Annotated in this window: 256 protein-coding genes, 1 tRNA gene, 2 pseudogenes, 4 riboswitches and 1 other annotated feature (2 of these 264 only partly in view); of the genes and pseudogenes, 223 read left to right on the plus strand and 36 right to left on the minus strand. The window is 41.2% G+C overall.

The window, feature by feature from the left end:
• From GPA07_RS08405 to GPA07_RS08435, 7 genes are all read left to right on the plus strand, one after another.
• Positions 1 to 1088 carry the 3' portion of a rhomboid family protein gene (locus GPA07_RS08405; RefSeq protein WP_157292340.1) on the plus strand. It extends 451 nt beyond the left edge of the window, so only the last 1088 of its 1539 coding nucleotides appear in the window; the start codon falls outside the window, past its left edge; it ends in the stop codon at positions 1086 to 1088.
• 70 nt (positions 1089 to 1158) lie between these two features.
• Entirely contained in the window at positions 1159 to 1362 is a 204-nt protein-coding gene (locus GPA07_RS08410) for a YqgQ family protein (RefSeq protein WP_157292342.1), read from the plus strand.
• 13 nt (positions 1363 to 1375) lie between these two features.
• Complete coding sequence (locus GPA07_RS08415; RefSeq protein ID WP_157292344.1) at positions 1376 to 2329, plus strand: ROK family glucokinase; 954 nt, start codon at positions 1376 to 1378, stop codon at positions 2327 to 2329.
• Positions 2330 to 2541: 212 nt separating this feature from the next.
• On the plus strand, positions 2542 to 4461 hold the full coding sequence (locus GPA07_RS08420) for an LTA synthase family protein (protein ID WP_157292345.1): 1920 nt from the start codon (positions 2542 to 2544) through the stop codon (positions 4459 to 4461).
• A gap of 84 nt (positions 4462 to 4545) precedes the next feature.
• Positions 4546 to 5670: a M14 family metallopeptidase gene (locus GPA07_RS08425; protein ID WP_071168931.1), complete on the plus strand. Its 1125-nt coding sequence runs from the start codon at positions 4546 to 4548 to the stop codon at positions 5668 to 5670.
• Positions 5671 to 5930: 260 nt separating this feature from the next.
• The gene (locus tag GPA07_RS08430; RefSeq protein ID WP_008360078.1) at positions 5931 to 7184 is read left to right on the plus strand and encodes an MFS transporter; all 1254 of its coding nucleotides are present in this window, start codon (positions 5931 to 5933) and stop codon (positions 7182 to 7184) included.
• A gap of 77 nt (positions 7185 to 7261) precedes the next feature.
• Complete coding sequence (locus tag GPA07_RS08435) at positions 7262 to 7576, plus strand: MTH1187 family thiamine-binding protein (RefSeq protein ID WP_008360081.1); 315 nt, start codon at positions 7262 to 7264, stop codon at positions 7574 to 7576.
• 24 nt (positions 7577 to 7600) lie between these two features.
• Here the strand turns inward: GPA07_RS08435 and GPA07_RS08440 are convergent, their stop codons facing one another.
• Positions 7601 to 7774, minus strand: coding sequence for a DUF2759 domain-containing protein (locus GPA07_RS08440; RefSeq protein ID WP_008360083.1), 174 nt, complete (start codon positions 7772 to 7774; stop codon positions 7601 to 7603).
• A gap of 157 nt (positions 7775 to 7931) precedes the next feature.
• On the opposite strand from GPA07_RS08440, the gene GPA07_RS08445 reads away from it, so the two are divergent.
• Positions 7932 to 8570: an MBL fold metallo-hydrolase gene (locus GPA07_RS08445; RefSeq protein WP_008360086.1), complete on the plus strand. Its 639-nt coding sequence runs from the start codon at positions 7932 to 7934 to the stop codon at positions 8568 to 8570.
• 248 nt (positions 8571 to 8818) lie between these two features.
• Here the strand turns inward: GPA07_RS08445 and GPA07_RS08450 are convergent, their stop codons facing one another.
• The gene (locus GPA07_RS08450) at positions 8819 to 9061 is read right to left on the minus strand and encodes a DUF2626 domain-containing protein (RefSeq protein ID WP_003217440.1); all 243 of its coding nucleotides are present in this window, start codon (positions 9059 to 9061) and stop codon (positions 8819 to 8821) included.
• 211 nt (positions 9062 to 9272) lie between these two features.
• Here GPA07_RS08450 and GPA07_RS08455 point away from each other — a divergent pair, with 211 nt between their 5' ends.
• Positions 9273 to 9653, plus strand: coding sequence for a Spx/MgsR family RNA polymerase-binding regulatory protein (locus GPA07_RS08455; protein WP_071168934.1), 381 nt, complete (start codon positions 9273 to 9275; stop codon positions 9651 to 9653).
• A gap of 55 nt (positions 9654 to 9708) precedes the next feature.
• Here GPA07_RS08455 and GPA07_RS08460 read toward each other — a convergent pair.
• Positions 9709 to 9779: transfer RNA gene (locus GPA07_RS08460), tRNA-Gln, on the minus strand.
• Between the two features lie 99 nt (positions 9780 to 9878).
• On the opposite strand from GPA07_RS08460, the gene GPA07_RS08465 reads away from it, so the two are divergent.
• The 9 genes from GPA07_RS08465 (at position 9879) to GPA07_RS08505 (ending at position 15138) form a co-directional block, all read left to right on the plus strand.
• A complete protein-coding gene (locus GPA07_RS08465; RefSeq protein WP_008360222.1) occupies positions 9879 to 10751 on the plus strand; it encodes an STAS domain-containing protein in 873 nt (290 codons plus the stop codon).
• 177 nt (positions 10752 to 10928) lie between these two features.
• Positions 10929 to 11999, plus strand: a complete 1071-nt coding sequence (comGA, locus tag GPA07_RS08470) for a competence type IV pilus ATPase ComGA (protein ID WP_157292347.1) — start codon at positions 10929 to 10931, stop codon at positions 11997 to 11999.
• Positions 11980 to 13020 (plus strand): competence type IV pilus assembly protein ComGB, encoded by a 1041-nt coding sequence (gene comGB, locus GPA07_RS08475; protein ID WP_157292348.1) that lies wholly within the window; start codon positions 11980 to 11982, stop codon positions 13018 to 13020. Before comGA ends, comGB begins: the two co-directional genes overlap by 20 nt.
• Positions 13021 to 13036: 16 nt before the next feature.
• Positions 13037 to 13330: a competence type IV pilus major pilin ComGC gene (gene comGC / locus GPA07_RS08480; protein WP_008360227.1), complete on the plus strand. Its 294-nt coding sequence runs from the start codon at positions 13037 to 13039 to the stop codon at positions 13328 to 13330.
• On the plus strand, positions 13323 to 13769 hold the full coding sequence (comGD, locus tag GPA07_RS08485) for a competence type IV pilus minor pilin ComGD (protein ID WP_008360229.1): 447 nt from the start codon (positions 13323 to 13325) through the stop codon (positions 13767 to 13769). Before comGC ends, comGD begins: the two co-directional genes overlap by 8 nt.
• Complete coding sequence (gene comGE / locus GPA07_RS08490; protein WP_008360231.1) at positions 13753 to 14070, plus strand: competence type IV pilus minor pilin ComGE; 318 nt, start codon at positions 13753 to 13755, stop codon at positions 14068 to 14070. The genes comGD and comGE overlap by 17 nt, the downstream gene beginning before the upstream one ends.
• Entirely contained in the window at positions 13979 to 14509 is a 531-nt protein-coding gene (gene comGF / locus GPA07_RS08495; protein ID WP_232532127.1) for a competence type IV pilus minor pilin ComGF, read from the plus strand. Before comGE ends, comGF begins: the two co-directional genes overlap by 92 nt.
• Positions 14506 to 14889 (plus strand): competence type IV pilus minor pilin ComGG, encoded by a 384-nt coding sequence (locus GPA07_RS08500; RefSeq protein WP_008360235.1) that lies wholly within the window; start codon positions 14506 to 14508, stop codon positions 14887 to 14889. The genes comGF and GPA07_RS08500 overlap by 4 nt, the downstream gene beginning before the upstream one ends.
• Before the next feature lie 60 nt (positions 14890 to 14949).
• Entirely contained in the window at positions 14950 to 15138 is a 189-nt protein-coding gene (locus GPA07_RS08505; RefSeq protein WP_008360237.1) for a YqzE family protein, read from the plus strand.
• A 33-nt stretch (positions 15139 to 15171) separates the two neighbouring features.
• Here the strand turns inward: GPA07_RS08505 and GPA07_RS08510 are convergent, their stop codons facing one another.
• Positions 15172 to 15498, minus strand: coding sequence for a YqzG/YhdC family protein (locus tag GPA07_RS08510; RefSeq protein WP_008360239.1), 327 nt, complete (start codon positions 15496 to 15498; stop codon positions 15172 to 15174).
• Between the two features lie 258 nt (positions 15499 to 15756).
• Here GPA07_RS08510 and tapA point away from each other — a divergent pair.
• The 3 genes and pseudogenes from tapA to tasA all read left to right on the plus strand — a co-directional run bounded on the left by tapA (position 15757) and on the right by tasA (position 17767).
• A pseudogene (gene tapA / locus GPA07_RS08515) lies at positions 15757 to 16289 on the plus strand (amyloid fiber anchoring/assembly protein TapA).
• 47 nt (positions 16290 to 16336) lie between these two features.
• Positions 16337 to 16909: a signal peptidase I SipW gene (gene sipW / locus GPA07_RS08520; protein ID WP_008360243.1), complete on the plus strand. Its 573-nt coding sequence runs from the start codon at positions 16337 to 16339 to the stop codon at positions 16907 to 16909.
• 57 nt (positions 16910 to 16966) lie between these two features.
• Complete coding sequence (tasA, locus tag GPA07_RS08525; protein WP_008360245.1) at positions 16967 to 17767, plus strand: biofilm matrix protein TasA; 801 nt, start codon at positions 16967 to 16969, stop codon at positions 17765 to 17767.
• Between the two features lie 67 nt (positions 17768 to 17834).
• Here the strand turns inward: tasA and sinR are convergent, their stop codons facing one another.
• The 4 genes from sinR to GPA07_RS08545 form a co-directional block, all read right to left on the minus strand.
• Positions 17835 to 18170: a transcriptional regulator SinR gene (sinR, locus tag GPA07_RS08530; protein ID WP_008360247.1), complete on the minus strand. Its 336-nt coding sequence runs from the start codon at positions 18168 to 18170 to the stop codon at positions 17835 to 17837.
• Positions 18171 to 18203: 33 nt separating this feature from the next.
• Positions 18204 to 18368: an anti-repressor SinI family protein gene (locus GPA07_RS08535; protein ID WP_008360248.1), complete on the minus strand. Its 165-nt coding sequence runs from the start codon at positions 18366 to 18368 to the stop codon at positions 18204 to 18206.
• A gap of 184 nt (positions 18369 to 18552) precedes the next feature.
• Complete coding sequence (locus tag GPA07_RS08540; protein WP_008360250.1) at positions 18553 to 19350, minus strand: YqhG family protein; 798 nt, start codon at positions 19348 to 19350, stop codon at positions 18553 to 18555.
• A gap of 14 nt (positions 19351 to 19364) precedes the next feature.
• The gene (locus GPA07_RS08545) at positions 19365 to 21035 is read right to left on the minus strand and encodes a DEAD/DEAH box helicase (protein ID WP_008360252.1); all 1671 of its coding nucleotides are present in this window, start codon (positions 21033 to 21035) and stop codon (positions 19365 to 19367) included.
• Positions 21036 to 21284: 249 nt separating this feature from the next.
• Positions 21285 to 21391: riboswitch (glycine riboswitch) on the plus strand.
• 3 nt (positions 21392 to 21394) lie between these two features.
• Positions 21395 to 21490: riboswitch (glycine riboswitch) on the plus strand.
• A 103-nt stretch (positions 21491 to 21593) separates the two neighbouring features.
• On the opposite strand from GPA07_RS08545, the gene gcvT reads away from it, so the two are divergent.
• The 3 genes from gcvT to gcvPB are packed head-to-tail and all read left to right on the plus strand — an operon-like array spanning position 21594 to position 25507.
• Positions 21594 to 22691: a glycine cleavage system aminomethyltransferase GcvT gene (gene gcvT, locus GPA07_RS08550; RefSeq protein WP_157292351.1), complete on the plus strand. Its 1098-nt coding sequence runs from the start codon at positions 21594 to 21596 to the stop codon at positions 22689 to 22691.
• A gap of 16 nt (positions 22692 to 22707) precedes the next feature.
• The gene (gene gcvPA, locus GPA07_RS08555) at positions 22708 to 24054 is read left to right on the plus strand and encodes an aminomethyl-transferring glycine dehydrogenase subunit GcvPA (RefSeq protein WP_157292353.1); all 1347 of its coding nucleotides are present in this window, start codon (positions 22708 to 22710) and stop codon (positions 24052 to 24054) included.
• The gene (gcvPB, locus tag GPA07_RS08560) at positions 24047 to 25507 is read left to right on the plus strand and encodes an aminomethyl-transferring glycine dehydrogenase subunit GcvPB (protein WP_008360257.1); all 1461 of its coding nucleotides are present in this window, start codon (positions 24047 to 24049) and stop codon (positions 25505 to 25507) included. Before gcvPA ends, gcvPB begins: the two co-directional genes overlap by 8 nt.
• A gap of 39 nt (positions 25508 to 25546) precedes the next feature.
• On the opposite strand, the gene GPA07_RS08565 is transcribed toward gcvPB, so the two are convergent.
• Positions 25547 to 25927 carry a rhodanese-like domain-containing protein gene (locus tag GPA07_RS08565; RefSeq protein WP_071169246.1) on the minus strand — a complete coding sequence of 127 codons (381 nt, stop codon included), beginning with the start codon at positions 25925 to 25927 and terminating at the stop codon, positions 25547 to 25549.
• Between the two features lie 220 nt (positions 25928 to 26147).
• On the opposite strand from GPA07_RS08565, the gene GPA07_RS08570 reads away from it, so the two are divergent.
• From GPA07_RS08570 to GPA07_RS08580, 3 genes are all read left to right on the plus strand, one after another.
• Positions 26148 to 26984 (plus strand): lipoate--protein ligase family protein, encoded by an 837-nt coding sequence (locus tag GPA07_RS08570; RefSeq protein WP_071168940.1) that lies wholly within the window; start codon positions 26148 to 26150, stop codon positions 26982 to 26984.
• 85 nt (positions 26985 to 27069) lie between these two features.
• The gene (gene mntR / locus GPA07_RS08575) at positions 27070 to 27504 is read left to right on the plus strand and encodes a transcriptional regulator MntR (RefSeq protein ID WP_003215946.1); all 435 of its coding nucleotides are present in this window, start codon (positions 27070 to 27072) and stop codon (positions 27502 to 27504) included.
• 105 nt (positions 27505 to 27609) lie between these two features.
• Positions 27610 to 28485, plus strand: a complete 876-nt coding sequence (locus tag GPA07_RS08580; RefSeq protein WP_008360263.1) for a patatin-like phospholipase family protein — start codon at positions 27610 to 27612, stop codon at positions 28483 to 28485.
• Here the strand turns inward: GPA07_RS08580 and GPA07_RS08585 are convergent.
• Entirely contained in the window at positions 28482 to 28877 is a 396-nt protein-coding gene (locus GPA07_RS08585; RefSeq protein ID WP_071168941.1) for an SA1362 family protein, read from the minus strand. The genes GPA07_RS08580 and GPA07_RS08585 overlap by 4 nt on opposite strands.
• Positions 28878 to 28915: 38 nt before the next feature.
• Complete coding sequence (locus GPA07_RS08590) at positions 28916 to 29872, minus strand: DUF1385 domain-containing protein (RefSeq protein ID WP_008360268.1); 957 nt, start codon at positions 29870 to 29872, stop codon at positions 28916 to 28918.
• Between the two features lie 221 nt (positions 29873 to 30093).
• Between GPA07_RS08590 and GPA07_RS08595 the strand changes: the two genes are divergently transcribed.
• From GPA07_RS08595 to GPA07_RS08735, 29 genes are all read left to right on the plus strand, one after another.
• Positions 30094 to 30621, plus strand: coding sequence for a YqhR family membrane protein (locus GPA07_RS08595; protein WP_008360270.1), 528 nt, complete (start codon positions 30094 to 30096; stop codon positions 30619 to 30621).
• Positions 30622 to 30729: 108 nt separating this feature from the next.
• Complete coding sequence (aroQ, locus tag GPA07_RS08600) at positions 30730 to 31173, plus strand: type II 3-dehydroquinate dehydratase (protein ID WP_008360272.1); 444 nt, start codon at positions 30730 to 30732, stop codon at positions 31171 to 31173.
• Entirely contained in the window at positions 31167 to 32231 is a 1065-nt protein-coding gene (locus GPA07_RS08605) for a M24 family metallopeptidase (RefSeq protein WP_174549256.1), read from the plus strand. The genes aroQ and GPA07_RS08605 overlap by 7 nt, the downstream gene beginning before the upstream one ends.
• 25 nt (positions 32232 to 32256) lie before the next feature.
• On the plus strand, positions 32257 to 32814 hold the full coding sequence (gene efp, locus GPA07_RS08610; RefSeq protein WP_007501192.1) for an elongation factor P: 558 nt from the start codon (positions 32257 to 32259) through the stop codon (positions 32812 to 32814).
• Between the two features lie 373 nt (positions 32815 to 33187).
• Positions 33188 to 33472: a YqhV family protein gene (locus GPA07_RS08615; protein WP_008358631.1), complete on the plus strand. Its 285-nt coding sequence runs from the start codon at positions 33188 to 33190 to the stop codon at positions 33470 to 33472.
• A gap of 65 nt (positions 33473 to 33537) precedes the next feature.
• Positions 33538 to 34461, plus strand: coding sequence for a stage III sporulation protein AA (gene spoIIIAA, locus GPA07_RS08620; RefSeq protein WP_071168944.1), 924 nt, complete (start codon positions 33538 to 33540; stop codon positions 34459 to 34461).
• The gene (gene spoIIIAB, locus GPA07_RS08625; protein ID WP_008358628.1) at positions 34455 to 34970 is read left to right on the plus strand and encodes a stage III sporulation protein SpoIIIAB; all 516 of its coding nucleotides are present in this window, start codon (positions 34455 to 34457) and stop codon (positions 34968 to 34970) included. The genes spoIIIAA and spoIIIAB overlap by 7 nt, the downstream gene beginning before the upstream one ends.
• A 19-nt stretch (positions 34971 to 34989) precedes the next feature.
• Positions 34990 to 35196: a stage III sporulation protein AC gene (spoIIIAC, locus tag GPA07_RS08630; RefSeq protein ID WP_003153142.1), complete on the plus strand. Its 207-nt coding sequence runs from the start codon at positions 34990 to 34992 to the stop codon at positions 35194 to 35196.
• Positions 35193 to 35606, plus strand: a complete 414-nt coding sequence (spoIIIAD, locus tag GPA07_RS08635) for a stage III sporulation protein AD (RefSeq protein WP_157293146.1) — start codon at positions 35193 to 35195, stop codon at positions 35604 to 35606. Before spoIIIAC ends, spoIIIAD begins: the two co-directional genes overlap by 4 nt.
• A gap of 31 nt (positions 35607 to 35637) precedes the next feature.
• A complete protein-coding gene (gene spoIIIAE / locus GPA07_RS08640; protein ID WP_412096209.1) occupies positions 35638 to 36819 on the plus strand; it encodes a stage III sporulation protein AE in 1182 nt (393 codons plus the stop codon).
• 14 nt (positions 36820 to 36833) lie between these two features.
• On the plus strand, positions 36834 to 37466 hold the full coding sequence (gene spoIIIAF / locus GPA07_RS08645) for a stage III sporulation protein AF (protein WP_157292355.1): 633 nt from the start codon (positions 36834 to 36836) through the stop codon (positions 37464 to 37466).
• The gene (gene spoIIIAG / locus GPA07_RS08650; protein WP_008358621.1) at positions 37459 to 38130 is read left to right on the plus strand and encodes a stage III sporulation protein AG; all 672 of its coding nucleotides are present in this window, start codon (positions 37459 to 37461) and stop codon (positions 38128 to 38130) included. The genes spoIIIAF and spoIIIAG overlap by 8 nt, the downstream gene beginning before the upstream one ends.
• Entirely contained in the window at positions 38130 to 38750 is a 621-nt protein-coding gene (locus GPA07_RS08655; protein ID WP_008358619.1) for a SpoIIIAH-like family protein, read from the plus strand. Before spoIIIAG ends, GPA07_RS08655 begins: the two co-directional genes overlap by 1 nt.
• Before the next feature lie 192 nt (positions 38751 to 38942).
• Entirely contained in the window at positions 38943 to 39425 is a 483-nt protein-coding gene (gene accB / locus GPA07_RS08660) for an acetyl-CoA carboxylase biotin carboxyl carrier protein (RefSeq protein ID WP_071168947.1), read from the plus strand.
• A gap of 11 nt (positions 39426 to 39436) precedes the next feature.
• Entirely contained in the window at positions 39437 to 40786 is a 1350-nt protein-coding gene (accC, locus tag GPA07_RS08665; protein WP_008358616.1) for an acetyl-CoA carboxylase biotin carboxylase subunit, read from the plus strand.
• A 25-nt stretch (positions 40787 to 40811) separates the two neighbouring features.
• The gene (locus GPA07_RS08670) at positions 40812 to 41219 is read left to right on the plus strand and encodes an Asp23/Gls24 family envelope stress response protein (RefSeq protein WP_034280262.1); all 408 of its coding nucleotides are present in this window, start codon (positions 40812 to 40814) and stop codon (positions 41217 to 41219) included.
• A 209-nt stretch (positions 41220 to 41428) separates the two neighbouring features.
• A complete protein-coding gene (gene nusB / locus GPA07_RS08675) occupies positions 41429 to 41821 on the plus strand; it encodes a transcription antitermination factor NusB (RefSeq protein WP_008358612.1) in 393 nt (130 codons plus the stop codon).
• Positions 41822 to 41832: 11 nt separating this feature from the next.
• Positions 41833 to 42684, plus strand: coding sequence for a bifunctional methylenetetrahydrofolate dehydrogenase/methenyltetrahydrofolate cyclohydrolase FolD (gene folD, locus GPA07_RS08680; RefSeq protein ID WP_008358610.1), 852 nt, complete (start codon positions 41833 to 41835; stop codon positions 42682 to 42684).
• Between the two features lie 70 nt (positions 42685 to 42754).
• Complete coding sequence (xseA, locus tag GPA07_RS08685) at positions 42755 to 44101, plus strand: exodeoxyribonuclease VII large subunit (protein ID WP_071168948.1); 1347 nt, start codon at positions 42755 to 42757, stop codon at positions 44099 to 44101.
• Positions 44098 to 44358, plus strand: a complete 261-nt coding sequence (locus tag GPA07_RS08690; protein WP_003215880.1) for an exodeoxyribonuclease VII small subunit — start codon at positions 44098 to 44100, stop codon at positions 44356 to 44358. Before xseA ends, GPA07_RS08690 begins: the two co-directional genes overlap by 4 nt.
• The gene (locus tag GPA07_RS08695; protein WP_174549241.1) at positions 44342 to 45238 is read left to right on the plus strand and encodes a polyprenyl synthetase family protein; all 897 of its coding nucleotides are present in this window, start codon (positions 44342 to 44344) and stop codon (positions 45236 to 45238) included. The genes GPA07_RS08690 and GPA07_RS08695 overlap by 17 nt, the downstream gene beginning before the upstream one ends.
• A gap of 151 nt (positions 45239 to 45389) precedes the next feature.
• A complete protein-coding gene (gene dxs, locus GPA07_RS08700) occupies positions 45390 to 47291 on the plus strand; it encodes a 1-deoxy-D-xylulose-5-phosphate synthase (RefSeq protein ID WP_008358603.1) in 1902 nt (633 codons plus the stop codon).
• Complete coding sequence (locus tag GPA07_RS08705) at positions 47288 to 48142, plus strand: TlyA family RNA methyltransferase (protein WP_157292357.1); 855 nt, start codon at positions 47288 to 47290, stop codon at positions 48140 to 48142. Before dxs ends, GPA07_RS08705 begins: the two co-directional genes overlap by 4 nt.
• Positions 48143 to 48303: 161 nt before the next feature.
• Entirely contained in the window at positions 48304 to 48753 is a 450-nt protein-coding gene (gene ahrC, locus GPA07_RS08710; protein ID WP_008358598.1) for a transcriptional regulator AhrC/ArgR, read from the plus strand.
• Between the two features lie 34 nt (positions 48754 to 48787).
• Positions 48788 to 50521 carry a DNA repair protein RecN gene (gene recN, locus GPA07_RS08715; RefSeq protein ID WP_071168952.1) on the plus strand — a complete coding sequence of 578 codons (1734 nt, stop codon included), beginning with the start codon at positions 48788 to 48790 and terminating at the stop codon, positions 50519 to 50521.
• A 198-nt stretch (positions 50522 to 50719) separates the two neighbouring features.
• Positions 50720 to 51997, plus strand: coding sequence for a SpoIVB peptidase (gene spoIVB, locus GPA07_RS08720; protein WP_071168953.1), 1278 nt, complete (start codon positions 50720 to 50722; stop codon positions 51995 to 51997).
• A 284-nt stretch (positions 51998 to 52281) separates the two neighbouring features.
• The gene (spo0A, locus tag GPA07_RS08725) at positions 52282 to 53085 is read left to right on the plus strand and encodes a sporulation transcription factor Spo0A (protein ID WP_157292359.1); all 804 of its coding nucleotides are present in this window, start codon (positions 52282 to 52284) and stop codon (positions 53083 to 53085) included.
• A 456-nt stretch (positions 53086 to 53541) separates the two neighbouring features.
• A complete protein-coding gene (locus GPA07_RS08730) occupies positions 53542 to 54642 on the plus strand; it encodes a Rap family tetratricopeptide repeat protein (protein ID WP_008358589.1) in 1101 nt (366 codons plus the stop codon).
• 226 nt (positions 54643 to 54868) lie between these two features.
• Entirely contained in the window at positions 54869 to 55627 is a 759-nt protein-coding gene (locus tag GPA07_RS08735; RefSeq protein WP_157292360.1) for a glycerophosphodiester phosphodiesterase, read from the plus strand.
• Positions 55628 to 55644: 17 nt separating this feature from the next.
• Here GPA07_RS08735 and GPA07_RS08740 read toward each other — a convergent pair whose 3' ends face one another.
• Positions 55645 to 55881: a DUF2627 domain-containing protein gene (locus tag GPA07_RS08740; RefSeq protein WP_008358585.1), complete on the minus strand. Its 237-nt coding sequence runs from the start codon at positions 55879 to 55881 to the stop codon at positions 55645 to 55647.
• 149 nt (positions 55882 to 56030) lie between these two features.
• On the opposite strand from GPA07_RS08740, the gene GPA07_RS08745 reads away from it, so the two are divergent.
• From GPA07_RS08745 to GPA07_RS08785, 9 genes are all read left to right on the plus strand, one after another.
• Positions 56031 to 58103, plus strand: a complete 2073-nt coding sequence (locus GPA07_RS08745; protein WP_157292362.1) for a sigma-54 interaction domain-containing protein — start codon at positions 56031 to 56033, stop codon at positions 58101 to 58103.
• Positions 58104 to 58228: 125 nt separating this feature from the next.
• Positions 58229 to 59161: a phosphate butyryltransferase gene (yqiS, locus tag GPA07_RS08750; RefSeq protein WP_071168956.1), complete on the plus strand. Its 933-nt coding sequence runs from the start codon at positions 58229 to 58231 to the stop codon at positions 59159 to 59161.
• Positions 59148 to 60242: a branched-chain amino acid dehydrogenase gene (gene bcd / locus GPA07_RS08755; protein WP_008358578.1), complete on the plus strand. Its 1095-nt coding sequence runs from the start codon at positions 59148 to 59150 to the stop codon at positions 60240 to 60242. The genes yqiS and bcd overlap by 14 nt, the downstream gene beginning before the upstream one ends.
• A 33-nt stretch (positions 60243 to 60275) precedes the next feature.
• Complete coding sequence (gene buk / locus GPA07_RS08760; protein ID WP_412096208.1) at positions 60276 to 61397, plus strand: butyrate kinase; 1122 nt, start codon at positions 60276 to 60278, stop codon at positions 61395 to 61397.
• Positions 61387 to 62811, plus strand: coding sequence for a dihydrolipoyl dehydrogenase (gene lpdA, locus GPA07_RS08765; protein ID WP_157292365.1), 1425 nt, complete (start codon positions 61387 to 61389; stop codon positions 62809 to 62811). Before buk ends, lpdA begins: the two co-directional genes overlap by 11 nt.
• Before the next feature lie 17 nt (positions 62812 to 62828).
• On the plus strand, positions 62829 to 63821 hold the full coding sequence (locus GPA07_RS08770) for a thiamine pyrophosphate-dependent dehydrogenase E1 component subunit alpha (RefSeq protein ID WP_008358571.1): 993 nt from the start codon (positions 62829 to 62831) through the stop codon (positions 63819 to 63821).
• A gap of 12 nt (positions 63822 to 63833) precedes the next feature.
• Positions 63834 to 64817: an alpha-ketoacid dehydrogenase subunit beta gene (locus GPA07_RS08775; protein WP_008358569.1), complete on the plus strand. Its 984-nt coding sequence runs from the start codon at positions 63834 to 63836 to the stop codon at positions 64815 to 64817.
• Between the two features lie 18 nt (positions 64818 to 64835).
• Complete coding sequence (locus GPA07_RS08780; RefSeq protein WP_157292366.1) at positions 64836 to 66101, plus strand: dihydrolipoamide acetyltransferase family protein; 1266 nt, start codon at positions 64836 to 64838, stop codon at positions 66099 to 66101.
• A 71-nt stretch (positions 66102 to 66172) separates the two neighbouring features.
• Positions 66173 to 66466, plus strand: a complete 294-nt coding sequence (locus GPA07_RS08785; RefSeq protein WP_008358565.1) for a YesK family protein — start codon at positions 66173 to 66175, stop codon at positions 66464 to 66466.
• 14 nt (positions 66467 to 66480) lie between these two features.
• On the opposite strand, the gene GPA07_RS08790 is transcribed toward GPA07_RS08785, so the two are convergent.
• Positions 66481 to 67374, minus strand: coding sequence for a YegS/Rv2252/BmrU family lipid kinase (locus GPA07_RS08790; protein ID WP_071168960.1), 894 nt, complete (start codon positions 67372 to 67374; stop codon positions 66481 to 66483).
• A 167-nt stretch (positions 67375 to 67541) separates the two neighbouring features.
• Between GPA07_RS08790 and GPA07_RS08795 the strand changes: the two genes are divergently transcribed.
• The 6 genes from GPA07_RS08795 (at position 67542) to GPA07_RS08820 (ending at position 72069) form a co-directional block, all read left to right on the plus strand.
• Complete coding sequence (locus GPA07_RS08795; RefSeq protein WP_071168961.1) at positions 67542 to 67979, plus strand: BrxA/BrxB family bacilliredoxin; 438 nt, start codon at positions 67542 to 67544, stop codon at positions 67977 to 67979.
• A 195-nt stretch (positions 67980 to 68174) separates the two neighbouring features.
• Positions 68175 to 68939: a transporter substrate-binding domain-containing protein gene (locus GPA07_RS08800; RefSeq protein ID WP_157292368.1), complete on the plus strand. Its 765-nt coding sequence runs from the start codon at positions 68175 to 68177 to the stop codon at positions 68937 to 68939.
• Between the two features lie 127 nt (positions 68940 to 69066).
• Positions 69067 to 69720, plus strand: coding sequence for an arginine ABC transporter permease ArtQ (locus GPA07_RS08805; RefSeq protein WP_008358556.1), 654 nt, complete (start codon positions 69067 to 69069; stop codon positions 69718 to 69720).
• Positions 69713 to 70435, plus strand: a complete 723-nt coding sequence (locus GPA07_RS08810) for an arginine ABC transporter ATP-binding protein ArtM (RefSeq protein WP_008358554.1) — start codon at positions 69713 to 69715, stop codon at positions 70433 to 70435. Before GPA07_RS08805 ends, GPA07_RS08810 begins: the two co-directional genes overlap by 8 nt.
• 117 nt (positions 70436 to 70552) lie before the next feature.
• Positions 70553 to 71506: an aromatic acid exporter family protein gene (locus GPA07_RS08815; RefSeq protein WP_157292370.1), complete on the plus strand. Its 954-nt coding sequence runs from the start codon at positions 70553 to 70555 to the stop codon at positions 71504 to 71506.
• 53 nt (positions 71507 to 71559) lie between these two features.
• Positions 71560 to 72069, plus strand: a complete 510-nt coding sequence (locus tag GPA07_RS08820) for a L,D-transpeptidase (protein ID WP_157292371.1) — start codon at positions 71560 to 71562, stop codon at positions 72067 to 72069.
• A gap of 40 nt (positions 72070 to 72109) precedes the next feature.
• Here GPA07_RS08820 and prli42 read toward each other — a convergent pair whose 3' ends face one another.
• Positions 72110 to 72202: a stressosome-associated protein Prli42 gene (gene prli42, locus GPA07_RS08825; protein WP_149865350.1), complete on the minus strand. Its 93-nt coding sequence runs from the start codon at positions 72200 to 72202 to the stop codon at positions 72110 to 72112.
• 101 nt (positions 72203 to 72303) lie between these two features.
• On the opposite strand from prli42, the gene mce reads away from it, so the two are divergent.
• Genes mce through GPA07_RS08845 form a run of 4 tightly spaced genes read left to right on the plus strand, consistent with a single transcriptional unit; the run spans position 72304 to position 75799 of the window.
• Positions 72304 to 72726 (plus strand): methylmalonyl-CoA epimerase, encoded by a 423-nt coding sequence (gene mce, locus GPA07_RS08830; RefSeq protein WP_008358550.1) that lies wholly within the window; start codon positions 72304 to 72306, stop codon positions 72724 to 72726.
• A complete protein-coding gene (locus GPA07_RS08835) occupies positions 72713 to 74182 on the plus strand; it encodes an acyl-CoA carboxylase subunit beta (RefSeq protein ID WP_034739092.1) in 1470 nt (489 codons plus the stop codon). The genes mce and GPA07_RS08835 overlap by 14 nt, the downstream gene beginning before the upstream one ends.
• A 16-nt stretch (positions 74183 to 74198) precedes the next feature.
• Positions 74199 to 75320: a M20/M25/M40 family metallo-hydrolase gene (locus tag GPA07_RS08840; protein WP_008358547.1), complete on the plus strand. Its 1122-nt coding sequence runs from the start codon at positions 74199 to 74201 to the stop codon at positions 75318 to 75320.
• A 14-nt stretch (positions 75321 to 75334) separates the two neighbouring features.
• The gene (locus GPA07_RS08845; protein WP_157292373.1) at positions 75335 to 75799 is read left to right on the plus strand and encodes a chemotaxis protein CheW; all 465 of its coding nucleotides are present in this window, start codon (positions 75335 to 75337) and stop codon (positions 75797 to 75799) included.
• 38 nt (positions 75800 to 75837) lie between these two features.
• Here the strand turns inward: GPA07_RS08845 and GPA07_RS08850 are convergent, their stop codons facing one another.
• Both GPA07_RS08850 and GPA07_RS08855 read right to left on the minus strand, forming a co-directional pair.
• Positions 75838 to 76656, minus strand: a complete 819-nt coding sequence (locus tag GPA07_RS08850) for a membrane protein insertase YidC (RefSeq protein ID WP_157292375.1) — start codon at positions 76654 to 76656, stop codon at positions 75838 to 75840.
• A gap of 25 nt (positions 76657 to 76681) precedes the next feature.
• Positions 76682 to 76963 (minus strand): hypothetical protein, encoded by a 282-nt coding sequence (locus GPA07_RS08855; RefSeq protein ID WP_008358810.1) that lies wholly within the window; start codon positions 76961 to 76963, stop codon positions 76682 to 76684.
• 120 nt (positions 76964 to 77083) lie between these two features.
• Here GPA07_RS08855 and GPA07_RS08860 point away from each other — a divergent pair, with 120 nt between their 5' ends.
• The 9 genes from GPA07_RS08860 to GPA07_RS08900 all read left to right on the plus strand — a co-directional run bounded on the left by GPA07_RS08860 (position 77084) and on the right by GPA07_RS08900 (position 86328).
• Positions 77084 to 78340 carry a DNA polymerase IV gene (locus GPA07_RS08860; RefSeq protein WP_008358808.1) on the plus strand — a complete coding sequence of 419 codons (1257 nt, stop codon included), beginning with the start codon at positions 77084 to 77086 and terminating at the stop codon, positions 78338 to 78340.
• A 98-nt stretch (positions 78341 to 78438) separates the two neighbouring features.
• The gene (gndA, locus tag GPA07_RS08865; RefSeq protein WP_157292376.1) at positions 78439 to 79848 is read left to right on the plus strand and encodes an NADP-dependent phosphogluconate dehydrogenase; all 1410 of its coding nucleotides are present in this window, start codon (positions 78439 to 78441) and stop codon (positions 79846 to 79848) included.
• 115 nt (positions 79849 to 79963) lie between these two features.
• A complete protein-coding gene (locus tag GPA07_RS08870) occupies positions 79964 to 80809 on the plus strand; it encodes a GRP family sugar transporter (RefSeq protein ID WP_034739153.1) in 846 nt (281 codons plus the stop codon).
• 12 nt (positions 80810 to 80821) lie between these two features.
• Positions 80822 to 81607 (plus strand): glucose 1-dehydrogenase, encoded by a 786-nt coding sequence (locus GPA07_RS08875; protein ID WP_008358800.1) that lies wholly within the window; start codon positions 80822 to 80824, stop codon positions 81605 to 81607.
• A gap of 412 nt (positions 81608 to 82019) precedes the next feature.
• Entirely contained in the window at positions 82020 to 82331 is a 312-nt protein-coding gene (locus tag GPA07_RS08880; RefSeq protein WP_008358799.1) for a PTS sugar transporter subunit IIB, read from the plus strand.
• 3 nt (positions 82332 to 82334) lie between these two features.
• Complete coding sequence (locus tag GPA07_RS08885) at positions 82335 to 82667, plus strand: PTS sugar transporter subunit IIA (protein ID WP_008358798.1); 333 nt, start codon at positions 82335 to 82337, stop codon at positions 82665 to 82667.
• Between the two features lie 25 nt (positions 82668 to 82692).
• Positions 82693 to 84039 (plus strand): PTS cellobiose transporter subunit IIC, encoded by a 1347-nt coding sequence (celB, locus tag GPA07_RS08890; RefSeq protein WP_157292378.1) that lies wholly within the window; start codon positions 82693 to 82695, stop codon positions 84037 to 84039.
• Positions 84023 to 85429 carry a glycoside hydrolase family 1 protein gene (locus tag GPA07_RS08895; protein ID WP_157292381.1) on the plus strand — a complete coding sequence of 469 codons (1407 nt, stop codon included), beginning with the start codon at positions 84023 to 84025 and terminating at the stop codon, positions 85427 to 85429. The genes celB and GPA07_RS08895 overlap by 17 nt, the downstream gene beginning before the upstream one ends.
• Positions 85430 to 85605: 176 nt before the next feature.
• On the plus strand, positions 85606 to 86328 hold the full coding sequence (locus tag GPA07_RS08900; protein WP_157292384.1) for a GntR family transcriptional regulator: 723 nt from the start codon (positions 85606 to 85608) through the stop codon (positions 86326 to 86328).
• Between the two features lie 47 nt (positions 86329 to 86375).
• On the opposite strand, the gene zwf is transcribed toward GPA07_RS08900, so the two are convergent.
• Entirely contained in the window at positions 86376 to 87851 is a 1476-nt protein-coding gene (zwf, locus tag GPA07_RS08905; RefSeq protein ID WP_008358790.1) for a glucose-6-phosphate dehydrogenase, read from the minus strand.
• A 222-nt stretch (positions 87852 to 88073) separates the two neighbouring features.
• Here zwf and rnz point away from each other — a divergent pair, with 222 nt between their 5' ends.
• Complete coding sequence (rnz, locus tag GPA07_RS08910; RefSeq protein ID WP_157292387.1) at positions 88074 to 89003, plus strand: ribonuclease Z; 930 nt, start codon at positions 88074 to 88076, stop codon at positions 89001 to 89003.
• 139 nt (positions 89004 to 89142) lie between these two features.
• Positions 89143 to 90450, plus strand: coding sequence for an aspartate aminotransferase type Ic (locus GPA07_RS08915; RefSeq protein ID WP_071168970.1), 1308 nt, complete (start codon positions 89143 to 89145; stop codon positions 90448 to 90450).
• 43 nt (positions 90451 to 90493) lie between these two features.
• Here the strand turns inward: GPA07_RS08915 and GPA07_RS08920 are convergent, their stop codons facing one another.
• Positions 90494 to 91258 carry an alpha/beta fold hydrolase gene (locus GPA07_RS08920; RefSeq protein WP_157292389.1) on the minus strand — a complete coding sequence of 255 codons (765 nt, stop codon included), beginning with the start codon at positions 91256 to 91258 and terminating at the stop codon, positions 90494 to 90496.
• A 118-nt stretch (positions 91259 to 91376) separates the two neighbouring features.
• Entirely contained in the window at positions 91377 to 92393 is a 1017-nt protein-coding gene (gene namA / locus GPA07_RS08925) for an NADPH dehydrogenase NamA (RefSeq protein ID WP_157292390.1), read from the minus strand.
• Positions 92394 to 92538: 145 nt separating this feature from the next.
• On the opposite strand from namA, the gene GPA07_RS08930 reads away from it, so the two are divergent.
• The 5 genes from GPA07_RS08930 (at position 92539) to GPA07_RS08950 (ending at position 97791) form a co-directional block, all read left to right on the plus strand.
• On the plus strand, positions 92539 to 94152 hold the full coding sequence (locus GPA07_RS08930; RefSeq protein ID WP_157292392.1) for a M20/M25/M40 family metallo-hydrolase: 1614 nt from the start codon (positions 92539 to 92541) through the stop codon (positions 94150 to 94152).
• A gap of 367 nt (positions 94153 to 94519) precedes the next feature.
• The gene (locus GPA07_RS08935; RefSeq protein ID WP_008358779.1) at positions 94520 to 95869 is read left to right on the plus strand and encodes a coproporphyrinogen-III oxidase family protein; all 1350 of its coding nucleotides are present in this window, start codon (positions 94520 to 94522) and stop codon (positions 95867 to 95869) included.
• A complete protein-coding gene (locus tag GPA07_RS08940; protein ID WP_157292393.1) occupies positions 95869 to 97125 on the plus strand; it encodes an MFS transporter in 1257 nt (418 codons plus the stop codon). The genes GPA07_RS08935 and GPA07_RS08940 overlap by 1 nt, the downstream gene beginning before the upstream one ends.
• Positions 97094 to 97633: a DinB family protein gene (locus GPA07_RS08945; protein ID WP_008358776.1), complete on the plus strand. Its 540-nt coding sequence runs from the start codon at positions 97094 to 97096 to the stop codon at positions 97631 to 97633. Before GPA07_RS08940 ends, GPA07_RS08945 begins: the two co-directional genes overlap by 32 nt.
• A gap of 14 nt (positions 97634 to 97647) precedes the next feature.
• Positions 97648 to 97791: a hypothetical protein gene (locus GPA07_RS08950; protein WP_155887863.1), complete on the plus strand. Its 144-nt coding sequence runs from the start codon at positions 97648 to 97650 to the stop codon at positions 97789 to 97791.
• Positions 97792 to 97855: 64 nt separating this feature from the next.
• On the opposite strand, the gene proC is transcribed toward GPA07_RS08950, so the two are convergent.
• Entirely contained in the window at positions 97856 to 98683 is an 828-nt protein-coding gene (gene proC / locus GPA07_RS08955; RefSeq protein ID WP_008358774.1) for a pyrroline-5-carboxylate reductase, read from the minus strand.
• Positions 98684 to 98724: 41 nt separating this feature from the next.
• Positions 98725 to 98937: a binding site (T-box leader), on the minus strand.
• A gap of 170 nt (positions 98938 to 99107) precedes the next feature.
• Here proC and GPA07_RS08960 point away from each other — a divergent pair.
• Together GPA07_RS08960 and GPA07_RS08965 are read left to right on the plus strand one after the other, a co-directional pair.
• A complete protein-coding gene (locus GPA07_RS08960) occupies positions 99108 to 100058 on the plus strand; it encodes an MBL fold metallo-hydrolase (protein ID WP_008358771.1) in 951 nt (316 codons plus the stop codon).
• 12 nt (positions 100059 to 100070) lie between these two features.
• Positions 100071 to 100847, plus strand: a complete 777-nt coding sequence (locus GPA07_RS08965; RefSeq protein WP_008358769.1) for an SDR family NAD(P)-dependent oxidoreductase — start codon at positions 100071 to 100073, stop codon at positions 100845 to 100847.
• 52 nt (positions 100848 to 100899) lie between these two features.
• Here GPA07_RS08965 and GPA07_RS08970 read toward each other — a convergent pair whose 3' ends face one another.
• A complete protein-coding gene (locus tag GPA07_RS08970) occupies positions 100900 to 102228 on the minus strand; it encodes a CoA-disulfide reductase (protein WP_157292395.1) in 1329 nt (442 codons plus the stop codon).
• Positions 102229 to 102415: 187 nt separating this feature from the next.
• Here GPA07_RS08970 and coaA point away from each other — a divergent pair, with 187 nt between their 5' ends.
• Positions 102416 to 103375, plus strand: a complete 960-nt coding sequence (coaA, locus tag GPA07_RS08975; protein WP_071168974.1) for a type I pantothenate kinase — start codon at positions 102416 to 102418, stop codon at positions 103373 to 103375.
• 32 nt (positions 103376 to 103407) lie between these two features.
• Here coaA and GPA07_RS08980 read toward each other — a convergent pair whose 3' ends face one another.
• From GPA07_RS08980 to GPA07_RS08990, 3 genes are all read right to left on the minus strand, one after another.
• Positions 103408 to 104643, minus strand: coding sequence for an MDR family MFS transporter (locus GPA07_RS08980; protein ID WP_157292397.1), 1236 nt, complete (start codon positions 104641 to 104643; stop codon positions 103408 to 103410).
• 235 nt (positions 104644 to 104878) lie between these two features.
• Positions 104879 to 105223, minus strand: a complete 345-nt coding sequence (locus tag GPA07_RS08985) for a YolD-like family protein (protein ID WP_071168975.1) — start codon at positions 105221 to 105223, stop codon at positions 104879 to 104881.
• A 15-nt stretch (positions 105224 to 105238) separates the two neighbouring features.
• Positions 105239 to 106471 carry a DNA polymerase IV gene (locus tag GPA07_RS08990; protein ID WP_157292398.1) on the minus strand — a complete coding sequence of 411 codons (1233 nt, stop codon included), beginning with the start codon at positions 106469 to 106471 and terminating at the stop codon, positions 105239 to 105241.
• Positions 106472 to 106774: 303 nt separating this feature from the next.
• On the opposite strand from GPA07_RS08990, the gene GPA07_RS08995 reads away from it, so the two are divergent.
• Entirely contained in the window at positions 106775 to 107815 is a 1041-nt protein-coding gene (locus tag GPA07_RS08995; RefSeq protein ID WP_146271154.1) for a radical SAM/SPASM domain-containing protein, read from the plus strand.
• Positions 107773 to 109002 (plus strand): MATE family efflux transporter, encoded by a 1230-nt coding sequence (locus tag GPA07_RS09000; RefSeq protein WP_232532129.1) that lies wholly within the window; start codon positions 107773 to 107775, stop codon positions 109000 to 109002. Before GPA07_RS08995 ends, GPA07_RS09000 begins: the two co-directional genes overlap by 43 nt.
• Before the next feature lie 142 nt (positions 109003 to 109144).
• Here GPA07_RS09000 and GPA07_RS09005 read toward each other — a convergent pair whose 3' ends face one another.
• Entirely contained in the window at positions 109145 to 109594 is a 450-nt protein-coding gene (locus GPA07_RS09005; RefSeq protein ID WP_157292400.1) for a YfmQ family protein, read from the minus strand.
• A gap of 286 nt (positions 109595 to 109880) precedes the next feature.
• Here GPA07_RS09005 and GPA07_RS09010 point away from each other — a divergent pair, with 286 nt between their 5' ends.
• The 5 genes from GPA07_RS09010 to GPA07_RS09030 all read left to right on the plus strand — a co-directional run bounded on the left by GPA07_RS09010 (position 109881) and on the right by GPA07_RS09030 (position 113663).
• Complete coding sequence (locus tag GPA07_RS09010; RefSeq protein ID WP_008358757.1) at positions 109881 to 110360, plus strand: GNAT family N-acetyltransferase; 480 nt, start codon at positions 109881 to 109883, stop codon at positions 110358 to 110360.
• Entirely contained in the window at positions 110357 to 111337 is a 981-nt protein-coding gene (locus tag GPA07_RS09015; RefSeq protein WP_157292402.1) for a GNAT family N-acetyltransferase, read from the plus strand. Before GPA07_RS09010 ends, GPA07_RS09015 begins: the two co-directional genes overlap by 4 nt.
• Before the next feature lie 111 nt (positions 111338 to 111448).
• The gene (locus tag GPA07_RS09020) at positions 111449 to 111775 is read left to right on the plus strand and encodes an iron-sulfur cluster biosynthesis family protein (protein WP_008358751.1); all 327 of its coding nucleotides are present in this window, start codon (positions 111449 to 111451) and stop codon (positions 111773 to 111775) included.
• A gap of 12 nt (positions 111776 to 111787) precedes the next feature.
• Entirely contained in the window at positions 111788 to 112027 is a 240-nt protein-coding gene (locus tag GPA07_RS09025; RefSeq protein ID WP_008358750.1) for a YqkC family protein, read from the plus strand.
• 373 nt (positions 112028 to 112400) lie between these two features.
• A complete protein-coding gene (locus GPA07_RS09030) occupies positions 112401 to 113663 on the plus strand; it encodes a response regulator aspartate phosphatase (RefSeq protein ID WP_008358747.1) in 1263 nt (420 codons plus the stop codon).
• 25 nt (positions 113664 to 113688) lie between these two features.
• Here the strand turns inward: GPA07_RS09030 and GPA07_RS09035 are convergent, their stop codons facing one another.
• Entirely contained in the window at positions 113689 to 114657 is a 969-nt protein-coding gene (locus tag GPA07_RS09035) for an alpha/beta hydrolase (RefSeq protein WP_198303847.1), read from the minus strand.
• Positions 114658 to 114737: 80 nt separating this feature from the next.
• Here GPA07_RS09035 and GPA07_RS09040 point away from each other — a divergent pair, with 80 nt between their 5' ends.
• Positions 114738 to 114962, plus strand: coding sequence for a YqkE family protein (locus GPA07_RS09040; RefSeq protein WP_039179706.1), 225 nt, complete (start codon positions 114738 to 114740; stop codon positions 114960 to 114962).
• A gap of 86 nt (positions 114963 to 115048) precedes the next feature.
• Here the strand turns inward: GPA07_RS09040 and GPA07_RS09045 are convergent, their stop codons facing one another.
• Positions 115049 to 115978, minus strand: a complete 930-nt coding sequence (locus GPA07_RS09045) for an aldo/keto reductase (protein WP_008358741.1) — start codon at positions 115976 to 115978, stop codon at positions 115049 to 115051.
• A gap of 167 nt (positions 115979 to 116145) precedes the next feature.
• Here GPA07_RS09045 and GPA07_RS09050 point away from each other — a divergent pair, with 167 nt between their 5' ends.
• The 19 genes from GPA07_RS09050 to GPA07_RS09140 all read left to right on the plus strand — a co-directional run bounded on the left by GPA07_RS09050 (position 116146) and on the right by GPA07_RS09140 (position 131649).
• On the plus strand, positions 116146 to 116703 hold the full coding sequence (locus GPA07_RS09050; RefSeq protein ID WP_008358739.1) for an NUDIX hydrolase: 558 nt from the start codon (positions 116146 to 116148) through the stop codon (positions 116701 to 116703).
• A complete protein-coding gene (locus GPA07_RS09055; protein WP_157292406.1) occupies positions 116700 to 117881 on the plus strand; it encodes a TIGR00375 family protein in 1182 nt (393 codons plus the stop codon). The genes GPA07_RS09050 and GPA07_RS09055 overlap by 4 nt, the downstream gene beginning before the upstream one ends.
• Complete coding sequence (locus GPA07_RS09060; protein ID WP_008358734.1) at positions 117868 to 118320, plus strand: GNAT family N-acetyltransferase; 453 nt, start codon at positions 117868 to 117870, stop codon at positions 118318 to 118320. The genes GPA07_RS09055 and GPA07_RS09060 overlap by 14 nt, the downstream gene beginning before the upstream one ends.
• A 268-nt stretch (positions 118321 to 118588) precedes the next feature.
• Positions 118589 to 118810: a hypothetical protein gene (locus tag GPA07_RS09065; RefSeq protein ID WP_008361820.1), complete on the plus strand. Its 222-nt coding sequence runs from the start codon at positions 118589 to 118591 to the stop codon at positions 118808 to 118810.
• Between the two features lie 111 nt (positions 118811 to 118921).
• The gene (locus GPA07_RS09070) at positions 118922 to 120052 is read left to right on the plus strand and encodes a S8 family peptidase (protein ID WP_157292408.1); all 1131 of its coding nucleotides are present in this window, start codon (positions 118922 to 118924) and stop codon (positions 120050 to 120052) included.
• A 117-nt stretch (positions 120053 to 120169) separates the two neighbouring features.
• Positions 120170 to 120814: a stage II sporulation protein M gene (gene spoIIM / locus GPA07_RS09075; protein WP_157292409.1), complete on the plus strand. Its 645-nt coding sequence runs from the start codon at positions 120170 to 120172 to the stop codon at positions 120812 to 120814.
• Positions 120815 to 120935: 121 nt separating this feature from the next.
• Complete coding sequence (fur, locus tag GPA07_RS09080; protein ID WP_003215577.1) at positions 120936 to 121388, plus strand: ferric iron uptake transcriptional regulator; 453 nt, start codon at positions 120936 to 120938, stop codon at positions 121386 to 121388.
• A 117-nt stretch (positions 121389 to 121505) separates the two neighbouring features.
• Positions 121506 to 121733, plus strand: coding sequence for a YqzK family protein (locus GPA07_RS09085; RefSeq protein WP_008361814.1), 228 nt, complete (start codon positions 121506 to 121508; stop codon positions 121731 to 121733).
• A 6-nt stretch (positions 121734 to 121739) separates the two neighbouring features.
• Positions 121740 to 122630 (plus strand): site-specific tyrosine recombinase XerD, encoded by an 891-nt coding sequence (gene xerD, locus GPA07_RS09090; RefSeq protein ID WP_008361812.1) that lies wholly within the window; start codon positions 121740 to 121742, stop codon positions 122628 to 122630.
• Between the two features lie 153 nt (positions 122631 to 122783).
• Complete coding sequence (deoB, locus tag GPA07_RS09095; protein WP_157292411.1) at positions 122784 to 123968, plus strand: phosphopentomutase; 1185 nt, start codon at positions 122784 to 122786, stop codon at positions 123966 to 123968.
• Positions 123969 to 123979: 11 nt separating this feature from the next.
• The gene (locus tag GPA07_RS09100; protein WP_157292413.1) at positions 123980 to 124792 is read left to right on the plus strand and encodes a purine-nucleoside phosphorylase; all 813 of its coding nucleotides are present in this window, start codon (positions 123980 to 123982) and stop codon (positions 124790 to 124792) included.
• A 159-nt stretch (positions 124793 to 124951) separates the two neighbouring features.
• The gene (locus tag GPA07_RS09105; protein ID WP_406566830.1) at positions 124952 to 126106 is read left to right on the plus strand and encodes a D-alanyl-D-alanine carboxypeptidase family protein; all 1155 of its coding nucleotides are present in this window, start codon (positions 124952 to 124954) and stop codon (positions 126104 to 126106) included.
• A gap of 164 nt (positions 126107 to 126270) precedes the next feature.
• On the plus strand, positions 126271 to 126624 hold the full coding sequence (spoIIAA, locus tag GPA07_RS09110; protein WP_008361804.1) for an anti-sigma F factor antagonist: 354 nt from the start codon (positions 126271 to 126273) through the stop codon (positions 126622 to 126624).
• Positions 126621 to 127061 carry an anti-sigma F factor gene (spoIIAB, locus tag GPA07_RS09115; protein ID WP_008361802.1) on the plus strand — a complete coding sequence of 147 codons (441 nt, stop codon included), beginning with the start codon at positions 126621 to 126623 and terminating at the stop codon, positions 127059 to 127061. Before spoIIAA ends, spoIIAB begins: the two co-directional genes overlap by 4 nt.
• A gap of 12 nt (positions 127062 to 127073) precedes the next feature.
• Entirely contained in the window at positions 127074 to 127841 is a 768-nt protein-coding gene (gene sigF, locus GPA07_RS09120; RefSeq protein ID WP_008361800.1) for an RNA polymerase sporulation sigma factor SigF, read from the plus strand.
• Between the two features lie 101 nt (positions 127842 to 127942).
• A protein-coding gene (locus GPA07_RS09125; RefSeq protein ID WP_157292415.1) for an IS3 family transposase occupies positions 127943 to 129096 on the plus strand; the annotation gives its coding sequence in 2 pieces (ribosomal slippage) (positions 127943 to 128216 and positions 128216 to 129096; 1155 coding nt in all).
• A 107-nt stretch (positions 129097 to 129203) separates the two neighbouring features.
• Entirely contained in the window at positions 129204 to 129482 is a 279-nt protein-coding gene (locus GPA07_RS09130; RefSeq protein ID WP_008362165.1) for a DUF5839 family protein, read from the plus strand.
• Between the two features lie 175 nt (positions 129483 to 129657).
• Complete coding sequence (locus GPA07_RS09135; RefSeq protein ID WP_008362163.1) at positions 129658 to 130467, plus strand: hypothetical protein; 810 nt, start codon at positions 129658 to 129660, stop codon at positions 130465 to 130467.
• A gap of 66 nt (positions 130468 to 130533) precedes the next feature.
• Positions 130534 to 131649, plus strand: coding sequence for a hypothetical protein (locus tag GPA07_RS09140; protein ID WP_008362161.1), 1116 nt, complete (start codon positions 130534 to 130536; stop codon positions 131647 to 131649).
• A 329-nt stretch (positions 131650 to 131978) separates the two neighbouring features.
• Here GPA07_RS09140 and GPA07_RS09150 read toward each other — a convergent pair whose 3' ends face one another.
• On the minus strand, positions 131979 to 132245 hold the full coding sequence (locus GPA07_RS09150; RefSeq protein ID WP_008362159.1) for a YesK family protein: 267 nt from the start codon (positions 132243 to 132245) through the stop codon (positions 131979 to 131981).
• 514 nt (positions 132246 to 132759) lie between these two features.
• Here GPA07_RS09150 and GPA07_RS09155 point away from each other — a divergent pair.
• Positions 132760 to 133866, plus strand: a complete 1107-nt coding sequence (locus GPA07_RS09155; protein WP_157292417.1) for a Rap family tetratricopeptide repeat protein — start codon at positions 132760 to 132762, stop codon at positions 133864 to 133866.
• A gap of 97 nt (positions 133867 to 133963) precedes the next feature.
• On the opposite strand, the pseudogene GPA07_RS09160 reads toward GPA07_RS09155, so the two are convergent.
• Positions 133964 to 135116: pseudogene (locus tag GPA07_RS09160) on the minus strand (IS3 family transposase).
• A gap of 193 nt (positions 135117 to 135309) precedes the next feature.
• Here GPA07_RS09160 and GPA07_RS09165 point away from each other — a divergent pair.
• From GPA07_RS09165 to lysA, 8 genes are all read left to right on the plus strand, one after another.
• Positions 135310 to 135930 (plus strand): stage V sporulation protein AA, encoded by a 621-nt coding sequence (locus GPA07_RS09165; RefSeq protein ID WP_008359660.1) that lies wholly within the window; start codon positions 135310 to 135312, stop codon positions 135928 to 135930.
• A complete protein-coding gene (locus GPA07_RS09170) occupies positions 135920 to 136336 on the plus strand; it encodes a stage V sporulation protein AB (RefSeq protein WP_008359662.1) in 417 nt (138 codons plus the stop codon). The genes GPA07_RS09165 and GPA07_RS09170 overlap by 11 nt, the downstream gene beginning before the upstream one ends.
• Before the next feature lie 20 nt (positions 136337 to 136356).
• Positions 136357 to 136809 carry a stage V sporulation protein AC gene (gene spoVAC / locus GPA07_RS09175; protein ID WP_008359664.1) on the plus strand — a complete coding sequence of 151 codons (453 nt, stop codon included), beginning with the start codon at positions 136357 to 136359 and terminating at the stop codon, positions 136807 to 136809.
• Positions 136810 to 136821: 12 nt separating this feature from the next.
• Positions 136822 to 137838, plus strand: a complete 1017-nt coding sequence (spoVAD, locus tag GPA07_RS09180) for a stage V sporulation protein AD (RefSeq protein WP_008359666.1) — start codon at positions 136822 to 136824, stop codon at positions 137836 to 137838.
• Complete coding sequence (spoVAE, locus tag GPA07_RS09185; RefSeq protein ID WP_008359668.1) at positions 137838 to 138188, plus strand: stage V sporulation protein AE; 351 nt, start codon at positions 137838 to 137840, stop codon at positions 138186 to 138188. Before spoVAD ends, spoVAE begins: the two co-directional genes overlap by 1 nt.
• A gap of 6 nt (positions 138189 to 138194) precedes the next feature.
• The gene (locus GPA07_RS09190) at positions 138195 to 138803 is read left to right on the plus strand and encodes a stage V sporulation protein SpoVABEA (RefSeq protein ID WP_071168986.1); all 609 of its coding nucleotides are present in this window, start codon (positions 138195 to 138197) and stop codon (positions 138801 to 138803) included.
• A complete protein-coding gene (locus GPA07_RS09195) occupies positions 138757 to 140229 on the plus strand; it encodes a spore germination protein (protein WP_071168987.1) in 1473 nt (490 codons plus the stop codon). The genes GPA07_RS09190 and GPA07_RS09195 overlap by 47 nt, the downstream gene beginning before the upstream one ends.
• Before the next feature lie 115 nt (positions 140230 to 140344).
• On the plus strand, positions 140345 to 141670 hold the full coding sequence (gene lysA, locus GPA07_RS09200; protein ID WP_071168988.1) for a diaminopimelate decarboxylase: 1326 nt from the start codon (positions 140345 to 140347) through the stop codon (positions 141668 to 141670).
• 44 nt (positions 141671 to 141714) lie between these two features.
• Here lysA and GPA07_RS09205 read toward each other — a convergent pair whose 3' ends face one another.
• Positions 141715 to 142599, minus strand: coding sequence for a DUF1002 domain-containing protein (locus tag GPA07_RS09205; protein WP_157292418.1), 885 nt, complete (start codon positions 142597 to 142599; stop codon positions 141715 to 141717).
• 294 nt (positions 142600 to 142893) lie between these two features.
• On the opposite strand from GPA07_RS09205, the gene GPA07_RS09210 reads away from it, so the two are divergent.
• The 7 genes from GPA07_RS09210 to GPA07_RS09240 all read left to right on the plus strand — a co-directional run bounded on the left by GPA07_RS09210 (position 142894) and on the right by GPA07_RS09240 (position 147254).
• Positions 142894 to 143331, plus strand: a complete 438-nt coding sequence (locus tag GPA07_RS09210; RefSeq protein ID WP_008359679.1) for a peptidylprolyl isomerase — start codon at positions 142894 to 142896, stop codon at positions 143329 to 143331.
• A 340-nt stretch (positions 143332 to 143671) separates the two neighbouring features.
• A complete protein-coding gene (locus tag GPA07_RS09215) occupies positions 143672 to 143908 on the plus strand; it encodes a DUF2164 domain-containing protein (RefSeq protein WP_008359681.1) in 237 nt (78 codons plus the stop codon).
• A 249-nt stretch (positions 143909 to 144157) separates the two neighbouring features.
• Positions 144158 to 144502 (plus strand): hypothetical protein, encoded by a 345-nt coding sequence (locus GPA07_RS09220; RefSeq protein ID WP_008359682.1) that lies wholly within the window; start codon positions 144158 to 144160, stop codon positions 144500 to 144502.
• Positions 144503 to 144617: 115 nt separating this feature from the next.
• Positions 144618 to 144759: riboswitch (FMN riboswitch) on the plus strand.
• Between the two features lie 252 nt (positions 144760 to 145011).
• On the plus strand, positions 145012 to 145662 hold the full coding sequence (gene ribE, locus GPA07_RS09225) for a riboflavin synthase (RefSeq protein ID WP_157292420.1): 651 nt from the start codon (positions 145012 to 145014) through the stop codon (positions 145660 to 145662).
• A gap of 11 nt (positions 145663 to 145673) precedes the next feature.
• Positions 145674 to 146297 carry a 3,4-dihydroxy-2-butanone-4-phosphate synthase gene (ribB, locus tag GPA07_RS09230; protein ID WP_083381140.1) on the plus strand — a complete coding sequence of 208 codons (624 nt, stop codon included), beginning with the start codon at positions 145674 to 145676 and terminating at the stop codon, positions 146295 to 146297.
• A 26-nt stretch (positions 146298 to 146323) separates the two neighbouring features.
• Entirely contained in the window at positions 146324 to 146788 is a 465-nt protein-coding gene (gene ribH / locus GPA07_RS09235) for a 6,7-dimethyl-8-ribityllumazine synthase (RefSeq protein WP_008359688.1), read from the plus strand.
• 112 nt (positions 146789 to 146900) lie between these two features.
• Positions 146901 to 147254 carry a GNAT family N-acetyltransferase gene (locus GPA07_RS09240; protein ID WP_008359690.1) on the plus strand — a complete coding sequence of 118 codons (354 nt, stop codon included), beginning with the start codon at positions 146901 to 146903 and terminating at the stop codon, positions 147252 to 147254.
• Positions 147255 to 147276: 22 nt separating this feature from the next.
• Here the strand turns inward: GPA07_RS09240 and GPA07_RS09245 are convergent, their stop codons facing one another.
• Positions 147277 to 147801, minus strand: a complete 525-nt coding sequence (locus GPA07_RS09245; protein ID WP_157292422.1) for a DUF309 domain-containing protein — start codon at positions 147799 to 147801, stop codon at positions 147277 to 147279.
• A gap of 88 nt (positions 147802 to 147889) precedes the next feature.
• Entirely contained in the window at positions 147890 to 147982 is a 93-nt protein-coding gene (locus GPA07_RS09250) for a YjcZ family sporulation protein (protein ID WP_008359694.1), read from the minus strand.
• Positions 147983 to 148191: 209 nt separating this feature from the next.
• On the opposite strand from GPA07_RS09250, the gene GPA07_RS09255 reads away from it, so the two are divergent.
• From GPA07_RS09255 to GPA07_RS09325, 15 genes are all read left to right on the plus strand, one after another.
• Positions 148192 to 148950, plus strand: a complete 759-nt coding sequence (locus GPA07_RS09255) for a segregation/condensation protein A (RefSeq protein WP_157292424.1) — start codon at positions 148192 to 148194, stop codon at positions 148948 to 148950.
• Entirely contained in the window at positions 148940 to 149533 is a 594-nt protein-coding gene (gene scpB / locus GPA07_RS09260; protein WP_008359698.1) for an SMC-Scp complex subunit ScpB, read from the plus strand. The genes GPA07_RS09255 and scpB overlap by 11 nt, the downstream gene beginning before the upstream one ends.
• Before the next feature lie 113 nt (positions 149534 to 149646).
• Positions 149647 to 150126, plus strand: coding sequence for a YpuI family protein (locus tag GPA07_RS09265; RefSeq protein ID WP_008359700.1), 480 nt, complete (start codon positions 149647 to 149649; stop codon positions 150124 to 150126).
• Positions 150127 to 150238: 112 nt separating this feature from the next.
• Positions 150239 to 151390: a D-alanyl-D-alanine carboxypeptidase family protein gene (locus GPA07_RS09270; RefSeq protein ID WP_008359702.1), complete on the plus strand. Its 1152-nt coding sequence runs from the start codon at positions 150239 to 150241 to the stop codon at positions 151388 to 151390.
• Positions 151378 to 151965 (plus strand): nucleoside recognition domain-containing protein, encoded by a 588-nt coding sequence (locus tag GPA07_RS09275; protein WP_071168993.1) that lies wholly within the window; start codon positions 151378 to 151380, stop codon positions 151963 to 151965. Before GPA07_RS09270 ends, GPA07_RS09275 begins: the two co-directional genes overlap by 13 nt.
• A 4-nt stretch (positions 151966 to 151969) precedes the next feature.
• The gene (locus GPA07_RS09280) at positions 151970 to 152506 is read left to right on the plus strand and encodes a spore maturation protein (protein WP_008359705.1); all 537 of its coding nucleotides are present in this window, start codon (positions 151970 to 151972) and stop codon (positions 152504 to 152506) included.
• Positions 152507 to 152641: 135 nt separating this feature from the next.
• Positions 152642 to 153376 carry a 23S rRNA pseudouridine(2605) synthase RluB gene (gene rluB / locus GPA07_RS09285; protein WP_008359707.1) on the plus strand — a complete coding sequence of 245 codons (735 nt, stop codon included), beginning with the start codon at positions 152642 to 152644 and terminating at the stop codon, positions 153374 to 153376.
• A gap of 90 nt (positions 153377 to 153466) precedes the next feature.
• Complete coding sequence (resA, locus tag GPA07_RS09290) at positions 153467 to 153997, plus strand: thiol-disulfide oxidoreductase ResA (RefSeq protein ID WP_008359709.1); 531 nt, start codon at positions 153467 to 153469, stop codon at positions 153995 to 153997.
• Position 153998: 1 nt separating this feature from the next.
• Entirely contained in the window at positions 153999 to 155678 is a 1680-nt protein-coding gene (resB, locus tag GPA07_RS09295; RefSeq protein ID WP_008359711.1) for a cytochrome c biogenesis protein ResB, read from the plus strand.
• Positions 155662 to 156840, plus strand: coding sequence for a c-type cytochrome biogenesis protein CcsB (gene ccsB, locus GPA07_RS09300; RefSeq protein ID WP_008359713.1), 1179 nt, complete (start codon positions 155662 to 155664; stop codon positions 156838 to 156840). The genes resB and ccsB overlap by 17 nt, the downstream gene beginning before the upstream one ends.
• Before the next feature lie 85 nt (positions 156841 to 156925).
• Positions 156926 to 157648 (plus strand): response regulator transcription factor, encoded by a 723-nt coding sequence (locus GPA07_RS09305; RefSeq protein ID WP_008359715.1) that lies wholly within the window; start codon positions 156926 to 156928, stop codon positions 157646 to 157648.
• Positions 157645 to 159426 (plus strand): ATP-binding protein, encoded by a 1782-nt coding sequence (locus GPA07_RS09310; RefSeq protein ID WP_157292426.1) that lies wholly within the window; start codon positions 157645 to 157647, stop codon positions 159424 to 159426. The genes GPA07_RS09305 and GPA07_RS09310 overlap by 4 nt, the downstream gene beginning before the upstream one ends.
• Positions 159427 to 159630: 204 nt before the next feature.
• Positions 159631 to 160239: an RNA polymerase sigma factor SigX gene (gene sigX / locus GPA07_RS09315; RefSeq protein ID WP_008359718.1), complete on the plus strand. Its 609-nt coding sequence runs from the start codon at positions 159631 to 159633 to the stop codon at positions 160237 to 160239.
• Positions 160151 to 161257 (plus strand): sigma X negative regulator, encoded by a 1107-nt coding sequence (locus GPA07_RS09320; RefSeq protein ID WP_157292428.1) that lies wholly within the window; start codon positions 160151 to 160153, stop codon positions 161255 to 161257. Before sigX ends, GPA07_RS09320 begins: the two co-directional genes overlap by 89 nt.
• A 152-nt stretch (positions 161258 to 161409) precedes the next feature.
• Positions 161410 to 162057 carry a M23 family metallopeptidase gene (locus tag GPA07_RS09325; protein WP_157292430.1) on the plus strand — a complete coding sequence of 216 codons (648 nt, stop codon included), beginning with the start codon at positions 161410 to 161412 and terminating at the stop codon, positions 162055 to 162057.
• A gap of 35 nt (positions 162058 to 162092) precedes the next feature.
• On the opposite strand, the gene serA is transcribed toward GPA07_RS09325, so the two are convergent.
• A complete protein-coding gene (gene serA, locus GPA07_RS09330) occupies positions 162093 to 163667 on the minus strand; it encodes a phosphoglycerate dehydrogenase (protein ID WP_157292431.1) in 1575 nt (524 codons plus the stop codon).
• Between the two features lie 287 nt (positions 163668 to 163954).
• A riboswitch (FMN riboswitch) is annotated at positions 163955 to 164087 on the plus strand.
• Between the two features lie 146 nt (positions 164088 to 164233).
• Between serA and GPA07_RS09335 the strand changes: the two genes are divergently transcribed.
• Positions 164234 to 164818: a riboflavin transporter FmnP gene (locus GPA07_RS09335; RefSeq protein ID WP_034739409.1), complete on the plus strand. Its 585-nt coding sequence runs from the start codon at positions 164234 to 164236 to the stop codon at positions 164816 to 164818.
• A 33-nt stretch (positions 164819 to 164851) separates the two neighbouring features.
• Here GPA07_RS09335 and GPA07_RS09340 read toward each other — a convergent pair whose 3' ends face one another.
• The gene (locus GPA07_RS09340) at positions 164852 to 165100 is read right to left on the minus strand and encodes a ferredoxin (RefSeq protein WP_008361239.1); all 249 of its coding nucleotides are present in this window, start codon (positions 165098 to 165100) and stop codon (positions 164852 to 164854) included.
• 268 nt (positions 165101 to 165368) lie between these two features.
• On the opposite strand from GPA07_RS09340, the gene GPA07_RS09345 reads away from it, so the two are divergent.
• The 17 genes from GPA07_RS09345 (at position 165369) to fni (ending at position 181384) form a co-directional block, all read left to right on the plus strand.
• The gene (locus tag GPA07_RS09345) at positions 165369 to 166421 is read left to right on the plus strand and encodes a YpbB family protein (protein ID WP_008361241.1); all 1053 of its coding nucleotides are present in this window, start codon (positions 165369 to 165371) and stop codon (positions 166419 to 166421) included.
• Positions 166414 to 167922, plus strand: coding sequence for a RecQ family ATP-dependent DNA helicase (locus tag GPA07_RS09350; protein ID WP_157292433.1), 1509 nt, complete (start codon positions 166414 to 166416; stop codon positions 167920 to 167922). The genes GPA07_RS09345 and GPA07_RS09350 overlap by 8 nt, the downstream gene beginning before the upstream one ends.
• Positions 167919 to 168560, plus strand: coding sequence for a CPBP family intramembrane glutamic endopeptidase (locus GPA07_RS09355; RefSeq protein ID WP_071168999.1), 642 nt, complete (start codon positions 167919 to 167921; stop codon positions 168558 to 168560). Before GPA07_RS09350 ends, GPA07_RS09355 begins: the two co-directional genes overlap by 4 nt.
• Entirely contained in the window at positions 168505 to 169263 is a 759-nt protein-coding gene (locus GPA07_RS09360) for a LysM peptidoglycan-binding domain-containing protein (protein ID WP_157292435.1), read from the plus strand. The genes GPA07_RS09355 and GPA07_RS09360 overlap by 56 nt, the downstream gene beginning before the upstream one ends.
• 61 nt (positions 169264 to 169324) lie before the next feature.
• A complete protein-coding gene (locus GPA07_RS09365) occupies positions 169325 to 169777 on the plus strand; it encodes a DUF2663 family protein (RefSeq protein ID WP_008361245.1) in 453 nt (150 codons plus the stop codon).
• A gap of 86 nt (positions 169778 to 169863) precedes the next feature.
• Positions 169864 to 170652 (plus strand): metallophosphoesterase, encoded by a 789-nt coding sequence (locus GPA07_RS09370; RefSeq protein ID WP_008361246.1) that lies wholly within the window; start codon positions 169864 to 169866, stop codon positions 170650 to 170652.
• 164 nt (positions 170653 to 170816) lie between these two features.
• Positions 170817 to 171395, plus strand: coding sequence for a genetic competence negative regulator (locus GPA07_RS09375; protein WP_008361247.1), 579 nt, complete (start codon positions 170817 to 170819; stop codon positions 171393 to 171395).
• A 196-nt stretch (positions 171396 to 171591) separates the two neighbouring features.
• The gene (locus tag GPA07_RS09380; RefSeq protein WP_007500982.1) at positions 171592 to 172866 is read left to right on the plus strand and encodes a Glu/Leu/Phe/Val family dehydrogenase; all 1275 of its coding nucleotides are present in this window, start codon (positions 171592 to 171594) and stop codon (positions 172864 to 172866) included.
• 124 nt (positions 172867 to 172990) lie between these two features.
• Positions 172991 to 173962 carry a YpdA family putative bacillithiol disulfide reductase gene (locus tag GPA07_RS09385; RefSeq protein WP_008361248.1) on the plus strand — a complete coding sequence of 324 codons (972 nt, stop codon included), beginning with the start codon at positions 172991 to 172993 and terminating at the stop codon, positions 173960 to 173962.
• A 154-nt stretch (positions 173963 to 174116) separates the two neighbouring features.
• Positions 174117 to 174773, plus strand: a complete 657-nt coding sequence (gene prsW / locus GPA07_RS09390) for a glutamic-type intramembrane protease PrsW (protein ID WP_008361249.1) — start codon at positions 174117 to 174119, stop codon at positions 174771 to 174773.
• Positions 174774 to 174906: 133 nt separating this feature from the next.
• Complete coding sequence (gene sleB / locus GPA07_RS09395) at positions 174907 to 175815, plus strand: spore cortex-lytic enzyme (protein WP_008361250.1); 909 nt, start codon at positions 174907 to 174909, stop codon at positions 175813 to 175815.
• Between the two features lie 16 nt (positions 175816 to 175831).
• Positions 175832 to 177181, plus strand: a complete 1350-nt coding sequence (gene ypeB, locus GPA07_RS09400) for a germination protein YpeB (RefSeq protein ID WP_157292436.1) — start codon at positions 175832 to 175834, stop codon at positions 177179 to 177181.
• Positions 177182 to 177283: 102 nt separating this feature from the next.
• Positions 177284 to 177931 carry a flagellar brake protein gene (locus tag GPA07_RS09405; protein ID WP_008361252.1) on the plus strand — a complete coding sequence of 216 codons (648 nt, stop codon included), beginning with the start codon at positions 177284 to 177286 and terminating at the stop codon, positions 177929 to 177931.
• Positions 177932 to 177994: 63 nt separating this feature from the next.
• Entirely contained in the window at positions 177995 to 178177 is a 183-nt protein-coding gene (locus GPA07_RS09410) for a DUF5359 family protein (protein WP_008361253.1), read from the plus strand.
• Positions 178178 to 178249: 72 nt separating this feature from the next.
• Complete coding sequence (gene cmk, locus GPA07_RS09415) at positions 178250 to 178927, plus strand: (d)CMP kinase (protein WP_157292438.1); 678 nt, start codon at positions 178250 to 178252, stop codon at positions 178925 to 178927.
• Between the two features lie 223 nt (positions 178928 to 179150).
• On the plus strand, positions 179151 to 180302 hold the full coding sequence (gene rpsA, locus GPA07_RS09420; RefSeq protein ID WP_008361255.1) for a 30S ribosomal protein S1: 1152 nt from the start codon (positions 179151 to 179153) through the stop codon (positions 180300 to 180302).
• Between the two features lie 14 nt (positions 180303 to 180316).
• Entirely contained in the window at positions 180317 to 181384 is a 1068-nt protein-coding gene (gene fni, locus GPA07_RS09425; protein WP_071169003.1) for a type 2 isopentenyl-diphosphate Delta-isomerase, read from the plus strand.
• Positions 181385 to 181558: 174 nt separating this feature from the next.
• Here the strand turns inward: fni and GPA07_RS09430 are convergent, their stop codons facing one another.
• On the minus strand, positions 181559 to 181690 hold the full coding sequence (locus GPA07_RS09430) for a YpzI family protein (RefSeq protein WP_157292439.1): 132 nt from the start codon (positions 181688 to 181690) through the stop codon (positions 181559 to 181561).
• 179 nt (positions 181691 to 181869) lie between these two features.
• On the opposite strand from GPA07_RS09430, the gene GPA07_RS09435 reads away from it, so the two are divergent.
• The 36 genes from GPA07_RS09435 to ypjB all read left to right on the plus strand — a co-directional run bounded on the left by GPA07_RS09435 (position 181870) and on the right by ypjB (position 213566).
• Positions 181870 to 182412: a YphA family membrane protein gene (locus tag GPA07_RS09435; RefSeq protein WP_157292440.1), complete on the plus strand. Its 543-nt coding sequence runs from the start codon at positions 181870 to 181872 to the stop codon at positions 182410 to 182412.
• Positions 182409 to 183293 carry a YIEGIA family protein gene (locus GPA07_RS09440; RefSeq protein ID WP_157292441.1) on the plus strand — a complete coding sequence of 295 codons (885 nt, stop codon included), beginning with the start codon at positions 182409 to 182411 and terminating at the stop codon, positions 183291 to 183293. Before GPA07_RS09435 ends, GPA07_RS09440 begins: the two co-directional genes overlap by 4 nt.
• Positions 183294 to 183299: 6 nt before the next feature.
• On the plus strand, positions 183300 to 183494 hold the full coding sequence (locus GPA07_RS09445; protein WP_008344527.1) for a capping complex subunit for YIEGIA: 195 nt from the start codon (positions 183300 to 183302) through the stop codon (positions 183492 to 183494).
• A 161-nt stretch (positions 183495 to 183655) separates the two neighbouring features.
• Positions 183656 to 184966: a ribosome biogenesis GTPase Der gene (gene der, locus GPA07_RS09450; RefSeq protein WP_157292442.1), complete on the plus strand. Its 1311-nt coding sequence runs from the start codon at positions 183656 to 183658 to the stop codon at positions 184964 to 184966.
• 14 nt (positions 184967 to 184980) lie between these two features.
• The gene (locus GPA07_RS09455; protein WP_008356726.1) at positions 184981 to 186018 is read left to right on the plus strand and encodes an NAD(P)H-dependent glycerol-3-phosphate dehydrogenase; all 1038 of its coding nucleotides are present in this window, start codon (positions 184981 to 184983) and stop codon (positions 186016 to 186018) included.
• A gap of 266 nt (positions 186019 to 186284) precedes the next feature.
• On the plus strand, positions 186285 to 186488 hold the full coding sequence (locus tag GPA07_RS09460; RefSeq protein ID WP_008344530.1) for a DUF2768 domain-containing protein: 204 nt from the start codon (positions 186285 to 186287) through the stop codon (positions 186486 to 186488).
• An 18-nt stretch (positions 186489 to 186506) separates the two neighbouring features.
• The gene (locus tag GPA07_RS09465; protein ID WP_008356728.1) at positions 186507 to 187232 is read left to right on the plus strand and encodes a hypothetical protein; all 726 of its coding nucleotides are present in this window, start codon (positions 186507 to 186509) and stop codon (positions 187230 to 187232) included.
• 205 nt (positions 187233 to 187437) lie between these two features.
• Positions 187438 to 188916, plus strand: a complete 1479-nt coding sequence (gene spoIVA, locus GPA07_RS09470; RefSeq protein WP_008356730.1) for a stage IV sporulation protein A — start codon at positions 187438 to 187440, stop codon at positions 188914 to 188916.
• A 376-nt stretch (positions 188917 to 189292) separates the two neighbouring features.
• Complete coding sequence (hbs, locus tag GPA07_RS09475) at positions 189293 to 189571, plus strand: non-specific DNA-binding protein Hbs (RefSeq protein WP_008356733.1); 279 nt, start codon at positions 189293 to 189295, stop codon at positions 189569 to 189571.
• 190 nt (positions 189572 to 189761) lie between these two features.
• On the plus strand, positions 189762 to 190331 hold the full coding sequence (folE, locus tag GPA07_RS09480) for a GTP cyclohydrolase I FolE (protein ID WP_008356734.1): 570 nt from the start codon (positions 189762 to 189764) through the stop codon (positions 190329 to 190331).
• Positions 190332 to 190354: 23 nt separating this feature from the next.
• Positions 190355 to 190585: a trp RNA-binding attenuation protein MtrB gene (gene mtrB / locus GPA07_RS09485; RefSeq protein WP_008344541.1), complete on the plus strand. Its 231-nt coding sequence runs from the start codon at positions 190355 to 190357 to the stop codon at positions 190583 to 190585.
• 115 nt (positions 190586 to 190700) lie between these two features.
• Positions 190701 to 191468: a heptaprenyl diphosphate synthase component 1 gene (locus GPA07_RS09490; protein ID WP_008356736.1), complete on the plus strand. Its 768-nt coding sequence runs from the start codon at positions 190701 to 190703 to the stop codon at positions 191466 to 191468.
• Positions 191469 to 191471: 3 nt separating this feature from the next.
• Positions 191472 to 192176 carry a demethylmenaquinone methyltransferase gene (locus tag GPA07_RS09495; protein ID WP_157292443.1) on the plus strand — a complete coding sequence of 235 codons (705 nt, stop codon included), beginning with the start codon at positions 191472 to 191474 and terminating at the stop codon, positions 192174 to 192176.
• A 24-nt stretch (positions 192177 to 192200) separates the two neighbouring features.
• Complete coding sequence (gene hepT, locus GPA07_RS09500) at positions 192201 to 193163, plus strand: heptaprenyl diphosphate synthase component II (RefSeq protein WP_008356740.1); 963 nt, start codon at positions 192201 to 192203, stop codon at positions 193161 to 193163.
• Between the two features lie 129 nt (positions 193164 to 193292).
• Positions 193293 to 193739, plus strand: coding sequence for a nucleoside-diphosphate kinase (gene ndk, locus GPA07_RS09505; RefSeq protein WP_008356741.1), 447 nt, complete (start codon positions 193293 to 193295; stop codon positions 193737 to 193739).
• 143 nt (positions 193740 to 193882) lie between these two features.
• Positions 193883 to 194662: a CheR family methyltransferase gene (locus GPA07_RS09510; RefSeq protein ID WP_008356743.1), complete on the plus strand. Its 780-nt coding sequence runs from the start codon at positions 193883 to 193885 to the stop codon at positions 194660 to 194662.
• A gap of 73 nt (positions 194663 to 194735) precedes the next feature.
• The gene (gene aroC / locus GPA07_RS09515; protein ID WP_008356745.1) at positions 194736 to 195908 is read left to right on the plus strand and encodes a chorismate synthase; all 1173 of its coding nucleotides are present in this window, start codon (positions 194736 to 194738) and stop codon (positions 195906 to 195908) included.
• Positions 195908 to 196999, plus strand: a complete 1092-nt coding sequence (gene aroB / locus GPA07_RS09520) for a 3-dehydroquinate synthase (RefSeq protein WP_071169005.1) — start codon at positions 195908 to 195910, stop codon at positions 196997 to 196999. The genes aroC and aroB overlap by 1 nt, the downstream gene beginning before the upstream one ends.
• Complete coding sequence (gene aroH, locus GPA07_RS09525) at positions 196996 to 197379, plus strand: chorismate mutase (RefSeq protein WP_008356748.1); 384 nt, start codon at positions 196996 to 196998, stop codon at positions 197377 to 197379. Before aroB ends, aroH begins: the two co-directional genes overlap by 4 nt.
• Before the next feature lie 231 nt (positions 197380 to 197610).
• Positions 197611 to 199158, plus strand: a complete 1548-nt coding sequence (gene trpE / locus GPA07_RS09530; protein ID WP_157292444.1) for an anthranilate synthase component I — start codon at positions 197611 to 197613, stop codon at positions 199156 to 199158.
• Complete coding sequence (gene trpD / locus GPA07_RS09535; RefSeq protein WP_008356753.1) at positions 199130 to 200152, plus strand: anthranilate phosphoribosyltransferase; 1023 nt, start codon at positions 199130 to 199132, stop codon at positions 200150 to 200152. The genes trpE and trpD overlap by 29 nt, the downstream gene beginning before the upstream one ends.
• A complete protein-coding gene (trpC, locus tag GPA07_RS09540; RefSeq protein ID WP_157292445.1) occupies positions 200145 to 200897 on the plus strand; it encodes an indole-3-glycerol phosphate synthase TrpC in 753 nt (250 codons plus the stop codon). The genes trpD and trpC overlap by 8 nt, the downstream gene beginning before the upstream one ends.
• A complete protein-coding gene (locus GPA07_RS09545; protein ID WP_157292446.1) occupies positions 200894 to 201562 on the plus strand; it encodes a phosphoribosylanthranilate isomerase in 669 nt (222 codons plus the stop codon). Before trpC ends, GPA07_RS09545 begins: the two co-directional genes overlap by 4 nt.
• Positions 201543 to 202742 (plus strand): tryptophan synthase subunit beta, encoded by a 1200-nt coding sequence (trpB, locus tag GPA07_RS09550; RefSeq protein WP_157292447.1) that lies wholly within the window; start codon positions 201543 to 201545, stop codon positions 202740 to 202742. Before GPA07_RS09545 ends, trpB begins: the two co-directional genes overlap by 20 nt.
• The gene (gene trpA / locus GPA07_RS09555) at positions 202739 to 203542 is read left to right on the plus strand and encodes a tryptophan synthase subunit alpha (RefSeq protein WP_008356760.1); all 804 of its coding nucleotides are present in this window, start codon (positions 202739 to 202741) and stop codon (positions 203540 to 203542) included. The genes trpB and trpA overlap by 4 nt, the downstream gene beginning before the upstream one ends.
• 11 nt (positions 203543 to 203553) lie before the next feature.
• The gene (hisC, locus tag GPA07_RS09560; RefSeq protein WP_034738567.1) at positions 203554 to 204651 is read left to right on the plus strand and encodes a histidinol-phosphate transaminase; all 1098 of its coding nucleotides are present in this window, start codon (positions 203554 to 203556) and stop codon (positions 204649 to 204651) included.
• 117 nt (positions 204652 to 204768) lie between these two features.
• Complete coding sequence (locus GPA07_RS09565; protein WP_071169010.1) at positions 204769 to 205884, plus strand: prephenate dehydrogenase; 1116 nt, start codon at positions 204769 to 204771, stop codon at positions 205882 to 205884.
• A 10-nt stretch (positions 205885 to 205894) separates the two neighbouring features.
• Positions 205895 to 207181: a 3-phosphoshikimate 1-carboxyvinyltransferase gene (aroA, locus tag GPA07_RS09570; RefSeq protein ID WP_008356765.1), complete on the plus strand. Its 1287-nt coding sequence runs from the start codon at positions 205895 to 205897 to the stop codon at positions 207179 to 207181.
• Between the two features lie 289 nt (positions 207182 to 207470).
• Complete coding sequence (locus GPA07_RS09575) at positions 207471 to 208742, plus strand: tetratricopeptide repeat protein (RefSeq protein WP_157292448.1); 1272 nt, start codon at positions 207471 to 207473, stop codon at positions 208740 to 208742.
• Positions 208743 to 208817: 75 nt separating this feature from the next.
• Complete coding sequence (locus GPA07_RS09580) at positions 208818 to 209357, plus strand: ReoY family proteolytic degradation factor (RefSeq protein WP_008344562.1); 540 nt, start codon at positions 208818 to 208820, stop codon at positions 209355 to 209357.
• A 61-nt stretch (positions 209358 to 209418) separates the two neighbouring features.
• Positions 209419 to 209865, plus strand: a complete 447-nt coding sequence (locus GPA07_RS09585; protein WP_008356769.1) for a YpiF family protein — start codon at positions 209419 to 209421, stop codon at positions 209863 to 209865.
• A 144-nt stretch (positions 209866 to 210009) separates the two neighbouring features.
• Positions 210010 to 210516, plus strand: a complete 507-nt coding sequence (locus tag GPA07_RS09590) for a ubiquinol-cytochrome c reductase iron-sulfur subunit (protein WP_007500911.1) — start codon at positions 210010 to 210012, stop codon at positions 210514 to 210516.
• Positions 210517 to 210518: 2 nt separating this feature from the next.
• Positions 210519 to 211193: a menaquinol-cytochrome c reductase cytochrome b subunit gene (qcrB, locus tag GPA07_RS09595; protein WP_003215804.1), complete on the plus strand. Its 675-nt coding sequence runs from the start codon at positions 210519 to 210521 to the stop codon at positions 211191 to 211193.
• Between the two features lie 41 nt (positions 211194 to 211234).
• The gene (locus GPA07_RS09600; protein ID WP_008356771.1) at positions 211235 to 212002 is read left to right on the plus strand and encodes a menaquinol-cytochrome c reductase cytochrome b/c subunit; all 768 of its coding nucleotides are present in this window, start codon (positions 211235 to 211237) and stop codon (positions 212000 to 212002) included.
• Positions 212003 to 212103: 101 nt separating this feature from the next.
• Complete coding sequence (locus GPA07_RS09605) at positions 212104 to 212697, plus strand: lipoprotein heptaprenylglyceryl N-acetyltransferase LhaT (RefSeq protein ID WP_157292449.1); 594 nt, start codon at positions 212104 to 212106, stop codon at positions 212695 to 212697.
• 65 nt (positions 212698 to 212762) lie between these two features.
• Positions 212763 to 213566: a sporulation protein YpjB gene (ypjB, locus tag GPA07_RS09610; RefSeq protein WP_008356775.1), complete on the plus strand. Its 804-nt coding sequence runs from the start codon at positions 212763 to 212765 to the stop codon at positions 213564 to 213566.
• A 32-nt stretch (positions 213567 to 213598) separates the two neighbouring features.
• On the opposite strand, the gene GPA07_RS09615 is transcribed toward ypjB, so the two are convergent.
• On the minus strand, positions 213599 to 214471 hold the full coding sequence (locus GPA07_RS09615) for a YitT family protein (protein ID WP_008356777.1): 873 nt from the start codon (positions 214469 to 214471) through the stop codon (positions 213599 to 213601).
• A 137-nt stretch (positions 214472 to 214608) separates the two neighbouring features.
• Between GPA07_RS09615 and GPA07_RS09620 the strand changes: the two genes are divergently transcribed.
• From GPA07_RS09620 to GPA07_RS09700, 17 genes are all read left to right on the plus strand, one after another.
• Complete coding sequence (locus GPA07_RS09620; RefSeq protein WP_157292450.1) at positions 214609 to 214944, plus strand: nucleotide pyrophosphohydrolase; 336 nt, start codon at positions 214609 to 214611, stop codon at positions 214942 to 214944.
• A gap of 5 nt (positions 214945 to 214949) precedes the next feature.
• Positions 214950 to 215753: a 4-hydroxy-tetrahydrodipicolinate reductase gene (dapB, locus tag GPA07_RS09625; RefSeq protein WP_071169012.1), complete on the plus strand. Its 804-nt coding sequence runs from the start codon at positions 214950 to 214952 to the stop codon at positions 215751 to 215753.
• Between the two features lie 19 nt (positions 215754 to 215772).
• Positions 215773 to 216192, plus strand: coding sequence for a methylglyoxal synthase (gene mgsA / locus GPA07_RS09630; RefSeq protein WP_008356781.1), 420 nt, complete (start codon positions 215773 to 215775; stop codon positions 216190 to 216192).
• Positions 216179 to 216883 carry a bacillithiol biosynthesis deacetylase BshB1 gene (gene bshB1 / locus GPA07_RS09635; RefSeq protein WP_008356782.1) on the plus strand — a complete coding sequence of 235 codons (705 nt, stop codon included), beginning with the start codon at positions 216179 to 216181 and terminating at the stop codon, positions 216881 to 216883. The genes mgsA and bshB1 overlap by 14 nt, the downstream gene beginning before the upstream one ends.
• Before the next feature lie 2 nt (positions 216884 to 216885).
• Complete coding sequence (gene bshA, locus GPA07_RS09640; protein ID WP_008356785.1) at positions 216886 to 218031, plus strand: N-acetyl-alpha-D-glucosaminyl L-malate synthase BshA; 1146 nt, start codon at positions 216886 to 216888, stop codon at positions 218029 to 218031.
• Complete coding sequence (locus GPA07_RS09645; protein ID WP_157292451.1) at positions 218024 to 219226, plus strand: CCA tRNA nucleotidyltransferase; 1203 nt, start codon at positions 218024 to 218026, stop codon at positions 219224 to 219226. Before bshA ends, GPA07_RS09645 begins: the two co-directional genes overlap by 8 nt.
• On the plus strand, positions 219199 to 220182 hold the full coding sequence (locus GPA07_RS09650) for a biotin--[acetyl-CoA-carboxylase] ligase (RefSeq protein WP_157292452.1): 984 nt from the start codon (positions 219199 to 219201) through the stop codon (positions 220180 to 220182). Before GPA07_RS09645 ends, GPA07_RS09650 begins: the two co-directional genes overlap by 28 nt.
• A 197-nt stretch (positions 220183 to 220379) precedes the next feature.
• Positions 220380 to 221219 carry a 3-methyl-2-oxobutanoate hydroxymethyltransferase gene (gene panB, locus GPA07_RS09655; protein WP_008356791.1) on the plus strand — a complete coding sequence of 280 codons (840 nt, stop codon included), beginning with the start codon at positions 220380 to 220382 and terminating at the stop codon, positions 221217 to 221219.
• Positions 221216 to 222082: a pantoate--beta-alanine ligase gene (gene panC, locus GPA07_RS09660; RefSeq protein ID WP_008356793.1), complete on the plus strand. Its 867-nt coding sequence runs from the start codon at positions 221216 to 221218 to the stop codon at positions 222080 to 222082. Before panB ends, panC begins: the two co-directional genes overlap by 4 nt.
• Positions 222075 to 222458: an aspartate 1-decarboxylase gene (panD, locus tag GPA07_RS09665; protein ID WP_008356795.1), complete on the plus strand. Its 384-nt coding sequence runs from the start codon at positions 222075 to 222077 to the stop codon at positions 222456 to 222458. Before panC ends, panD begins: the two co-directional genes overlap by 8 nt.
• A 115-nt stretch (positions 222459 to 222573) precedes the next feature.
• A complete protein-coding gene (dinG, locus tag GPA07_RS09670; protein WP_157292453.1) occupies positions 222574 to 225366 on the plus strand; it encodes an ATP-dependent DNA helicase DinG in 2793 nt (930 codons plus the stop codon).
• A 135-nt stretch (positions 225367 to 225501) separates the two neighbouring features.
• Entirely contained in the window at positions 225502 to 225672 is a 171-nt protein-coding gene (locus GPA07_RS09675) for a YpmA family protein (protein WP_008344594.1), read from the plus strand.
• A gap of 12 nt (positions 225673 to 225684) precedes the next feature.
• Positions 225685 to 226170: a cell wall elongation/penicillin-binding protein regulator TseB gene (gene tseB / locus GPA07_RS09680; protein ID WP_157292454.1), complete on the plus strand. Its 486-nt coding sequence runs from the start codon at positions 225685 to 225687 to the stop codon at positions 226168 to 226170.
• Positions 226171 to 226285: 115 nt separating this feature from the next.
• Complete coding sequence (gene asnS, locus GPA07_RS09685; protein WP_008356801.1) at positions 226286 to 227578, plus strand: asparagine--tRNA ligase; 1293 nt, start codon at positions 226286 to 226288, stop codon at positions 227576 to 227578.
• A 98-nt stretch (positions 227579 to 227676) separates the two neighbouring features.
• The gene (locus GPA07_RS09690; protein WP_008356803.1) at positions 227677 to 228381 is read left to right on the plus strand and encodes a DnaD domain-containing protein; all 705 of its coding nucleotides are present in this window, start codon (positions 227677 to 227679) and stop codon (positions 228379 to 228381) included.
• A gap of 17 nt (positions 228382 to 228398) precedes the next feature.
• Positions 228399 to 229061 carry an endonuclease III gene (gene nth, locus GPA07_RS09695; protein ID WP_157292456.1) on the plus strand — a complete coding sequence of 221 codons (663 nt, stop codon included), beginning with the start codon at positions 228399 to 228401 and terminating at the stop codon, positions 229059 to 229061.
• Positions 229058 to 229401, plus strand: the 5' portion of a protein-coding gene (locus GPA07_RS09700; protein WP_071169018.1) for a YpoC family protein. Its footprint extends 166 nt past the window's final position; only the first 344 of its 510 coding nucleotides appear in the window; its start codon is at positions 229058 to 229060; the stop codon falls past the right edge of the window. Before nth ends, GPA07_RS09700 begins: the two co-directional genes overlap by 4 nt.

Consider the following 229401-nt stretch of genomic DNA (forward strand, 5'->3'; position numbering starts at 1 on the left):
ATGTCATGCAGCTTAAAATGAACGTGCTTCAGGCATTTAACGATCAGGAAAAGCAGCGTGAACGAGAACGGGCCGTTTTTCAAAATGGAAGACCGATTTTCACTTATTTGCTGATTGCTGTTCAAGTGGTGATGTTTCTTTTGCTAGAGCTGTCTGGCGGAAGCACAAATACAGCCACTTTAACAGCGTTTGGTGCTAAAAATAATGTGCTCATTTTAGAGGGTGAATGGTGGCGCCTTGTGACACCAATGTTTTTACACATTGGCCTGACGCATTTACTCTTTAATACATTTGCTCTTTGGTCCGTTGGAGCGGCGGTTGAGAGAATTTATGGGTCAGGAAGATTTTTGCTGATTTATTTGATTTCCGGCATATTTGGCTCGATTGCGAGCTTTGTGTTTAATACGGCAATTGCAGCCGGAGCATCAGGTGCGATCTTTGGCTGTTTAGGCGCACTGTTATATTTAGCGATCTCTAACCGGAAGCTTTTCTTTCGGACGATGGGGACAAATATTATCGTGATTATCCTCATCAACTTAGGGATAGGCTTCACTGTATCAGGTATTGATAATGCAGGGCATCTTGGGGGACTTACTGGCGGATTTTTGGCCGCATTAGCTGTTCGTCTTCCAAAACAGTCTCAGCCTGTCAAAATGCTTCTTGCTAGTCTTCTGCTACTTCTTATTGGCGGTTTTGGATTGTATACAGGGTTTCATTCAGAGGATCAAAAAGAAGCCGCGGCAACTAGCGAGGCAGCGAGTTTATTTGATGAAAAGAACTATAGCGAAGCAAGTCAGCGTTTAGAGGAATATGTACAGCAAAAGGATGCGTCAGCTGAAGCCCTTCATATATACGCACTATCTGAAGCGCAGCTTGGACATCTGGACAAGGCGATTGAGTTTTTGCAAAAGTCGCTTGAAAAAGATCCAAATGAACCGAATAAACTGTATCATTTATCATTACTGTACGTAGAAAAGGGCGAGACAGCGGAAGCAGAAGACCTAATCGACAAAGCGTTAAAACAAGAACCGGAAAATGATCAATTCTTAAAAATGAAAGAATATATCGAAAACACTCAAACACGTTGAATGACTTGACTGAAAGCGCATTTATGAATACGCTTATCCTATCTGTTGATTTAGAGAAATGGTGAAAATAATGAAAACGTTATATGATGTACAGCAGCTGCTCATGAGATTTGGTAATTACGTGTATTTCGGAGATCGTGAAGTGGAATTAGAATTTATGGCAGATGAATTGAAGGAAATGTACACATTGGGAATCATCGACCGAACTGAATGGTCAAATGCAATGACCATCCTTCAAATGGAGCTAGCCAAATTAAATCGAAAAACAATGTGAAGGTGGAGGGCATATGACAGGGGATTGGTTTGTAGGTGTTGATCTTGGCGGTACGACAATTAAGCTTGCATTCATTAATTTATATGGTGAAATTCAGCATAAGTGGGAGATCCCTACGGATATATCCGGGCAGACGATTACAGTCGATATTGCCAAATCAATTGATCATAAACTGGTTGAGATCAGTATGCCGAAATCAGCGCTCATTGGTATTGGAATGGGGGCACCTGGACCAGTAGATAAAGTTTCCGGAATCGTCTATAAAACAACGAATCTGGGCTGGACAAACTATCCTTTGAAAGATCATTTAGAGGCAGAGACAGGACTCCCAGCTGTGATCGAAAATGATGCGAACATTGCTGCACTCGGTGAAATGTGGAAGGGTGCAGGAGATGGTGCTAAAAATATCCTGATGGTCACACTTGGCACGGGTGTTGGCGGCGGTATTATCGTCAATGGAGAAGTTGTTCAAGGGGAGACAGGCGCTGGCGGAGAAATTGGCCATATTTGCGCCGTTCCATTTCAGGGAGCACCATGTAACTGCGGAAGAACAGGCTGTATTGAAACGATTGCATCTGCCACAGGCATCGTTCGAATCGCAAAGGATACATTACAAACAGAGCGCCATACATCATCACTTGGTACGCTCCCTTCGCTGACTGCAAAGGATGTATTTGAGGCAGCAGAAAACGGAGACGAACTTGGGATGCGTGTCGTAGATGAAGTGACAACCCACCTTGGTCTTGTCCTTGCGAATCTTGCCAGTGCCTTAAACCCAACAAAAATCGTCATTGGCGGCGGTGTATCTAAAGCAGGCGAGCTTCTTCGCAGTAAAGTAGAGCAGGTCGTCAAACATCACGCATTCCCTCCTTGTGCTGAAGATGTTGAAGTGGTCATTGCCTCACTAGGAAACGATGCAGGTGTTATCGGCGGTGCGTGGATGGCAAAAAACAAGTGGCTGTCTTGAACAAAAATGTCATAATGATGTCATTTTTATTAAAATAAGCGATATCTAGGCATGAAATTGAATGTTTAGCATATTTATAAGTTTGTCATGGGGAAAAGACATTGATTTTCCAGCATAGACAGGATAAGATATACTTTAGTTATTTTTGAAGAAGCACCAATAATTGGGGTATGACCCTAACCTGAGTGCGTTTTTAGCATAAGGAGGTTACAATGCGAAAGAAAAGATTAAAGGCGATTTCATTTTTACTGATTGCGACTTTGTTCATGTGGGTCAAAACCTATGTTATCTATAAATCTAGCTTCAATATTAAAATTGAAAATTTCATGCAGGAGTTTATCCTGTTTATTAATCCGCTTAGCTTTCTCTTGTTTATCTTCGGTATCGGTTTATTCTTTAAAGAAAAAAATCGCAATCGATATATCATCGTGACGAGCTTTATTCTGACATTTATTTTGTTAGCCAACATTGTATTTTATCGATTCTACAGTGATTTTCTAACCATCCCCGTCCTATTTCAAACAAACAATATGGGTGATCTTGGGTCAAGTATTACCTCTTTAATTGAACCAGTTGATTTTCTCATGTTCGTTGATATCATCATTTTAATTTGGCTCTATAAAAAACAGCCTTCTTTTAGAACGGATGTGATGATATCACGTAAGGAACGTGCAGCCTATTATTTATTTGTGGCAGCCACTTTCTTCTTTAATCTTGGTTTGGCTGAAACAGAAAGACCAGAGCTGTTAACTCGTTCATTTGATCGTGAGATGCTAGTGAAAAATATCAGCTTATATAATTTCCATATTTATGATGGGGTTCTGCAATCGAAACAGTCTGCTCAACGCGCACTTGCTGACAGCAATAGCTTAACTGAAATTGAAAACTATGTAAGCGCCAATCAAACAGACCGTAATGAAAAGACGTTCGGTCAAGCAAAAGGGCGAAATGTCATTCTTATATCACTTGAGTCTACACAAAGCTTTGTGATCAATGAAAAACTGAATGGGAAAGAAATCACCCCGTTCTTAAACAAATTGATCAAGAAAAGCTACAACTTCAGTAATTTCTATCATCAAACGGGTCAAGGAAAAACCTCTGACTCCGAGTTTATTGTAGATAATTCACTCTATCCGCTTGGAAGAGGGGCTGTATTTTTCACTAATCCAAGCAATGAGTTTAAAGCCGCACCAGAGCTGTTAAAAGAGGAGGGCTACCATTCTTCTGTCATTCATGCGAATAACAAAAGCTTCTGGAACCGTGATTTGATCTACGATAGCTTTGGCTACGACAAATTCTTTGATATTAAATCATTTAACGTAAATGAAGAAAATTCAGTTGGCTGGGGACTAAAAGATGGTCCGTTCTTTGAACAGTCAGTGGAACTAATGAAATCGATCCCGCAGCCTTTCTATACGAGATTGATTACATTAACGAACCATTTTCCATTTGATCTAGATGAAGAAGATAAGCTGATTGATGAGTATGATTCAAAGAGCAAAACGTTGAATAAATACTTCCCTACAGTGCGTTATCAAGATGAGGCATTGAAGCTTTTCTTTAAAAAGATGAAGGAAGCAGGGCTATATGATAACTCCATTTTTGTTTTATATGGGGATCATTACGGAATTTCTGAAAACCATAACGAAGCAATGGGGCAATTTTTAAACAAAGACATTACACCTTTTGAAGAAGTTCAGCTTCAAAAAGTACCTTTTGTTGTACACATACCTGGTATCACGGATAAACATCCAAAAGAGATTGATACGGTTGGCGGCCAGGTCGATATCCGCCCAACAGTCATGAACCTTATAGGAATTGATACAAGCAAGCAAATTCAATTTGGTCATGACCTATTATCAAAAGATACAAATGACTTCACAGTGCTTCGAGATGGAAGTTTTATTACGAAGGATAGTGTTTTCACAGACGGTGTTTGTTACAACAAAGAAACGGGTGAGCCGAGAGAAGATGAGTCCGTTTGTCAGTCCTATGAAGAAAAGGCAAAGCAAGAGCTTCAATTCTCTGATCAAATTATCTATGGAGATCTCCTTAGATTTTATGACCGAAACAGCTCGGACCATGCACCATCCAAAAAAGAAGATGACAGCAAGCTGAAAAAGGCGTCTTAACTTATGAGAAAACCTCTGCTATTTAGAAGCGGAGGTTTTCTTTTTTTATATGATGGCTCATATAGTGTGAGAGGAGGGATGAAAATGAAAACAACGTCGTTTGGAACCATTGAATGGCAGCTGAATGAAACGGGGAAGGAAGGTGTGGCAAAGCAGCTTGGTATAGGGAAAGAGGCTTTCCAATTATCCAATCAAACAAGGACTGATCATTTTCTTTTACCGGGTTATAGACTTCCAGAAGGCACCCATTCCTTTCATTCGATAGGTGATGTGCAGGGATTTATTGCGCCTTACCGGCTTCAGCAATCAGATGATTGGATTAACGGAACATTTGAATATGATAGTGCTCACTTAAAAGAAGAATTAAAACATTTGAAAGCTGTCTTTCCTTTTCTACAGATGAGTGTGATTGGACATTCAGTACTCGGAACACCTATTTATGAAATTCATACGGAGCCTGTTCAGCATTTACATTCAATTCATTTCAATGCCTCTTTTCATGCCAATGAATGGATGACGACCTCGGTTTTATTAAAATGGCTCAAATCACTTTGTTTAGCAGCGTCTGATCCAGTGCAAGCAAGACATGATGCAGCGGTTCGTATTTTGCAAACGACTGCCCTGTCCATTGTACCAATCGTCAATCCAGACGGGGTGGACTTGGTTCGCAATGGTCCAGAATCATTAGGTTTGCGCAGTGAGGAATTCATACCGCTAAATGGCGGGTTTTCCGATTATCAGGAATGGAAGGCAAATATTCGAGGCATTGATTTAAACAATCAATTTCCTGCCTATTGGGAAATTGAATACTATCGTAATGCGCCAAAGGCGCCGTCTTATAGAGATTTTCCTGGGCACCAGCCGTTAACAGAACCAGAAGCGAAAGCCATGGCAAACCTTGCATTACGTAAGCGATTTGACCGGCTGATCGCCCTTCATACACAAGGAGAAGAGATATACTGGGGCTTTCTCGGCCACGAACCGGCTATTTCCAAGGAAACGGTCGAACGGTTAGAACGGGTGAGTGGGTATAAAGCGATTCAATATCTTGATAGCTATGCAGGCTATCGAGATTGGTTTATTTATCAATGTAAAAGTGAGGGCTACACAGTGGAGCTTGGATTAGGGAAAAATCCTCTTTCTATGAATCAATTTGATTCGATCTATGATAAAACAAAGCGGTTACTATGGGAAGCATGTAAGTGTTAAAAGCACCTGTTTGGTAGGTGCTTTCAGCGTGTAGACAAACCCTCGCACTCGACCTTCCTAGACTGCGCAGGTTTTCTATCAAGCTGGAAGACAAAGGGCTGAAATGAACTTTATTTTAGCCCTTTTTCATATTTTCAGGTAAAGCAATTTCTTTATGTCAATAAAAACAGCGTTGAAGTGATTGACGAGGGCTTCCTTGTAGGCTATTGTGAAAGAAAAGGATGTAAAAAAAAGGATAAGTTTTAGGGAGATGTCGACCATTGAGTGCTCAAAGCCTGTGGAAAAGAAATTTTACTTACTTATTTGTTTCTAAAATGTGTAAAATCACAGCTGATAGTTTATCTTTTAACACCATCTTGTGGCTTTTAGTGCTAGAAGGGAAAGGCGCAATAGGGACGGCGTTTTTTATTGCTGTTAGTTTTGTGCCTCAAGCAATCGTTGGACCGTTTATTACCCCAATGATGAAGCCCCATCAATTAAAATTTTGGATGTGTTTTGCTGATTTAACACGAGGAGCGATTATCCTTGTAATTGTGATCAGTTATTTTTATGGTTTCACACCATTAGCACTCATCATTGGCTGCATGCTGCTGCATTCGGCGACTGGGGGCTCCTATGAACCGGCTTCGGTGTCCATTATTCCAAAGCTTGTGCATGAGGATGTGATACAAAAAGCGAATGCAACGATTCAATCAGCAAGTCATGTGGTCAGACTTGTGACGGTGACGATTTGTGGTGTTATGATCGCGTTTGTAGGAGTAGGGTATACAATGCTTGTGATTATTCCTCTTTACCTCATGTCAGCTTTATTGGTTTTAATGATTACATATCAAACAGAATGGATAATTGAAAAAGGAAAAAAAGGATTATCATACGGAAAAAGATTGATCAGGGGATTTTCGCTTGTTAAAAGTCATCATATTTTGTTTCCATTAGCCATTTTTTGTGTCTGCTCAAACTTTGCTGCGGCCCCATGGGAAGCATTGTCTGTTATTTATTTAACAGAGGATTTACATAGTGGACCAGTCGTGTATTCATTCATCAAAGTAACAACGGCACTAGGTGCATTTTTGATGGGGTTTGTTTTGACAAAGGTGAAAGTGAATCGATATGGTTTACTATTTATAGGCGCAGGGATTGTTGATGGAATTGCATTTTTCATAACAGGAATGAACGCATTATTACCCCTTGTGTTTATATCTGCTTTTGCTTTAGGTGCAGCCATTAGTGCAGTCAATGTACCTGAACATACGATGATTCAATTGTCAGTAAAAGCGGAGGATCAGCCGCAAGTGTATGCAATCATCAATATGATCTCCTATTTAATGATTCCGATAGGCGCCCTCATTGGCGGCTATATGGCGACGTTATTCGGTTCGGGCTATGTCATTGCAGCAGGCGGGATCGTTGAAGCCGCTTCAGGTATATGCCTGCTTTTGTTCACGAAGATTGGGAAGGTAGAGAGGGCGGATTTGACGATAGAACGAGACAAACCCAGCTTAAACGCCACGTGATCATGGCATTTTAGAATCGTGATGGGTTACAATGAAGACGAGAAAGAATAAGGATTCAATTGAAAGGAGCAAGAAACATGGCTATCGCAGACGTCACCATCATTCCAATAGGCACTGATACACCAAGCGTGAGTGCATACGTAGCAGATGTACAACGAATTCTAGAAGGCTTTCAACAAGAAGGGAAAATCAAATATCAGCTTACACCAATGAGTACGTTAATTGAAGGTGAGCTATCCGTTTTATTTGAGGTCATTCAGCGTATACATGAGGCACCTTTTGAAAAAGGTTTACACCGAGTAGCAACTAATATTCGCATAGATGACAGACGGGATCAAACCACAACCCTTACAAGCAAATTAGAAAGCGTGAATAAACATTTGAATCAATAGAAAAAGCCTGCTGATAGCAGGCTTTTAATGTGCAGTTGGATAACCGCTATAGATGATGGTCATGACAGTAAACCATCCAAAAACCAAAAATGTAGCGCCAGCGAAAGCAATAGCCAGTAAGTTCACTTTTTTGAGTGAGCGATAGATGCCGAGAGCAGCTAAAATCGTGACTAGACCAAAAATAATGACGAGCATCATTTGAAAATCCCCCTTTGTCATCAATCCCCTTGATTTCCTTTCTTTTCATTTTAACCGTTTTCATAATGCTTGTCGAGTAGATTCAAGTTGACGATTGTTTGAATTTTTATTGAATAGCCTTCATAATAAAAAAGAATGAAAAAAGTAGGTGATGAAAATGAATTGGAGACGAATGCCACTAGGCTATGTACAAGCGAACGCATATATTTGGAAAAATGAGCAGGGAGAATGCTTAATTTTTGATCCAGGCGGTGAAGCGCAAAAGCTGATTTCTTATGTGAAAGAAAAGCAGCTTAAACCACTTGCTGTCTTACTGACACATGCCCATTTTGATCATATTGGTGCAGCAGATGAGGTGCGTCAAGAATGGGGAATCCCGCTTTATGTACATGAAAAGGAAAAAGAATGGCTTACAAATGGTGAGTTAAACGGTTCAGCTCGATTGATTGGAAATGGAATTACGGTCAAAGAGGCTGAACAATTGATTACATCAGAAGGAACGCTTCAAATTGGATCGTTTACACTAGACTTATTACATACACCTGGTCATTCACCAGGAAGTGTATCTTACTATTCGGCAAAAGAAGGATTTGTTATTTCTGGTGACACATTATTCCAAGGCGGCATCGGAAGAACCGATTTAACAGGCGGCAGTCAGAAAGTGCTGCTTCAATCGATACATGACAAATTATTATCATTGCCAGAATCAACGCTTGTTTTAAGTGGACATGGCGAGGAGACAACTGTGCTCACAGAACAAGAGCAAAATCCGTTTATCAATGGATTTTCCCTATAAATGTTTGCATGAAAAAAGCATCTCTTTCATTAGAGATGCTCAGCGTGTAGACAAACCCTCGCATTCTTTGTCAGTCCTGCGTGCCGGTGCTCACGAATCTTAAATTCGCTCCGCGCCGGTACTCGTCCTTCCTAGACTGCAAAGGTTTTCAGTTCACGCTGAAAAGAAGACAAAGGGCTAAAATAAAGATCATTTTAGCCCTTTGTCAACAATCTGGGCATCTCTTTCAGTAGAGATGCTTTTTTCTATTAATGTCCGGTACCGGGAACCATGATGAAAATCGAATAATATGTAAATCCGGCAAAGAAAATCGTCAAGTACGCTCCGAAAATGTAAATATACATTCTTTCGGATAAATTCAAGTAGGATAAAAATACAAAAAGAACGGTTTGACCAAAGAACAGCAAGGATGCATCTTTCATATGTCCTAAATAAAACATGACAGCAAAAATACCCGTCCAAAAGCCAAGCACACGGAACATGCGATTCATTTCTTTCCCTCCCCTTCAAAAAACCCCTTTGATTCATATTATAGCTGATCAACAGTTGTCATGTAAACATTTACATTTTTGACAACGTGTGAACATTTATTTAGAGTAGAAAAAGTTTTTTTGAAAAAGTGATGAAAAAGTGTTTATGCCTAAATGCATGAGGGTACTTAGTCCATAAGAGAAAAGGTTAACGACCTAAGGAGGAAGACTAATGAGTGACATTACTTTTTATTCATACCCGAGCTGCACGTCTTGCCGCAAAACAAAACATTGGCTAAAGGCGAATCAAATTGATTTTAAAGAGCGTCACCTTTTCAGAGAAACGCCAACTCTAGATGAATTAAAAAAGATTCTTTCCTTAACAACAGAAGGAATGGATGAAATTCTAGCGACACGAAGCCAAGCTTTTAAAAGCTTAAATTTAAATATTAATGATTTAAAAGTAAATGAGGTACTTCAGCTTCTCATTGAAAAACCAAAACTGCTCCGGAGACCAATCATTATTGATGGAAATAAATTAGTAGTTGGCTATAATCCAGGCGAACTCATAAAAATTTCAAAAAAGAAAGCGATTCATCAATCGGTTTCCTAATTAAAAACGAAGATTAGCTGAATGATGCTTCAGCCGTCTTCGTTTTTGTGCTGAACTGGGCTAGCTGGGTTCGAACCAACGATCACGGAGTCAAAGTCCATTGCCTTACCACTTGGCTATAGCCCAATATCAAATGTGTAATGATATTGTTCACCATCTACGGTCATTTATACATAAAAAGTTGGTTGTCACTAGTTGTAAGTGAAAAAGGAGCGAACGACATAAATGAAAAATGAAAAATCTGAGCAATTATATGAATTTATCCTAAAAGAAGCCCCTGTCATGACCGAAGAGTGGCTGAAAACAAGAACAGAAGAAGGCTCATTATATTCCAAACATGCCTCATTGGAGACAGAAAAGAAGCTAAAAGAGCAAAATACTACGTTCATCCAAACCATTGCAGCGACGCTAGTAACGGTATCAGACAAAGTAGAGAATCACCTGAAAAAGTGGTCAGTTGATATTGCACGTGATCGAGCTGTTCATGAAGTGCCTTTATATGAGATCATCGGACAATTTAAGGTGTTCCGCCATATTTTTTGTTCAAGAATTGAGAAATTCACACAAGAAACAAATCTTGAAGTGACGCTGCAAGATGTTTGCGGGTGGAATCAGCATTTTCACGCTACATTTGATGATATGATTGAGCGTTTGTCGGAAGAATATGACCGTGTGACACTAAATCAGCTAAATGCACAAAGAGAGATGATTCAAGAGCTGAGTGCTCCTGTTATTCCAGTGTCTAAAGAGATTGGAATTTTGCCGCTAATCGGGGAAATTGATACGTACAGAGCAAAAATTATTTTGGAATCCGTATTAGAACAGGCATCCAGACTACGTCTAACGCATTTATTTATTGATATATCTGGTGTTCCGATTGTTGATACGATGGTTGCTTATCAGCTGTTTAAAGTGGTTGATAGTACGAAGCTTCTAGGAATTGAGACGATTATTTCCGGTATTCGTCCAGAGATTGCGCAGACAGTTGTCAAACTTGGCATAGATTTTTCAAAAGTAAATACAGAACATAGCCTTGCAAAAGCGTTAGAAAAGAGAGGATTCCGTATCTTTGAAGAGCAGCAGCAAGAAGCCACATGACGAAAAAACCTGAACTTGTAAAAGTCAGGTTTTTTTATATGCTCTTTTTTAAAAATCCACGTTTCACATTGTAAGTTGATGGTTTTTTCGCCTGTTTAGTCGTTAAAACCATCAAATCCTCTTTTGTCAGACAGGCTCCTCCACCTTACAATAGGGTCAGAGAAAGGAGTGAACCACTTGTATGGTATTGAATATGTGGGACAAGAGCTGCTAGAAGAAGCTTGCCGCATGAGAGCATCTGATGTGCATATTGTACCAAAAGAAAAGGAAGCTTCGGTATCTTTCCGTGTAGACTCAGATTTAATCCAGCAGCGAACCATCGATAAAAAAAGCGGGGAGCGGTTAATTGCTCATTTTAAATTTTTATCCTCCATGGATATCGGTGAAAAAAGGAGACCGCAAAATGGGTCATTGGCTGTGATGCTAAGAACTGGACAAGTGTTTGTACGGATGTCTACATTACCGACTGTGAATGATGAAAGTTTAGTGATTAGAATTTTACCGCAGGATCATGTCCCAAAAACAAAATATCTGTCGCTATATCCTAAAGCTTCAGCCAGATTATTATCATTTTTAAATCATTCGCATGGACTCATTTTATTTACTGGGCCAACAAATTCAGGGAAAACAACAACACTTTATTCATTGATACAGTTTGCAAAAAAGCATTTCAATCGAAATATTATTACACTTGAGGACCCTGTGGAAACAAGAAATGAAGAAGTGCTACAGGTACAAGTGAATGAAAAAGCAGGTATTACGTATGCGACAGGATTACGTGCTATTTTAAGACACGACCCAGATATGATTGTGCTAGGAGAAATAAGAGATGCTGAAACAGCAAGAACAGCAATAAGAGCAGCACTGACAGGTCATTTAGTGATGAGTACGCTGCATGCGAAAAATGCAAAAGGTGCCCTTTACCGAATGCTTGAATTTGGTGTCACGATGAATGAACTCGAACAAACCATGGTTGCGATTACTGCGCAGCGTTTAATCGAGCTCACATGTCCTTTTTGCGGGGAAACGTGTGAGCTTTATTGCAAATTAAATCGCCCGGTCAGGCGAACGAATGTGTTTGAATTGCTATACGGAAAGAAGCTTGGTGAGTGTGTCAAAGAGGCCAAAGGAGAATATGCTCACTCGTCATATGAAACATTGCAAAAATTAATTCGTAAAGGAGTGGCACTGGGCTATCTATCGAAAAACACATATCATCGCTGGGTATATGAAGAAGCAGGCATTTAAATCTTGGTCTAGAAGAGAACAAGCTGAATTTCTATCAAAACTTGCTCAATTGATTCAAGCTGGATATACATTGATTGAGGCATTAACGATGGTGAATATCCAGTTATCAAAGAAACAACAGCTGCTATTAACAAGAGGTATTCAGTGGTTGCTTGAAGGGGAGCCTTTTTATGTGGTGCTGGAAAGACTCCATTTTCAGCGGGAAGTCATTGCCATTCTCTGTTTTTCAGAGAAGCATGGCAGCCTGGCACGTGCTCTTGAACAAAGCTCTCGTTTTTTAGAGAAAAAAATCAAGCAGTTAGACACGTTCAAACGTATGTTACGGTACCCGGTCTTCCTCATCTTTATGGTTTTGGTTGTGCTGTTACTTGTACAGCAGATGATCATTCCTCAATTTTCCTTATTGTATTCATCCATGGATACCCGCATGTCATGGCTGATCCAAGGGATGTTTGGACTCTTTCAAATTCTTCATGCTTTCCTCATGATTATAGGCTGTATGTGTATCTGTCTAGCTGGATATTACTATGTCTTTTTTAGGAAGAAGTCGACCCTTGAAAAGCTGAGAGTGATGAGCAGGCTGCCTGTTTTATATAAAGGGATGCAGCTGATGCATACGTATCTTTTTTCCCTTCAGCTAAGCGGTCTTCTTCAAGCTGGATTATCGATGTTTCAAAGCTTGCAAGCTTTCAAACAGCAAAGCTATTTACCCTTTCTTCAAGAAATATCTGAACAGATGATTGGAGAGTTAAGAAAAGGAGAAAGCATGGAACACCAAATAAGCAGGTCTCCTTTTTTCGAAAAACACTTTGCAGCTGTTATCAAGCATGGTGAAGCTAGCGGGATGCTTGCAAGAGAGTTGTACACGTATAGTCACTTTCTATTAGAGAGTGCAGAGCTGAAAATTGAAAAATGGGTTTCATGGCTACAACCGATCATATATGGTTTGACAGCCCTCCTGATACTCATTGTATATTTATCTATTCTTTTACCGATGTATCAACTAATGGAACAAGTGTGAGAAGGAGGACAAAGGCATGAATGATAAAGGATTTACCCTATTGGAAATGTTAATTGTCATGCTCGTGATTTCCATTCTTTTACTCATTACCATTCCGAATATCACACGTCACCATCAAAGCATTCAAGCGAAGGGGTGTGAAGGGCTCAAATCAATGGTGAGTACACAGGTGATGGCATATGAATTAGAGCATGACGGCAAGACACCATCTTTAGCTGAATTAGAAAAAGAAGGCTATGTCAAAAAGGGATTAACCTGTCCAAATGGAAAGGCTATTGTCATTCAAAACGGCGACGTGAAGCATGAGTAAATGGCTTTTGCATGAGAAGGGTTTTACGCTCATTGAACAGCTCATGATCTTACTTATTTTATCTATTCTATTGTCGATCTTAGGAGGAAAAGTTCCAACTATATTAGAAAGTGCTGAAGCCAAAAAACAAGTGAATATCATGAAACAAGACCTCCAGTTGGCTGCCTACACGGCATTTATCAAAAAAACCCGTGTGAATGTTGAGATTCATCCGCCGCATGTATCTTATCAAATAATAGATCAAAATCGCGATGAGGTGATTGCTTCTTATCAGCATAAAAAGGGCATCATCAAGCATTCTACATTTCCGCAAGGGATTCATTTTAATGTAAATGGACATCCGAAAAGCGGCGGATCTCTCATTGTTCAATTTGGCAGTCAAACCTATAAACTCACGATTTATTTAGGGAGTGGGCGGATCCATGTACAAAAACAGTAGAGGATTTAGTACGTTTGAGATGTTGTTTGCTTGTCATATCTTTCTATTTTCAGCTCTTGTGCTCATGCCAGCCTATGAACAAATCATGATGGGGAAAAAGGAATTAAGAGCAAAACTAGAAGCCTACCAAGTGTTACATGAACAAATGAACGAAGCGTTCATAGAAGGGACAAAGCCAGCTGTCAAAAAGAAGAGAGGCGAGATCACATATGAACTCGATTGGAGTAAACAAAAGGGATGTGTATCATACAAAGTACAAAAAAAGAAGACGATATGCTTTCGGCGGCATGTCGAACGATGAACAGGGATTTACACTTGTACAAGCTTTGTGTCAATTGCAGTTATTTCTGTTCCTTTCTTTTGGTTGTGTGCTCATCTTTTCTGTTGTAGAGAAAGCCCGCCCATTTGAAGAAATCAACAAATTTTCACAAATGGAGTGGAAGCAAACTGTGCTGCAATTAGATGAGGAATTAAGCCGAGCAACTGCTGTTAGGTCGGTAAAAGAAGGAAAAGCGTTAGAGTATATTTCCGATCAAGGGCGAGTGGTAAGGGTTGAGCCATACCAAGAGATGCTGCGGGAACGAATGGATGAGGCTGGGCATCTTCCTTTATTGCAAAAGGTGAAGCAATTTCGCGTCAGAACGAATCAACATAGAGCAATTCTTGAGGTCACAGATGTATCGGATAAGGTGTATGAAGCCATTTTTTTCACATATAAAGGAGTGGTTCCTCAAACGTGAAAAGTGAAGAAGGATTTATCTATCTGCACGTACTTGCGGCGATTCTTTTTTTTCTTTTGATCCTCGGATCGATGACGATTGGGTTTCAAAAAGAGCTGAAAAGTGCAGAGATGACGATTTCTTTTTATAAAAAGCAGCAGCTATTTAGAATGGGATTAAGTGAGGCTGCAAGTAAATTAAATCGTAGTTGTGATCAGCAGCTTACCCATTTGAACACTGAAGAAGGCCTTGTAACACTGAAACGGGCCGGTTGCGATCAAAAGAAAAAAATCATGCATATGCTGGTCGGTGTTCAAACAAAGGATGGTTTAGCAGAAGAGCGAGAACTGATGATGGATTGGGAGACCGGTGAAATCATGAAATGGACAATCTCCGATTAGCCAGTGTATAAAATCACACTCTTTCTGGTAACACTTTAAGGAAGAAGAGGTGAATGTTCGTTGAAAACAAATGATTATGTAAAATATATGACACAGGAAATCATCAAATATATGAATACACCACGTGACGAACGAAAGGAACATAAACAAGAAAAAATGGAAACAAAACCTCCATTTTCACAGCGTTTATTTGGGGTTCTGCCGTTTGGTTTTTCAATGATGCTAAAAAAACGACATCGACAGAAGTAAAAAGCCGCCAGCAGGCGGTTTTTTTATGCCACTTTAGCTGTATTCTTCCACAACAATCACTTTATTGACTTTGTTTGAGTAAGGATTATAGGAAATGGTGACAAATACCCCAAATTCTTTGGCATGATCTTTTAACGTAATATGATACTGCTTCACAGATTCTTTTTCCCGGTACCGGTCCCATACTTTTTGTTTAAATAAGACTTGTGCTAACGGATATCTTTTCTTTGCTTCTTTGACAGCTCTTGTTTCCCATTGATCTGCGGCCGTAGTGAATCCTCTTGCATCCGCAGGTTTGACGTCTTGTATGACAGGACCCAACAGTAAACTGATCATGATCATCATTCTTCCATATTTCAATTAACATCACCCTCACCTCACCACTTATTATCCTGACCAAATCCTACACTTTTATGTAAATTTTTAAGAAGTACAAATGGCATGGAAAAAAATATCCAATATGGCGAAAGAACGAGAAAATGGAAGAATTTTCTCATAAAAGTTCTTATTTAAGAACAAAATGGACTAATTTGGCGTTTTGGGTTTTATAGGTATTTCCTTATACTATGTGTAATCGTTCTTTTTAAAGAACAGTCGTTCAAGGAGTTGAAAGAATTGGTGAAACAGTTGCTCTTTGTACTCATTTGTGCCATTTGATTTGTTTGATTTTCACTTCTTTTCTTATCACATCTACCAATGCTTCTTTTAACGATGTCGAGCATTCAAATTTTGTCATGAAAACATGTGAAAATTTTGAAGGGACAGATCAGCATTGCCAGCCAAAGAAATGGGATCGAAGTCATTTGAAGCTCATTGATCAAACGATTATGGAAGGAACAGTCTGTGCGCCTCAAAAGCTGAGCATGACACTAAAAAATATTGGACAACCCATTGCGCACTCTAAATGGATGTGGGAACTGCACAAAGTAGAGAGTGATCAGATGCCATTACAAGATGGTCATATTCTTGAAAAAGGGTCGATACAGTCCCTCCCATCAAAAAAAACGGTGACTATCACGACAGAAATCGCAAAAACGAGTGGGATTTATGCATTTAAAATCTATTATCCTAAAGGGTTTGGTGCATCTAAAAAACCATTCTTTTGGTCTCAACATATGCAGCTCTCTAAATGCCAAGAAAATGTATCCTAAATGGCTGCCTGCTGAATGAAAAATGATATGTAAAGGGGAGAAGGATCATGAAAAAATGGATGAAAATGTCTGGTAGTATTCTTTACGTGATGGTCTTCACGATGATGATTGCGTGTATTATTGTCGTTTTGTCATCAAGAACAACAGGCGGAGATCCTCAGATCTTTGGTTATCAATTTAAGCAAGTGCTATCTGGCTCAATGGAACCGGAATTTTCAACTGGTTCGTTGATTGTGGTGAAACGTGTAACCTCACCTGAGACGCTCAAAAAAGGCGATATTATTACTTTTCAAACGAAGCAAGATCAGTCCTTTGTGACCCACCGAATTGTTGGGGTAAAAGGAACTGGAGCAAAGAAAGCTTTTGAGACCAAAGGAGACAACAATATGTATCAAGATGGTACGCTCGTACAAGCGAATCAAGTGACTGCGCAGTATACGGGAGTGACCATCCCTTATGCAGGAAAGCTCCTTTCGTATGCTGGGACTTCTGCTGGAACCGCTTTGCTGCTCATTATTCCAGGTGTGATGCTGCTTGTTTATTCCACGATTCATTTTGTCGGTGCTGCAAAACAGCGAAGACATACAGCTGAATTACATATATCAGAGGAACAAGCATAAATTTCCGTTTGTAACCTATTCAGGTTTCAATAAAACAATTTATTAGGGGGTTCAATCATGGTAATGAAAAAATCAATTCGTTTAGGTGTATTATCAGGGGCATTAGGTCTTGCATTAATTGGCGGGGGAACGTGGGCTGCGTTTAATGATGTCGAGACGGCAAACGCGGTCTACTCTACAGGAGAGCTGGCTTTATCTGCAAAAGAAAATTCTGGCGCCATCAACCTTTCGAACTTAAAACCTGGTGACCGAATCAAGAAGGAATTTAATTTTGAAAATAAGGGGTCGCTTGCGATTAATCAAGTGCTGATGAGTCTTGATTATAGCCAGTTTAAAGATGGAACATCAGCGAAGAACGGCGGAAAGAATACAGCTGAAGAATTCCTCAGCCAATTTCAGGTGAGTGTTCTAACGGTTGGAGCCGAAGGTGGAAATGGATACCCGAAAAATATTATTTTAGACCATGCCAACCTGCTTGACCTGCATTTATTAACGTCAAAGCAGGATCAGACCGCATTTGAAAAGCTTCGTCATGCCGTCGATGAGAAGTTTTTACATGAAAGTGGTAAAATCAATGTAGCAACCGTTGATGGAACAGCGGCTCCAGAGTATGACGGCATTCCAAAGAATCCGTTTGATTACGATAAAATGGAAATGATCATTGAATTTGTCAATGACCAGACGAAGGATAAAGCGGGTCACTATATCCAAAATAAATACCAAGGCGATGCGATTCAAATTGATCTTTCCTTCGAAGCGACTCAGTGGAATGGGTTAACGATCAATCCAAAAGAGCATACGGATGAAAAAGGCTACGTGAAAGAAAACGAAAAAGCACACAGCGAAGATAAAAAATAAAACCAGTCTTTAGACTGATATCAAGTTCTGCATAGCAATTGGAGGAGTATGCGCTAAAACGTGCGCGTCACTCCTCTTCTTGCTTTTTTTTCCAGATTTGATAATCTAAAAATTCACGAAATTGCTTTTTCGAAACCCCTGATGTCATTGCATCTCGAACTAGTTTTTCCCATTCACTATCTAATTGACCATCGTATTCGGTTTCATCTTTTTCGTTTAACAGTGTATGAACCGAGACGTCCAGAACAGCGGAGACTTTTTCAAGAAATTGAATGGAGGGGTTTGTTTGCAAGTTTCTTTCTATTGAACTTAAATAAGACTTCGCTACCCCAGCCTTTTCGGCCAGTTCTGATAGTGAGTAGCCTTTTTCATTGCGGTATTGTTTAATACGCTGGCCAATCAATGTCATCACCTTCCTTTCGATATTATAGCACATTCAGAAAGGTTTGATAGAATGACTTCTTACCATAGGGGGAGACTCAGAGGACTTTTCGCTTGATTTGAGAAAATGACGGACTTCGTCAACTGTTAGTCCCACTTTGCGAGCTTCGCGTAATAATTGAACCCATTCATTGTCTAATAACTTCGTTTTCTTTTCCATACAAATACCCTCCTAAAATACTGAATCGTGTATTTCAGGCACTTAACGCATGAAATGGAAAGACACAGGTGATAAGACCTCATAGATTGCTTGCGTCATGTTTCCGCCCAATACAAATAGACAAACGTTGCTTTTGATTGATCGAAAATTGTATGTCATATGAAAGGGAAGGAGACTCGCTCAGTCAGCCTCCCCTTTTTTGCTGTAAGTAAAAAAGTCCTCCATTTTCAATCGTAAGACTGATTTTTGGTTCGTATAAAGTTTTAAGTGCTTGTCTTTCTATTTCATATTCTACAGATGTGTCAGAAGTCCCTTCATAAAATTGGTTTAAAAGTTCCGAGTCTTCCTTCCACTTTTGAACAGCTCTTACTGCCCAATCGTCCGGCTCTTCGTGGGCATAACGCTCCATCAGGCTGTAGAGCCGTTTGACGCCGCTCTCTGGCTTAATCATCGTACTCATTGTAAAGCAATAGTCAGGAATTTGAGACGACAGCTCACGGGCTTCCAGCTGATCTTGAAATTGTTCGATAACTTCCCCGCGTATCAGATGAAGCCCAAGGGACAGCAGCTTATCTTTCTTACGGTCTGCCAGATAGGATATTTTCACATTGAGGCCAAGCCATGGCTCTAGAGCGATCTGGTTGTTTGTGAGCGGTCTGACTTTTTCGTAGAGCCGGATAAAACGGCCTTGCTGTTTAACAGCCTCGAAAATTTGGAATAAGCGAGGGGAGCCGAAGTGGACGAATTCGCCCTCGACCGTGTCACCCGCTTTTTTTTGATCGGTAATCAAGGTCAATTGCCGCGGCTCAGGTACACCGCCCGTTTTTTCGAGCCAGTGCCAGTAAAAAGGGCGGTTCATAATCAATTTATCCATTTCGATTGTCAGCTGTACTGTCATGTGCCCTGCACTTTCCTCTAGTATGTCGCATTGATTTGCCTGAAAGAAGCGGAGAAGAAATGTGTGAATGTCACGCTGCTCCATTGGTCAACTCTCCTTTATGAACCCTGCTGTCTTTTTTCTAAAAGCGGTGTTTGTGCTTCTGTCAAATAGGAAGCAAATTGGGTTAACTTCTTTTTCATGTCTCTGTCAGATTCGTGCTGAAAGAGGATATGATGCAATTCTGTTTCGGCTTCTTTGATATCAATCCGGGTTAAAATATCATCTAGATCACCAATCACGTTTTCAAACAGCTGAATTTTTTCATATAACAGCTTTAAAATATGTTCCTCGACTGTTCCGTTTGTGGCCATATTGTAAATGTGGACATCCCGCTCTTGACCGAGGCGGTGAATACGTCCAATTCGTTGTTCTAGCCGCATTGGGTTCCACGGAAGGTCGTAGTTGATGATCTGGTTGCAAAACTGAAGGTTGATCCCCTCGCCGCCTGCTTCTGTCGCAATTAACACTTGCGCCCGTTCTCTAAATAAATCCTTCATCCAGTCTTTTTTGCTTCGTTTAAAACCGCCTCGAAAGGGAACTGAGCTGATCCCGTTTTGTTGGAGAAACCATTGTAAATAAATTTGTGTCGCACGATATTCAGTGAAGATAATGACTTTCTCATTTAATTGTTGAATGAGCTTAACGACTTCCAGCGCCTTTGAATTTTGTTCGACTTGATTGATTTTCTCCATGATTTGCCCAATTGCAGAAGCGCCTAGAATGTGTTTTTCCTCTTCTTGCATTTTTTTGATGGTCATATAGACCGCTTCTCGGCTTGAACAGCATTCTCGTTCCAAGGTCATAATGGAAAACATGTGCTTCGTATAAGATGGATTGTTTTTCAGCTGACAGATTTCATCATATAAGGCTTGTTCTGTCGGCGAAAAATCAATGGAAATGGTCTTCACATGACGTTTTGACCATTCGATGCCAGTGTCTTGCCTGCGGTTACGAATCATCACTTTATTGACTAATTGTTTTAGCCGGTCATGGTCTTCAAGCTGAAGCTCCTTTTTAGCAAAGAGATCTTTGAACTGATGTTCATTTCCTAGATGCCCTGGTTTCAGAAGGGAGACGAGATTGAAAATTTCTCCTATTCGGTTTTGGATAGGTGTCGCTGTGAGCAGCAGGCAGAACTTCTTATTCAAATTTCTCACAAACTCATAGTTTTTCGTTTTATTGTTTTTCAGTTTGTGTGCTTCATCAATAATGACCATATCGTAGGCGATGGATAAAATGGTGTCTCGATGTGGCTGTCTTTTGGCAGTATCAATCGAGGAAACGACAACATCACACTGCTCCCACACATAGCTCTTTTTTTGCTCGACAGCATCAATGTAAAATTTCGTCCGCAGCTCCTGCACCCATTGGGACACAAGGGAGGCGGGTACGAGAATGAGAATCTTTTTGGCAAGTCCGCGAATCATGTATTCTTTGATAATGAGTCCAGCTTCTACGGTTTTCCCAAGGCCCACTTCATCTGCTAAAATGGCTTTCCCGTTCATCTCTTCTACGACTCTTTTAGCGACTTCAAGCTGGTGTTTTAAAGGAGTAAATGCAGGCAGGTGTGCCGGAGCCAGTAGCCCCTCGAATGAATCGATGGCTGTGACTTGTTGAACCTGCGCTGCTAAACGGTACATATTCCAGTTCGCCCAGGGGCCGTCTGCTGAAAGCCGCTGCTGAAATTCATTTGCCCATTCCTCATCAAAAATCGTTTGAATATTCAATGTCATCGCCTGCCTTTCTAGTCGGTTGATGTAAAATCGTTCTGTTTTTAAACGCTTCATTTTTTAATAGGTGTTTAAAAGATGATATATTTTAATAAAAGCGAACGATACTAAATGTTTATTTTAAAAATGTTAATGATTTTTCTGTTGCTCTCGATCCATTTCTAATGGTAGGATGTTGGTAAGTGAACTAGAGAATAAGTCACCCATTTTGATAGTATGTCCAATAAATGTGAAGAATATGAGCGGATGATGGTATGGGGAGAGACCTAGCGGTTATTTTGCACTGGCAGGCGCCGAAGGAGCAAGCTGATTGAATCAGTGAATCTCTCAGGCAAAAGTACTCTTACCGGACGCAACTCTGGAGAGTGTTTGCTCATCGGTTTTTAGCAAACCACCAAAGGGGAAAACGCACAATGATGTTGTGCTGTAAACTTTCAGGTGCAAGGACAGAGACTTCTTTTTGATAAAAGGGAGCGCTCTGTCCTTTTTTGCTGTGATTTTTTCTGAAAATTCAGCTTGTGGTCTGCACTGTAAGAAAAAAGGGGGAAATGATTAATGTTGAAACGAACACCGCTTTTTCATGCGTATGAAACATTTGGCGCAAAAACGATTGATTTCGGGGGCTGGGAATTACCTGTCCAATTTTCTTCCATTAAAGAAGAACATGAAGCTGTTCGAACAAAAGCAGGGCTTTTTGATGTGTCTCACATGGGTGAGGTGGAAGTCAAAGGTCAAGATGCCCTTCCTTTTTTACAAAGGTTATTAACCAATGATCTGTCGAAGCTGACAGATGGTAAGGCACTATATACAGCCATGTGCTATGAAGATGGCGGAACGGTGGATGACCTGCTTGTCTACCAAAAAGAAAAGAACAACTATTTGCTTGTCATCAATGCATCAAATATCGAAAAAGATGTGGATTGGCTGCTTCAGCATCAAGGGGAGGATGACGTTACAATCAAGAACATCTCTGATCAAACCGCCTTGTTAGCCCTTCAAGGACCTCTTGCTGCTGACATCATGAAGGCTGTGGCAGGTAAAGAGGTGACATTACTCAAGCCGTTTACATTTTTATCAAAAACGGAGGTCGCTCAAAAAGAGGTGCTTGTTTCAAGAACCGGCTATACAGGAGAAGACGGCTTTGAAATCTACTGCCAGTCAGAGGATGCTGTCCATATTTGGTCGGCTTTATTAGAAGCGGGTGAGCCTAAAGGGCTCATTCCATGCGGTCTCGGTGCACGTGATACCTTGAGATTTGAAGCAAGACTTCCGCTTTATGGCCAAGAGCTGACCAAGGATATTTCTCCTTTAGAAGGCGGGATTGGTTTTGCTGTTAAAACGGATAAAGAAGCCGATTTTATCGGAAAAGCCGCGCTCAAAAAACAAAAAGAAGAGGGAACGAAACGAAAGCTTGTCGGCATTGAAATGATGGATAAAGGAATTCCGCGGACAAACTATCCGGTCTTTTCAGGAGAGAAGCAGATTGGAATCGTCACAACGGGCACACAATCTCCAACGTTAAAGAAAAATGTCGGGCTTGCCTTGATCGAAACCGCTCAAGCCCAGCTTGGGACAGAGGTGGAAGTGCAAGTTCGTAAAAAACGTCTAAAAGCGAAAATCGTCGCCACACCATTTTATAAAAGAGCCAAATAACGAGGGGGAATAGAGGATGAAGCACAGGTATTTGCCGCAAACAGAGCAAGATCAAAAAGAAATGCTCGATGTCATCGGCGTTCAGTCGATTGATGAGCTTTTCTCAGATATCCCAGAGAAAGTAAGATTCAAAGGCACATATAACATCAAAGAAGCCGCATCTGAAACAGAGCTCGTGCGGGAATTGTCTCGTCTCGCTGCCAAAAATAAAGATACTCTTGCCTATGCATCGTTTTTAGGTGCTGGTGTGTATGATCATTACCAGCCTGTGATTGTAGATCATGTGATTTCACGTTCTGAATTTTATACAGCGTATACACCGTATCAGCCTGAGATTTCGCAAGGTGAATTGCAGGCGATCTTTGAATTTCAAACGATGATTGCGGAGCTGACCGGTATGGATCTTGCAAATTCCTCAATGTATGATGGCGGAACCGCATTAGCTGAAGCGGCGATGCTGGCTGCAGGACATACAAAGAAGAAAAAGGTTGTGGTCTCTGAGACAGTTCATCCTGAATCACGAGCGGTGCTGAAAACATATGCAAAAGGACAGCATATTGAAGTCGTCGAAGTACCTGCACGTAAAGGACAGACGGATATTGCTGCATTAGAAGAAGCTGTCTGCGACGAAACAGCAGCGGTTCTTGTACAATATCCAAACTTCTTCGGTGTCGTTGAACCGTTAAAAGAGATTGAACCGATTGCACATCAAGGGAAAAGTCTGTTTATTGTTTCAAGTAACCCGCTTGCACTTGGTTTACTGACACCTCCAGGAAAGCTTGGAGCAGATATTGTCGTTGGTGATGCACAGCCGTTTGGCATTCCAGCTGCATTTGGCGGACCTCATTGCGGATATTTCGCTGTGACGAAAAAACTAATGCGGAAAGTGCCGGGGCGTTTAGTCGGACAAACAGAAGACGAGAACGGTGTGCGTGGATTTGTACTGACCCTACAAGCGCGCGAGCAGCACATTCGAAGAGATAAAGCGACTTCTAATATATGTTCCAATCAGGCGTTAAACGCGTTAGCCGCTTCTGTTGCAATGACGGCACTTGGAAAAACAGGCATAAAAGAAATCGCCTATCAAAATGTACAAAAAGCTCATTATGCTAAAACGCAGGCGGAACAGCATGGATTACAGGCTGAAATAGAAGGGGCCCATTTTAATGAGTTCGTGATCAAGCTTGATGAGCCTGTGAAGGAAGCTAATAAACGATTGCTTGAAAAAGGAATCATTGGCGGATATGATCTAGGGCTAGCCTATCCAAACCTTCAGCATCATATGCTTGTAGCCGTAACAGAGCTAAGAACAAAAGAAGAAATTGATACGTTCATCAAGGAATTGGGGGATCGCCATGAATAAACAAGATCAGCCGCTTATTTTTGAATTATCCAAAGAAGGAAGAATTGGTTATAGCCTGCCTGATTTAGATGTACCTGAAGAAAAGCTCCCAGCCTTATTTGATGAAACGTATATCCGCCATGAAGATGCGGAGCTGCCTGAAGTTTCCGAGCTAGATATTATGCGTCACTACACAGCATTATCTAGGCGTAATCATGGGGTCGATTCTGGCTTTTATCCTCTAGGCTCTTGTACGATGAAATATAATCCGAAAATTAACGAAAAGGTCGCACGTCTTGCAGGCTTCTCGCAAGTGCATCCGCTTCAAGAGGCAGACACAGTGCAAGGCGCATTAGAGTTACTTTATGATTTAGGTGGCCATTTAGAAGAAATCACAGGAATGGACGCCGTGACTTTACAGCCTGCGGCAGGAGCACACGGTGAATGGACGGGGCTCATGATGATTCGTGCGTATCATGAAGCAAGAGGAGATCATAAACGAACAAAAGTGATCGTGCCTGATTCTGCCCATGGAACGAATCCGGCATCTGCGACAGTCGCTGGATTTGAAACGATCACCGTCGCATCTGATGAAAATGGTCTTGTCGATTTAGAGGATCTGCGGCGTGTTGTCAATGAAGAAACCGCTGCTCTCATGCTCACAAATCCAAATACACTCGGCCTTTTTGAAGAAAATATTTTAGAGATGGCTGAGATTGTTCACGGAGCTGGAGGTAAGCTTTATTATGATGGAGCGAACTTAAATGCCGTTTTAAGCAAAGCAAGACCGGGGGATATGGGATTTGATGTCGTTCACTTAAATCTGCATAAAACCTTTACAGGTCCACACGGAGGCGGAGGTCCTGGTTCTGGTCCAGTCGGTGTGAAAAAGGATTTGATTCCATATTTGCCTAAGCCAGTACTTGTGAAGAAGGAAGGTCGTTATTATTTTGATGATGATCGCCCAGAATCCATTGGACGTGTCAAACCGTTCTATGGCAACTTTGGCATCAATGTCAGGGCGTATGCGTATATCCGTTCTATGGGTCCTGACGGCTTAAAGGCTGTAACAGATCATGCGGTGTTAAATGCCAACTATATGATGCGCCGCTTAAGTGCCCATTACGATTTGCCATTTGACCGCCACTGTAAGCATGAATTTGTTCTTTCAGGTAAACGTCAGAAAAAACTAGGTGTCCGGACGCTTGATATGGCCAAACGATTACTTGATTTTGGCTATCATCCGCCAACGATCTACTTCCCGCTCAATGTAGAAGAATGTATCATGATCGAACCAACTGAAACGGAATCAAAAGAGACCCTTGATGCATTCATTGAAGCGATGATTCAAATTGCAAAAGAAGCAGAAGAGAACCCAGAAGTCGTACAGGAAGCACCACATACGACAGTTGTCAAACGAATGGATGAAACAAAGGCTGCACGGAATCCAGTTCTTGTTTTTGAAAGAAAATAAAAAGACTCTAGGGGGCAATAGCTCCCAGAGTCATTTTTATTAATTCTTTGTTTTAATGCGGCCGCCCCATTTTTTAAAGCCGCCCTTTAAATTATAAATCTCACGACAGCCATTTTTACGTAAAGTTTGAGCTGCCTTCCCGCTTCTCAAGTTGTTTTGGCAATAGAGATAAACAGGCTTGTCAGGGCGTATTTCATTTTTTCGCTGCTTTAGTTGTGAAAGGGGGATGTTTCTTGCGCCTAAAATATGTCCGCCTTCAAACTCATTTGGCTCTCTCACATCAATGAGCTGGGCTTTGCGGTACCCTTTAATAAATTCTTCTTCCGTCAGCGTTTTCATAATACGCTGCTGATAAATGAAACTGCCGATGGAATAAAGAACGAAAAGTCCACAAAGTGAGAGGACGATATAGTTGAATATTGGCAATACGACTCGACTCCTTCTTGAGCATCAGCACAGTAGCCTGTCTGATGGTACGTTTTAGACAAATACTATTATAGTAAAGCAAAAGAAACTTGTCATCATAAATGGTCAGAATTATTTTCAATTCCTTCCCTATTTGATAGACTGATGAAGAGAGAAAACCGGTGGCTGCCACCATGATCTAACATTGACTACGTAAAAGAGAAGGGATTTTTATATGCAAAAAGAGAAATGGTGTTTCATTGATACAGGAAACCAAGACCCTGCCTTTAACATGGCAATGGACGAAGCCTTGCTTTATTGGCATAGTGAGAATCTCATCCCGCCAGTGATCCGTTTTTATGGCTGGAATCCGGCGACACTATCTGTTGGGTATTTTCAGCATGTTGAAAAAGAAATCAACATGGAAGCGGTCAAGCGCTATGGTCTTGGGTTTGTCCGCAGACCAACAGGCGGCAGAGGGGTTCTTCATGATCAGGAGCTGACCTACAGCGTGATTGTGTCAGAAGAGCATCCAGAGATGCCAGCGACGGTGACAGAGGCATACCGCGTCATTTCAGAAGGTATTTTAGAGGGCTTTAAGGAACTGGGACTCGATGCGTATTTTGCCATTCCTCGTACAGAAAAAGAAAAAGAAAGCTTAAAGAATCCAAGGTCGTCTGTCTGCTTTGATGCGCCTTCTTGGTACGAGCTTGTCGTAGAAGGCAGAAAAGTAGCAGGCAGCGCTCAAACGAGGCAAAAAGGTGTGATCCTCCAGCATGGCTCGATTTTAATTGACCTTGATGAGGACAAATTGTTTGATTTGTTCCTTTATCCAAACGACCGGGTAAGAGAGCGGATGCAGCGCAGCTTTAAAAACAAGGCGGTGGCGATTAATGAAATCTCAGACCGAACATGTACGATAGACGATGCACGTGTTGCGTTTAAACGAGGGTTTGAAAAAGGATTAAATATCGAGCTTGTGCCTTATGAGCTGACAGATGAAGAATTAGCGTTTGTCCACCATCTCGCCAAAACGAAATATGCCTCAGATGATTGGAATTACAAGCGTTAAGACGAAGGACACTTCTTGTTTTTTAATGAGCGATGGTGTAGAATTGTTATGATTATTAAGTAAAGGTGCATTTTGGAGGGGTTTTATGACTACACCTAGTATGGAAGATTACATTGAACAAATTTATATGCTAATAGAAGAAAAAGGATATGCAAGAGTATCTGATATCGCAGAAGCACTCGCTGTCCATCCCTCCTCTGTAACAAAAATGGTTCAGAAGCTAGATAAAGATGAATACCTCATTTATGAGAAATATCGTGGTCTAATTTTAACCCCGAAAGGCAAAAAAATTGGAAAACGTCTCGTATACAGACATGAACTGCTAGAGCAATTTTTAAGAATCATTGGTGTAGATGAAGAGAAAATTTATGATGATGTAGAAGGCATTGAACATCATCTCAGCTGGAACAGTATTGACCGCATTGGCGATCTCGTTCAATTCTTTGAAGAAAACGATGAGCGATCCGTTCAGCTGAAAGCGATTCAAAAGAAAAACGAACAAACCAATCAAGAATCTTAAGAAAAAGGACACCCATGCCGAGGGTGTCCTTTTTGAATAAAGTTCTAATTGAAAGCAAATGCTCCTACACTATTAATAGTGTGACATTGAAAAGGGGGCTCCTTGATGAAGATAGATGGTGTGTTCTCGGGTGGAGGCATTAAGGGTGCAGCACTTGCAGGTGCCTATGAAGCACTTGAAGCGAGGGGATTTCAATTTGTCCGTCTAGCTGGAACAAGTGCTGGAGCGATCATTGCTTCACTCATCGCAGCAGGTTTTACAAGCCAGGAGATTCGGGACCTTTTAGATGAAATGGATGAGCATCAATTGCTTGACCGAAGGTGTCAATTCATCCCGTTTAAAATGCTCAGATGGGTATCTATTTATTGGCGTCTTGGTCTTTACAAAGGAGACCGGCTAGAAAAATGGCTGGCAGACATTTTAAAACGAAAAGGAGTCACCGTATTTGGCGATCTGAAAAAAGGTTCACTGAAAATCGTCGCTTCTGATTTAACGAATGGGAAAATCCTCGTCCTGCCAGATGACCTTCCTTCATATGGGTTAAATCCAGAACGTTTTTCCGTCGCAAGAGCCATTCGCATGAGCTGCAGCCTGCCGTATTTTTTCGAACCTGTCAAACTGAGGTCTTCAAAAGGAATTTGTACCATTGTAGATGGAGGAGTGCTCAGCAATTTTCCAATTTGGTTATTTGCGGAAGAGAAAAAAAGACCATTTGTCGGTGTCACATTAACCCCAAACGAAAAAGAACGCCCTCAACATTCCATCCGCAATGCGTTTGAACTGTTTGGCGCTCTTTTTGAAACGATGCGTGGTGCTCATGACGAAAGGCATATTGCCACAAAACACGAACGTCATATTATTTTTATTCCGGTAGAACACGTCATTGCCACTGAATTTCATCTCATGACAGAAAAGAAAAGGGCGCTCGTCGATCTAGGTAGACAGAAGGCCGAGCAATTTTTAAAGAGCTGGACATTTTAAAATAAGGCGCGATTCTTCTTTTTGTTTTTCTTGCCTTCAATCACAGTCAAATGTGTTTGGCTTTTCTTTTTGAGAAGGACGGGCTTAGACTTGTGGTCAGTCGGCACGCTTCGCAAATGAGTGACCCGATTTTTCATATGGCTTTTCGTCTTTGGTTTAGGCTGCTGGTAGCGACGTTTTGATTGTTTGACTGCTTTACGATATAGGTTGCCTTCTGTTCCAGTTCTTCGATTCATCAGCCATCTAAAAAGGAAAAACATAACCGCTCCAATGATCACAACTGATAGCAGCATCGTAAAGAGTCTGCCAGGATTCGTTGTGAGTAAATATATAAAACCCAAAACACCTAAAGCGAAAATAATGGTAAAAGCAGGATGTACTCGGCGATTCATAACTGTCCACCTCCGAAGGAATTTACCGGATTTATAAGCTAGATCACTTGATGAGTAGAATCTGATGCTTGTTTCTCAGACGCTTCCTCTAAACGAAGAAGTTCATTAAAACTTGCAATGGCTACCTCGACTTGGTCGTCAGAGGGTTCTTTTGTTGTAAGCAATTGCAGCCAAAGGCCAGGATAGCCAAGCACTTTTAGCACTGGCACTTCACGGAGTTTGTTCGTAAGCTGAAGCACTTCAAATGAAATGCCCAGAACAACCGGAATGAGTGCCAAGCGGTTCAGAATTCTCACCCATAAAGGATCTGTCGGTACAAGTAAATAGACGAACATTCCAACAATGACAGTGAATAAAATAAAGCTGCTGCCGCATCGATAATGAAGCCGGGATTGGCTTTGGACATTTTCCACTGTGATGTCAAGGTTCTGTTCATAGCAGTTTATGACTTTATGTTCTGCTCCATGATATTGAAATACCCTTTTAATTAAAGGGGTCATGGAAATAAAGTAAATATAGCCTAATAACAGGATCAATTTAAAGAATGTTTCAACTGCGATTTGTGCGAAGTTTCCTGAGAACACAGGCCGCACAAGCTCAGCTAAAAAGACAGGTACTAGGGTAAAGACAAATTTACTAAAGAGAAGAGAGAGAACTCCGATCACAGCAATGCCAAAGATCATTGAGAATTTCGAGCCTTTTTGTTCTTTTTCAAGAGTATGATCTTCAGAAGGATCTAAGTCATAGCGCTCACTGGAGAAATTTAAGTGCTTACTGCCGTTTGCGCTTGCTTCAACAAGTGCAGCAACACCCCTAACAAATGGGATTTTCTTGAGAAAGGCGGTTCGTTTATTGGAGGTCCGGGGAAGCTTTAAAAACTCGATGGACTGGTCCTTACGCCGAATCGCTGTCACATAGTTCTTTTTACCTCCGAACATGACACCTTCTACAACTGCCTGCCCTCCATATGCTGGAGATTTTGTTTGATTGGACATATTTCATCAACCTGCCTGTTTCCTGTAATTTACATGCATTTCTTTATACCTTTATTGTACAGGAAATGAAGGGAAATCACTAGCTCACAGGTCGATTATCTACTAGAATTCTATCTACCTCTTTTTAGCCAGTATACCCTGTTTTAAAAATTTTACACTCACGCATGGAAATCCTTTTTTTTCATGACATTTTGGACATACTACTTGCTGGAGGTGTTCATATGAAACGTGATGAAAAGAAAAACCAAGAAGAAAAAAATCAGTCTGTACAAACGTCTTCGATGGTGGCAAGGGCAGCAGCTACAGGCTTTGTCGGCGGAGTTTTTTGGGGATTTATCGGATTTCTGACCCATATGTTTCATTTTTCAGAGGTGAGTCCAAATATGCTTTTGCAGCCATTTGTGCTTGGTGATTGGAAAAAGGGAGGACTTGGCACATTGATTAGTATTGTGCTTTTAGGGCTTTTATCTATTGGCGCAGCCTTTATTTATTACGGGCTGTTAAAACGGATCAAAGGCTTTTGGATGGGGCTGGTGTATGGCGGGCTTTTATGGGTACTTGTTTTTTATGTATTTAATCCTATTTTCCCAGATGTCAAGCAAGTACAAGATTTACAGCAAAGCACCATTGTAACGACATTTTGCCTATATATTTTATATGGCATGTTTGTAGGGTACAGTATTTCATTTGAATACAATGAATTAACAAGCCAGAAGCTTGCGAGGGCACTCGGGAAAAAGACAGAATAAAGTGTAAATCACTCATTCATATGATAAAATATTTTTGGAAACGAAAGGTTTCTAAGGAAAAAGAAACAGACATCGATATAGATTGAATTAGGGTGAAGGAGTGGTTAAATGCCTCATTTTCTAGTGCTAAATGGGCCCAATTTAAATAGGCTCGGCAAAAGAGAGCCTGCTGTTTACGGAAGTAAAACGCTGACAGATTTAGAAACGGATTTGTTTCAATTCGCAGAACGAGCAAATATCCAATTAACATTTTTTCAATCGAATCATGAAGGTGATTTGGTTGATGCGCTCCACGAAGCAGAGGAGCAGTACGATGGCGTCGTGTTTAACCCGGGTGCTTTTACCCACTATAGCTATGCACTAAGAGATGCCATTGCAAGTATTTCTTTACCTGTCATCGAAGTACATATCACAAATGTTCATAAAAGAGAGGAATTCCGCCATCACTCAGTTCTTGCGCCAGTCTGCCAAGGTCAAATTGTTGGACTTGGTCTAGAAGGGTATAAATTGGCGATTCGTTATTTGGTCAGTGATGGGGGAGCGGGATCATGAAACTTGAAAAACTAAGAAATCTTTTAAACGAATTAGAAATTGACGGTCTAGTGATTACGAGCAGCTTTAATTTACAATACATGACCAGCTTCACTGGATCAGCTGGTCTTGCCGTCGTTTCAAAAGATCGAGCAGCCTTTATTACCGACTTCCGCTACACAGAGCAAGCCAAGGACCAAGTAAAAGGCTATGACATCATTGAACATAAAGGAAACATTGTAGAAACTGCTGTCCAAACGGCAAAGGCATTTGGGGTCAAACGTCTTGGGTTTGAACAGAACCATATGACATTTGCCACATATCAGCAGTACGCAGGCAAAGCAAGCGGTATAGAGCTTGTTCCTGTCTCAGAATCAGTTGAAAAGTTGCGCTTGATTAAGTCTAATGAAGAGATTAAGATATTAGAGGAAGCTGCGAAGATTGCAGATCACGCCTTTGATCATATTCTCACTTACATCAAGCCGGGCCTGACAGAAATTGACGTCATGAACGAGCTTGAATTTTTCATGAGAAAAGAAGGTGCTGAGGGATCTTCATTCGATATGATTGTTGCTTCAGGCGTTCGTTCAAGCCTGCCGCATGGGAGAGCAAGTGAAAAAGTGATTGAATCCGGTGATTTGGTTACACTGGATTTCGGTGCTTACTATAAAGGCTATTGTTCTGATATGACAAGAACAATCGCTGTAGGAACGCCAAGCGACAAGCTAAAGGAAATTTATCATATCGTATTAGAAGCAGAAAACGCTGGTGTGGATAGAATCAAGCCAGGCTTAACAGGAAAAGAAGCTGATCGCATCACACGAGACATCATTGAAAAGTATGGCTACGGTCAATACTTCGGGCATTCGACTGGACACGGGCTTGGTATGGAAGTACATGAAGCGCCTGGTCTTTCTTCACGCTCAGAGGTCGTGTTAGAAGAAGGAATGGTTGTGACAGTAGAGCCGGGAATTTACTTACCGGATGTCGGCGGCGTGAGAATTGAGGATGATATTGTCCTGACAGCTGACGGCAATAAACGATTGACCCACTCACCGAAAGAACTTATCATATTATGATGGTGAAATGTAGGAGGATGACAAAATGATTTCAGTAAACGATTTTCGTACAGGCCTGACAATTGAAGTGGACGGCGGTATTTGGCGTGTAGTGGATTTCCAACACGTAAAACCAGGAAAAGGCGCAGCATTTGTCCGTTCGAAACTGCGTAACCTGCGTACAGGTGCAATTCAAGAAAAAACATTCCGTGCAGGTGAAAAAGTAGCGAAAGCTCAAATTGAAACAAAAACAATGCAATACTTGTATGCAAATGGCGACCAGCATGTATTCATGGATACAAGTTCATACGAACAGCTTGAACTAAGCGAAGCGCAAATCAAAGATGAGCTGAAATATTTGCTTGAAAATATGTCGGTTCAAATCGTGATGTACGGTGATGAAACACTTGGAGTAGAACTTCCAAACACGGTAGAACTAGAAGTAGTAGAAACAGAGCCTGGTATTAAAGGTGACACAACATCAGGCGGCTCAAAACCTGCGAAAACAGAAACTGGTTTAATCGTCAACGTTCCTTTCTTTGTGAACCAAGGAGATAAACTAGTGATTAATACATCTGATGGTTCATACGTTTCAAGAGCGTAATGAACGAAGAAAGACTGTAAACCTCGAGTTTACAGTCTTAGCGTGTAGACAAACCCTCGCATTCTTTGTCAGTCCTGCGTGCCGGTGCTCACGAATGTTAAATTCGCTCCGCTCCGGTACTCGTCCTTCCTAGACTGCAAAGGTTTTCTATCACGCTGAAAAGAAGACAAAAGACTAAAATAAAGTTCATTTTAGCCCTTTGTCAACAATCTGAGACTGTAAACCTCGAGTTTACAGTCTTTTTTTATTGAAAAAAATAACGCCTCTCCAAACACTTCTCTCTCTATTCTCTCATTCATCTCTCTTCCTTCTGAAAAACAAGACTACTTCCAGCTAGTGAAGCATATAGTGTAAAAAAAGCTGGAGGTTCTATATGAAACAATTTCTTTTCCCGGGCATACACCCGTCAGTCGCTGCAATGGCAGGCATGAGATTTTTATCAGCGACCATTGAACTGACGGCCGCCATCCTCATTTTACTTACAAATGATGTACGTAAAGCGGTTGTCATCAATAGCATTCTAGCGATCATCGGGCCGCTCATTTTTATTATCACCATGACGATTGGAATCTATCAAATCGCAGGGCAGTTATCCTATGCAAAGCTTGTGTTTATTTTCATGGGTGTCGTGTTTATTCTTGTTGGGATTTATAAGTGAATGGCTTGGCATAATTAACGCCACACATCATACATTTTAGAGAAGAAAAAAAGGAGGGGAATTCGTTGCGGAGTTTGTTGGATATTCTCCCGCATTCGATTGGACAAGAGCTCAGCCTGCTGAAAGAAGCAGAATGGGCGCAAATAGAAGAAATCCGCATTCGCACAGATCGTCCGGTTGAATTGATGCAAGGAGGAAAACCGCGCTTTCTTTCCTATCATACAACAGGAGAAGACGCATCACAGCTATTAGGCAGGCTAAGTAATTACAGCATGTACACACTTGAAGAAGAGCTAAAACAAGGCTATATCACCATATCTGGCGGACACCGGGTAGGACTTGCTGGAAAAGTAATCGTTGAAAATGGTGTCGTCAAAGGCTTGAGAGATATTTCGTCATTTAATATCCGTATTGCAAAAGAAAAAATCGGCATGGCCCTGCCCTTTCTCCCTTATTTATATGAACAACATTGGTGCAACACACTCATCATTGGTCCTCCGCAAACAGGGAAAACGACATTGCTGCGTGATGTAGCGCGTCTTGCGAGTACAGGAACGAAAACCATCCCTGCTAGAAAAACAGGCATTGTGGATGAACGCTCTGAGATAGCCGGGTGTATAAGAGGGGTGCCGCAGCATTCTTTTGGACACCGGATTGATGTACTGGATGCGTGTCCAAAAGCTGAAGGGTTAATGATGATGATCCGTTCCATGAGTCCAGAGGTCATCATTGTAGATGAAATCGGAAAAAGTGAGGATGTACAGGCACTTTTAGAAGCGATCCATGCTGGAGTCACCATTATCGTCTCAGCTCATGGGTATTCACTGGAGGACCTATATAAACGGCCATCATTCGAGCCGTTATGGCAGTTTCGAGTATTTGATCGGTATGTTGAATTAAATAGAAAAAATGGTCCCGGCACGATCGGTCGGATGTATGACCAAGATGGACAAGAGATGAAGTATAGGCAGGGAGTGGACGTATGCTAAAGCTCATTGGCGCTATTTTCATCGTCGCGGCCACGACTTGGGGAGGATTTGAGTTTGCCAAACGATACAGCGACCGGCCTAAGCAAATTCGGCAGCTTCGGTTTGCTCTCCAATCTCTTGAAGCTGAAATCATGTATGGTCAAACACCTTTAGCTAGAGCCGCTGATCAAATTGCATCGCAAGTAGGGCCACCTGTGAATCGATTATTTGAACAATTTGCAGAAAAACTCAAAGCCGGCACCTTTTCAGCAAGGCATGCATGGAACGAAAGTTTAGAGGACGTTTGGAAAAAGACCGTTTTGAAAAAAGGCGAATATGAAGCGCTGAAGCATTTTGGAGAAACTCTTGGTCAGCATGATGTCACTGCTCAGCAAAAATATATCAAGCTGGCGTTAGGTCATTTGGAATCAGAAGAGAAAGAAGCTGAAGTTGCCCAAGCGAAAAATGAAAAAATGGTGAGGAGTCTTGGATTTTTAAGTGGATTACTACTGATTCTGTTATTGATGTGAGAAGAAGGGAGTCGAGAGCATGGGCGTTGATGTAAACGTCATTTTCCAAATCGCAGGAGTAGGCATCGTCGTGGCCTTTCTTCATACGATTTTGGATCAAATGGGGAAAAAAGAGTACGCTCAGTGGGTGACACTGCTTGGGTTTATCTACATTTTATTTATGGTGGCAACCATTGTAGATGATTTGTTTAAGAAGATTAAAGCCGTATTTCTATTTCAAGGATAGGGGAGGGCTTACAAATCGAAATCATTCAAATTGTTGGCCTTGGTTTAATTGCTACTTTTCTAGCTTTAATCGTCAAAGAACAAAAGCCACCCTTCGCCTTTATGCTTGTTGTGTTTACAGGGTGTGTGATTTTTCTTTATTTAATCGATCAAATCTATGCCATTATCTCCATGATCGAAAAAATTGCGGCAAGTGCCGGTGTCAATATGAAGTACGTTGAAACCATTTTGAAAATCATCGGAATTGCCTATATTGCAGAATTTGGCGCCCAGCTCACAAAAGATGCAGGACAAGGCGCCATTGCTTCGAAAATAGAGCTTGGCGGCAAGATTCTCATCTTGGTCATGGCGGTCCCGATTTTAACGGTCATCATTGAGACCATTTTAGGCATGATCCCGTCCATGACTTGATTGAAAAGAGGTGATGTTAATGAAACGGGTGATGGCTGTGGCGGGGCTTATCATGTTCTTTTGGATGATGGTTCCGTATGCAAATGCAGAAGAAAATGAGCCTTTATCAAGTGAAGAACCGGCCGCAGAAGAAGCGGCGAGTGGACAGGCTGATGCATTAGAGCTTCATTCCATCAATGACTTTTGGGAAACCATATTGGACGAGTATGGCGGCTTTCTCCCTGAAAGCCAAAAAGGCACAGTGAAGGAAATGATTGATGGCGATAAAGAGTTGTCTCCCCAAACGTGGCTGAAGGCATTTGTTCATTATCTTTTTCATGAGGTCATTGCCAATGGAAAGCTTCTAGGCACATTGATTTTACTCACCATCTTTTGTTCGCTTTTGCAGCTTTTACAAAACGCTTTTGAGCAAAGCACTGTCAGTAAAGTCGCATACGCTCTTGTTTATATGGTGCTCATCATTATTGCATTAAACAGTTTTCATGTCGCCATTTCTTATGCAACAGAAGCGATTCAAACGATGACCAGTTTTATTCTTGCTCTTATTCCTCTTTTATTAGCGCTCATTGCTTCATCAGGCGGAATTGTTTCTGCCGGATTCTTTCATCCTGTGATTTTATTTTTAATGAACACGAGCGGCATTTTTATTCAGTATGTCGTTCTTCCGCTCATCTTTTTATCCGCCATATTGAGCATTGTCAGCACGCTGACGGAACAATACAAGGTCACCCAGCTGGCTCAGCTGTTAAGAAATGTGGCGATTGGCGGACTTGCTGTTTTTCTCACCGTTTTTCTCGGCGTCATTTCCGTCCAGGGAGCATCTGCTGCTGTCAGTGACGGCATTGCGCTTCGGACAGCCAAATTTATTACAGGAAATTTCATTCCTGTTCTCGGCCGGATGTTTACAGATGCGACAGATACCGTCATCAGCGCCTCAGTGCTGCTTAAAAATACGGTTGGCCTTGTTGGTGTCGCCATATTGATCTCAATTGCGGCTTTTCCGGCGATTAAGGTGCTGTCGCTCGCCCTTATTTATAAGCTTGCCGCCGCCATTCTTCAGCCTTTAGGGGGCGGACCGATTATAAGCTGTCTTGATGTCATTTCAAAGAGTGTTCTGTATATATTTGCTGCACTAGCTGTTGTGTCACTGATGTTCTTTTTAAGTATTACCGTCATCATTACAGCTGGCAATCTCACAATGATGATGAAGTAAGGAGGGGGCACCTTTTGAGTTTTCTCACAGAATGGATCACAAGTATTATCCTATTTATTTTATTTGCTATTGTGATTGATCTTTTGCTTCCTAATTCAAGCATGCAGAAATATGCAAAAATGGTCGTCAGCCTACTGCTGATCGTTGTGATGCTTAATCCGATCTTTGCTTTATTTCGTGCCGATCCTGACCAAATTTTCTCGGAATTAATGAAGGGAAAGGAAGAAGCGCAATCAGAAGACATAAAAAATCAGATGAATTTAGAAAAAAAAGAAATACAAGCCTCACAGCGTGCATATATTTTAAAGCAAATGGCTGTCCAACTAGAAAAAAGCGCAAAAGAGCCACTGGAGAAGGAGAGCTATGAAATGAAACACGTAGAAGTGTTGGCAGATGAAGAGCACCTTGATCAGAACATGGAGGTAGATCAATTCCGCATCAAAGCAGTCCTCTCCCCGCTCACAGGTGATGCTGTAGAAACGGTGGCAAAGGTCGACATTGATCTCTCCAGGCAAAAGGAGGAAAGCGCTGGATCGTCACCAAAAGAGATGGCGAGAGTAAAAGAGACGCTTGCGGATGTATGGAATACAAGTCCTGAACATATTGCGCTGAACATTGAGGGAGGTGACGCAGCAGATCATGAATAACAAGGACTGGAAACAAAAGCTGAAATCATTGTTCCAACCACCTGAAAAAGGTGAAGGAAAACCAAAATTAACGAAGCATCATTACTTGCTGCTTGTATTCATTATCGGCGTGTCGTTCATGTTAGTCAGCCAGATTCTCTCACCACCATCAAGCAAACAACAGGCTGCTGTTCCAGCATCTAAAAAAACATCTTCAGAGGAGCAGACGGTGTTCAAACCAGCGTCGTCAAGCAAGGAGAAAAACTCAATTGAGGATGTTGAGCAAGAGTACGAAAATCAGTTGAAAGAAATTTTAGAGACGATCATTGGTGTTGAAGATGTGTCCATTGTGGTCAATGTAGATGCGACGTCTTTAAAAGTTTTTGAAAAAAACAAATCCAATAAAAGCACAACGACAGAGGAAACAGATAAAGAAGGTGGCGTGCGAAGTGTGACGGATCAAACAAAGGAAGAAGAGATCGTCATCATCAAAAACGGCAATGAAGAAACACCTGTTGTTGTCCAAACGAAAAAGCCTGAAATTCGAGGTGTTCTCGTTGTTGCTCAAGGAGTAGACAACGTTCAAATAAAGAAAACCATCATTGAAGCGGTTACACGAGTGCTTGATGTACCGAGCCATAGAGTGGCTGTTGCCCCTAAAAAAATCAAGGAGGATTCGGAATGATGTTAAAAAAACAAACGGTTTGGCTATTAACGATGCTAAGTTTAGTTGTCGTATTAAGTGTGTACTATATCATGTCCCCACAAGGTGAGAATGCAGTGACAGTAGAAGATACGAAATCAAAAGGAATGGAAGAGAAAAAGACTGAAACAGAAAAAGGAACGGAAAAAGGCGCAGGTGACAAGTCAACTGACAAAGAAACAAATGCCAAACAAGAAGATGTTGAAACAAGTGGTGAAGAAGGAAAGGCTGTTTCAGAGCAGACAGACGATGAGCTTTTCACAACATACAGACTAGAACTAGAAGATAAGCGCAGCAAGCAGCGCGAAGAATTTAACGAAATCGTGTCTAGTGATGATGCAACAGCGCAAGAAAAAAGTGAAGCGTATGATCAAATGACAGCTCTTAGTGAGGCAGAAGGAACAGAGCGTCAGCTGGAGACATTAATTAAAACAAAAGGATATAAAGATGCTCTTGTGAGTGCTGAAGGCGATAAAGTGAGCATCACGGTTCGTTCTGATAAAAAATCAAAGTCCCAAGCAGCAGATATTATTGATTTGGTCACAAAGGAAATGAGGGGGCTTGATAACGTAGCCGTCACTTTTGAGCCATCGAATCAATAAAAAATGAACCAGCGCCCTTTGCTGAAAAGGGCGTTTTTTATGCGGTTTGGCGGCCTTTTTAAGATGCCTGAATGGAGCGTTTCATCACAATAGTAGTTGAATTCAACGAAATCCTCCTGTAAGATGGTTATAGTATGTAGTTTTAGTACTAGCCTATAAAAAAGATAAATCCATACATAGGGGTGCAAATCCATGTTAAAAATTGAAGAAATTCATGAACTGATTAAATTAATTGACGAATCTACAATTGATGAATTTACGTACGAAAATGAAGGTGCAACAATCAAACTGAAAAAAAATAAAGAAGTCGTTCAGCAAGTTGCGGCACAAGCACCAGTGGCTCCTGTCCAAGCAGCTCCAGCTCAACAAGCTCCGAAAGCACAAGCTCCAGCTCAGACCGAAGCCCCTGCACAAGAGGCAGTTGCGTCTGAAAATCTGCATAAAATCACATCCCCAATGGTTGGCACATTTTATGCTTCTTCTTCACCAGAAGCAGATCCTTACGTGACAACAGGTTCTAAGGTGAAGGAAGACTCAGTTGTATGTATCGTTGAAGCGATGAAACTGTTTAATGAAATCGAAGCAGAAGTAAAAGGTGAAATCGTCGAAGTATTAGCTGAAAACGGTCAGCTTGTAGAATTCGGACAACCCCTCTTTCTAGTGAAAGCAGAGTAAGGAGTACGATCATGATTAAAAAGCTATTAATTGCAAACAGAGGAGAAATCGCAGTTAGAATCATCCGCGCTTGTAAAGAGCTTGGAATTGAAACCGTTGCGGTATTTTCTGAAGCGGATCGAGATGCGCTGCATGTTCAAATGGCTGATGAAGCATATTGCATCGGACCGACTGCTTCAAAAGATAGTTATCTAAATGTGACAAATATTGTCAGTGTTGCAAAGCTGACAGGTACAGATGCCATTCATCCAGGATACGGATTCCTTGCTGAAAATGCAGATTTTGCAGAGCTTTGCGAAGAATGTAATGTCATTTTTGTTGGACCAACTGCATCAGCGATTTCCAAAATGGGAACAAAAGATGTGGCAAGAGAAACAATGAAGCAGGCAGGCGTACCAATTGTCCCTGGTTCTCAAGGAATTGTAAAAGACCTTGATGATGCCGTTTCAACCGCAGCAAGTATTGGGTATCCTGTTATTATCAAAGCAACTGCAGGCGGCGGCGGTAAAGGTATCCGTGTAGCTCGTACAGAAGAAGAGCTCATCAACGGTGTCAAAATCACGCAGCAAGAAGCAGCGCAGAACTTTGGTAACCCAGGTGTTTATTTGGAGAAATTCATTGAAGACTTTAGACACGTGGAAATCCAGGTGCTTGCTGATCAGCATGGGAATACGATTCATTTAGGTGAGCGTGATTGCTCCATTCAAAGAAGAATGCAGAAGCTTCTTGAAGAAACACCATCACCAGCACTGAATGCAGATATTCGTGAGCAAATGGGAGAAGCAGCTGTGAAAGCAGCAGAAGCTGTTGAATACACAGGGGCTGGAACGGTCGAATTCATTTATGATTATAATGAAGAGAAATTTTACTTCATGGAAATGAATACCCGTATCCAAGTAGAGCATCCTGTTACGGAAATGGTCACAGGTGTTGACTTGATCAAAGAACAGATCATGGTTGCATCAGGTGAAAAGCTTTCTCTTACTCAAGAGGATGTCGTATATGAAGGCTGGGCAATCGAATGCCGTATTAATGCAGAGAACCCAGAGAAAAACTTCATGCCTTCTGCAGGTGAAATTAAAATGTATCTTCCGCCAGGCGGACTAGGTGTACGTGTTGATTCTGCTGCTTATCCGGGTTATGTGATTCCGCCATATTACGATAGTATGATTGCAAAAGTCATCACATATGGTAAGACGAGAGAAGAAGCGATTGCAAAAATGAAACGTGCGCTTCAAGAATTCGTCATTGAAGGAGTCTACACAACCATTCCATTCCACCTTAGATTGCTTGAGCATGAAACATTTGTGAGCGGTAATTTTAATACGAAGTTTTTAGAAACGTATCAAATTATGAAATAATAACAGCTTTCGGAGGTGAATGATCGTGTCAGAAAACAATTTGCTTGAAATGAACCTTGATGAAGATCAATTGGGAAAAGTGCAAATTGCGCCAGAAGTGATTGAAGTCATCGCTGGGATTGCTGCTTCAGAGGTTGAGGGAATTGCGGAAATGCGCGGCAACTTCGCTGCTGATGTGGCAGAACGCTTTGGTAAGAAAAATCACCGTAAAGGTGTAAAAGTAGATGTCTCTGATGAAGGCATCACAATTGATGTGTATTGTGTGGTTGAGTTTGGCCTGTCCATTCCAAAGGTATCCACCGCTGTTCAAGAAAATATCCGTCAAACCCTTTTAAACATGACCGCCTTAACGATTAATGAAATCAACATTCATGTGGTGGGCATTCAATTTGATACAAAAGCACCTGAGGCTGAAGTAGATCAAGAAATGTAAAAAGGGTTGAAGTGAAACCAAGGAGGCATCGCCTCTTTGGTTTTTTAAAGCCCATTTTTGGGTGAGTTCCGAATAATGATTACGTCACGCTTTGATTTATTCGTTTTTCGCCGTAGCTCGCATGGATCTTGGTGCGACCACGTTCAAAATATGTTATGATCTCTGTATGGCTTAACGACAAGCGGATAAAGTGGTTAAAGGAGTAAATGATGAAAAGAAGAACTGCAAGAGAAAAGGCGCTACAAACATTATTTCAAATTGATGTCAGCAATATTGATCCGAAAGAGGCCATTACACATGCGCTGGATGAACAAGAATCAGATCCTTTTTTCGAGGAACTGGTTTTCGGTGTGCTTGAACAAAAGGACAAGCTCGATGACATGATTTCACAGCACCTTGTGAATTGGAAACTCGATCGTATTGCGAACGTAGACAGAGCCATTTTAAGGCTGTCTGTATACGAAATGGTATATCAAGAAGACATCCCGGTTAGTGTTTCAATGAATGAAGCCATTGAACTGGCTAAAGTGTTTGGTGATGATAAAGCACCGAAATTTGTAAATGGCGTACTTTCAAACATTAAAAACGACCTAAAGCAATAGGAGGATTCGACATGACCGCAACAATCATCGATGGAAAAGAAACAGCAAAAGAAAAGCGTGAACAATTAGCAAAAGAAGTAGAAGAGCTAAAACAAAAAGGAGTCACACCTGGTCTTGCCGTTATTCTAATCGGTGATGATCCGGCCTCACTTTCTTATGTGCGCGGGAAGAAAAAAGCAGCTGAAGCCATGGGCATGCATTTTCAGCTTGATCATTTAGATGCTTCTTTAACAGAAGAAGAATTGCTTCAGCTAATCGATCAGTACAATGCGAACGATCAATTCCACGGGATTCTTGTTCAGCTTCCACTGCCAAAACATATTTCTGAAAAAGCCGTCATTGAACGTATCTCACCAGAGAAAGATGTAGATGGTTTTCATCCGCTGAATATTGGGAAGATGCTGCTTGGTGAAGATACATTCCTTCCATGTACACCAGCAGGTATTGTTGAATTGCTGAACAAAACCGGTGTCAATCTTTCTGGAAAAGAAGTAGTGGTTGTGGGACGAAGCAATATTGTCGGCAAACCAGTTGGACAATTGCTGTTAAACGAAAATGCAACTGTCACATACTGCCACTCCAAAACGGCGAACATTTCAGAACATACGTTAAAAGCGGACATTTTAGTTGTTGCCGTCGGTCGAGCAAACTTTATTAAAGCTGACCAAATTAAAGAAGGCGCTATTGTCATTGATGTAGGAGTCAATCGTCTAGAAACAGGGAAACTTGTAGGGGACGTTGACTTTGAAGCAGCAAAAGAAAAAGCTTCTTACATCACACCAGTCCCTGGCGGAGTTGGTCCAATGACGATTACGATGCTTGCACACAATACGGTTAAATCAGCAAAACGTACATTATCATAAGCTTGATCCATTCATCCACCTGCGTGCTGCCGGTGGATGAATGTGCGTTTTTGAAGAGGAGGAATACGTCATGAGTGAAAAAGCCTTTGTGACGGTCACAGCCCTTACAAAATACATAAAAAGAAAATTTGATGTTGACCCTCATTTAGAAGATATTTGGATCAAAGGTGAGTTATCAAATGTGAAGATTCATTCAAGAGGGCATGTTTATTTCACCTTAAAGGACGAACATGCACGTATGCAAGCTGTCATGTTCCAGCGTTCTGCGTCCAAGCTGCCCTTTTCACCAAAGAGCGGAATGAAAGTGTTCGTACGTGGAGGAATTCAAGTATATGAGCCGAGCGGCAGCTATCAATTATATGCTAAGGAAATGCAGCCTGATGGTGTTGGTGCTCTTCATCTTGCTTACGAAGAGCTGAAGAAAAAGCTAGCCAGTGAAGGCTTATTTGATGAGCGCTATAAAAAAACAATTCCTGAATTTCCAGAGGTCGTTGGTGTCATTACATCCCCAACAGGAGCAGCTGTTCGAGATGTCATTACCACGATCAATCGGCGCTATCAGCAGGCCAAGATCATTGTGCTACCGGCATTAGTCCAAGGGGAAAATGCCCCTCGTTCAATCGTTGAACGGATCAAAGAAGCCAATGAAAAACAGCTCTGTGATGTCTTGATTGTCGGAAGAGGCGGAGGATCGATTGAAGAACTTTGGGCCTTTAATGAAGAAGCAGTCGCAAGAGCGATCTTCGCATCAGACATTCCAATCATTTCTGCAGTTGGGCACGAAACAGACTTTACCATTAGTGATTTCACTGCAGACATGAGAGCACCCACACCAACAGGAGCAGCAGAACTAGCTGTTCCAAGCACCGCCGACTTAATCGAACGAATCAAATCAATCGACATTCGGTTAACAAGAGCAGTAAAAAATCGAACGTCACAAGCAAAAGACCGTCTTGTGGCACTTCAATCCTCTTATGCTTTCCGTTTTCCAAAGCGATTACAAGAGCAAAAAGAGCAGCAATTTGATATGGTATTTGATCGTTTTCAAAAACAGCTGACAAGACAAATGGAACAAAAACGGAGTCAACTCGAGCGTGAGATCTATAGACTTAAACCGCTTCATCCAAAAGAGCAGCTGCTTCAGGCGAAAAAACGGCATGTCAATCAAACAGAACAGCTCATCCGAAGCATGAATGTGCAAATGAAAACAATTCATTCGCAGTTCCAATCGGTTCTTGGTAAACTAAATGCATTAAATCCACTTCAAGTGATGGAAAGAGGCTATAGTTTAGCCTACAAAGAAGATGAACTAGTTAAAAGTGTGAATCAAGTAGAAACGAAGGATCAGCTGGCCATCACAATGAAGGATGGACGTCTCATTTGTGAGGTCATTGAGAAGGAGGAGCAATCATCATGACAGAATCAAATAAACAAAAGGAAGAACAAATGACATTTGAAGAGGCCATGAAAGGACTTGAAGAGATTGTGGGAAAGCTCGAAGAAGGCGATGTACCGCTTGAACAAGCCATCCACTATTTCCAAGAGGGGATGACACTTTCAAAGCTTTGTCATGAGAAATTACAGCATGTTGAAAAGCAAATGGATTTCATTTTAAAAGAGGACGGTGAACTGGCTCCTTTTTCAGTGAAGGAGGCAGATGCTGGTGACAAGTAACTTAACTGAATTTTTGACAACAAGAAAACAGGCAATTGAAGATTATTTATTTACTTATGTTCAGGAATTAACTATTCCAGAGGACTTGAAAGCTTCGATGCTTTATTCTCTTAAAGCAGGCGGAAAAAGACTGCGCCCTGTTCTTGTCCTTGCTCTTTTAAATGCGTATGGAAAAAGGGAAGAAGACGGCATACCAGTGGGCTGTGCGGTGGAAATGATTCATACGTATTCATTGATTCATGACGATCTTCCTTGCATGGATGATGATGACCTGCGCAGAGGAAAGCCGACCAACCATAAAGTATATGGAGAGGCAACTGCGGTTCTTGCAGGTGATGCGCTTTTAACGGAAAGCTTCCGCCTCATCACATCGCAATTATCGGATCGTGTACCAGCTGAGCAAAAGCTCAAAATCATCGATGAACTTGTAAAATCAGCAGGTGCACTTGGAATGGTTGGCGGGCAATTTGATGATATGGAAGCAGAACAAAAGCAAATCCCTCTTTCTGAACTAGAATCAATACATGCCCGTAAAACTGGAAAGCTTTTGACCTTTAGTGTGGCAGCTGGCGCAATGCTGGCAGGTGCATCTGATGATGATATCGAAAAGCTGAGAGAATTCAGCTACCACATTGGCATTGCTTTTCAAATTCGAGATGATATTTTAGATCTCGAAGGAAGCGAAGAAAAAATAGGAAAACGGGTCGGCTCCGATACGGCAAATGAAAAGTCGACATATCCTTCTTTATTAACGCTTTCAGGAGCGAAAGAAAAACTTGATGAACATATCACTCGTGCGAAAGAAATTGTCTCAAATCTTGATTTAGAGCAACACTTGCTGCATGATTTATGCGATCTGATTGCCTCAAGAGATCATTAAAAACAGCCTAGATTTGAGGGGCTTCGAGCAATTGTGGTAAACTGTAAACAGTTTATCGTGATGAGACAACTCTTATTCCTGAATTGGTTTTCACAGGAATGAGGCATTATATATGTAGATAGAAATTTTGTTGAAAGCGAGTTGATCCTGATTGGATCTTTTATCAATAAAAAATCCAACGTTTCTAAAAGGAATGTCAAATGCAGAATTAGAGGAGCTTAGTGCTGAAATTCGCACGTTTTTAATTGAGTCGTTAGCGAACTCTGGCGGGCACATCGGTCCAAATCTTGGTGTCGTTGAACTGACTGTTGCACTTCATAAAGTATTTGACAGCCCGAAAGACAAATTCCTTTGGGATGTTGGACATCAATCTTACGTTCACAAGCTGTTAACTGGACGTGGTGCTGAGTTTGATACACTTCGTCAATATAAAGGGCTCTGCGGTTTTCCTAAACGAAATGAAAGTGAACATGATGTGTGGGAGACTGGGCACAGTTCAACCTCATTATCTGGCGCGATGGGTATGGCGGTAGCACGTGATATTAAAGGAACAGATGAATATATTCTCCCGATTATCGGAGATGGTGCATTAACCGGCGGTATGGCGCTTGAAGCACTGAACCATATCGGTGATGAAAAGAAAGACATGATTGTCATCTTAAATGACAATGAAATGAGTATTGCGCCAAACGTCGGTGCCATTCATACCATGCTTGGCAGACTGCGTACAGCTGGCAAATACCAATGGGTGAAGGACGAGCTTGAATACTTATTCAAGCGTATTCCAGCAGTAGGCGGAAAACTTGCTGCAACAGCAGAACGTATTAAAGACAGCCTGAAATATTTGCTTGTCTCTGGTATGTTCTTTGAGGAAATGGGCTTTACGTACTTAGGCCCTGTAGACGGACATTCCTATGAGGACCTTTTTGAAAACCTTGAATACGCAAAGAAAACAAAAGGCCCTGTTCTCCTTCATGTCATCACGAAAAAAGGAAAAGGCTATAAGCCGGCAGAATCTGATAAAATCGGTACTTGGCACGGCACAGGTCCATACAAAATTGATACAGGCGATTTTGTGAAACCGGCAGCGGCCGCACCGTCATGGAGTGGGCTCGTGAGTGAAACCGTCAGAAAGCTGGCGAGGGAAGACGAACGGATTGTCGCAATTACACCTGCGATGCCTGTTGGCTCAAAGCTTGAAGGGTTTGCAAAGGAATTTCCAGAGCGAATGTTTGATGTAGGGATTGCAGAGCAGCATGCCGCAACAATGGCAGCAGGGCTTGCAACTCAGAATATGAAGCCATTTTTGGCCATTTATTCGACCTTCCTTCAAAGAGCCTATGACCAAGTGCTTCATGATATTTGCCGTCAAAACCTCAATGTGTTTATTGGTATTGATCGTGCGGGTCTTGTCGGAGCTGATGGAGAAACGCATCAAGGTGTGTTTGACATTGCTTTCATGCGCCATATGCCGAATATGGTTCTCATGATGCCAAAGGATGAAAATGAAGGACAGCACATGGTCAACACAGCCATTCAATATAATGACGGTCCGATTGCCATGCGCTTCCCGCGTGGAAATGGACTAGGCGTCAAAATGGATGAACAGCTGAAAACCATTCCAATTGGTTCATGGGAAGTTCTTCGTCCAGGGAAAGATGCCGTTATTTTAACATTCGGTACTACCATTAAAATGGCGCTGCAAGCAGCAGAAGAACTGCAAAAAGAAGGAAAATCAATTCGTGTCGTCAATGCTCGTTTTATTAAGCCGCTGGATGAAGGAATGTTAAATGAAATACTGTCTGAAGGCATTCCAATTTTAACGATTGAAGAAGCTGTGCTCCAAGGTGGATTTGGCAGCAGCGTATTAGAATATATACATGATAAAAAAACGTCACATATAAAAGTAGAACGTATGGGCATTCCAGATGAATTTATTGAGCATGGAAGTGTCGATGCGCTTCTTGAAGAAATTGGACTGACGAAAACACAGGTGGCTGAAACTTTACGTGACCTGCTTCCTGCAGCACCAAGAAAAGGAATTGGATCATGACATCAAAGAAAGAACGACTTGACGTTTTATTAGTCGAACAAGGGCTAATGGAAACGAGAGAAAAAGCAAAGCGTGCCATTATGGCAGGGATCGTTTACTCAAATGAAAACCGTTTGGATAAACCAGGAGAAAAAATCGCTCGTGATACCCCGCTGACTGTAAAGGGGAATCCTTTGAAATATGTAAGCCGCGGCGGGTTAAAGCTTGAAAAAGCACTAAAAGAATTTGACTTAACAGTTAAAGGAAAACTGCTGATTGATATCGGCTCATCAACAGGAGGATTTACAGACTGTGCACTCCAAAATGGAGCGGTCAAATCCTATGCTGTTGATGTTGGCTACAATCAGCTCGCTTGGAAATTAAGGCAGGATGATCGAGTGATCGTGATGGAACGCACCAACTTCCGCCATTCTGTTCCGGCAGATTTCACCGAAGGATTACCAGAGGTTGCATCTATTGATGTATCATTTATCTCGCTCAAACTCATTCTTCCCGCATTAAAGCATATTCTTATCCCAGGCGGCGACTGTATTGCGCTAGTAAAGCCGCAGTTTGAAGCGGGCAGAGAGCTTGTTGGAAAAAAAGGCATTGTGCGAGAACCTTCTGTACATCTTGGTGTGCTAGAAGAAATGAATCAATTTGCTGCAAAAGAAGGCTATGATGTAAAGGATGTTTCTTTTTCACCCATTACAGGCGGAGATGGAAATATCGAATTTCTCCTCCACTTGGTCCTGCATCCTGATCAAGAAGAGAATACGGCACTTCCAGTATCTGAACTTGAAAAAGTCGTCAAAGAAGCCCATGCCGTATTGAAAGAAAAGAAAAACAGTCCTGAGCCGGCTGACACATGAATTATTGAAACAAAAGGAATAATAGCTCGCTATTATTCCTTTTTACATGGTCAAAAGATCAGAATTAACCGTTTCTCACGTAATGCTTGTTTTTTGAAGTGTGCATCATATAACATAGAACGTAAAGACAAACTGAGATTCTAACGCCTAGGGGGGTCAAAATGAACAAAGGTCAAAGACATATTAAGATTAGAGAAATTATCGCAAGCCAAGAGATCGAAACACAAGATGAATTAGTCGATATTTTGAAAGCCGATGGATATAACATTACACAGGCGACCGTATCAAGAGATATTAAAGAATTGCATTTAGTGAAAGTGCCAACGAACAACGGCACGTATAAATACAGCCTACCTGCGGATCAGCGGTTTAACCCGCTGTCAAAATTAAAGCGTGCTTTGATGGATGCATTTATTAAAATGGATGCTGCCAGTCATTTAATTGTTTTAAAAACCATGCCGGGGAATGCTCAGGCCATTGGTGCTTTAATGGATAATTTAGATTGGGAAGAAATTATGGGAACCATTTGCGGGGATGATACCATTTTAATCATTTGCCGCACGCCAGATGATACGGATACAGTTTCGGCCAAAATTTTAGAGCTTCTATAAAGAGATCAGGTTTACAAAAAGAGGTGTCAAATGAGTGTTAGCAGAACTAACCATTAAAAACTTTGCAATCATTGAAGAGTTAACGGTTTCATTTGAAAAAGGACTCACAGTTCTAACCGGGGAAACAGGTGCCGGAAAATCAATTATGATTGATGCTGTCTCACTTCTTGTAGGGGGAAGAGGATCATCTGAATTTGTCCGCTACGGTGAAAAAAAAGCAGAGCTGGAAGGGCTTTTTCTTGTACCAGCAGATCATCCTGTGTTTGCTTTATGCGAAGAGCAGGGGATTGACGCATCGGATGAAATGATGATTCTTCGCCGGGATATCAATCAAAGCGGGAAAAGCATCTGCCGCATTAATGGTAAGCTTGTCACCATCTCTCTTCTGCGAGAAATTGGCCGGCTGTTGCTCGATATACATGGACAGCATGATAATCAGCTATTGATGGAGGATGAAAATCATCTGCATCTGCTCGATCAATTCGGGGCAGAAGAAATTGCACCTGCTCTCATGCAATATCAAGAAGCGTATGATCAATATATGAAGACGGCCCAAAAGCTCAAACAGCTGTCTGAAAATGAGCAAGAGATGGTACACCGTTTAGACTTATTGCAATTTCAGCTGGAAGAGATTGAAGCGGCACAATTAGAGCCTGGGGAAGATGAGAAGCTTCAAGAGGAACGTCATCAAATCAGCAATTTCGAAAAGATCTACTCCTCGCTGCAAAATGCATATAATGCCTTGCGCAATGAGCAAGGAGGGCTTGATTGGGTTGGAATGGCCTCAAGCGAGCTTGAGCAAGTTTCTGACATCAATGAAGATTTAAAACAGCTCTCTGAACAAGTCTCGAACTCCTATTACCTATTAGAGGATTCGACTTTTCAAATGCGCAGTATGCTCGATCAGTTAGAATTCGACCCAGCTCGTCTTGATTTTATTGAGTCCAGGCTAAATGAGATGAAACAGCTGAAGCGAAAATACGGCACAACGGTAGAGGAAATTTTAGAGTATGCGGCTAAGATTGAAGAGGAAATAGATCAAATTCAACATCGAGACAGCCACCTGCAAACACTCAAAGACAAGCTTGATGCGTTAAGCCGAGATGCATTGCTTGAAGCGCTTAACGTTTCTGAGCTTCGCAAAAAATGGGCAAAAAAACTAGCGAAGCAAATTCAAGCTGAATTGAAGGATTTATATATGGAGAAATCGTCCTTTGATACGGCCTTTTCCGTTCGATATGCGCCATTTGGCAGTACGGATTGCCCGCTTTTAGATGGAAAGCCCGTTCAGCTCGGGAGAAACGGAATAGATCAAGCGCAATTTGTCATTTCTACTAATCCTGGCGAACCGATGAAGTCTTTGTCAAAAGTAGCATCTGGAGGAGAAATTTCACGTGTCATGCTGGCGGTGAAGAGTATTTTCTCCGCCAAACAAGAAGTGACATCCATTATCTTTGATGAAGTGGATACAGGCGTCAGCGGCAGAGTCGCACAGGCGATTGCTGAAAAAATTTATAAAGTAGCGGCAGGCTCACAAGTCCTATGCATTACGCATCTGCCGCAAGTAGCAGCAATGGCTGACACTCACCTCTTCATTTCTAAACGCTCTAAAGCTGGCAGAACACTGACGAGTGTCAAACCATTAAGTAATGAAGAAAAAGTGAGTGAAATTGGCCGGATGATTGCAGGCGTAGAAGTCACAGAGCTGACAAAACAGCATGCAAAAGAATTATTGCATCAAGCAAATGATGTCAAAACGACAGGGTAGCTGAAAAATCAGCTGCCTTTTTTATGTTGTCTGAAATTCACTGTATATACGCATGGAATCGTCTTTTTCTTTTATCAATTTATCCAATCATTTTCTACAGCTGCCGGTTATAAATCCTCGCTAAGAAGGCAAAAGTAAAGGTGTAGCCAAAACATTTATGTTCTGGTGTGGGTAAGGAGCGAGGAGAGTGAAAAATGAATGCCCGAAAAGATGAGAAAAGCCATTGGTGTTATTCTCCTTGTTTCTTTAATAAGTACAGGGTTTATGAGCATAGTGAAGGACTATATCAGCATTCCAACAAATGTCGCAGTATTTGAAAACGAGAAGCATTCGATTGAGACATCAATTGAAGCATCAGCCAATGCTTCTTCACCAGCCTTTAGTCTTTCAGACAAACAGAATCAACTTGAAGTAACAGGACAAAAGGCGGGAAAAGCCGAAATTGTTTATGATTTTAAAGGATTTCCTATTAAGAAAACAAAAGTTGACGTTCTCCCTGAATTAAAAGTCATTCCTGGAGGACAATCCATTGGTGTCAAGCTCCACTCTGTCGGAGTTCTCGTTGTCGGTTTTCATCAAATCACAACAGCAGACGGCAAAAAATCACCAGGTGAAGCCGCAGGCATTCAATCAGGGGATATGATCATTGAAATCAATGGTCAAAAGATGGAGAAAATGAATGATCTTACCCCATTTATTCAGAAAGCCGGGAAAACGGGAGAAACCCTTCATTTACTCATCAAAAGAGATCATAAAACCTTTCAAACAACATTAATACCCGCGAAAGATGCAAGTGAAGGCACCTATCGAATCGGTCTTTACATTCGTGATTCCGCAGCAGGAATTGGAACCATGACCTTCTATGAACCATCTTCTAAAAAATATGGTGCCCTAGGGCATGTGATTTCTGATATGGATACAAAAAAACCAATCGTCGTCGACAATGGTGAAATTGTCAGATCAACCGTAACATCCATTGAAAAAGGCACAGGAGGCAATCCTGGAGAAAAATTGGCCAGATTTTCTTCCGAGCGAAAAACAATAGGTGATATTTCTCGCAACAGTCCTTTCGGTATATTTGGTACGTTAACCGAAAAGCTCGAAAATCATGTAGCAGATCAACCACTCCCAGTCGCTTTATCGAATGAAGTAAAAGAAGGACCAGCAGAAATACTAACCGTTGTGGACCATGATAAAGTGGAGAAGTTTGATATTAAAATCGTCAGCACAACACCACAAAAATTTCCGGCAACAAAAGGAATGGTGCTGAAAGTAACGGATGAACGTTTATTAAGCAAAACGGGCGGCATTGTTCAAGGAATGAGCGGAAGCCCTATTATTCAAAATGGCAAAGTCATTGGAGCGGTCACTCACGTCTTCGTCAATGACCCGACAAGCGGGTATGGCGTACACATCGAGTGGATGCTGTCAGAAGCAGGAATTGACCTATATCAGAAAAACAAAAAAGCTAGCTGATCAAAAACTGCCGTGAATCTTTCGGCAGTTTTTTTCTCCCCTTTCTTTCTCTTTCCGCATGTTATAAAATAAGGAAAAAGAGATTTTTCGACAAAATGGAAAACAGCATGTTGTCAAATTGCGATAATCGTCGATTCATTAAGAAAAACGTAGAAAAAGCTAGATAATGCTCTATTATTCGGAAAATGAAAGTTTTTTAAAGGGGATAGCATGGTTTTGTCGAATTGAACACTCAGAAGAGAAATGCAAAAGACTAAAGGAATCGACATTGGGGAGGAAAGAACGTGGAGAAAATTAAAGTGTGTGTAGCTGATGACAATCGAGAACTTGTTGGCCTTTTGACAGAGTATATTGAGGGACAGGAAGATATGGAAGTACTTGGCGTGGCATATAATGGTCAGGAGTGTCTGACATTATTTAAAGATAAAGAGCCGGACGTTCTTCTCTTAGATATTATCATGCCTCATTTAGACGGTCTTGCTGTACTGGAACGACTTCGTGAAAACACTGATATGACCAAGCAGCCAAGTGTGATTATGCTAACGGCGTTTGGGCAAGAAGATGTAACGAAAAAAGCAGTCGATTTAGGCGCATCCTATTTCATTTTAAAGCCATTTGATATGGAAAACTTAGTAGGTCATATTCGTCAAGTCAGTGGAAACGGCACACAAATCACCCATCGATCTTCTTCTATCCAAAACAGTGTCCTTCGCAGCAAACCTGAACCTAAACGTAAAAACTTAGATGCGAGCATTACGACGATTATTCATGAAATTGGCGTGCCAGCTCATATTAAAGGATATTTATACTTAAGAGAAGCCATTTCGATGGTGTACAATGACATTGAACTTCTCGGCAGTATCACAAAAGTATTGTATCCAGACATTGCGAAGAAATTTAACACGACAGCCAGCAGAGTAGAACGAGCCATTCGTCATGCCATTGAAGTTGCTTGGAGCAGAGGGAACATTGATTCCATTTCCTCACTCTTTGGTTACACAGTCAGTATGTCAAAAGCCAAACCGACCAATTCAGAATTTATTGCTATGGTGGCTGATCGTCTGCGTTTAGAGCATAGAGCTAGCTAAATATATGAACATGAAAAAACGTTTCTTCATTGAGGCGTTTTTTTATTTTTAAAAAACATTGTCAAAAAATGGTTAAATTGATAAAATCATCTTATGTTTAAATTGGACAAACGGGCAGCTTTATTTTCAGAATAAAATGAAAAATAAAGCATGAAAGAAATCAATATGACATAAAGTAGTGGTAATCAGCTACGCCAATCAATTGGCTTAACACCAAAATAGAAGAAGAAAACGCTTATTCGTAAGAAAAAGGATGAGAGCAAAAGGTCTTATGCAATTGGTAAATAAAACAAATAAGATCGAAAGTTCTATTTCTATTGACCTGATTGATTGGCGTTTTAAAGTCACTGGCTTCTTAGAGATTGTGCCTTTTGAACTGAATATTCCCATTGTCGAATTTAATAATTTTCACATTCTTTTACTATGCTATAATAATGAAAAGAAGAGGGTGAGGTTATGGGAAAGCTGAAAATCCACTCTGCTGAGGTTGCGAACGAAATTAGCAAGTGGACGAGGGTCATTTCTCAAAATGATCTGGAGAAATCTGTTGTCTATAAAGAGAAAATTCAGAATTTGCTAAAAAACACAGATGAAGATCGCGAAGTTCTCCTTTATTATCAGCTTGTCGACGGCAGACATGAAATGTTACTTGGAAATATTGAAAAAGCCAATCATATTATAAAAAGTGTCGGAACGCTGGATGAAAAAGCAGATGACATTATTAATTTTTATTTTTACTTTTACAAAGGACAGTATGCCGCGTATGTGAAAAAGTATGATGAAGCGATTAGCTTTTACAAAATTGCAGAGCAGCGCCTAAAACGGGTGAATGAAGATCTGGAAGTAGGAACTTTTCACCATAAAGTCGCTTCGATCTATTATGAACTTAAGCAGAATTTCATTTCCATTAATCATATAAAAAAAGCCATTGATACGTTCAAAGCGCATGAGGAGTACACATCGCAGGCGATTGATAGCTTAATTTTACATGCAAGCAATTGTATTGATTTATTTCAATTTGATGAAGCAGAAGAAAAGTATCAAGAGGCACTTGAGAAAAGTAAGCGCATTAACAATGAAGTGCTGATTGGAAAGTGCTATCACAATTTAGCGGTTCTTTATTATGCAAAACCCGATTATGAAAAAAGTGCGCAGTACGCCAAAAAAGGGATGAGCATTCAAATTCACCGTGACAATCGCCATTATTACATCCAATCTTTATATGTTTTGGCGAATGCCCTAGTTCATCTAGATGATCCTGAGGCGAAAGAATATATTAAAGAGGGTATTCAGTACAGTTGCGATATCCAAAATAATGAATATATAGTAAAATTTGAAATTTTAGATTTGATGTGCGAAAATAGTGGAGCAGCAGACGTATTCTCTGAAAAACTAGACTACATAGAAAAAAATAGATTATATGTGGAGCTTGAGGATTTGTCTGAACAAATATCGAAATACTTCAAGGAACGAAACGATTATCAAAATGCCATTCGTTTTCTTGAAAAGAAATTCGATGCACAAATACTTCAAAAGAAAGTGGAGGTTATCTTATGAAAAAGTTGTTGTTAGGTGTAACAATCGTTACAGCATTCGCAGTTGTTTCTTCCCTTTTTGCTCTTGACGCAGAGACGACAGAGCAAGCCATCAGAGCGATTACGTGATCGAATTGACCTGTTAACCTCTTCTCTCTTATCAGAAGAGGTTTTTTTATGTGCTCAGACTGGAAAAACGGAAATAGACACGTCATAATGAAGGTAATCATCATATTTAGAGGTGGCATATGACGAAAATTTTTGCACACAGAGGCTTTAAAGGAATGTATCCTGAAAACACCATGATCGCCTTTGAACATGCACTCCATTCTGGAGCTGACGGGATTGAGCTTGATGTTCAGCTGACCAAAGACGGCAGACTGGCGGTCATTCACGATGAGAAGCTAAACCGAACAACGAATATGAAAGGCTTAGTGAAAGACTATACATATGAGGAGTTAAAAAGAGGGGACGCGAGTCATTCTTTTTATGAAGAAACAGGTGCGGTGCAGATCCCCCTTTTAGAGGAAGTGTTAGAGCTAGTCACGCAGCGATCATCTTTTATGATCAATATTGAACTGAAAAACTCCATTTATCGCTATCCAGGGATCGAAGAAAAGGTAAAAGAGCAAATTGAGCACTTTCAGATTGAGGACCGGGTGCTGGTCTCATCATTTCATCATGGTAGCTTAGCTCTTTTTCACAAGCTGATGCCGCACATTGAACTGGCTGTCCTCACGATGGATGTCATTCATCAGCCGGAGATGTATTTAAAAACAATACCGGCAAAAGGGTACCATCCGAATATCAAGGGCGCTGGGGTGACAAAAGAGGTCGTATCGGCGCTCCATGCCGCCCATCAAGTGATCAGACCGTTTACTGTAAATAGTGAAAAGCAAATACGAAACATGTTCTCATTAGGTGTCGATGGCATTTTCACTGATTTTCCTGACCGAGCGGTGAGCATAATAAGAGAAGAAATGACGAAAAACCCTGCTAATCAATAGCAGGGCTCTTTTAATGCTCATCTTTGTTTAAAACGAGTGGTTACTTTATTTCGTTTGCGGTCTCTATATAAAATAAATCCAGCGACAACATAAAGACCTGCCCCTAAAAAAAACAACCCTGCAATTCCTTGCAGCCATAAATATGGAAATGGTGCAATGATGATGCCGAAAATAGTGTCGCGCAGCAGCTTAATTCCAAGTGCTGCAAAGGCGCCAGGTATTAATATAATCACTAATGCTAGGATTCTCCCCATCAAATGTCCCCTTAAACGTCATTTACTTCCATTGTCTAATTCAAAAAATATTTTGTCAAGAAAGGAAAACGTGGTAATATAAGAGTTGTGCAATTTTTTGCAACGGAAAAATATGGTGTGCAAAATTTTTCATATAAAGGGGTAACGGGATGCAGAGAGTCTTGATTGTCGGTGCGGGACAGGGTGGATCAGCACTGCTTGAAACATTGCTGAAAACAAATATGATTCAAATCATTGCGATCGCCGACCTTGATCTCGAGGCACCGGGGATGGTAGAAGCGAAAAAGAATGGAATTGACACGACAACAGATTGGAAAGAATACATAAAAGATGACATTGATATCATCATTGAAACAACAGGCAGTTCTGCTGTGCTAAAGGAATTGATTGAAGAAAAACCAGAGCATGCTGTGATTGTGCCAAGTTCGATGGCATACGTCATTTCAGAATTAATGGCTGAGAAACAACAGCTTATTCAAATACTCAAAGAACAAACCTATAAACATGACCGCATTTTTAATGCAACGAATGACGGCATGATTTTTATTAATATGGATGAAGAAGTGGTCCTATTTAATCGATCGGCTGCCAAAATGGTAGGGTGCTCACAAAAGGATGCGATCGGTCGCCACATTCGAGAAGTCATTCCAAACACAAAACTTCCCGATATTTTAAGATCCAGAGAGCCGGAATTTCATCAAAAACAATTTTTAAATCAGCAAATTCAAATTGTCACCACGCGTCTTCCGATTATTGATGACGCAGGGAAAATGCTTGGCGCTTTATCCATCTTTAAAGATATTACAGATGCGGTTGAGCTTGCGGAGGAAGTGACGAACCTCAAAGAAGTACGAACGATGCTTGAGGCCATCATTCAATCATCAGATGAAGCCATATCGGTTGTGGATGAGCAAGGAAAAGGTATTTTGATTAACCGTGCTTATACGAAAATGACCGGTTTAACAGACAAAGAAGTGGTTGGTAAACCAGCAGGTGCAGATATCTCTGAAGGGGAAAGCATGCACTTGAAGGTACTCGAAACAAGAAGACCGGTTCGCGGCGTCAGAATGAAGGTTGGACCAAACAAAAAAGATGTGATCGTCAACGTAGCGCCTGTGATTGTTGACGGCATTCTAAAGGGTAGTGTCGGTGTCATTCACGACGTATCAGAAATTCAATCACTGACGAATGAATTGAATAAAGCGAGACAGCTCATCCGTACACTTGAGGCCAAATATACGTTTGAAGACATTGTTGGGGAAAGTGAACAAATGCTTGTTGCACTTGAGCAGGCAAAGCTAGGCGCAAAAACGCCGGCAACCATTTTGCTGCGCGGAGAGTCAGGTACTGGGAAAGAATTGTTTGCGCACGCCATCCACAATGAAAGTGACCGTAAATATAACCGCTTTGTTCGTGTCAATTGTGCGGCATTATCAGAGACCCTTTTAGAGTCAGAGCTTTTTGGCTACGAGGAGGGAGCTTTCTCTGGTGCAAGGCGCGGCGGGAAAAAGGGGCTGTTTGAAGAAGCGAATCACGGTAGCATCTTTTTAGATGAAATTGGTGAAATGAGCCCAAGTACACAAGCGAAATTACTGCGCGTCATGCAGGAGAAAGAAATTGTGAGAGTGGGCGGAACAAAAGCGATACCTGTAGATGTCCGTGTGATTACGGCAACAAATGTCAATATCGAAAAAGCGATGGCAGAGGGAAAGTTCAGAGAGGATTTATATTATCGAATGAACAGATACCCGATATCTATCCCGCCGCTCAGGCAGCGACTTGAAGATATTGACTCATTAAGCAAGCGACTCATTCAGAAGATCAATTTAGACTATGGACGGAATGTCAACGGATTAACAGAACAGGCTCTCAATAGACTTCGCTCTTATAGTTGGCCAGGTAACGTAAGAGAGCTTGAAAATGTGCTTGGACGAGCCATGATCTTTTTAAATCCGCAAGAAGAATGGATCGAAGAAAGGCATATTGCCTTTATGGAGTCAGAAGCGCGTGAAGAAAAAGAGCAGCAGGAGCTTGCTGTAAGTCAATTTGAAGGGGAGACGCTTTCAGATGCTGTTGAAGCATTTGAAGCGCAGTTGATCAAACAAACCCTTGAAAAACATCAATTCAATCGTACGAAAACAGCGAAAACATTAGGGATCAGTATTCGAAACCTTTACTATAAAATGGATAAATACCAGCTTGCAAAAGATAGCATGCAGTAACATGCACGTAATCTGCAAAAAATTGCACGAATTCTTCTCGGAAAGGTTCGTTTTTCACACATTTCAAGCTGGCACGGAACTTGCATATAAAAACACGAACCGAGCACAAGGAAAGGTGGGCAAGTATGAAGCTTGACGATCTGATTATGAAAGCCTCACAGTTGCAGAATAAAACAGCGGCTGTGGCTCATGCAGAAGACGAAGAAGTGCTTCAGGCCATCAAAATGGCCATTCAGCGAAAGGTTGCTCGCTTCCTGCTGGTTGGGAACAAACGTAGCCTAAAGGAGCTAGTCAAACAGCATGAGATCAATGAAGACTGGATAGATATTATTCACTCCGATTCACCCGAAGAATCTGCCAAAATTGCCGTGCAGGCAGTCAGTGAAAACCATGCAGATATTCTCATGAAGGGGCATGTCCCGACAGCCGTATTGTTAAAAGCTGTTCTGAATAAAGAGTATGGACTTCGAACAGCGAGTGTCCTATCACATGTTGCGGCATTTGAAGTACCGGGCTTCGACCGTTTTATTTATGTCACAGATTCTGCTATGAACATCGCACCGGATTTAAAAATGCTGAAAGAAATTACGGTCAATTCCGTTCAAGTCGCACATGCTGTTGGAAATGCCATGCCAAAGGTGGCGGTGCTATCTGCGGTAGAGGTGGTGAACCCAGCGATGGATTCGACGCTCACGGCTGCAAGTCTTGCGCAAATGAACCGCCGAGGTCAAATTTCTGGCTGCCTGATTGATGGACCGCTTGCTTTAGATAATGCCATCTCTCAAACGGCAGCTTCTCATAAAAATATTACGAGTGATGTCGCTGGTCATGCAGATATTTTGCTTGTCCCAACCATTGAAGCAGGCAACATTCTTTATAAATCCCTCATCTACTTTGCTCATGCAAAGGTGGGGGCTGTGGTGGCAGGAGCGAAGGCACCGATTGCTTTAACAAGCCGGTCTGATTCAGCTGAAAGTAAGCTCTATTCAATTGCACTTGCCATTTGTACATCAAATGAAGCGGAAGTAATAGGAGGAAAAAACAATGGAACTTTTTAAATATATGGAACGATACGATTATGAACAGCTTGTATTTTGTCAGGATGAGCAGTCTGGTTTAAAAGCCATTATTGCGATACATGATACAACACTTGGGCCAGCACTAGGCGGAACAAGAATGTGGACATATGAAAACGAAGAAGCCGCTATTGAAGATGCGCTGCGTCTTGCAAGAGGGATGACGTATAAAAATGCGGCAGCAGGCCTGAATCTTGGCGGCGGTAAAACGGTCATCATCGGTGATCCGAGAAAAGACAAGAATGAAGAAATGTTCCGTGCATTTGGACGCTACATTCAAGGGCTGAATGGCCGTTATATCACAGCTGAAGATGTCGGTACAACGGTAGAAGACATGGACCTTATCCATGAAGAAACAGACTTTGTCACAGGAATCTCTCCTGCATTTGGTTCTTCCGGAAACCCATCACCAGTCACAGCTTACGGTGTATATAAAGGAATGAAAGCAGCTGCAAAAGCTGCTTTCGGGACGGATTCATTAGAAGGAAAAACAATTGCCGTTCAAGGTGTTGGAAATGTGGCTTACAACCTATGTAAACACCTGCATGAAGAAGGCGCACAGCTGATCGTCACAGATATCAACAAAGATTCTGTTCAGCGAGCTGTAGAAGACTTCGGTGCAAAAGCGGTAGATCCTGACGATATTTATGATCAACCATGTGATATTTATGCACCATGTGCACTTGGTGCAACCATTAATGATGTGACAATTCCTAAGCTAAAAGCAAAAGTCATTGCAGGTGCAGCCAATAACCAGCTGAGAGAAACCCATCACGGAGATCTTATTCATGAGATGGGCATAGTGTATGCACCTGATTATGTGATCAATGCAGGTGGCGTCATTAACGTGGCTGATGAACTTTATGGCTATAATGCAGATCGTGCAATGAAAAAAGTAGAAGGCATTTACCAAAATATTGAGCGTGTAATTGAAATCTCAAACCGTGATGCCATTCCAACGTATAAAGCGGCAGACCGATTGGCTGAAGAACGAATTGAAAGAATGCGCAAATCAAGAAGTCAATTCCTGCAAAATGGCCAACATATTTTAAGTCGCCGCTAATTTGATGAATGAGTTGAAACGGAGGTTTTGTTTTTGCTGACAAAAGAATGGCGTATTCTCACGATTAATCCTGGCTCTACTTCAACAAAAATCGGTGTGTTTCATAATGAACGATCTATCTTTGAAACGACATTAAGACATACAGATGAGGAATTAAAGAAATTCCCTCATATCATTGATCAGTTTTCATTTCGTAAAGAAACAATTCTTAAAACGCTGCATGAACAGGGGATGAACATCTCAAAATTTGATGCTGTTTGCGCGCGCGGCGGTCTTCTTCGCCCGATTGAAGGAGGCACATATGAAGTAAATGAGCAAATGGTCAAAGATCTAAAAGAAGGGTATGCTGGCCAGCATGCCTCCAATCTAGGCGGAATTATTGCCCGAGAAATTGCACTTGGCCTCAACATTCCGGCTTTTATTGTGGACCCAGTGGTAGTAGATGAACTAAAGCCGATTGCTCGGATTTCCGGGCTGCCGACAATTGAGCGAAAAAGCATTTTTCATGCGTTAAATCAAAAAGCAGTCGCAAGAAAAACAGCCGCTTCTTTTGGAAAGCGTTACGAAGATTTGAACATGATTATTACCCATATGGGCGGCGGGATTACGATTGGTGTACATGAAAAAGGAAAGGTCATTGATGTCAATAACGGTCTCCATGGCGAAGGTCCTTTTAGCCCAGAGCGAGCGGGAACACTTCCGACAGGTGACCTTGTCAACCTTTGCTTTTCTGGTGAATACTCACAAGAGGAAATGCTCAAACGCATTATTGGCGAAGGCGGTCTTGCGGGCTATCTCGGCACGACAGACGCGGTAAAAGTAGAGCGCATGATCGAAGCAGGCGATGAGCGTGCAGCCCTTATTTATGAAGCGATGTGCTATCAAATTGCCAAAGAAATCGGTGCGGCGAGTGCTGTCTTAAAAGGGGCTGTTGACGTGATTGTGTTAACAGGCGGCCTTGCGTACAGCAAACAAATTACGTCAAGTATTAGAGGGTACATTGACTGGATTTCAGATGTTGTCGTGTACCCAGGTGAAAATGAGTTGCAATCCTTAGCAGAAGGTGCGCTCCGTATTTTAAAAGAAGAAGAATCACCGAAGGAATACCCAAATGATCAAAGGATGAAGAAAGGAGTGACAAGTCATGGCAACTGAATATGACCTCGTCATTCTTGGTGGAGGCACAGGGGGCTATGTAGCCGCTATCCGTGCCTCTCAGCTTGGATTGAAAACAGCAGTCGTAGAAAAATCAAAGCTTGGTGGAACATGTCTTCATAAAGGCTGTATTCCATCTAAAGCGCTCCTCAGAAGTGCAGAAGTCTATCAAACGGTGAAACGTGCCGCTGATTTTGGCGTTGAAGCAAGCGGCGTTGCCTTGCAATTTGCCAACGTACAAAAAAGAAAAACAGAGATTGTAGAAAAATTAGCAGGCGGCGTTAAACATTTAATGAAACAAGGGAAAATTGATGTATATGAAGGAATAGGCCGTATACTGGGGCCTTCTATCTTTTCTCCAATGCCAGGAACCATCTCGGTAGAAATGGCAAATGGAGATGAAAATGAAATGCTGATTCCAAAGCAGGTGATCATCGCGACAGGCTCAAGACCACGCGTCTTGCCTGGACTTGAAGCGGATGGAATGCACATCCTCACATCAGATGATGCGCTTGAACTGCAAGAACTCCCTCAGTCCATGCTTATTGTTGGCGGCGGTGTGATCGGGATCGAGTGGGCATCCATGCTGAATGACTTTGGCGTAAAAGTCACAGTAATCGAGTTTGCTGATCGCATTTTGCCAACAGAAGATCAAGATATTTCTAAAGAAATGGAAAAGCTATTAACGAAAAAAGGCATCACCTTTGTAACAAATGCGAAGGTCCTGCCAGATTCCGTAGAAAAGCATGAAAATCTCGTTAAGATACAAGTGGAAAAGGATGGAGACATTCAATCGTTTGAAGCAGAAAAATTGCTCCTTTCAGTTGGCCGGGTGCCGAATGTGGAAGGCATTGGACTTGAAAACACGGACATCCAGATAGAAAAGCAAGGCATTGTTGTGAATGAGCATTATCAAACGAAAGAGTCACATATTTACGCGATAGGAGATGTCATTGGCGGACTTCAGCTGGCCCATGTCGCTTCCCATGAAGGCATGATTGCGGTGGAACATATGGCAGGTCAAGATCCAAAGCCGCTTGATGAAACACTCGTGTCTAAATGTGTTTACTCTCACCCAGAAGCCGCTAGTGTTGGACTGACTGAACAGGCGGCAAAAGAGCAAGGCTACGAAGTCAAGGTTGGGACATTCCCTTTCATGGCCATTGGAAAAGCACTTGTGTTTGGGGAGACTGATGGATTTGTCAAAATCATTGCCGATCAAAAGACGGATGATATCTTAGGGATTCATATGATTGGTCCCCATGTAACAGATATGATATCTGAAGCTGGATTAGCCAAAGTACTTGATGCAACTCCGTGGGAAGTGGGGCAGACGATTCACCCGCATCCAACCCTGTCAGAGGCGATGGGCGAGGCAGCACTTGCTGTTGACGGAAAGGCGATCCATTTTTAATCAAGGAGGGAAACATGATGAGTAACATGCGTCATCAGGAATTAGGATTATCAGATGAACAAGCGATTGATATATATAAAACCATGCTTCTAGCAAGAAAAATTGATGAACGGATGTGGCTTTTAAACCGTTCTGGAAAAATTCCATTCGTGATTTCTTGTCAGGGACAGGAAGCGCAGCAAGTCGGCGCTGCTTTTGCCCTCAATAGAGAAGAAGATTACGTTTTACCTTACTACCGTGATATGGGAGTTGTCCTGGCATTTGGGATGACAGCGAAAGATTTGATGATGTCTGGTTTTGCGAAAAAAGACGATCCAAACTCAGGCGGGAGACAGATGCCGGGTCATTTTGGGCAAAAGTCAAACCGAATTGTGACTGGATCATCGCCTGTGACCACACAGGTTCCCCATGCGGTTGGAATTGCACTTGCTGGGCGTCTAGAGCAGAAGAACTTTGTCAGCTTTGTCACGTTCGGTGAAGGCTCTTCAAACCAAGGGGATTTCCACGAAGGCGCCAACTTTGCTGCTGTGCATAAGCTGCCTGTTATTTTCATGTGTGAAAACAATAAATATGCGATTTCCGTTCCGTATGACAAACAAGTGGCATGTGAACGCATTTCCGATCGTGCAATTGGGTACGGAATGCCTGGCGTGACGGTTGATGGAAATGATCCGCTTGAAGTCTATGCAGCGGTCAAAGAAGCGAGAGACCGTGCGGCACGAGGCGAAGGCCCAACATTGATCGAAACTATTTCTTACCGATTAACCGCGCATTCAAGTGATGACGACGATTCTAGCTATCGTGAAAAGGAAGAAGTGCTCGAAGCGAGAAAGAAAGATCCGCTCATTCAGTATGAAACGTACTTAATCGAAGGAAACGTCATGACTTCTGAAATGAAAGAAGAGATGACAACAGAAATTATGCAAATCGTAAACGAAGCCACTGATGAAGCGGAAAACGCAGCTTATGCTGATGCAGAAAGCGCACTTCGTTACGTATATGCGGAGTAAGGAGGAAGAAAAATGCCTGTCATGTCATATATAGACGCTATTACACTAGCGATGAAAGAAGAAATGCAGCGAGATCCGAAAGTGTTTGTGCTCGGAGAGGATGTCGGGAAAAAAGGCGGCGTATTTAAAGCGACAGCGGGTCTTTACGAGCAATTTGGAGAAGCGCGCGTGATGGATACACCTCTTGCAGAATCAGCGATTGCTGGTGTCGGCATTGGGGCAGCCATGTATGGAATGCGTCCGATCGCAGAGATGCAATTTGCGGATTTCATTCTGCCAGCTGTCAACCAAATCATTTCAGAGGCTGCAAAAATTAGATACCGCTCAAACAATGATTGGAGCTGTCCGATGGTCATCCGTGCACCTTACGGGGGCGGTGTACACGGGGCGCTTTATCATTCACAATCGGTTGAAGCGATTTTTGCTAATCAGCCTGGCTTAAAGATTGTCATGCCTTCTACACCTTATGATGTAAAAGGTCTGTTAAAGGCCGCAGTGCGTGATCCAGATCCTGTATTGTTCTTTGAACACAAACGTGCATACCGTCTCATTAAAGGAGAAGTGCCTGAGGAGGATTATACGCTTCCTATTGGAAAAGCAGATGTGAAACGTGAAGGCGATGACATCACGGTCATTACATATGGTCTTTGTGTTCATTTTGCCTTGCAAGCAGCAGAGCGCCTTGCGAAGGACGGAATTTCCGCTCATATTCTTGATTTACGTACCGTGTATCCACTTGATCAAGAAGCGATTATTGAAGCGGCATCAAAAACAGGCAAGGTGCTCCTTTTAACGGAAGATACAAAAGAAGGAAGCATCATGAGCGAAGTGGCAGCGATCATTTCTGAGCACTGCTTGTTTGATTTAGATGCACCAATTAAACGTCTAGCAGGACCTGATATTCCGGCAATGCCGTATGCACCGACAATGGAGAAATTTTTCATGGTCAATCCGGATAAGGTAGAAGCTGAAATGAGAGAGTTAGCGGCGTTTTAAGAAAGAGGAGGGTTTCAAGTGGCAATTGAACAAATGAAAATGCCTCAGCTAGGTGAAAGTGTAACAGAAGGAACCATTAGCAAATGGCTTGTTTCACCTGGCGATCATGTGAATAAATACGATCCGATTGCGGAAGTCATGACGGATAAAGTGAACGCAGAGGTTCCGTCATCCTTTACAGGAACGATCACAAAGCTATCGGCTGCAGAGGGTGACACACTTCAAGTAGGTGAAGTGTTTTGTGAAATTGAAGTAGAAGGCAGTGCGCAGCAGAGTGCAAAAGAAGCAGAAGCGGCACCTGTGCAAAGTGAAACAAAAGAAGCTGATCAAACAAATGCCGATCAGAGTCAAAAGAAACGATACTCTCCAGCAGTCCTTCGTTTAGCAGATGAGCACGGAATTGATTTAGCGGCTGTTCAAGGAACGGGAGCAGGCGGCAGAATCACAAGAAAAGATTTGCTGAAGCTTATCGAAAGTGGAGGCGTAAAAGAAACGGCAGCACCTGTGAGTGATGGTACGGGTCAAACGGAGCCTGCGCAGCCTTCAAAAGCAAACACAAACACAGCCCCTTCCATCTCTTCAATGCCTGGTGATGTCGAGCTGCCAGTCACGCCGATTAGACAGGCGATTGCAGCCAATATGCTAAGAAGCAAACACGAAATTCCGCATGCATGGACGATGATGGAAGTCGATGTGACAAATCTTGTGACGAGAAGAAATCAGCTAAAAGATCAATTTAAAGCAAAAGAAGGCTTTAATTTGACGTTCTTTGCATTCTTTGTCAAAGCAGTGGCTCAGGGCTTAAAAGAATTCCCTGAAATGAACAGCATGTGGGCTGGAGATAAAATTGTGCAAAAGAAAGCGATCAATGTATCCATTGCTGTTGCTACAGATGACGCTCTTTTTGTCCCAGTGATCAAAGATGCGGATGAAAAGACGATTAAGGGTATCGCCAAAGACATTCATGAGCTTGCTTCCAAGGTGAGACAAGGCAAGCTGAAACAAAGTGATATGGAAGGCGGCACTTTCACTGTGAACAACACAGGATCATTTGGTTCGATTCAATCAATGGGGATCATTAACTATCCGCAAGCCGCTATTTTACAAGTAGAATCAATCGTGAAGCGTCCAATGATTGTAAATGGCATGATTGCAGCAAGAGATATGGTGAACCTTTGTCTCTCATTAGATCATAGAGTACTTGATGGTCTTGTATGCGGCAGATTCCTGCAAAGAATTAAACAAATTCTTGAAGGCATCGACGAGCAGACGTCCGTCTATTAAGTCATTTATGTTTCCCCTTCTCACAATGAGAAGGAAGGGGATTTCCACATCAATCAGAAAGGAGCGGTGATATGTCTGGACTAGATTTCTTTGCTTTTCTTACCGTGGGTCTTATGTTTATGACAGCCATTGCGTTCGCTTTTCTTCGATATATTTCCAAATCACGCAATCATCCTGAACGATTACTGCTGATCATATCTATCGTTTCAATCATTCAAATCGCTTATTGCTTGTTGATGGTAGGCGGGTTTAAAGGAGTCGCCAATAGTTTTTTAGGGATTTCCCTTCTTTTAGGGACACTGCTAGGCTATGCACTTGAATATTTATACAGACGTTATATCAAAAAAACGCCCGAATCGAAATGATGCGGGCGTTTTCTCTATTCTGCTGGAACAATAAAGGTCAAATGCTGTTTTAATACTTCAAGTGAAGAAGGAGCAGTCATATATACCTCACCATCTGTATCTGCATCCATTTCTTCTTTTGTATGGATATGAATGCGTGATGCTTGAATAAGAGACAGGTCTCCTGTAAAATCCTCTAGCTCTTCCCGGTTCATTGAAAAAATCTCTTTTAAAGCAGAGAAACTCGTATTTCTGCAAATTAAAATTTCGGCTTTTCCATCATCAATTGCCGCATTTGGCAGATCTATTTTATTTGTACCGATAAAATGCCCATTCATGACAAGGACGATGACTGCTTCCTCTTCCCAGTTTTCCTCTTCGGTTTCAATTCGAACGTGAAACGGATCTGTTTGCTGAATGGTTCGAATAGCGCTCGTGAAGTAGCTGATTTTTCCGAGTACGGCCTTTTCTTTGTCGTTGATATTATTAGAGGTATCTGCAATAAGCCCGATCCCCCAAAAGTTTAAAAGATATCGATCTTCTGCTTTGATTAAGTCGACCTTTTTTTTAGCGCCGTCTATGATGACTTGAGCGGCTTTTGGCATTTGCTGAGGTATGCCCAGCGTTCTAGAAAAATCATTGCATGTTCCGCCAGGCAATATCGCGACTGCCGGCCTTTTTTCTAAACCGCCAATTCCGTTCATACATTCATGGACGGTTCCATCCCCGCCTAATATAATCAGCAGTTCAACCGTCTCATCCATCTCACGGCAGAAATGATAGGCATCATGTGGCCGCTTTGTCGGTTTAAGGATGAGTTCATCCATATGTAAAGAAAGAAGAGGCACTGTTTGACTTAGAGTTTTTTCCATGTTTTTTTGTCCAGCATTTCCGTTATAGATAAGCATCGCTTTTTTGAATTGTGCCATCATGCCATTCTCCCTTTCATCACTTTATTATCACTTTTCCCCAATCCCACAGCTCATAAACGATCTTCGGAAAAAGTGAAAAGGGCAAGACAACACATTTGCCCGCCAGCGTTTTCCTTGATATGATGTAGTTAAAATGCTTTGGTACGTAGAAGGAGTGGACGGATATGAATATTGATTTTAATTTATTTATGAATGATATTGTGAAACAAGCGAGAGACGAGATCAAGCAGGCAGGCTACACGGAACTGACAACAGCTGAAGAGGTTGATGAAGCACTGACGAAAAAAGGAACGGCACTTGTCATGGTGAATTCAGTTTGCGGCTGTGCTGGCGGTATTGCAAGACCAGCAGCTGGTTATTCTGTTCATTACGATAAGCGTCCGGATCAATTGCTTACAGTGTTTGCTGGACAGGACAAAGAGGCAACGGCAAGAGCACGTGAATACTTTGAAGGCTACCCGCCATCTTCGCCATCGTTTGCCCTATTAAAAGATGGAAAAATAATTACAATGGTAGAGCGCCATGAGATTGAGGGGCACGAACCAATGGAAGTGGTGTCAAAACTTCAAGCCGCTTTCGATGAGCATTGCGAAGAAGTATAAAATGTTACTTTTGAATGAATAAATACGAAGCAGTCCGGTCTTTTGGCCGGTCTGTTTTTTGTTTTATAAGACATAAGAATCAAAATAATTTTAGCAAAATACTATTGCATATCAAAAAGAAAGTGTTTAAAATACATTATAGTGAATAAATATTCAATTCTACAATGGAGTTTAAATACTGGGAGGCATTATCATATGAAAAAGTGGTTATTATTACTTATGACAGCTGGTCTTGCAGCTGCACTAGCGGCGTGCGGAACTTCTTCTAATAATTCAAATGCATCAGGAGACGACAAAACACTCATCATGGCGACTTCAGCAGATTATCCGCCATTTGAATCAAAAGACGGTGATGAAATTATCGGTTTTGATGTCGACCTTGCAACAGCTCTAGCGAAAAAGAACGGCTATAAGCTGGAAATTCAAGATATGGACTTTGCGAGCCTTGTGTCAGCACTTAAAACAAACAAAGCGGATATTGTTCTTGCAGGAATGACACCTACAGAAAAGCGTAAAAAACAAGTTGATTTCTCTGATGTCTACTACAATGCTGAAAACTTAATTGTGTCAAAAAAATCTAGCGGTATTCAATCAGAGAAAGATTTAAAAGACAAAACAGTCGGCGTTCAATTAGGTTCTATCCAACAGGATGAAGCTAACGGCTTGAAAGAGAAATATAACTTAACGGTGGAAGATCGCAATAAAATCTCAGATATCATTCAAGAGATCAAAGCTGGCCGCTTTGATGCAGCGATTATTGAAGATAAAGTGGCTGCTGGTTATTTGAAAAAGGAAAAAGACTTCCAAGCGTTTAAATTAAATAGCACAAACGAAGGGTCAGCCATTGCATTCAAAAAAAATAGCGACCTAACAGCGAAATTCAATCAATCATTAAAAGAAATGAAGGAAAATGGCGAACTTGATAAATTAATTAAAAAATGGTTTGCTGATGAAAAGTAAGTCAGGAAAAGGATCAGCGTCATGCATGAAAATCAAGTAGAAAGCGCTGAAAAGTTCAACATCTGTTGAACTTTTTTCCTGTTTATTCTTTGATTTTATCTGAAGGCAAAAAAAGGAGAATACAATGATGGATTTTAAAGATGTAATACCTCAGATGCCCTTTATTTTAGAAGGTCTTAAAGTAACGCTTTCTATTGTCGTGGTGTCACTCTTCCTTGGTTTTATTTTGGGCATTTTATTAACCCTCTGTAAAATTAGTGTGTTTAAGCCGCTCATTTGGCTTGCAGATTTTTATACGTCAATCTTTCGAGGCACACCGCTTGTGCTTCAGCTGTTGATTATCTATTTTGGTCTTCCTCAGCTGCTCGGCTTTCAAATTGATCAATACTGGGCTGCTGTAGCCGCATTCTCTTTAAACTCAGCGGCGTATGTATCAGAAATTATTCGTGCGGGCATTAATGCCATTGATAAAGGGCAAAAAGAAGCAGCCGTAGCTTTAGGTATCCCTTATGCTAAAATGATGAAGGACTTATTGCTTCCGCAAGCATTCAAAAATATTTCACCAGCACTTGTGAACGAAACGATTACACTGACAAAAGAATCAGCGATTGTCACAGTCATTGGACTGGGCGATGTCATGAGACGAGCCTATCAAGCAGGTGCCGTCACCTATAACTATCTTGAACCGCTTATTTTTGCAGGTCTCATCTATTATGTCATCGTTCTTGTTCTCACCTTTGTCGGTAAATCGGTGGAAAGGAAGTTAAAATCAAATGATTAAAATAGAGAAGCTCACAAAATCCTTTGGAAAAAATGAAGTATTAAAAGGCATTGACACCACGATTAAAGAAGGCGAAGTGGTGGCCGTCATCGGGCCGTCTGGTTCAGGGAAATCAACGTTTCTTCGCTGCATCAACCTGCTTGAAAAGCCGACTTCTGGTGTCATTACGATTCGGGATACTGAAATTACAAATCCAAAAACAAATGCTTTAAAAGTGCGCGAAAACATTGGGATGGTGTTTCAGCATTTTCACTTATTCCCGCATAAAACTGTGCTAGAAAATATTACGTATGCTCCTATGAATGTCAAGAATCAATCGAAGGAAGACAGCATCAAGCAGGCCGAGAATCTTTTGAAAAAGGTAGGACTTCTAGAGAAGAAAGATGATTACCCGAATCGTTTGTCAGGTGGTCAAAAACAGCGTGTCGCCATTGCACGTGCACTTGCGATGACTCCAGACATTATGCTCTTTGACGAACCAACGTCTGCACTTGATCCTGAAATGGTAAAGGAAGTATTAGAGGTCATGAAAGAGCTGGCTCAATCAGGGATGACGCTCGTCATCGTCACACATGAAATGGGCTTTGCAAAAGAAGTGGCAGACCGTGTGATCTTTATGGATGACGGAAAAATTGTAGAAGATGCGAATCCAGTGGAATTCTTTGAATCACCATCTTCACAGCGTGCTCAAGACTTTTTACAAAAAATATTATAAAGAAAAAGAGAAGGAGACTTAACATCTTCTTCTTTTTTTGATTATAATGGGGAAGTAAAAAAAGCTCATCATTTCACAAAAGTGATGGAAACAAGACAGAAAAGAGTGAATCACATCATGTTTAAAATCGGCTATCGAACGCTGAAAACGGCATTAGGAACAGCTCTAGCCATTTATATTGCACAAATGCTTGGCTTGCAAAATTATTCAGCTGCCGGAATTATTACTATCCTCTGTATTCAGGTGACGAAAAAAAGGTCACTGTTAGCATCAGGTGCCCGCTTTGCAGCATGCAGTCTAGCCATCTTATTTTCTTATTTATTTTTCGATCTCATTGGTTACCACCCTTTCGTTATAGGACTTATGCTGCTCGTCTTTATTCCGACCACCGTTTTGCTTCGAATCAAAGAAGGAATTGTCACAAGCTCAGTCATTATCCTTCATTTGTATATGTCTGGAGGAATCACGCTTCAGCTCATCTGGAATGAGCTTTTACTCATTACAATTGGCGTCGGGGTAGCACTCATCATGAACCTGTATATGCCTAGCGTTGATAAAAAGCTGAAACAATACAGTGAACAGATTGAAGCCAATTTTGCGAAAATCTTTGAAGAAATCGAACAATACTTAATGACAGGGAAGCAAGACTGGACAGGAACAGAAATACCGGAAACGCATCAATTGATCAAAGAAGCGAAAGCTCTTGCATACCGTGATGTCGAAAACCATGTCCTAAGACATGAAAATCTGTATTATCATTATTTCAACATGAGACAAAAGCAATTTGAAATCATTGAGCGGGTGCTGCCGAAGATTACGTCCATTTCTGTTACAACAGAGCATGGACAAATCATTGCAGAATATATCAGAGACTTACGCGAGCATATTCACCCAGGGAACACGGCACATAAGTTCTTAAGACGCCTGATTGATATGAAAAAAGAGTTTGATGCACTGCCGCTTCCGCAAACACGTGAAGAATTTGAAGCAAGAGCGGCACTATTTCATTTTCTAGGGGAAATGGAACAATATTTAGTGCTGAAAAGCTATTTTAAAGGGATGAAAGAATAGAGACGCATGAGTTCCTCCTTCATTGGTCAATCTAATGAAAAAAGGAGGAGCCTATGCGTCTTTTATTTTATACTGTGCTAACCATGTCGCTTTCACCAATCTGGCCGCTCGGACAGAATCCGCTTCCAGGGGACCCGTTTGTCATTATTAATAAACAAACAAATGAACTTGCCTATATTGATCAAGGGCACATCCAGCAAGTATATCCAGCCTCTACAGGGAAAACAGCAGATTTAACGCCAGAAGGTGAATTTACCATTATGATCAAAGCAAAAGATCCCTACTACAGAAGAAAGAATATTGAAGGCGGTGCGAAGGACAACCCTCTCGGCCGAAGGTGGATTGGATTTGATGCACGAGGAACAGATGGCAGAACTTACGGAATTCATGGAACAAGTGACGAAACATCGATAGGGAAATTTATAACCGCAGGCTGTGTGAGACTTCATAATCAAGATGTAGAACGATTGTTTGACCAGCTTCCAATTGGAACAAAGGTATGGATTACTAAATCAAGCGATTCATTTGAAAAGCTAGCCAAAGACAAACAGGCCATTCGTTGATCAAACGAATCACCTGCTTGTCTGTTTTATGATAGAAACCTTATAAAAAGGTTGCCGCTCCTGCTAATAGTGAAGAAATTAACAGCAGGCTAATCATGAGCAATACCATAAATTTCATGAATTTCTGAGACATATCGCACCCCTATAACCGAAGATTTTTGCGACGAGCGCACCTTTCTTTATTTTAGCTGGTTTTTTCGTACGCGACAAGTGATCAACAAAGGAAGTGAACAGATGAATCAAATCGATCATATCGCCATTGCAGTCTTTTCGATTAAAGAAACAAGTCAAACGCTTTATCAGTTGTTTAACTGGCAATTTTCAGACATACAAGAAATTCCTGAACAAGAGATTAAGGCATCGTTTGTTTCACTTGGTGATCTGCACATTGAATTGATTGAACCGATGTCAGATCACAGCAAATTACATATTTTTTTAACAAAAAGAGGAGAGGGGCTTCACCATATTGCATTAAAATCAGGTGACATCCAGGCTGATCTCCGTCAACTTGACCAGCAAGGTGTACAGCTCCTTCAAAAAAACGCACAAATGGGTGCAAACGGAAAGCGCATTGCGTTTATTTCACCAAAAGAAACGTCAGGTGCGTTAGTTGAATTATGTGAGCCTTTGAAAGGAGAGAGAGATGGAGATGCATGAATCGTTCAATGACTTGTCTAAATGGCGAGAGAAGGCCTTACAGGGCGGCGGTGAAAAACGGGCAGCGGCTCACCGGAACAAAGGAAAGCTGACTGTCCGTGAACGGCTTCATGAACTTCTTGACCGAGGCAGTTTTATGGAAATTCAGCCATTTGCAAAAGGTCAATGGTCAGAGTATGCAGGTGACGGTGTTGTTATTGGTACGGGACTAATTCATAAGAGACCCGTATGTGTCTATGCTCAAGATGCGACAGTATACGGAGGCTCGTTAGGCGACATGCATGCCAAAAAAATTGCTTCTTTAATGGATCTGGCGGCTAAAAATCAAATGCCGATTATCGGTCTAAAAGACTCAGGTGGTGCGAGAATTCAAGAGGGTGTGGTATCATTAGAAGGATACGGTCAGATTTTTAAACGTAACGTCCTGTACTCTGGTCAAATCCCGCAAATATCCGTTATTCTAGGCTCCTGTGCTGGAGGTGCAGTCTATTCTCCTGCATTGACTGATTTTGTCTTCATGACAAAGCAAACAGCCCATATGTTTTTAACTGGTCCGAAAGTCATAGAAAAAGCAACAGGAGAAACGGTCTGTCCTGACCGGCTTGGCGGTGCAAGTGTTCAGCATCAGACAAGCGGGAATGTGCACTATACGGGGAAAGATGAGAAGGACGTGTTAAAAGCAGTTCGAACTCTTTTAACGTACATACCAACGAAACAACAGGCTGTCATTCATCGTGAGGTACGAAAGCATGTTGCAAGTGATCCAGCCGAATTTTTGCCAAAGGACCCATCACGCACCTATGATGTCAAGCAAGTTGTGACAACATTAACCGATGACGACTCATTCTTTGAAACGCAGCCTTGTTTCTCGAAGAATATTGTCACTGGCTTTGCTAGATTACAAGGGGCTTCGATTGGTCTTGTTGCCAATCAGCCAAAGGTGCTGGCAGGAAGTCTTGATCTTGACGCTGCTGATAAAGCGGCCAGGTTTATTCGATTTTGCGATGCATTTCATATTCCTATTTTAACCCTTGTGGACGTTCCTGGATTTTTGCCAGGGGAGAAAGCCGAGCATGCAGGAATTATCCGCCACGGCGCGAAGCTTCTATATGCATACGCTGAGGCGACCGTTCCAAAAATCACCGTGATTTTAAGAAAGGCGTTTGGCGGGGCATATGTCGCCATGAACAGCAAGGGCTTAGGTGCTGACTTTGTTTATGCATGGCCAAAGGCAGAAATTGATGTCATGGGAAAAACGTTCGCAGACGAAATTGTTCATCATGCTTCGCGTGAGACCGGCAGCGAACCCAATGTCGTGAAGGCGGCTCAATTAGGTTTGATAGACGATATTCTAATGCCAGCTGAAACGAGAGAGCGGTTGATCCGCTCATTTGACCTGCTTCGCAGTAAACAAGAAGATAGACCATTAAAAAAGCATGGCAACATACCGCTATAAGAGGAGGAACACCATCATGATCAATGAGAAACGCTTATTAGACGAATTTTTAGAACTCGTTCAAATCGACTCAGAAACAAAACATGAAGAAAAAATTGTGGAAGTACTTAAAGAAAAATTTTCGGGACTTGGCCTTAAAGTGGTTGAAGACGATTCAAAAGCGGTAACGGGTCACGGCGCAGGCAATCTGATCTGTACACTTGAAGGAAATCAACAGGCAGATACAATCTATTTCACTTCTCATATGGATACAGTGGTTCCTGGTAACGGCGTGAATCCAATCGTTGAAGACGGCTATGTCAAAACAGATGGAACAACGATACTAGGTGCTGACGACAAAACAGGGCTTGCCGCGATGTTGGAAGCGATCCGTGTCCTAAAAGAGAAGAATTTACCGCATGGGACGATTGAATTTGTCATCACAGCAGGTGAGGAATCAGGACTTGTTGGAGCAAAAGCGTTAGACCCGAAATGGATGACAGCGAAATACGGCTATGCCCTCGATTCAGATGGCAAGGTCGGTACAATTATCGTAGCTGCGCCCACACAGGCGAAAGTACGGGCAACCATTTACGGAAAAACAGCTCACGCAGGTGTAGCACCTGAAAAAGGCGTGTCTGCGATTACCATTGCAGCAAAAGCGATTGCCAGCATGCCGCTTGGCCGTATTGATGACGAAACAACGGCGAATATTGGCCGTTTTGAAGGTGGAACGCAAACGAATATTGTCTGCGATCAAGTGGATATTCTTGCCGAAGCACGCTCTTTAGAACCTGCAAAAATGGAAGCGCAAGTAGCGAAGATGAAAGAAGCCTTTGAAAAAACCGCTAAAGAAATGGGCGGAAGTGCCGATGTACAAATTGACATCATGTATCCAGGCTTCAAATTCTCTCACGGCGATCAAGTCGTTGAAGTGGCGAAAAAAGCGGCTGCAAAAATTGGCCGGCCTTCAGAGCTACAGACAAGCGGGGGAGGCAGTGATGCAAACGTTATTGCTGGGAACGGCATCCCAACCGTCAATCTAGCTGTTGGATATGAAGATATTCATACAAAAAATGAGAAGATGCCGATTGAAGAATTAGTCAAGACAGCTGAAATGGTTCTCGCCATTATCGAAGAAACGACAAATCCATCGTAAAGGCAGGAGACTCTGTGAGCACGCAAAAAATCATTATTTTCCAAGTAGGACAAGAGGATTTTGGCATTAGTGTAGAGCATATTCGTTCGATTGAGAAGGTGCCTTATTTACAAGAAGTATCGAACCTTCCAAAAGAGATTAAAGGACTGATGTCTTTAAGAGGAGAAGTCATTCCAGTCAGTGACACAGGCGTCATGCTTCACGGAAAACCTCTTGATGTAACCGATCAGTCCAAGATTTTACTTTTTGAATTAGATGATCAAATGATTGGCTGCATTGTCTCAGATGCAAAAGATATCATTGATATCGAGCTAAGCGAGATCAAGCCATTTCATATGAACACAAAAGCATCTGAATATTTCTTCGGCGTCGTTGAGAGAGAAGGCAAGATGATTTTACAAGTGGACCCAAGTAAGTTTCTTGGGAAAATTGAGGATCTCGATCAATTGCATGAGCGAATGAAAGAAGAATTGGCATAAAGAAAAGCCCCTTATCAAATGGATAAGGGGTTCATTTTTTATTCAGCAGCTGGGTTGACTGGATCGTTTGCCGCAGCTTTTGTTTTTGATTTTTGGTACATGACATTTAAGATAATTGTTTGAATGGTGAGTAAAAGTCCACTCGTCATCCAGTATAAAGGAAGAGCAGCGGGTGCATTGATTGAGAGAAATAGCATCATGATGGGGAAAATCATGCCCATTAATTTCGCTTGCTTCAGCGCAGCCTCTGTTTGCGTGCCTGATTGTTTTGCGTATTTTTGCGTGACATAAAATTGCAAGAAATACATAGCGCCGGCAAAGATCGCTACTAAAAGGTCAGTTTGTCCCAGACTAAACCATAAAAACGAATGCGCGGCAATCTCAGGTGTTGATCGGATAGCTGAGTAAAAGCCAAGAACAATTGGAATTTGAATCAGCATCGGCAGACAGCCCATCGCCAGCGGGTTCACATTGTTGTCTTTATATAATTTCATCATGTCCATTTGCAGCTCTTTTTGTTTTTCAGGTTCTTTCGTTTTCTTCAATTTGCTTTGTATTTGGTCAATTTGTGGTTTGATCAGTGCCATTTTCTCTTGCATGACTCTTTGTTTTTTAAATTGGTTTGCAAAAAGCGGGAAAATGAGCAAGCGCACAATAAATGTCACGAACATAATGGATAAACCATAATCATCATGAAAGAAGTTTGCAAGCCAAATGATCAACTCAGAAAAAGGCTGGACAAAATAATGATGGAAAAACCCATCAGAGCTCGTATTCGTTTGCGTACTTGCAGCAAATGCAGGTGACGCCACCATCATCAAAAATAAAGTCGTACAAATAGTCAATAAACGTTTCAATTCATTTCCTCCTCAATAATAAAATCTAATAAGAGAGAGGAAGCGAATGGTCTTCATCATCATTTGATGATCTTTTCATTCGAATGACTTTACTAATCCAAGTTGTAATGCGATCATATATGATAAACAGAAAGTCTGTTCGATTCAAGCAAGATGCGTTCAACTCTTCCAAACGATGTCCGCCAAGGTGCTCGTTCATTCGGCAGTCTTTTAATAAGAAAGCAATGCCGATGGCCGTCAGCGCTGGAAGAATAATCGTAAAGAATTCAACAAGGAAAAAGACTTCATTGAATGTATCAATAATCATGATTATCACATCCATTTCATTATTCACAGTGTACTATACACCATATGAAATGTCTAATGGAACTAGCAGGTCAAATGACGATGAAGTGATGAAGATGAAACAGATGAAGGAGGTAAGCAAATGGCTGATTCTCAAAGGAAAAGGCGGATCATTTTCCATATTGATATGAATAGTTTTTATGCATCGGTTGAAATGGCATATGATCCTTCTTTGAGAGGGAAACCTTTAGCCATTAGCGGAAATGCCAAAGAGCGTAAAGGAATTGTTGTGACTTGCAGCTACGAGGCAAGAGCACTAGGGGTGAAGCCGCCGATGCCATTATGGGAAGCGAAGCGGCTTTGTCCAGGACTGATTGTGCGCACACCAAACTTTGACCGCTACCGCAGCTCCTCACAAGAAATGTTTACGATACTGAGAGAATATAGTGATTTAGTCGAACCCGTTTCGATTGATGAAGGCTATATTGATTTAACCGACACACCTTATGCTGAGCATGCGGTGAAAACCGCTCATGATATCCAAACGAGGCTCGTAGAAGAGCTCATGCTTCCTTCAAGTATCGGCATTGCGCCGAATAAATTTTTGGCGAAAATGGCGTCGAACTGGAAAAAGCCAATGGGGATTACGATTTTGCGTAAACGAGATGTCCCGCAGATGCTCTGGCCTCTATCAGCAGGTGAAATGCACGGAGTTGGTCAAAAAACAGCAGATAAATTAAAAACAATTGGCATTCATACGATTGAAGATTTAGCAAAAGCGAATGAGTATGAGCTGAAAGAATTGTTAGGCATCAATGGACCAAGGCTAAAGCAAAAGGCGAACGGAGAGCATGACGGCATTGTTGATCCAGAAAGGATATACGAATTTAAATCTGTCGGCAATTCTTCCACCCTTCCTCACGATTCAGATGATACAGATGAGCTTGTCACATTAATTGATCGACTGTCACAATCGGTGAGTGCAAGATTACGAAGAAAGGAAGTGATGGCGAACCGGCTGCTCATTATGATTCGGTATGCAAGCTGGAAAAATATCACACGGAGCGTCATGCTTACGAATCCAACTGATCGAAAGGAAGACCTTTTTGAGGCAGCAAAGCAGTTATTCCTTAAGCACTGGAATGATCAGCCGGTGAGGCTCTTAGGTGTTACGGGGACAGATCTTGTGGAGCGAAAATCGGCCGTCAAGCAGCTTGATTTATTCTCCTATACAGAAGATGCAAAAGAAGAGCCGCTGCAATCCATTTTAGACGGTTTCAAAGAAAAATACGGAAAACCATTGATTCAAAGAGGGATGACCGTGAAGGAAAAAGAGAGCAAAACAAGCGGTACAAGTTTTAATAAAGATTTTTTTCAGGACGAAAGAGGAAATGACTAGCCTGAAAACTTGATAAAAGAGGTGGTGTTGTGGTAATTTCAAAGGGTACATCATTTCAGCAGTAATCAATATAGTGTGTTAGAAGGGACGTCAGAATTATGTCAAAACAACAAATCGGTGTGATTGGACTAGCCGTTATGGGGAAAAACCTTGCCCTTAATATCGAAAGCCGCGGGTTCTCTGTGTCTGTTTATAACAGATCTAGCAACAAAACAGAAGAGTTTCTTCAAGAATCACAAGGGAAAAACGTTGTAGGCACATACAGCATTGAAGAATTTGTTCAGTCGCTTGAAACGCCTCGTAAAATTCTGTTAATGGTAAAAGCTGGTTCAGCAACAGATGCAACCATTCAATCATTACTTCCTCACCTAGAGAAAGGTGACATTTTAATTGATGGTGGAAATACATATTACAAGGATACACAAAGACGTAATCAAGAGCTTGCAGAAAGTGGTATTCACTTCATTGGAACGGGTGTTTCTGGCGGTGAAGAAGGCGCACTGAAAGGCCCATCTATCATGCCAGGCGGTCAAAAAGAAGCACATGAGCTAGTGAAACCAATCTTAGAAGCAATCTCTGCGAAAGTAGATGGCGAGCCTTGTACAACGTACATCGGACCAGATGGAGCAGGACATTATGTCAAAATGGTTCATAACGGTATCGAGTACGGAGACATGCAATTGATCTCTGAGTCATATTTTATCCTAAAGCATGTCGCTGGATTATCAGCAGGGGAGCTTCACGAAGTATTCTCAGAGTGGAATAAAGGGGAGCTTGACAGCTACTTAATCGAAATTACAGCTGACATTTTCACAAAAGTGGATGAAGAAACGAACCAGCCGCTAGTGGATGTCATCTTAGATAAAGCTGGACAAAAAGGAACTGGAAAATGGACAAGCCAAAGCTCACTTGATTTAGGTGTCCCGCTTCCAATCATTACAGAGTCAGTTTTTGCGCGCTTTATTTCTGCGATGAAAGATGAGCGTGTTGAAGCAAGCAAATTGATTCAAGGCCCTGAGCCGACTCAATCAACTGAAGATAAACAAGCAATAATCGAAGCAGTTAGAAAAGCACTATTCATGAGTAAAATCTGTTCTTATGCACAAGGTTTTGCACAAATGAAAGCAGCGTCTGATGAATATAACTGGGATTTAAAATACGGTGAAATTGCCATGATCTTCCGCGGTGGATGTATCATTCGTGCAGCCTTCCTGCAGCAAATCAAAGAAGCATATGACCGTAACCCTGAACTGAAAAACCTATTGCTTGATCCTTACTTCAAGGATATCGTAGAAAGCTATCAATCATCACTACGTAAAGTCATTTCACTTGCAGTAGAACAAGGTGTTCCTGTTCCTTCATTCTCAAGTGCACTTGCTTACTTTGATAGCTATCGTACAGCTGTCCTTCCAGCCAACTTAATTCAAGCACAGCGTGACTACTTCGGCGCACATACGTATGAGCGCACAGATAAAGAAGGCGTATTCCACACTGAATGGATGAAATAAGAATAAAGCAGCAAAAAACCTTACCTCTGGTAAGGTTTTTTGTGTTTGCATATTTTCGGCTAAAAATGCGAAAAAGAGGGATGCTATGTAAAAAAGAATGAAAGTAGGGATAGAAGTGGGCATTTTATATGCACTTCTCCCAGCGATATTTTGGGGAAGTATTGTTCTCATCAGTGTCAAACTTGGCGGGAATGCGTATCAGCAAACACTTGGCATTACCCTCGGCGCCTTTTTGTTTTCAATTGGGGCCTATGTGATCAAAATGCCAGAGCTGACACCGCTTATTTTTGCGGTTTCAGTGATTTCTGGGATCTTCTGGAGTATTGGACAAATGAATCAGCTCTCAAGTGTCGCCTTTCTTGGAGTGTCTAAGGCTGTCCCTTTATCAACGGGGATGCAGCTTGTGAGTACGACATTATTTGGTGTCATGGTCTTTAAAGAATGGCAAACCATGACAGTCATACTTATTGGTTCTTGCGCCATTTTATTGATCATTGCTGGCGTTGTCATGACATCCCTTGGTCAAAAAAAGAGCGGCGGGAACAGTGGCGGCAATTTTAAAAAAGGAATCATTATTTTGCTCATCTCAACCGTTGGCTACGTCGGATATGTCGTCATTTTAAGATGGTTTCATATTGATGGCTGGTCCGCTCTCGTTCCGCAATCTGTCGGCATGTTGCTTTCATCCTTGGCCATAAGTCTAAAACAAGACCCGTTTAGTAAATATACGTTCAAAAATATTCTTGCTGGTTTTGTTTGGTCGACAGGAAATCTAGGGCTTCTTTTGGCCATTCCGCTCATTGGTGTAGCCGTAAGCTTTTCCATGTCTCAAACAGGAATTGTTATCTCCACATTGGGCGGTATTTACTTATTAAAAGAGAAAGCATCTAAAACAAGCTTTGTGATTGCTGGCTGCTTGATGATCATTGCAGGCGGTGTGCTGCTAGGCTTTACAAAATAGGAGGTTAATCAAATGTACCCAGATTTAGAAGGAAAAACAGTTCTCATCACTGGCGCAGGGACAGGGATAGGTCAGGCGATGGCGCGCCGATTTGGACAAGAAAAGGCCAACGTGGTGATCAATTACTTTTCTGATAAAGAAAATCCGGACGAGACGATAGCTGACATTCAAAAAAATGGTGGTCATGCTGTCAAAATTCAAGGGGATGTATCAAAAGAAGAGGATATGCGAGCGATGATTGATAAAGCTGTCGCTACATACGGCAGTCTTGATGTCATGATCAATAATGCAGGAATTGAAAATGAGGTTCCCTCAACTGAAATGACATTAGATAATTGGAACAAAGTCATATCCACCAATTTAACAGGCATGTTTCTAGGCTGCCGTGATGCATTGAAGTATATGACAGAACACGGGATCGAAGGATCGATCATTAATATGTCGTCGGTTCATCAGCAAATCCCATGGCCTCATTTTGTCCATTATGCAGCAAGCAAAGGAGGCGCTAAGCTTTTGACCGAAACGCTGGCATTAGAATATGCCCCTAAAAAAATCCGTGTAAACAGCATTGCCCCAGGAGCGATTGACACCCCGATCAATGCCGAGAAATTTGCTGATCCAGAACAGAAAAAGGGCGTCATCGAGCTGATTCCAATCGGCTATATCGGCAAGCCAGAAGAAGTCGCAGCATGTGCCGTCTGGCTTGCGTCACAAGAGGCTAGCTATGTCACAGGATTGACGCTATATGTAGACGGCGGTATGACAAAGTACCCTGGGTTCCAGGCAGGAAAAGGATAAATACTGCATTTGATGATAACCATTTGGTTGTTAAAATAATGCCAAATCATGATCTAGCAATCAAAACGGCAGCATATTACGTTTTACCTAGCCCGCCTTTGTTCTCCAGTCGGCGTTAAACGTCTAATCAGTTTAAGGGATGAAGGGGCAGCTTACGAATGTGACGAGTCATTAGCACTCATTTTTCACAAAGTTCTCAAAGACTGTCTCGTAAATATTTATGAGTGTTTGAACAAAACAAAAAATAAAAGAGGTCTCATTCGTATGTGAATGAGATTTCTTTTATTTTTATAAAGTTGGTTACATTTCAAAATAAAATACAAACATATAAAATTAAATGTCTAGACATTTAAAAATAAAAATATATAATATTAATTGGAAGCGCTTTTATTACAACAATGGGGTGAGAGAAATGAAACGTATTTTATTAGCATGCAGTTCAGGCATGTCTACGAGTTTACTAGTCACAAAGATGAAAGCCCATGCTGAATCTATTGGCGAGGAAGCAGAGATTTGGGCGGTCGGACAAGACAAAGCGAGAAAAGAGATGGCACATGCGGATGTTGTGTTAATTGGACCGCAAATGAGCTTTTTAAAAGGGGATCTTCAAAAAGAAGCTCAAAAGTACGGGATTCAAGTAGAGGTCATTGATATGCAGGCTTATGGGCTTGCAGATGGACAAAAAGCGTATGAACAAGCGGTTTCATTGATGGGAGAATCTTAAAGAATGGAAAAGAAGACGCTAGAAGGACTCACGGGGGAACAAGTCAGTTTTCAATTGATCTTACACAGCGGCAATGCTCGGAACAAATTGCTTCAATCTCTTAAACAATTTCGAGAAGGTCAAGAAAAGGAAGCGTTTGATTTCATGAAAGAAGCAGAAGACGACTTGCGAAATGCACACGATATCCATTTTCAAATGGTGCAGCAGGAGGCAAAAGGAGAAACCACTCCATTTTCCTTGCTGCTCATGCACGCTGAAGATCACTTCATGTCCACGCTGACGATCAAGGAGCTTGTGGGAGAGCTCCTGCCGATATTTCAATCGCTAAAACAATAAAGGGTGTAAACAAGGGGGGAAACCAATGTTTGATAAAATAAGTGCCATTTTGGTACCGATTGCCGGGAGATTGAACAATAATCGCTATTTAGGTGTATTACGGGATGCTTTTATGCTTGCATTCCCATTAACGATTTTTGGTTCCATTATGGTTGTGTTAATGAATTTGCCATTTTTAAATAAAATCATGAGTCAAACTGCACTGGAAGGATTCCAGTCTGCACTGAATATCGCACCAAGTGCGACCATCAGTATTATGACCGTGTTTGTTGTATTTGGAATTGGCTACTATTTATCGAAAAGCTATGAAGTGGAAGCCGTATTTGGCGGCGTGATCGCTCTCGCTTCTTTCTTATTGCTGACGCCATTTTTGCTCGAACAAGAGGGTGCGGCGTCTATAGCGGGCGTCATCCCAGTCGATCGTCTAGGGGCAAAGGGGATGTTCCTCGGCATGATTACAGGCTTTTTATCAGCAGAAATTTACCGTTATTTTGTGAAAAAGAAATTTGTGATCAATATGCCGCAAGGGGTCCCGCCAGCTGTTTCAAAGTCTTTTGCTGCACTGATTCCGGCTACCCTGACTCTAACAGCCTTTTTACTCATCAATATCATCATTACACAAGGCTTTCACACAAATATACATGACCTTATTTACCATGCAGTTCAGGCACCGCTTGTCGGACTTGGAAGCGGTATCATTCCGACGTTAATTGCGGTTTTCTTTATACAAATTCTTTGGTTCTTTGGATTGCACGGTCAAATTATTATCAACTCTGTGATGGACCCAATTTGGAACACGCTGTCCATTCAAAACCTTGAAAGCTATACAAAAACGGGCGAGGTTCCAAACATCATCAGCAAACAGTTTATTGAGGTCTATACGGTTGGAATGGGCGGAACCGGTATGACGCTTGCCGTTGTGTTTGCGATTTTAATTTTCCTAAAAAGTAAGCAATTAAAACAAGTGGCAAAGCTCGGCTTAGGACCAGGATTGTTTAACGTCAATGAACCGATTATTTTCGGTTTACCGATTGTGATGAACCCGCTTATTCTCATTCCATGGATTTTGGCACCCATGGTCATTACATGTATTTCTTATTTTGCGATGGCCGCAGGCATTGTGCCGCCGCCGACAGGCGTGAACATCCCATGGACGGTGCCGATCTTTATTAGCGGCATCATGGCAACAAATTCATTAGCGGGCGGTCTGCTTCAGCTGTTTAATTTAATGATTGTGTTTGTTATTTGGTTCCCGTTCCTGACATTTATTGACCGCATGAATGTGAAAAATGAAAAAATAGCAACGACAGACAAAACGAAACAAACAAACATCAAAGGTGAAGGGGACTCAATACATGTCGATGGACACTAACAGACAATCATATACATTTCCAAAAGATTTCTGGTGGGGATCTTCTGCCTCTGCCACGCAAACAGAGGGCAGTTATCCGGGAGATGGAAAGGGACCGAACATTTGGGATCACTGGTTTGAAAAAGAGCCGACTCGTTTTTTTAATGGCGTCGGTCCAGACGTGACCTCTCAATTTTATCGTAAATACAAAGAGGATATCCGGCTTATGAAGGAGATTGGGCATAATTCATTTCGTCTATCCATTTCATGGTCACGCCTTTTACCCAAGGGAAAAGGGGAAGTCAATGAAGAAGCTGTGGCTTTTTATAATGATGTGATCAATGAACTGATAGCGAGTGACATCGAACCGTTTGTGAACCTGTACCATTTTGATATGCCAATGGCGCTGCAGGAGACGGGTGGATGGGTAAACAGACAGGTCGTAGACGACTATGTCAACTATGCGGTGTTGTGCTTTCAGTTATTTGGCGACCGGGTGAAGAAATGGTTTACCCATAACGAGCCGATTGTCCCTGTAGAGGGCGGATATATGTATAGCTTCCATTATCCAAACGAAGTCGATTTCCAAAAGGCAGTGCAAGTTGGTTTTCATGAGATTTTATCAAATGCTAAGGCCATTGCGGCTTATAAAGAGCTGCAACAGGACGGGAAAATCGGTATCATCTTAAATCTCACTCCTTCATATCCGCGAAGCGAGAATCCGCGGGATGTAGAAGCAGCTGAGATGGCGGATGCTTTCTTTAATCGTTCCTTCCTAGATCCTGCTGTTAAAGGGCACTTTCCTGAAAAGCTGGTGGAAGTGTTAAAGAAAGAAGGATTTATGCCGGTGATAGAAGATGGAGACCTTGAGCTCATCCAAGAGAACACGATTGACCTGCTCGGTATCAACTATTATCAGCCAAGAAGAGTGAAAGCAAAGGAACATATGCCGCATCCTCAAGCACCATTTATGCCAAACCATTATTTTGATCCCTTTGAAATGCCGGGAAGAAAAATGAATGTGTATCGAGGCTGGGAAATCTATGAAAAGGGCATTTACGATATATTGAAAAAAGTTCAAACAGACTATAAGAATATCGAATGCTTTATTTCTGAAAATGGAATGGGTGTTGAAGGAGAAGAACGGTTTAAAGATGAACAAGGAATGATTCATGACGATTACCGCATTGACTTTATTTCTGAGCATCTCAAATGGGTGCATCGAGCCATCCAAGAAGGCAGCAATGTGAAAGGCTATCATCTGTGGACGTTTATGGATAATTGGTCATGGACAAATGCGTATAAAAATCGTTATGGATTTGTCTCAGTCAATCTTGAAGAAGACGGGAAACGCACCATTAAAAAAAGTGGATACTGGTTTCAATCTGTTTCAGAGAATAATGGCTTTTAATCAAAATACTTGCTCTTTCCTTGAAAAGGGCAAGTATTTTTCTTATGTGATGGTGCAGGGATTGACACTAAAATGGCTGGAACCTTTTAAGCTCACTAGGCTTAGTGTAGAATGAGGGGAAAGGCTGGAAAGCGCTATAATATGATATGAAAAAACAAGTCAGTTGGTGGTGTGAGATGACAAAATACGAACTCATTTCAGAAGAAATTAGAAAACGAATAGGAACAGCATATTATCCAGAAGATCAACCCATTCCAGATGAAAACTCGCTTGCCGCTGAGTTTCAATGCAGCAGAATGACGATGAAGCGTGCGCTCGATCTTCTCGTAGCAGAAGGTCTGCTCTTTAGAAAAAGAGGTCATGGCACATTTATTGTGAAGGCAGCGCTAAACAAAAGGTACATCAATGTATCAGGTCATGAAAATAGAGGATTCACGAAAGTCATGGCAGATAAAAACGTGACGAGCCAAATCATTCGCTTTGATGTGCATTTTCCAAGTGAAGAGGTGGCAGCTCATCTCTCAATTGACTCAAGCGCACCCGTTTATGACATTGTCCGTCTCCGCCTTGTGGAAGAAGAGCCTTATGTATTAGAAAAGACTTTTATGCCCGTAAATGTCATTAAGGGAATAGATGAAAAGGTTCTATTAGGTTCAATATATAGCTACATTTCAAACACACTGCATCTAAAAGTAGCTGGAGCGCACAAGAAAATTAGAGCGGCTAAATCAGATCAGCTAGATCAGCAGTATTTAGGCTGTGACCAAGCTGATCCAGTGCTTGAAGTCGAGCAGGTGGCTTACTTAAACACGGGCCGGCCGTTTGAATACTCCTATAGCCATCATCGCTATGATAAGTTTGAATTTTCAACTGTGGAAATTACGAAAACAGGACTTTAAAAAAGAGCAGCCCCCCCTTGGGAGACTGCTCTTTTTTCATCTTGATTTTATATATTCCACCAATGATACCCGTCTTTTTCTAGCAGCTCATCTGCTTCTTTCGGTCCCATAGAACCAGCAGGATAATTTGGTTTTAACGTTTTCGTTTCTGCCCATTTCTCAGAAATCGGATCAACAAAGTTCCAAGAAAGTGCCACTTCATCCCAGTGCGCAAAGTTTGTTGCATCACCGAGCAAGCAGTCATGAATCAGCTTTTCGTATGCTTCTGGTGTATTCATGATGTCGTTGTAATTTGTTTGGTAGTCGAGTTTAATCGGTTTAGCATATGTTCCGCCATCAAGCTTGCGCGCATTCAGGTGAAGGGTAATACCTTCATCCGGCTGAATGTGAATGACGAGTAAGTTTGGATGCATGGAATTCCCGTTTCCGTAGTACAGGTTCATCGGAATGTCTTTAAATTGAACCACGATTTGAGTGGATTTCTTTTCTAGACGTTTTCCTGTCCGAATGTAAAATGGTACGCCGGCCCATCTAAAGTTATCGATGAGAAGTTTCCCTGCAACGAATGTTTCTGTGTTAGAGTTTGGGTCCACATTTTGCTCTTCAAGATAGGAAGGAACCATATGGCCATCAATCGTTCCAGCATCATACTGTCCGCGGACAAAGAATTGATCGACCTCATCTTTAGAGAAAGGACGAAGGGCGCGCAATGCTTTCCGTTTTTCGCTTCGAATTTCCTCTGTATTGAGCTTAATTGGCGGCTCCATGGCTAAAAGTGCGACCATTTGAAGCATATGGTTTTGAACCATGTCTCTAAGTGCGCCAGAGCTTTCATAATATCTAGCCCGGTCTTCAACACCTAACGATTCACTAGATGTAATTTGAATGTTTGAAATATAGCGGTTTGTCCAAAGTGGTTCAAAGATCGCATTCGCAAAGCGGATGACCTCAATGTTTTGCACCATTTGTTTACCTAGATAGTGGTCAATCCGATAAATTTGATCTTCTGTAAATGCACCACGAATCTCTTCATTTAATGTTTTGGCACTAGGCAGATCATGTCCAAATGGTTTTTCGATCACAAGTCGTGACCAGCCGGTCGTTTCTGATACGCCCTCACTTTTTAAGAACTTCGCAATCGTTCCGAAGAATTCCGGTGCCATAGCTAAATAGAACATCCGGTTATTTGGGATACTGTATGTATCTTCAAGTCCGGAAAGAAGCGTGTTGAGTGCTTGATAGGAAGCAGGGCTTGAGACGTCAAAGTCATGGTAATAGAAATGAGAAATGAATTCCTCTGCTTTTGCTTCTGCATCGTCAGAAGAGACAGATTCTTTTACCACAGCTCTGAGATCCTCGTGAGACCACGGGCGGCGCCCAACACCTACAACGGCGAATTGATCTCCAAGCTTTCCGCTATGATAAAGTCTATGTATAGAAGGGTAGAGCTTGCGCTTTGCAAGGTCTCCTGTTGCGCCAAAGATGACAATGACTGCTTTTGGATAATTAGTTTCTGTATTCACGAAAAGTACCTCACTTTATTCGTAGCATTGTTGTAAAAAACAAGAATGTATGTACATTTTCTTTATTTTAAAGGTTCATTGTACGTAAAGCAAACATTTGATTCGACTTTTTCTGCTCAAGTTTGTCTTTTTTAAAAAATTCAGCTGAATTCACATTTACCTTGTCTTCATGTATTCTATATGAATGAAGACATTGTATACCGGCTGTAGGAGGAAATCGTAATGGAACTGCTCTTTTTAGGAACAGGTGCAGGCATTCCTGCAAAAACAAGAAACGTCACTTGCACAGCGCTGAAGCTTTTAGAAGAGAGAAAAGCAGTGTGGCTTTTTGATTGCGGAGAAGCGACGCAGCATCAAATATTACATACAACGATTAAACCAAGAAAAATTGAGAAGATCTTTATCACGCATATGCACGGTGATCATGTATATGGTCTCCCGGGTCTGCTTGGCAGCAGGTCCTTTCAAGGCGGAGAGGATGAATTGACGATATATGGTCCAAGAGGCATCAAAGCCTTTGTAAATGCGGCACTTTCAGCGACACAAACGCATTTGACCTATCCGCTGCATATCATTGAAATAGATGAAGGGATCGTATTTGAAGATGATACCTTTCAAGTAGAAGCTAAAAGGGTGTCTCACGGAGTCCCAGCCTACGGTTATCGGGTCGTGGAAAAAGATGTACCTGGTGCACTAAAAGCCGAAGACCTAAAAAAAATCGGTGTAAAACCTGGACCTTTGTATCAGAAGTTAAAAAACGGGGAAACCGTTACACTCGAAGATGGAAGAAGAATTGATGGAACCGATTATTTGGAACCCCCTAAAAAAGGGAGGATTGTTGCATTTTCAGGAGATACACGTTTGTGCGAGAATATAAAAAGGCTTGCCAAGAATGCGGATGTGTTAGTCCATGAAGCAACATTTAGTAAAGAAGATGCAGAACTAGCCTATCATTATTATCACAGCACGACAGAACAAGCAGCGAAAACAGCGCAGGAAGCAGGCGCCAAAAAACTCATTTTGACCCATATTAGTGCACGATACCAAGGGGAAGAGTCACTGAAGCAATTACTGAAAGAAGCCCGCGATATATTCCCGCTGACTGAAGCTGCGCATGATTTCTCTTCTTTTCCTATAGACCGCACCCTGTAAAAATTGGATGAATCGTCAGAAATAGTTGTGTGATTTTTTTGATTTTTATGATGACGCTCTTTTTCAGGTAGTGGTAAAATGGTGAAGAAAAAACAAATGACGAATAACACTATGAAGAATACGGGAGGCACAATCAAAGATGAGCGGTTTTACAGCATTAAGTGAAGCAGAATTAAATGACCTATATGCAGCACGACAAAAAGAGTATGAAACGTACAAAAGTAAAAACTTACACTTAGACATGTCTAGAGGGAAGCCTTCACCAAAACAGCTCGATTTATCTATGGGCATGCTCGATGTCGTGACATCAAAGGATGTGATGACAGCTGAGGATGGTACAGATGTGCGAAACTATGGCGGCTTGACAGGCCTTCCTGAAACGAAGGAATTTTTTGCAAGTGTGCTCAATCTGAAGCCGGAACAAATCATTATTGGCGGTAATTCAAGTCTAAATATGATGCATGATACGATTGCCCGTGCGATGACTCACGGCGTATATGGCAGTAAAACACCTTGGGGAAAACTTCCAAAGGTGAAATTCCTTGCCCCAAGCCCAGGGTATGATCGTCATTTTGCCATTTGTGAGCATTTTAACATAGAGATGATAACGGTAGATATGAAGGCTGATGGACCTGACATGGATCAGGTGGAAAAATTGGCCGCAGAAGATGAAGCCATCAAAGGCATTTGGTGTGTACCAAAATATAGCAACCCTGACGGCATTACGTACTCAGATGAAGTTGTTGACCGCCTTGCTTCAATGAAAACAAAAGCAGACGACTTCCGTATCTTTTGGGATGATGCCTATGCAGTCCATCATCTAACAGATACACCTGATACGTTAAAAGATATTTTTCAAGCAGTAGAACAAGCAGGACATCCAAACCGTGTGTTTATGTTTGCCTCTACTTCTAAAATTACATTCCCAGGCTCAGGTGTGGCACTCATGGCGTCTAGTCAAGACAATGTCAGCTTCACTCAAAAGCAATTAGCCGTACAAACCATCGGGCCAGATAAATTGAATCAAATAAGACACCTACGTTTCTTCCAAAATCCAGAGGGATTGAAGGAACATATGAAAAAGCATGCAGCGATCATTAAGCCGAAGTTTGACCTCGTTCTTTCGATCCTTGATGAAAAGCTTGGCGGAAAGGGTATCGCTGAATGGCACAAGCCAAATGGCGGCTATTTCATTAGCTTAAACACACTCGATCATTGCGCAAAAGCTGTTGTGCAAAAAGCAAAAGAAGCAGGTGTGACACTGACAGGTGCAGGGGCGACATTTCCATATGGAAAAGATCCGCTTGATCGTAATATCCGTATTGCGCCAACGTTCCCAACACTTGAAGAACTAGAACAAGCGATTGACATCTTTACGTTATGTGTTCAGCTTGTCAGCATTGAAAAGCTGCTTTCTGAAAAGAGTCAATCTGCGCCAACGGCATAAAAACAAAACTCCTTGACGGATGTCCATCAAGGAGTTTTTGCTTTTAATTGGCTGTTTGATAATAGGAGACGGGCTGTTTTGCTGCGCACCATACATCATAAATCGCAAGCTGCACGATATGTGGTTCATCATGATGAATATAGTGCGAGCTGTTCTGCGCCTGAATCCATCCGCTTTGGGATGACAAAGTGAGCATTTGTTTATGAAGCCTGAGCCAAGCTTCATGCGCTGGATGAAGCAGCCGGCTTTTGCCTGATGAAATGACAAGAAGCGGCATCATGCCATAATGCGTTTGCTCCTTCTTGATCGTACTTAGCATTTGCTGAAAATCCTCATGTGTACACTCTGCTGTGAACTGTGCCATATACGAAGTGCGTTCTTCTTTTGATAAAAGCGGCAGGATGACCTGCTCTTGATCTTCACTTGCCGGGTCTAACAGCACCATACCGATCACATCTTCACTTCTGCGGCTTGCCCATAAGCGGCTGACGAGAGAACCGAATGAGTGCGCCACAATAAGAAAGGGCGGCTGAATATTGGCTTGTTTTAAAAGCGCATCTAAATCATCCGCAAGGTCATGCAGCGTTCTTCCTTCATGGCTTTTACTGCTGTTCCCATTTCCTAAACGGTCGTATAAGAAAACCCCAAGCTCTGGATCAATATCACGGGCAATATTTGTCCAGGTATCGCCAGAAATTCCGTAGCCTGCTTCAAAGATAATGGTCGCTTGCCTTTTGCCTTGACGATGCTTCGTATAAAAGTGATGTCCATTTATATGATAAGTTCTTTCAATCATTGCAGCGTTCATTCTTCCATCTCCTCTAAGTGATTCTTTAGCTAAAAGACGGCACAAAAGGCAAAGATGTTTCTCTTAAAAACAAAAAAGATGCCTATTTCAAAAAATAGACACTTTTTTCTTAGAGCGGTTACCAAGCGCGATCGTATTGTCGCGGAGCTTCAATGGATGTACGCAGCTGTTTAGCGGCTGTTTTTGGGAAATACGGATCCCGTAAAAATTCTCTGCCGATAAAGATCAAGTCAGCACGCTGATTTTGCAGAATTTCTTCTGCCTGTATACCAGATGTGATCAAACCGACAGCAGCTGTTTGAATACCGGCACCTTCTTTTATTTTCTCTGCAAAAGGTACTTGGTAGCCGGGGAATATTTTCATATCAGCCGGCACCACAGCGCCTGAGCTGACATCAATTAAGTCAACACCTTGTTCTTTCAGCCATGCGGCAATGCCAATATAATCAGCAATATCGAGTCCTTTTGTTGAGTAATCAGAAGCGGATACACGGACAAATAACGGCCCTTCCCATACTTCATTGACCGCATCAATGACTTCTCTTAAGAAGCGATAACGGTTTTCTGGTGAGCCGCCGTACTCATCTGTCCGCTGATTTGCAAGCGGTGAAAGAAATTCGTTAATCAAATAGCCATGCGCACCATGAATCTCAATGATGTCAAATCCAGCTTTTTTTGCTCGGACAGCTGCATGTTGAAACGCCTGAACCGTGTCTTTGATTTGATCGACAGACATCTGCACAGGTGTTTTCGACTGTTCATCAAACGGAATGCTGGAGGGGGCAAGAATGTCACCTTCCAGCTCCGCCTTACGCCCCGCATGGGCTAGCTGAATGGCTGTTTTGGTTCCATATGCTTTGATTTGTTCGTTTAAGGAGGCAAATCCTTCAATGTGCTCATCACTCCATATCCCGAGGTCTTGATCACTAATTCTTCCTTCAGGAGAAACAGCACTTGCCTCAACCATGATTAGACCAGCCTGACCTTGCGCGCGGGAAATATAATGTGCAAAGTGGAAAGGCTGTAATTTCCCATCCCTGTCATAGGATGAATACATACACATCGGTGACATCACAATGCGGTTTTTGAGTGTGACACCTTTTAATGTCCAAGGTGAAAAGAGTTTTGTTTCCAATTACCTTCGCCTCCTCATAGAATGGTATAGCCGATTATAACAACCATTCAAACATTCGTCATAAAAGGTGCTCAAACCATATAGCTTTTCTACACGTTTTTGTATAATGGAGGATAAGATCAAGGACATCAAAGGGGGAAAACGGATGAAATGGCAAACAGAGAGTGAACTAAAGGAGCTGCTCACAGCTCTTATGCAATATGAAAGCATATCTGGTACAACGGGAGAAGTCGCGTTAGCGGAATATGTATATTACTTGCTGAGGGAGCGTCCGTATTTTGAGCAGCATCCTGATCATTTGGCTTTGCATCCGATGAAAGACGGCCGGTATTATTTAACGGCTCTTGTCAAACGCAGTGCGCTGCCACGTACCGTACTTTTGCTCAGTCACTTTGATGTAGTCGATACTGAGGATTACGGAGAATTTCAAAATATGGCGTGTAAGCCAGAAGAGTTAATGGCATCCTTTTCTCAAAAAAGTGCGCTTCTTCCAAAGAGAGCAAGAGAGGATTTGGCTTCAGGTGACTGGCTGTTTGGAAGAGGGTCTATGGATATGAAAGCAGGTTTGACCGTGCAGCTTTCTATGCTGGAAAGAGCGATGACGGAGAGATTTGAAGGAAATGTCCTTCTCGTGACAGTTCCAGATGAAGAGGTGAACTCACAGGGAATGCTCGAGGCTGTCCCAAAGCTAAAAGAGCTCAAGGAGAAGTACGATCTTGATTATACCGCGTGTTTAAACAGCGAGCCGATGTTTGAAAAGTATCCAGGAGATACGCACCAATATATTTATACAGGCAGTATAGGGAAGGTGCTTGCCGGATTTTTTTGTAAAGGAATTGAAACGCATGTAGGAGAGCCTTTCTCAGGCTTAAACGCGAATTTTATGGTGTCTGAACTCAACCGTTTGTTAGAACTGAATAGTGATTATTGTGAGGAAGTAGATGGTGAAGTGACGCCGCCTCCCACCAATTTGATGCAAAAGGATTTGAAAGAAGCCTATTCCGTTCAAACGCCTCACACGGCTGTTTCTCTATTTAATGTGCTTATGATGAAACGCTCAAGTGAAGAGCTCCACGGGCTTCTCTATGAAACTGCGAAACAAGCAGCCATGCAAATTGAGGCCAATCTGAAACAGAAAACGGCTGCATTTCAGCGCTTCAAACACTTTACACCCATTGACACGAACATCACGGTTCTTACATATCATGAGCTGTATCAAAAAGCCGCTGAACGATCAGGCACGCAGGAAGTCGAGCGTATTGTCAACTATGCATTCGCCAACCGGGGTGAGCTCGGAGATCGTGATTTCTCAACCAAAATCGTATCAGAGCTGACGACTCTTTGTAAGGAAGAGGGGCCGCTCATTGTTCTATTTTATAGTCCGCCATTTTATCCTTCAGTGTCTTCAACAGATGATCAGCATATTCAGATGACCTTAAAGAAGATTCAAAGGGAGGCAAAAGAGGTCTATGGACTTGAAGTAGAAGAAGTGAAATATTTCCCCGGATTGTCTGATTTAAGCTACTTACAGCTTGAAAAACAGGATGTAGCCGATTATACGGTCAACATGCCGCTTTACCAAAAAGGCTACTCGTTACCGCAAGGAGAAAAGGAGGCACTTTACGTTCCGGTCATCAACGTTGGTCCATTAGGAAAGGACCCGCACAAATGGACAGAACGTCTGCATATCCCGTTCTCTTTCGGCGTTTTGCCGTCGCTCTTAGAATCAACGATTCATGCGTTATTAGAGAAAGAGTAAGCATATGTGGCAAAAAGTCCTATCGTGATGATAGGGCTTTTTGTTGTGAACATTTAGTCTATTTTTTCTTCATTATGCCAGAAGTTATATATGAAAACGGCAATGTGAAACGATAGAACTAACAAAAATAGTTAAAATGATTGAAATATTCAGAAAAGTATATTATAATCAATTATGTAATTTAGTTACAATTACCCTAATTATAAGGAGGTGATTTAAATGAAACGTAACGAATGGATTGCGATCTAAAAAATGAACGAATACTTACAAAACAGTGTACACCGCAGAGAAGCGAATGTTTTAGCTTCTCTGTGAATCTGTATAAGGACTAAAAATAGATGAGAGTTGGGTGATAGAATTGTCAAATATGAAAAATTATTATGAAGAGCATCCGCCTTTATGGAATTTTCTTTATCCGTTTTTTGGTCAATCTAGCCAAGAAGGAGCACAATCTCGTGTGACAGAATTCATCCAAAAAGAACGAACATTTCAAAAGGGGAAAAATGCTTTATATTTACATATCCCTTTCTGTGATACCATCTGTTCGTTCTGCCCCTTTATTAAATCCACAAAATATGAGCCTATGATCGGAAAGTATATTGATGCTTTAATCAATGAGATGCGCATTCTATCACAATCTCCTAATATTCAAAAAATGACTTTTGATGTGGTATTTGTTGGTGGAGGGACTCCTTCCATTATGCCTCCTGAGCTGATTTATCGACTTTCGACTGCAATAAAAGAAAACTTCACATTGTCACCTGACTATGAATGGACTTTTGAGTGTGAAGCAAAGACAGCTACAACAGAAAGAGTGGCTGCCATGTCTGAAGGTGGAGCAAATAGAGGGAGCTTTGGTGTCCAAACATTAAACGAACATTATCGGAAAATGTTCAATTTAACTGCTAGTTTTGATCAAATCTCTCAGACGGTAGACTTAATGAAGCGGCATTTCCAATCCTATAATATTGATTTATTATATCAGCTGCCTGGGCAAACGAAAGAAGAGATGATAGAGGACATAAATGGTGTGATGGCATTAGGAAGCACAAGTATTGATACGTATCCATTAGAATACATTGCATGTTCAAAGGGATGGTTATCAAAAATAAATAAAGGCAAAGTTCCTATGCCGCCAAATCCTAAAGAAAAGTTTGAGTTTAGCGACACACTCTATCGTCACTTAAAAACGAAGGGCTGGCATCAAAATTATGTCTATACGTTTATGGCTCCTGAGCATCAAAATAAACGTTTTCAATATGGCGAAGTGATTTACGGTGGTTATGAAGATCAATATATTGGACTTGGCACAGGTGCCATCTCGTACATGCAAGGCATGATATGGTCAAATGAAGGAAATACCCAAAGATACATCGAAAGCCTGACAACTCAAGAATTACCTATTGTCAAATCTAGAGAGTATCATGCTTTTGATAGAAGACTCGTCTTTTTCCCTAAAACAATGAAAATAGAAAAAGCACATCTTAATCAAATGCCAAAGCGTGAAGAGATTTATCGCAAACTAGAATTACTCATGTTGAGAGGGATCGTGGAGGAGGCGGAGCAATATTTTGTGATAAAAGAAGAAGCGAAACCTTGGTATCCTGCGATTTTAGTTGATCTTATACCAGAAAAAGAAAGAGCTAATTATGATCAAGCCGTCGAGTTTATGCAAAAAGAATTAGGCTGGTATGAGACGACAGAGGTGCTCCTCTAATGATTTTAAAGAAAGAAACGACATCTCTTTTTAAAAATCAGCACTTTGTCAGTTTCTTTATTGGACAAAACTTATCTGCTTTTGGAGATTGGTTTAGAACGATCGCTACGATTGGCTTAATCTATGAACTTACTGGCAGAGCGACTCACCTAAGTATTCTATTTATTTGTTCAATGCTTCCTCTCATTTTAACATCTATGCTTTTAAGCCCAATTATAGATAAGTTTTCTTACAAGAAAGTTGTAATTTTTGCAGATTTGGCACGCTTTATCATAGGACTAGGCTTTGTTTTAGTAGTTACATTGAATGTGACAACGTTTATCCTTTATTTTTTACTAGCGTTAAATGGTGCTTTTTCAGGTATATACTTGCCTGCTCGTTCATCTATGATTCCTGAAATCCTAGATAAAGAGCAGCTTTCTAAGGGAAATAGTATACTGGCAACGTCTTTTAGTGCCTCCATGCTGATTGCGACAGGTGTGGGCGGGTTGGTCACAGAAATCTGGTCCGTTTCCACCATTTATTTGGTGGATGCGATGACATTTTTATTATCAGCTATGCTGCTAATCCCTATTAAAGCGAAAGAAACGTCTGAAAAAAAAGAGTATGTGTCATATGTTCAAAGCTTTAAAGAGGGCATTGAAGAAATCAAAGGGTCGCCCAAAATTCAAAGTGCCATATGGATATTGATGTCTAGAGAATTCGCTTTAAGCATTGTTTATGTCATGTTTAGTTTGTACATTTTAGAAGTAGCAAAGGAAGGGAATTTTGGCTTAGGGCTTGGACATACAATAAGTGGACTAGGGCAAATAATCGGAGGAATTACACTCGCAGCTTATTTTAAAAAAGTGAAATTCTCCTTTCAGTTTTATAAAAGATGGTCAACGATATCGATCATATTGTTAGCGATATTACATGCGCTTTCCTATCAACAAACAAATTTTATTGGATTTTTATTTGTTGTTTTATTAGCAAATCTATTATACAGCCCAGTCGAAGTTTTGTACTCTACAAATATTATGACATATGCAAGCAGTCATTTAAGAGCCCGGGTTTTTTCGGCTGGACTTGCATTATCACGCATATTTTATATTAGTGGATTTATCATCATGGCGTTCATCGGAGATTTGATTCCTATACATGTCATTGCTATGTGTATGGCAGGTCTTTTGATATTAGCTGGTTTGATGAACAACTTATTGTTACTAAAAGAGAAACCGCAAGATGAATCCAAAAGAGAAATGCATTCACTATAAAGGAGACTTTGATTACGCAATGGAAACTGGAAAATTAACAAAAACAGAAATCGTCACATCGCTTCAAAGGAGTATTCGTGAGCTTGAGGAGCTAGTGCAGGCTTGTGATGAGCACACATTAGATCAATCTTTAGGAGAAGGCAAGTGGTCTATTAAACAAATCACTGGCCATTTGTATGATACAGAGGAAGTCTGGTCAGAGCGGATAGAGCAGGCACTTTCAAATGAGAACACACCTTTCCAATCGTATGATCCTGAGATTTATGTGAAGGAAAGAGCTTATGAAAGGTACACCGCACAAGAGATCCGTGCATTGCTTGAGCGCCTAAAAGAGAGCAGAAACAACACACTCCAGCTATTACACAAGGATACATGGGATTGCTCTGGTCTCCATCCTGAAGAAGGGGTGATGACAGTCCAAATCTTAGCTGAAACCATTGCTTTACATGAAAATCATCACCTCGCCCAAATAAAAGCCATCCTATCCATGAACAAATCATCTATATGAGGAGGTGCTAATCAATGAAGCACCAAGAATTGTTGATTGATGTTCATTTTTATCAAGCGCGTGATTATCTAATAGAACAAGCCGTTTCAACAAAAGAACAGAAAGAACCAAAAGATCAATCACACTGCTTGAATTCAATGACGAGCGAGAAAAAATAGATGGATATATGTAAAAAAGCACCTGTCATGGGACTGACCCCATCAAAACAGGTGCTTTTCTATATTATTTATACGTACTTGCTGAAAACATGTCGTTTAATTCTGCTGCACGTTTTGTCGCTGTTTTCACACAATCGACAATCGCTTCTTCAAATTGATAGGAAGCAAGTGTGTTCAGTCCAGCCTCTGTCGTTCCGCCTTCACTGGTAATTTCTTTGCGCAGTTCAGCAGGTTCCTTTCCGCTATCTTGCAGCATATTAGCAGCCCCTGCAATCATTTGACAAATGAGCAATTTCGCTGTCTCTTGGTCCATCCCAAGCTCCGATGCACCTCGCTCCATTCCTTCAATCAAATGATAAATAAAGGCAGGACCGCTGCCCGCAATGGCTGTGACCGCATTCAGCTGTGATTCATCTAAGACCGTCACATGACCGATCGTTTCAAACAGCTCAACCGCCTTTTTCTTTTGTGCCTCTGTGACTTCATCACTTACGGCAATGCCGGTTGCAGATTGCTGAATCGCCGCTGAAGTATTTGGCATAGCGCGAACCACCGCCGTTTTCCCGCCGGCATAATGTTGAATGGTTTCAATAGAAATACCCGCCAAAATAGAAACGATCAGCTGTCCATTCAAATGAGGACGTACATCAGCAATCCCGCTTTCCGCATCTTTTGGTTTTAAAGCAAACACCAAAATATCAGCTTCATCATAAATAAAGGAACGGGAGAAGTCTGTTTTGACTCCATAACGTGTCTTTAATTCATCTAATCGTTTTTTGTTTGATTTATTTGTGACAATGATATCTTCATTTGACATCATGCCGCTTTTTAATAACCCTTTGATCATAGACTCGGCCATCGAGCCTGCACCGATAAATCCAATTTTACTCATCAGCTGCTCCTCCTTGTAGAAAATAAAAAAACCTCTCGTCTGCAAAGGACGAAAGGTTTTTTCGCGGTACCACCCTCAATTAGCATGCAATCATGCATACTCAGCTCTAGTCCCTTAACGCGGGAAACGTTTAGGTTTGCCTAACAGCTCAAAGGGCAGGTTCAGCAAATAAGAGGATGGTGAAGTCTTACAGCCGGCGGACTTCACTCTCTTGCATCATTATTTTGCTTACTAATCCTTGTCATCGCGCATCATATATTTGTTGTTCATTATGCAACGATGGACAAGTTTGTGTCAATAGGGGAGATAGAAAAAAATTGACTATCCAAACCGCATGACAGTCTGCCCTTTGCAAGATACAATGAATAAAGAAGCGTAAATGGTGATGATCCATGAGTCAAAAAGCAGGAGATGACGTATAAAAGTGAAAGAAGAAATCATTCAATTATCCATTCCTACACCGTTTGCTGTGGGGGATGTCCATGCATATGTATTAAAAGGTGACGCGGTGACCTTAGTGGATTGCGGGCCAATGACACAAGAAGCGCAGCATGCCTTTGTTACGCAATTAAAGGAACATCATTTATCAATAGACGATATTGATCAAGTGGTTTTGACACATCATCATGCAGATCATGTCGGTCTTTTAGATCTGATGAAACCTCATGTCCGTGTGATCGGACATGAGCTGAATGAGCCCTATATTAGTCAGGATTCAGCGTTTAAACAGCGCCAAATCATTTTTATGGATGATTTTTTTCAGCAGTTAGGTGTGCCGCTTCGTCAAAGTGAGTGTGAAAGAATCGTGAAGCAGTCCTATACATATTCTTGTACTGCGCATGTTCATGACGTCATAAGGGAAGGCGATCGTTTGAAGGGGCATGATCACTTCCTAGTCATGGAGACCCCAGGACATGCACAGTCTCATCTTTCTTTTTTAGATGAATTAACAGGGAACTTCATTGGTGGCGATCTACTGCTCACGACCATTTCTTCAAATCCATTAATGGAGGCGCCGGTGAAAGGAAAAGAACGTCAAAAATCGCTGCTTCAATATAAAGCATCGCTCAAGCGGTTATTGCAGTTGCCAATCAAGACAATTTATCCAGGTCATGGTCAGCTGATCACATCTCATCATGAATTGATCGAAGAAAGATTTAAGAAACAAGAGAAACGGGCAAATACGATGTATCAGCTGCTCAAACGAAAAGAAATGACGGCCTTTCATCTTTGCCGCAAGCTATTTCCAGTGTTGTATGAAGAAGCCCTATTTTTAACGATGTCCGAGACAGTAGGTCAGCTCGATGTGCTCTTAGCGGCTGGACAAATTGAAGAAGTGCAAAAAGACGGAACCCTCTATTACCGGGCGAACTAAGGAGTGAAACGTATGGGAAGATTAACAGGAAAGAGAATATGGATTACAGGTGCATCTGGCGGTATTGGTGAAAAGATGGCGTATTTGGCAGCCGCCCAAGGAGCAGAAATCATGATTTCCGCACGACGACTTGAAAAGCTCACGGATGTGAAAGAAAAGATTATGAGCGCTGGCGGGGTGTGTCACATCGTAGAGCTTGATGTCAGTCAGTTTGAGGACATTGATCGAGCCTATCAAGAAGTGGGTGCTGTTGATATTTTGGTCAACAATGCCGGCTTTGGGGTATTTGATCTTGTAGAGGATGCATCCATTGAGGAAATGGTGTCAATGTTTGAGGTCAATGTATTTGGTTTAATTGCCTGCACGAAAAAGGTCATTCCAGAGATGAAACAAAGGGGACAGGGACATATTATCAATATCGCGTCTCAGGCAGGGAAAATTGCCACCCCTAAATCAGCGATCTATTCGGCATCTAAGCATGCTGTTCTCGGATTTTCAAACAGCCTTAGAATGGAGCTCGCAGACTGCGGGATTCACGTTACGACGGTGAACCCAGGGCCGATTGCCACAGACTTCTTTACCATTGCAGATCGCAGCGGTGAATATGTGAAAAACGTGGATTTTATGATGCTTAGTGCTGACAAGGTGGCAGGAAAGGTCGTGTCAGCCATGATGACGAAAAAAAGAGAGATTAATTTACCAGGCTGGATGAATGCTGGCAGTAAGCTGTATCAATTATTCCCATTTTTATTTGAAAAAGCAGCACGTAAAGCGATGATGAAAAAATAACAAAAAAAGAAACCGGTCACAGCTGGTTTCTTTTTTGATTTTTAAGTGGTTTTTATGTTCGTCTTGCCGCTTGCTGAAGCGGGTCCCATACACTGTTAAAAGGCGGTGCATAGCTAATATCTAAATCTTCAAGATCTGTCACCGTCAGCCCCTGGTAAAGAGCAGCTGCCATGACATCAATGCGTTTATCTACACCGTCTTGACCAATAATTTGGGCGCCGAGCAAGGTATGGTCATCGCTTCTATAAATCAATTTCACTTTCATTTTCTGCGCATGTGGGTAATAGCCAGCGTGATCTGTACTGTCGATGGTCATCGTAGAGAAAGGAATATTCGCTTCCTTTGCTTCTTTCTCTGATAGGCCCGTTCGTCCTGCTGTCATGTTCATGAATTTCATCACCGCTGTTCCAGTTACGCCTTGAAACGCCCGGTTGGTTCCAGTCATATGAAAGCCTGCGATTCTTCCTTGTTTGTTCGCTGTTGTGCCAAGCGGAAGATAATCCAGTTCTTTCTTCAAACGATGATAGGTCGCTGCGCAGTCACCGGCTGCATAAATGTCTTTTACATTGGTCTGCATGTATTCATTCACAACAACTGCACCATTTTGTAGACGATTAATTCCTGTGCTGTCTAAAAAGGATGTTTGCGGAGTGACACCAACGGCGATGATGACCATGTCTGTTTCAATGGTCTGTTTGTCTGTTTGAACAGCTGTTACATATGTCTTGCCCTTTAATTTTTGCACTGTTTCACCAAGTACCACGTGAATGCCTTGATTGTCCGCTTCTTCTTTCAGATATTTTGCCATATCGGGATCAAAGCCTGGACCAAGTGTTTTACCCCGCTGAATGATATGAACGTCTTTTCCCAGCGCTTTTAAATTTTCAGCCATTTCTAAACCGATATATCCTCCACCAATGATCGTGATATGTGTGACGTCTTTTTTTAGATTGTTTAAAATAGACAAGGCATGCGGGATTGTTTTTAATACGTGAACACCTTCTAATGAATGGGTGTTTAGATCAAGTGTGACGGGGCTTGCTCCCGTTGCGATCAAGAGCCGGTCATAGCTTTCTGTAAATGGCTCTTTTGTTTTTGTGTGAAGACCTGACACCGTTTTTTTCTTCGGGTCAATCGAGGTCACTTCGTGTAAGCCTCTAGCATCAATTCCATATTTGTCACGAAAGGTTTCGGCGCTGCGTGCGATGAGTTTCCTGTGATGATCAATGAGACCGCCGATCAAGTAGGGGAGTCCGCACTGTCCATATGAGAAAATCTCTCCTTTTTCAAAAGCAACAATGTGTGCGTCTGGATCCTCTCTATATATTTGCATAGCGCAGCTCATTCCTGCTGCATCTCCGCCAATCATCACATATTTCATTTGGTGTGCTCCCTTCTATCTATCAAACTGCATACTCTTATTTACCCTCATTTTCCTTTATTTAATGCTTTTTTTCGCAAAAGAAGCAAACTTTCGTTGAAAAATAAAGACAGCGCCTTCATTTTAAGCTACAATCGGATTATCGTCTTTTTGGTTATGAGTTTAGTGAAGATTGGTGGGAAAGATTTTGACTGACGAACGGCTTGATTTTAATACACTATATACACGCCATACGAGAGAGGCCTGGGCCGCTCTTGGAGAATATATGCCGGTATCTGTTTCAGAAGAAGAAGTGAGAGCGCTTCAAGGATTAAACGACTACTTATCGCTAGAAGAAGTTCGAGATATTTACATACCGCTTATTCGTTTTCTGACATTACATGTCTTTGCAGAAAAACAAAAAAATCAGCATGTGAATGCTTTTTTAAACTACCCGCACCATGCCAAAATTCCCTTTTTAATTGGGATTGCTGGAAGTGTGGCTGTTGGGAAAAGCACGACTGCACGTATCATTGAAACACTTTTATCAAGGCTTGGAGATGGGCTGAAGGTGAGTCTCGTAACAACGGATGGCTTTTTGTATCCTCAAAAAGAGTTAAAGGATCGAGGACTGATGGAAAAGAAAGGATTCCCAGAAAGCTATGATGTCAAAGCGCTTCTTTCGTTTTTAAATGAACTGAAATCAGGTAAACAAACTGTGCATGCACCTGTGTATTCACATCTTACCTATGACCGGCTGGAAGGGGTTTACGAAACAGTGGAGGATGCAGATATTGTCATCATTGAAGGAATCAATGTGTTGCAATCCCCAGCGCTGGATGATCTGAAGGATGAACCACGCGTGTTTGTATCCGATTTCTTTGATTTTTCGATTTATGTGGACGCCGCTGAAACACAAATTCAATCTTGGTATAAAGAGCGGTTTCGCTTGTTGCGGGAAACAGCCTTCCAAGACCCTGAATCCTTCTTTCATCAATACAAGGATTTGACGGATGAAGAAGCGGATCAGATGGCAAGTACGATTTGGAATACAGTGAACCGGCCGAACTTATATGAAAATATTTTGCCGACAAAGTATCGGGCTGACCTCATATTAAAAAAAGGCGACCAGCATAAGGTGGAGGAGATTGCCATCCGCCGGGTATAAAGATCAACCGCTCACACAAGAGAGCGGTTTTTTTAATGACCTCCGCTTACTTTCACAGCCATGGCAGCGGCCGTTCGTTTTTTTAGGCGGTAGTATCCGATGAGTAAGAACGGGACGCCTGCAACGGTGACAATCGCCAAGACTGAAAAAATGGAAAGGGGATGGGCTGCGCCAAATAAATCAATACACAATCCTCCGGCAAACGGTCCGACGACGCTGCCGAGCTGAGAAAACCCCATTGCGCCGAAGTACGATCCTTTCACTTCAGGTTTGGCAATATTGTCCACAAAAAGATCCATCATCGCAAATAGCAGAACTTCACCAATCGTAAACACGACAATGATAAGAGCAAGCGCACCAAGACTTTGTGAAAAAGCAATGGCAAACAAACTGCCTGCTAGAAGAATATTCCCAGTAGTCAACGACAAAATGGTCGAGTAGCGCTTGGCGATCATAATCAGCGGGTACTGAACGACAATGACAACAACTGCGTTTAAGGATAAAAGATACCCAAATAGCTTAGGGCCATCCTCAATCATAGGGGATGCCGATAAATATTGAGGCAGTGTTGAGCTTAGATGTGAATATCCGAACGAACATAAAGTCACACCGATGAGGATGATGCTAAAGACCGTATCTTTCTGGATAATAGAAAGGGCTTTTTTGACACTGATTTGTTTGTTGTTTTCTGGAGCAGCAACGGGATGCTTTTGAAATTGCCATGCCAGCGTGAATCCGTATAAAAAGTAAATGAAGGCAGCAACGAGAAATGGAAATGTTGTTTTTGATGACCCGAGATATAAACCAAGCAGCGGGCCGAAGATGACACCAATGTTAATGGCCGTATACCTTAAATTAAAGACAAACAACCGAATGCTTGCTGGGGTCACATCTGATAAGAGCGCCTTAGATGTTGGCTCAAACAGCGCCCGGCACAGTCCATTTAAAGCATTCATAAAAAAGAAGACCCAAATGGCATCTGCAAACGCGAAGCCAACAAAGACAAGTGTCCAACCAAAGATGGATAAAAGCATCACCTTTTTTCTGCCGATTCGGTCAGAAATATAGCCGCCATAAAAGCTCGCAACGATCCCAATAAGAGAGCTGACGGCAATGATTAACCCAGCTGAAGAGGCTGAGGCGCCTTTGACTTGTGTCAAATAAACGGCCAAAAAAGGAATGCTCATGGACGTCGCCATTCGGCCAAATATCGTGCCGATGATGATCGTCCAACTAAGTGGATGTAAAGTGCGTAAATTATTTTTCATGCTGCGTCTCCCCTGCGTTTGTAAGATGTTCCAATCATACATGAAAAATTGTGCAAATTAAATACACAATTTGATGGAGGAGACATCCGTCATATGGCAGAGAAGCTCGAATCCCCCAGTGAATGGGAGAGGATATGTCGTGCTGCTGGTGCATAAAAACCTTGATGAGCAAGGGCTTTGTAGGAAAGGGAAGCGGACAATGCTCCACTGATTCGTCTGCTCATTTTACGAGAAATCAATCGAGATCAATGGCGATAATTTGCTCTAAGGAAAGGCTTAGCACATCTTCGTCATTCACCATTTTCATGCGCCGCGTTTCATAATGAATGGCTTTGACCCAGCCCCAAAACTGTGCTTTCATGCCTGATGCGACATACGTCACGCAAATCGCTTGATCCTCTGTAATAGACTGTGTGATCAAAAAATTCATTTCCTCTAGCTGATCGGAGCTGAGCGGAAGAGACGTGTATTCCTGTTTCTTTCGTTTTTGAGCAAGAAGCTGCTCCCGGTGCTCTGGCAGCATCATTCGGCTTGATTCCCACATGATGTTGTATCCAGGTGTTAATTTATTGGGATTCATGGTTGTTCGCCTCCGTTATTTGTAATGCCCGCCAATTTTTTCGGCGCGGTGATATGCCTGGCCAGCACTTGTCAGTGACGAAGCATGCAGTAGTGCCGCAGGTCCATACTTCAAATGGATCGCATCAAATACTTTGCTGAGTCGATCTTTCTTCAAATGGTGATCAAATAAAGTCAGCTGATAGTGGCTGTCAGGCCGCAGCTGTGAGAGGGTGATACCTACACTGCGAATGGGCTGACCATCCCAGTGCTGCTGGCATAGCTGAATCGCAGCCTCTGCAATATCTGTGCCGTACTGTGTAGGTGAATGAAGCTTGATTTGTCGATGAAATCCTGTTGGATGTGAAAAATCAGCTCCTCTTACACCAACAGACACCGTTTGACCAAGGTAATGCTTAAAACGTGCCCGTCTAGCCACTTCCTCACTCAATTCAAGAAGAGCGACTTTGATGTCCTCAAAAGACGCGTAATCATGGGGAAGGGTCATATGATGTCCAACGGCTTTTTGCTGATCATGTGTGTGAATAGTGACTGGTGAGGGATCGTGTCCTAAAGCTGTTCGCTGCAGGAGCTCCCCATTGATTCCCCAGCGTTTTTTTAACCGGTCCAACGGATAAGCAGCAAGTGTCCCAATGGTACTAATGCCCATTCGTTTTAAATGATGTTCCATTCGTTTGCCAACGCCAAATAATTTCCCAATCGGGAGCGGCCATAAATCAGCAGCAACTCGGTCGGCACTCAGTTCATAGATGCCGGATGTGTTTTTTTTGGCAAAATGGTCACAGGCCATTTTAGCGAGCACTTTGTTAGGGCCGATGCCCACACGTGCGTAAATGCCAGTCTGGTTCATAATCGTTGTTTGTATATGTTGAGCGATCTCGCGCGGAGAGCCGAATAGTGTAAGACTGCCTGTAATATCAAGAAACTGTTCATCAATGGAATATGGCTCGACAAGGTCTGTGTATTGTTCAAGCAGTTCTGTAATCATGACAGAGACATCGAGATAGCGCTGCATACGTGGACGTACAACCACTGCTTCAGGACATTTCTCCTGTGCTTCCCATAACCTTGATGCATTTTGTACGCCACGTTTCTTAGCGAGAGGGCAGGCTGCCAGGACGACTCCGCTTCTTCGTTCTGGATCTCCAGAGACAATGAGCGGCACATTCTCCCAATGAGGCGCCTCCACCTTCTCAACTGATGCATAAAATGACTGCATATCCACAAGTAGAATGGTTCGTTCATTCATTGTACTTCACCTCTAAGAACATATGTTCTGTTTCTATTGTAAACAACATGAGGTGAAATTCATACTGGTAAATCATTCATATTCTAAGTAGAAAGCTTTGTTTATGAGTAGATATAGAATAATAGCATAGGAATAAGATATCTTTTTTGTTTTTTTATTGAAAAAATTTAAAAATAATGGTAATATCCAAATGTGATTAATTGGGGGTGTAAAAGATGAGAAAATCTGAGCATGAATATCGGTAATTAACAAGAAGCCTCTGGTAAAACCAGGGGCTCTAAATTTAGAAAGAGGGGAATATTAATGAGTAGAAGCCTGTCCATTGTTGCATTAGAAATTCTTGAAGGTTGTAATTTATTTTGTGATTTTTGTGTAAGGAACGCTCACAATAATTTAAAAAATAAAGTGGATATGGAAAATTTAGATGTTTTTCTAGGTATGCTGGATAAGTTTCCTGAAAAACCGCACATAGCAATAACTGGGGGAGAGCCATTTCTTCAAGAAAACCTTTTGAATATCCTGAAAAGAATTGCAGATTGTGGCTTTAAATTTTCTATAACCACAAATGCTACAATTAGAAATAAAGAGATTATAGACTTTTGCGGTGAATCTGATTTTTTCAAACATTTTATTATTTCTGTAGATAGTTATCAAGAAGAAACTCATGATAGTATCCGCGGACCTAAAGCATTTAAAAGAACACAAAAATTTATAGAGCATTTAAGAAAGAAAAATATACCATTTGGAATTAACATGACAGTCAGTGAAAAAAATTATTTAGACGTTGATCAAACAATAAAGTTTTCTAAAAAGATAGGTGCAAAAGATATATCGGTAGCAACTGTGAAACCTAATGGAAGAGGGGAAGCAACGTTCAATTTAAATAAGTTAAATATTGTGAATGATCAAATTCTTAAAAATAAACAACTTATAGATGGAAATTTCAAATTATGGGCGACTGAAGTCACTTTTTTCCTTTATGACATGGATACTTACAGAGATGATATAATAAATGGAGAAAAAGGGAGTTGTGGATTTGGTAGAGCTACTTTACATGTAAGAGCAAATGGAGATGTACTAGGTTGTACAGCTTGTGAAGATAAAGTATTAGGCAATATATTTAAAACAGTTAATAGTAACTTCCTGTCGGAATTATGGGATAACAATCAATTATTGGAAGATGTAAGATCTAAAAAATATTTAAATGGAATTTGTAGCAGCTGTGAATACATGGATTTTTGTGGGGGATGTAGATGTAGAGCTTACGGAGTTAATGATGATTTATTTGGAGATGATCCGTATTGCCCAATAGTAATAGAAAAAGAAGTGCAACAAAAAGTGTAATGAAAAAAATGCTGTGGTTTACCATACCAATTTGGGCTTCAATGATGGTAAATTCATTACTGGGTATTACAGATTTTCTTTTTTTATCGAGTATTTCAAACCATTATATGTCAGTAGTAGGCTTGGCATATGTTCCGTTTAACTTTTTAATTTCATTGCTAGTGGGAGTTGGTATTGAAGCTAATAGAACAAAAGCTAAAGGGGAAAAAATCCATTTTCTACATATCTTTATTTGGACGTGTGTTATTTCAAGTCTTATTACGCTTACTGCGTCTATCTTTTCGAAATATTTTTTGTTTTTCACTTGGGGTAGTCAATATTATCAGGAGGTAAATACATATTTTGGTATTCTGACAATAGCTATTATTCCAACATCGATCCTATTTATTTGTACAGGGTTATTAAGAGGAAGTGGACAGCCTCATATTACTCTATATTTTAGTGGAATATGTGTTGTTTTTAATTTAATTTTCGATTTTTTATTTATCACTTATCAAATTTTTGGAGACCCTCTTATTGGATGTGCTGCAGCAACAGTAGTGGCTGATACTCTTACGGTTTTAAGTTACTTCTATTATTTAAGGAAAAAAGGGATATTTTACAGTGGAGAAAAGATGGATGTAAGTAAATTTTTTAAAAATGCCTTTACTAATTCACTGGAAAAAATATTTTCCGTTTCAACACTACAGTTAGTTTCTAGTTTCTTTCTAGTGAAAATAGATATTATTTATTCTGCTATATATTTTGCATTAGAACGATTTATGCAGCCAGTCCACCTCTATGCTCATAGTCATTTTGAATGGATTATTTATTCAAGATCTAAAAAGATAAGAACGCCCGTATTTATATATTTAGCCTACTTTATATTGTGTTTAAGTCTAAGTGTATTTTTTATATACTATCTAAACATGAACAGCACAGCAATGATTTATACGGCTATATATTTATCCTATATCATTCTTTTTTTCATACAGAGAACGATTGTTGCCGAATTTTTTGTTCACGAAAAGGGGAAAATAGTTAATTATATAATTCTTATGAAGAATTTGTTGTTTATAGCCACACTTATTATTCTAGTGAAGTATGATAAACTTTCACTTATCACGTTTGGTGTAGCGAATTTATCCTATTTAATTATAGAGAACATTATATTGATAATAATAAAAACAAAAAATACTGTGGAATAAAAAAATAAAGAAGCTTCATCATAAATAATAGTGTTTATGATGAAGCTTCTTTTGTATTATAGAAGAACCTTTAAGTAGACAAAAAAATAAAAAGACGACGTGTCATACACTTCGGCTCATCCGATGCAACGTGGCTCTGTTTTCAAGCATGTGCCAGGCTGTGGAAAGTTTGGAGCGGTTCAGAACGCAAACGGTAAGCCGTAAGCTTTTTCTTTGGCTTATGTGTAAACTGCCGAACCACGTCCACATGGTCATCATAATGGAACAGATAAAGGGTGACATCGTGCTTACCAAGCTTTGTTTGCATCGTAAGCGGCGCCGGCCCTTCATTTGGATGAAGAAAACGCTCCTCATCACCAGGATAAATATAGTAGCGTTCAATAAAGATCGCGTCATTAAAGTGTTGAATGACTTCAGATGCTCGCTGCTCATCAAGCGAACGACCTTGAAAAGTAATATTTGTTTGATCACTTGTTACTTTTGCATGAACCGCATAACGACTCAGCAGGCGTTCGACCACACCAGAAGGCAGCGAGGTGACAAGCAGCTTTAAAAGACTAAACACAACAAGCGAAATAACAACCCAAACCAATCTCATCATCTCCAATAAACATTTGTACCATTTCCTATATGAACCATCTTAACATAACAAATGAATGAAACTTTCACACAAAAAGTGAACTTTTTGAAATAAGTGTGAAGATTTAAAAGGAGATGGCGGCTGAAAGACGAAGAACCAACAAAGCTAAACTGAAAAAGGCTGGCACACTGTCTTTACAACCATCTGATCAGACAGGTAGACTATTGAAACAATCTCTTTTTTGTGAAAAAACGATTCGAATAAGAAAAGACAAAATGAGAAAAGGGGCGAGGCCATCATGATACGCCAAGTGAAGCCGTCGGATTTTTACGCCGTCACATCCGTCATCCAAAGCTGGTGGGGAGGCAGAGATTTGCGTGCAAAATTGCCAAAGCTATTTTTTGAACATTTCCAGCAAACAAGTTTTGTCGTCGTCGAAAAAGGAGAACTGATCGGTTTTTTAGTTGGTTTTTTATCGCAATCTCATCCGGATGAAGCCTATATTCATTTTGTTGGCGTACATCCCGATCACCGTAAATTAAAAATAGGCAAAATCCTCTATCAAGCTTTTTATGAAGCGGCTGAAAAGGAAGGGAGAACAACGATTAAGGCCGTCACAGCTCCTGTTAATAAAGTCTCCATTGCTTACCATACAAAACTCGGTTTTCAGATAGAAAAGGGAGATAAAACAGTAGATGGCATCTCTGTCTTTTCAGATTACGATGGAATTCATGAAGACCGTGTGTTATTTATGAAGAAGCTGGAGGTGAAAAAATGATCATCCAGCTGGATCAAAAAAATAAGGAACAAGCAAAACAGATATTACACATCCAATTGGCCGCATATCAGATGGAGGCAGAGCAAATTGGCTATCAAGATTTACCGCCCTTAAAAGAAACAGTTAAAGATGTAATGGATGCAAATGAGATATTCATAGGGTTTGAAAAAGAAGGCTCTTTGTTAGGGATCGCTTCATATGAAATGCATGAGGACCGGATCGTTCTCAGCCGGTTAGCTGTGCATCCTCATGATGTCCATCAAGGGATCGGAACAGAGTTGATGCAGGCTATTATCGAGCATCATCTGCCAATCGAGCTCACAACGGCAGAAGCAAATAGACCAGCGATCCGGCTCTATGAAAAACTCGGGTTTAAACAAACGGCCCGTTTGCAAGTAGAAAACAATCTCATGTTAATAAAGATGGAACGTTCAATGCTTCGGAAGGTGGAAGTGGTTGAATATGAAACGAGCTGGCAAGAACAATTTCATCATGAGCTAGACAAACTGAAGAAGGCAGTGGGTGACAACTGGGGAGATGGTCACCATATTGGCAGTACGTCGATTAAAGGAATGGCCGCAAAGCCTATTATTGATATTCTGCTAGAAGTGAAACAGATCAGCAAGTTAGATGAATGCAGTCATCTGTTTAGTGAGCTTGGTTATGAACCGCTAGGAGAAAACGGACTCAAAGGAAGACGTTTTTTTAGAAAAGGCGGCTTACAGCGATCACATCACATTCACGCCTATGAAGCTGGACATGAGGATGTAAAAAGACATTTAGTGTTCCGTGATTATTTAAGAGCAGCACCAGGTCGTGCCAAGGACTATGCAGACAAAAAGCGCCAATTAGCGAAAGCACACCCAGAGGATATGGCAAGCTATATAAACGGAAAAAATGCGATCATTAAAGAAATTGAGCAAGAGGCGTTCAATTGGTCAAAGCAGCTTGAAACAAACAATCAGGCAAGAGAATGACCATTACATAGAACAAGATCATCTAAAGCATTCACTGGCAAGGGCGCGAACATGTTTAATTGATGGCTGATATGTTACAATGTAACAATCAATGAAAAAAGGATGTTCGTCATGTATATTCATATAACGGAACCAGCAGCAGCCTTTCTTACAAAAAGGCAAGCAGAGCATAAAACAAAAGAACTGCTCCTTCGCTATGATTCAGATGGATGCGGCTGTGCAGTAAGCGGTGTACCAATGATTTGGCTGACAAGCGAAAGAACAGGTGAGTGGGAACAGCTCAAGCATAATCAACCATTTCACCTATATATACACACAGCACAAAAGGTGTTTTTTGACGAGGAAATGACGATTGATTTTAATGAAAAAGCCAATACACTTATGTTGAAAAGTCCTCAACAAATACTCAGCCCGAGAATGGGTATACTTGTAAAGTAAGGTGGAAAAGTAGTGGATCAAAAGCTGAAAGTGATACAAAACACGGCACAAAACAAAACGTGGGTGTCGTTTTTAAATAATAATCATCCTTATAGCCTTTTGCACTGGTCAATTGGTGGAATGGATTCAGTGAAAAAGGACGTCTGGCTTCTTCAAGATGAAGTCACATTTAAAACAGAAGAATTTCCAACGCTTGAATTAGCTGTCAATTGGATCAAAGAGAATATGGATCAAGTAACAGATGTCTTATAAAAAGCCTTTTGTTGTTGATATGATCCCCTCTAAGCAGATGGTGTAAAAGCCCAAGAAAATATCTTGGCTCTTACACAATACTTGGAGGGGATTTTTTTCGTGTCATCATCATCTCATCAAACAGCAGAGCTGTCTAACTTGAAAAATGATCTTTTCAAACGATAAAAAGCAGGTTTTAACAACCATTTCGACAAAATGAGAAAAATGGAAATGAATAAATAGAGGCTATAAATGCCGAAAAATAGGCAATGGAAGCGTTTATTGCGGGATACCGAAAACTTTACGAAAAACGACATTTCATATTTCTTCCATTCGTGGAAATATGATAGAATACAACATGTATCGTATATGAGAAGGGAGGTGCTAAGGTGAATTGAAGCTCAAGCTGTCATCGCCTCAGGTTGGAATCAAAATAAACGAATGGTATAGACAGATTTGCGGATTTCATGTCATGAAGGCAGAGAAACTGAAGGCCGAGATCGAGCAGGAAATCCTTGAGATGGAGCAGGATCAAAACTTGCTGCTTTTTTACCAGCTGATGGATTTTCGCCATAAAGTGATGCTTGAATATTTTGAACCGGCAAAGAAAGCTTCGAATGATGAAGAAATTAAGAAGCTTTTAGAAACGATCGAACATTCGCAAACAAAATTAACGGACATGCTTGAATACTATGTTCATTTTTTTACAGGAATGTTTGAATTTGAACAGAGAAACTATTTGAGCGCTATTGCTTATTACCGTTCCGCAGAAAAAAAGCTCAATCTCATATCAGATGATATAGAAAGAGCAGAATTTTATTTTAAATTAGCAGAAATATACTACCACATGAAACAAACCCACTTTTCGATGCACTATGCTTTGCAAGCGTTAGATACGTACGCTGCCTACAGAACGTACACGCTGAGAATCATCCACTGTGAATTTGTCATCGGTGCAAACTATGATGATTTGAAATGCTATGAACATGCATTACCCTACTTTAAAAATGCTCTAAAGCGAGCACGCTCAATTGGAAACCCTCGAGTCATAGGTTCGGCCCTTTTCAACTTAGGTAACTGCTATTACCAAATGAACGATCTTGCCGCAGCAAGTCGTTATCTCAAAGACTCTCTTGAAGTGTTTGAAAAGGAGAATTTAACCCATCTAAATCGCTCTCTAGACCCACTATTTATGCTGACACAAATCCTGTTTAAACAAAAAAGAATAGAAGAGTCGTTAACCCTCTATCAACAAGGTATTATGAAAGCCTGTGAATTAGAAGATGAAATTTACATCTGCAAATTTCAGTTTTTAAAAGCATTATACGTTGATGCAGAAATAAAAATCATAGACGATACATTAGATTTGTTGGAGGACAAGCGCTTATACCCGGATATTGAGGAATTGGCACTTGATGCAGCTCATTATTATAATGAGCTTGGATTATTTGAAGTATCTACCCGGTATTACGAAAGGAAAATTCAAGCTATATCAAAAATTCAAAATGGAGGTCATTTATATGAAAATGAGTTTGATAGTTCTTTTATTGGCAGCAACTGCAGGGTTATCGGTCATGAGTCAGCAGCAATCGGAAGAGAGCCATATGGAGCTGGCGGGCAGACACCATACAACAGTGGTGACTATCGCATAAGTTAGCTAAAAAGAGGAGACGAACCGCTGTTCATTCTCCTCTTTCATTTTCATTGAGTTTAAATGTTTGAAGAAATGCCTGGACCTCTTGTTCATATGCTTCCTTATTTTCACTATAGGACATCGCATGCGCACCATGAGGCGCAATAAATAGCCGTTTATCACCCTTTTTTCGTGCATATAACTGCTGACTTTGCTCACAGGGAATATAGTCGTCATAAAGGCTATGAATAAAAAGAACAGGTTCTTTCACCTTATCAATCACATCAAGAGGGGACACCTGCCTGATGCGATATCCGTCCCGCCATTTTAACACTAGATCACTTAGTGGAAGAATCCATTGCCCTGAAAGTCTAAAATCCGTTTTTAATCGATACACAAGCTGATCCTGAAAAGAAGCAAAAGGACAATCGGCTATGTAAAAATTGGCGCTTGCTTCCGGTTTTGCAGCATATAGTAAGGTCGTGACTGCGCCCATTGATTCTCCGTGTATACCAATGATGGCACTTTCCCCGAGTCTTTGTCTCAGCCACTTTACCACCTGAGCTAAATCTTCTTTTTCATAAAATCCATAACTAGTCGTTTTTCCGCCGCTCATTCCGTGTCTTCTATGATCATAAAGCATCACATTCCATCCGAGCTTTTGGAATAATTTCATATACTTAACGGAATTGATCAGACTGACTGTGACGCCGTGGCAAAGCACGATGGTGCGGGTTGTATGTGGAAGCGGCACAAAATAGCCATGAAGATCATAACCAAATGCTGAAGGAATACAAACTTTCTCTTTTTGAAGCTGTTGAAATTCCTCGTGATGATAATGCCCTTCATCTGATTCTCGTTTGATGAGCTCTTCGTCCGTTAATCTACGAATATACATCATTTTATTAGTGAAAAAAATACCGATTGCAGTGAGTGGAAATAACATCAAAGCAAGTATAACGATCCATTTCTTCTTCAAGCTGATTCTTCCTTTCCGAAGTTCTTCTATGATGATCATACCACATGTTGGGAGATTGGCGTGACTCTTGCTCAGCAAATAAAACGGATGATACACTAAGGCAAAAGGAGAGAGGCAAAGTGAAAAAGACCAAGCAAGACCAAGCAAAACTGAAAGACGGCATAAAGGATGATGTGAAACAGCAGCTCCTTCAAATGAAGCAGAATCTCGCCGTTGAGACAGAAAAAAGAGAAGAACAAAAACGACAAGACCTCCTTCGGCAGCAGAAAGAAAAAGAAAAAAATAAAAGCTTCTCAGAGCTGCTAGATGAAAGTCATTTAGACTGGAGAAAGTATAAAAGCTAACTAAAAAAGAGATCACGTGATGTGATCTCTTTCAGATTGTTGACAAAGGGCTAAAATGAACTTTATTTAAGCCCTTTGTCTTCTTTTTACGTTCGATTGACACGATGCGTCTCATACACAGACTGTTTTGTGAAATACATCAAAGCTTTTACTTCTTGATCGCTTAAAGAACGTGCATTGGCTGCTGCCACATTTTCTTTTAACTGTTTCACCGAGCTTGCGCCAAAAACAACCGAGCTGACAGCAGAATGCTTGAGCAAGTATTGAATGGACAGTTCAGTGAGCGATAGGTCATAAGCGACTTTCTTTAATGAAGGAATGACTTGCTGAAGCTCTTCAAATGAGTATTGAAGATAACCGTTTTTTTGAATCGCTGCACTTGCTTGAGAGAGCGGTTTTTCAGTTAAAAGCCCTTTCGCTAAAGGACCTCTAGCGACGACACTAATGCTTTGTTCTTCAAGAAGAGAAAACCATTCTTCTGGACGGCGGTCGAGTAAACTATATTGCATCATCACACTCACAATGTTCGATTTTTTGGCATATTCTTTAATGACATTTGGACGAATAGACGATATGCCGTAATAGCGAATGACGCCTTCTTCCACTAATTCTTCAAACGCCTCAATGGTTTCATCAATTGGGTCGTCAATTGTGCCCCCGTGCAATTGATATAAATCAATATAATCTGTTTGAAGCCGTTTGAGGCTCTGTTTCACGGCCTCTTTTATGTACGCCTTTGAAGGGTCCCAGTCCCAGCCCGGCTTGCCTTTTTCAAAGCGGTTGCCCACTTTTGTGGCCAAAATCAAATCTTGCCGTCTGTTCTTAATGGCCTCCCCGACAATTTCCTCATTTGTCCCAAAATCATATAAATCGGCTGTATCCAAATAGTTAATCCCAAGATCAATGGCTTCATCTAATAAAGAGAGCGCCTTTTCTTTTTCAGTTCCAAGTGACATACATCCTAGTGCCGCCTCACTAACCAAAAGATCAGAGGTGCCAATTCGTCTTTTTTTCAATTCAATCACACTCCTATCCTTTCACATTAAGTGAAAAAATTCTGGAATTCAAGCCAGGTGATTTCAAAGGGTGCATTGAAGCGGCCCTTGGCTTTTCGCTTCTCCTAAATCATCTATGTTAAAATGAATGAAGTGAAAAGTGAAAGTAGAACGAGGAGCTGACAAAATTGAAGGACTTTGAAGAAAAAACATTATCATCTAAAGAGTTATATAAAGGAAAAATCATTGACTTGGTTCTTGAAGATGTAGAATTGCCTAATGGAAAACAAGGCAAACGAGAAATCATCAAACATCCAGGTGCAGTAGCAGTTATTGCACGTACAGACGAAAATAAAATCATTTTGGTCAAGCAATACCGGAAAGCACTTGAGAGAGCCATTGTTGAAATTCCAGCTGGAAAATTAGAACAAGGTGAAGAGCCGGCACATACAGCACTAAGAGAATTAGAAGAAGAAACCGGGTACACGACTCAGCAGCTGAAAAAGCTGACGGCCTTTTACACATCTCCTGGGTTTGCAGATGAAATTGTTCACATGTATCTGGCAGATGAGCTGGTTCCGCTTGAAGAAAAAAGAGAGCTGGATGAAGATGAATTTGTCGAAGTGATGGAAGTGACATTAGAAGAAGCGCTGCACCTCATCGAAAAACAGCAGATTTATGATGCAAAAACAGCCTATGCCATCCAATACTTACAACTGCAAGAGGTACTTGAGTCTACAAAATGAGGGAGTTCTTTGCAGATATCCATATTCATATTGGCAGAACGAGAACAGGCAGAGCTGTCAAAATTACAGGTGCAAGGTCACTGACCATTGATCAAATTCTAATAGAAGCGTCACAAAGTAAAGGGATGGGGATGATTGGTGTGATTGATGCACAATCTCCTGAAGTCCTAGAAGAATTGATAGAAGGTGTAGAGGAAGGCACGTACAAGGAGTTAAGCGATGGCGGTCTATCATTTGGACAAACCGTTTTGCTTTTAGGCAGTGAACTAGAAATCAATGACGGCCATTCAAAGGGGCCGATTCATGTGCTGGCTTTTATGCCCACATTACACAAAATGTCCGAGTTTTCCGCATGGCTCTCTCTTCACATGAAAAATGTGCATTTGAGCTCACAGCGCCTATATGTTGATGGGAGAACGCTTCAGCATAAGGTAAAGGAGTTTGGCGGATTATTTATTCCTGCGCATATTTTCACGCCGCACAAAAGTTTATACGGCAAAGGGGTAAACACTTCTTTAACAGAAGTATTCGATCCAGAGCTCATTGATGCTGTTGAGCTTGGTCTTAGCTGCGATACGTCAATGGCCTCCCAGCTAAGTGAGCTAAATCGCTATCCTTTTTTAACGAATTCAGATGCTCATTCCTTAGGGAAAATTGCGCGAGAATATACGAAAATTCGAATGGATCATGCTTCTTTTACTGAATTCGAGCTAGCCCTTCAAGGAAAAGATGGCCGAAGCATCACAGGAAATTTTGGGCTCGCTCCGCGGCTTGGAAAGTATTATCATACGACCTGTGAGAAATGCGGGGTAAGACCTGACAGTCAGGATCAAGAAAAGTGCAAAGCATGCGGCCATACCCGAATGACCAAAGGGGTGAGTGAGCGTTTAAAGGAGCTTGCTGACCAAGAAAGTGATCATGCAAAGAGACCTCCTTATGTTCATCAGCTCCCGCTTCAATTTATTCCGGGCGTTGGGGCCAAAACATTAGAAAAGCTGAAAGCCGTTTTTCACACAGAAATGAACATTCTTCATCAAGCAACAGAACAAGAACTAAAAGCTGTCCTGCCAAAAAAAACGGCCAATTACATTATCAAAGCGAGAAAGGGAGAAGTCGGACTGATCGCTGGTGGAGGCGGCGTCTACGGCAAGGTGGATATCAATCATGAGTCAACTTAAATGGACATGTCAAACATTTGAACAATTGTCTAAAGAAGATCTTTACCTTATTTTAATGGAAAGAGTGAATGTGTTTGTCGTAGAACAAGCATGTCCTTATCCTGAAATTGATCATCGTGATCAAGATGCTCTTCATTTCATCGCAAAAGAGAATGGCACCATTGTCGCTTATTGCCGCATTTTCCAAAGCGGGATTATGTATAAGGAGGCGTCTATTGGCCGCGTCCTTGTGACGCAGGCAGGCCGGAAAAAAGGCTATGGGAAGATACTGCTCAGCAAGGCTTTAGAAAAGCTCAGTGAATTAGGAGAAACAAGTATCAAAATTCAAGCACAGGCGTATTTGAAATCGTTTTACGAATCATTTGGTTTCAAAGCGATCTCAGATTGTTATGATGAAGATGGGATTCCGCATCTTGATATGGTGAAAAAAGCAAGATAGACGTGTAGACGTCTATCTCAGATTGTTGACAAAGTGCTAAAATGAACTTTATTTTAGCCCTTTGTCTTCTTTTCAGCGTGACCTGAAAACCTTTGCAGTCTAGGAAGGACGAGTACCGGCGTGGAGCGAATTTGACATTCGTGAGCACCGGCACGCAGGACTGACACCGAGTGCGAGGGTTTGTCTACACGCTGAGATAGACGTGTAGACATCTATCTTTTTCATATGACATCGTGTATCATAACGACAACGAAAGGGGTTTTGCCAAATGGGAAAAAGCAAAGCAAAGAAAAAGCGAGAACATATTCAAAGGCAGCGCAGCCGAAATCCAGAACGGTCGAGAGGGAACATGGCGCATTTTAGCACTCACGAAAGAAAGACAAAAACAAAACAAGAAGCTTTGCAGCACATGATGAAAAAACATAAAGACAGGAATGCTTATGATCACTATGAACAGGATCATAAGCATTTTTATTTTGCTTTTTTGTGACAAGTAGATCAAATAAATGGAAAATTTTTAAAAAATAGGACAAATGGTCGTTTCTTTTTGTCTAAAAATGTAGTTAAATGGCAAAAAGCAATGAAAGGGAGAGTGAGTATCGTGAACGTCAAGTCATTGGGAGCAGGATTTTGTATGGCAAGTATGCTGCTGGTATCCATCACGTTCGGCGCATCAGATATATCTGCAGAGGAGCAAGCAAAAAAAGAGTATATCATCGGCTTTTCTTCTTCCGTTCAAGACAAAACACAAAAACAACTTGTAGAAAAAGCTGGCGGCCATGTGAAAGAATCAATAGAACAAATAGATATAATGAAAGTTTCATTGAATAAAGCATCAAAAGAAAAACTGAACCAAGCAAAAGAAGTGACCTTTATTGAGGAAGACCAAAAAGCAAAAACTAGCGGTCAAACCGTCCCATATGGCATCAAAAGCATCCAAGCACAAAAGGTACATAAACGAGGATATGCCGGTCAGAATGTGAAAGTAGCTGTTCTTGACAGTGGAATTGACGGCGAGCATGAAGATTTACACGTAAGCGGCGGTGTCAGCTTTGTTCCAACAGAGTCCGATCCGCTTGTCGATCCCCATGAACACGGAACCCATGTGGCAGGCACGATTGCAGCGCTAGATAATAAAATAGGTGTCGTTGGTGTTGCGCCAAAAGCTTCTATCTATGCTGTTAAAGTGGCAGATGAAAATGGTGACGGCTACTATAGCTGGATCATAAAAGGCATCGAATGGGCCATTGAAAATGACATAGATGTCATCAATATTAGTATGGGGGGAGCAAGTGAATCTGAAGCGCTGAAAGAGGCTGTAGATCGAGCGTATGACAAAGGGATTCTCATTGTGGCTTCCGCAGGGAATGCTGGAAGCTATGGTTCACTCAATACAATAGACTACCCGGCCAAATATGACTCCGTGATAGCTGTCGCATCTGTGGATCAAGGAAGGAAAAGAGCCTTTGATTCCTCTGTTGGTGAAGAGGTGGAAGTATCAGCACCAGGTGTTTCAACGTTAAGCACCCTTCCTCATAACGAATATGGCTATAAGAGCGGAACGTCCATGGCATCACCTCATGTTGCGGGAGCTGCAGCTGTCATTCTATCAAAACATCCGAATCTGACAAATGAAGAAGTGCGTGAAAGGCTTTCAAAAACGGCAATAAAGCTTGGAGACCCATTTTATTATGGAGCCGGGCTTGTGAACGTACAAAAAGCCGCACGATAAAGGAAACGAGAAAGCAGTATCCAGGCTGGCTTTCTCGTTTTTCTTTCAATAAAACTGTCATGTTTCGTATTCTCTCTCATAGAATCTAGTAACCTTTACTATTTGGGAGGAAGACGCATGCGGAAAAAGTCTTGGAAGGAACATCTTCTTCAGCACGTGAAAGATCATCTATCGATTTATTTGTTTGTTTCTGTGCTCTTTTTAATGGGCGTCATCTTTGGGGCCATCATCGTCAATAGTATGACAATGAGTCAGAAAGAGGATTTATTCTATTATTTACATCAATTTTTTGGACAGCTGACGAATGAGAAAGCAGCAGAATCAAAGGAAATGTTTGTGCAAAGCTTTCTGCATCATATGAAATATTTAGGTCTCATGTGGATACTCGGAATTTCCATTATTGGCCTGCCGCTCATCTTTCTCATGATCTTTTTAAAAGGGATTGTTGTTGGGTTTACGGTCGGTTTTCTAGTCAATCAAATGGGGCTTAGTGGATTTTTTCTTTCTTTTATATCGGTGCTTCCGCAAAATATCTTGCTCATACCAGCATATTTAATCATTGGGACTTGTGCGATTGCGTTCTCCATTCGGTTAATTGGACAGCTTTTCATGAAAAAAACCATCAGCCAAGCGCCAGTACAGTGGTTTGGCCGGTATGCGTCTGTTCTGCTGATGATTTTAGCGCTTGCGGCCCTTTCGTCCTTTTTTGAATCATACTTATCATTCATACTGATGAAAAAGCTGGCAGGTGTTCTTTTTTAAAGTGTTTATAATTGTTATTAAATAATAATCAATTTATTTATCAATTTAAAATGATTATAGTTGGCTCTCTGCACATCATTTGATATAATGATCAAGTAATGTGGCGTAGGAGGGAAAGTCAATGGAAAATCGGATTGATCGAATTAAGAAACAGCTTCATTCTTCCAGCTATAAGCTCACGCCACAGCGTGAAGCAACAGTAAGAGTACTGCTTGAGAATGAAGAAGACCATTTAAGTGCAGAAGATGTATACCTCCTCGTAAAAGAGAAGTCTCCTGAAATTGGTCTTGCTACTGTTTATCGGACGTTAGAATTGCTGACTGAACTGAAAGTTGTTGATAAAATTAACTTTGGAGACGGCGTTTCGCGATATGATCTTCGCAAAGAAGGAGCCGCTCACTTCCATCACCATCTTGTCTGCATGGAATGCGGGACAGTCGATGAGATAGAAGATGATTTATTAGAAGATGTTGAAGAGATTATTGAACGCGACTGGAAATTTAAAATTAAGGATCATAGATTGACATTCCATGGTATTTGCCACCGGTGTCATGATGATGAATCCGGCAAATAATCCGAATTGGAACCTTTTCATTCAAGATGAAAAGGTTTTTTGCATTTTCGCTGTATATTCCTTGTCCCACCTGGCATATGCTGAAGTAATGAAAAGATGAGAAAGGACATGAAGATCATGCGAAAATGGCTCAAAACAACAGGTGAAGTGATGAAAGTATTTATCTTGTTCACTGGTTTTACCGTCCTGTTCTATTATGCTATGATATGGATAAATTCAGAATATGAAAGCTATCATCGTTATGATAAACCAGAGGGTGCAGCGATTAAAGTGATGGAAATGGATCAGCCGAAACAAAACACCTGGCAGGATCGATTGATTTATTTTTATCAAAACGGGGAGTAGAAACCATTGAAGGATCAATTATCCGACTTTATTCATTTTATGACAGTAGAGAGAGGACTCTCTGAAAATACCATTGTCTCTTATAAAAGAGATTTACAGAACTATTTGTCCTTTTTAATGACACATGAGCAGTTGACAGATATCAAAGATGTCACGCGCCTTCATATCATTCATTATTTAAAGAAGCTAAAAGACGAAGGGAAATCGAGTAAAACGTCTGTGCGGCATCTATCATCCATTCGCTCCTTTCATCAATTTCTGCTCAGGGAAAAAGTGACAACAGATGACCCGTCATGGAACATCGAATCGCAAAAAACAGAGCGGAAATTACCGAAAGTTCTATCACTAGGTGAGGTCGAAAAGCTGCTCGATACACCAAAGCAGCACACACCATTTGACTACCGTGACAAAGCCATGCTTGAGCTTTTATATGCAACCGGTATTCGTGTGAGTGAAATGCTGGATCTGACCCTTGCAGATGTTCATCTGACAATGGGCTTTATCCGCTGTTTTGGAAAAGGGCGAAAAGAGCGCATCGTGCCTATTGGTGAAGCCGCTGCAAGTGCGATTGAAGTATATATTGAAAAAGGAAGACACAAGCTTTTAAAAAAACAGCCGGCTGATGCCTTGTTCCTCAATCACCATGGGAAAAAGATGTCACGACAAGGCTTTTGGAAAAATTTAAAAAAACGAGCCATCGAAGCGGGCATTCAAAAAGAATTGACGCCGCATACGCTCAGGCATTCATTTGCAACACATCTACTTGAAAACGGTGCGGATCTTAGAGCCGTTCAGGAGATGCTCGGTCATGCCGATATTTCTACTACACAAATTTACACACATGTCACGAAAACAAGATTAAAAGACGTGTATCACAAATTCCATCCAAGGGCATAAGTAAAGCATGACACGGAGAACGTGTATCATGCTTTTTTTTGTTTGGACCGTTTAAGGTTGTCAATTGACTTGAAAACGGTTTATACTTGAGATGTCTGACCTCTCTAAATATGAAAGGTCAAAGGATAAGAATATTGAAGGAGGCGCTTTTTCATGCCTGATTATCAGTATAAACGCATTTTCCTCATTGTGATGGATTCAGTAGGAATTGGGGAAGCACCAGATGCTGCTGATTTTAATGATGTAGGTGCAGATACACTTGGACATATTGCAGAAAAAATGAACGGGCTTCATATGCCGAACATGGCGAAGCTTGGGCTGGGTCATATTAAAGAAATTAAAGGAATTCCAGCGGATGAAAAACCGCTTGCGTATTATGGGAAGATGCAAGAAGCATCAAACGGTAAAGACACAATGACAGGTCATTGGGAAATCATGGGTCTTTACATAGACACACCATTTAAAGTCTTTCCAGACGGATTTCCAGATGAACTATTAAATGAACTAAAAGAAAAAACCGGACGCGGCATCATTGGAAATAAACCGGCGTCTGGTACAGAAATCCTTGATGAGCTTGGCGAAGAACATATGAAAACAGGCGATTTAATCGTTTATACTTCAGCGGATTCGGTGCTGCAAATTGCTGCACACGAAGAAGTTGTACCATTAGACGAACTTTACCGCATTTGCGAAATCGCACGTGAGCTCACATTAGATGAAAAGTATATGGTAGGGCGCATTATCGCTCGTCCGTTTGTCGGGAAGCCGGGGGCATTTGTCAGAACACCAAACCGTCATGACTATGCGTTAAAACCATTTGACCGTACAGTGATGAATGAACTGAAAGATGATGGACTGGATGTCATTGCAATCGGAAAAATCTCTGATATTTATGATGGCGAAGGGATCACCTCTTCACTCAGAACAAAATCCAACATGGATGGAATGGACAAGCTAGTTGAGACGCTGAAAACAGACTTTACAGGACTTAGCTTCTTAAATCTTGTCGATTTTGACGCGCTTTATGGACACAGAAGAGATCCAGAAGGCTACGGTAAAGCACTAGAGGAATTTGACGCACGTCTTCCTGAAGTATTTGATCTATTAAAAGAGGATGATCTGCTTGTGATCACAGCAGATCATGGAAATGACCCGGTTCATCACGGAACAGATCATACAAGAGAATATGTTCCGCTTATTGCTTACAGCAAAAAGCATCAGGAAGCGCATGAACTCCCAACAGCAAAAACCTTTGCTGATCTCGGGGCAACGGTAGCAGATAATTTCAAATCAACGCTGCCAAAATACGGAACAAGCTTTTTATCTAAACTCAAATAGGGGGAAATCTCGTGGGAACACAGTTTTCAGAAGCGGCGGCATACATTAAACAAGCATCGACATATGTACCAACAGTTGGATTGATTTTAGGGTCAGGTCTTGGCATTTTAGCAGATGAAATTGAACATCCGATCAAATTAAAATACGAAGATATTCCTGGATTCCCTGTTTCAACAGTAGAGGGGCATGCTGGTCAGCTCGTGATTGGAACGCTGAAAGGCACGGTCGTTTGTGCCATGCAAGGGCGTTTTCATTTCTATGAAGGATATGATATGAAACAAGTGACGTTTCCTGTCCGTGTGATGAAAGAAATCGGCATTGAGACATGTATTGTTACAAATGCAGCAGGCGGCGTGAATACGTCCTTCCATCCTGGTGATCTCATGCTGATTACAGATCATATCAATATGATGGGAACCAATCCGTTAATTGGACCAAACGACAGTCAAGGGGTTCGTTTCCCTGATATGTCTGCACCGTATGATCAGGAATTGCTGGCACTTGCAAAGAAAACCGCTCAAAACCTAGGGATATCTGTGCAGCAAGGGGTTTATGCAGGAATGACAGGCCCATCCTATGAAACGCCGGCTGAAGTACGATTCCTCAGAACGCTTGGTGCTGATGCGGTCGGTATGTCGACTGTGCCAGAAGTCATCGTGGCTCGTCATGCAGGAATAAAAGTACTTGGAATTTCATGCATTTCCAATGCGGCCTCAGGTATTTTAGATCAGCCGCTTTCTCATGATGAAGTCATCGAAGTGACGGAAAAAGTGAAAGCCAGTTTCCTTGATTTAGTGAAAGATGTTGTCAAACAACTCTCATAGAACGTGTCCTAAAGCCTTCTGTTCATTAAGCAGAAGGCTTTTTTTTATGGCAATCAAACGATCTCTGAATAAAACAGCCTTTATGAGGAAAAAATAAAAAGGATTACGATAATGGAGGTCTGCCACTTGAAACGTCATATATGTGCATTGTTTATTTTAATGATCCTTATCTCAATGGTGTCGCCATCAGCGACAGCAAAAGAAAAAATCGAAAAGCCAGGAGAAAAACAAACATCAGAATTGGCGCATGAAGCCAAATCAGCCATTTTAATTGAACGTGACACGGGAAAGGTGCTTTACAACAAAAACAGTGATGAAAAGCTTGCGCCAGCAAGTATGACCAAAATCATGACGATGCTTCTCATCATGGAAGCAATTGACCAAGGAAAGATCAAAATGACGGACAAGGTCAGAACAAGCGACTATGCAGCATCAATGGGAGGCTCACAAATTTTCCTTGAACCTGGAGAAGAAATGACTGTGAAAGAAATGCTGAAAGGCATTGCGATTGCTTCAGGAAACGACGCTTCAGTTGCCATGGCAGAGCATATTGCTGGATCTGAAGAACAATTTGTTGAGCAAATGAACAAAAAGGCAAAAGAACTTGGCCTCAAATCAACCGTCTTTCAAAACCCAACAGGACTTCCTGAAAAAGATCATTACAGCACAGCTCATGATATGGCAAAAATGGCGAAAGAGCTGTTAAAATATGAACAAATCACCAAATTTACAGGTGTATATGAAGACTACCTCCGGCAAAACACGGATAAAAAATTCTGGCTTGTAAACACAAACCGACTCATTAAATTTTATCCCGGCGTCGATGGGATGAAAACAGGATTTACTGCCGAGGCGAAATATTGTTTAACCGCATCCGCTAAAAAAGGCAACATGCGCGTCATTGCTGTTGTATTCGGTGCAAGTACACCGAAAGACAGAAACGCTCAAGTCGTCAAAATGCTGGATTATGCATTTAGTCAATATACCACCCATCCTCTGTACAAACGAGGACAAGACGTGGCAGAGATCAAAGTGAGCAAAGGGAAAAAGAAAAACATCCAGCTTGTCACATCTGAACCGATTTCTCTTTTAACGAAAAAAGGCGAAAATGTCGATCAGATCAAAAAAGAAATTAAACTATCTCAAGATGTCACGGCCCCATTTTCAAAAGGAACGAAGCTTGGCACCATCGTCTTGAAAAAAGATGGGAAAGTGCTTCATGAAAGCCCTGTCGAGGCAAAAGAAGACATGGAAAGAGCCGGTGTTTGGACTTTCTTTAAACGGGCAATGGCCGAATTTGTCAAATGGAAATAAGAGGCGAAAGACTGCTGCAAGTGGCAGTCTTTTTTTGCTATGAGCGAATAGAAAAGAACATCTAAATGTGACGAATGATCACTAGTTTTGTCATGGTGAAGGATTTACTTCATAGAAAAGAGAAACATTCTTTATCCGAAAATAGAGCAAGGAGGAAGAAAAAGATGAGCCTTGGTATTGATTTTCAAGTCAAAGAGAGCGTACTTTGTATTCGGTTGACAGGAGAGCTCGATCATCACTCTGCAGAAACGTTGAGACAAAAGGTGACGAATTATTTGGAAACAGAGGACATTCGCCACATCGTGCTGAATTTAGCTGATTTATCATTTATGGACAGTTCTGGCCTCGGGGTTATTTTAGGAAGATATAAGCAGATTAAGCAGCTTGGTGGCGAAATGGTCGTCTGCGCGATCTCGCCAGCGGTGAACCGTTTATTTGATATGTCTGGCTTGTTTAAAATCATCCGTATGGAGCCTTCAGAGCAAACAGCGCTGCAAACATTGGGGGTGGCATCATGACAAATGAAATGAATCTGACCTTCTCTGCTTTGAGTCAAAATGAATCCTTCGCAAGGGTAACAGTAGCGGCGTTCATCGCCCAGCTTGATCCGACATTAGATGAATTAACCGAGATCAAAACGGTCGTATCAGAGGCAGTAACAAACTCCATTATTCACGGATATGACGGAAACCCAGATGGAAAGGTGCATATTAGTGTCACGCTGGATGATCATGTGGTGTATTTGACGATACGCGACGAAGGTATGGGAATTACAGATCTTGAGGAAGCAAGACAGCCTCTTTTCACAACAAAGCCAGACTTAGAACGATCCGGGATGGGATTTACCATTATGGAGAATTTTATGGACGATGTCATGGTAGACTCATCTCCAGAAATGGGCACAACGATCCGTTTAACAAAGCATCTATCAAAAAGCAAAGCGCTTTGTAATTAAGGAGCTGCTCATATGGATGTGGAGGTAAAAAAGCAAGCAAAAAAAGCACAGCTGTCAAATAATGAAGTGAAACAGCTCATAAAAAAAAGCCAAGACGGAGATCAGCAAGCAAGAGACCTCCTCGTAGAAAAAAACATGCGTCTTGTTTGGTCCGTCGTTCAGCGCTTTTTAAATAGAGGATATGAACCAGATGATCTATTTCAGATAGGCTGTATCGGCCTGTTAAAATCTGTTGATAAATTTGATTTATCCTATGATGTGAAATTTTCGACCTATGCTGTTCCCATGATCATCGGTGAAATCCAGCGCTTCATTCGTGATGATGGAACGGTCAAAGTCAGCAGGTCCTTAAAGGAACTTGGAAATAAAATCAGGCGGGCAAGAGACGAATTGTCTAAATCTCATGGGAGAATGCCGACTGTACAGGAAATCGCTGATTATCTCGACATCACACCAGAGGATGTCATCCTCGCTCAAGAAGCGGTTCGCTCCCCGTCATCTATACATGAAACCGTGTATGAAAATGACGGTGATCCGATTACACTGCTCGATCAAATTGCCGATCATTCAGAAGAAAGATGGTTTGATAAAATTGCGCTAAAAGAGGCAATCAAGGAATTAGAAGAGCGAGAGAAACTGATTGTGTACTTAAGGTATTATAAAGACCAAACGCAATCTGAGGTAGCAGAGAGGCTTGGTATTTCACAAGTACAAGTCTCAAGGCTTGAAAAGAAAATTTTAAAACAAATCCAAGTGCAAATGGATCAAAAAGACAGCTAGCCTATTGGTACTGACCCCATCAGATGAGACAAATAAAAAACACCTTCAAGTTTGAAAACGGATCGTTGTGATCCGAAATAAAGCATGGAGGTGTTTTTTCTATGGGGACAAGAGTGAGTTATCCGGTTGAAGTGAAACAGAAGGCTGTAGAAATGAGATTGGCAGGTGTACCTATGAAAGAGATCATGCAGGAATTGAATATTAAGAATAAGACGCAGGTTCAGACATGGGTGAGGTGGCATAAGGCTGGGGATACACACCGGTTCGAACAGCCTGTTGGAAAACAATATTCCTATGGAAAGGGCCCCGACTACTCTTCCGAATTAGAGAGACTGCGGGCAGAAAATCGCTATTTGAGTCAACAGAATGAAGTTTTAAAAAAGTACAACGAATTGGAAAGGAAGTTGATAAGGAAACGGCAATCAAACTGGTAGAAGAATTGTGCAAAACGTTGACGGTACAGGACACCTGTTTCCATTTAGGTATCTCACGCACTTCGTACTATAGATGGAAAAAGGATCTGACTCAGAATCACTCTAAAAGACAACTAGAGAAACAGGTCGGCACGTTGTGCCGAGAGCACAAGTATCGATATGGTTATCGAAAAATCACCGCCATACTAAAAATGAGCATGCGTATTAACCATAAAACTGTTCAACGTATCATGCAGAAAAACCAGTGGCAGTGCCGAGTTAAAATGAAAAAGCGTAAGAAGAATGGGCAGCCCTATGCCGTGGCTGGTAATATACTGGATCGGAACTTTCAGTCTGATCGCCCTCTTGAAAAACTAGTAACGGACATCACGTATTTGCCTTATGGACAGAAACAATTGTACCTTTCCAGTATATTGGATTTATATAATGGAGAAGTGATTGCTTTTAATATTGGTGATAAGCAGGACACAGACTTTATCTTAAACACACTTAATCAGCTCCCATCACTGCCTGAGAATTGCGTGTTACATAGCGACCAAGGTTCTGTGTATACATCTTACGAGTATCAGAAAGCTGTTCATAAGAAAGGCATTACCATGAGCATGTCCCGTAAAGGGACGCCCGCTGATAATGCCTCCATCGAATCGTTTCATTCCTCACTAAAGTCTGAAACGTTCTATCTTAACAGGATTGATCGAACTACGAACACCATTGTAGAACGCACTGTCAAAGAATACATTTATTATTATAACAACATTCGTATTCAAACGAAACTAAACAACCAATCACCGATAAACTATCGGCAACTGGCTGTTTCGTAAAGGTGTTTTGATCCCTGTCTCAAAAACGGGGGTCAGTCCCAGCTAGGTCTGCTTCTTTTTATTTTATGTTGTTATCCTTATAGTAAAAGCGCAGAGGGAGTGTGTATATGACCAATTACAGAAATACAATTACAGCATTTCACTGTTCGAAAAGGAACGGGGAATTGAAGGTTAAACCGAAACCTTTCAAGTGGCATATTCCAAAAAGACTAAGAGGACAGATACAACAAGGGGATATTGTGTTGGTTGAATCCCTAGACAGAAAAAAGCCTGTCCTAGTAATTGATGTTTCAAGAGAAGAGCTAGAGGAAACGGGTTGCTATTACAAGCGAGTCATTAAGATTTTGGATCAAGTAGATAAAAATAAAGAAAATGTACCTGTGTGAAAGAGAGACTATTACGAGTAGTCTCTTTTTTAATGTAAAAATTCACTCAAATTTAACATGTCAATTCATCAGATATTAAAATATCCTTAAAATTCTATTAATGTTTACATGATCCATATTAACCATTATTATGGTGAATGTGGACCACGCTAAAAAAGGAATTGGAGGTAATAATATGAAAAAACGAAACGTTATTGTCACATCCTTGTTGTCAGCATCTGTATTATTCACTGGGTTTGGATTGGAAGGAAATGCACAAGCGACAGATGTATACCCTTCTATGAACAATGAAAGAGCCAAAGAAGAAATAGAAGAAATGAAAGCAGAGGGTATGACCTCTGAACAGATTAATGAGCTTTACGAGATGAGCAAAAAGGAGTATAACTCTGTATCTACAGAAGAAAAAGCAGAAGCTATATTCGAAGAGTCGCAGAAAGATATCGATCAATATATTAAAGAAGGCGTGATTGACGAGTATTTACCTAAGTACAACGAAGAGAAAGATAAGATAAGCGTAAACGCCAAGAATTTAGGCACTAAGGGCGATGTATTAGTAAGCTATGACTTGAATTCAGGTAGCTCCGCAATTGGCTTCGGACACGCCGCAATTGTCTCAAGAAAAGCAGCTAAGACCGTAGAGGCTTGGCATAAAAATTGGAGTCCTATTAAACAACATGGAGTCAGAAGATATAATAATAATTGGGGTTCTAGAAAGAAGGTTTACGGGCTATGGGTGAAGAAGTCTAATAATACCAAATATGTAAATGCGGCTAAGTATGCTGAAAAGCAAGCTGACCAAAAGAAGCCATACAACATGAATTTCTTTGACAAGAAAACTACCAAAAAATTCTATTGTTCTCAATTGGCCTGGAGAGCTTGGAAGAACCAAGGGCACGACATTGACAATATAAAAATTGATTCGGTTGTGTCGCCAATGGAATTAGTCAACTCTAACAACACGAAGGTCTTTTATCATAAAAAGTAAGTCAATAAGCAGTCGGGGGACTCCCTCGATTGCTTTACTTGTTTAAAATTGAAAGGAGATGATTGAATGAAATACTTAAAACTACTTATTTCAGCTTGCGCCATTGCATTAATATGTACAGCATGCTCAAAGAAAGAGGAGGCTGCTGTTGACTCACCTAAGAGAGAATTGAGCAATATGAAAGACAGTAAATTTGCTATCATTTATTCGCAGGTAATGGATAGAGGATGCGAGGTGGTCAACTATAACAACGAAGGAAAGAAATTGTCGAGTATTACAATGAAAGACTGTGTGGGATTTACCTCATCTACTCAGAGCGATAATAATATGTACTTTTCATCTAATAGGTCTAATTATCATGTATCCCTAAATAAGAAGACTGGGAAGGTAGAGCCTTTGAATACAAAATCACTTTCAAAGTCTACAGATGACGAGGGTGCATTCTTTATTAACTACTCTAATGGGTATGTTATACACGATATTAACGTTGGCTTTACAGAGGATGGCTTAGTAGGAGAATTAGTATATTGGAATGAAGATGACAACGATAAAAATCAAGTTGAATTAGACGGAGAATTAACAACAGCTATATTTGAAGACAAAAAAATCTATGCCATTCTCAGTAATGATGAAAGTGTCACAGTGTCTTCAATAGACCCTAAAACTCATAAAGAAAAACGAAAAAAGTTAGATGTCGACTCAGTCTTCTTTCCTGACAATAATGAATCTTTGAAGTCATTAAACAATGAAGAATTAATTCTTGCCGTAAACGATGGCGTTGACAGTAAGAAAGAATCGATGTTGGTTGTACTCGACAAAAAAACTCTCGATAAGAAGAGAGAAATAGTAATGGATAAAGGATTCATTATCTACAAGATCAATGTAGGCAAGGATAGAGTCACGATAGTTTCCTATGAAGGAGAAGTCAAGACATTCAACAAAGACCTCAAAGAGATATCTTCTGAAAAAATTCCACTTAATTTTAAATCAGATGACGAACGTTTAGAAGAGGTCAAGATTTTAGACGGCAAGATTTATGCATTGGTAAGAATGTTTGATAGAGATAAGGATGGAGTTATTGGCAGAATTATTGAATATAATATTGAAAGCAAAGACTCTAAGGAGATATCACTAAAATCTGATAGAGACTGGGAAATGACCAGCATGGAAGTTATAAGATAACTGTAGAGGAGAGTGGAGTAAATTAACTTACATTATCTTCAACCCATGGGTCTTGTGTTATTCACATTGCCGTTGTTGTATTTAGTTTGGGGGATTATTGGGTATTTAATCTTTAAGAAGATTCATGTGGTGCTAATTATCACATTTATAACTTCAACCATCTTCATATTTGCCTATACTGGATTCGACCTGTCGAATATGTATTGGGTAGTGGCTATGACCTTTTTATGCATGTGTACCACTGTCATCACAAAAATCATTCGATATATGTATTATCGCTATAAAAGAGCATAATAACCAGTCAAAGCTTGTGTTCCCGAACATGAGCTTTATTTTTGTTTCATACCACTAAAATAACTCAAGAAGCTGGTAATAATTAAAGAGATAACTGATGCAATTAGCAAAGATACACTCATTGCACCCATTCCTAAACCTTCCCATTCTCCTACAAAGAAACTTATAATTAATAAGATAATGCTTGCCATCATTAAAACTGCTGGAAATCCATACTGTAAAAAGGATTTTCTTTTTTTAAATATTAAAGAAAAACCTAATATAATAACTGTAAGGATAGTTGTCAGTAGCCAGAAAGGCATTTGTCTCGCCTCCTTGAAAGAATATGATAAGAGAACCCTAATGAATATTTATGTATCCTTTCAATATCCTACCACTGATTTAATCTGTTGACCACAGACCGAGAAGTGTTAAATAATCCATATAAAGTAAAGACTCTGTGACAATGATTATCACAGAGTCTTTACTTTATAATTTATTACCAGCTTCTTTCCCTAAACTCGATGTAATCACTTTGTCAGCTACTTCATGTGAGACAGCAGCAGAAGGAAAAATTGGTAAAGCTAATGCTACAGTTTCTTAGAGAAAACAGGTTGCTATTATAAGCGAGTCATCATGGTTATGGATCAAGTGGATAAAACCAGTAAAGAGCGTGAAAAATAAACAGCGTCTTTTGTAGGTGGATTTTTGTCATGTTTTGGAGTTCTTTATTGTCTGTATGGCATGTCACATTACTTATTTTTACATAATTTGTTTAAAAAGGTCATTTAATCTGCGATAATGAAAGAAAAGGGTAAATGATAGGGGGAGGTTTGTTTGTCGGAAAAAGTAGCAAGTCCATTTGTTGCTAAAATGATTGGTGATTGGTACGGACTTATAAAAAAACAAGATATCCTAAAAGCTGAAAAAAAGAAAAGCGAGATAGTACAAGCTTTTGAAAATATGGAAGAAGATCAAAATGTCTTATTATACTTTAACTTGATTGATGCCAGATACAAAATGATGGTGCAGGAGTTTGAGGGATCAAAAGTTTTATTGAAGCAAATAGACATTGAAGAGAAGCAGAAAACAGATGACATGATTCAGTATTATTATTTCTTCTTCAATGGCATGTATGAGTTCTATAAAAATCGATTTTCAGACGCTATCAACTATTATCATATCGCAGAGACCCGCCTTAGAAATGTTCCTGACGAATTAGAACGTGCTGAATTTAACTATCAGCTTGCGATTGCGTACTACAAAATCGCACAAAATCATTTCTCCATTAACCATGCCAAAAAAGCTTTAGAAAGCTTTAAATCAGCAGATTTACAAGAGAGTCGGATTGCTACTACTCTAATGGTAATCGCATCAAATAAGATGGATTTAAACCAACTCGAACAAGCTGAATCCACCTATAAGGATGCTATCAATTTAGCAGCAAAATCTAACATTGATTTGCCACAAGCGCTGGGGTATTTCAATCTAGGGATATGTTATGACCGTCAAGGAAAGGTTCAGCAAGCTTTAGACTCTTTCCAGAATGGGTTGTCTATTGAACTAAAAAAACCACACAAAACACTGCATATGAGAACTAAGTACATGTTAGCCCGTGTTCTCTTCCAGTTAGATAAAAAAGCTGAAGGGCTGGAGTCATACAATGAGTCACTCATATTGGCGAATGAATTATCTGACAATGCGTATATTGCTAAGTTAAACATCATACATTCAATTTATATAACAGGTGATGAAGCTCAACTAGATGCAGCTTTAAATGTACTGAAAACTCAAAAACTTTGGAAAGATGCCGCAGAATTGTCAATCATGGCTGCAAGATTTTATAAAAAGCAGGATAATCATAAACTAGCATCAAAATACTTTGATGAAGGTTTGGAATCACAGGCCAAAAAATTGACATGGATGGAGGAGGAAGCTGAATGAAGCACCTGAAAGTTATGATATTAAGCCTTACCTTATTAATGGGGGTCACAACCGCAGGGGACTGACCCCCGTTTTTGAGACAGGGATCAAAACACCTTTACGAAACAGCCAGTTGCCGAAACTCTTTTGGTGACTGGCTGTTTAATTTCAATTGAATTCGGATATTGTTATAATAATCAATATACTCCCTGACTGTTTTTTCTACAATGGCTGTTGTAGTGTTTGTCAGGTGGTGGAGATAAAATCCTTCTGATTTTAAACTTGAGTGGAAGGATTCGATGGGGGCATTATCAGCGGGCATTCCCTTACGGGACATGCTCATGGTAATGCCTTTTTCCTTTATCTCCTTTTGATAAGCATAAGAAGTGTAGACCGAACCTTGATCACTATGAAGTACGCAGCCTTTAGGCAGTGTCTTTAACTGCTTCAATGTATCTAAAACAAGAGAAACATCCTGTTTATCACCAATCGTATAAGCCACAATCTCACTTGTATATAAATCTTTTATGCTGGATAGATAAAGCATTTTTTGCCCAAATGGCAAATACGTGATATCTGTCACCAGTTTTTCAAGTGGCTTGGTCGCAGAAAAATCTCGTTTTAAGTGATTTTCTGCAATGTAATAGGGTTGACCGGTCTGTTTACGCTTTTTCACTTTCACACGACACTGCAAACCGTAGGTTTGCATCATTCGTTGTACTCTCTTATGGTTGATCTTCATTTCTTGCGTAGAAGAGCCGTTATTTTACGATACCCATACGTATACTTGTGCAACTTACAAAGTGTTGAAATAAGCTTGATTAACCCATGTTGCTTTGAGTGATGATGATCTAGTTTTTTCCAACGATAAAATGTTGATTTAGCCACTTCAAATAGCTGACAGAATTCACTGACACTCACTTTATCTTTTACCGTTTCGTAGATCGACACGAGTGCTTCTTTTTCCACCACCTTTCCCATTCTCGGTACTTTTTTAATATGTCTATTTTTTGATTTAGATAGCGATTTTCTGTTTTCAATCTCTCGTTTTCATCTTGGTATTCAGGTCCTTTCCCGTATGAATACTGCTTTCCAACAGGTTGATGAAACCGGTGGGTTTCACCATTGTGATACCATTTCATCCAAGTTTTCACTTGTGTTTTATTCTTAATTCCTAGCTTGTCCATGATTTCTTTTGTTGAGACTCCTGCCAACTTCATCTGAACCGCCTCTTCTTTTACACTTGCGGGGTAACTGACTCTTGTTCCCATACAAAAACACCTCCAAATTGTTTTCAGGTATGATATACCCGATTTTCAACTTAAAGGTGTTTTTATTTGTCTCACTTTATGGGGTCAGTGCCCTTTTTTTGTGTGGTAATTACCGGTAAATGAAGTTCTTTCAGTATGAGAACCATTTTTCACCACATACTATTTTTAACCCATCGTATAGGAAGTGACTTGGATGGACGGACAAATCTTTATTCGGCTGCGCCATCGGATCAAGACCGGTAATGATCAGCTCATTTATTTAGCAGATATCGCCCAAATCACTGGTGATGAGCGGACTGTTCAAAAGCTCAGGAAAATGCCGATGTATCACGTCAGCAAAAAGGATCGTCACATCGTGGTTTTAGATATCATGCATGTGGTCAAAACGATCAAAAAAACGTGGCCAGACATTGACATTCAAACCGTCGGAGGCTCGGAGGCCATTGTTGAAATTGATACAGGCAAACGCCAGCTCTCACCCGTATTATTTGTGTTTGTATGGCTCCTATTATTTGTTGGAGCGGCCCTTGCCATCATGAATTTCCACGAGGATGTCAGTATGCGACTTGTTCATATCCGCCTATATGAAATGATCACAGGAAAAACAGTGGAGCATCCGTATTTATTGCAAATTCCATATAGTTTTGGACTCGGTTTTGGGATGATTTTATTTTTCAATCATGTCTTTAAAAAGCGTTTAAATGAAGAACCAAGTCCGCTCGAAGTGGAAATGTTCAAATACCAGCTCGACCTCGATCATTATGTTGCACTCAACGAAAATAAAGAAACATTAAAAGATATCCATGATCGGTAATTGGTTGTTTGTTATGCTCGTAGGGCTTGGCGGCGGGTTAACGGTAGGGGCAGGATTTGTGGCATTTCTCACAGTGCTTGGCATTATCCCACGGTTAATGCAATTAACGAAAACGCAGCGTTTCATTCAAGGGTACGAGGCGGCTGTCATCAGTGGAGCGGTCGTTGGCGGATGGGCCACCTTAAGTCAAATGCATGTGCATTTATCCAAATGGCTGGTGCTCCCGATTGGCCTTTTATCAGGCATCTTCGTTGGCATGCTCGCCGCCGCACTCACTGAAGTGTTAAATGTACTTCCTATCTTAACGAAAAGAATTGGAATGGACGGGAAAATTGTGCTGCTGCTCATGGCCATCGTCTTAGGAAAGGTGTTTGGCTCATTATTTCATTGGCTTATTTATATTTAAAAATGTGGAGGGAACGACTTGTGTCAAGTTTAAAAGAGAATTATCCATCTAAGGTGAAAACGTATCAGCCCAAACCCCCTTATGTACTCAACTGCATAAAGGCTTTTCTTGTTGGCGGATTGATCTGTGCCATAGGCGAGGGATTGCAAAATTTCTATATTACCTTTTTCGATTTTAATGAGAAGACAGCGGGGAATCCAACGGTGGCGACCCTCATTTTAATGTCTTCTATTTTAACTGGTATCGGTATTTACGATAAAATTGGTCAGTTTGCTGGAGCGGGGTCTGCTGTCCCTGTGACAGGGTTTGCAAACAGTATGACAAGTGCGGCTCTTGAGCATAAAAGTGAAGGGCTTGTGTTAGGTGTGGCCACGAACATGTTTAAGCTTGCTGGAAACGTCATTGTGTTTGGTGTCGTCTCGGCATATGTCGTAGGAATCATTCGATACGTCTTGGAAAAGATGTTTTCGTAGGAGGAATGAAACGTGAAACTAACAGGTAAACAATCTTGGGTATTTGAACACAAGCTTTATGTTAATGCAGAAGGAACAGCTGCAGGACCGAAAGAAAAGGAAGGCCCGATCGGTCATCTCATTGATAAAACATACGATGAAATGCACTGTTATCAAAAGAACTGGGAAATGGCTGAAAGACAGCTTATGGATGATGCCATATCAACAGCTTTATCAAAAGCGAATCTGCAAAAAAGTGAGATTGATCTTTTGCTGGCAGGAGATTTACTGAACCAAAATGTCACAGCAAACTATGTGGCTAGAGAGCTTAAAATCCCGTTCCTTTGTTTATTTGGGGCTTGCTCCACATCAATGGAATCAGTTGCGATTGCCTCAGCATTAGTAGACGGCGGTTTTGCAAAAAGAGCGATTGCTGCGACAAGTAGCCATAATGCGACAGCAGAACGTCAATTTCGTAATCCGACAGAATACGGCGGACAAAAACCGGATACTGCGACAAGTACAGTGACTGGGAGCGGGGCAGTGATTATCAGCCAAGAGCCCTCTCAAATTCAAATCACAAGTGCAACCATCGGACGGGTCATGGACCTTGGAATTACAGATCCATTTGACATGGGATCAGCCATGGCGCCAGCGGCAGCAGACACCATTAAACAGCACTTAGAAGATTTAGGGAGAACGGTTGATGATTACGATCTTATTTTAACAGGTGATCTATCCGGCATTGGCTCACCGATCTTAAAGGATCTCCTTAAAGAAGACGGCATTCAGCTCGGCCGAAAGCACGATGATTGCGGCTTAATTATTTATACACCTGATCAAAATGTTTTCGCTGGAGGCAGCGGCTGTGCTTGTTCAGCTGTTGTGACATTCAGTCACATCTTTCAAGAAATGAAAGCAGGGAATTTGCAAAGAGTATTGGTTGTAGCAACCGGTGCGCTTCTCAGCCCAATGATGGTCCAGCAAAAAGAGACCATTCCAACCATTGCGCACGGAGTTGTATTTGAGCGTGCAGGAGGAGAGAGCTAATGGATTATCTTATCGCTTTTGTTGCAGGCGGGCTTATTTGCGTCATCGGCCAGCTTTTACTAGATGTACTTAAACTCACGCCTGCACATGTCATGACCACTTTTGTTGTGGCTGGAACCATTTTAGACGGGTTCGGTATTTATGATAAATTTATTGAATTTGCAGGTGCGGGTGCTACCGTGCCTATCGTGAGCTTTGGTCACAGCTTGCTTCATGGGGCGATGCACCAAGCCGATGAACACGGCTTTATTGGCATCGGGATTGGTATTTTTGAATTAACCTCTGCTGGAATATCAGCTGCGATTTTATTCTCATTTATTATCGCACTGATCTTTAAACCGAAAGGATAACCTAATATGGGGCAAAGACGCAAAGTCATTTTAGTGACAGACGGAGATATATATGCTGCCAAAACGATTGAGCTTGTCGCAAAAAAGGTTGGCGGAAGATGTATTTCCAGCTCAAAAGGGAATCCGAGCAAACGGACAGGACCAGAACTGGTCCAAATGATTTTAAAAACGCCGTATGACCCAGTGTTTGTCATGTTTGATGATTCTGGTTTAACTGGTGAAGGGACGGGGGAGACGGCGATGAAACATGTAGCAGGTCACCCTGAAATTGAAGTCATTGGCGCAATTGCAGTGGCATCTAAAACCCATCAAGCCGAATGGACAAAGGTACATGTTTCCATTGACCGAGAAGGTGAACTGACAGAATACGGCGTTGATAAACACGGACTTCCAGAAATGGAACCACATAAAATGAGCGGAGATACAGTGTATTGTCTGGATTCACTTCACCTTCCGTTTGTTGTGGGCATTGGAGATATTGGCAAGATGGGACGGAAAGATGATATAAGCAAAGGGTCTCCAATCACGATGAAAGCAGTTGAATTAATTTTAGAAAGGAGCGGTTTCTATGAAGAAAGACAAGGTACATGTGTTCCGAGATCCGAAGAAAAATGAAGATTTCTTCAAAGACAATGTCGGAATGGGTCTCAGCTTTGACCTTGGCGTTCGGAAAATTTATGTCCATGATCAGGAAATCCAGCTTTACTATGTAAATGGATTATGTGATACACAATATGTGATCTATTTATTAAAAGAACTGATTGAAATCAATGACAACGAACCTGAATCAGATGATCTTGCACGTGTGATAGAGAACCGCCTTGTCAATCAGCAAGTCTCCAAAGTTGAAACGCTGGATGAAGCTGTGGATCAAGTGCTGTCGGGGCTTGTGGCAGTCGTTGTAGAAGGCGAAAATTACGCATTCATCATTGACGTCAGGAGCTATCCTGGCAGAATGCCAGAGGAGCCGGATACAGAAAAGGTTGTCAGAGGTGCAAGAGACGGGTTTGTTGAAAACATTATTGTGAATACAGCACTTATTCGAAGAAGAGTGCGGGATGAAAAATTGCGCTACAAAATGCTTAAAGTAGGCGAACGTTCAAAAGCAGACGTTTGTGTTTGTTACATTGAAGACATTGCGGACCCAGATCTTGTTGATATTATTGAAAAAGAAGTATCCAGTATCAAAGTTGATGGACTGACGATGTCTGATAAAACGATTGAAGAATTTATCATAAAACAAGGATACAATCCCTTTCCGCTTGTCCGATATACCGAGCGTCCAGATGTTGCCGCTAACCATATATTAGAAGGGCATGTCATCATTATTACCGATACATCCCCTAGTGTCATCATTACGCCGACCACTATTTTTCATCACGTTCAACATGCAGAAGAATACCGCCAAGCACCAGCAGTTGGGACATTTTTAAGATGGGTGCGTTTTTTAGGCATCTTGTGTTCTACTTTTCTTTTGCCGATTTGGTTTCTTTTTATCCTAGAGCCGAATTTGTTACCAGACAATCTAAGCTATATAGGATTTAACAAACCCTCTCATATTCCTGTTATTCTCCAAGTGTTCCTTGCTGATTTTGGGGTCGAATTTTTACGAATGGCAGCGATACATACGCCAACCGCATTGTCGACGGCCATGGGCTTGATCGCAGCCGTTTTAATTGGACAAATTGCGATTGATGTTGGTTTATTTACACCAGAGGTCATTTTATACGTCTCACTAGCAGCCATCGGCACATTCACCACTCCGAGCTATGAGCTTAGCGTCGCTAATAAAATCATCCGACTGATCATATTAGCATTAGTAGCGATATTTAAGCTGAATGGACTCATCATTGGTTTTACGTTGTTAGTCATTTATTTAACCTCTATTCGGTCCTTGCAGACGCCTTATATGTGGCCGTTCATTCCTTTTAATGGAAAGGCTTTGTGGCAAGTGCTCATTCGGACGTCTGTTCCTGGCTCAAAAGTAAGGCCGAGCATCGTTCACCCTCAAAACAGATCAAAAATTCCGCCAAATTCTTAACGCTCGTTGAAAGTGGCTGAAGATTGTGATATTGTATTTTTAACTTTGAGAAACGGCAAAAGGCAGCTCACGCAGCTGTCTTTTTTCAGCCGAGGCGGAGAAAGAGGGAATGACATTGTATTTACACGGCACTTGCAGACAAAATGAACTCGGACATTTAGAAATAGGTGGTGTGGATGCCGTTTCTTTAGCTGAAACGTATGGGACGCCACTTTATGTATATGATGTAGCTTTAATACGGGAGCGCGCAAAAAGCTTTCAAAAAGCATTTATTGAAGAAGAATTAAAGGCCCAGGTGGCATATGCGAGTAAGGCATTCTCTTCTATTGCGATGTTTCAGCTTGCCAAAGAAGAAGGATTATCACTTGATGTCGTTTCAGGAGGGGAGCTGCATACAGCTATTTGTGCTGGATTTCCAGTAGAAAAAATTCATTTCCATGGCAACAACAAAAGCAGAGAAGAATTAAAAATGGCATTAGAGTATGGGATTGGCTGTATTGTCGTTGATAATTTCTATGAAATCAAACTCATTGAACAGCTTGGTCAAGAGCTGTCGAAAAAGGTGAAAGTATTGCTCCGCATCACGCCGGGTGTTGAAGCACATACGCATGATTACATTACAACAGGTCAAGAAGATTCAAAATTCGGCTTTGATCTTCATAATGGACAAGCAGACGAAGCGGTGAAACAAGTGCTTGATTCAGAAGTGATCGAGCTTTTAGGTGTCCATTGCCATATTGGTTCACAAATCTTTGATACGGCTGGATTTGTCCTTGCAGCAGATAAAATTTTTATGAAGCTGGATGAATGGAGAGAATCATTTGGCTTTATTTCCACAGTGTTAAACTTAGGCGGCGGCTTTGGAATCCGTTATACAGCAGATGACGAACCACTGCCTGCGACAGAATACGTGGAGAAAATCATTCAAGCAGTGAAAGATAATGTATCCCGCTATGAGTTCGAAATGCCGGAGATTTGGATTGAGCCAGGCCGCTCTCTTGTTGGAGATGCAGGGACAACACTTTATACGATCGGCTCATCAAAACATGTACCTGGCATTCGTGATTATGTAGCGATTGACGGCGGGATGAGTGACAACATTCGTCCAGCTCTATATCAAGCAAAATATGAAGCGGCGAGTGCCAACAAAATGAGCCAAACGCACGACCAAACGGTTTCGATTGCAGGAAAATGCTGTGAGAGCGGAGATATGCTTATTTGGGATATCGACTTGCCAGAGTTATCACAAGGAGATTTACTAGCGGTCTTTTGTACAGGAGCATACGGCTACAGTATGTCAAACAACTATAACCGCATCCCGCGCCCGGCTGTTGTGTTTGTAGAAGATGGGGAAGCGCAGCTTGTGGTGGAGCGTGAGACATATGAGGACATTGTCAAATTAGATCTGCCTTATCAATCAAAAGTGAAATCATCTACTTAAAAAGAAAGCTGCCTGATCATTAGGCAGCTTTCTTTTTATAACATTTATTTTCCACCAGTGAATACAGACACGATTGCGTTCCAAATGGAGACAAAGAAATCCCAAATCTTCTGTAGAAGGTTTTTCCCTTCATCTGATTCTATGAATTTCGTAATCTTGTCTTTTGCTTTATCAATTTGAGATCCGACCTGTTTCCAATCGATATTGATATTTTTCATTTTATCGAAGAGAGAGACAAGCTGATCCTTTTGTTCTTGCGTCAGATTTAAGTTCAAATCCGAAGCGGCTTGATCCACTTTTTCTTCTACTTCTTTTGTTGTTTTAGGAACACCATTTTTCGCAATGTCATCTTTGATTTTTGCAATCAGGGCCGAAGCATTGTCTTTACCAATAGAGTCACCTAATTTAGAGGTTGTCACAAGCTCTTCGTTTGCAACCTGTTTCACATCCTCTGGAATGGCTTTATCGCTTGACACTTCATAGGCTTTTAATAGCCCTGTAAGAGCTGCTGTACCAGAGACTTCAAACGGAGCCGTCACGACAACTTTTGCATCTTTCACACCTGCTGTCATTAAAGCATTTAAATACATCTCATCTGTAATGGTCTTAATGTTATGAGTATCCACAGTCAGACCAGATCCTGATTTTTCAATAGTGATGGATGAAGATGATAATGCTCGACTCCCGATTTGAGAACTAGGGATATACTTTCCTAAATATTCGTGCTCTTCTTTATTGGTCACTTCAATTTTTGTCGCATTTTCAGGTGGATTCAACTCGTCAAGCACCTTCTGGCGATCAGCCGCAGTTAAGTCTTGCCCGAGTGTGACGATGACATCGCCGACAGCTGCATCCGCTAAGCTGACTTTTGGCGCACCTATTAGCAAAAGGAGTGCTGCCATCATACCAAGCATTGTTTTTTTTAACATGTTGACCTCCTTCAAGTCGAAAGCGTTCCTCTTTTGAGAGAAACTCATCTTTTGAGTACATGCGTGAAGCGTACTCCAACATATAGACGTAACAAATCAGCCTGACGTTTCAATTTTCTTTTGAAGACGTTTTAATCAGTCTGACTTCATGTACTTAGGAGAAAAGAATCAGGCTCTTCTATTTTATCAATGATGTGATGGGAGGTAAATAACATTCAAAGAGCAGGGGATGTTTCACATCATTAAAAATGTGCTATAATGAGCGTTGTTTAACCTGAAAGGAGAATGTGAAAAATGGCGAAAAAAGGATACATACAATTAACAAATGGAAAGAAAATTGAGTTTGAACTTTACCCAGAGGCTGCTCCAGGTACAGTAGCAAACTTTGAAAAATTAGCCAATGAGGGCTTCTACGATGGATTGAAATTCCACCGCGTAATCCCTGGCTTCGTCAGCCAAGGCGGCGATCCAAACGGTAATGGAACTGGGGGTCCTGGTTACACCATTAAATGTGAAACAGAAGGAAATCCTCATCAACATGAAAGAGGTTCATTATCAATGGCACACGCTGGTAAAGACACTGGCGGCAGCCAATTCTTTATCGTACATGACCCGCAGCCGCACCTAAACGGTGTTCACACTGTTTTTGGCAAGGTGACATCAGGTATTGAGGCTGTTCTTGATATGGAACAAGGTCAAGGCATGGAAAAAGTCGAAGTTGTCGACGCATAATAATGGGAAAACAACGTATGAAACACCGCATTTGCGGTGTTTCAGCGTGTAGACAAACCCTCGCATTCGGTGTCAGTCCTGCGTGCCGGTACTCACGAATGTCAAATTCGCTCCGTGCCGGTACTCGTCCTTCCTAGACTGCAAAGGTTTTCTATCACGCTGAAAAGAAGACAAAGGGCTAAAATAAAGTTCATTTTAGCCCTTTGTCAACAATCTGAAACACCGCATTTGCGGTGTTTTTTTATGACGAAAAAAGCTGTCATTTATGATATAATGGAACATATATTCGTAAAAAGAAGCCTGGTAATCGTACAAGAAAAAAAGAAAGCTGGTGGATGAGATGAAATCATTGACAACGGAAGAAAAAAGGCAAATGATGGATGAAATACAACGTTTCTTTGCAAATGAGAGAGAAGAGGTTATTGGAGAAGTGGCAGCGGGAGAAGTATTGGCTTTTATCACTCATCACCTCGGAAGCTACTACTATAATCAGGGGGTGCGCGATAGTCGAGATATAGCTGTTCAACGTGCACAGGCCTTAGAAGAAGACTTGTTTGCTCTTGAAAAAAGAGTTTAGGTGAAAAGTTTCTATTTTCTTTAGTATCTATGTGGTTTACTGTCCTTATCAGGAGAAATTCAACGAACACCCCCTTAATAAAGAACGCATATTCGTATCATATGTAATGATTAAAAGGTGGAAACCAAAGGGCCATCTGAATCGTTATATAAGTAACCATTAATGAAATCAGCTTTTTTGGTTTTATTTCAACAAAAGAAGGAATAAAACATACAAATAGGCGAAGTGCAGATGATGGAGGTTCTAACTATGGGGAAAATCAAATTAAAAATTGCGATCTTATTTGTTTTACTGCTTTGTTTAGGCGCAGGTTATTTATACATGAATGGCATGAAATTTGAAGATGTGCCAACAGCCATTGGTGAAAGCTTAACGAACAATGATAAAGACTACACCATCTATGAATATACCATTACAAAAATTGATGGAGACGAATACTACGGTAAAGCGAAAAACGGAACGAAAATCATTTTTAATGGAAAGAAATTTGAAGATGATGTAGCTGATCTGAAAAAAGGCGATCGTATTAAAGCGTACTTTAGTAATGAAAAAAGAATAGATGGTCTTATAAAAGTAGTAAAAGTCGTAAACTAACATGTCTCCTTTCCTATAAGGAGGCTTTTTTTATGAAACAGATCATGAAATCTTGATTGTTGCATTTGTCAACAAGGATCGCTATAATAGCCCCTAAGGACAGCTAAATATCGATTGTATCCTTCGGGGCAGGGTGAAAATCCCGACCGACGGTAATAAAGCAGTTGCTTTACAGCCCGTGACCCGTTAATTTATTAACGGTTGATTCAGTGAAAAGCTGAAGCCGACAGTGAAAGTCTGGATGGGAGAAGGATAACGAAAGCTATGTATGAACAAAAAACAAGTGTTGATCATAGTTTTATTTCTAATGCAAAAAAACCACAGCCCCGGAATGTTTCCGGGGCTTTCTGTATGTAAATGAAGTGATAGCATGCAGTGTTTATTAGGTGATCCCTCATCTACCTTGTATGGACCATAAAAAGCGACGAAGGTGCTCAATCGATCACATGTCCCTAATATCGCTTTTTCATAAAGTGAGAAATACAATCGAAAGAGAAAGGGAGGATCACATGTTTACGGGGATTATTGAAGAAGTTGGTACAGTCCAGTCATTAAACAAAAAGTCAGCTGATGCCATGGAAATCGTCATCAAGTGTAGCCGTGTGCTAGAAGATGTTCATCTTGGAGACAGCATCGCCATCAATGGCGTATGTCTCACAGTCACAAGTTTTACAAAAGATCAGTTTGCGGCAGATGTGATGCCTGAAACGGTCAAAGCAACATCGCTTTATCAGCTGGCATCAGGCAGTCCAGTGAATTTAGAGCGGGCCATGTCCTCAAATGGACGATTCGGCGGTCATTTTGTATCTGGCCATGTTGATGGAACGGCTTTAATTACCCGGATTGAAAAAAAGAGCAATGCCATTTACTATGATTTGGAAATGGACAAGACCCTCACAGATATGCTCACGAAAAAGGGATCGATCGCAATAGATGGCGTCAGTTTGACCATTTTCGATTTGCGAGATGCACGCGTTACAGTTTCTATCATTCCACATACGCTTGAAGGAACCATTTTCCCGACTAAATCTATGGGTGATGTTGTGAATGTAGAATGTGACATGATCGGTAAATATATTTATCGCTTTTTAACAAAAGAACAAGACGAAAAGCAGCCATCCCGATTGACCCCATCATTTTTAAAAGAGCACGGATTCTAGGAGGCGATTGTATGTATCATTCAGTTGATGAGGCGGTAAATGCCCTCAAGCAAGGAGAAATTATTATCGTAGTGGATGATGAAGATAGAGAAAATGAAGGAGACTTTGTGGCACTTGCTGAACACGCCACGCCGGAAGTCATTAACTTCATGGCTTTATATGGGAGAGGCCTTATTTGTACGCCTGTTCATGAGTCGATAGCCAAGCATCTGAATCTGCATCCAATGGTAGAACAAAACACGGATGCACACCATACAGCGTTTACGGTGAGTATCGACCATACGTCAACGACAACGGGTATTAGTGCGTTTGAGCGCTCAACGACCATTTTGGCCATGTTAAATAAAGAGTCAAAACCAGAAGATTTTGCCCGCCCTGGTCATGTTTTTCCGCTTATTGCAAAAGAGGGCGGCGTACTAGAAAGACCAGGCCATACAGAGGCGGCCGTTGATCTTGCTAAACTTGCGGGGTCAGTCCCTGCAGGTGTTATATGTGAAATTATGAATGCAGATGGAACGATGGCACGCGTGCCCGAACTGAAAAAAATTCAAAAAGAACATGAGTTAAAGATGCTGACGATTGAAGCATTGCAGGCACATATAAATAATCAAACAACGACAATTGAAACAAAATAAAAATCACAAAAAAGGATGATGAACATATGAATACAATACAAGGCCATGTAGTAGCAGAAGGATTAAAATTTGGAATCGTCGTCGCAAGATTTAATGATTTTATTACAAGCAAGCTGTTAGATGGGGCAGAAGATACATTGCTTAGACACGGAGCAAACGGCGACGATATCGATGTCGTGTGGGTGCCGGGTGCTTTTGAAATTCCGTATATGGCCAAAAAACTAGCAGAAACAAAAAAATATGATGCAGTCATTACACTTGGAACCGTCATTCGAGGCGCAACCACACATTATGATTATGTTTGTAATGAAGCGGCAAAAGGGATTGCTCAAAGTGCCATCTCAACAGGCGTACCGATTATCTTCGGTGTACTCACAACAGAATCCATTGAACAAGCCATTGAAAGAGCTGGTACAAAGGCTGGTAATAAAGGCAGTGAATCAGCTGCAGCTGCAATTGAAATGGCCAATCTAAATCGAACGTTTCGTTAATTTGATGAAAAAGAGTTTAAAAATAGCACGAAAGTGTTTATAATGTGTGATAGCAAGTGATTCATCAGACATTTGCTGGAAAAAAGGATAATTTTAATATTGAGGGGTATATATGTTAATTCGTTACAAGAGGTCTTTTGAAAAAATTGCCATGGGACTCCTGTCCTTTATGCCGGGTGAGAAAGACGTCAAACAGCTTCAGCAGACGATGAAGTCATATGAAATGGATGAAGATCGGCAGCTGTTCCTTTGGAAAGATGGTGAGGATATCGTAGGTGCTATTGGTGTGTTGAAAACAGACGACCAAGTACAAATCGAGCATATTAGTGTCAACCCATCCCATCGGGACCAAGGAATCGGCAAGGAAATGGTATTAGCCGTGGAAGAGGTATTCAAAACGAAAACACTCATTCCAAATGAATTAACACAAGGCTTCTTTCATAAGTGTCAGAACGAAACAAATTAAATATCACACGTGAAAGCAGAGGTTACATGCCTCTGCTTTTTTTGCGTTCAATTTGTTTTTCACGTTCAAGCAATACGTCAGTTCGGTCACGCAGTCTATGCTTTTCAATTAAAAATGTATGTGATAAGTTGCTTTCCTGTCCAAAGATTAAGCCTTCTTTTTCGGCCATGTCTTGGCATAAAGAAAGGAGCGCTTGATCTTTGAATGGCAGCATGACACTCTCATAAGGCATGTCTTCATCCATTTTCTTTTTCAGTGTTCTCAGAAGCATCATAAACGCCTCTTCATCAAGCCCTAAATCGGTTAGTACGTTTCGGTCAGCTTCTAACAGATGAAGGCTGTTTGAAATCAGTCGTTTCGCTCCTTTGCCATTTCCCCGTCTTTGGTGATACAAAGCGACAGCAAGCTGAATGAACCCAACCCAGTACGCTTTGCGCTGATGAGGGGGGTCTTCCTTCCAATATTCCTCAAGAATTTCATGACACTCAAAATAATCTCTTGTCGTGTGAAATTCATGTAAAAAAGCCACGTACGCTTCAGGATACACAGCGGTCATCTCCTTTTCCACTATCAGTCTAACACACGGAAAAGAAAAGAAGAAAGAGCGCCCCTTTATGAAAGGACGCTCTGTTTCTTTAATAAACCCAAGCCGCGCCAACGATGATCAGCAAGATGAACAGCACAACAATAAGCGCAAATCCTCCGCCGAAATAATAACCATCTCCCATAATGATACGGCCTCCTTTTTCATCAGTTCTGATTACAATGGTATTCTATGTATAAAAGCCCTCATTGGTATGGGCGAATCCACTGTTTTTCTTATTTTACCGGCTGCATCATGGCCGAAATTATATTGGACGAGAGCTTTATCGTGTCTTATACTAAAGGGTAGCCGGTGAAAACGGTACTTAGAAGAAGTAGAAATGGTGAGAAAAGAATGCTGGAATATCAGGTGAAAATAGATTCGTTTGAGGGTCCTTTGGACTTGCTTTTACATTTAATCAACCGTTTGGAAATTGATATTTATGATATTCCCGTCGCTAAAATTACGGAGCAGTATTTATTATATGTCCACACGATGAGGGAGCTTGAGCTTGATGTTGCAAGTGAATATTTGGTGATGGCTGCAACCCTCCTGAGTATTAAAAGCAGAATGCTTCTTCCAAAACAAGAGGAAGAGCTGTTTGATGAAGACTTGATTGAAGAGGAAGAAGACCCTCGTGAAGAACTGATTAGTAAATTGATTGAATACCGCAAGTATAAAAATGCAGCGCAGGAACTTAAAGAACGCGAAGAAGAACGGCAAAACGCCTTCACAAAACCACCGAGCGATTTAAGTGAATTTGTAAAAGAAGCAGAAGTGAAGGACACAAACTTACATGTAACGGTGTATGATATGTTAGGTGCGTTCCAAAAGGTATTAAATCGAAAAAAGATAACAAAACCAGCACCATCAAAGATTACAAGACAAGAAATCCCGATTGAAGACAAAATGAATGAGATTATGAACCATTTAAGAAAAACAAAAAAGCGGACCAATTTCATGACTCTATTTCAACATGATCAAAAGGAACACCTTGTCGTAACGTTTCTTGCTGTTCTTGAATTGATGAAAAGCCATCAAATCATGTTAGAGCAGGAAGGGAACTTTGAAGACATTTATATCATAGGGAGTGAAACGATTCATGACGCTTGATATCGTGAATTGGAAAGCCATCTTAGAAGCGCTGCTTTATGCAGCAGGTGATGAAGGCTTAACAAGAAAACAGCTCATGTCCGTTCTTGAAGTAGATGAGGCGGCGCTTCTTGACATTATGTCTGCCGTAAAAGAAGAATATCAAAAACAAGAACGAGGGATCGAGCTCATTGAATATGCAGATTCATATATGCTGCTGACGAAAAAAGAATACAGCATTTATTTGAAAAAATTAGTCGAGACACCATCAAAAGGTTTGTCACAGGCAGCACTTGAGGTGCTCGCTATCGTCTCTTATAAACAGCCGATCACACGCAGTGAGGTCGAGGAAATCAGAGGTGTTAAATCAGAACGGGTGCTTCATAGTTTAGTTGCCAAAGCACTACTTTGTGAAGTTGGACGTGCCGACGGTCCGGGACGAGCGATCCTGTATGGGACAACGCCGACCTTTTTAGAGCAATTTGGCTTAAAGGCCTTAGATGAATTACCGCCGCTTCCAGAAAATGTTGAAGCAGATGGGGTACAAGAAGAGGCTGATCTCTTTTTTGAAAACTTCAATCAAACATTTGAAGAGATAAAATAGTTCAAAATAAGGAAAAATGTATGATAAAATATAAAAAAGATTTTAGGTCTAAAATCTTTGGTTGAAAGATAAAATGGTGACAAAGCCATGAGGGGAAGGTAAACACGAAACAAATGGCACATATGAATGTAAAGGCTCAAATTGATCAAGCAGGTGTTTTTTTATCAAAGGTTGCAACTGAAGTGAATGACTACCTGAACGAAGCTACCTTATCAAGCTTGAAACGATTAAACCCGGAAGCGGAAGCCTATTATTGTGACATATTGAGTACATTACGGAAGCTTGCAGTCTATAGTGAGGATGCAGCCGAAGTTTGCAGGAAAATCCGGCAGCAGCAGACATTCCCGCAGCAAGCCGCACAGCAGATGCTTCACCGCATTTATCATCAATGCATTGAAGAATTCTTTACACCAAAAAAGGATACATGGTATGAAGACAGCCGTTCGGCCTATACAGGGAAAAGCAGTATTGTTTTTCACCATGAAGTATCGGCTGATGTCAAACAACTATTTTCTACATTAGAAAAAGACTTTTTATGGATGAGAGAAGAGCTGGAATATACGACATCTCATCAGCAAATGAAAATGGTATAAGCAAGAATGAAATGCGCCTCTATCGTTAGAGGTGCTTTTTTTATGGACGAGGCATCATAACTTTTTCAACCGCGCATACACTTGTACAAAACGGACAAGGACGTGAATGAACATGCCCTATTTAAAAATTGGAACAGCAGTCCTTCTTCTATTCACACTCTTACTGCCTTTTTCCTCACATGCTCAAGCAGACCTATCCTTATCGGTGAGTGCAAAAAGCGCCATTTTAATAGATGGACAGTCTGGCAGAGTCCTATTTGGAAAGGACGAGCACGAAAAAAGAAGAATCGCCAGTATTACAAAAATTATGACGGCTGTATTAGCCATTGAATCAGGAAAAATGAAGGACACCGTCACAGTATCAAAACGGGCGATTCAAGCGGAAGGCTCATCAATTTATTTAAAGGAAGGGCAGAAGGTGAGCTTAGAAGACCTGACGTACGGGCTCATGCTGCGTTCTGGGAATGATGCAGCTGTTGCGATTGCAGAACATGTTGGCGGCAGCTTAGAGGGCTTTATTTTTATGATGAACCAAAAGGCATCTGAACTAGGAATGGAAAATACAAATTTTCAAAATCCGCATGGACTCGATGATCATAAAAACCATTATTCATCAGCCTATGATATGGCCATTTTAACAAAATACGCCATGGAGCATAAACAATATCAAAAGATTGCCGGGACCACTTTTTATAAAGCAAAAACAATGGAAGGCTATTGGAAAAACAAAAACAAGCTGCTCACTGGTTTATACCAATATTCGACTGGCGGGAAAACGGGCTATACAAAGCTTGCAAAACGTACGCTTGTCTCTACAGCTGCAAAAGGGGATGCTGCGCTGATTGCTGTGACGATTAATGCGCCGGATGACTGGAAAGATCATATCTCTATGTTCGAGTATGCATTTGATCACTATAAAACGTATGTGCTTGCTGAAAAAGGCAGGCTCGCTTCGTTAAAAGGAACCTTTTACGAAAAAAAAGCGTTTATTAAGCGGGATGTGGACTATTTTCTAAATGAAGATGAGAAACAACTAGTGGAAATCGAAACGGAAATGCTCACGCCGAAAAAGAAATGGGAGAAAAACGCAGAAGCTATCCCAGATATAGTAGGGAAAATGACGTTTTTACTGGATGGTCAGGTGATTGAGCAAGTCCCGATTTTTTATGAAAATAAACGCAACCGAATGCCTCAAAAAAGCTTTCAAGACATGTTTAAGTCTGTCTTTCAGACATCGCTAGGCGGCTCTTCATGGTCAATCTGATTTGGGTATTCCTTACGGTCATCGGTCTTGTCTATGCGATGTTTAACGGAACGATGCAGGAAGTGAATGAAGCTATTTTTAAGGGTTCAAAAGAAGCGGTCACCATTTCAATCGGGCTGATCAGTGTCCTTGTTTTCTGGCTCGGATTGATGAAGATCGCAGAAGAAGCAGGGCTGTTACAATTCTTTAGTAAATTGTGCCGCCCCTTTATTTCAAAGCTATTTCCTGACATTCCTGCGAATCATCCGGCTATGGGGTATATTCTGTCCAATCTCATGGCGAATTTCTTTGGCCTTGGCAATGCCGCCACACCAATTGGGATTAAGGCGATGGAGCAGATGAAAGCATTAAATGGCGGAAAAAATGAGGCGAGCCGCTCTATGATTACATTTTTAGCAGTCAACACATCCTCTATTACACTTGTGCCAACGACCGTTATTGCCATTCGCATGACCTATGGCGCGGATCAGCCAACAGATATTGTAGGACCGACCATTTTAGCGACACTCATTTCAGGCATCGGTGCGATAATTATTGATCGCTATTTCCACTATCGCAGAAGCAGGCGGGGGTGATCTTGTGGCATTTATTAACTGGCTGTCACTTGCTTTGATTCCACTAATCATCGCAGGAATTTTGATTGCAGGAACCATCAGAAAGGTCCCAACCTACGAAACCTTTGTAGAAGGCGGGAAAGAGGGCATTCAAATTGCCTTTTCAATCATTCCATATTTAGTCGGCATGCTTGTGGCCATTACGATATTCCGTGCGTCAGGTGCGCTTGATTTTGTGATGGCGTTATTAAAGCCTGTGTTTACAGCAATCGGTGTTCCTACCGAGGTGGTGCCGCTTGCATTTATTCGCCCCATATCAGGTACAGCCGCACTTGGCATGACATCAGACTTAATTGCAACATATGGTCCAGATTCTTTTATAGGAAAGCTTGCAGCCGTCATGCAAGGGTCAACGGACACCACGCTTTACATTTTAACGGTCTATTTTGGAGCAGTCGGTATTAAAAAAATGGGAGATGCGCTGAAAGTCGGTCTGTTAGCCGATCTCATTGGTGTCATTGCATCTATTATTATTGTCAGTTTGTTATTTAGCGGCGCCTAATGAGGCGCTTTTTTATTTTTAAGGGATGGAAAACAGCTTTTTTGCTGAAATTAGACAGGTGAAACGCTTATTTTTCCACGAATGCTTGTTTGTTTCAAGTCAAGCAAGTAAGATAGTACATGAGGTGAAAGACAAATGGAACGTTTACAGAAAGTAATTGCACATGCCGGCGTCGCTTCTAGACGAAAGGCTGAAGAATTGATTAAAGAAGGACGAGTTACCGTTAATGGTCAAACAGTGACAGAGCTCGGAGTAAAAGTGGGCTCTTCAGATAAAATTGAAGTCAATGGATTAAAGCTTGAAAGAGAAGAACCAGTGTACTTTATGCTTTATAAACCGCGCGGCGTCATTTCTGCTGCCGAGGATGATAAAGGGCGCAAAGTCGTCACAGACTTCTTTGATGATGTCCCGCAGCGCCTTTATCCGATCGGCAGATTAGATTATGATACGAGCGGTTTAATTTTGATTACAAATGACGGCGAATTTGCCCATAAGCTCATGCATCCGAAGTATGAAATTGATAAAACGTATGCAGCGAAACTAAAAGGTATCCCTTCAAAGGAATTGCTTAGAAAGCTAGAAAAAGGAATCATGTTAGACCATAAAAAAACAGCACCTGCTCGTGCCAAAATGCTGTCGATTGATAAACGAAAGCAAACATGTATTGTGCAATTAACCATACATGAAGGCAGAAACAGACAGGTACGCCGCATGTTTGAAGCCATCGGTCACGATGTTTTAAAGCTAAAAAGAGAGCGATATGCTTTCCTTCATATTGAAGGCATGAGACCAGGCGAGCGAAGAGAATTGTCTCCGCATGAAGTAAAGCGTCTAAGAGCGATTGCAGATCATGGGAAAAGTGCTTTTTAATTTTCACATAAACTTCAAAAAATGAAGAAGCATCAAAAGACGGAGAATGCTATAATTTACCTGAATGTCTATGGGGAAGGGGTACTTCAGATGAAGAAAAGACGATTTTTCATACGGACGGGCATTCTCCTCGTGATGCTTGCTGCACTCTGTTATACCATGTATAATTCAGTATTTGCCAAACCGGATCGAGTGAAAGAAGGATCTATTGCACCTAATTTTGTCCTTCAATCTGTAGATGGGGAACGGATTGAATTAAAGGACTTAAAAGGAAAAGGTGTCTTTCTAAATTTTTGGGGGACATGGTGCGGTCCTTGTAAGCAAGAATTTCCTTATATGGCAAATCAGTATCAAGTGTTCAAGGATCGCGGTGTCGAAATTGTTGCCGTAAATGTGGGGGAATCCAATATTGCGGTGAAGAATTTTATGGATGCTTATGGCGTGAATTTTCCTGTTGCCATGGACAAAGATCGTCAAGTGACAGAGGCATATGATATTACGCCGCTGCCAACCACATTTTTAATTAATCCTGAAGGCAAGGTAATCAAAGTCATAAAGGGAACGATGACAGAACGTAATGTCTATGAATATATGAATTTGATTAAACCAAAGGGGTCATAGAATGAAAGAAGTAAAGTGCGAGTGTGGACATATTAATCCAATTGGTACTGTTCTATGTGAATCATGCGGCAATCCCATTGCAGCAAAAGAGAAAAATTCATCAAAGCTGCTGGATATGAGATATGACGGCAGTGCGAGACGCTCGCAAACATACAACAAATCGATTGTTGATAAAGTATGGAACTTTTTTTCTTCCGTCAAAGTGGGTGTGTGGCTCATTGTCATCACACTATTAGCTTCTTCGCTAGGAACGATTTTTCCGCAGGAGCGATTTATTCCTCCAGGTGCATCGGCTTCCACTTATTATGAGGAGCAATACGGATCGTTTGGCAAGTTATACTACATACTTGGATTTCATGATCTTTATAGTTCTTGGTGGTTCTTAGCCCTTATAGCATCTATTGGAATTTCCCTTGTCATTTGCAGTCTCGACCGAGTGATTCCACTTTATCGGGCGCTTAAAAACCAAGGGGTTGTCAAAAAAGAAGGCTTCATGAGAAGGCAGCGACTTTTCAGCGAAACAGACAAAACATTAGATCAGCATACATATGAAGGCATCGTTCGTAAGATGAAACAAAAGCGTTACCGCGTGCGAGAAGAAGATGGACATATTTTAGCTGAAAAAGGCCGCTTTTCCCGCTGGGGACCTTACGTCAATCATATCGGATTAATTATATTTCTCATTGGATCAATGCTCCGTTTTGTCCCGGGAATGTACGTGGATGAAACATTGTGGGTAAGAGAAGGCGAAACGGCACCAATCCCAGGCACGGGAGGTCAATATTTCTTAAAGAATAATGCGTTTTCCATTGATCGCTATGAATCTGAAAAAGAAAAAGAAGTGTTTGAAAACGCGATTGAAAAAGCTGGTGACGGTCAAGTCGTCAAAAGTTATAAAACCGATGCCACCTTATACAAACGTGAAGGGGAAGTTGTTTTTGGCGAAAAGCCCAAGCTGAAGCAGGTAACAGAGCACGACATTAAAGTGAATGAACCGCTTAAGTTTGACAATTTCTCATTATATCAAGTGGATTTTAAACAAAATGAACTCGATCAAATGGTCTTTCAGCTGATTCGAAAAGATACTGAGAAATCTTTTGGAACTGTGAAGATTAATCTGCTGGAGCCTAAGTCAGAATATGATCTTGGTAGCGGTTACAAAGTCAAGGTGATGAGTTATTTGCCTGATTTTTATTTGGACGAAGATGGCACGCCGAGTACGAAAACAAGGAATCCAAATAACCCTGCTTTCGTGTTTGAAATGATTTCTCCTGAAAAACCAAAAGGTGAAAAAAGCTTTGTCGCGATTCAAGAGACAGTAGAGGGTTCAGATAACAATCTTTATAAGATGAAGTTTGACCGGGTTGAAACGAAAAACGTTACGGGTTTAACGGTGAGAAAAGACTTAACACTTGGGGTACTCATTGTTGGCGGAATCATCTTCATGATTGGTGTCGTGCAAGGGATGTACTGGCAGCATAGAAGAATCTGGCTGTCGGCAAAGGATGGAAAAGTATTTGTGGCAGGACACACAAACAAAAACTGGTTCGGCTTAAAGTCTGATCTTAACGTGTTACTAAGTGGCAGCGGCATCAAACAGCCAGTGGATCAAAAAGAACTGCCTGATACAACAAGTATCAGCAAAAGCAAGGGGGAAGGATTAGATGGCGGCAGTCAGTGAAAACCTGTTATTTGCAGCTTTTCTATTTTATTTAGCGGCAGTTCCTTTTTTTGGAGGGGCCATTAAGGGAAAAAAGAAAGAGGATGGACCGCGCAAAAACAAGGCGGCACTTATTGGCATTACGCTCACCATCATCGGTTTTTTGAGCCAATTTGGCTATTTTATTTCAAGGTGGATCGCGTCTGGTCACGCGCCAGTCAGTAACTTATTTGAGTTCACCACGGCCTTTGGCATGATGCTGGTGCTCGCGTTTATCATTTTATATTTTGTCTATCAAGTGTCTGTACTTGGTTTATTCACACTTCCAATCGCTTTATTGATTATTGCGTATGCAAGCATGTTTCCATCAGATATTTCACCGCTGATTCCTTCACTTCAAAGCAACTGGCTATATATTCACGTGACGACAGCGGCGCTTGGTCAAGCCATTTTAGCGATCAGTTTTGTGGCAGGCGTCATTTTTCTTTTGAAGCATGTCGATCAAACAAAACCGGGCAAGAAGACATTTGGTTTAGAGCTTGTCATGTTTATGATTGTGGTCACCCTTGCATTTATTGCGGTCACGTCCATCTTTAGAATGACAGGGTATGAAGCGAAATTTAATTGGGTAGATAAGAATAAAGAAGAAAGCGTGATGGTCTATGAGCTGCCAGCTTTAGTAGGACCTCATCAAGGGGAGCTTGTGACGCAAAATCGTTTGGAGCCTTTCGTTGATTTACCACCTGTTTTTTCAGGTAGAAAGGTCAATACAGTATTATGGTCATTTGGCGTTGGGCTGATCATTTATGGCTTGCTACGATTGATCATTCGAAAAAGACTAAGTGCTCTCCTTCAGCCGCTCGTGAGACAGGTGAATCTCGATTTAGTCGATGAAATTGGGTACAGGGCTGTTTCCATTGGTTTCCCTGTATTTACGTTAGGCGGACTTATTTTTGCGATGATCTGGGCGCAATTAGCATGGACGAGATTTTGGGGCTGGGACCCGAAGGAAGTATGGGCTTTAATCACATTTTTATTTTATGCAGCCTATCTCCATCTTCGGTTATCACGAGGCTGGCACGGTGAAAAGTCCGCCTGGCTTGCCGTGATCGGATTTGCCATTATTATGTTTAATCTCATCTTTGTCAATCTTGTCATTGCAGGGCTTCATTCTTACGCATAATCGCAAGAAAAGACCAACTTTTATGATTCGATTCGGCTTTTTGTTAAAATGAATGTAACAACGGAGAAAGCAGGAGGATTGTCTAATGGAACACACAACTCAAACGAAAATATTAATCGTAGATGATGAGGCAAGAATTCGCCGCCTTTTAAAAATGTATTTAGAACGAGAAAATTATGAGATTGATGAAGCGGAAAATGGGGATGAGGCGATACAAAAAGGGCTTCAAACGGATTATGACCTCATTCTGCTCGATTTAATGATGCCTGGAACAGATGGGATTGAAGTGTGTAATCAAATTCGAGATAAAAAAGCCACCCCCATCATTATGCTGACAGCAAAAGGTGAGGAAGCTAACCGTGTCCAAGGATTCGAGGCGGGAACGGACGACTATATCGTCAAACCTTTTAGCCCGCGTGAAGTAGTTTTACGTGTAAAGGCATTGCTTAGAAGGTCGTCTCAAACATCGTATCTTAATACTGGCACAACAACAAAAGATGTTCTTGTGTTTTCTCATCTATCCATTGATCATGATGCACACAGGGTAACGGCTGATGGAAAAGAAGTCAGCCTCACGCCAAAGGAATATGAACTTCTATACTTCCTGGCGAAAACGCCGGATAAGGTCTATGACAGGGAGAAGCTTCTAAAAGAAGTGTGGCAGTATGAATTCTTTGGGGATTTGAGAACGGTGGATACCCATGTCAAAAGACTTCGAGAAAAACTGAATAAAGTGTCACCAGAAGCGGCGAAAAAAATCGTGACAGTATGGGGTGTCGGGTACAAATTTGAGGTCGGCGCTGAATGAAGCTGTGGAAAAGTGTCGTAGGAAAGCTATGGTTAACCATTCTTTTCCTTGTCCTCATTGTTTTATCCATTTTAACTGTGCTTCTTTTAGAATTCATTGAGAATTATCATGTAGAAGAAGCAAAGTCTGATTTAACACAAATGGCAAACAAAGTGGCAGTCATTTTAGAAAGCCATGAGAATCAATCGCTCGCAAGGTCTATTACATCAGAACTCGCTGACAAATTGACGAGTATTGCGATTGTTCAAGAGGATGGACTAGAATGGTATTCGTCTGAAAAAGGCGGAAAGCTTCCAGCGATAACAAAAGAACAAATTGAAGCAGACAAAGATTTAAAAAAAGCGCTGAAAGAACGAAAGAAAATCAGCAAACGAGCAGAATCTGGTACAGGCAATCAAAAGGATGAGCGAATTGTAGTAGGTGTTCCTTATGAGGCGAACGGAAAGAAAGGCATGGTCTTTCTTTCCCAATCACTCCTCGCTGTAGAACAAACAACGAAACATACGACGCGGTATATTTTCCTCGCTGCCGGAATTGCAATTGTTCTGACCACTATTTTCGCTTTCTTCTTATCGACACGTGTCACCTATCCTCTCAGAAAAATGAGAGAGGGAGCACAAGATTTGGCGAAGGGGAAATTTGATACGAAGATTCCTATATTAACGCAAGATGAAATTGGAGAACTGGCCATCGCCTTTAATCAAATGGGGAAACAGCTGAAATTTCATATTACTGCCTTAAATCAAGAAAAAGAACATTTGTCCAACATCCTAAGCAGTATGGCTGATGGTGTCATCACCATCAATATTGATGGAACCATCCTCATGACAAATCCGCCTGCCGAAAGATTTTTGCAGGCCTGGTACTACGAGCAAAACATGAAGATCAAAGATGGAGATGAACTGCCGCCAGAAGCGCGAGAATTGTTTCATACAGCCGTCAGCACGGAAAAAGAGCAAATGATCGAAGTCACGCTGCAAGGGCGTACTTGGGTGCTCCTGATGTCTCCGCTTTATAATCAGCAGAATGTGAGAGGTGCGGTTGCGGTACTCCGTGATATGACAGAAGAGAGAAGACTTGATAAGCTGAGAAAAGACTTCATTGCCAATGTCAGTCATGAGCTTCGCACACCAATTGCTATGCTGCAAGGCTATAGTGAGGCCATTGTCGATGACATTGCAGGATCAGAAGAAGAAAAGAAAGAGATTGCGCAAATTATCTATGACGAATCACTTCGAATGGGGCGTCTTGTAAATGACCTTCTAGATCTGGCACGTATGGAAGCTGGTCATATTACGCTTAATCTTGAATCAACTGATACAGAAGAACTGACTGATAAAATTTATCGAAAGTTTCTTGGGATTGCGAAAGAAAAACAAATTCATCTCACATATGAGATTCAAGTAGAAGAACCGCACTTTGTATTCGATCCAGATAAGATTGAACAGGTTTTGACCAATCTGATTGATAATGCCATTCGTCATACACCAGAGGGCGGAGAGGTCCACTTCTCTGTTCAATCGGTGGAGAATGGGCTGAAGGTGGATGTGAAAGACTCAGGAAGCGGCATTCCTGAAGAGGATCTGCCATTTATTTTTGAGCGGTTCTATAAAGCGGATAAAGCAAGAACTAGAGGACGCTCGGGTACGGGGCTAGGCCTTGCCATTGTGAAGAACATTGTAGAGGCACACCAAGGCACGATTCATGTACACAGCAAAGCAGGAACAGGTACACACTTCACCTTCTATATTCCGAAAAAAAAGCAGGAACTCGTCTAATCTTGACGAAGAATCTTGTTACATGAGAAACACTTCTTTTCGTCAGAAAAAGAGGTGTTTTTTCTATGTTTTCTTTTTTTTAAGGAGAAGTTAAACAAAAAGCCCTTTCCAAATGGTCGATCTTGTAATATATTTGTCATAAAGTTGTAATGTAACGTTTTGCAAGAGTCACTCGACAAAAATAAGTGAACGGAGGGGTTTCCTATGCATGAAACCTTTCAAAAAATATATGATTCGTACCATCAAGATTTGTACCAATTTTTATTTTATATGGTAAAAGATAAAAATCAGGCAGAGGATCTCGTTCAGGAGGTTTACATTCGGGTACTTCACTCATATAAAACTTTTGAAGGAAGAAGCAGCGAGAAAACATGGCTGTTTTCAATTGCAAGGCATGTGGCAATTGACTGGTTTCGCAAACAGCAAACCATTAGACAACGTGTGCTAGGCACGTTTGATTGGGATAAGCAGGATGTAAAAGACCCAGACTTGCTCCCGGATGAATTGGCTGTCCAGGATGAAAATATAAAAGAAATCTATGCCGCACTTGATCATTGCACCATAGATCAAAGAGCTGTCATCATTTTAAGGTTTATCCAGGGCTACTCAATCATGGAGACGGCAAAGGCGCTAAAGTTCTCGGAAAGCAAAGTCAAAACAACGCAGCACCGAGGCCTGAAAGTGCTCCGAAAACATATGGAGCTTTTGAAGGAGGAGCTATTGAATGAAAACGAACAGGTCCGATTGGAGCGAAGAACGAATCAAGGTGTTACTAAGTCAGCTTCCAAAGGTGGAGGACAACCGTTCATCTAAGCAGATTTACCAGCAAATGCTGATGGCAAGCGGGAAGAAAAAGAAAAGTGTCAGATGGATCGGTCCAGCGGTAGCAACCGTTGTGGTTCTATTTATGGCGTTTTTGATTTCTCCTCATTTCTTTCAGCCAGCCGCTCAAGATATAAAGAAAGTGAAAATGGGATCGAATGCTGACAAAGGGCAGGTGAATGCAACATTAGAGGCGGTAAAAAACACAAATGAGCCTTCGCATGTTGTTTATAAAGCTGACAAGGAAAAGTATATGACGATTGCATACATAGATGAATCGACTTCTCAAGTTGTCCCAATTAGTATTGAAAAAGATAATGACCATGACCATGTGCAAGCATTGCTTGACACATATGAAAAGGTGCAGCTGCCTGAGATGACAAAACCGCTTCAAACTTATATGGATATGGTGGAGGTTAGTGCAAAAGGGGATACGCTGGTTTTTCAGCTGAAAAATGATTTGTCTCTTGATACATTAAAAGAAGCCAACCGCTTTAAAGACATGGTAAAAGAAACACTAAAATGGAGTCCATATAAGCAAGTGCAGGTCAAGTCTGTCAAAGGCTCTCATCTTCAATTAGGTGCTAATGGAAGTCTTGGCACCATTTCAATTGATAAACAAACAAAGCACGCTTACTTCGTATTAGAGAATAAGAGCGGGACCTTTTTGGTGCCCTCAAAAAGTCGTTATGAAACTTATGAAGATGCGGTAAAGGCAATGAAGCAGACAGGTGACGCAGGATTAGATCCGCTCATTAAAGAAGAACCTATTAAAGATGTGACATCAAAAGGAAAACATGCGACCGTCACGTTTGGAGCATCAGTACAATTAACGAACTCAATTGATCATATTCTACTTATTGAAGGGCTGCTGCTCACAGCGAAAGATTTTGGTTTTAAAGATGTCACGATTCAAAATGCAGGGACAGATCAAGTAGGGCCCTATGAATTAGAAGAACCACTAGAAGTACCGGCGCTGCCAAATCCAGTTGTCATCAAAGATCGTTAAAGAACGCAATTTATTGCGTTCTTTCAGATTGTTGACAAAGGGCTAAAATGTTGCTGATTTTAGCCCTTTGTCTTTTTTTCATGTATAGAAAAGGGCATCCTTGCGGTATACTAAGCTGTCATGAAAAGAACTTCAAAGAAGGGAAGTCACTGATGAAAAGGTATTGTTTCATATGTGCCAGCTGTTTCTTGTTCTTGATCTTATCGCCATTTGCCCATGCTGAGAAAACAACCGAATGGGTGGAACCAATAAAAGGGGAAGTCACCGATTTATTTGGGACAAGAGGCGGCGCGCATAAGGGATTAGACATTGCTGCGCCAGAAGGCGAATCAATTTTTGCTGCAAGCGAAGGGGTAGTCACTCGTTCCTATGTATCTGCTACTTATGGAGAAGTCGTGTTTATCCGCCATCCAAATGGATATGAAACCGTCTATGCCCATTTACACGAGCGCTTCGTTAAAAGCGGTGATCAGGTACAAGCAGGACAGCCAGTCGGCATCATTGGCAACACAGGCGCTTCTAGAGGCACTCATTTGCATTTTGAAGTACACAAGGGCAATTGGTCAGTGAGCAAAGAAGATGCAGTAGATCCGCTCACAGTCATTGCGAGGGATCGTTTTAAAGAGCCAGCTCTTCATGTAAACGGACATGAAAAACATACATATGTCATTCAACAAGGCGACACCCTGTGGTCCATTGCTCAGGCACATGAAATGACCGTTGATCAATTGAAAAAGATCAATGCGCTGACAACTCATCTCATTCGAACGGGTGACCGATTAATCGTTTCAACAAAATAAAACCTCATGCAAAAGCATGAGGTTTACGATCGTTTTTATAGGTCGATCAGACGTACAGAAAGAATATCACGCACTTCAGTTAATTTTTGGACAATTTTATCTTCAAGATGCTTATCAAAAGAAAGCATCATGATGGCTTCGCCGCCTTTTTCTTTACGTCCTACTTGCATAGTCGCAATGTTCACATCATGGTCGCCTAAAATCTTACCTACTTGACCAATCACACCAGGTGCGTCTGTATGCTGAATGTAGACTAGATGTCCATCAGGGTAAAAATCAATATTGAATCCATTAATAGAGACGACGCGTTCCCCTAAATGCGGAATATAGGTTGCTTTTAAAGTAAAGGTTGAAAGGTCACCTTTGACTTCAATTGAAATGCTATTCTCATAACCAGATTCGCTAGAAGAAATTTTCTCACTAAAGCTAATGCCGCGTTCTTTTGCTACCATCCCGGCGTTTACTTCATTGACCGTCGAGTCTACACGCTCTTTTAAAAAGCCAGACAAAAGACTTTTTGTAATAAACGATGTTTCGAGTTTTGAGATCGACCCTTCATAGGAAATGCTCACTTCTTTTACAGGCTCTCTCATGGATTGAGAGACAAGACGTCCAAGTTTTCCTGCAAATTGATGATACGGTTGAATTTTTTTGAACTCGTCTTTTGTCATCGCTGGCAGATTGATAGATGACATGACAGGCAGTCCTTTTGCAAATTGAAGCACTTCTTCAGATACTTGTGCCGCCACATTTAATTGCGCTTCTTTTGTAGATGCACCAAGGTGCGGAGTTGCAATGACGTTTGGATGATCCACAAGCGGATTATCAGTAGGTGGTTCTACTTCGAATACATCGAGTGCAGCCCCTGCGACATGGCCGCTTTCAAGTGCTTCAAGAAGGTCAGCTTCGTTAATAATACCACCGCGTGCACAGTTCACTAGACGAACGCCTTTTTTCGTTTTTGCAATCGTTTCTTTATTGAGCAGTCCTCTTGTTTCTTTTGTTAATGGTGTATGTACAGTAATAATATCTGATACTTCGAGCACTTCATCGAGTGATTTTGCATTGACACCAATTTTTTCTGCACGTTCTTTTGTAAGGAACGGGTCAAACACGTTTACAGTCATACCAAATGCTCTTGCTCGCTGAGCGATTTCGCTACCGATTCTGCCTAAACCAACAATCCCAAGTGACTTTCCATAAAGCTCAGCACCGACATATGCACCTCTGTTCCATTCTTTTGATTTAACAGAAATATTGGCTTGAGGAATATGGCGCATGAGAGATGAGATCATGGCGAACGTATGCTCTGCTGTTGAGATCGTATTTCCATTTGGTGCATTGATGACAATGACGCCGTGTTTTGTTGCTTCATCAATATCAATGTTGTCGACTCCCACACCGGCACGGCCCACAATTTTTAATGAAGTCATTTTTTCATAAAGTTCTTTTGTCACTTTAGTGGCACTTCTGACAAGTAAGGCATCAAACGTGTGTAATTCATCCTCGGCTTCTGTTACATTTTTTTGGACAATTTCAACAAAATCTGCTTCTAAAAGTGGTAAAAGACCATCATTGCTCATCTTATCTGAGACTAATACTCGAAACATCGTAAGATTTCCTCCTAAAATAAACGTCATAAATATCTGATAATTTACCATATTCCTTTTCACTGTGTCAATCAAATTAAAGCAGTAAAGCGAAAAAGAAAACACGAACATTTATTGGTGTCTTTATAAAGAATGAACACCTTTAAACAAAAGATAACCAATTTATACGCATTTGTCATTATAAATTTTACGTTTTTTACGATTTCTTAAAACTGATGAAATTGCTCAGGATTTTTATCTGTACAAATGCTCATATATCATATATAATGATGTCGAATTGAATAATGATCAATCTTCGGGGCAGGGTGTAATTCCCTACCGGCGGTGATGAGGCATTGTCTCTAAGCCCGCGAGCCTTTTTTGGCAGGATTCGGTGTGATTCCGAAGCCGACAGTATAGTCTGGATGGGAGAAGATGGAGGTTCATAAACGTTGAAAACATGTCTGTTTATACGTTTATTTGTGTAGCCTAAATTTCCCGCTCCTGTGTACGTATTCAGAGCGGTTTTTTTGTGGCTAAAATTGAACAATCCTCTTTTCGAAAGATTTGATCGAAAAGGAGAGAGAATGTTGAATCAAAGTAGAGTAAAACGATTAGTCGTAACAAGTATGCTTAGCAGTATTTCGTTTGTTTTAATTTTATTGGATTTCCCTTTTCCAGGGCTTCCAGCGTATTTAAAAATTGATTTTAGCGATATTCCGGCGATTATTGCGATTTTAATTTATGGGCCGGGTGCAGGGATTGCCGTTGAAGCTTTAAAAAATGTACTGCATTACCTCATCCAGGGCAGTATGTCCGGTGTTCCTGTTGGGCAAGTAGCCAACTTCATTGCAGGCACATTATTCATTTTGCCCGTCGCTTTTATGTTCAAAAAAATCAAATCAGCAAGAGGCATGGCATGGTCAATGATCATGGGAACACTTCTCATGACTGTCATGATGAGTATTTTAAATTATTTCTTATTCCTTCCCGCTTACACATGGTTTTTAAATGCACCTGAGCTTTCAGATCATGCGCTCAGAACGACCATTACAGCTGGGATCTTACCTTTTAACTTTATTAAAGGAATTATCATTACCATCGTATTTAGCTTCATTTTTGTGAAAATGCGTCCATGGTTTGAAAATAAACGACGACTTCAAAATAGTTAATATAAAAAAGCCCCTGTATAAGGGGCTTTTATACTATTCATGCTTAAGTGGGTCACCATCGAAAGATTCGTCCGCAACTTTAATTGAGTCAGTTGGGCATCCTTCGAATGCATCAAGCATATCTTCTTCAAGCACTTCTGGAACTTCTACAGTCCCCTGATTGTCATCCAGTGTAACAAATGCAATGCCTTCATCATCATAATCATAAATGTCTGGAGCAGCTGCACCGCATGCGCCGCAAGCAATACATGTGTCTTTGTCTACAATTGTATATTTTGCCATGTTAAAAAAATACCTCCCAGATTGTTCGATGGAACAAATGGTTTAACCTGTTTCGTTTCACCGATAAAAAAACAATTTCCTCAAACCTTATTGTAATGATTTTAAATTCACATTTCAACTGTAAAGTGATTGAGAATGCTTATCATATAAGGGTTTGTTCATAACTTTCCCCCATTAATTGAGTTTAAACATTTCTTCTTCTATGAAATCTGTTAAAATAAAGGGAGAAAATATTCGAATTTTGTCAGGAAGACAGGTGCTTTGATGAATGACGATTCATTACTTGGATGTCGTGTTGATGGACAGCGTACATAAATTGAACGGCGAACGCTCCATTAGTGCTGTCTACCATCTTTTTAAAGGGAAAAAATCATCACAAACGATACAGGATGCAAGTTTGTTTCAGCTTTCCAGCTACTTCGGCTGTTTTCCGGGTTTTACGCGGGATCAATTGAATCGCTCTGTGCAAAAGCTTCAAGAGAAACACTTCATCAGAAAAACAGGGGATACATTCATTGTCACAGATGCAGGAAAGTATATGCTAAGGCAGCATTTTTCTAAAAAACCGATGCCCCCTTATTTTCACGGTGCCAAGTATCATGATAAAGCAAAGATGCTATGGGTGAGGTTGTCTTTACTTGTTCAAGTTCTTTCCCATCATGCGGCGCAATCACATCAATATGTGCCGATTCAAAGGGATATATCGGTTCAAAGCTGGACGAAATCGTTTTTAAAACACTTCCGCCAGAAGAAAGAGCTTTCTGAAGGTCTGCATCATGAACTTGATACGCTCCTTGATCGTTTAAGTGATCAAGAGGCACTGCTCTTTGTCTATTCATTGACTTCACATGAAAGAATCGGGCGTACGTACCAGCAAATGGCTGAATGGCTGAAAGAAGATGTGTGGTATGTTTACCTGCTTTTTTGGAATGTGCTCCATTATTTTATTCAATCTGCACAAAAAGGTGAGGCGCCGATCATGCAGCGTATGATAGATGACCTTGAATTCAAACGTGTGCTAACCACCTCCACCCACAAAACACTTGAGCTTGTGCAAAAAGGGTTTAGTATTGATCAAATAGCCCACATTCGTTCTTTAAAAAAGGCAACGATTGAAGACCATATTGTGGAGCTGTCCATCCATGAGCCGAGTTTCTCAATAGAACCTTATGTCAGCAGCGAGGAGCAGCAGGCGATCCATGAGATAGCCTTCCAGCTTCAAACGAATAAACTGAAGCTGATCAAAGAAAACCTCGAGCATCCATTTACTTATTTTCAAATACGATTGGCACTGACAAGGATGGTGAAAGCAAATGGATAAGCTTCATCAGACACTCATGAGATACTTTGGTTATAGCGCGTTTAAAGTGGGGCAAGAGGATATTATTCAAAGTGTACTTCATCAAAAAGATACAGTTGCCATGCTCCCTACTGGCGGCGGTAAGTCACTTTGCTATCAAATTCCCGGCTATATGACAGAGGGGCTAGTTCTCATTATTTCGCCGCTTTTATCGCTTATGGAGGATCAAGTGGAGCGAATGAAAATGCGCGGTGAAAAGCGAGTGGCGGCGCTTAACAGTACACTATCTTTTCATGAAAGGCGACATATCATTCGGCATCTGCCATCATATAAATTTTTATTTGTCGCACCTGAGGCGCTCATGTCAGATGCGCTGTTGCAGCAGCTCAAATCGATGCATGTTGGTCTATTTGTCGTCGATGAAGCGCACTGCATATCAGAATGGGGACATGATTTTCGTCCTGAATACTCCAAGCTCGGAGAATGGAGAGAAGCGTTAGGTCATCCTATCGCCTTAGCACTGACGGCAACTGCGACAAAGCAGACCTTAAAGGATACTGTGCAAACTTTGCGGCTACAGCAGCCAGACTTTCATATTCACTCAGTGAACCGGCCTAACATTGCGCTAGTGAAGGAAGTGCATGAAACGAAAGAAACAAAAGAAAAACGAGCACTTGAGCTTGTGGAAACCATTCAAGGACCTGGCCTGATTTATTGCCCGACCCGGCAAATGACAGAGGATATCGCTCTTTTGGTTAAACAAAAAACGCATCAACGTGTAGAGTTTTATCATGGCGGAATGGAGGCAGGAGACCGCATGCTGATTCAGCAGCAATTTATCAGCGGTCAAATTGATCTGATTTGCTGTACAAGTGCCTTTGGCATGGGAATTGATAAAGCAGATATACGGTTTGTGATTCATATGAGCCCGCCGCAATCAATAGAAGCATTTATGCAGGAGATTGGAAGAGCGGGACGGGACGGAAAAAGTAGTGTGAGTGTTCTTTTATATACAGAAGAGGATGCCGATATTCAAAGTCATTTGATTCAAGCTGAAGGCTTTGACGATCCAGAAATTGATTTTTTCTTGGCTCAATTATCTCAGGTGCCTACAAATGATGAAAAAAAATTACGTGAACGATTGATGGAAGCGGGGCTACAGGAGACGCGTGCGAGGATGCTGACACATTATTACATGATGCACCAATCTGAACAGCCTCGAGTGCTTTTGGAGAATCTGAAAGAAAAGCTGCAGGATAGACAAACAGAAAAGCTCAAAAAAGTGTGGCAGTTTAAAGAACGAATCACTGATCATAGCTGCTTTAGACAATCTCTGTTATCATACTTTGACGAACAGCTTGATCAAGCGGAGGGGTCTTCCTCTGGCAACTGCTGCTCTTCTTGCGGACTTGACCTGTCGGATTATGAAAAAAAAGATCAACCATTGGAGCTGAATGAAATGAAACACTGGAAGACCGAGCTGGAGCGTATGTTTCATCTGATAAAAGAGGCGCAGCATTGATTGAACAACATCGCCGTATTATTGAAAAATTAACCGATCGACAAGTAGTAGAACAGCTGTATTTCACGCAGCTGCTCATGCTGATTGTCTCTTTTTTATTAGGCATTTTTATGTTTGATCATTGGACTGATTTTACGGCACTTTGGCAGATGCATGATATGCGGATACTCACTTATGGAATTGGCGGCGCCTTACTTGTCATAATTGTGGATGTCATTGTCATGAAGGTGTTTCCGGCTCATATGTATGATGATGGCGGATTAAATGAGAAAATGTTCAAAAACCGCAGCGTACTGCATATTGTTTGGTTAACACTGCTCATTGCCTTTTCAGAGGAAATTCTATTCCGAGGGATCGTTCAGCAGCAATTTGGACTTGAGATTGCCAGCATGGTGTTTGCGCTTCTCCACTTTCGCTACCTGTCAAAAATACTCTTGTTTATCCTTGTGGTTTCTATTAGTATTTTTTTAGGACTTTTATACGAGTGGACGGGGAATTTATTTGTTCCTGTCATGACACACTTTGTCATTGACTTAGTCTTTGCTTGTCAAATTCGTTTTAAATATTGGGGGAGGGATGAACATGGAAGAGATGTCGAGAATAAAGAGAAAAAAGCAGCAGCTGACAAACATCCATGATGATGTAGAGGAAATCCTTGAGGAAAAAGTGCATCCTTCAGATGACTCTCACTTTCCTACACGAGAAGATTTCCATGAATATAAAAAGCAGCGCACGAAAAAAGTACGTAATCCACTGTTTACGACACTTGCTATTATCTTTCCTATCATTGTCGTCACTGTGCTATTTCTTTTGATGTATTATGCGTCAAACGGAATCAATGATCACAACAATCAAGGTGTATATATCGATAAAACTTCAAGTGCTGACACAGACCCAGTGCCAACCGCACTTGCTGAAACAAAAAATGACTCGGGCGCTGATCAAGCGGCGTCTGACGATGAGAAGAAAAAGAAAGAGGCAGAAGAAGAAAAGCAGCGATCAAAAGAAAAAGCAGAGCAAAAGAAAAAAGAACAAGCTGCTAAAGAGAAGACAGAGCGCGAGAAGGCCGCAGCTGCAAAAAAACGTGAGCAGCAGCAGCTGGCTTTGCAAAAGCAGCAGGAAGAGAAAAAGCGAAAAGAAGCGGAAGAGAAAAAGAAGCAGGAAGAAAAGTCAGTTCGTGTTGTGCAGCATACTGTTGGTCCTAAAGAGAATTTGTACCGAATTTCCATGAAGTATTATAAGAACCGTTCGGGTGAAGAGAAGATTAGAGCTTATAATCATTTAAAAGGAAATAGTGTATACAGCGGACAAGTGCTGAATATTCCATTAGAAAATGAATGATCTGACATGAATCAATGAACAAGCACATACATATGTAGAAAAAAGGGACAGGGTGTATGTGATGACATTACACGCAATCAGCCGCTATATGGATCAGCCAACACAGAAAATGATTGAGACATTGATCAAAAGAAAGCACAAATACGAGGGCTTTGCCAAACAGTGCAAAAGGTGGCAGTGGACAGCCCTTTTATCTTTAGCGATTCTTCTGTTTTATTTTGTGATAACAGCGAATACTGGGGGTTCTCTAGAGCCAGAAGCGATGATTGCCACACTGCTCGGTCATGAGGTGTTTCTGTTTTGGATCATGGCTGAAGTGTTTGCGTTTTACGCATCATATTATTATAAGAAAAAAGAAGAAAAGGCTGAGGATGAATATCATAAGCTCAGATGTGAGATTATACAAAAAAGCACAGATTTATGGCCTCAATCAAACCAGTGGAAAGAGCGTGAAGCCGTTTTTCACTTCATGCAGAAGCAATATGACATCAATCTCTATTATGAAAGTAAATAAATGAGAAAAAGACGTTTAATAGTTGAAACGTCTTTTTTCATTCAAGCGTCTTATGAAAGAAAGATGATAAAAGGGAGTCATTCATAATGAAATATGCCATCGGATTTACTGCTGCCATAGCGGCTGTTACGACAGGTGTGTGTGTAACAGCGAAAATGATGAAAACGGCAAAACAAAACAACATCAAAAAGCATTACTTTACAATAGAAGCACTTCAATCAGATAGACCCGCAGTCATTTTCTTTATTTCTGATACGCATCGCCGCCTAATTAGTGAGACGTTATTGGCAGAAGTAGAGCAGGAGCAGCCAGATGTCATTATGATCGGTGGGGATTTAGCAGAAAAAGGTGTGCCTTATGCAAGGGTTGAAGAAAATGTGAAGCGGTTATCAAGAATGGCGCCGGTGTATTTTGTTTGGGGCAACAATGATCATGAGCTCCATCAGCAAAAGCTAAAAGAGATCCTTCATTCCTATCATGTCACGACATTGCAAAATGAAACGGCTGTGTGGAATTTTGAAGGCCAGCCCATTAAAATAGGCGGAATTGATGATATTCGGCTTGAAAAAGCAGATTATGAAGCGATTCGACCGGAGTTTGTTAAAGAAGATGTGAATATTCTCTTATCACACAATCCAGATGTGCATCACTTGATGAGTGAAGAAGAGGGCATTGATCTTGTGCTAAGCGGTCATACCCACGGGGGACAAATCCGTATCGGGAAATTTGGACCGTATGAAAAAGGGAGAACTGGCCAGGTCAAAGGCGCTTTCTTTCTGATTAGCAATGGCTATGGAACAACAAAAATTCCAATGCGACTTGGGGCAGAACCAGAAACGCATCTGATCTATTTAATGCCGCTAAAAACTCGCTAACTTGATGCTCCCTCAATATTTTCCATAAAAGTCACCTTAAGCATCGCTTCATGCTTGTCTTCCGTCTTGACACAGTGTAAACTGAATACAAAATTAAGAACCTATGACTCATCATCTCATATACTACAGTATGATGTGTGTTAGAAGAGGCAGGAGGGAACGTTATGCGACTGGAGCGTCTGAATTATAATAAAATCAAAATTTTTCTCACACTAGATGACCTGACAGACCGAGGTCTTACGAAAGAAGACCTTTGGAAAGATTCGTTCAAAGTTCATCAGCTATTTAAAGACATGATGAACGAAGCGAATCAGGAGCTCGGTTTTGAAGCGAATGGACCGATTGCAGTTGAAGTATTTTCTCTTCAGGCGCAGGGGATGGTCGTCATTGTGACAAAGAGTCAGCAGGAAGATGCTGATGATGAGTTTGATGAAGATTACATTGAGATGCAAGTCAAGCTCGACGAGAGTAAGCATGTGCTCTATCAATTTGCTTCGTTTGAAGATGTGATTCAACTGTCCCATAGTTTAAGTCGTATTGGACTTTTAGGGGGGACAGTTTACCATTATGAAGGTCAATATTTTCTCAGCCTAGATGATTTTGAAGAACTGTCTGCTGATACGGTCATTTCCATTTTAGCGGAGTTCGGATCTCCTACGACATTAACCATTCACCGGCTAAAAGAGTATGGAAAAGTGATCATGCAGGAGGATGCAGTGAAAACGATTCAAATGTATTTTTAATCACTCTTTTCTATTATATTTAATACTGTTGTGTTGAAACAACAGTATTTTTTTATATCCTTTTTTATATTTATAAACGCTGATATTTTATTTTGATAAAAAACGCTTTTTACCTTTGCTTTACCAGTACGAAGGTGTATACTATTGCTTGAAAGGGAGCAGTAGATCATGAAAGATTTCTAGGGGGTTTATTTTAATGGCAGCCGATCAAAACGCCGCTCATAACGCAGAAGATAAGCTAGATGTTTTAAAGTCAACTCAAACCGTCATACATAAAGCGCTTGACAAATTGGGCTATCCGCAAGAAGTGTATGAATTACTGAAAGAGCCAATTCGTCTATTAACGGTCAAAATCCCAGTACGTATGGATGATGGATCGGTGAAGATTTTCACTGGTTATCGCGCGCAGCACAATGATGCTGTCGGTCCGACAAAAGGCGGAATTCGATTCCACCCAAACGTTACTGAAAAAGAAGTAAAAGCGCTTTCGATTTGGATGAGTTTAAAATGTGGTATTGTGGATCTTCCTTATGGCGGAGGAAAAGGCGGTATTATCTGTGATCCAAGAGAAATGTCATTCAGAGAGCTTGAAAAACTAAGCCGCGGCTATGTTCGCGCAATTAGTCAAATCGTTGGGCCAACAAAAGATGTTCCAGCGCCAGATGTATTTACAAACTCTCAAATCATGGCATGGATGATGGATGAATATTCTAGAATTGATGAATTTAACTCGCCAGGATTTATTACAGGAAAACCAATTGTTCTTGGAGGCTCGCATGGACGTGACACTGCAACTGCAAAAGGTGTGACGATCTGCATCAAAGAAGCGGCGAAGAAAAAAGGGATTGACATCAATGGGGCTCGTGTTGTCGTACAGGGATTCGGAAATGCGGGAAGTTACTTGGCTAAATTCATGTATGATGCCGGAGCGAAAATCGTAGGAATTTCAGATGCTTACGGCGGTTTGTATGATGAAGATGGTCTAGATATTGACTACTTGCTTGACCGACGTGACAGCTTTGGAACCGTCACTAAATTATTTAACGATACAATTACAAACCAAGAGCTGCTTGAGCTGGATTGCGATATCTTAGTACCAGCAGCCATTGAAAACCAAATTACAGAAGATAATGCGGCAAACATTAAAGCTAAAATTGTCGTAGAAGCAGCAAATGGACCGACAACACTGGAAGGAACAAAAATTCTTTCAGATCGCGGTGTACTGCTTGTCCCAGACGTACTTGCAAGTGCGGGTGGAGTAACTGTTTCATACTTCGAATGGGTGCAGAATAACCAAGGGTTCTACTGGACTGAAGAAGAAGTCGAAACTCGTTTAGAAGATATGATGGTGAAATCATTTAATAATATTTATGAAATGGCGCAGAACCGCCGCATTGATATGCGTCTTGCCGCATACATGGTCGGCGTACGTAAAATGGCTGAAGCTTCTCGATTCAGAGGCTGGATTTAAGCGGCTTATTTGCATCACGCCTAAAAATCTCCTATCCTTAAATAGGAGATTTTTTTATGTAATGGCACAAAGAATCAAACAGCCCAGCAATTGTTATTGCAGTGAAACGACAGGAGTGGAACAAATGAAACAAGAAAAAGCGATCATAATAGGAGGCGGCCCGTGCGGTTTATCAGCTGCCATCGCATTCAAGCAAATCGGCATTGATGCACTTGTGATTGAAAAGGGGAATGTGGTCAACAGTATTTATCATTATCCCACACACCAAACCTTCTTTAGTACAAGTGAAAAGCTTGAGATCGGTGATGTCGCTTTTATTACTGAAAACCGAAAGCCTGTTCGCATTCAGGCGCTTTCCTATTACCGAGAGGTGGTCAGACGAAAAAACCTGCGTGTGAATGCCTTTGAAAAAGTAAACGCTGTGACGAAAAAAGACGGCCGTTTTACCGTGAGTACATCAAAAGACGACTATACATGTGACTATGTCGTGATTGCTACTGGGTATTATGATCACCCAAACTATATGAATGTCAAAGGGGAAGACCTTCCTCATGTGTATCATTATTTTAAAGAAGGGCACCCGTACTTTGATAAAGATGTGACGGTCATCGGCGGGAAGAACTCTAGCGTCGATGCCGCCCTAGAACTTGTGAAATGCGGAAGCAGGGTCACGGTTTTGTATAGAGGGACTGAATATTCCTCCAGCATCAAACCTTGGATTTTACCGGAGTTTGAAGCACTTGTCAGAAATGGAACCATTCGAATGGAGTTCGGTGCGGAGGTCAAGGAAATCACAGAAGAAGATGTTGTCTTTACAAATCAACATGGTCAAATAGAGCGTGTGAAAAGTGATTTTGTATTTGCGATGACAGGCTATCATCCCGATCATTCATTCTTAGAAAAAATGGGTGTCACGATTGATCAAGAATCAGGCCGCCCAGCATTTAATGAACAAACCATGGAAACAAATGTAGAAGGTATTTTCATTGCAGGGGTCATTGCAGCAGGAAATAATGCCAACGAAATTTTCATTGAAAATGGAAGATTTCATGGCGGGCTGATTGCAGAAGAAATCAACAAAAGAATCAACGGGTAAAAAAAGAACTGGATCCTTTTAAGGGATTCAGTTCTTTTTAGGTAAAATGGGATTATATAGAAAAATATTTTGTGGAAAATGGGCTCGAGTCATATAAAAAAGCGGAAAATCATGGTACGATAATAAAGGATAATGTAGGGAAAGAGGTCTGATTATGATCGCAATCATCTCAGCAGGTTTAGCTCCCGGCATCGCACTTTTAAGTTATTTCTATTTGAAAGATCAATACGACAATGAGCCGGTTCACATGGTCATCAGATCTTTTATGCTAGGTGTCATACTTGTGTTTCCAACCATGTTTATTCAGTATGTCCTCCAAGAGGAACATATTGCCACGAATCCTATCTTGATTTCATTTGTGACGTCGGGTTTTTTAGAGGAATCATTAAAATGGTTTATTTTAATGGTCAGCGTTTATGCACATGTGCAGTTTGATGAACACTATGACGGGATTGTCTATGGAACAAGTGTCTCACTTGGATTTGCGACACTTGAAAATATTCTATACTTAGTCGTTCATGGGGTAGAATTTGCGTTTACACGGGCCTTGTTGCCTGTATCAAGTCACGCTTTATTCGGTGTTGTGATGGGGTTTTATATAGGTAAAGCTCGTTTCTCTGAAAAAAAAGAGCAGCGCAAATGGCTGATCCTTTCTTTAATACTTCCTGTCCTTTTTCATGGCTTATATGACTTCATTCTTCTTGGCATGAAAAATTGGGGATATATTATGCTGCCTTTCATGATTTTTTTATGGTGGTTTGGTCTACGGAAAGCCAAAAAAGCCCGTGCAGTGAAGATGGTACAAATGTAAATCGAAAAACGTCCTATATGTCATTAGGGCGTTTTTTTTGTTTTTTCATCCAATTCAATCCTGTGATGAATGTATAAAAATAGGGATCGGAAGAAACATATATTCAAACATCAAAAGTACAGGAGGATCAAATATGGACAAAGCTCGTTTCATGAAACAAATCGTCCTTATCTTTTCAATCGTTCTTCTCGCATCTTCACTGATGACAGCTGAAAAAAGTGGGGCTTTCACTAATCAAGTGATTCAGCGGGGAGCTACAGGAGAAGATGTAGTCGAGCTGCAGGCAAGGCTTCAATACAATGGCTTTTACAACGGCAAAATTGATGGTGTATATGGCTGGGGCACGTACTGGGCCGTTCGCAACTTCCAAAGCCAGTTTGGTGTAAAAAAAGTTGATGGACTCGTAGGGGAACAAACAAAAAGCCTATTAGTTCAAAAGACGAAATACTATAAAGAGTTTGTACAGCAGCAGCTGCAAAAAGGGAATCAGTTTACGCACTATGGAGGGAAACCCCTTGATCAGCAAACAAAGGCTCCTGCGCAAAGAAACACGCAAAAAAAGACAGCACAAGGAGCAAAAGGGAATCAAACAAGTCAAAGCGGAGGCAGCAGCTCATCTGGGAAGTCTGGAAATGGGCAGGCAAATCAAGCGCCGAAACAAACCGCAGCCAACATGCCAGGTGGTTTTTCCAGCAATGACATTCAGCTTCTTTCACAAGCTGTTTATAGTGAAGCAAGAGGTGAACCATATGAAGGGCAGGTGGCTATTGCTGCCGTCATCTTAAATCGTTTGAACCACCCAACCTTTCCAAATACAATCGCTGGTGTCATTTTTGAACCGCTTGCGTTTACAGCTGTGGCAGATGGACAGTTTTATATGACGCCAAATGAAACCGCTAAAAAGGCCGTGTTTGATGCCATTAATGGCTGGGACCCATCTGAAAGCGCCGTCTATTACTTTAATCCTGATACAGCAACAAGCCCATGGATTTGGGGAAGACCACAAATTAAACGGATCGGGAAACATATTTTCTGTGAATAAAAAGAGGTGTAAATAAATGATCAGAGGAATATTGATTGCTATTTTAGGAATTGCTGTCATCTCAACAGGCTACTGGGGCTATAAAGAGCATCAAGAAAAAGACGCAGTGCTGCTTCACGCAGAGAACAACTATCAAAGAGCATTCCACGATTTAACGTATCAAGTTGATCAGCTGCACGACAAACTTGGGGCGACACTTGCGATGAACAGCCAAACATCTATTTCTCCAGCACTTGCAGATGTATGGAGAATGTCATCAGAAGCGCATAACAATGTCAGTCAGCTTCCGCTCACATTGATGCCTTTTAACAAAACTGAAGAATTTCTAGCGAATGTCGGAGACTTTAGCTACAAATCGTCTGTTAAATCTTTATCAGATGAACCACTAAACAAAGATACGCATAAAAGCATTACAGCTTTATATGATCAAGCGGCAGATATTCAAAACGAGCTTAGACAGGTGCAACATCTCGTACTTAATAAAAATCTAAAATGGATGGATGTTGAAATGGCGCTGGCTGACGGCGATCGAAAGAACGACAACACCATCATTGACGGATTAAAAACCGTTGAGAGAAATGCAGATGCGTTTGCAGATGTTGATCTCGGTCCTACAAATGTGTCAACTGAATCAGAAACGCAAGGCTACAACCACTTAAAAGGTCAAAAGATTTCAAAAAAAGAAGCGATTCGCATCGCCCAGCAATTTACACCGGATCATAACCAAGATTTTAAGGTGAGAAAAAGCGGGAGTAAAACGAATCGTGATGTATACAGCCTGTCGATGTCAGACCCAGACAGCCAGGCAAACTTTTATTTGGACTTGACTGAAAAAGGAGGTCATCCAGTCTATCTTCTTCAAAATCGAGAAGTGAAAAAACAAAAAATCAGTTTAAATGATGCCTCAGAAAAGGCTCTAAGTTTCTTAAAAAAGCATGATTTTGATACCGAATCATTTCATTTAGATGAAAGTGCGCAATTCGATAATATCGGTGTATTTACCTACGTACCTCTACAAAAAAATGTACTACTTTATCCAGATAGTATTCGGATGAAAGTCGCTTTAGATGATGGAGAGATCGTTGGGTTCTCAGCGAAAGATTATTTAGTCAATCATAAAAAACGGGACATAAAAGCCCCTAAAATCTCTCGAAAAGAAGCTGAAAAGACGCTGAACAAACACGTGAAGATCGAGGATACGCATCTAGCCATCGTTCAAAATGATATGTCAGAGGAAGTTCTCTGCTATGAGTTCCTAGGAACCATTAAAAACGACACGTACCGGATGTTCATCAATGCAGATACTGGAAAAGAAGAAAGAGTAGATAAACTGAAAAATGCGGAACCTATATATAAAGACCTATAAAAAAGGAAACGAGGAAAAGGCTAATAAGTCTTTTCCTTTTGTTTTATACATGGTTTAATATAGGAGAGGATGCGATTTCACAGATGAAAAGAGTGATGAGGAATGTTACAAATAGGGGATGGAATCACAATTGAGTATGTCAATGAGAACAAAGAAGTAAAAACAGCAAAATCGAAGGTTTTGGAAAATAATAACGATCATATTTTCATTAATTATCCAGCTGATAAAGAGACGGGGCGCACAATTTACTTAAACCAGCAAACAGAAATCACTGTCTTCTTTTTCGATGAAAATCAAATTCCGTACAAATGTACAAGCGAAGTTATCGGAAAAAGAAAAGAAGATATTCCAATGATTGTTATTTCGATTCCACCAAAAGAAGAAATGGTTCGGCTGCAGAGAAGAGAATACCTTCGAGTGGATACGATGCTGAAAGCTACGATCACCCAAAATGATGTAGAAACCTTTGACACATTTATCGTGAATATAAGTGCAGGCGGTGTAGCAATTGCTGTTCCAGAAGGTGTCGCACTACAAGAAAACGGTGAAGTAGTCACAGAGTTTGAACTTCCGCTTAAAGAGCCAGTGAAAATTAAAGCGGTTGCAGAAATGAAGCGTGTATATGAAGATGAACAAACTGGCAAAACAAGAGCGATCATCGAGTTTACTGAATTGACGAATGATCACCAGCAGTACATCATGAAGTATTGCTTCCAGCAGCAGCTGTTAACTCGTCTGAAAAAAGTATAAGAATAAAGGTTGTCAAAAGCTTCCATACTAGAGTGGAGAGAATCTAGCGTGGAGGCTTTTTGTATGAAAACTTTAGAAAGATGGTTATTCAAAGCGGTGCTCATTCAGCTTGTTCTGCTATTAGCCGTTCAGATCACCCTTCACTTGACGAAAGGAGAATTATTTTTGTCAAAAGTCGTGCAATACGAGGGTGTGAATAACATGAGCATTGAAGATTGGATTGAGACGTTTAAGCAAAAGGATTGATAGAAAAATTCCCCCGTTTGAGCGGTGATCGTGTTACAATTCATAAGGGAGATTCAATCAAGGAGAGGTATTATGAAAAAGAAATTATCTATCGCAATTGACGGTCCTGCAGCAGCAGGAAAAAGCACTGTGGCAAAAATTGTCGCAGCGAAAAAATCATATATTTATATCGATACAGGTGCGATGTACCGCGCGATTACACTTGCGGCACTCAATCAAGGCGTAGACCTTGAGGATGAACAGGCGCTTGATGCGTTACTGAAAAAGACAGTGATTGAACTTGTGTCAACGGACGAAGGTCAACAAGTACATTTAGACAAGATCGATGTCACAGAAGACATCCGAACTGACCGCGTGAGCAACCAAGTATCTGTTGTCGCAAAACATAGAGCTGTCCGAGAGGAAATGGTCCGCAGACAGCAAGAGCTTGGCAAACGAGGCGGTGTCGTCATGGACGGAAGAGACATTGGCACACACGTTCTTCCAGATGCCGAAGTGAAAATTTTCTTGCTTGCTTCAGTAGAGGAGAGAGCAAAACGCCGTTTCGAAGAAAATCAGAAAAAAGGCTATGACGTCAATTACGACCAGCTGATTGAAGAAATTGCAAGACGTGACAAACTTGATTCTGAGCGGGAGGTATCACCGCTGAAGAAGGCTGATGACGCCATTGAAATTGACACAACTTCCCTTTCCATTCAAGAGGTAGCATGTAAAATTTTAGATGCAGCAGCGCGTGTAGAAAAACAGTAAGAAATTTTAGAAAACTTTTATAAGTTAGAGGTTTATCTCTTGACAAACAAGGTCTTTTATTAGAAGTTTATACTAATACTATTTTTATTGATCATTCAAGCAATTATGTTGATTTGAATGTTTCTATAATACATATTCGGCTGGCAATCATCATGCTAAGGACACATATTCGCTCAGTCGTTTTAACTAAGCTGTGTAGGTTTGGACCAAGGAGGTTATCGAAATGACAGATGAAATGAATCAAATCGATGTTCAGGTACCAGAGGTTGGAGATGTAGTGAAAGGGATTGTTTCTAAAGTTGAGGACAAGCATGTTAATGTGGATATCGTCAATGTGAAACAACCTGGGATCATCCCAATCAGTGAATTATCAAGTCTTCACGTTGAAAAAGCATCAGATGTCGTGAAAGATGGCGACGAGTTAGAGCTTAAAGTAACAAAGGTCGAAGACGATGCTTTGATTTTATCGAAACGTGCTGTTGATGCAGACCGCGCTTGGGAAGACCTAGAGAAAAAGTTTGAAACAAAAGAAGTATTTGAAGCTGAAGTAAAAGACGTTGTGAAAGGTGGTCTAGTTGTCGACATTGGTGTACGCGGATTTATTCCTGCATCTCTTGTTGAAGCACACTATGTCGAAGACTTCACAGACTACAAAGGAAAAACACTCTCACTTGTCGTGGTAGAACTTGACCGCGAAAAAAATCGTGTGATTCTTTCGCATCGTGCAGTGGTTGAGCAAGAGCAACTAGATAAGAAGCAAGACTTCCTGCAAAAGCTTGAAGTAGGCAGTGTGATTGATGGAAAAGTACAGCGCCTGACTGACTTTGGTGCATTTGTTGACATTGGCGGCATTGATGGATTAGTTCACATTTCTCAACTATCCCATGCGCATGTTGAAAAGCCATCTGACGTTGTTGAAGAAGGCCAGGAAGTGAAAGTAAAAGTACTTGCTGTTGACCGCGATAACGAACGTATCTCACTATCTATTAAAGAAACATTACCAGGACCTTGGAGCCAAATTGGCGAAAAAGTACAACAAGGTGATGTGCTTGAAGGAACCGTTCAACGTCTTGTGAGCTTTGGTGCATTTGTTGAAATTCTGCCAGGTGTAGAAGGACTTGTGCATATTTCCCAAATCTCACATAAACATATTGGTACTCCTCAAGAAGTCCTTGAAGAAGGGCAGACGGTGAAAGTGAAAGTGCTTGATGTAAATGAAGATGAAGAGCGCATTTCACTAAGCATTCGTGAGCTAGAAGAAAATCCTGAAAAACAAATCGAAGAGGATTATCGTCAATATCAGGCGAAAGAAGAAAGCACAAGCGGATTCCAGCTTGGTGACCTGATCGGTGATAAACTCAATAAACTAAAATAATTTGGTGATTAAAATTGACGCGAGCAGAAAGAAAGAAACAGCATATTGAGCATGCTTTGTCGACTGGCCAGCATGCAGCAACAGGTTTAAAAGATGTTTCCTTCGTTCACGCCAGTTTACCAGATCTTGCGACATCACAAATTGATACACACACGACAATTGGCGGACTGACTTTCGGTTCGCCAATTTTTATCAATGCAATGACTGGTGGGGGCGGAGAATCAACCTATGATATCAACCGCTCTTTGTCTATCGCAGCGAAGGAAACCAATATACCAGTAGCAGTTGGATCACAAATGGCTGCGCTGAAAGATAAAGAGGAAAGACGTACGTATGAAGTCGTTCGACAGGTCAATCCAGATGGACTGATTTTTGCCAATTTAGGCAGTGAAGCGACCATTCAACAAGCCCGGGATGCTGTCGACATGCTGGAAGCAAACATGCTCCAAATTCACTTAAATGTCATCCAAGAGATCGTGATGCCTGAAGGGGATCGTGATTTCAGGGGGGCTGTTGAGCGAATTGCAGCCATCGCTGAGTCGATTGGCGTGCCTGTTGTCGTAAAAGAAGTCGGATTTGGCATGAGTAAGGAAACGGCAAAGAAGTTATTCGATGCAGGAGTTGCAGCCGTTGATATTGGAGGATTTGGCGGAACAAACTTTTCTAAGATCGAAAACCTGCGCCGCCAAAAAGCACTTCGCTATTTTGACCAGTGGGGTATTCCAACTGCAGCGAGTCTTGCTGAAGTACATACAGCCTTTCAAGATCAGACAGTACTAGCCTCTGGAGGCATTCGAGATGCACTTGATGTGACCAAATCAATCGCTCTTGGCGCATCTGCCGCTGGGTTAGCTGGCTTTTTCTTAAAATCGCTGACGAGCGGGGGAGAAAGTGCTCTGATCTCTGATATCATCGATCTACAAGAAGATGTGAAAATGATGATGACAGTCCTTGGCGTGAAAACCATCGAGGAGCTGAGACAAGCTCCGATTGTCATTACGGGGGAGACGAGTCATTGGCTGAAAGAAAGAGGCGTGGATACGACGTACTATAGTTTAAGATCTAAGGAAAGAGGCATGTGATCATCACATGCCTTCAGCGTGTAGACAAACCCTCGCATTCTTTGTCAGTCCTGCGTGCCGGTGCTCACGAATGTCAAATTCGCTCCGCTCCGGTACTCGTCCTTCCTAGACTGCAAAGGTTTTCAGGTCACGCTGGAAAGAAGACAAAGACATGTGATCATCACATGCCTTTTTTTATTGATTTCTTTTGCGAGCGTCTTCAGGACCTTCTAATGTTGTTGTCCCTTTGTGATGAATTGATTGATCGCGGTCAGATTCAACTCTTCTTGACGCCTTTAAGCGTTTTTCCTGTCTATCTTTACCCATCATACATCCCTCCTCAACCATTAGGGTGTCACCTCTTGTTCATTTCATACAAAGCCCAAGCGTTCTTATACGTTTAAAAAATGGAGATTTTCCCATAATGTAATTGAGGTGATGAGGCATTGGAGGCACTGTACTATTATTGGTCAATATGGTTCGTTTGGATTATGGTGACGTTTATCATGGAAAAAAGCACGTGGCGCAACGTGCTAGGAGTGTGTGTTCTTGTTCATATAATATGCAGTCATGTCATGATAGCCATGGTAGGCGTCAGAATCAATGCGGGGTTTTTGCTGACCTTTTTATATGCTTGTATGGCATTTGTTATCTTTCTGCCTGTTTATCGAATCATAAGCATCATGCAATTAGGCTCCATGGTTAGCGCGTATGCCTTTTTTATGATTTTTGCATTATATGATCCAGTTTGGTTCACGATAATAAAAGTGGACTGGGTTGTATTTGCCTTGCTGATCTTGATGTGTTTGACATATGGGCATCAGTTAATGGAACGGATCACTTTATGGATGATGTCTGTGTGTCTTGGGGAAGCTCTTTATACGCTTGCGATTCACCGGCTCACATTACCCGTTGTCATAGGGGATCTCTCGTTTCTTTCCCTTGTTGTTCAAGGAGCCATCTTCCTATTAGGTGTAGATCAGTTTGAAAAGCTCTTAAGCACCCGTTCATCTAGAAAACCAGTAAAAGGGGCTGCAAAATCAACATGACGGATTACACATTTCCTGTGATCATTGGTGTCATCTTTGGGATGGCTGCAAGGCTGTATATGTTAAGAACAGATTACCGGCAATATCCTACATATATTCATGGACAAGTGATTCACATTGCGCTTGGTTTTATCGCATCAGGGCTAGGAGCCATTATTATGCCTGCACTAATCCAGGAGGAATTTACTGCAATTACGTTTCTGACGCTTGCAGCCACGCAATTTCGTGATGTACGTAATATGGAAAGAAACACGTTAACCCAAATGGATTCGTATGAGCTTGTCTCAAGAGGCAGTACATATATCGAAGGCATTGCGATTGCCTTTGAAAGTCGAAATTATATTTCCATCCTCACGGCTCTGATTACAACAACAGCCTGTATTTTTTTCTCGCTCGTCGTTGGGACAGTGGTCGGTATTCTTTGTTTTTTCATGGCAAAACGATTAATGTCAGGCAGCCAATTAAAGGATATTGTCAATATTCAAAAAGGCGAACTTCGCTTTGACGGGGCCGGGCTTTACGTGAATGATATTTACATGATGAATATCGGGCTTCCTGAAAAGCAAAAACTGATTTTAGAGCATGGAATGGGTTTCATCTTGACACCAAAGAATTTTAACTCTGCCACAACGATTGCAAACCTTGGACAGCGGCAAGCGATTTTATTTGATTTATCCAATGTGCTTGGTGTATATCGTGATTCTGGTGAACCATCGCTTTGTCCGCTCGCAAAACGTGATCTGAATAACGGCACACTTGGCGTGTTTATTTTGCCGCAGTGGAAACGAGAAGATTTGGCTGTACGTGTATTAGAAGAAGTGCCAATATTAGAAAATGCCATTAGAATGCCGACAGATTTCATTAAAAAGAAAGCGAGGTAATAGGGCATGGCGAATACGATTGAACAATTTATATTGGCTGTAGCCACGACAAATAAAGAGCGAGTCATTGGAGGAACAGCGGTTTTTTTCTGTGAAAACAAAGAAGAGCTCGACATGTATGCCATGAATTTAGAGGCCATTCTAGACGGAATTGCCCATGGTATTGGAGAAGATCTTTACTTGATTGTCAAACATTTTTAAGTTATTCATTGTGGTCTGATTAAAAATTGATATAATATATAAGTTGAACCCTTCATGTTTGAAGGGTTTATTTCATAACAAACTGAATGAAAATTTTAAATCCCGGTTGAAACATGATGATGAACATATTGAATCGCGGCTGGATTGAAAGGAAGGGTACTATGGGTAAACCTGTCGTAGCCATTGTTGGAAGGCCCAACGTTGGAAAATCTACAATTTTTAATCGAATCGCAGGCGAAAGAATATCGATTGTAGAAGACACACCTGGTGTAACAAGAGATCGAATCTATAGCTCTGCTGAATGGTTAAATTATGACTTTAATTTAATAGATACTGGTGGAATAGATATTGGAGATGAGCCGTTTTTGGCGCAAATTCGCCATCAGGCTGAGATCGCAATGGATGAAGCGGATGTCATTATCTTTATGGTCAATGGAAGAGATGGCGTGACATCTGCGGATGAAGAAGTCGCAAAAATTTTATATCGCACGAAAAAGCCGGTTGTACTTGCTGTCAATAAACTGGACAACCCTGAAATGAGAAGCGACGTGTATGACTTTTATGCACTTGGATTTGGCGAGCCGTATCCGATTTCTGGAACGCACGGACTAGGCCTTGGTGATTTGCTTGATGCAGTCGCAGAGCACTTTAAACACTTGCCAGATACACAGTATGATGAAGAAGTGGTCCAGTTCTGCCTAATTGGCCGCCCGAATGTAGGGAAATCTTCTTTGGTGAATGCTATGCTTGGAGAAGAACGTGTCATTGTCAGCAACATCGCTGGTACGACAAGAGACGCTGTGGATACGATGTTTACGTACAACCAACGTGACTTTGTCATCGTCGATACAGCAGGTATGAGAAAAAAAGGAAAAGTGTATGAAACAACGGAGAAATACAGTGTGCTTCGTGCGTTAAAAGCCATTGATCGATCTGATGTTGTCGCTGTCGTTCTTGATGGTGAAGAAGGCATTATTGAACAGGATAAACGTATTGCCGGCTACGCACACGAAGCGGGTAAAGCCGTTGTGATCATTGTGAACAAGTGGGATGCTGTTGAAAAAGACGAGCGTACAATGAAGGAATTTGAGCAAAATATTCGCGAGCATTTTCAATTCCTTGATTATGCACCTGTCTTATTCATGTCTGCTCTTACGAAAAAGAGAATTCACACGTTAATGCCAACAATTATTACCGCTAGTGAAAATCATGCGATGCGCGTTCAAACGAACATTCTAAACGATATTATCATGGATGCTGTAGCGATGAACCCAACGCCGACCCATAATGGACAGCGTCTGAAAATTTACTATGCGACACAGGTGGCAATCAAGCCTCCGTCCTTTGTTGTGTTTGTTAATGATCCAGAGCTTATGCACTTTTCTTATGAGCGTTTCTTAGAAAACCGGATTCGAGATGCATTTGGTTTTGAAGGAACACCGATTAAAATATTTGCAAGAGCGAGAAAATAAAAAGGGTGAGCAGGATGAAAAAAATTTCAGTACTTGGAGCAGGAAGCTGGGGAACTGCTCTTGCACTTGTATTAGCTGATAATCATCATGATGTACACATGTGGGGACATCGGCAAGAATTAATTGATCAAATCAATGAGAACCATGAAAATCATGACTACTTGCCTAATGTCGCGCTACCAGCGTCTATTCAGGCAACAACAGATATGAAACAGGCACTAGACGGGACAGATGTGATTATTGTCGCCGTGCCAACAAAGGCCATTCGAGAAGTATTGAAGCAGGCAAGTGAGTTGATTTCGTCGAAAGTGCCGTTTGTTCATGTGAGTAAAGGGATTGAACCAGATACGCTTCTCAGAATTTCTCAAATGATTGAACAAGAAGTGCCAGAAACGAAAAGAGAAGCGGTCGTTGTCTTATCAGGACCGAGTCATGCAGAAGAAGTAGGCCTGCGTCATCCGACAACAGTCACGGTCTCATCAGAAAACATTGAAGCGGCTCAATTTGTTCAAGATTTGTTTATGAACAATAACTTTAGAGTGTACACAAACCCTGATGTGATTGGTGTGGAAATTGGCGGGGCGCTGAAAAATATCATTGCGCTTGCGGCAGGAATCACAGACGGACTTGGATATGGGGATAATGCGAAAGCAGCACTTATCACAAGAGGGCTGGCTGAAATCGCCCGCCTCGGTACAAAAATGGGAGGAAACCCTCTTACGTTTGCTGGATTGACAGGTGTTGGAGATTTAATTGTCACATGTACAAGTGTTCATTCACGTAACTGGCGCTGCGGGAATTTACTTGGCAAAGGATATAAGCTTGAGGAAGTACTTGAGAAAATGGGAATGGTGGTAGAAGGCGTCCGCACAACAAAAGGCGCTTACCAGCTATCCAAAGAATATAAGGTCAGCATGCCAATTACAGAAGCGCTTTACCATGTCCTGTTTGAAGGGAAAAAGGTAGACGATGCTGTAGAATCATTAATGGCACGTGTGAAAACACATGAGATGGAAGACCTTGTGAACATGTTCGAAAACCAAACAAAGTAATTGAAAGACTGAACTTAGGCGTGTAGAGGATGCAAGAAAGGGAAGACTTGCATAACATAACAATGAAGTTTGAATAGAGCTTTGCCTCTACAGAATGAGGAAACATAGTCGACCTAATGACTGAAGCGGAGTCCCCCTCTTTGCTTCAGTTTTTTTATGCGCTTTTTTTTGAATGATTGGAAAAAAGATTGATATATCCCTTATTTTTGGTTTAAAATGAAATATAAACGCTTACAATTTGTTCGTGTTGAAGGGGGACAGGCACGATGAGTTTTGCTTTAATCAAGATGTGGTTTGCGCTTGGTTCAATGGGGCTCATGTTTTTAGCCGTTGTAACCATTTATTTGAGTAGGTTTAAGCTGAAGAGCCGATTTCTGAAAATAACAGCTTCGACCGTCGCATACAGCTTGATGCTCATATCGGGTATCATTGTGTTTTTAGTTGTATTTAGCGGGCCGGTCAATGAATAAAGAAAAAGGAAGAATGTGATGATCAAAGCAAAAGTCAGTGTCATGCTGTTAACACTCATTTTACTTACGGGTTGTCTATATCCAGAGAATCGCAAAGCTGAAAACCGGGTGCCATACGAGGAGCAGCTGCAAAGTGTGCAGACGGCGATCGAGGAATTTCAAAAAGCGACAAATGGTCTTCTGCCAATTGAAACAAAAGAAGGAGACACACCTATTTACCAGAAATACGTCATTGACTTTAAGCGTCTGTCACCAAGGTATTTACACGATGTACCGTCAACATCCTTTGAAGGCGGGGGCGAGTATATCTATGTCCTCACAGACGTTGAAAAGAACCCAACTGTGAAACTGCTTGATGTCAAAATGACGCAAACGATCAGTGAGTTACGTCTAAGGATCAAAATGTATCAAGACGAACATACATATCCGCCATATGGCAAAGTGGTGTCCAAAGATTTATATACGTTAAATGAAAAAAAACTAGGGTTAAAAGCGCCGCCTACTGTGATGAGTCCTGTCACAGGACATTCGCTCCCATTACTGATTTCATCAAATGGTGAAATCTATGTTGACTATCGCAGTGATTTTGCCCAGATTTTGAAAAATACGAAACTAAAGCTAAAGCCAGGTGAAAATATTCAAGACGTATATTGGCAGGAAACCCCGTTTGTACCAGCGTTTTCTGTACCATATACGATCAACAAAAAAGGTGAGCCTGCCTTTTTAGAAAAAAAGACGTCATAAACAAGAATGAACCTTTCTCCTCTGCATATAAATGAGGAGAAAGGTTTTTTTATGGCTAAACATACTCTCAAAACAAAAAAGGTGTCATATTCAAATAGGACAACGTCATACACATATATTGTCCTGACACCTTTCAAGCACAGTTTGATTGAAGTATAGAGTATTTAATTTGAAAACGAGGATAGCAAGTCCGGGAGGGGATCACTTGGAAAAAGTCGATATTTTCAAGGATATCGCTGAACGAACAGGAGGCGATATATATTTAGGAGTCGTTGGAGCTGTTCGTACAGGGAAATCTACGTTTATTAAAAAGTTTATGGAGCTCGTGGTGCTCCCGAATATCAATAATGAGGCAGACCGTGCAAGAGCACAGGATGAATTGCCGCAAAGCGCAGCAGGAAAAACCATTATGACCACAGAGCCAAAATTTGTGCCAAATCAAGCGGCATCGATTCATGTGAGTGACGGCCTTGATGTCAACATCAGGCTTGTCGATTGTGTAGGATACACTGTCCCTGGTGCACGCGGGTATGAAGATGAAAATGGTCCGAGAATGATTAACACGCCGTGGTATGAAGAACCTATCCCGTTTCATGAAGCAGCGGAAATTGGTACACGCAAGGTCATTCAGGAGCATTCAACTATTGGTGTTGTGATTACAACAGATGGATCAATTGGAGAAATCCCAAGACATGACTATATTGAATCTGAAGAACGTGTCATTGACGAGCTTAAAGAAGTTGGAAAGCCGTTTATTATGGTGATCAACTCTGTGAGACCTTATCATCCTGAAACAGAAGCACTGCGGCAAGAACTCAGTCAAAAATATGATATTCCTGTACTCGCGATGAGTGTAGAAAGTATGAGAGAGCAAGACGTACTCAGCGTTCTTCGTGAGGCATTATATGAATTCCCGGTGCTTGAGGTGAATGTGAACCTGCCAAGCTGGGTCATGGTGCTGAAAGAAGATCATTGGCTAAGAGAGAGCTATCAGGATTCAGTGAAGGAAACCGTCAAGGATATTAAGAGATTAAGAGATGTCGACCGTGTCGTCGGTCATTTCAGTGAATTCGATTTTATTGAAAGAGCGGGCTTAGCAGGTATTGAAATGGGTCAGGGGATCGCAGAAATTGACTTGTACGCGCCAGATGATCTATATGATCATATTCTAAAAGAAGTGGTGGGTGTGGAAATTAGGGGCAAAGACCACCTGCTCGAGCTTATGCAAGATTTTGCGCATGCGAAGACGGAGTATGATCAGGTCTCAGACGCCTTGAAAATGGTGAAGCAGACTGGCTACGGAATTGCGGCACCCGCATTGTCAGATATGAGTTTAGATGAGCCGGAAATCATTAGGCAAGGATCAAGATTCGGCGTGAGATTAAAAGCAGTTGCTCCATCTATTCATATGATTAAAGTGGATGTAGAGAGTGAGTTTGCACCGATTATCGGCACAGAAAAACAAAGTGAAGAGCTCGTCCGTTACTTAATGCAAGACTTTGAAGATGATCCGCTGTCCATTTGGAATTCCGATATATTTGGACGCTCACTCAGCTCGCTTGTCAGAGAAGGCATTCAAGCAAAACTGTCTCTGATGCCGGAAAATGCAAGATATAAGCTGAAGGAAACGCTTGAACGAATTATTAACGAAGGATCAGGCGGCCTGATTGCGATTATTCTATAGCATGTGAGACCTCTCATTGATAGGGGTCTTTTTTTGTGTGTGCGGTATCAGTCATAAAAAGACAATTGTATAAAGATTAGTCAGATTCAGGCTGAAATTAGGAATATTCGTTCGCAAAAGTGCCCTTAATCCTTGACGAATAAGGATTCTTCGCTTTAAAATGCTTGATATGGTATTTCATATGTGTTAATCTACTTACAGAAAATCTTCACTTTGTTGGACAAACATTCCTTCAAAGAGACGTTTTCTAATGAAAAGCCATGTATAACGCTTTCTAGACACTCTTTTTTTCAAAGAAAGTGTATAGAAAGAAGATGAATTGTGAAGAAATGATAACAATCTACTGAATGCATATTTTTGGGAGGAGGTGAAAGGCATGAACAAGACAGAACTTATTAACGCGGTTGCTGAAGCAAGCGAGTTATCTAAAAAAGATGCGACAAAAGCAGTTGATTCTGTTTTTGATACAATTTTAGAGGCACTTAAAAATGGTGACAAAATCCAATTGATTGGTTTTGGTAACTTTGAAGTACGTGAGCGTTCAGCTCGTAAAGGACGTAACCCACAAACGGGTGCAGAGATCGAAATCCCTGCAAGCAAAGTACCTGCTTTCAAACCAGGTAAAGCACTTAAAGACGCGGTGGCAGGTAAATAATCGTTATGTGTAATAATCCTATTTAAGGAGTTATACATATACAGTTTCACACTGGTCTAGAAAAGCCCCTTCGATAAGGGGCTTTTCCTTTTGAATCAAAAGGTTCGTTTAGAACGCTCTCCTTTGCTTTTAGGATCTGATGTGTGCTAGAATCTGAATGAAATGTAATTGCCTTTGGAGGATATAATACATGAGTGAAATAAATAAAGAACGAATCGAACGCGCTGTACGCGATATATTAGAAGCAATCGGAGAAGATCCGGATCGTGAAGGACTTCTTGATACCCCAAAACGAGTAGCAAAAATGTATGAAGAAGTGTTCTCGGGATTAAATGAAGATCCAAAAGAACATTTTAAAACCATTTTTGGTGAAGATCATGAGGAACTCGTTCTTGTAAAAGATATTGCTTTCCATTCAATGTGTGAACACCATCTTGTGCCATTCTATGGAAAAGCCCATGTCGCATATATTCCCCGCGGCGGAAAAGTAACGGGACTAAGTAAGCTGGCAAGAGCAGTAGAGGCTGTTGCCAAGCGTCCGCAGCTTCAGGAACGCATTACATCAACCATTGCTGATAGTATGGTGGAAACTTTAAATCCACATGGTGTGATGATTGTCGTTGAAGCAGAGCATATGTGTATGACGATGCGCGGAGTGAAAAAGCCTGGCGCTAAAACGGTCACTTCAGCAGTGCGCGGTACATTTGCAAATGATGCGGCAGCAAGAGCAGAGGTCCTTTCCTTTATTAAAAACGACTAATCAATAGATGGAAGGTGAACAGATTGAGTGAAAATAAAGCATCTGATTTTGTGGTGATTAAAGCCATTGATAATGGTGTAAATGTAATCGGCTTAACTAGAGGCTCTGATACAAGATTTCACCATTCCGAAAAACTTGATAAAGGTGAAGTCATTATCGCACAATTTACTGAGCATACATCAGCTATCAAAGTAAGAGGCGATGCTGTCATTCAAACAAGCTTCGGTGAAATTCAAAGCGAAGCAAAGAAATAACGCACGAGTATGCACTTGATAGCATGAAAGTCAGACTTGATATGGTATAATAAATGTCTATACAATGTGCAGGACTACATATGAAACTGTAATTTTTGGGACAAGGGTGATATCTTTGCAAGACATCTACGGAATTTTATCGAATCTGAATATAAAATTAAATAAAAAGCTTTCTCATCCTTATTTGGCCAAGCATTTGCGTGCGCCGCTCATCGATGAAGACAAGCTCCTTCTTTTCCATGCAATGTTTGATGAAGCTCAAATCGATGCTGAGAAAAAAGAAAATTATATTTTAACGGCGATGCTTGTGCAAATTGCCCTTGATACCCATGACGAAGTCACAACTGCTGCAGCCATCAAACAAGACGAATTCAAAAATCGTCAGCTGACCATCCTAGCTGGAGACTATTTCAGCGGTCTCTATTATTCTCTTCTCTCTGACATGAAAGACATTTACATGATCCGCACACTCGCTACGGCGATCAAAGAGATTAATGAACATAAAATTAGACTGTATGATCGGTCCATTCAAGATGCAGCCCGCTTTTACAAAAGTGTAGCTACGGTGGAATCTGCGCTATTCCAAAGAATTTCTGAGCACTTTCAATTAACGCATTGGAATGAAATTGCAAGTCGCTTCCTTGTGTATAAGCGTTTTATGAAACAAGCAGAAGACGACAAACATTTAAAACTTTTTTTGAACGATAGCTATACGGACGCCTATACATGTTTTGACAACTTTGAGAATGAAGGGTATGAAGAAGCCAGACGATCCATCCAGCAGCATCTTGTTTCATCTCCGGTCGTTCAAAAAGAGCTATTAAATCGCTTGGATCATATGAAAAATGAACCTGCGTACCATCAGAAAGTGGAAGAAGGGTAAGACATGCAGCAATCAAAAGAACAGCGAGTACACGGTGTATTTGAAAAAATTTATAAAAACTATGACCAAATGAACTCTGTCATTAGCTTTAAGCAGCATAAAAAATGGCGTGATAAAACAATGAAGCTTATGAATGTTCAAAAAGGAGCCAAAGCATTAGATGTATGCTGCGGGACAGCCGATTGGACCATTGCGCTTGCAGATGCCGTTGGAGAAAATGGCGAGGTCAAAGGCCTTGATTTCAGTAAAAATATGCTGAGTGTTGGGGAAACGAAGGTAAAAACAGGCGGCTACAATCAAATTGAACTGCTTCACGGCAATGCAATGGAGCTTCCTTTTGAGGATGACTCATTTGATTATGTCACGATCGGCTTTGGACTTCGAAATGTCCCTGATTACTTAACGGTGCTGAAGGAAATGACGCGCGTGGTGAAGCCTGGGGGGATGGTTGTCTGCCTCGAAACATCACAGCCTGAGATGATAGGGTTTAAACAAGGGTATGCTGTCTATTTCAAATACATTATGCCGCTTTTTGGCAAGCTGTTTGCCAAAAGCTATCAGGAGTATTCATGGCTTCAAGAATCAGCCAAAACGTTCCCTGGCATGAAAGAGCTGGCGGCTCTTTTTGAAGAGGCTGGTCTGTCAGATGTCACGTATCATCCATTTACAGGCGGTGTAGCAGCAACACATATCGGCAAAAAGCTTTGAATAAACGATATTTGGGTGAAAATAATGAAACTAAAAGCAATGATCTCTTTTTTAAATCATGATATCGATATCATCGAAAAAGAGCTTGAACAAACAGTTCGCTCTGATTATGCATTATTAAGTGAAGCGGGTCTTCATTTGCTGCAAGCGGGCGGAAAACGAATCCGCCCCGTTTTTGTTCTCCTTTCAGGCATGTTTGGCGACTATGACATTAATAAAATTAAATACGTAGCCGTAGCGCTGGAATTAATTCATATGGCGTCGCTTGTTCACGATGATGTCATTGATGATGCAGAATTAAGAAGGGGAAAACCAACCATTAAGGCAAAATGGGACAACAGAATTGCCATGTACACAGGGGATTACTTATTTGCAAGATCGCTTGAGTACATGACAAAAATCAATCACCCAATGGCACATGAAATTTTGTCAAAAATGGTCGTTGAGCTCTGTCTCGGTGAAATTGAGCAAGTAAAAGACAAATACAACATGGATCAAAACCTTCGTACATACTTAAGAAGAATCAAGCGGAAAACAGCCCTGCTTATTGCAGGCAGCTGCCAACTAGGTGCAATAGCAGCAGGGACAGATGAAAAAACACATAAGGCCCTTTACTGGTTTGGATACTATGTCGGCATGTCTTACCAGATCATTGATGATGTTCTTGATTTCACGTCAACTGAAGAAGAATTAGGCAAGCCTGTTGGCGGAGATCTTTTACAAGGGAATGTGACCCTCCCCGTTTTATATGCACTTCAGAATCCAACATTAGAAGGTCAGTTGAAGCTGGTCAATAGTGAAACGACAGAAAAACAGCTGAAGCCTGTCATTGAACATCTCAAACAAACAGATGCCATCGACCGGTCCATTCGAGTGAGTGAAATGTATTTGAAAAAAGCATTTGAACAGCTTGATCTGCTTCCGCGCGGGCGGGCTAAATCGTCTTTAGCCTCAATTGCAAAGTATATTGGAAAACGAAAATTCTGATCAACTTCTAGTTGATTGGTTTTTTTGTGAAAATTTTTGTCAAAAATTGATTATTACAAAAAAAAATGATACGATCACTTTGTAACAATGTAAGCCTATACATACATAACGACGGGGTGGAAAACGTATATGGACAAAACATTTCTTATGGTCAAACCTGATGGTGTGGAAAGACAATTAATCGGTGAAATTGTGTCAAGATTCGAAAAAAAGGGGCTCCAGCTTGTTGGTGCTAAACTCATGAGTATTCCGAAAGAAGTGGCAGAAACACATTACGGAGAACATAAAGAAAAACCATTTTTCGGGGAATTGGTTGACTTTATTACGTCAGGACCTGTATTTGCAATGGTATGGCAAGGTGAACAGGTAGTCGATGTAACAAGGCAAATTATCGGAAAAACAAATCCGAAGGAAGCACTTCCGGGTACGATAAGAGGCGACTATGGATTAACCGTTGGCAAAAACATTATCCATGGCTCAGACTCACCAGAAAGTGCTGAAAGAGAGATCAATCTTTTCTTTAAACAAGAAGAACTGACAAAATGGGATCAAACGATCTCAAGCTGGATTTATTAATGTTCAAGCCAAGGTGTTCATCAAATGATCACTTTGGCTTTTTTATATTGAGGTTTCTATACGAAATTCGCATGAGATGATACAAATTTTTGATAAAAACAGCTATACTAGGACAAAGATAGATGAGACAGGAGAGGACATTGATGGATCAATATCAAGTATTTGTTGGAAAATGGAAAAAACTGACCGGGGTTGATCTGAATTTATATAAAGAAGCACAAATGAAACGAAGATTAACATCACTATATGATAAAAAAGGATATAAAGATTTTGAAGCATTCGCAGCTGCTCTTGAAAAGGACAGAGCACTACTAGAAGAAACGATGGACCGAATGACCATTAATGTGTCAGAATTTTACCGAAACTATCAGCGTTGGGAAGTACTTGATCAAAAAATCCTTCCGCTGCTTTCGAAAAACAGTGGGAGTCTAAAGATCTGGAGTGCAGCATGTTCGACTGGAGAAGAGCCGTATACCCTTTCGATGCTGCTTTCAAGCCATCCCCTTGTAAAGGACTTCCAAATTATCGCAACAGATATTGATGATAAAGTCCTTCAATCAGCGCAAAAAGGGAGATACCATGAACGCTCCCTTCAAGAGGTGCCTGAACAGATCAAACAAAAATATTTCACAAAAGAAGATGCTTCATTTTACACGGTGAAAGATGAGATCAGAAGGCATATACAATTTAAGAAACACAACCTATTAGCAGATCCATATGAAAAGCAGCTTGATCTCATCGTCTGCCGAAATGTTCTTATTTATTTCACAGAAGAGGCAAAGGAAGAAATTTACTTAAAAATGAGCAACAGCTTAAAGAAAAACGGCGTGCTATTTGTTGGTTCTACAGAACAAATTTTTCATCCAGAAAAGTTTGGACTGACATCAGCAGACACTTTCTTTTATCAAAAGAAGGGGATCTAGCTGACTTTTTAGTAGTAAGTGTGTTATTATATTTTTACTTAAAAGCGTTAATGCGATGAAGGGAGAATAAGTCATGAGGTACTTAACAGCAGGTGAATCACATGGTCCACAATTGACCACTATTATTGAAGGAGTTCCAGCGGGACTTTACATAGAGCAGGATGACATCAATTATGAACTGGCTAGAAGGCAGAAAGGTCATGGCCGCGGAAGAAGAATGCAGATTGAAAAAGATCAAGCGAAAGTGTTAAGTGGTGTTCGCCACGGGAAAACATTAGGCTCTCCTATTACACTTGTCGTTGAAAACAATGATTGGAAGCACTGGACAAAGGTGATGGGAGCAGAGCCGATTACCGAAGAAGAAGAGAGTGAGATGAAGCGTCAAATCTCTCGTCCAAGACCTGGGCATGCGGATTTAAATGGAGCGATTAAATATGGCCACCGTGATATGCGTAATGTATTAGAGCGTTCATCAGCGCGTGAGACAACGGTTCGTGTTGCGGCGGGAGCAGTAGCCAAACAAATTTTAGCCCACCTTGGAATCAAAGTAGCTGGTCACGTCCTTGAAATCGGCGGAGTGAAAGCAGCTCATACTGCATATGAATCTATTGAAGATTTGCAAAAAGTAACAGAAGAATCACCTGTTCGCTGCTATGACAGTGAAGCTGGTCCCAAAATGATGGATGCCATTGACGAAGCCAAGAAAAACGGTGATTCAATTGGCGGCATTGTTGAAGTGATCGTTGAAGGCATGCCAGTTGGAGTCGGCAGCTATGTTCACTATGACCGCAAATTAGATAGCAAGCTTGCTGGCGCTGTCCTTAGTATCAACGCTTTTAAAGGCGTGGAATTCGGTATTGGCTTTGAGGCAGCTTCTAAATACGGCAGTGAAGTCCATGATGAAATCATTTGGGATGAGGAAAAGGGCTATACGAGAAAAACAAATCGTTTAGGCGGTCTTGAAGGCGGAATGTCAACAGGCATGCCGATTGTCGTAAGAGGGGTTATGAAACCAATCCCAACGCTTTATAAGCCGCTGCAAAGCGTTGACATTGAAACGAAAGAACCGTTCTCTGCAAGTATTGAGCGTTCTGATAGCTGCGCTGTTCCAGCCGCAAGTGTTGTGGCAGAAGCGGTGGTCGCTTGGGAAATTGCCAATGCAGTGGTAGAGCAGTTTGGTCTTGACCAAATTGACCGGATTAAAGAAAATGTTGACAAAATGCGCCAGCTTCAGAGGGAGTTTTAATGAAAACACTGGAAGTGAAGACGTCTTCAGCCACTTATCCTGTATATATCGGTGACGGGATTAGACACAATATTGTAGACTTGATGACTTCCACTGGGCGTTCCTTTACGAAGCTCCTCGTCGTGACAGATTCAGCCGTTGATGCCATTTACGGAGATGAAATGGTTCAACTACTGAAGCAGAAATGGTCTGTGCAAAAAGTGGTTGTGCCAAACGGAGAGCAATCAAAATCTTTTACGCAGTTTGAGCAGATTCATACGAAAGCCATCCAATTTCAGCTCGACCGCTCCTCCTGCATCATTGCGCTTGGAGGCGGGGTGATTGGGGACTTGGCTGGCTTTGCTGCTGCCACTTATATGAGAGGCATTGATTTTATTCAAGTTCCAACCACGCTCCTTGCACATGACAGTGCAGTCGGCGGAAAAACAGGAATCAATCATCCGCTCGGCAAAAATTTGATTGGTGCGTTTCATCAGCCGGCGGCCGTCATCTATGATACAAGTATGCTAGAGACGCTCTCACAAACAGAGCTGAGATCGGGCTTTGCCGAGGTCATCAAGCATGCGCTGATTTCAAGTGAAGACTTTTTATCAGAACTGATGTCCATTCGTTCTTTGACGGAATTATCAAAGGGCGAGCTGGCACATATGCTGTATCAAGGGATTCAAGTGAAAGCGTCGATTGTCCAAGAAGATGAAAAAGAACAAGGTGTACGTGCATTTTTGAATTTTGGACACACACTTGGGCACGCCATTGAAGCAGAGTATGGATACGGAACCATCACGCATGGAGATGCCATTGCAATTGGCATGCAGTTTGCTTTATATGTGAGTGAAAAGCAGCTAGGACTCAGCTTAAATCGTGAGAAATTCAAACTGTGGATGAAAGAATTAGGATTCCCGGTACAAGTCACGCAAGATATTTCAACTACTACATTTGTCGATCGCATGATTGGCGATAAAAAGGCAAGAGGCGGGAGCGTTCAATTTGTTTTATTAAAACAAATTGGAGACGTCACCTTGCAAGCTTTCACAAAAGATGAGCTATATCACTGGCTCGAAGAATGGAAACGGGAGGAGGGATGTCTGTGATGTTTCGCGGGATACGTGGGGCTACAACCGTAACAGAAGATACAGAAACAGAAGTGTTAAACAAAACGAAACAGCTGCTAGAAGCCATCATTTCAAAAAACCAAGTAGATCCAGAACGTGTCGTGCAGATCTTGATTTCAGCTACACAAGATATTCACTCCGTTTTTCCGGCAAAAGCACTTCGTCAGTTTGAAGGCTGGACCTATGTGCCTGTCACTTGTATGCAGGAGCTGGACATTCATGGAGGCTTAAAGCAGTGCATTCGCGTCTTAATGACCGTCCAGACAGATACTAAGCAGGAAGATATACAGCATGTATACTTGGAAGGAGCCGTCACGCTTCGTCCTGATTTACAGTTGACAAAAAACAAAGAGTTATAATACGATATGAACAGCCGAAGTTTACATACAGGTGTAAACGGCATTGCAAGCTTAGAGAAGATGAGAATGAGACTAGGGTAGTTGAGATGAGTAGAGTTGAGCAGAGATACGATACTTCTATTTAATCATACTGCCTAAAAGAGCGAGCCTCTTTTAGGCTTATTTCGTATACTCATACAAACCCTCTATATGTCCCCTCATTCTCCTTAATCCCATTTAAGGAGTGTGCTTATGAATTCCCAATCAAACCTGACTCAATTTTTAAAAGACAGTACGTCTTACAAAACGATTCCGATTGTTGAAACCATTACAGTAGATACCCTGTCACCGATTCAAATTGTTGAGAAACTGAAACAGGATATTGTGTATCTACTAGAAAGCAAAGACGAATCTTCCAGCTGGTCGAGATATTCCTTCATCGGATTACACCCTTTTTTAACTTTACATGATGAACAAGGCCAATATGTTGCACGTGACGCTACGGGAGAGGCAGTGATGCAAAAAGCAGAACTGAAAGATTTACTCGACTGGATGAAAGAGCAATATCAAATCAAGACGCCGGATGTTGATATCCCGTTTACAGGCGGAGCTGTTGGGTACTTAAGCTACGACCTTATCCCAAACATCGAACCTTCTGTCATGCCGCATAAGAAGGCATCAACAACAGATAATTGCACATTATTTGTTTGTCAAACGATGATTGCGTTTGACCACGAAACAAATCATGTTCATTTTATTCAATATACTCAGCTGTCCGGTCATGAGACAGAGGATGAAAAAATACAAGCATATAAGAAAAATCAAAAACGACTCGAACGTATGATTCAGCAGCTTCACACAAAGATTGATATGAAAGAACTGATTTTATCAGGGAATATGAACGAAGCGCCGTCCTTTGAACAGGTGACTTCAACATATGAAAAATCGCAATTTTTAAAGGACGTCGAAAAAATCAAGGAGTACATTAGAGCAGGCGATATCTTCCAAGGTGTACTATCACAGCGCTTTGACATTCCTGTGACGGTGAGCTCATTTGAATTGTATCGCGTGCTTCGGATTGTCAATCCATCTCCGTATATGTATTTTATGAAACTAAAAGATCGAGACTTAGTCGGCAGCTCGCCAGAACGATTAATCCATGCGAAAAATGGGCACTTAGAAATTCATCCAATTGCAGGTACAAGAAAACGAGGAATGTCAAAAGAAGAAGACGCTGCTTTAGCAAGAGAACTGCTAGATGATGAAAAAGAAAAAGCAGAACACTACATGTTAGTAGATCTTGCCCGAAATGATGTTGGACGCGTGGCAGAATACGGCAGCGTGTCCGTCCCGACTTTTACAAAAGTCGTGAACTTTTCACACGTCATGCACATCATCTCTATTGTGACAGGAAAGCTGAAGCAAGATACGCATCCAGTTGATGCGCTCATGTCCGCTTTCCCAGCAGGTACATTGACAGGTGCTCCGAAAATTAGGGCGATGCAATTATTAAATGAAATGGAGCCTGAGCCAAGAGAAACGTATGGTGGCTGTATTGCTTATATTGGATTTGACGGCAATATTGACTCCTGTATTACCATTCGCACGATGAGTGTGAAAAATCAAACCGCTTCTATACAAGCAGGTGCTGGCATTGTCGCTGATTCTGTTCCGGAAAACGAATGGGAAGAGACATGCAACAAGGCCGGGGCACTTTTGAAAGCCATTCAGCTTGCTGAACAAATTTTTTCAGAGAAGGAGAGTGTGCAAGATGAATCAACGACTATCAGCTCTTGTTAATGGAGGATGTCTATCAGAAAATGAAGCGAACCGGCTGATGCATGATATGATGAGCGGCTCTTTAACAGATGCTGAAGTCGCTGCCAGTCTCGCCATTTTAGCACATAGAGGGGAAACCTCTGAAGAGATGACAGGATTTGTGAAAGCCATGAGGAAAAATGCAGCGCCAATGGAAGGATCGCTTGATGTCGTTGATACGTGCGGAACGGGAGGCGATGGTTTATCGACATTTAATATATCAACCGCCGCCGCCATCGTTGCTTCCGCCGCCGGTGCTAAAATCGCCAAACATGGAAATCGTTCGGTCTCATCCAAAAGCGGAAGTGCCGACGTGCTAGAATGCCTTGGCATTCAAATTCAGTCCACACCTGAAGAAACAAGACGGCAAATACAAGAGAAAAACATGGGCTTTTTATTCGCCCCTCTCTATCATTCATCTATGAAACAAGTAGCAGCTGTTCGCAAGCAGCTCGGATTTCGGACGGTATTTAACCTATTAGGGCCGCTTTGCCACCCAATGCAAGCCAAAAAGCAAATCATCGGTGTGTATTCAAAGGAAAAGGCAAAGCTCATGGCAAAAGCGCTTGCCCCTTTAGAGCCAGAACATGTGCTGTTTGTTTGCGGAGAAGATGGACTGGATGAATTAACCATTACAGCGAATTCGTATGTTATTGAACTTAAAAAAGATGTGATGACAGAATATACGTTAAACCCAGAAGACTTTGGACTTGAAAAAGGGCATTTATCAGACATTCAGGTTCAATCACCGGAAGAAAGTGCCAAATTGATTCAGAATATATTGAATCATCAAACAGGAGGAGCGCCCCTTCATATTACAGCGCTGAACGCAGGAGCCGCTTTATATGTGGCAGGAAAGTCAGAGAGTTTGATGGCAGGAACAATCAAAGCGTTAGAAACGATTAAAAACGGGGCAGCCAAAGAACAATTAGCCCGTTTAAAACAAAAAACGAAAGAGGAAGAGATCTATGCTTAATGACATTATTACCCGCAAAAAAGAACATGTCCAAACCTTGCAATTACCTGCTGATGGACATTTTGAAAGACGATCATTTAAAGAAGCACTGATGAACCCTCACCGCTCAATCGGACTCATTGCTGAGGTGAAAAAAGCATCTCCCTCAAAAGGAGTCATTCAGCCTAACTTTGATCCTTTACAGACAGCAAAAGCATATGAATCATCAAACGCAGATTGTCTATCTGTCTTAACGGATGAACCGTTTTTCCAAGGGAAAAACGAGTACCTGTCCCTTATCAAAGAACACATCACACGCCCTATTTTAAGAAAAGATTTCATTATTGACTCCATACAAGTAGAAGAGTCAAAACGCATAGGGGCTGATGCCATTTTATTGATTGGAGAAGTACTTGAACCGAAAAAACTGCACGAGCTTTATATTGAAGCAAGGGAAAAAGGGCTGGATGTCCTCGTTGAAGTACATGCAGCACAAACACTAGCGAATATTTTGAATGTGTTTACTCCTGAGATCATTGGAGTGAACAACCGGAATTTAAATACATTTACAACAACACTCGAACAAACAAAAGAAATCGCACCACTTGTTCCAAAGGATGTATTACTAGTGAGTGAAAGCGGCATTCAGACATTTGATGACCTGACCTATGTGAAACAGCATGGAGCAGGTGCTGTCCTTGTTGGTGAATCTTTCATGAGAGAACCATTACAGGAAAAAGCCGTTCAGGCATTGTTTGGAGAATGAATAGAATGAAGCCTTATTTAAAATATTGCGGAGCTGTCTCACAAGAGGATGTCGCTTGCATCTCGCAATCTCATGCGGATGCCATCGGATTTATCCTTGCGCCAAGTAAAAGAGAGGTCCATCCAGATCAAATAAAGCACTGGCTGTCACAAGTCAATTGCACGAAAGATATTGTGGGTGTGTTTGTGAATGAAAAGATACAGAGAGTGTGTGATATCGCAAACGACCTACCCTTAGATATCGTGCAGCTTCATGGAGATGAGAAACCAGAAGATGCAAAGGAAATCAAACAACAAACAGGGGCTGCAGTTTGGAAAGTGTTCCATCACGAGCCCCATTTAAACGACACACTTAAAAATATGACGACATTCGCGCCATTTGTCGATGGTTTTCTCATTGATTCGAAAGTAAAGGGAATGAGGGGCGGTTCTGGAACAGCTTTTGCATGGGAGGCGGTGCCTTCATATGTTCAGCACGCAAAACAGCTGGGGAAAACTTGCGTGATTGCAGGCGGGGTGACGCCAGAAACAATAACAGACCTGCTTGCTTATGGTCCAGACGCCATTGACCTTTCAAGCGGAATAGAAGAAAACGGGAAGAAAAGCACGACAAAGATAAAAGCGCTCGAAGAAAGGATGTTAAACGATGTACGCATATCCAAATGAGCTTGGCAGATATGGAGAATTCGGAGGGAAATTTGTTCCTGAAACGCTCATGCAGCCACTAGAAGAAATCGAACAAGCTTTTCGTGAATTAAAAGAAGATCCTGCTTTTCAAAAGGAGTATATATCGCTTCTGCAAAACTATTCAGGCAGACCGACTTCCCTCACATACGCGGATCAATTATCAGCATATCTCGGGGGCTCAAAAATCTACTTGAAAAGAGAAGATTTAAATCACACAGGGGCTCATAAAATTAACAATGCGCTTGGGCAGGCGCTGCTAGCGAAAAAAATGGGGAAATCAAACATCATCGCCGAAACAGGAGCAGGACAGCACGGCGTAGCTGCTGCCACCGTGGCAGCAAAATTCGGCTTATCCTGCACTGTATTTATGGGGAAAGAAGATGTGGAAAGACAATCACTCAATGTGTTCCGAATGAAACTGCTCGGCGCTGAGGTCATACCTGTCACAAGCGGGAACGGAACATTAAAAGATGCAACCAATGAAGCCATCCGTTACTGGGTTCAGCACTGCAGTGACCATTTTTATATGATTGGATCAGTTGTAGGGCCTCATCCATATCCTCAAATCGTCAGTGAATTCCAGCGGATGATCGGTGATGAGGCAAAAGCACAGATACTTGAAAAGGAAGGCCGGCTTCCTCATAAAGTCATTGCCTGTGTTGGCGGCGGTAGTAATGCCATTGGCATGTACCGGGCGTTCCTAGATGAAGAGGTCGATATCATTGGCGTAGAAGCTGCTGGGAAAGGAACTGACACCCCGCTTCATGCAGCAACCATCACAAAAGGAACAAAAGGTGTCATACATGGATCTTTGACATACTTAATTCAAGACGAATTTGGTCAAATTATTGAGCCATATTCTATTTCGGCGGGTTTAGATTATCCTGGAATTGGACCAGAGCACGCATACTTGCATGCGAGCGGACGGGTTCAATATGTGAGTGCCACAGATCAAGAAGCACTAGATGCATTAAAGCTGCTCACAGAAAAAGAAGGCATCCTGCCAGCGATTGAATCGGCACATGCTTTAGCCAAAGCGTTTGAAGTGAGCCAGAACATGAATGAAGACGACATTGTCCTTGTCTGCTTGTCAGGAAGAGGAGATAAGGATGTGCATACATTAATGAATGTGCTTGAAAGTGAGGGCGAAACAAAATGATCACATTTCAATTAGAACAAGGTGAGAAATTATTCATTCCCTTTATCACGGCAGGTGATCCATCAGAAGAGGTGACCATTGATTTAGCCGTCGCTCTTCAAGCAGCGGGTGCACATGCGATTGAATTAGGTGTTCCTTATTCCGATCCATTAGCGGACGGTCCTGTGATTCAAAGAGCTTCTAAAAGAGCTTTACATCATGGCATGAATATCGTAAAAGCGATAGAATTAGCAGGGAAGATGAAAAAAAACGGTGTAAAAATTCCTCTAATTCTATTTACGTATTATAATCCTGTGTTACAATTAGACACAGAATACTTTTTCGCTTTACTGCGCAAAAATCATATTTCGGGACTCTTAACACCCGACTTGCCGTTTGAAGAGAGCAGCGAGCTTCAGAAGAACTGTCAAACACATGACATTTCATATATATCGCTCGTTGCACCAACAAGCAAGGAGCGATTAGAAAAAATTGTAGAGCAGGCAGAAGGTTTTGTGTATTGTGTTTCATCTCTCGGCGTTACAGGTGTCAGACAATCCTTTGACGCGTCGATTACTGATTTTATTCAGCAAGTCAAACAGCAGAGTCAAATTCCGGTTGCTGTAGGTTTTGGCATTTCAACAAGAGAACAGGTTGACTCAATGAATAAAATAAGTGATGGTGTCGTTGTAGGCAGTGCCCTTGTGAAAAAAATTGAAGAGCTTCAAGAACAATTGATTGCAAGTGATACACGTCAGGAGGCACTAAGAGAATTTGAAACATATGCAAAAACGTTTAGTCCCCTCTATTCATTCAAATGAGGTGAAACATGTTGCAAATCAAAGATCAATTAAAACAACTAAAACCGTATCAACCTGGGAAACCAATTGAAGAGGTCAAAAAAGAATATCAATTAGATAAAATTGTGAAATTGGCTTCAAATGAAAACCCTTTTGGATGTTCCACACATGCAAAAGAGGCCATACAAGCTGAGCTCGAACACTTAGCGATTTATCCAGATGGATACAGCGCAGAGTTAAGATCGGAGCTAGCTGCATTTCTTCAAGTAAATGAAAAACAATTAATTTTCGGGAATGGCTCAGATGAACTTGTGCAAATTATTGCTAGAGCATTCCTTGACCAACATACAAATACCGTTATCCCATCTCCATCTTTTCCGCAATATCGTCACAATGCAGTGATTGAACATGCAGAAATTCGTGAAGTGCCGCTTTTAGACGGAGGAGCTCATGATCTGAAGGGGATGCTGGCTGCGATTGATGAAAACACGAAGGTTGTTTGGGTATGTAATCCAAATAATCCGACGGGAAATCATTTGTCAGAATCTGAGCTCGTGTCATTTTTAGATCAAGTGCCAGCTCACGTGCTTGTCGTTCTAGATGAAGCGTATTTTGAATATGTTCGTGCGGAAGACTTTCCGGATAGTTTATCTTTATTAAACTCCTATCAAAATGTCATTGTGCTCCGAACGTTTTCTAAAGCATATGGACTGGCAGCACTTCGAGTAGGGTACGGGATTGCGTCAGAGGAACTGATTACTGCCATTGAACCAGCGAGAGAGCCATTTAATACAAGTCGTATCGCTCAGGCAGCTGCGCGTGCTGCTATAAAAGATCAAGACTTCATTCAATCGTGCAGACAAAAAAATGAAGCAGGTCTCAAGCAATATCAAGCATTTGCAGACCGCTTTGGGCTGTTTATCTATCCATCTCAAACAAACTTTGTGCTGATTGATTTTCAAAGAGATGCAGATGAACTGTTCAATGCCCTATTGAAAAAAGGCTATATTGTTCGTTCTGGTAAAGCACTCGGCTTTCCAACTTCTTTGCGTATTACTGTTGGAACGAAGGAGCAAAATGAAGAAATTTTAACTACACTCGCCAATTTATTAGAAGGCATTCGTGCGTAGCATAACAATGAAGTCATATCCTGTTTATAGGATATGGCTTTCGTTGTAGCTCATCCACTATACATATCAGCTATTGAAACGGCTTGTTTAATTTTCACGAAAAATCAGGTGATGAACATGAATGAAGCAAACGAAACCATATTAATCGCTGGACTTGGTTTAATTGGCGGTTCCATTGCACTGTCAATTAAAAAAGAGTTTCCTCATAAAAAAATTGTAGGCTATGATGTTGCTAAAGAGCAAATGGTTGCTGCAACAAAGCTTGGCATCATTGATGCAACAGCCGATTCATTTATGGAAGGTTTACATGAATCAGCAACCATTATTTTGGCAACGCCAGTTCAACAAACAATCAAAATGCTAAGTGATATTGCAGCATCTGGAATTGAAAGAGAGCTAACGATTACGGATGTGGGTAGCACAAAGCAGAAGGTTGTTAATTTTGCGGAAAAAACGTTGCCTGATCACTACCAATTTATTGGTGGACATCCAATGGCCGGTTCTCATAAATCAGGTGTCATTGCAGCGAAAGACTTCTTATTTGAAAATGCATTCTACATTTTAACGCCAGCAAAGGTAACAAGTCGTCAGGCTATTGATCGTTTGATGGAATTGCTGAAGGGAACGAATGCTCATTTTATAGAAATGACGCCGGAAGAACATGACGCCGTGACAAGTGTCATCAGTCACTTTCCGCATATAGTCGCTGCTAGTCTTGTGCATCAAGCGCACCATTTTGAAGAGCAATTTCCTCTTGTCAAACGGTTTGCAGCTGGTGGATTTCGGGATATTACCCGTATTGCATCAAGTAATCCTGCCATGTGGCGCGATATCCTTTTGCACAATAAAAACAAGATTTTAGACAGATTCCAGGAATGGAAAAAAGAGATTGAGCGCATCGAATCCTTTGTGAAGCAAGAAGACGCTGAGAGATTATTCTCTTATTTTCAAGATGCAAAGGAATATCGTGATGGCCTTCCTCTAAGAAAAAAAGGAGCGATCCCTGCTTTTTATGATCTTTATGTGGATGTTCCGGATCATCCTGGTGTTATTTCTGAAATTACAGGTTATCTAGCAAGTGAAAATATTAGTATTACGAATATCCGTATTATTGAAACACGAGAAGACATTAACGGGATTTTACGCATTAGTTTTCAAACAGATGACGATCGCAAGCGGGCAGAACTCTGTATAAAAAATAGAGCGAATTACGATACATTTTATGCTGACTGAGGTGACGAACATGAAAATTCATAAACATGCTCCTATGAACGGAGAAATTCATATTCCTGGCGACAAATCCATTTCTCATAGATCCGTGATGTTTGGTGCTATCGCTGATGGGACAACAGTAGTGAAAAACTTTCTTCCTGGAGCTGATTGTTTAAGTACGATTGATTGCTTTAGAAAGATGGGTGTAGACATCGAACAAAAAGGAACAGATGTTGTCATTCACGGCAAAGGACTGAAAGAGCTTAAAGAGCCGAGTGATATCCTTGATGTTGGTAATTCTGGCACCACCATTCGTTTAATGATGGGAATCTTAGCTGGCTGTGAGTTCCACAGTACGCTGATCGGTGACGAAAGTATTGCCAAACGACCAATGAAACGAGTAACAGGTCCGCTAAGACAATTAGGCGCCAAAATAGATGGCAGAGCAAATGGCGAGTATACACCACTTTCTATACGCGGGGGCAATCTAAAAGCCATCTCTTACAAGTCTCCGGTTGCAAGTGCGCAAATTAAGTCGGCTGTCCTTTTAGCTGGACTGCAAGCAGAAGGAACAACGACGTTAACTGAGCCCCATAAATCAAGAGATCATACCGAAAGAATGCTCTCAATGTTTGGTGTCTCGCTACATGAAGACGCACAAAGTGTCTCCATTGAAGGGGGACAAACATTAAAAGCGACAGATATATTTGTCCCAGGAGATATATCTTCAGCTGCCTTTTTCCTAGTAGCTGGATCTATCGTTCCAAACAGCCGGATTGTATTGAAAAATGTCGGCTTAAACAAAACAAGAACTGGCATTATAGATGTACTGAAGCAAATGGGTGCGAACCTGGACATTCATGAAGTGGATGCAAAAGGCGGAGAACCATACGGTGATTTAATCATCTCTACATCTTCCTTAAAAGGGATTGAAATTTCTGGTGATATCATCTCCAGACTCATCGACGAAATTCCTATTATTGCGCTTCTAGCTACTCAAGCAGAAGGAACAACGATCATTAAAGATGCGGCTGAGTTAAAAGTAAAAGAAACCAATCGAATTGATACCGTCGTTTCAGAACTTAAAAAACTAGGTGCTCATATTGAAGCAACTGATGATGGAATGAAGATTCATGGTAAAACCAGCCTTAAGGGCGGCGCAGTCGTCTCCAGCTACGGAGATCACCGAATTGGTATGATGTTAGGAATTGCTGCATGTATCACAGAGCAAGCAATTGAAATTGAAGATACAGATGCAGTGCGTGTATCTTATCCAAATTTCTTTGAACACATTGAATACTTAACGAAAACAGTCTGAGGATTTCCTCAGGCTTTTTCTTTCCTTTTGCATATTTGAAAGAATGATAGCATAGCTTGTCTCAAGGTGAAACCTTGAAAAAAAACGTTTTGTTGATTCAAACATGATTTTTTAGCGTTTACGGTTTACAAATCGTCAGTTTAGTAAAGTATTGATTGAAAAAGAGTCTTTAAAAGACAAAAATGGCTTCATGTGAAAAGAGCAACATATTTGCTGGATATGCAGCTGTCGATTATGATATGAAGTAACAACAGTTTAGGTTTTTGGAAACAGAAAGGAACGGTTTGATTTGAATAGTTCATTACAAGAAGCCATAAAATTAGTTGAGGCAGGTGAGACTGAAAAAGGACTCCAAACACTTGCACAAGCAGAGAAGCATCTACACGATGAAGAAAAGGCGCAGGCAGCTCAGTTATATTATGAGTGGGGAGATATTGACAAAGCGCGGAATCTCATCAGTGATTTACATGATTTATATCCAGAGGAAACTGGATTAACCTGTTTTTATGCAGAGCTACTCATTGACTCTGATGAAGAAGAGAAGGCAATTGCTGTACTTGAAACGATTCCTGAAGATGACGATGCGTATCCAGAGAGTTTATTGTTAATGGCGGATTTGTATCAAATGCAAGGGCTATTTGAAGTGAGTGAACAAAAGCTTTTAAAAGCGAAAGAATTATTACCTAATGAAGCCGTCATTGACTTCGCGTTAGGTGAATTGTACTTTTCTCAAGGTCTTTCAAAGAAAGCAGCCGATTATTTCTACAAAGTGGCCGATCAACAAAATGAGGTTGGCGGCGTCAATGTATATCAGCGTCTCGCTGAATCGTTAAGCACAGCTGGAGAATTTGAAGATGCGCTTGAATGGTATGAAAAGGCGGTAAAGGATCAAGCAGACCCAAATACACTCTTTGGCTACGGATTTACAGCAATGAGGGCTGGCAGAACGAAGACAGCTATTCAGCAGCTTTCAGTACTAAAAGAGATGGATCCATCTTATTCGTCACTTTATATGCCTTTAGCCAAAAGCTATGAGGAAGAAGGACTATATCATGAGGCGTTAGAGGCAGTAAAAGAAGGTATTAAAATGGATGAGTATAACAAAGAGTTATATTTATATGGGGCAAAGATTGCTTTGAAAAATGGCGATTCGGAAGATGCGAAAAAGCTGCTTCAAGAAGCACTCGCCCTTGATCCAGGATATATTGAAGCGGTTCAAACACTGCTAGCGATCTATTTAAATGAAGAGCTGTATGATGACATTCTCGATGTCATCAAAGAAGTTAAGAGTTTTGGAGAAGATGATCCAAAATGGAACTGGTATGCTGCTTCTGCTTCTGTTGGACGAGAGGAATACGAAGAAGCAGCTGAGTATTTCAAACTTGCTCTGCCTGATTTTGATGAGGACCGTGACTTTTTATACGAATACGCTTCGTTCCTTTTAGAAGAAGGCAGACAAAAAGAAGCCTTACCGTTATTACGTAAAGTTCTTCAAAAAGATGGCGTGAATGAAGAAATTCAAGAAACAATTTTAAGAATTGAAGACGAAATTTCCTTATAGTTTGCAGGAATGAAGAACTGGTTTGTTGAATAATTCAGGTATAGCAATTTAATTTACGATAGAGGAGGGAATAACATGCAGACCCCTGTTTCTGTCAATGAAAAAAAGGAATTTATCCGGTGGTTCTTAAACCATTATCAGTTAAAGCGAAGAGAATGTGTTTGGATATTAAATTATTTAATGAGTCACGACTCTTTGATGGAAAAGGTTCATTTTGTAGAGCAAGCAGAATTTTGCCCAAGGGGAATTATTATGTCAACACACTGTGTGGATGAAGTTCCCTTTAGATTTTATAAAGAAAACATCATGACGACAGATGCTGAAAAATCATTTCATGATATTCGTTTGAATAAACAGCAAGATTTGTTTATTCAGTTGAATTTCCGCTCCGCTTATCGTTCGCCGGAATATGCAGCCGTTCTAGAAACAAATCCTCATATTCCTAAAGATCTTTATGAAAATGAAAAAGATAAGGATCTTGCTGAGAAAGTATTAGAGCACTCTATCGCTACTTTCCAAAAAGAACGGCTTATGAAAGAAATAGATGAAGCGCTTGACCGTCATGATCAAGAAACGTTTAATAAGTTAGCCAAAGAATTAAGCCTATTATCATAAAGTCAGCCAATAAGCCTTGCCCTATTCAGGCAGGGCTTATGTGATGAAAGAGGGGAACTAGATGAAGTTTCAGGCGGAGGACGCGGAACGCTTTTTACAATCTAAAGATTACATTGATACCGCTATCATTCCATTAATTAGGATCAGTGCAAACCAAATTAAACAAACCGCATCTTTAGGGGAGTTTACAATTCTAGTGGCAGAGGATCTTGAAAGGCAGCTAAAAGGCAGAGTGTTTCTTTTTCCTCCACATACATATTTAGAAGTCAATGATCGTAAACAAGACGACATACTTGCAGTGAAACAATCATTACAAGAACATTTTCAGCATGTCGTATTTATCACTTCCGATCATCAGTGGAAAGAGCAGTTAGAAGTGAATGAGTCGCTATTTTTGCTGCACCCGGTTCCATTGGAGCATTTAAAGGTCGAATTAAAACAAAAAGTCATTCAAGACAGTGTAGAACAAATTTTGAACTTTTTGTTACAAAAATGGAACCCTTCATAAAAACCCTTACATTTGCATTGTACATAGCTTTTTAGGCTGTTGACCTTGTGAATAGATTGATATATTATGAGGGTGTCCTAGTTTTATGAAATTTTTTCTAATTCAGTTATAAAGTAGCTGACGACCTGAGGGGGGGAGAAAAAAATGAGCGAGAAGAGACATGGAGTGTCCAGGCGTCAATTTTTGAATTACACGTTGACCGGCGTGGGGGGATTTATGGCCGCTGGAATGCTCATGCCTATGGTTCGCTTTGCGCTTGACCCTGTGCTAAAAGGAACAGAGGATCAGGATATGGTTCAAGTTGTCAGTGTGGATGAATTGACAAAGGAACCGAAGCGCTTTGACTTTAAAATTGACCAAGTAGATGCATGGTATGAGTCAAAGGAATCTAGGTCAGCATGGGTGTACAAAGAAGGGGATGAAATTGTCGCTTTATCGCCAATCTGTAAACATTTAGGATGTACAGTGAACTGGAACAGTGATCCGAAAAATCCAAACAAATTTTTCTGCCCGTGTCACTATGGGCTGTACGACAAGGATGGTACAAACGTACCCGGAACTCCGCCGCTTGCGCCGCTTGACCATTATAAGCAGCAAGTGAAGGACGGATACCTCTATCTTGGAAAAGCTGTGCCGAAAGGGGAAGGGTAACGATGCTTAACAAGATTTATGATTGGGTAGATGAGCGGCTAGACATTACACCGATATGGAGAGATATTGCGGATCATGAAGTGCCGGAGCACGTCAATCCAGCGCATCATTTCTCTGCTTTTGTGTATTGTTTTGGCGGTTTAACGTTTTTTGTGACTGTCATTCAAGTCCTTTCGGGCATGTTTTTAACGATGTATTATGTGCCGGATATTAAAAACGCATGGGAATCTGTCTATTATTTGCAAAATGAAGTCGCATTTGGACAGATTGTCAGAGGGATGCACCACTGGGGTGCGAGTCTAGTAATCGTGATGATGTTTTTACATACGCTACGGGTCTTTTTCCAAGGGGCGTATAAGAAGCCGAGAGAGCTAAACTGGATTGTAGGTGTGCTCATTTTCTTTGTGATGCTTGGACTTGGTTTTACAGGGTATCTTTTACCATGGGATATGAAGGCGCTGTTTGCGACGAAGGTTGGTCTTCAAATTGCAGAGGCGACACCTTTCATTGGAAAAGAGATTAAAACGCTGCTTGCAGGTCATCCTGACATTGTAGGAGCACAAACGCTGACGAGATTTTTCGCTATCCATGTCTTTTTCTTGCCAGCGGCATTATTTGGGCTGATGGCTGCCCACTTTATTATGATTCGTAAGCAAGGAATTTCTGGACCGCTGTAAAATTTTGCGTTTGATGAATGTTCAATGAGGAGGGGATGACTTTGCATAGGGGAAAAGGGATGAAGTTTGTCGGAGATTCCAGAATACCGGCAGAAAGAAAACCTAACATACCTAAAGACTATTCCGAATATCCGGGAAAAACAGAAGCCTTTTGGCCGAACTTTCTTTTAAAGGAATGGCTTGTAGGTGCCGTTTTTTTAATTGGATTTCTTGTCCTGACTGTTGTTCATGCACCTCCGCTTGAGCGGATGGCTGATCCAACAGATACGGGCTATATTCCGCTGCCAGACTGGTATTTCCTATTTTTGTACCAGTTGTTGAAATATGAATTTGCTGCAGGAAGCTATACGGTTGTGGGCGCGATGATTATGCCTGGAATTGCGTTTGGTGCTCTTTTACTCGCACCATTTCTCGATTCTGGTCCTGAACGTAGACCATATAGAAGACCGATTGCAGTCGGTATGATGATTCTTGCCGTTGGTGCAGCAACATATTTAACGTGGGAATCTGTTGCTACTCATGATTGGGAAGCAGCAGCGAAGCAAGGTGAAATTAAGAAAGAAGCAGAAATTGACACCTCAGCCGAAGAGTATAAAATTTATCAAGAGCAGACATGTATCTCCTGTCACGGGGATAATATGCAAGGCGGTGCAGCTGGGCCGTCACTTGTTGACAATGGCTTAACACCTGAACAAATAGCGAAAATCGCTGTAGAAGGAAAAGGAAACATGCCTAAGGGCATCTTCAAAGGCAGTGATGAAGAACTTGAAAAACTCTCGAAATATTTATCTGAGGTCAAATCTAAATAATTCAGTTGTTTAAATGCAAGTACAAGGATATACTCAAAGGAGAAAAAAGCTGGCGCTGTCAGCTTTTTTCTGATTTTAACAGATCGTGAGTGAAGAGAAATATGAGATGGATTCAATATCTGCTAGCCACACGCTACATGCTTGTGCTGGTGCTCATTGTCAATTTTCTTGGCACTGTGTACGGCTATTACTGGTATATTCCGCAGCTTGTAGAGACGCCGGCTATCTTTTTACCTTTTGTTCCAGACAGCCCAACGGCAAGCTTTTTCTTTTTATTTGTATTACTAGCTTTTCTGATGAAACGTCACGCTCCTTATTTTGAAGCCCTTGCCCTTGTCACCTTGATCAAATATGGGTTATGGGCCGTAGGGATGAATATCTTCGTGCTGGTTTCTGTTGAAGATTTTCCGTGGGAAGGGTATATGCTGATTGGTTCACACTTTGCCATGGCGGTTCAGGCTGTATTATTTGCCCCATATTACCGCTTTCAAATGCGCCACTTGGTTGTCGCTGGTATATGGATTTTACATAATGATGTGATTGATTATGTATTTGGTATGATGCCGCGTTATTCTATGCTTTCTGCGTATTCGAATGAGATTGGCTATGTCACATTTTGGTTAAGTATCGCTGTTCTTCTCGTTTCGTATTATCTGGTCATTTCCAAAAAATCGGACAAGCTTGAACTCCCTTAACAATGTTGGTCTAACCTTGTCCTTTTCTTCATACGCTGTATGGAGAAGGGCTAGGAGGGACTTGCATGAAACGAAAGCCAATTGCGATGATTCTATTATTTTTTCTCGTCTTACATCCAGCTGCTGCGGAAGGTGAGGAAACAACCGCTAAAGCGCTGCAAGAATTGACGGAACTATCAGATTCAATCTTTCAATTAACGAGACAAGCTAAATATGATGAGGCGCTACAAGTCGCATTGTATGTTGAAAAGACATTTAAAGCTGAGAATTGGCGTGGAACTCTGACGAATACGCAGGTCCGGCAAATTACACTTGGCTATCAAGATATCATTAAAGGACTCCCGCAGGAAGACTTAAATGAACGCGAAAAACTTCGATATGCCTCTCAGTTTAGAATGCTGATCGATGCGATTCAATCTAGTTCAGAGCCTCTTTGGGGTTCGTTAGAGAAGCCGATTATGGGGTCATTTCCTGCATTGAAGAAGGAAGTGAAAGATCCAGAATCAACGGCGTTCTATGAAACTTGGAATGAGCTGGTTTCTTTATACGATATGATTTATCCGAGTTTAACCATTGATATTTCGCCTGAAAGGCTTCACACGATTAAGCAGCACATGGACGTGATTGAGCAAGGTGAATTTTTAAAAGCTTCGAGTGGGACAAAGCTTGAGCGTCTTACCAAGCTGGAAGAGGATTTATCAAGTGTGTTCGCTCATGTCGATCAAGATGAAGCCGATCCATCGCTTTTTTGGGTCATCTTAACAACAGGGAGTATCATTTTATTCACTTTAACGTATGTTGGGTTTCGTAAATACCGTGCTGAAAAAGAGAAGAAGCAAAAGCGGCAAGCTGATTACCCGAAGTCATAAAAAAAAGAAGCACTGCTTTTGTGCTTCTTTTTTTAATGGGGATTGAGCGGCTTTTTATGTTCATCTAATGTAAATCCTTCACCGAGTACATCATGAACGTCACTCACTGATACAAATGCATGAGGGTCAACGGACGTGACAACACTTTTGAGATGGGCAAGCTCATTTTTTGGAACGACACAGTAAAGGACATTGCGTTCTTGTTTCGTATAGGAGCCGACACCTTTTAGAATCGTCACACCGCGCTCCATTTCTTCAGTGATTTTCTTTTGAATAATGTCATCCTTTTCAGAAATAATCATTGCTCCTTTGGCAGCGTAAGCGCCTTCTTGCATGAAGTCGATCACTTTCGCAGCAACAAATACGGCGACAAGTGTATACATGGCTTCTTTGTAATTTAAATAGGTAAGAGAGATGGTAATGACGCACGCGTCGAAAATAAACATCGTTCTTCCCATTGCTACTTGATAATGCTTGTTGATCAGTCTGGCAATAATGTCCACGCCGCCTGTTGTACCGCCGAATTTAAAGATAATTCCGAGGCCTGTTCCGATAAACACACCTGCAAAGAGGGCGGCTAAGGCTAAATCGTGCTGAAGAGGCATATGTATTTGAAAGCGCTGGAAGATAGCCAGAAAGACTGAAAGACTAACTGTTCCTACAATTGTATAAGTAAACATCGTTCTGCCAAGCATTTTCCAGCCGATAAAAAAGATCGGAATGTTTAAGACAAGGTTTGAAATAGACGGGTCAATGTGAAATAGAAAATATAAAAGCAGTGTAATACCTGTAAATCCGCCTTCCGCCAAGTTGTTTTGCATATTAAAATGAACAAGACCGAAAGAAAAAATCGCAGATCCTATCAAAATAAAGACGATATTTTTAAGACGAATTTCTTTTAGCAAAAGATCACTCCTTTTTTTGCTTAGACAGCGATAATATTATATGGTATGGGAGAGAAACAAGCAAACTGAGTTTTAAACATTTGTCAAATATTTATGATTTCGCTAACATGTAAGAGATGGATAGGAGGATGAGCTTCATGACGAATGAAAAAACGCTGCGTCACGTGCAGCAAGAAGTAGATGATTACATAGGACAATTTAAAGAAGGTTATTTTAGCCCGCTTGCCATGATGGCCCGTCTGACAGAAGAATTAGGTGAGCTGGCAAGAGAGGTTAACCATTATTATGGAGAAAAGACGAAAAAAACAACCGAAACGGAAAAAAGCATGGAGGAAGAAATTGGTGATGTGTTGTTTGTATTAACATGCCTTGCCAATTCACTCAATATTTCACTTGAAGAAGCTCATGATCGTGTGATGCATAAATTCAATACAAGAGACAAAGACCGCTGGACGAAAAAAGAAGGGAAGTAGAGACGATGACGAATCAAACCATCAAAGTAGTAATCGCTGGAGCAAGAGGAAGAATGGGGATAGAGGCTGTCAAGTTGGTAGAAGAAACAAGCCATTTTGAGCTGGTGGCAGCACTTGATCATACACACGAGGGAAAAACATTATCTGATGTCATTCATACAACATCTGATGCACCCATTTATACGGATATTGATGTGTGTCTTTCAGAGACAGCACCTGATGTACTAATTGATCTGACAACACCAGAAATTGGGAAAGTGCATACGAAAAAAGCACTTGAACATGGTGTACGTCCAGTCGTAGGGACAACTGGTTTTTCAGAGGCTGACCTAAAAGAGCTTCAGCAATTAACAGAAGAAAAGGGCATAGGATGCATCATTGCCCCTAACTTTGCTGTCGGTGCAGTTTTAATGATGAAGTTTGCCAAAATGGCAGCGAATTACTTTCCTGATGTTGAGATCATTGAGCTTCATCATGATAAAAAACTGGACGCTCCAAGCGGTACGGGCTTAAAAACAGCTGAAATGATTGCAGAAGTAAGAGAAAGCAAAAAGCAGGGACATCCTGAAGAAAAAGAATTAATCGAAGGTGCACGTGGAGCAGATTACGATGGCATTCGCTTGCATAGCGTACGGCTTCCAGGCATGATTGCACATCAAGAAGTGCTGTTTGGAATGGACGGACAGACTTTGACCATTCGTCATGATTCTTATAATCGTGCATCATTTATGTCAGGTGTGAAGCTGTCGGTGGAACAAGTAATGCATATTGATCAACTCGTCTATGGTTTAGAAAACATCATCGACTAATATAAGGAGTGGATTCCTGATGAACATTGCTTTAATCGCTCATGATAAGAAAAAAAGTGACATGATTCAATTTGCCATTGCGTACCGAGATATTTTGGCAGATCATACACTTTATGCAACAGGAACAACAGGTTTAAGAGTGAAAGAAGCGACAGGGCTTCCCATTCATCGTTTTCAATCAGGACCACTTGGAGGAGATCAGCAGATTGGTGCTTTGATTGCTGATAATGCAATGGATCTTGTGCTCTTTTTTAGAGACCCGTTAACCGCACAGCCGCATGAACCTGATGTATCTGCACTCATCCGGCTTTGCGATGTGTATGCCATACCACTTGCAACCAATATGGGGACTGCTGAAATTTTAGTCAGGAACTTAAATAAAGGGACGTTTGATTTTCGAGAAGTAGCAAAAAACGGAGGAACAAATGAAACCACTTGATATCCTTGCATTCGGTGCCCATAGCGACGATGTAGAGATCGGAATGGGCGGTACGCTTGCAAAATACGTAAAAAAAGGGGCGCGTGTCGGGATCTGTGATTTGACTCAGGCTGAATTATCTTCAAATGGAACGGTTGAGAGCCGTAAAGAAGAGGCGAAAGCAGCCGCCGCTGTTTTAGGCGTCAAAACTCGAATCCAGCTCACGCTGCCAGATAGAGGACTTTATATCAATGACGAAGCGATAAAGGAAATTGCAGGTGTCATTCGAACATACAAACCAAAACTTATTTTTGCCCCGCACCACCAAGATCGACATCCTGATCATGGTCATGCGGGTTCACTTGTAGAAGAGGCGGCTTTTTCTGCAGGTATACATAAATTTGAAGATTCATACAAGCAGCCGGCGCATAAAATAAGCCAGATGTATTATTACATGATTAACGGTCATCATCGTCCAGATTTTGTGATTGATATTTCAGACGAGATGGATCAAAAAATGGAGAGTTTACATGCGTATCAAAGCCAATTTGTGAAATCGGCAAATTCGGTGGAGACACCGCTTGTAAATGGTTATATTGATTTTGTCAAAATGAGAGAGTCGATGTATGGAAGGGAAGTCAATAAAGCTTTTGCAGAAGGGTTTCTGACAAAGAAACCACTTCTGATGGATGATGACTTACTTGGGGGGTAATTATGAAAAAATTGAAGGTCGGAATCACTTGTTATCCGAGTGTCGGTGGTTCGGGTATTATTGCCACAGAGCTTGGAAAACGTTTAGCTGAAAAAGGGCACGATGTTCATTTCATTACCTCAAGTATTCCGTTTAGACTCAATAAAGTGTATCCGAATATTTATTTTCATGAAGTAGATGTCAATCAATATGCTGTGTTTCAATATCCGCCTTATGACCTTGCACTAGCAAGTAAACTCGCAGAAGTAGCAAAACGAGAGAAGCTAGATATTATTCATGCGCATTATGCAGTCCCGCATGCTGTCTGTGCGTTTTTGGCCAAGCAAATGACTGGACACTCTGTGAAAGTCGTGACCACGCTTCACGGGACGGATATTACGGTTTTAGGCTATGATCCATCATTAAAGGAAGTCATCCGGTTTGCCATCGAATCATCTGATCGCGTAACGGCGGTGTCGCATTCATTAGCCGCTCAAACGTATGATCTGATTAAACCGGATCAAAAAATTGATACGATCCATAATTTCGTCGATGAGCGCGTGTATTTACGTGAAGATCATGAAGTGCTGAAGAAACATTATGGGCTGTTACAGGATGAAAAGGTCGTGATCCATGTATCGAATTTCCGCAAGGTGAAGCGAGTGCAAGATGTCATCCAAGTGTTTAAAAAGATGTCTGAACAGGTGGATGCAAAACTGCTTCTTATTGGGGACGGTCCTGAAAAATCGGTTGTATGCGAACTTGTGAAAAAACTGGGACTTACGGACCGTGTGTTATTTTTAGGAAAGCAAGAGAAGGTGGAGGAGCTTTATTCGATTAGTGATTTGAAGCTGCTGCTTTCTGAGAAAGAAAGCTTCGGCCTTGTGCTGCTTGAAGCAATGGCGTGCGGAGTACCTTGTATTGGGACAGATGTTGGCGGAATCCCAGAGGTCATTACACATGGAGAGACAGGATTTCTTGTCCCGCTTGGCGATGTAGATAGAGCAGCAGCATATGCAATCTCTTTACTCAAAGACAAATCGCTCCATGAGCAAGTGTCGATGGCAGCCAAGTCTAGTGTTGAGGCTCATTTCTCTTCTGAAAAAATTGTGAGAGAGTACGAAGATCTTTACTTAGAATTGATCGAAGGTGATGATGAAGATGAATGAACCATTCACACATGCGCTCCCTATTTTACATACGCTGCACGAACATGGGTATCAGGCTTATTTTGTCGGCGGTGCGGTGAGAGATGTCCTGTTAGGCAGGGAAATTGGGGATATCGACATTGCGACAGATGCCACGCCTGATACAGTAGAGTCTTTATTTGATAAAACAGTGGATGTAGGCAAAGCGCATGGCACTGTCATTGTTTTACTTGATGGGATCAGCTATGAGGTCACGACGTTTCGAAGTGAATCTGAATATGAAGACTTTCGCCGGCCTAAAGAAGTGACGTTTATCTCCTCGCTCAAAGAAGATCTTTTAAGAAGAGATTTAACGATAAATGCAATGGCCATGGATATTCATGGTGACATCATTGACCATGTAGGCGGTAAACAGGATATCGAGCGGAAATGGATCCAAACGGTTGGCGATCCTGCATGCCGATTTCAAGAGGATGCGCTTCGCATGATGAGAGCTGTACGTTTTTTAAGCGAGCTCGGGTTTGAGCTTTCTCCTAAGACGGAGGCAGCCATGAAAAAAGATAAGCACCTGCTTGCCAACATTTCTGTTGAGCGCAAAAAGATTGAAATGGAAAAGCTTTTAAAAGGCCGCTACTGCGAAAAAGCCATTCAGGTCCTCATATCAACACAATTGTATGAAGAATTGCCAGGCCTTGAAACGTATGGGTTTAATGAATCCTTGCAAGCCTTCCCTTATTATTTACTGGATGGATTAGAGGAGGTATGGGGGGCCTTTATCCATTTGCTTGGTCTTGATGAGGCGGAGGCAGTGTCTTTCTTAAAAGAATGGAAGCTGTCAACGAAAGTTCTAAAAGAAGCAGTGGCCATTAGCAAATATGTCGATTGTAACTGGGATGAGGAGAAGATGTTTGAAGCTGGTGAACATGTGCTGCTATCTAGCCTGAAAATCACGCAGCTCAAACATGAGCGCCGCATTTTCTTTGACGAGCTGGAAGCGGCGAAGCATTCATATGATGCGCTGCCGATTAAAAAGCTTCAAGACCTTGCAGTGTCAGGAAAAGATTTAATGGCCTTTCGGCAAAAGCCATCAGGTAAATGGATTGCAGAAGAGCTTGCTTGTGTAAAAAAAGCGGTTTTGCAAAACCAGTTGGAAAACCGAAAAGAAGCCATAGAGGAGTGGCTTATAGCATGCGATCAGCGATTAGAAAACGATTAATTGAACTATTTACAGCATCTGAGCAAGACTTTGTCTCAAGTCAGCAAATATGTGATGAGCTTGGCTGCTCTCGAACGGCTGTCTGGAAGCACATAGAGGATTTGCGAAAAGAAGGGTATGAGGTAGAAGCTGTCAGAAGAAAAGGATACCGCCTGCTTCGGAAACCAGACAAAATTAGTGAGGACGAAATTCTTTTTGGTCTGGAAACAGAGGTGTTTGGCAGATATATTTACTTTCAAGAAGAAGTTGCCTCAACTCAGCTGATCGCCCATGACCTCGTCAATGAAGGAGCGCCCCACGGCTCGCTTGTTGTCAGTGATCATCAGACAAACGGAAAAGGACGCCTTCAACGAGCGTGGTATTCACCAAATGGGACAGGCATTTGGATGAGTCTGATTCTAAGGCCTGAAATTCCATTACATAAAGCGCCGCAGATGACGCTTTTGGCATCTGTAGCGATTGCAGAAGCCATCGCACAAGAAACAGGACTCAGCCCATCTATTAAATGGCCAAACGATATTTTATTAAACGGCAAAAAGGTCGTGGGCATTTTGACTGAATTAAAAGCAGAAGCTGATCAGGTTCATGCGGTCATTATTGGTCCAGGTATAAATGTGAACCAGACGGCAGAGGATTTTCCTGATGAACTAAAGGGGATCGCTACGAGTTTGAGAATGGAACTAGATAAAAAGGTAGACAGAGCGGCACTCATTCAAACCATCATGTCCACCTTTGAAAAAAGGTATGACGAATATAGAAAACATGGATTTGCTCCGATCAAGCAATTATGGGAATCGTTTGCGGTGACCATCGGTAAACGTATTGTCGCCCGCACTTTTCATGAGCAATATATTGGAACGGCGCTTGGAATCAATGATGAAGGTATTCTACTCCTTGAAACGGAGGATGGAATCCAAAAAATCTATTCCGCAGACATCGAGATCAAATCAACTTAAGTGGAACACCCGGCACATTTTTGATATACTTCGTGTGGACAGTATCTGAAAAAGAACTGTACCTGTTAGAAAGAAAAATTCGATAAATTTCTGCCTTGATCCTAAGGGACTTGGACAGAGGGATGATTCGCCTGCACATGAGAGGCAAGAGCATGTGATGAGGCAAGCCATCTCCTCTCCAGAATGAGGAGGAACAAATGAAGACAAAGCTAGATTTTTTCAAAATGAAAGAACAAAACGAACCTATTGTGATGCTGACAGCATACGACTATCCAGCTGCAAAGCAAGCGGAAAAAGCGGAAGTCGACATGATCTTAGTTGGTGATTCACTTGGGATGGTTGTACTTGGGCTTGATTCCACAGTACAAGTGACGATGGATGATATGATTCATCACACAAAAGCGGTCAAAAGAGGCGCAAAAGACACATTTATTGTAACCGATATGCCCTTTATGTCTTATCATTATTCATTAGAAGAAACGATGAAAAATGCAGCTCGCATGATGCAAGAAAGCGGGGCAGATGCCTTAAAGCTAGAAGGAGGAGACGGAGTATTCGAATCCATTCAAGCTATGACAAGAGGCGGAATTCCGGTCGTCAGTCATTTAGGACTCACACCTCAATCAGTCGGTGTACTTGGCGGGTATAAAGTCCAAGGGAAAGATAAAGAGAGTGCGCAAAAATTGATTGAAGATAGTCTGAAATGTGAGGAAGCAGGTGCAATCGCCCTTGTGCTAGAATGCGTACCTGGTGAGCTGACAAAACGCATTACCGACATGCTGAAGATTCCTGTCATTGGAATTGGTGCAGGAGCTGAGGCAGATGGACAAGTTCTCGTTTACCATGATGTGGTAGGATACGGGGTGTCTAGAACACCTAAATTTGTGAAACAATACGCGCAAATCGATGCTGTAGTAGAAGAAGCGCTCATACAATATACAAAAGAAGTAAAAGCACGCACATTTCCAGAGGACATGCACACATTTCATATCAAAGAAGAAGTCCTTGAAGGTTTATATGGGGGAATCAAGAAATGAACGTTGTCACCCATATCCATGAGCTAAAAGAACTCATAAAGCAGCAGCAAAAGAAGCAGCATTCCATTGGTTTTGTGCCAACAATGGGCTTTCTTCATGAAGGACATTTGACTTTGGTGAAAGAAGCAAGAGAACAAAATGACATTGTGGTGATGAGCATTTTTGTGAACCCTTTGCAATTTGGACCGAACGAAGACTTCGAATCCTATCCAAGAGATATAAAAAGAGACCAGCGCCTTGCTGAGGAAGCCGGAGTGGATATTTTATTTACACCTGATGTGAAGGAAATGTACAAAGGTGAACCATCTGTGACGATGACCGTTCAAAAGCGTACAGACGTCTTATGCGGGAAGAAACGTCCAGGGCACTTCGACGGCGTTGTCACTGTGCTCACAAAGCTGTTTCATCTTGTAGCACCAACAAATGTCTACTTTGGTCTAAAAGATGCACAGCAAGTCGCGGTCATCGATGCGATGATCAAGGATTTCTTCTTTGATCTTCACCTTGTGTCTGTTCCAACCGTTCGAGAAGAAGACGGTTTAGCAAAAAGCTCAAGAAACGTGTATTTGTCTGAAACAGAAAGACAAGAAGCACCTGCATTATACCGGGCATTAAAAAAAGGACAGACAGCTGTTGAAAAAGGTGAACGTGATATAAATCATATTTATCAGTTGGTGGAAGAGGAAATTCTTCAAACGAGCGGGGAAATTGATTATATTGAGATTTATTCTTACCCAGAACTTGAACCACTTCAGCATTTAACTGGCAAAGTGATTATTGCCATTGCTGTGAAGTTCTCTCATGCAAGACTAATTGATAATGTGATTTTCCATGTTCCTGAAAGCGGTGAAAAACATGTATAGAACCTTTATGATCTCTAAGCTCCATAAAGCGACTGTGACAGAAGCAAACTTACATTATGTAGGCAGTATTACAATCGACGAAGATTTACTTGATGCAGCAGGCATGATGGCAAATGAGAAAGTGCAAATTGTTAATAATCACAATGGAGCGAGACTTGAAACATACATTATTCCTGGAGAAAGAAAAAGCGGTGTCATTTGTCTAAATGGTGCGGCAGCAAGATTGGTCCAGCCAGGGGATGAAGTCATTATCATCGCTTATGGGATGTTGTCAGAAGAAGAAGCAAAATCGCACACACCAAAAGTGGTCGTGTTAAATAAACAAAATCAAATTGAACAAATGATTGGGCAAGAGCCTGCGAGAACGATTTTATAACGCACGCTAAAATGGAAACAGAACAGTTTCAAGAAAAGGAAGCTGTTCTGTTTCAGCTATAATGCCCAGAGCGTGTTTCACTTAGAGTGGAACGAGGAATTGAGGTGTCCATTTTATGACCGATCAAAGGTTTGTTGTCGTTGATATTGAAACCACCGGAAATTCACCAAAAAAAGGTGATAAAATCATTCAAATTGCTGCGGTGGTCATTGAAAATGGACAAATTGTCGAACGGTATTCAAGATATGTGAACCCAGGGAAAACGATTCCTGGATTTATTGAACAGCTGACAGGTATTAAACAGCACATGGTTGATGATGCGGTGTTTTTTGAGGAGATTGCCCAAGAGGTGTATGACCTCATACATGGCGCTTATTTTGTTGCGCACAATGTTCATTTTGACTTGAATTTTTTAAATGATGAACTACGCGCATGCGGGAAAAATGAGCTGGATGTGCTAGCGATTGATACAGTTGAAATTTCTAGAATTCTTTATCCTGAGCTTGAAGGTTATAAGCTAACTGAATTAAGTGAAGAGCTCATGCTTCCACATGACCACCCGCACAGGGCGGATAGTGATGCGGAAGTTACTGCCATGTTATTTTTAAACCTATTACATCAATTGAGACATACACCGCCAAATGTGTTAAAGCAGCTGCGCAGATTATCTTCATATCTTCTAAGTGATATAGGCCTGTTAATTAAGCAGCTTGAAACAAATCATTCTGATCAGGATGATTCTTTGGTGGAAGTCGGATCTTTTGCTGTAAAAGATGTGACCAATCGTATAACTGATACGACACATTCAGTAGACGCGGGCGACGAGCAGCTGTTTGAGGAGATCAAAGAGAAGCTTCCTCAAACGGTAGAAGGTTATGAAGTAAGAGAAGGCCAGCTCACGATGATGAATAAAGTAAGAGATGTGTTCAATGAAAGAGCCTATGCCTTAATTGAAGCGGCACCAGGTATTGGGAAAACACTAGCTTACCTCATCCCAGCTGCTTTAGAGGCAAAGAAATCAGGAAAGCCTGTTATTATCAGTACATATTCCATTTTATTGCAGCAGCAAATGCTTCAGCGCGATGTCCCGCTGCTCAATCAATTGCTCCCATTTGAACCAGCTGCTTGTGTATTCAAAGGGAGAGCGCATTATATTTGTTTGGATAAGTTTGAGCATGTACTGCATGAGGAAGATGATAACTATGATATTGTCTTAACAAAAGCGCAAATTTTAATGTGGCTGCTTGTAACCGAGACGGGGGATTTATCTGAACTGAATTTACCGTCAGGAGCTGCAAATATAAAAGACCGAATCTCCTGTGTACACATGCCGTTTACATCAAAAAAACGCCGCTTTAAAGAGTATTGTTTTTATGAACGAGCGAAACGAAAGGCGCAGACAGCTGATTTGATTTTGACGAATCACCGCCTGCTTTTATCTCAAACGGAAGCATCGTCTATCTTTCAGCATGCTGACGTCTATGTGATTGATGAAGCCCACCAATTTGAGAAAACAGCCAATGAAACACTTGGTGACAGTACTTCTTATATTCAGCTTCATGCAAAATTAACACAGCTCGGTTCCTTACAAGGCGGACTGTTAAAGAAACTGAAAAAGAGATTCCATGGTGCCGCTTTATCAACGGATACCTTTATTGAAATGGACGAATATCTTTATCAGCTTCAAATGGAAAGTGATGCGTTCTTTAGTACCGTCCATACTTTTGTGAAAAGGACAAAACCAAAAGCGGACATTAATCGTCTCATTCATAGAGTGCGTCATCATTCGAAACATGCTCAGTGGGTACGAATTAAAGAATCAGCGAGTAAGCTTTGTTCCTTGTTAATTGCTTGTGAAAAGCTGTATGAGCAGCAAAAAAACGAGCTGCTTCACAAAAGGGATCAACTGACAGAACACTTTGCATTTGAAGCAGAGGAATACGATCAAGTCATGTCATTTATGCAGACATTTTGCAGTACGCTGTACCGGTTTATGTTTGAACCGAATAATGACGAAACGGTTTGGATTGAGATTGATGCAAAAGGTGCCAAAAATGCTGTCTTTATGCATGCGCAGCCGCTAGATACAGGAGAGCTTTTGGCGGATCGATTTTTTATGAACAAAAAAAGTGTGGTGCTGACATCAGGAACCCTTACAGTCAATCATCGTTTTGACTATTGCATGGAGAGATTTGGACTGCAGGACTTTTATCCGCACCTGATCCAAATCGATTCACCTTTTGAGCTTGAAAAGCAGCTCAAGGTTGTTGTACCGGCTGACATGCCGCCGATTACAAACCGTGATGAGAGAGATTATGTGAAGCAAGCTGCAAAATATATTAAGATTATGGAAAAGCAGGATCAAGCGAAAATATTGGTTTTATTTAATTCACATGAGATGTTAAAAGCAGTGTATGAAGAGCTAAAAACAGAAGGCATGAAATCGGCACTGCTTGCTCAAGGGCTGACAGGCGGGAGTCCTGTGAAATTGACGAAAATGTTTAAATTAGCAAAGGAAGCGATCTTGCTTGGTACAGGCAGTTTTTGGGAAGGTGTGGATTTTCCCGGCTCAGAGCTGACGACCGTCATTATGGCAAGACTGCCTTTCCGGCCGCCTGATTCACCGCTCATTGAAGCAAAATGTGAAGCAGCTAAAAAACAGGGGAAGAATCCGTTTAAAGCCGTCGCTCTTCCAGAAGCTGTATTAACCTTTAAGCAAGGTGCCGGCCGCCTGCTGCGCTCTGAAAAAGACATTGGTACATTGCTCATTTTAGACCGCCGAGTGAAAACAGCCTCGTACGGAAAACTATTTTTAGAATCACTCCCTCATGCGCCGGTTCATGAGATGTCAAAAGAGTCACTTGAGGCGTATATAGAGAAGCTCAACAACGAAAAGCCGCTGTTATAAGCGGCCTTAAGCTGGTGGTGTGGGTTTGGAGTTAATTTATCTTAACGGTTTTTTGTGTTCCGTTGTAAAAATAGTATCGGTTCCTGCGTGAAAAAGTATGACTAACAATATTTACGTACCGAGGAGGAATTAGAAGTGGAAAGTAAAATAGAGGTACTTTCAACTGTTCAAATTAAACATTCGGAAGACCTATACAAAATCGTTGATTTGCTGAACAGAACGCTGAAAAGGGAAGATCTTATGTTTGGATTAGCATTAGATCAAGAAGATCAAAATCAAGCGATATTTACCATATATCGCACTTAGGGGAAGCTTGACATGAAAAGAATAGTTTGGATGATTTCGTCCGCTGCGGCTCTCGTTTTGCTCATTGGCATCATTAGTTTTTCGTGGATTTATCAAATTGCTATGGGGCAAAAAGAACAAGGTCATGAGGCAGCGATTGAACGAGCAAAAAAACAAGTAGCATTAGAACAAGTGGAGCAAGTGGAAACCTTTGTCGGGAAAGAAAAACAATTTATTGTAGAAGGTAAAGACAAACAAAACGACACGATCTATGTATGGGTACCTGCCAGCAAAAAAGAAAAAGTGATCGCCAAAAAAGCAAAAGAAGGCATTACCTCAAACCAAGCAGTACAAGCCGTTCAAAAGGAGAACACGATTTCTAAGTTAAAGGGTGTCAAATTAGCAAGAGAAGGTGATGTACTCCTTTGGGAAGTGACATACTTAAATGAGAACAACCAATATAGTTTCAGCTATGTCGATTTTACGACAGGACGCGTAGAAAAAAATTTAACACCTTAGTTTCTGCTGTCTTGCGTTGACCGTGCTGATTTAGAACGGTTATAATAAAATGTATGAAAAAAGAATCACACCTTTCTACTAGGTGAGTTTCTTTCTGGCTTTGGAGGGAAATATGTTGAAAACAACTATTAATCAAGTGTTCAAACACGTCGATGAAGAAGTAACGATCGGCGCATGGATTGCCAATAAACGTTCAAGCGGAAAAATTGCATTCTTGCAGCTGCGTGACGGGACAGGCTTTATTCAAGGAGTCGTTGTAAAAGCAGAAGTGGATGAGGAAGTCTTTAAGCTTGCGAAATCAGTGACACAAGAAACATCTGTCTATGTAACAGGACAGGTGACAAAAGACGAGCGTTCACCACTTGGTTTTGAATTACAAGTGAAATCCATTGAAGTGATTCACGAAGCAACAGATTACCCGATTACACCAAAAGAACATGGAACAGAATTCTTAATGGATCACCGTCATTTATGGCTTCGTTCAAAAAAACAGCATGCCATTATGAAAATCCGTAACGAAATCATTCGTGCTACATATGAATTTTTCCATCAAGAAGGCTTCGTAAAAGTGGATCCGCCAATCTTAACAGGAAGTGCACCTGAAGGAACGACAGAACTATTTGCTACTAAATATTTTGATGAAGATGCGTACCTTTCTCAAAGTGGACAGCTTTACATGGAAGCTGCTGCGATGGCACTTGGAAAAGTATTCTCATTTGGCCCAACATTTAGAGCTGAAAAATCGAAAACGAAACGTCATTTAATCGAATTTTGGATGATCGAGCCTGAGATGGCGTTTGTAGAATTTAATGAAAACCTTGAGTACCAAGAAAAGTATGTGTCTCACGTTGTTCAAAGTGTACTTGAAAACTGTAAGGTGGAGCTACACACACTTGGCCGTGATACAGCAAAATTAGAAAACATCAAAGCACCATTCCCGCGCATCACTTATGATGAAGCGATTAAATTTTTGCAGGATAAAGGGTTTGATGACATTGAATGGGGAGATGACTTCGGTGCACCTCACGAAACAGCCATCGCCGAAAGCTATGATAAACCAGTGTTTATCACACATTACCCAACGTCATTAAAACCATTTTATATGCAGCCAGCACCGGACCGTGATGACGTAGTCCTCTGTGCAGACTTAATTGCACCAGAAGGCTACGGAGAAATTATCGGCGGTTCTGAACGTGTTCATGATCTAGATCTACTTGAAGCGAGATTAAAAGAACACGGGTTAGATCAAGAAACGTACAAATGGTACACAGAATTGAGACAATACGGTTCTGTACCACATTCAGGTTTTGGTCTTGGACTCGAACGAACAGTTGCTTGGATTAGCGGAGCGCCGCATGTGCGTGAAACCATTCCATTCCCAAGATTATTAAACCGTTTATATCCTTAAGACGCGAAAGCCTCCAACATATGGAGGCTTTTTCAAACGTCTTTTCCAAGGGCACGTATCATAAAACGTGATATACTGAAAGTGAAGAGGTGTATCCGATGAAAAGGCAGCAATTTATAGATATGCAGCAAATGGGTTCAACCAGTTTGCCAAATTTGCTGATTGCTCACTATGAGCAGTTAGGACTGAATGAATCACAAATGATGGTCATGTTAAAGATTAAAATGAATGAAGAACAAGGCGTCTTTTTTCAAACCTTTGAAGAGCTTTCAAATGGTATGACCATTTCAGCCGAAGAGTGTGCCTATATGGTGCAGCATTTAATTCAAAAAGGGTTTATTTCAATTCAGCCGTTTGAAGACAGATCCGGCATACAGCATGACCGGTACTCAGTAGAGCCTTTATGGGGTGTGCTGTACGACTTTTTAGAAGCAAAACAGGCAAAAGAAGTACAAAAGAATGATATGCAGGCCGAAAAGTCTTTATATGCATTATTTGAAGATGAATTCGGCAGACCGCTGTCTCCTCTTGAGGGCGAAACACTCTCGATCTGGATGGATCAAGATCATCATGATGCGGAGATGATTCGTCTAGCACTGAGAGAAGCGGTTTTATCAGGAAAATTAAATTTTCGTTATATTGATCGAATTTTGTTTGAGTGGAAAAAGAAAGGGCTGAAAACAGCGGAAGAAGCGAAAGAGCATAGCCAGCATTTCCGTTCGCAGCAAAAAGCCCCACCTTCAAAAGAAGAAACGTCATCTTATAAACGACAAGTTCCTTTTTACAATTGGCTGGAACAATAACCAATAAAGGAGAAGGCATGTTATCAAAAAAACAAATCAATGAGTGTTTAGATATTATAAGAGACATGTTTCCAGAGGCTGAGTGTGAGCTTGTTCATTCCAATCCATTTGAACTTGTGATCGCTGTCGCACTCTCAGCGCAATGTACAGACGTTCTAGTGAACAAAGTGACCAAACATTTATTTCAAAAATACAAAACACCAGAAGACTATGTAAGTGTGCCGCTTGAAGAATTGCAGCAAGATATTCGCTCGATTGGTCTTTATCGCAATAAGGCGAAAAACATTCAAAAATTAAGCAAAATGCTCATTGAAGAATATGGCGGTGAAGTACCAAGGGATCGAGATGAGCTCATGAAGCTTCCCGGTGTTGGGCGAAAAACAGCAAATGTCGTCGTGTCTGTAGCTTTTGGGATTCCTGCTATTGCAGTCGATACACATGTAGAACGCGTCAGCAAACGCCTCGGAATTTGCCGCTGGAAGGATTCTGTTCTTGAAGTAGAGCAAACCTTAATGAAGAAGGTGCCAAAAGAAGATTGGTCTGTGACCCATCACCGCCTCATCTTTTTTGGCCGATACCACTGCAAGGCGCAGCGGCCGCAGTGCGAATCCTGTCCGCTTCTTGATATGTGCAGAGAAGGGCAGAAAAGACTGAAAAAAGGGCTGGTGAAACTGGCATGAGCGGGGCAGCTGTTTTCACCTCATATGTCGAAAAGCTAAAAGATAAACAGGTAGATTTCAGCGCTGAAAGAAAGGATATACTGAGGAGTCATCCACTTGCGTTTGACCTGTCTTCAAAGCCTTTATCAGACGAGCTTCCGTGGCAGAAAACGGAAGAATTTGTTCCTGTGATGTTCGAACTGTGGAATGAATTAAAAATAAAAATGCTTCCTCGCTTTCAAACAAGAAAATCCCGCTGTGAACAGGATGATATGCTGCAAGGCATCGTTAGTATGATGGCGATGTTTTACTGGATCAAAGGGGAGCGGCTCCAATCGGTTGATTGGGAGGAGATCAAACA

The sequence above is a fragment of the Bacillus sp. ms-22 genome (genome assembly GCF_009759805.1).
Taxonomy (GTDB): domain Bacteria; phylum Bacillota; class Bacilli; order Bacillales; family Bacillaceae; genus Bacillus; species Bacillus xiamenensis.

Excerpts from the sequence above, each read along its gene's own strand:
- GPA07_RS08410 (WP_157292342.1), top strand. The coding sequence starts at position 1,159 with ATGAAAACGTTATATGATGTACAGCAGCTGCTCATGAGATTTGGTAAT.
- GPA07_RS08415 (WP_157292344.1), top strand. The coding sequence starts at position 1,376 with ATGACAGGGGATTGGTTTGTAGGTGTTGATCTTGGCGGTACGACAATT.
- GPA07_RS08420 (WP_157292345.1), top strand. The coding sequence starts at position 2,542 with ATGCGAAAGAAAAGATTAAAGGCGATTTCATTTTTACTGATTGCGACT.
- GPA07_RS08425 (WP_071168931.1), top strand. The coding sequence starts at position 4,546 with ATGAAAACAACGTCGTTTGGAACCATTGAATGGCAGCTGAATGAAACG.
- GPA07_RS08435 (WP_008360081.1), top strand. The coding sequence starts at position 7,262 with ATGGCTATCGCAGACGTCACCATCATTCCAATAGGCACTGATACACCA.
- GPA07_RS08440 (WP_008360083.1), bottom strand. The coding sequence starts at position 7,774 with ATGATGCTCGTCATTATTTTTGGTCTAGTCACGATTTTAGCTGCTCTC.
- GPA07_RS08445 (WP_008360086.1), top strand. The coding sequence starts at position 7,932 with ATGAATTGGAGACGAATGCCACTAGGCTATGTACAAGCGAACGCATAT.
- GPA07_RS08450 (WP_003217440.1), bottom strand. The coding sequence starts at position 9,061 with ATGAATCGCATGTTCCGTGTGCTTGGCTTTTGGACGGGTATTTTTGCT.
- GPA07_RS08455 (WP_071168934.1), top strand. The coding sequence starts at position 9,273 with ATGAGTGACATTACTTTTTATTCATACCCGAGCTGCACGTCTTGCCGC.
- GPA07_RS08465 (WP_008360222.1), top strand. The coding sequence starts at position 9,879 with ATGAAAAATGAAAAATCTGAGCAATTATATGAATTTATCCTAAAAGAA.
- comGB (WP_157292348.1), top strand. The coding sequence starts at position 11,980 with ATGAAGAAGCAGGCATTTAAATCTTGGTCTAGAAGAGAACAAGCTGAA.
- comGC (WP_008360227.1), top strand. The coding sequence starts at position 13,037 with ATGAATGATAAAGGATTTACCCTATTGGAAATGTTAATTGTCATGCTC.
- comGD (WP_008360229.1), top strand. The coding sequence starts at position 13,323 with ATGAGTAAATGGCTTTTGCATGAGAAGGGTTTTACGCTCATTGAACAG.
- comGE (WP_008360231.1), top strand. The coding sequence starts at position 13,753 with ATGTACAAAAACAGTAGAGGATTTAGTACGTTTGAGATGTTGTTTGCT.
- comGF (WP_232532127.1), top strand. The coding sequence starts at position 13,979 with ATGAACTCGATTGGAGTAAACAAAAGGGATGTGTATCATACAAAGTAC.
- sipW (WP_008360243.1), top strand. The coding sequence starts at position 16,337 with ATGAAAAAATGGATGAAAATGTCTGGTAGTATTCTTTACGTGATGGTC.
- tasA (WP_008360245.1), top strand. The coding sequence starts at position 16,967 with ATGGTAATGAAAAAATCAATTCGTTTAGGTGTATTATCAGGGGCATTA.
- GPA07_RS08535 (WP_008360248.1), bottom strand. The coding sequence starts at position 18,368 with ATGGAAAAGAAAACGAAGTTATTAGACAATGAATGGGTTCAATTATTA.
- GPA07_RS08540 (WP_008360250.1), bottom strand. The coding sequence starts at position 19,350 with ATGGAGCAGCGTGACATTCACACATTTCTTCTCCGCTTCTTTCAGGCA.
- gcvT (WP_157292351.1), top strand. The coding sequence starts at position 21,594 with ATGTTGAAACGAACACCGCTTTTTCATGCGTATGAAACATTTGGCGCA.
- gcvPA (WP_157292353.1), top strand. The coding sequence starts at position 22,708 with ATGAAGCACAGGTATTTGCCGCAAACAGAGCAAGATCAAAAAGAAATG.
- gcvPB (WP_008360257.1), top strand. The coding sequence starts at position 24,047 with ATGAATAAACAAGATCAGCCGCTTATTTTTGAATTATCCAAAGAAGGA.
- GPA07_RS08570 (WP_071168940.1), top strand. The coding sequence starts at position 26,148 with ATGCAAAAAGAGAAATGGTGTTTCATTGATACAGGAAACCAAGACCCT.
- mntR (WP_003215946.1), top strand. The coding sequence starts at position 27,070 with ATGACTACACCTAGTATGGAAGATTACATTGAACAAATTTATATGCTA.
- GPA07_RS08580 (WP_008360263.1), top strand. The coding sequence starts at position 27,610 with ATGAAGATAGATGGTGTGTTCTCGGGTGGAGGCATTAAGGGTGCAGCA.
- GPA07_RS08585 (WP_071168941.1), bottom strand. The coding sequence starts at position 28,877 with ATGAATCGCCGAGTACATCCTGCTTTTACCATTATTTTCGCTTTAGGT.
- GPA07_RS08590 (WP_008360268.1), bottom strand. The coding sequence starts at position 29,872 with ATGTCCAATCAAACAAAATCTCCAGCATATGGAGGGCAGGCAGTTGTA.
- GPA07_RS08595 (WP_008360270.1), top strand. The coding sequence starts at position 30,094 with ATGAAACGTGATGAAAAGAAAAACCAAGAAGAAAAAAATCAGTCTGTA.
- aroQ (WP_008360272.1), top strand. The coding sequence starts at position 30,730 with ATGCCTCATTTTCTAGTGCTAAATGGGCCCAATTTAAATAGGCTCGGC.
- efp (WP_007501192.1), top strand. The coding sequence starts at position 32,257 with ATGATTTCAGTAAACGATTTTCGTACAGGCCTGACAATTGAAGTGGAC.
- GPA07_RS08615 (WP_008358631.1), top strand. The coding sequence starts at position 33,188 with ATGAAACAATTTCTTTTCCCGGGCATACACCCGTCAGTCGCTGCAATG.
- spoIIIAB (WP_008358628.1), top strand. The coding sequence starts at position 34,455 with ATGCTAAAGCTCATTGGCGCTATTTTCATCGTCGCGGCCACGACTTGG.
- spoIIIAC (WP_003153142.1), top strand. The coding sequence starts at position 34,990 with ATGGGCGTTGATGTAAACGTCATTTTCCAAATCGCAGGAGTAGGCATC.
- spoIIIAE (WP_412096209.1), top strand. The coding sequence starts at position 35,638 with ATGGCTGTGGCGGGGCTTATCATGTTCTTTTGGATGATGGTTCCGTAT.
- spoIIIAG (WP_008358621.1), top strand. The coding sequence starts at position 37,459 with ATGAATAACAAGGACTGGAAACAAAAGCTGAAATCATTGTTCCAACCA.
- GPA07_RS08655 (WP_008358619.1), top strand. The coding sequence starts at position 38,130 with ATGTTAAAAAAACAAACGGTTTGGCTATTAACGATGCTAAGTTTAGTT.
- accB (WP_071168947.1), top strand. The coding sequence starts at position 38,943 with ATGTTAAAAATTGAAGAAATTCATGAACTGATTAAATTAATTGACGAA.
- accC (WP_008358616.1), top strand. The coding sequence starts at position 39,437 with ATGATTAAAAAGCTATTAATTGCAAACAGAGGAGAAATCGCAGTTAGA.
- nusB (WP_008358612.1), top strand. The coding sequence starts at position 41,429 with ATGAAAAGAAGAACTGCAAGAGAAAAGGCGCTACAAACATTATTTCAA.
- folD (WP_008358610.1), top strand. The coding sequence starts at position 41,833 with ATGACCGCAACAATCATCGATGGAAAAGAAACAGCAAAAGAAAAGCGT.
- xseA (WP_071168948.1), top strand. The coding sequence starts at position 42,755 with ATGAGTGAAAAAGCCTTTGTGACGGTCACAGCCCTTACAAAATACATA.
- GPA07_RS08690 (WP_003215880.1), top strand. The coding sequence starts at position 44,098 with ATGACAGAATCAAATAAACAAAAGGAAGAACAAATGACATTTGAAGAG.
- GPA07_RS08695 (WP_174549241.1), top strand. The coding sequence starts at position 44,342 with ATGCTGGTGACAAGTAACTTAACTGAATTTTTGACAACAAGAAAACAG.
- GPA07_RS08705 (WP_157292357.1), top strand. The coding sequence starts at position 47,288 with ATGACATCAAAGAAAGAACGACTTGACGTTTTATTAGTCGAACAAGGG.
- ahrC (WP_008358598.1), top strand. The coding sequence starts at position 48,304 with ATGAACAAAGGTCAAAGACATATTAAGATTAGAGAAATTATCGCAAGC.
- spoIVB (WP_071168953.1), top strand. The coding sequence starts at position 50,720 with ATGCCCGAAAAGATGAGAAAAGCCATTGGTGTTATTCTCCTTGTTTCT.
- GPA07_RS08730 (WP_008358589.1), top strand. The coding sequence starts at position 53,542 with ATGGGAAAGCTGAAAATCCACTCTGCTGAGGTTGCGAACGAAATTAGC.
- GPA07_RS08735 (WP_157292360.1), top strand. The coding sequence starts at position 54,869 with ATGACGAAAATTTTTGCACACAGAGGCTTTAAAGGAATGTATCCTGAA.
- GPA07_RS08740 (WP_008358585.1), bottom strand. The coding sequence starts at position 55,881 with ATGGGGAGAATCCTAGCATTAGTGATTATATTAATACCTGGCGCCTTT.
- GPA07_RS08745 (WP_157292362.1), top strand. The coding sequence starts at position 56,031 with ATGCAGAGAGTCTTGATTGTCGGTGCGGGACAGGGTGGATCAGCACTG.
- yqiS (WP_071168956.1), top strand. The coding sequence starts at position 58,229 with ATGAAGCTTGACGATCTGATTATGAAAGCCTCACAGTTGCAGAATAAA.
- bcd (WP_008358578.1), top strand. The coding sequence starts at position 59,148 with ATGGAACTTTTTAAATATATGGAACGATACGATTATGAACAGCTTGTA.
- lpdA (WP_157292365.1), top strand. The coding sequence starts at position 61,387 with ATGGCAACTGAATATGACCTCGTCATTCTTGGTGGAGGCACAGGGGGC.
- GPA07_RS08770 (WP_008358571.1), top strand. The coding sequence starts at position 62,829 with ATGAGTAACATGCGTCATCAGGAATTAGGATTATCAGATGAACAAGCG.
- GPA07_RS08775 (WP_008358569.1), top strand. The coding sequence starts at position 63,834 with ATGCCTGTCATGTCATATATAGACGCTATTACACTAGCGATGAAAGAA.
- GPA07_RS08785 (WP_008358565.1), top strand. The coding sequence starts at position 66,173 with ATGTCTGGACTAGATTTCTTTGCTTTTCTTACCGTGGGTCTTATGTTT.
- GPA07_RS08790 (WP_071168960.1), bottom strand. The coding sequence starts at position 67,374 with ATGGCACAATTCAAAAAAGCGATGCTTATCTATAACGGAAATGCTGGA.
- GPA07_RS08795 (WP_071168961.1), top strand. The coding sequence starts at position 67,542 with ATGAATATTGATTTTAATTTATTTATGAATGATATTGTGAAACAAGCG.
- GPA07_RS08800 (WP_157292368.1), top strand. The coding sequence starts at position 68,175 with ATGAAAAAGTGGTTATTATTACTTATGACAGCTGGTCTTGCAGCTGCA.
- GPA07_RS08805 (WP_008358556.1), top strand. The coding sequence starts at position 69,067 with ATGGATTTTAAAGATGTAATACCTCAGATGCCCTTTATTTTAGAAGGT.
- GPA07_RS08810 (WP_008358554.1), top strand. The coding sequence starts at position 69,713 with ATGATTAAAATAGAGAAGCTCACAAAATCCTTTGGAAAAAATGAAGTA.
- GPA07_RS08815 (WP_157292370.1), top strand. The coding sequence starts at position 70,553 with ATGTTTAAAATCGGCTATCGAACGCTGAAAACGGCATTAGGAACAGCT.
- GPA07_RS08820 (WP_157292371.1), top strand. The coding sequence starts at position 71,560 with ATGCGTCTTTTATTTTATACTGTGCTAACCATGTCGCTTTCACCAATC.
- prli42 (WP_149865350.1), bottom strand. The coding sequence starts at position 72,202 with ATGTCTCAGAAATTCATGAAATTTATGGTATTGCTCATGATTAGCCTG.
- mce (WP_008358550.1), top strand. The coding sequence starts at position 72,304 with ATGAATCAAATCGATCATATCGCCATTGCAGTCTTTTCGATTAAAGAA.
- GPA07_RS08835 (WP_034739092.1), top strand. The coding sequence starts at position 72,713 with ATGGAGATGCATGAATCGTTCAATGACTTGTCTAAATGGCGAGAGAAG.
- GPA07_RS08840 (WP_008358547.1), top strand. The coding sequence starts at position 74,199 with ATGATCAATGAGAAACGCTTATTAGACGAATTTTTAGAACTCGTTCAA.
- GPA07_RS08855 (WP_008358810.1), bottom strand. The coding sequence starts at position 76,963 with ATGATTATTGATACATTCAATGAAGTCTTTTTCCTTGTTGAATTCTTT.
- GPA07_RS08860 (WP_008358808.1), top strand. The coding sequence starts at position 77,084 with ATGGCTGATTCTCAAAGGAAAAGGCGGATCATTTTCCATATTGATATG.
- gndA (WP_157292376.1), top strand. The coding sequence starts at position 78,439 with ATGTCAAAACAACAAATCGGTGTGATTGGACTAGCCGTTATGGGGAAA.
- GPA07_RS08875 (WP_008358800.1), top strand. The coding sequence starts at position 80,822 with ATGTACCCAGATTTAGAAGGAAAAACAGTTCTCATCACTGGCGCAGGG.
- GPA07_RS08880 (WP_008358799.1), top strand. The coding sequence starts at position 82,020 with ATGAAACGTATTTTATTAGCATGCAGTTCAGGCATGTCTACGAGTTTA.
- GPA07_RS08885 (WP_008358798.1), top strand. The coding sequence starts at position 82,335 with ATGGAAAAGAAGACGCTAGAAGGACTCACGGGGGAACAAGTCAGTTTT.
- celB (WP_157292378.1), top strand. The coding sequence starts at position 82,693 with ATGTTTGATAAAATAAGTGCCATTTTGGTACCGATTGCCGGGAGATTG.
- GPA07_RS08895 (WP_157292381.1), top strand. The coding sequence starts at position 84,023 with ATGTCGATGGACACTAACAGACAATCATATACATTTCCAAAAGATTTC.
- GPA07_RS08900 (WP_157292384.1), top strand. The coding sequence starts at position 85,606 with ATGACAAAATACGAACTCATTTCAGAAGAAATTAGAAAACGAATAGGA.
- rnz (WP_157292387.1), top strand. The coding sequence starts at position 88,074 with ATGGAACTGCTCTTTTTAGGAACAGGTGCAGGCATTCCTGCAAAAACA.
- GPA07_RS08915 (WP_071168970.1), top strand. The coding sequence starts at position 89,143 with ATGAGCGGTTTTACAGCATTAAGTGAAGCAGAATTAAATGACCTATAT.
- GPA07_RS08920 (WP_157292389.1), bottom strand. The coding sequence starts at position 91,258 with ATGAACGCTGCAATGATTGAAAGAACTTATCATATAAATGGACATCAC.
- GPA07_RS08930 (WP_157292392.1), top strand. The coding sequence starts at position 92,539 with ATGAAATGGCAAACAGAGAGTGAACTAAAGGAGCTGCTCACAGCTCTT.
- GPA07_RS08935 (WP_008358779.1), top strand. The coding sequence starts at position 94,520 with ATGAAAAATTATTATGAAGAGCATCCGCCTTTATGGAATTTTCTTTAT.
- GPA07_RS08940 (WP_157292393.1), top strand. The coding sequence starts at position 95,869 with ATGATTTTAAAGAAAGAAACGACATCTCTTTTTAAAAATCAGCACTTT.
- GPA07_RS08945 (WP_008358776.1), top strand. The coding sequence starts at position 97,094 with ATGAATCCAAAAGAGAAATGCATTCACTATAAAGGAGACTTTGATTAC.
- GPA07_RS08950 (WP_155887863.1), top strand. The coding sequence starts at position 97,648 with ATGAAGCACCAAGAATTGTTGATTGATGTTCATTTTTATCAAGCGCGT.
- proC (WP_008358774.1), bottom strand. The coding sequence starts at position 98,683 with ATGAGTAAAATTGGATTTATCGGTGCAGGCTCGATGGCCGAGTCTATG.
- GPA07_RS08965 (WP_008358769.1), top strand. The coding sequence starts at position 100,071 with ATGGGAAGATTAACAGGAAAGAGAATATGGATTACAGGTGCATCTGGC.
- GPA07_RS08970 (WP_157292395.1), bottom strand. The coding sequence starts at position 102,228 with ATGAAATATGTGATGATTGGCGGAGATGCAGCAGGAATGAGCTGCGCT.
- GPA07_RS08980 (WP_157292397.1), bottom strand. The coding sequence starts at position 104,643 with ATGAAAAATAATTTACGCACTTTACATCCACTTAGTTGGACGATCATC.
- GPA07_RS08985 (WP_071168975.1), bottom strand. The coding sequence starts at position 105,223 with ATGAATCCCAATAAATTAACACCTGGATACAACATCATGTGGGAATCA.
- GPA07_RS08990 (WP_157292398.1), bottom strand. The coding sequence starts at position 106,471 with ATGAATGAACGAACCATTCTACTTGTGGATATGCAGTCATTTTATGCA.
- GPA07_RS08995 (WP_146271154.1), top strand. The coding sequence starts at position 106,775 with ATGAGTAGAAGCCTGTCCATTGTTGCATTAGAAATTCTTGAAGGTTGT.
- GPA07_RS09010 (WP_008358757.1), top strand. The coding sequence starts at position 109,881 with ATGATACGCCAAGTGAAGCCGTCGGATTTTTACGCCGTCACATCCGTC.
- GPA07_RS09015 (WP_157292402.1), top strand. The coding sequence starts at position 110,357 with ATGATCATCCAGCTGGATCAAAAAAATAAGGAACAAGCAAAACAGATA.
- GPA07_RS09020 (WP_008358751.1), top strand. The coding sequence starts at position 111,449 with ATGTATATTCATATAACGGAACCAGCAGCAGCCTTTCTTACAAAAAGG.
- GPA07_RS09035 (WP_198303847.1), bottom strand. The coding sequence starts at position 114,657 with ATGATCATCATAGAAGAACTTCGGAAAGGAAGAATCAGCTTGAAGAAG.
- GPA07_RS09055 (WP_157292406.1), top strand. The coding sequence starts at position 116,700 with ATGAGGGAGTTCTTTGCAGATATCCATATTCATATTGGCAGAACGAGA.
- GPA07_RS09060 (WP_008358734.1), top strand. The coding sequence starts at position 117,868 with ATGAGTCAACTTAAATGGACATGTCAAACATTTGAACAATTGTCTAAA.
- GPA07_RS09065 (WP_008361820.1), top strand. The coding sequence starts at position 118,589 with ATGGGAAAAAGCAAAGCAAAGAAAAAGCGAGAACATATTCAAAGGCAG.
- spoIIM (WP_157292409.1), top strand. The coding sequence starts at position 120,170 with ATGCGGAAAAAGTCTTGGAAGGAACATCTTCTTCAGCACGTGAAAGAT.
- fur (WP_003215577.1), top strand. The coding sequence starts at position 120,936 with ATGGAAAATCGGATTGATCGAATTAAGAAACAGCTTCATTCTTCCAGC.
- GPA07_RS09085 (WP_008361814.1), top strand. The coding sequence starts at position 121,506 with ATGCGAAAATGGCTCAAAACAACAGGTGAAGTGATGAAAGTATTTATC.
- deoB (WP_157292411.1), top strand. The coding sequence starts at position 122,784 with ATGCCTGATTATCAGTATAAACGCATTTTCCTCATTGTGATGGATTCA.
- GPA07_RS09105 (WP_406566830.1), top strand. The coding sequence starts at position 124,952 with ATGATCCTTATCTCAATGGTGTCGCCATCAGCGACAGCAAAAGAAAAA.
- spoIIAA (WP_008361804.1), top strand. The coding sequence starts at position 126,271 with ATGAGCCTTGGTATTGATTTTCAAGTCAAAGAGAGCGTACTTTGTATT.
- spoIIAB (WP_008361802.1), top strand. The coding sequence starts at position 126,621 with ATGACAAATGAAATGAATCTGACCTTCTCTGCTTTGAGTCAAAATGAA.
- sigF (WP_008361800.1), top strand. The coding sequence starts at position 127,074 with ATGGATGTGGAGGTAAAAAAGCAAGCAAAAAAAGCACAGCTGTCAAAT.
- GPA07_RS09130 (WP_008362165.1), top strand. The coding sequence starts at position 129,204 with ATGACCAATTACAGAAATACAATTACAGCATTTCACTGTTCGAAAAGG.
- GPA07_RS09135 (WP_008362163.1), top strand. The coding sequence starts at position 129,658 with ATGAAAAAACGAAACGTTATTGTCACATCCTTGTTGTCAGCATCTGTA.
- GPA07_RS09140 (WP_008362161.1), top strand. The coding sequence starts at position 130,534 with ATGAAATACTTAAAACTACTTATTTCAGCTTGCGCCATTGCATTAATA.
- GPA07_RS09150 (WP_008362159.1), bottom strand. The coding sequence starts at position 132,245 with ATGCCTTTCTGGCTACTGACAACTATCCTTACAGTTATTATATTAGGT.
- GPA07_RS09165 (WP_008359660.1), top strand. The coding sequence starts at position 135,310 with ATGGACGGACAAATCTTTATTCGGCTGCGCCATCGGATCAAGACCGGT.
- GPA07_RS09170 (WP_008359662.1), top strand. The coding sequence starts at position 135,920 with ATGATCGGTAATTGGTTGTTTGTTATGCTCGTAGGGCTTGGCGGCGGG.
- spoVAE (WP_008359668.1), top strand. The coding sequence starts at position 137,838 with ATGGATTATCTTATCGCTTTTGTTGCAGGCGGGCTTATTTGCGTCATC.
- GPA07_RS09190 (WP_071168986.1), top strand. The coding sequence starts at position 138,195 with ATGGGGCAAAGACGCAAAGTCATTTTAGTGACAGACGGAGATATATAT.
- GPA07_RS09195 (WP_071168987.1), top strand. The coding sequence starts at position 138,757 with ATGAAGAAAGACAAGGTACATGTGTTCCGAGATCCGAAGAAAAATGAA.
- GPA07_RS09205 (WP_157292418.1), bottom strand. The coding sequence starts at position 142,599 with ATGTTAAAAAAAACAATGCTTGGTATGATGGCAGCACTCCTTTTGCTA.
- GPA07_RS09210 (WP_008359679.1), top strand. The coding sequence starts at position 142,894 with ATGGCGAAAAAAGGATACATACAATTAACAAATGGAAAGAAAATTGAG.
- GPA07_RS09215 (WP_008359681.1), top strand. The coding sequence starts at position 143,672 with ATGAAATCATTGACAACGGAAGAAAAAAGGCAAATGATGGATGAAATA.
- GPA07_RS09220 (WP_008359682.1), top strand. The coding sequence starts at position 144,158 with ATGGGGAAAATCAAATTAAAAATTGCGATCTTATTTGTTTTACTGCTT.
- ribE (WP_157292420.1), top strand. The coding sequence starts at position 145,012 with ATGTTTACGGGGATTATTGAAGAAGTTGGTACAGTCCAGTCATTAAAC.
- ribB (WP_083381140.1), top strand. The coding sequence starts at position 145,674 with ATGTATCATTCAGTTGATGAGGCGGTAAATGCCCTCAAGCAAGGAGAA.
- ribH (WP_008359688.1), top strand. The coding sequence starts at position 146,324 with ATGAATACAATACAAGGCCATGTAGTAGCAGAAGGATTAAAATTTGGA.
- GPA07_RS09240 (WP_008359690.1), top strand. The coding sequence starts at position 146,901 with ATGTTAATTCGTTACAAGAGGTCTTTTGAAAAAATTGCCATGGGACTC.
- GPA07_RS09250 (WP_008359694.1), bottom strand. The coding sequence starts at position 147,982 with ATGGGAGATGGTTATTATTTCGGCGGAGGATTTGCGCTTATTGTTGTG.
- GPA07_RS09255 (WP_157292424.1), top strand. The coding sequence starts at position 148,192 with ATGCTGGAATATCAGGTGAAAATAGATTCGTTTGAGGGTCCTTTGGAC.
- scpB (WP_008359698.1), top strand. The coding sequence starts at position 148,940 with ATGACGCTTGATATCGTGAATTGGAAAGCCATCTTAGAAGCGCTGCTT.
- GPA07_RS09265 (WP_008359700.1), top strand. The coding sequence starts at position 149,647 with ATGGCACATATGAATGTAAAGGCTCAAATTGATCAAGCAGGTGTTTTT.
- GPA07_RS09270 (WP_008359702.1), top strand. The coding sequence starts at position 150,239 with ATGCCCTATTTAAAAATTGGAACAGCAGTCCTTCTTCTATTCACACTC.
- GPA07_RS09275 (WP_071168993.1), top strand. The coding sequence starts at position 151,378 with ATGGTCAATCTGATTTGGGTATTCCTTACGGTCATCGGTCTTGTCTAT.
- rluB (WP_008359707.1), top strand. The coding sequence starts at position 152,642 with ATGGAACGTTTACAGAAAGTAATTGCACATGCCGGCGTCGCTTCTAGA.
- resA (WP_008359709.1), top strand. The coding sequence starts at position 153,467 with ATGAAGAAAAGACGATTTTTCATACGGACGGGCATTCTCCTCGTGATG.
- resB (WP_008359711.1), top strand. The coding sequence starts at position 153,999 with ATGAAAGAAGTAAAGTGCGAGTGTGGACATATTAATCCAATTGGTACT.
- ccsB (WP_008359713.1), top strand. The coding sequence starts at position 155,662 with ATGGCGGCAGTCAGTGAAAACCTGTTATTTGCAGCTTTTCTATTTTAT.
- GPA07_RS09305 (WP_008359715.1), top strand. The coding sequence starts at position 156,926 with ATGGAACACACAACTCAAACGAAAATATTAATCGTAGATGATGAGGCA.
- GPA07_RS09310 (WP_157292426.1), top strand. The coding sequence starts at position 157,645 with ATGAAGCTGTGGAAAAGTGTCGTAGGAAAGCTATGGTTAACCATTCTT.
- sigX (WP_008359718.1), top strand. The coding sequence starts at position 159,631 with ATGCATGAAACCTTTCAAAAAATATATGATTCGTACCATCAAGATTTG.
- GPA07_RS09320 (WP_157292428.1), top strand. The coding sequence starts at position 160,151 with ATGAAAACGAACAGGTCCGATTGGAGCGAAGAACGAATCAAGGTGTTA.
- GPA07_RS09325 (WP_157292430.1), top strand. The coding sequence starts at position 161,410 with ATGAAAAGGTATTGTTTCATATGTGCCAGCTGTTTCTTGTTCTTGATC.
- serA (WP_157292431.1), bottom strand. The coding sequence starts at position 163,667 with ATGTTTCGAGTATTAGTCTCAGATAAGATGAGCAATGATGGTCTTTTA.
- GPA07_RS09335 (WP_034739409.1), top strand. The coding sequence starts at position 164,234 with ATGTTGAATCAAAGTAGAGTAAAACGATTAGTCGTAACAAGTATGCTT.
- GPA07_RS09340 (WP_008361239.1), bottom strand. The coding sequence starts at position 165,100 with ATGGCAAAATATACAATTGTAGACAAAGACACATGTATTGCTTGCGGC.
- GPA07_RS09345 (WP_008361241.1), top strand. The coding sequence starts at position 165,369 with ATGACGATTCATTACTTGGATGTCGTGTTGATGGACAGCGTACATAAA.
- GPA07_RS09350 (WP_157292433.1), top strand. The coding sequence starts at position 166,414 with ATGGATAAGCTTCATCAGACACTCATGAGATACTTTGGTTATAGCGCG.
- GPA07_RS09360 (WP_157292435.1), top strand. The coding sequence starts at position 168,505 with ATGGAAGAGATGTCGAGAATAAAGAGAAAAAAGCAGCAGCTGACAAAC.
- GPA07_RS09365 (WP_008361245.1), top strand. The coding sequence starts at position 169,325 with ATGACATTACACGCAATCAGCCGCTATATGGATCAGCCAACACAGAAA.
- GPA07_RS09370 (WP_008361246.1), top strand. The coding sequence starts at position 169,864 with ATGAAATATGCCATCGGATTTACTGCTGCCATAGCGGCTGTTACGACA.
- GPA07_RS09375 (WP_008361247.1), top strand. The coding sequence starts at position 170,817 with ATGCGACTGGAGCGTCTGAATTATAATAAAATCAAAATTTTTCTCACA.
- GPA07_RS09380 (WP_007500982.1), top strand. The coding sequence starts at position 171,592 with ATGGCAGCCGATCAAAACGCCGCTCATAACGCAGAAGATAAGCTAGAT.
- GPA07_RS09385 (WP_008361248.1), top strand. The coding sequence starts at position 172,991 with ATGAAACAAGAAAAAGCGATCATAATAGGAGGCGGCCCGTGCGGTTTA.
- prsW (WP_008361249.1), top strand. The coding sequence starts at position 174,117 with ATGATCGCAATCATCTCAGCAGGTTTAGCTCCCGGCATCGCACTTTTA.
- sleB (WP_008361250.1), top strand. The coding sequence starts at position 174,907 with ATGGACAAAGCTCGTTTCATGAAACAAATCGTCCTTATCTTTTCAATC.
- ypeB (WP_157292436.1), top strand. The coding sequence starts at position 175,832 with ATGATCAGAGGAATATTGATTGCTATTTTAGGAATTGCTGTCATCTCA.
- GPA07_RS09405 (WP_008361252.1), top strand. The coding sequence starts at position 177,284 with ATGTTACAAATAGGGGATGGAATCACAATTGAGTATGTCAATGAGAAC.
- GPA07_RS09410 (WP_008361253.1), top strand. The coding sequence starts at position 177,995 with ATGAAAACTTTAGAAAGATGGTTATTCAAAGCGGTGCTCATTCAGCTT.
- cmk (WP_157292438.1), top strand. The coding sequence starts at position 178,250 with ATGAAAAAGAAATTATCTATCGCAATTGACGGTCCTGCAGCAGCAGGA.
- rpsA (WP_008361255.1), top strand. The coding sequence starts at position 179,151 with ATGACAGATGAAATGAATCAAATCGATGTTCAGGTACCAGAGGTTGGA.
- GPA07_RS09430 (WP_157292439.1), bottom strand. The coding sequence starts at position 181,690 with ATGGGTAAAGATAGACAGGAAAAACGCTTAAAGGCGTCAAGAAGAGTT.
- GPA07_RS09435 (WP_157292440.1), top strand. The coding sequence starts at position 181,870 with ATGGAAAAAAGCACGTGGCGCAACGTGCTAGGAGTGTGTGTTCTTGTT.
- GPA07_RS09440 (WP_157292441.1), top strand. The coding sequence starts at position 182,409 with ATGACGGATTACACATTTCCTGTGATCATTGGTGTCATCTTTGGGATG.
- GPA07_RS09445 (WP_008344527.1), top strand. The coding sequence starts at position 183,300 with ATGGCGAATACGATTGAACAATTTATATTGGCTGTAGCCACGACAAAT.
- der (WP_157292442.1), top strand. The coding sequence starts at position 183,656 with ATGGGTAAACCTGTCGTAGCCATTGTTGGAAGGCCCAACGTTGGAAAA.
- GPA07_RS09455 (WP_008356726.1), top strand. The coding sequence starts at position 184,981 with ATGAAAAAAATTTCAGTACTTGGAGCAGGAAGCTGGGGAACTGCTCTT.
- GPA07_RS09460 (WP_008344530.1), top strand. The coding sequence starts at position 186,285 with ATGAGTTTTGCTTTAATCAAGATGTGGTTTGCGCTTGGTTCAATGGGG.
- GPA07_RS09465 (WP_008356728.1), top strand. The coding sequence starts at position 186,507 with ATGATCAAAGCAAAAGTCAGTGTCATGCTGTTAACACTCATTTTACTT.
- hbs (WP_008356733.1), top strand. The coding sequence starts at position 189,293 with ATGAACAAGACAGAACTTATTAACGCGGTTGCTGAAGCAAGCGAGTTA.
- folE (WP_008356734.1), top strand. The coding sequence starts at position 189,762 with ATGAGTGAAATAAATAAAGAACGAATCGAACGCGCTGTACGCGATATA.
- GPA07_RS09495 (WP_157292443.1), top strand. The coding sequence starts at position 191,472 with ATGCAGCAATCAAAAGAACAGCGAGTACACGGTGTATTTGAAAAAATT.
- hepT (WP_008356740.1), top strand. The coding sequence starts at position 192,201 with ATGAAACTAAAAGCAATGATCTCTTTTTTAAATCATGATATCGATATC.
- ndk (WP_008356741.1), top strand. The coding sequence starts at position 193,293 with ATGGACAAAACATTTCTTATGGTCAAACCTGATGGTGTGGAAAGACAA.
- GPA07_RS09510 (WP_008356743.1), top strand. The coding sequence starts at position 193,883 with ATGGATCAATATCAAGTATTTGTTGGAAAATGGAAAAAACTGACCGGG.
- aroC (WP_008356745.1), top strand. The coding sequence starts at position 194,736 with ATGAGGTACTTAACAGCAGGTGAATCACATGGTCCACAATTGACCACT.
- aroB (WP_071169005.1), top strand. The coding sequence starts at position 195,908 with ATGAAAACACTGGAAGTGAAGACGTCTTCAGCCACTTATCCTGTATAT.
- trpE (WP_157292444.1), top strand. The coding sequence starts at position 197,611 with ATGAATTCCCAATCAAACCTGACTCAATTTTTAAAAGACAGTACGTCT.
- trpD (WP_008356753.1), top strand. The coding sequence starts at position 199,130 with ATGAATCAACGACTATCAGCTCTTGTTAATGGAGGATGTCTATCAGAA.
- trpC (WP_157292445.1), top strand. The coding sequence starts at position 200,145 with ATGCTTAATGACATTATTACCCGCAAAAAAGAACATGTCCAAACCTTG.
- GPA07_RS09545 (WP_157292446.1), top strand. The coding sequence starts at position 200,894 with ATGAATAGAATGAAGCCTTATTTAAAATATTGCGGAGCTGTCTCACAA.
- trpB (WP_157292447.1), top strand. The coding sequence starts at position 201,543 with ATGTACGCATATCCAAATGAGCTTGGCAGATATGGAGAATTCGGAGGG.
- trpA (WP_008356760.1), top strand. The coding sequence starts at position 202,739 with ATGATCACATTTCAATTAGAACAAGGTGAGAAATTATTCATTCCCTTT.
- GPA07_RS09565 (WP_071169010.1), top strand. The coding sequence starts at position 204,769 with ATGAATGAAGCAAACGAAACCATATTAATCGCTGGACTTGGTTTAATT.
- aroA (WP_008356765.1), top strand. The coding sequence starts at position 205,895 with ATGAAAATTCATAAACATGCTCCTATGAACGGAGAAATTCATATTCCT.
- GPA07_RS09580 (WP_008344562.1), top strand. The coding sequence starts at position 208,818 with ATGCAGACCCCTGTTTCTGTCAATGAAAAAAAGGAATTTATCCGGTGG.
- GPA07_RS09585 (WP_008356769.1), top strand. The coding sequence starts at position 209,419 with ATGAAGTTTCAGGCGGAGGACGCGGAACGCTTTTTACAATCTAAAGAT.
- GPA07_RS09590 (WP_007500911.1), top strand. The coding sequence starts at position 210,010 with ATGAGCGAGAAGAGACATGGAGTGTCCAGGCGTCAATTTTTGAATTAC.
- qcrB (WP_003215804.1), top strand. The coding sequence starts at position 210,519 with ATGCTTAACAAGATTTATGATTGGGTAGATGAGCGGCTAGACATTACA.
- GPA07_RS09605 (WP_157292449.1), top strand. The coding sequence starts at position 212,104 with ATGAGATGGATTCAATATCTGCTAGCCACACGCTACATGCTTGTGCTG.
- ypjB (WP_008356775.1), top strand. The coding sequence starts at position 212,763 with ATGAAACGAAAGCCAATTGCGATGATTCTATTATTTTTTCTCGTCTTA.
- GPA07_RS09620 (WP_157292450.1), top strand. The coding sequence starts at position 214,609 with ATGACGAATGAAAAAACGCTGCGTCACGTGCAGCAAGAAGTAGATGAT.
- dapB (WP_071169012.1), top strand. The coding sequence starts at position 214,950 with ATGACGAATCAAACCATCAAAGTAGTAATCGCTGGAGCAAGAGGAAGA.
- mgsA (WP_008356781.1), top strand. The coding sequence starts at position 215,773 with ATGAACATTGCTTTAATCGCTCATGATAAGAAAAAAAGTGACATGATT.
- bshB1 (WP_008356782.1), top strand. The coding sequence starts at position 216,179 with ATGAAACCACTTGATATCCTTGCATTCGGTGCCCATAGCGACGATGTA.
- bshA (WP_008356785.1), top strand. The coding sequence starts at position 216,886 with ATGAAAAAATTGAAGGTCGGAATCACTTGTTATCCGAGTGTCGGTGGT.
- GPA07_RS09645 (WP_157292451.1), top strand. The coding sequence starts at position 218,024 with ATGAATGAACCATTCACACATGCGCTCCCTATTTTACATACGCTGCAC.
- GPA07_RS09650 (WP_157292452.1), top strand. The coding sequence starts at position 219,199 with ATGCGATCAGCGATTAGAAAACGATTAATTGAACTATTTACAGCATCT.
- panB (WP_008356791.1), top strand. The coding sequence starts at position 220,380 with ATGAAGACAAAGCTAGATTTTTTCAAAATGAAAGAACAAAACGAACCT.
- panC (WP_008356793.1), top strand. The coding sequence starts at position 221,216 with ATGAACGTTGTCACCCATATCCATGAGCTAAAAGAACTCATAAAGCAG.
- panD (WP_008356795.1), top strand. The coding sequence starts at position 222,075 with ATGTATAGAACCTTTATGATCTCTAAGCTCCATAAAGCGACTGTGACA.
- dinG (WP_157292453.1), top strand. The coding sequence starts at position 222,574 with ATGACCGATCAAAGGTTTGTTGTCGTTGATATTGAAACCACCGGAAAT.
- tseB (WP_157292454.1), top strand. The coding sequence starts at position 225,685 with ATGAAAAGAATAGTTTGGATGATTTCGTCCGCTGCGGCTCTCGTTTTG.
- GPA07_RS09690 (WP_008356803.1), top strand. The coding sequence starts at position 227,677 with ATGAAAAGGCAGCAATTTATAGATATGCAGCAAATGGGTTCAACCAGT.
- nth (WP_157292456.1), top strand. The coding sequence starts at position 228,399 with ATGTTATCAAAAAAACAAATCAATGAGTGTTTAGATATTATAAGAGAC.